This is a genomic window from Mucilaginibacter ginsenosidivorax, assembly GCF_007971525.1.
GTDB lineage: Bacteria > Bacteroidota > Bacteroidia > Sphingobacteriales > Sphingobacteriaceae > Mucilaginibacter > Mucilaginibacter ginsenosidivorax.
The window spans coordinates 4,432,559-4,663,244 of the sequence record NZ_CP042437.1 but is presented as its reverse complement, the minus strand read 5'-3'; the positions used below and the strand labels follow the sequence as shown (position 1 = coordinate 4,663,244).

Here is a 230,686-nt window from a genome sequence, read left to right as displayed (position 1 = left end):
GTTTTATGGTTTCTCGCTTCCTCGTCTGTTTCCAGGTCGGGATGAAACTTTTTAACAAGCCGCATATAAATACTTCTGGCATCCTTTGCAATCCGGTCGGTTTCATTTGCCTCTTTTTTGTTTGCTGCTGTTTTGGGGCTGTCGCCTAAGTTTTCGGCATCCGTAAAGTCCTTCGGGTTATTATTTATGTGTTCAATAATTTTTTCTTTGTATGCTTCAAGAAATTCTTCCTGCCCCTTTTCTAACAGTTCTTTAATGTCTATCTCAACACCTAACATCGCACCCATTGATTTTGCCACCTCCATCAAATCTTCATCATTTTCCAGGTCATTCATTGAAACCTGGGCGTATTTTTGAAATAAAGCTGATAAAACGGTATCCTGATGACCGAAAGTATTCAGCAATTGTTCAAGTTCGTTGGTCATGTATGACTGAAGATATTCTTTATTGAGTTTTCCCACACCAAATTCAGTCGCAAGCTCGTCTAACCGGATTAAAAAATCGCGCAAAAGCAGTTGTAGCTCATGATCCATTGGTGCCAGTTCGGCTTCAATTTTCGCGTAAGCTTTTTGCAGTCCTTCCTGAAGATTAAGTTTAAATTGTTTTTTCTTCTCTATATCAGCCAGCAGTTTTTCGTATTTTATGTAGGTTTTTGAACGTTTTACCTGTTCCTGATTTTTAGAAGTTTTAACAAGTTTCATATATGAATGGGCAGCCGTAGTTATAAGTTTTTTGTTAATTGTTGGTTACTGCAAAAAGTTCATCCAGATTTAATACAAAACCAGGCAATACAGGTGTTGTTACTTCATCGCCGGTAGTAAGTAACCGCGATGCCTGGTAGCTGTTTCCAACAAGGCTATATCTAAGAAATGTTTTTTCGGATGGATGGATAATCCAGTATTCAAGTACGCCATTTTCCTCGTAAACTTCATATTTGTTTTGTAATTCCTTTTTATTGTTACCGGGCGATAAAATTTCGACTACAATATCGGGAGCTCCTAAACAGCCCCGGTCATCTACTTTATTAATATCGCATATTACACAAATGTCGGGTTGTACTACGGTATTGACTTCTTTGTCGTTACTGGTCTTCCGTGATAATCTTACGTCGAAGGGTGCTGTAAAAACCTCACACCTTTTGCCAATCAGGTAGATGCCCAATTTGAGGCTTATTCTTTGAGATAAACGTTGATGAATTGATCCCGGGGCTGGGCTCATTTTGAAGATTTTCCCTTTAATAAGTTCAATACGCTCATCAAACGCCCACTTTAAATAGTCGGCATAAGTATAAGTTTTAGTGACATCCAAATCTGATAATTGCATTGTTGTTTAACTTTAAGTCAAAAATACAGATTTTATCTATTTGTTCGGCGTTAAACGTTTCGCCAAAATTTTACCAACATCAGCTTTAAACAAACCTAATTTCTCATTAACTTAGCGGCTGTGGATAATTTCATTGTTTCGGCCCGTAAGTATCGCCCGGCTACTTTTGAAACCGTTGTTGGTCAGCAGCACATAACCAATACACTCAAAAACGCCATTAAAAACAACCAGCTGGCACAGGCATTTTTGTTTTGTGGTCCGCGTGGTGTGGGCAAAACTACGTGTGCACGTATCCTGGCTAAAACCATTAACTGCACCAATTTGCAGCCTAATGGCGAAGCTTGTGGCGAATGCCCAAGCTGCAAAGCCTTTGAAAACGGCAACTCCTTTAACGTACATGAACTGGATGCCGCATCCAATAACTCGGTTGATGATATCCGCAGCCTTATTGAGCAGGTACGCATACCGCCACAAGCTGCGCGCTACAAGGTTTATATTATTGATGAGGTGCACATGCTATCGCAGGCGGCTTTTAACGCTTTCCTGAAAACATTGGAAGAGCCTCCTCATTATGCCATATTTATATTGGCTACTACCGAGAAACACAAAATACTCCCCACCATATTATCCCGCTGCCAGATTTTTGATTTTAATCGCATTAAGGTTGATGATATGGCCGGCCACCTGGCTTCTATTGCCGGCAAAGAAAACATTAGTTTCGAACCCGATGGCCTGCATATTATAGCCCAAAAAGCCGATGGCGGGTTACGCGACGCGCTGTCGATGTTTGACCAGATAGTGAGTTTCTCGGGCGGTAAGGTTACCTATCGCTCGGTTATTGACAACCTGAATATACTTGATTACGATTATTATTTTAATATAACAGAAAGCCTGCTTAAAGAAGACACTGCCAAAGTACTGTTGTTTTTTGACGAGATATTGTCGCGTGGTTTTGATGGAGCGCATTTTATTGCCGGCTTAAGCGAACACTTCCGTAACCTGCTGGTAAGTAAAGATCAAACCACTTTAAAGTTGCTGGAAGTAAGCGAGGGCATCAAAAATAAATACTTACAGCAATCGCAGGCAGGCTCGGTATCGTTCCTGTTATCGGCCATGAATATTGCTAATCAATGCGATATTAGCTATAAGCTAAGTAAAAATCAACGGCTGCAGGTTGAACTGGCATTGCTCAAAATGTGCCATCTGCCTTCGGCCTTTAATATGGCTACCACGCCACTTAACGCAACGCCCATCGCAGATGGGGGATTAAAAAAAAAACCTGATACCGCAGCAATAACCCCTCCGCCGGTTGTTAATTTAGCCAATGACGCGCCGGTTTTAAGCGCGGCGCAAGCTATCAACAAAACAGTTCCCGCAACTAATGGACAGCCCGCCCCGGCAAATCAAGCTGTACAGGTAAAAGAAGCTGCTGCCGAAAAGCCTAAAATTATTATGCCGCTTAGGAGTACGTTAACTCCATCGTTAACAGATACCGCTAAAACAGAAGAGGAAATACTTGAAGAAGAAGATCCCTATATAAAAGGCGACTCACGGGATGATTTTACCATGGATAGCTTTTTAAAATACTGGAGTGATTTTGCCGCTAAAGTTAAAGCCGATGGTAAAAAAAACCTGGTTACCATTTTTACGTCAAACGCGCCACGGATGATAAGGCCATACGAATTTGAAATTTTGGTGGGCAATAAAGTGCAGGAAAATTTATTCAGAGAAGAGCGGCCAGAGATGCATAATTTTTTGCGAACCAAGCTAAACAACTTTACTATCGAGGTAAATGCCCGCGTGGATGAACAGGAAGTTGTTCGTAAGCCCTACACCTCAATAGAAAAATTTCAGTACATGGCATCCCGCAACCCCGAACTGATGGATTTGCGCAATCGCTTTAATCTTGATTTTGATTAATCAAGTTGTGAGTTTTAAGTAATGAGTTTTGAGTTGTTTTTTAACTTACCACTTAAAATTCATTACTCAAAACTTAAATATTCTTAGGATACCCTTCTTCATCCAGGTCATCTCTGTCATCTTCTGGTGTATGGCAAAGCGCGGCGTCAGCGGCATCCACCTCAACAATGTCGCCATCGTCAATATGCATCCCCAGGTCGTCAACATCTGTTTCAATAGATCTTTTACTGGCGTATTCACCGTCTGCCGCATCATAAGGGTTAGCTTCATCATACGTGGAGTTCATGTCCTCGCCATTTTTTACTGATGTTTTATACGGATCCGGATGGTCATAATCCGGATCATCGCTTTTTACATCGTATTCAAAGCTGTCCTCCTCTTCGTTATAACTCAAATCTTCCTTATCAGTAACTTCGCCAAGTTCATCTTTTAGCGTAAGGTCATTGTCGCTGGCATTATCGGTTAATGCATCATCTTCTTCATCGCCGGGGTTGATATTTTGAATGTTCATAGATTTTGTAATTTGTAATTAAAGGTACAGTAAAAACCTTGCCAAAAAAAACATCGTGTATAATATCAGGCACCGCAGGAATGCAAAAAACAGACACTCACTGTAGTATTAGTAATGAATTTGTTTACGATATGATGTAACACCGCCAATGGCAAATTTTACACCAATGGTAAATTGCGCATAAGCATCGTTGTTACCCGCCGAGGTATAGCCATCAAGGTTATCGCTGAATGCAAAATTGTATTGGAATCCCAAGTCAATTTTAACACTTGGTTGGCTGTACTGATTGTATAACTTAAATTCATACCCAATTCTTGCCGGTACAAAAGGTGCCTGAGCGTTATTGTCGCCTGCCGGGGTATATTGAAGGCCGCGTTTATCGTCGGTTTTGGACACTATATGGTTTGATATATAGCCAATTCCTGTGGAAACGTACCAGTTTTTCATCACGTTCATGAACGGGCTTGATGAATAATCCAAAAACTCGCCGGCCTGTAACTGGCCCCTGAATGAAAACGCGGTGAAGTGGTTTTCAAACATTCTGCCCGACGATGATGCCAACGTGCCGCCTTCTAAACGGCCAACCTGTAACTCAAATACATAATTAACAAAGGGACTTTGGTTGTAATTGAAATTAAAGTGGACAGATGGGGTAACCGTAAATGTATTTACATCGGCCATAGCAACAATGTTAACACCTACTGCCGTGCCAACATCATATTGAGCGTAATCATATCCTACCTGTGCTTTAGTAAAAAAAGAAATTGTACAAAGGCTAATTATCAGGATGGTTTTAGTGATGAATTTTATCATAATACAAGTAACAGGGCTTTGGTTTGGCAGCCCGTTGGTGTAGTAACGTTTAATTTTATAAAAATAGCATCAAAGTTTATAAAAACAATAAACTGTTGCAATAAATCGTCATTAAACAGCCATCAATTATTTTCATGTGTTATTTAGTTAGTTTGATAAACTCAAATTAATATATTTGAAGCCATTAAAATAAAGAAACAACGTCAGATATGTCAAAAATTAAAGTAGAAAATCCGGTAGTTGAGCTGGATGGCGATGAAATGACCCGGATCATCTGGAAATTCATCAAAGACAAATTGATAATCCCTTATCTTGACCTGGATATCAAGTACTATGATTTGGGTATTGAGTACCGCGATGAAACCAACGATCAGGTAACTGTTGATGCCGCAAATGCTATTTTAAAATATGGTGTAGGTATTAAATGTGCAACCATCACTCCTGATGAAGCACGTGTTGAAGAATTTGGTTTAAAACAAATGTGGCGTTCGCCAAATGGCACTATCCGTAATATTTTGGATGGTACTGTTTTCCGCGAGCCTATTGTAATGGCAAATGTACCACGCCTGGTGCCAAACTGGACAGCCCCTATTTGTATTGGCCGCCACGCTTTTGGCGATCAGTACCGCGCTACTGATTTTGTTACCAAAGGAAAAGGTAAATTAACCATCACTTTCACTCCCGAAGATGGCGGTGCCGAGCAATCATTTGAAGTATTTAACTTTAAAGGCGATGGCGTAGCATTGGCAATGTATAATACTGATGAATCTATCAAAGGATTTGCACACGCTTGTTTTAACCAGGCTTTAATGAAAGGCTGGCCTTTGTACTTATCAACCAAAAACACCATCCTTAAAAAATATGATGGCCGTTTTAAAGATATTTTCGAAGAGATATACCAAAACGATTACAAAACAAAATTTGCCGAAGCGGGCATTACTTACGAGCACCGTTTAATTGACGATATGGTTGCATCGGCCTTAAAATGGAATGGCAACTTTGTTTGGGCTTGTAAAAACTACGATGGCGACGTACAGTCAGATACCGTAGCACAAGGTTTTGGTTCATTAGGTTTAATGACATCAACGCTGGTTACGCCAGATGGTACCGTAATGGAAGCCGAAGCTGCGCATGGTACAGTAACCCGCCACTACCGCGAGCACCAGGCCGGTAAACCAACATCAACCAATCCTATCGCTTCTATTTTTGCCTGGACAAGAGGTTTGGAGTTCCGTGGTATATTAGATAAAAATCAGGAGCTGATAGATTTCTGTAAAGCTTTGGAAGAAGTTTGTATTGAAACTGTTGAAAGTGGTAAAATGACCAAAGATTTAGCCATCACTATTAAACCAAAAGTTGAGCACGGTACAGATTATTTATACACCGAAGAGTTTTTAGCAGCAATTGACGAAAACTTGAAAGCTAAATTGGGTAAATAAGCTAAATAATGCTTAGTATTTAAAGCCTGTTCTTAAAAAGGACGGGCTTTTTTGTGTGCTTTTTTATTATGAAAACAATCAGCTGCTTTAATTTATTGGAATTAAAAGTTATTTAGGCCTTTTTACATTTAACTTTTAACTTAGCGCTTCAAAAAACATCAATTACTATGTCGGCACTTTATCCATTAAAATTTAAAACCATATATAAAGATAAGATCTGGGGCGGTCAAAAAATCAGCACCTATCTGCATAAAGATTTTGGCGATTTGCCAAATTGTGGCGAAACCTGGGAACTATCTGGCGTAAAATCCGATGTATCTGTAGTGAACGGCGGCGCACTTGACGGCGAATCATTAGCAGATTTGCTTGAGCAATACAAAGATGAGCTTGTTGGTAAAAAAGTTTACGACCATTTTGGTAATATTTTCCCGTTACTGATCAAGTTTATTGATGCTAATGATGATCTTTCTGTTCAAGTGCACCCTGACGACGAACTGGCAAAAAAACGTCATAACTCATTCGGCAAAACCGAAATGTGGTACGTAATTGAAGCCGATCCGGGTTCCACGCTGATAGCTGGCTTTAACCAGGAAATGACCGAGCAAAAATATGTTGATGCGCTTAACAGCGGCCATATCATGGATATCCTGAACAAAGAGGATGTTACCGCAGGCGATGTTTTCTTTTTACCGGCTGGCCGTGTGCATACAATTGGCAAAGGATTGTTAATTGCCGAAATCCAGCAAACATCTGATATTACCTACCGTATTTATGATTTTGACCGGGTAGATGATAAAGGAAACAAGCGTGAGCTACATACCCAGGAAGCCCTTGCTGCAATTGACTACAAACACTACCCGGAGTATAAAACCATATATCAACCTCAAAAAGACGAAACGGTTCATTTGGTAACCTGCCCGTACTTTACCACCAACATACTTGATTTTAACAAAAGCACCGCAAAAGATTACTCGGCGCTTGATTCATTTGTAGTACATGTTTGCGTTGAAGGAGCTTATAACGTAACCTATAATGGTGAAACTTACCCTGTAAAAATGGGCGAGTGCATCCTGCTGCCAAAAAGTATTGATAAAATTGAGTTGGAAACCAACAGTGGCTTTAAAATATTGGAAAGTTATATCGAGTAACGATATATAGAGGTGAAAACCTAATTAATAAAAACAACCGGAGATTTTAAAAGCAGAACCTAAATAGTCCCGTTTTTAAATCTCCGGTTGTGAATTTGATGCCGTATGTAATCAAATATGCTATTAAGCTGGTGTTCATTAATAGGCTTAAAAATATAATCCTCAACATCCTCGATATTTTTTGCCCTATAAATATCGTTCAGGTAAATGGATGAACTGAGCATATAAATTGTGATTTTTTTGCCCATCCGGGATTTTATTTCCGCAAATTCATGCAAAAATTCCCAGCCGTCCATATTAGGCATATTAATATCAAGGAATATTACATCGGGTAAATTTTGACTGTTCAGCGGGTTACTTAGCCAGTTGATAGCCTGGTATCCGTCGCCAAAATTAATTACCCGGCTATTAATCCCCTTTAAACTAATCATTTTTTTGAACCCGAAAGTATAAACCTGGTCGTCGTCAATTAAGCACACCCTCACGGCATCCTGCTCTGCTGTCATCTGCTTTATATTAAATTGGTACTATTTATACCAGCCTAATAGTAAATTTTGTGCCAATATTTACGGTGCTGTCTACTTTAATTGTGCCGCCCAGTGCCTCTATCTGGTTACGGGTAATAAATAATCCTATACCTTTTGCATCGGGGTTTTGATGAAAGGTTTTGTACATGCCAAATATTTTATCACCAAACCTCTCCATATCAATACCTATCCCGTTATCTTCAAAAATCAGGTAAATATGGTTGCGCTCTTTTAAGGTATAGCATTTTATAACCGGCTTCCTATCTGGCGAACTATATTTGAGTGAATTGGTAAGTAGGTTTTGCAAAATACTTTCCATATAAGCCGGAATGTAATTTACCTGGGGGCACCTGCTAAAATCATACTCTATAGTGGCATCAAGGGCTTCAATATTACTTTTTAGTGCCGATATGATATTTTTAAAGCGTGTTTCAAAATCAATTTCTGTGCGTTCGTTGGTAATTTCTGTATGAATCTGAACTATCTCGTTTAAATGCTCAATTGTTGAACTTAGGCTATCACTGATGGATTTAATGTGCGATAAAATTTCGGCCCGGTCATCGGGTAGTTCCGTTTCATCGTACAACTTTACCATAAATTGCAGATTGCCCGTGTGCGACCGAAGGTTATGTGATACGATGTAGGCGAAATTTTGAAGACGGCGATTTTGATCGGTCAATAAATTTAATGACGATTCCAGTGCCAGATTTTTTCGCTTTTTATTGTCAATATCCTGTATAATACCTCTTACTGTAATACACTTTCCAAAATCGTCAATAACAGGTATCCCCTTTGCCTTTACCCATTTTACATTGTTTTTTGCCGTTCTGAAAAGCAATTCCAGCTCATAAGGCTGACAATATTCCACGGCATTATCAATAGCATTTTTGATTACCGGGCGATATGGTGGCTCAAAAAAGCTGATAGCTTCGTCAAGCGAAAGCTTGACCTGATTTTGTAGCTCATAAATATCATACACCTGTTTTGATAACGATAAACCCATAGTACGGGTATCTAAATCCCACCCTCCCAATTTGGCAATTTTAAGGGTCTCGTTATAAAACAGGTCATTATGCGCAGCCTGTATCTGGGCCTGCTTATATTTGTTGACATTAATGATTGCCCCGTAAATTATTTGCCCGGTTTCGTCGTTGTATCTTTTTACAGTACTCTCAAACCAATGATAACCAGATGATTTGGTAAGCAATCTTATATATAAGGGCGCGGCAGCGTTTGACGGTTGACCATTCAGGGCCGCCAGAAAAGCGGGTTTATCAGCGTGATATAGTATGCGTTCGAAAAATACGTGGTTAGAACATTCTATTTCGTCGGGCTCATAGCCCAAAACGGTATAAAACCCAACAGACCATTTAATATTTTTACTTGTAACGTTATATTCCCAAATACCGGCGTTTATATTATCGATGATTTGAGCAAGGTGCTGCTTGCTATCGTCAGAAAATTTGTGCCCTTCAGAAAAACTCATACCTTAAATAACCTCATTTACTTAGCTAATGCCTTGTGCTCTTAGTAAAATATGTGCCACAATTACAAAATCAATAAAATTACAACCTCTGGTTGTTTATGTTTAAACTGAACTTGTTATTTTTTTATTAATTATGGGATTCCAAATATAATGTTTGGAATGATATAAACCACTCTAATACTGACAATTACCAAAAAATAAATTACCGACTTGTAATTCAGGCATTTATTAAAAAATCTTAATAAATAATGTCAATTCCTATGTGTTAAATCTGATTTTTAAAGCTTTATGCAAAAAAAGCGAGCTTAAATAATACTTTTAGAGATTGTACATTTAAATAAGTAGTATAAAAAACTTCAAAATGACAAAAAAGTATGTTTTTCTAACGGATAAGTTCTTTTTTTAGAGCGTTTTATGCCTTTAAAAGGAGTTTTTAAGGGTTGATAATTCGGTTAGTGCATTGAAGGCAATCCATTTAGCCGATTTGTGATTTTGCTTTAAAATACGGTTGGCAGTTGCAATCGCTTCCATTTTCAGCGTGTTGTTTCGTTTACCTATCTGTCGTAATGCCCAATTTACCGCCTTTTTCACAAAGTTGCGGTTATCCCAGGCCTCCCGTTCTATTAAACTAAAAAATGGTAAAAAAACATCGTCGGTAGCCAACTTGTTGTGTATAGCGTATTCGGCCATTAAAACAAAACCAGCCCGCTTAATATACTCTTCGTCCCGCGCACTAAATTCAATGGCTTTAGGTATGGCAAAGGTTGTACGGTCAAAAAGGTTACCGCATACCTGGTCGCAAAGGTCCCATGAGTAAAAGTCACTTGTCCAATTATCTATTTGCTGCCCGGTAACCATCTTAGGATCGTCAACCAACGACGCGATAATACGGGCTTCATGGATGCCTGTATCCCAAAGTTGTTGCGCCAGCAGGTGATCTTTTTTTATGCTTTTGGCCAGTTTACGCAAATTCGGGAGTTTAACACCGAGAGCCCTGGAGTTATCAATACCAAAACGCTGCATACCGGCAAGATAAGAGGGACTGGCCTGTTGCCTAAGCAGGCCTATAACTTCATCAACCTTCATCGCCTTAATCAGAAAAACTTGTGCTCTCAAGTGTGTGGTGAATTTTCACCACTTCCATTAATGCGGCCGAACAATAAAATGGGTGCAATTCCATTATTAACGAACCTGCTTTTATAGCAGGGTCGGTTTCGGTAAGTTTTTTTGCTTCCTCAATGGTTTCTACATTGAAAATAAAAATACCTTTAACCGGCTGGTCATCTAAAAACGGGCCGGCAACAACCAATTTGCCCTCATCGGCCAGTTTTGAGATGTTTTTTAAGTGCGCCATTTGCAATTGCATACGCGCTGCCGAATCTGTAAGGCGGGTAGGCCCTTCCTTTAAAAAAGCCAGTACATACTTTTTCATCCCATATTTATCGGCACCCAGCTTTTTGGCAAGCGCGGCATCGTAAACAGGCTTTGTTGTTTTTTGAGCAAAGCAGTTAAAACTTAATGCAGCAATTGCTGCTATTGAAAAGATAAACTTTTTCATATCAGGGGCATTGGTGTATCAAATATACATTATCAGTATGAACACACCAATCTTCTGTCTCATCATAAATCTTATCAAACCAACAGCCTTCGCCTGTAGCTTAAACCGGCTTTGGGTTATTTGCCAAATATTGCTTCTTTCGCCTTGTCGCCCAGTCCTTTGGCCATTTCTGGTATATCAATTGGCGGGTACGTTACCTGGATATCGTCTTTTGAAATTTTAAACTCCTCGCCTTGCTTGTAATGAACAGGCATAGCTACCTTGGCCTGCATATTGGGGCCAAAAGTGAATGATTTAAGTTCTTTTTTGAATTCATGATCATAGCTGGTCACGTACAAATCCAATGACGCCAGTATTAAAGCATCTATCGTAAATGTAAATTGGGGATGAACCTCTATTTCGCCTAATCCGTCGAGCGCAAAACCGTTCTTTGGCGACCAACTCACTTCGGCCTTCGCCCGTGCTTCTCCATCAAGCCCCAACCTGCCACTGATTTTAATGCCGCCAGAAACGCTGGCAATGGCCACGCTAACCCCTAAGCCCATATAGGCGCTCATGGTAATACCGGCATCAGCAGGAATAACAATCTGTGCCCCGGCTTTAAAGGTTGTATCGTCTGGCCGTGAAGGATTGTATTTGATCTCGGCAAAAACATCCCGCAGTTGGCCTGGACCAATCCCCGCGTCGAAATCAAGCCCTCCTTTAATTACGCCAACTAAGCCGATGCTTTTATTACCCAAGGGTATGGCAAATATGGGTATCTGTACTTCAGGTGGATGAAAAAGAGGCTTCTTAATTGATTTCCTGTCGAAAAAGTTAACGGGCTTAGGTACTTCCAGGCGGCCAACTACCTCAATTTCTTTATTAGGCGTTAGTTTTATTTTAGCGGTTCCCTGTAACCATTCAGTTATCTTTACAGTAAGCAAGCCGGTGCCATAAACATTAAAATGATCCCCTGGCGCACCGGTTGGCTCTCCATCGGCATTTAGTGTGCGGTTTGTTGCGCCCACGGTAACCGTACCCGACAGCCTGTCGGCGTTATAATCGGCTTGTCCCTCCATCGTAAGGGCTCCATCGTCATAACTAATGCTGAGTTTGGGGTTAATTTTTGGTATATCGGGTTCGGCGTGGCCCCTGGCAGATATATGATATTTGCCATCGCCGCCACGGGTAACCTTCAGACTACCACCGCCGCTTTTTACCCCCGGGATACTGTTATCAAGCTCAAAATCGCCCGCAATTACCAATAAGTCTTTTTCATAACTTATGGTTACTTTATTTTGCTTAATACCTTTAATATTAAATTCGGCGCTGCCATCTGCGGTCAGGCTATTGCTGGCATATCCAACTGTTATATGGGCTGATTTTAAGCCTTTTATTTTACCTTCGGGAATACCAATTTCGCCCTTAATTGATAATTCACCATTCAGATAGTTAACCTCAACCCGTGCCGGATCAAAAGTTTTTGAGTCGAAGTCGAACGAACCGGCGAGGGCAAATGTTCCTGCCGAATCGGCTTTTGCTGTTAGCTTTCCTTTTCCAAGTTTTGTTATTTCAAAATTGGCCTCGCCTTTAATGCCAATACCATCTGTTGATGCATATATTTCCAACGATGTATCAGACACTTTAAAAGGTGGGGGAAGTTTAATTTCGCCTGAACTGAATGTTTTGCTGATTTTAAGCCCACCTTCATCAAGCGTTAGTTTAATTGCTGAACCTTTAATAAGGGGAACGTCAGTAATAATTCTACCCGATCCGACCAGGCCCGCGGTATCGTTAATATCTAATTCATCGATAATAATCGGGCTTAAGGCTCTTGCCTTAATCTCCTTTGAAATGGCTTGTTTTGCCTGGCTTATGTTTAGCCGGCCACCATACAAACCTGGAACTTTTTCGATATCGAGCGTAGTATTTAATTCCTTTGTTACAAATACGTTGCCTTCAAGCGCAGAGATTTCGGCTTTACCATCCGACCCCTCACTCATTATGGTTGCCGGGTCCTTATGGTTATAAGTGATGGTCCTGAGATTTAAACTGGTGCCATTTTTTTTGATGAAGCCCACGCTTTTATTGATGGCTACAGGTGGGTTTGTAGGATTCCAGTCGAAATTTTTAGTTACCCCAAATCTTTGACTGAGGATGAGGCTGAGCGTATCGCTTTTTGCAAGGTTTTTTCTGCCTTCGTCATCCTTCGAAATAAACGCCAGCCCGTCAAGGTGCTCGCCGTCTTTTATCTGCGAGAGCTCCCAGCCCAGTCTATTTCCATCAGTTGTCATGCCACCGCTTAACGTACCGGCAGTTATGGTGTAATTATTTCTTATATTCTTTAACTCCTCGGGTGTCGGCTCAACTTTATTATCCGACACCAACGCGTATTGGGCGCTCACTTTTTCATTTATCTCATCATTGATTTTTGAACCTGACGATCGATTTGTTGCTGCCTCCAGCAGCCATAAGTTAGGCAGGTCATCCATCCCACCCAGTTGCAATTCAACTTTGTGATCTACATCATAACCATCTTTTACTTTGTTGCCATCTTTATCCCAGAACGGCCTGGTGATGCTCTCCCTTATTTGGGACATATCACCTGTTATGAGACCATCAGCCTCCTTTTTGGGTTTCATAAAGAAGACTTTTGCCGTTTTTTCGGCAGGTACCTCCTTCTCCACTTTGTCTTTAAAGTTTTTTCTAAACTTGCCGCCGGTTATCGCCGCGTTGTTCCACTTTGTGATGTGGGTATCAGACCGAGTAGTTTTTTTGAACCCGTAATTATTGGTATCTACGGGTATCACATCCATTTTAAAAGTAGGCACCTGGATATCTGGAACATACAATAATTCATTTTTGGTATCAATTGGCTTTGCGGGTGTTGCTTTCCTTGATTTTGGAACCGCTTTAGCTATCTTACCCTTTGTTGGCGGTGTGGGGGTTACCACCGCGGTTGCCCGCTGAATGAAACTCTTCCTTTTTACACTGCTTCCCTGTTGTATGGTATGCGTAAGTTCATGCGCCAGTAAATGTTTGCCAGAATCGTTATCGGGCTGGTACTGGCCGTTGTTAAAATATATATTATTGCTTACGGTAAATGCCCGTGCGTTTAGTGATTGGCTTAACTGTGCTGCTTCGGTCCCGGTATGGATTTTTACGTCGCTGAAATCCGTACCAAACCGGCTCTCCATGAAGCTTTTGGTATCGCCCGACATTGAACTGCCACCGCCCATACTTGATTTTATGCGGTTAGAAACAGCGTCACTTGCTACGCCGCCTGTATCGCCTTTGGTTTGGATATAGGGCGTAATCTGGCTGGCTAATGGTTTAAGCTGCAAGTGCTCATAATCGTCTTCATCGGGACCAATTGATGTTGATTTATGGTAATCAAACGGCACAACAGGTGGTATTGGCTTTAGGTGTATGTGCCCGCCATCATAATTGTTGTAGCCATCATTAGTCAATTTATTTTGAACAAAGGGCATGTCGGGCATACGCATTACCTTATCGGCTATCGCATCTGCTTCATACTCCAACGGGTCATTCGGCGCCCCAACAGAAAGTTTCAACTGAATAGGGAACCTGTCTATCAGCTGTGTTTCCGGATCAGGTTGCTGGTCAATTGCAGGCAAAGCTTCGTTAGCCGCAGCTGTTGGGCTGTTCTGGGTTTGATTAGCTATGGAAACGGATTCGTGCATGTTTTTAAATTGTTCTTTTAATCATGATGTCTAAATTTGTCATCCCTGTATATCTTTTAAGGTGCTTTGCCGGTTTGGCTTAGCGTATTAAACCATGTATATAAATCCGGAATGTTTGCACTCATCCATTGCGGGTCTAAATGATATAGAGCGTAGGCTTCTGGAAAAGATTCTGTATTTATACTACTACCGGCGTAGGCTGTAACCGGGCTGATTTTTTTTGCTTTTACAAATTTGTTAAACGCGGTTTCCACACCGGCTTGCTCAAAACTAAAAGCGTGTCCCATTTCATGCGTTAAAATTTCGATCCCGGCATCAAACGCACCAGTTTTTGAGCCTACAAATAGAATATTAGATGCCAAACTAGACCTGTCATAAATATTTATAGTACGGGCTTTGCCATCAGATCGGGTAAAGCCGGCAGTGTCGCCGTGTGACGGGCTGCCATCGGCCAACCTTTCCTCATCCTGCCGGGTTAGCTTTATGCCCTGTAATGCGGTTATTAATGGCAGGCTTTGGGTTTGCAAGGCAATTTCTACCTGTTCTAACTCGGTCGGTGTAAATTCTTTCATGCCGTTTATCTGGTCAGCCGTCCAGTGGTGCACGTTTTGCCACCTGGTGCCGCCGTCGGCAGCACTAAGCACCTCTATGTCATAATTAAGTTTAAACCAGCCTGCAGTTGCTATTTTTGTTTGTAGTTGTTTATCAGCGTCTTTGATGATATCGGCGGTGGTGGTACCTGTTACAGTAATGGCTTTGTATCTTTTACCAAGCCATGCTTTTAATGTGCTCGCATCAGCATTGTTATCGGCAAACCCGGCTGCGTTTTGAATAGATACAGTTTGAAAATTGATATCCTTGGCCACTTCACCAATCCGCTCAATTTCTACATTATGGGTTTTATCCAGAAACCTGAAGGTATAAAGTACCTTTTTTGAAGTTTTAGCAATAGGCACAATTGCATCAATTTCGGCATTGTTTGATTTTTTATCGGCGTATAAGGTTACGGCATGTTTTACCGAGAATTTTTCATCGGCTGGTAAGGCCGAAACATCCACTGTACCTAACTTATAATCCTTACTACTTTGGGCTTTTTCTACCTCAAAATCACCATAATCTTTGCTGGCATATCCGCTATTAACGGTTGCATTTACAACACTATCGCCCAGGTAAGTAAATTTTCCATCAAATATTCCATTTGTGTCTTTTTTACCGGTTATCAAAAAACGGGGCGATTGGTTTTTACCTTTTACGGTAATATCGATGGTTAATACGCTGTTAATGCTTAAAGCTCCTGTTGTTTCAATCCAGTAAAGGATTTGTTTTTTTGCATCCGGAAAATTGTCAAAATAATCGTCAGGGAGATTGTCGTATTCCAAACTATGGTTTTTTACAGTGTATCTTGCTGGTACTAAACCTGCGGCATCATTTGAAATTCCTTCACCCCAAAAAATCAGGTTTAGTTTGTCCTTGTCGTCGGGCACTTGCGGGTTTTTAGGCCTATAAGTTGCCTTATATAGCAGGCTTTTTGAACCTACAGCTCTGTTTGTTGCAGGTATTGACAGTATTATTTGTGTTTCTGCCGTAAGTGTTGCCGGTTGATTTGACCATGCTGCGCTTAGTACCGCGTTTTGCTCTTCGGCATCTGCGGCCATTCGCGGAGACTGGGTTGTTTTATATTTTTCGCCAACAGTATTAATCCAATATTTTCTATCCGCAAGGGCATTCACATCCGGGCCGGTTATGCCACTGGTTCTGTAGGTGTCAACTTTTCTGTTAATACTATTCTTATTACCTTTTTGCTGTACAACATGCGTTAATTCGTGCGCCAGCAAGTGTTTGCCGCTGTCCGATTCCGGCGCATACTGGCCGCTGTTAAAATAGATATTATTGCTAACGGTAAATGCTTTTGCATTTAAAGATCTGTTTAGTTGTTCCGATTCGGCGTTGTTATGAATTTTTACGTCGCTAAAATTCGTTCCAAACCGATTTTCCATAAAACTGCGGGTGCCGGTGTCCATTGTACTTCCTCCGCCCATGCTCGATTTTATTTTGTTCGAGACGGAGTCGCTCACAACGCCAACGCCATCTCCTTTAGCCTGTATAAATGGCGTAATTTGATTTGCCAATGGCTTAAGGCGAACATGCTCATCATCATAATCATTACAAGAGCCGGATGCTTTCTGCTGAATAAATGAAGTTTCTGGCATTCGCATTACTTTATCGGCCATAGCATCAGCTTCATGCTCCAGCGGATCATTGACAGCACCTAACGAAAGCTTTAGCTGGATAGGATATCTATCATTCACATCAGTGTCTGAACCATGGAAAGCCGGCGCTGACGCTACTTTACTATCCCCTGCACCCTGGTTAATTTGAGACTGATTAGCTATTGAAGTATTTTCGTGCATATGCTTTGGCCTCGCGATCCTGATTGAAAATTATATTATTAAAATTGACCGCCTACGCCCACTCCTGCCTGGACACCGAGTGATTTTGTCCATTCTGACTTAGGTTGATACGTTGGCGATAGAAACGAACCCACAAGCTGTCCATTGAGGATTACCTGGAACCACGAGATATTCAGATTTACCTGACCGCCAGCGGCGGGTTGTACCAGGAAGCCCAGATACACCTTACGCGTTGCTCCCTCATCAGTCCAATTACTGCCCACACCCGCAGCAAGCTGGGCAAAAATACTTGCCTGCACATTTGCCCATTGATCGGTATGAGGTATATGAAAATCTTTTCCCAAATTCCATACATACTGTGGTTGAACTGCAAACATTAAATTTTGGAATATGTCGGCAGCGGTACTTTTTGTTCCGGTACCAAAATTAAAAAGAGATAAGCTGCCCTGGTAGGTCATTTCAAAACCCTGTGTACCAGCCAGGTGATAGCGGCGATTTCCGCCGATTGACAATTGAGTGCTGTGCTGTGCCGGCGATCCGCCGGGCTGGTTTGTTGCCAAAGTATATTGAGGTGTATAAAGCAGCTGTGCTACCAAACTCCAGTTTTTTCCCTCGGCTTCATTCTTCTTCTCTTCATAATAGTCCTTTACTTCTTTCAATACTTCTGCTTTATCTTTTTGGGTCAGGTTCAGTTGGATCAACACATCGTCGGCAACATTCTCAACGGTCCAGAGCCGGGTTTTATAGTGAACCCTCGCATCTTCTTTAGATTTTATATCTTTTTCTGCCGCAGCTGGGATATCAAAATTACGCGAGTCAAGCCAGGCCCGAACTTTATCTTTCATCGTAATCGGTGTATCCTGCTCCGGTGTTTTTTCCGGTTTGTGTTCCGGCTGGGCATCAGGCTTTTTATCGGTTTGCGCTACTGTTTTATCTGCCGTCTGTTTTACGGGTTCCTGCCCTTTTTCACCGGGCTGCCGCTGTACCTTTCGGCCTATCGAGCCGGATTGTTGCACCACATGTGTTAGTTCATGCGCCAGCAAATGCTTTCCGCCCGAAGCGTCCGGTGCATACTTTCCGGAGTTAAAGTAAATATCATTGCCAACAGTAAATGCGTGGGCGTTTAGCTCCTTTGACATTTGTGCAGCGTAATCGCCGGTATGGATCCTGACATTTGAAAAATCATTCCCAAAACGACTTTCCATAAAACTTTTGGTGCTGCCGTCCATTGGTTTACCGCCGCCCTGGGTGGCCTGAATACCGTTTGTAACGGCGGGGCCGGCAACGCCGCCGGCATCGCCTTTTGCCTGGATAAACGGCGTGATTTGACCAGTTAATGGCTTGCGCTTGATGTTTTCATCATTCTTATCTCCGGCATTACGCTGAACCAACGGCCTTACGGGCATGCGCATCACTTTATCAGCCATATCATCAGCCTGGTACTCCATTGGATCGCTTGTTTCACCAACTGCAAGTTTACGCTGTATATTTGCCACACCGGAAGATGTGATTGCTCGATTGCCGCCTAATGACCTTTGCCTGTACCGTTTCATCGTTTAGTGGTTTTCTGCTTTTGTTAAAAAATAAGGGGTATCCCTCTATCAAAATTCAACTTCTGCATCGTATCAAATAGTTTTTCCCTCTTTTTTGAATTCCTTTTTTATTCCCTGCAAAATATCGTCAACAGCAATTATTTTATCTCCCCTGTTTAAAGCCATCAATGATGAGTAATGAACAACATTCATGATGGCCCCGCCTGAAAGTTCATGCTGCTTTGCTATTTGCTCCAAATGATTTTCATCAGGTGGTGTGCATACCTTACTGAAGGCGTTTTTCCAGATCATGTGTCTTTCGCGGCTTTGCGGCTTCTGAAAATGAATAATTGAATTTAAGCGGCGGGTAAAAGCTTCATCTACGTTGTTGCGCATATTGCTGGCTAATATCACCAGGCCCGGATAGTCCTCCAGCCGCTGTAAAAGGTAGGCTACTTCCTGGTTGGCGTATTTGTCGTTCGAGTCGGATATCGATGTTCTTTTACTAAATAGCGAATCGGCCTCATCAAAAAACAGTATCCAGTTTTTATTTTCGGCTTTTTTGAAAACCTTCTCCAGGTTTTTTTCTGTTTCACCAATGTATTTTGATACCACCATCGATAGGTCAATCCGATACACATCCAAACCAAATAACTTACCTAAAAGCATCGCTGTTAGCGTTTTTCCTGTACCGGGCGAGCCATGAAACAACGCTTTGTAACCAGGTTTCAGTTTTTTGTTCATTCCCCACTCGGTTTGCAGGATTGATCCATATTGAAGCCAGATGCGTATTTCGTCCAACTGCTGCATGGTGTACTCATCAACTACCAGATCGCTCCATTCCATCCCTGTTGTCAATCTTTTTGCCGGAAAATCGGGGCTAAACTGGGGTTTACGCAAATTGCCCGATGTAAAAAAATCAACATATTCGTCGGTAACGGTTACTGTGCTGCTATAAAAAGGTTCGGAGCTGCTCCCCTGGTCCAGTTGTAATATATTATGGGCCAGCAAAACGTGATCAGTCTCAAACAAACGGCTTAGTTTAAACCGATGCGCCAGGTCATTCCCGGCCAATAAAAACATGGCTGTTTCAATGGTAGGTATAAAGCCGCTGTGGCGGCTGCCTTTTACGCCGCCAAATTCGGTATAACCACGTCCCAGCGCTTTGTTCACCGAAAAAAAAGGGTCCAAAAAATTGGGCTGCACATACGGGATAAGCGCCAATATCAACAGCAACCTTTCATCGGTATTTAATTTATAGTAGTTTACAAAATCGGCATAAACGGAGTGATCGTTAGTAAGATCAGGGACCGGAGCATCGGTTAAAATATATCCTACGCCGGTAATAGGTTCTTGCGAACCCTCGCCGGCTTTGTTGTTTGGAAAAAATTCCTGCAGCCGTTTGTTAACCACATTTGCAAACCAGGTAATTTCGCGCGTAAGCGTGTCGGCGTTACGGTTAAGCATGCTTACTTCGGGCTTTGCCTGTTCGGCTTCAGCAGGTGTTTGCTCAATATTTTTTTTTGTCTTCGCCATATCATTATATTACCATTCAACAAAAATCAAATCGCGGGTCCATACTAAACTTATGGTCGAAAAGCCCCAGGGAATACTGTCCAGCAATACATCAAGCGTTTTTCTTTCTACCTGTAAAAGCCAGCCATTTTCCTTTCGGGTCAGTAGTCCATCGCGTTTCATAAAACTTTCGCGCAGGCCATCAGTACTCGTGTTTTTGAGTATATTCCAGTGGCTGATTACCGCCTTTAAAAGTGACTCCGATTCGGCTATCTCCTCATCGGTTAAAATTATATCCAGGGGCACGGGCATATCTGCCGGTAAACCGCATAGTATTTTTTCGAAGACAAGAGCGTATTCAGGCACTTTTTTTTGCCCGGTCGCCAAAAACTTCAACAGGTGTACCGCCCTGAATGTTGATTCTGTGTTCTTCCATTCCCTGCCATTCAGCAAATCAAGTTGCGTAAAAAATGGCTTTAAAAAAGGAGCAAGCAATACAATACCAGCGTATTTAACCGAATATTTTTGGACATCATCCGCCGCTGACCCATTTGAAGCGGATGTTATTACCGGATCGTTTTGTGCAGACTGTTTAGCCTCTGCCAAAATTCCGGGCTCGGGCTGGCTAATGCCGGTAATAACCGATAGTTCGACCGCAGCCGCATCTGCAAGGGCCTGGTTTGCTTTAAAAACTTCTTGTATCTGCGATTGAAAGGCCTGATGCAAAACATCAATACTGCCACTGTAAGTAAATATAGCCGGTGCATTTTTGATGATGACATCATTTATATCACTAAATTCCTTTTGTATATCTGTACCGGCAAAATCAACTGTGAAGCTGCCGCGAGCAGTTAACTTATTTACAATTTGTGTTACCCAGTTTAAAAAAGTCTCTTGTGCCTTTTTAAGTTCTGCTGATAAACTTATAACTACGTCTTTTGATGATGCATTAAATTGCCAGGCCAGCCTCTTCCATATATTTCCGTTTGATTTTACATGCTCAAAAAAGCTTTTCAGCACATCGGCGTGATTAAGTGCCACGTTGCTAAATATTTTGTCGAGGTTGATGGTGCCCTCGTCGGCAAACCAGGGCAGGGAGCCGTTGGACAGGAAATAAAAAAGCATTTCGGTATCCGACAGTAATTGCGAAATCTGCCTGCTTTGCTGGGGGATGGCTGCCAGCTGTTTGGCCAATTCGGCCCGCAATTTTTGGCGAAATACAGTTCTGAAATCAGTTCCGAATGTATGCCGGCTGAAAGAACCCATGTCCAGCTCTATCCTGTCAATTTTTATCGATTCATGCTCTCCCACACTTTCAGAACATACTTCGTCAATAATCTGTGCTATCTCCTGCTGAACCGTCTGCGCAAAATTTTGACGCAGGTTTAGCGATAGCTCTTCATCAGAACATACTACCTCAAATTGCAGCCGGTTAACTACATGTGTCATTTATCAGTATTTACATTAGGCGCATTTTCGTGCGTACAGTCGTCGGCACAAACGCCGCAGGGCACCAATGAATTAAGTACATCAACCAGCGGGTTTACCACATCGTATTCGGGCACTTCTGTTTGCGCCATCTCAACCAGCCACGCGGCGTAAGCTTTTTCAAAACGCTGCATTTCTTCAATACCTATCCACATCACGCGTGTAATAACATGAGCGGGCGATTCGGATATGATGGTTTTTTCGACCAGGTTCCTGAACGATGGATTGCGAAGGCGCTTTGGCCAGCAAGGCAAAACAACAGTAGTGTGAAATGAATACGGATCTGTTGAGGCATCGCAGGGATAGGAATTGCAATACAGGTAAAGCCGGTAGCCAAAATACTCCATCAATACAGCAATCTCTTTTTCAATGTCAAAGGTATCGGGCGTATCGGTGCTTTTGTTGAACAGGTAAAGGCTTTGCGCCAAAACCACGCCGTTTGCGCCATTGATGATAAACCCGTATTTGGCCGGGTTTTCATTATCGGCAACTATCTGGTAATTTATCCGTTCTGAACCAAATTCATTCAGATCGTTGATGCGCTGAACCATATCCTCATATTTCCTGAATTTAAGCAGCATGGGGTTGGTGCCATCCAGGTAAACTTTTTGGTAAAGTATCGACCTGGCCGGGAGATCTTCGCCCGGTTGTGTAACATTATCCTCGGCAGCCGACCTTACATATTGCAATACCCAGGGCATACTGTCGTAACATTTTGCGGCAGGAATCCGTGTTATTTTTTTGATGTAAGGCGGCTCGGTAATTTGTTCATTATCGCTTGCGTTTAAATCGCAGCTATTAAGGCAAATATCCAAAAGACTAACCGCCTGGTCGCTCCCGGTTTCATCAACTACCTCATCCAGTTTAGGGCGCAGCAAAATATGTTCAATCATGTGCATCCCCTCGTTGGCGTTAATGTGCTTCATTAACTTCTCCAGTTTCGTAAAAGCTTCGTCCCGGTCGCTTTTTTTCGAAAACGTTTCGCTAGTGCCCAGCAGTACTGCAGTTGCAGGGTCGGTACTGTCATACAATTCGAACCAGAATTTACCTACCAACCCGGCAGATCTGCGGCTGCGTGTTTTTACTTCGTCGCTGAATTTAAAATATGCACGGTCATCGGCATGCTCCAAAATATCCTCCATCAACAAGTCGGTACAGCAGCCCTGCATTACTTCAACACTTGTAAAAATTACCGTTTCATTTTCCAGCGGATCGACTATTTTAATAACATTTAAGGGCACTCCCGTTTTGGTTAGTTTTTGTTTGGGCGGCGAGGAAGGATCATCCTGCACCATCAGCGCTTCGCTCATCAGGAATGAAGGAACAAGCGAGCGGCGTTTTACATTTTCGAAACCCAAAAGCCGCCCTATGCGGCGCTCGGCGCCCGATACATTTCCCGAATCCCAGGTATTGGGTAGTGCATAATTATATGCCTGAGCCCTATCGCTGCTGATGCGTTCATACTCTCCCTGTTTGAGAATTCGCGTTTTATCGCCAATTAACCTTGCATCTGCGTTTTTCGGATCCATCCATTTCATCAAGGCATCATAGTCTGTCAGGTCTTCGCTAAAACGGGCCAGCATATGATCAAGGAAACCGTTGCGGCGGGTACGGAATAAATCATGATTTTCGGTAAGGCCTTTAATCACTTTTTCAAAATCCTTTACTATCAGGTCGAAATTTTGTGGGCCGTGATTGTTTTTATCAATCAGCAACTGGTTTAAATTCTCAATTTCGGTAAGCGCAGTAGTAAAATAGGTGTGCCGTGGCTCGTCATCAAACCTAAACAGTTCGCGCAGGTGATTTAATTGCACCAGGTAATCTTTTAGTACCTGTTCAAAAAAAAGCAGGTAGCCGCCAAGTTGAAGCGCCTGTGCCGTGCGGCCGGCATCGGCATTGGCCGGGAGCCCGCCACGCTCGCTAACACCATAGGTAACCGGCAACGAGTAAGTAACCGGGTAATAATCTTCCAGGTTCATGTATTCGCCGTTGGGTACGGCAAAATCCAGTTCGGCACCTATTAATTTATATTTACGTTCAACGGCTTTCATATTGGTAAAAAGCCGAAGCATTTTATCGGGTTTCCTGTCGCTGTTGCTGCCGGTGTAATAGGTAATAAACTGGCGTTCTTTGCAAAAAAGCACCTGGGATTTGGCAGGTTGGATGCGTGCAATTTTACGTTCGCTTTGCAGGTTATCAATCCAGGCATCAAAATACAGATTGCCGGATGTATCGGTATCTGCAGCCCCGGTAAATGGCAGGTGCAGGTAAGTGATACCCTTAATGCCCGGAATATTGGCGATATCGGATATTAACTCTGATAACATAATATTGCGGAACAAGTCTGTTTTCTCTAAATCTGCCGAATCAATGAATCCGTGTTCCAACGCAGGTCCCTCAAATATTTCATCTACCTCGTAATTTTTATCCAGCATTTGCTGTATGGTGTGAAACGGCACCGAGGGCGTAAAATATTTATAAATGGTAAAAAACATCTGCGCCAAAACCAGGTCCGGATCCGCATTTTCTTCCAGTACTATCGAGGCGCCTATCCCAAAATCCTCGTATTCCACCGCGTCGATACTTAAAAAATCCTCGCATAGGTTTCGGTTTGCAGCCAGTTTGTCAATAACCAATTGCCGTACTTCTTCGCGCTTGCCTGCATCAATAATATCTTCCTCATACTCAACCATTACATTGTACAAGCCCTCCATTTCCAAAATTTCGGGACGTACAAACGTTGGATTTCTTGCGTCAGTTATCTCCTCCAGCAAAATGTTTTTTTCGTTGGTTAACCGGGCTATTTCGGCTGTTAATTTATCTAAAGCTATATAGTCGGTATCCGGCGGAGGAGGCAAGGCATTCAGCGCGGCGGTTTTTTTATCTAAATTTGCCTGTAATTTAGTCAATACAGCTTCCAGCTGTGTTAATTTTGCCTCGCGTGCGGTTTTTGCTGCAGGAACGGTTACCTGATTAAGGCCCAGTTTTCCGTAACAAACCTCCTCTTCCTTGTCTTCGCAATCGCAATCATAATTCACCCTTTTTTCAAAACTGTTATAATCAATCCAAATGGGCACCTCGTAATCTTTGCTCATGGTAAACCATGCATTGCGCACACCTTCTACATCAATGATAAGCTTACGATAATCATTAATAGTAAGCGCGCTGTTATGCAAAATATGTTTGGCAGTATAAAAAATCTCTTTCCAGGTATTGTTGGTCAATTGCTCCGGTGCCAGCAGGTCCTTAATATCAAAGTCAGTCCGGTACGATAGGTCGGTTATAGCATAGCATACAGCTTCCAAAATGGTTATACCCGGATCCGAATAGTTATAGTTTGTCCAGATATCGCTGCCCAATTGTTCAATCAGTTTAATTCCCTGTGAACGCAATGCCTGGTAATCTTCGGCAGGAAGAAGCGGATTCGCCTTTATTAATGAAACTGGAGTTAGCATAGGAATAGATTTTATATAGATAATTACAGATCGATTGGTTATTATTTTGATTTGTTACTATTTGAAGATTTATCATCTGCCGGGGGCAACTCTTTAGTTTCTGGCGCCGGATCAATTTGCGACGGGCCCGAAGATTTGCCTTTAACCACATTTTTAATAAAATCTTCTGCTTTCTTAACCGCAGCCTTACCCTTTTCGGTAATATTCCTGGTTTGGGCACCCAAGGCCTTGTCAAAATTTTCAATAGTTTCTTCTATCACGTTGTGCTTTTCTACTGCGACAGCGGCTTCCTGCGGAGCCAGTTCTTTTACCTCACCTGCACTAAGGTTATTTTCCAGGTTGGTTGCTTCCGGTTTTACCTCTTCGGTTGCAGGGGCCGCTGCAGCCTCCTCTGGCGCTGCAAATGGTGCCGGTGCCGGTGGTGGCGTTGGCGATTGTTCGGCTGGGGCTTCAACAACAGAAGTTGGAAAGTGAATTGGCAGCGGGACCACCTTTTGCAGCTTTTCGCAAACGGTTAATTCTTTCGGATCTTCATAAAGCAGGATGATATGTTTTGGAGCAGATACCAGCAGCGACCTCTGGGTTGACGGCTCGGCAATTACATCGCCGATAAAATAACCCTGGTTTTTCAAAAATGCTTCAATATCATTGCAACCCGATACCTGGTTTAAGGCAGTCACAAAGTTTTCTGCGGTAACAGTGGTTGTATCTGGCGTGTCGGGTACGCAGCATTCGTCGCGGCAAACACCCATTAAAAAGTCGGTGATAAAATCAACGTAACTGCGTTGCTGTATAAAGTTGATTATAGACGATGCATATATTTTTTTTCCAAAATCAGCCTCAATTTCGGCATTAAATGCCCAGGGGGTAAGGTATTGAACAATTTCCTCGTTCAGTTTTTGCAAATGGTAACCCTTGTCTATCCCACTTAAAAATTTCACCCTGAAAAACACAATCACCTGCTCATAAACCGGATTTTTGGCATGCACTGTTACAAAAGGCGAAGTTAAGGGGGTTAAATAGTTTACTATCTCAATTAAGGTTAACCTGCTTGTTTTAGGCTGCAGCGGATTTTCGGCGTTATTGTTCTTAAGATTGGGAACAGGCACAATTAAAACATTGCCAGATGATTTAACCGGTCCGCAGCATTTCGGTTTTGTCAGCAGGCCGGCATCCCGCGCTTCCAATAAAGATGGAGGATCAGGGCACAGGCATTCTGGGTCGACGTTGGTGATGCATTTTACTTTAAACACTTCGGGAAACTGTTCCAACACCAGGCGTTCATAATCCCATGGGGTAACTGCACGCCTTTTGTGCCTTAGCCTTTCGCTTACGCGGGTATAATATTCCTTTCCTTCTTCTTTGTGTTTACCATCAAACGAGGCGTAAGGTTGTGTTACACCCTTTACCTGCGAAACGGCGACTGATAATTTACTGATACTACCGGCGGGCAGCGCATTATCATAATGCGAAGGACTGTTACCCTGGTCATAAAAAACAACTTCGGCGGCCTGTGCAATAATATCTATCAGTTCGGGGATACGCTCTGATTTGTTGGTTACACTTGCACAAAACCAGTACAAGCCATTGGTAATTATAGTATGGCTGTCGTTGGCATCAGCCGGAACGCTCAACTTGACAATGCCTGTGGTTTGGAAACGATATGTGCTGTCCGAAATAATATTTTCGGCATTTAATGGCCTCCATTCGTTGTAGATTAGGTATGACCAGTTTATTTTTATTTCATCCAGATCACCGTCTTCGTCAATCGCACTGCCCGGTGCAAATTCAAAAAGCAGGGAGAGCGTTTGAAGCGGCTGTAACTTTTCTACACCGATAAACAGCAGCCCTTCTTCCTGTACGGTATCGGAGTATTGGTTATTGCCCCCTCTAATTATTCTGTTTAAACCGCTGGCGTCATATATTAGCTTATCGAGAACCTCGTCGCCTGAATATTGGGCCGATTTAATAAACAGTTCGGTACGTATCTTTGAACCCTTGCCCGACACCACATCTTTGTAAACCTCGGTTGGATTTAAAAAGGTAAACTGCGGCAAAAGGATGTTTTTTGCATCAAGCATTAATGGTTTTTGCTGCAATATCAATTGCTTGTTTACGGTTTCGGTACCCGGTGTGGTAATGTAAGTTTCGACAGTGCCAAAAGGATAAATATGGAAAAACTGATCGATTTTAGGGTCAAGCACGGTTAATACCGATTGGTAGCTCAGCGATAGCCCCTGTATCTGGAATTTAGGCGCATCCCGTATTAATGATTGGATATCATCATCAAAATTGGCCTGGTTATCAATCCTGATAAAATTTTTATAGGCACCTATATCATAACCCGTATAATACTCAATTGGCGAACGGTCAAGGCTTATCGGAAAATGATCGGGGGTGGTTGCCGCCTCGTCAATTACCTGGGTAAATTGCACGAATTGACCGGCATCTGATTTGTTAGCTACGTTTAATATATTAAACGTGAGGCTTTCCGTTGTGAATTGCTGACCGTAATGGTCAACCAGCCCTTTCCAGTTATTTCGGGCAAGTACACTAACTGCATATGGAAATGAGTAATTGGAATCGGGTTCTTCAGGAATGGACTTGGTTATATTTACCGCTAACTGCCCCATTGGCTTATTAAACACCTCATCGCTTTCGATATAAAACGACATGCCCTGGTAAGGAACTTTAGTAAACGGATCAAACGGTTTACCCGGTGTAACCAGGCCGCTATCGGTTTGAATGTTAACCTTCTTTAACCCATCGTTATTAATATCCTGGCCTTTGTTTTTTATGCCGTTAATGGATCCCACCTGCACAGCTATCGACAGGCTGTCAACCTTTAGACCGTGGAAAAAGCTTGCCGGGAAACCAAGGCCCGAGCCTATTAAAACCTGCATAACAGGATAGGCCGTTTGGTAGTTGCCTGTGTGCGTTTTGGCATTAAACGGTACAATACCTTGTTCAGATATCGGCATAAAAATGTATAATATGCCGGTTACCGGTTTACTGTTAGTATCCTCTTCCTGGGCAAAGAAAAAGCCGCTTTCTGAAAGGAAGCCGTTGGTTGGATCAGGAGCGGGAAATAAACCGTTGTCCATTACCTGTTTAATAGCTTCAGCCTCTTTTTTATCCATTAGCCGGCTGATGTTTAGCCAACTCTTTTCGCCGGTTAATACTACCTGCAAATTAAGAGTTTTCAACATGTTAACATTTACCGGGAATTTGGAAAAATCAAAAGGCATGCTGCATTTTATCAGCCGCGTGCCTCCCTGCAATACTAACTGGGGAGATGCAATAGCAAAACCTATTTGGGTATTATTTGGCGGCGTTAGCGCGGCTTGCTTTTGGCTGATATACTCGCAAATATTTTTTGGAGCAGTTTGTACAGCGCCTCCCGACCCAAAGGTTGGCCATTTTGAATTTGGAACGGTGAATTTTACACCCAGGCCATCCATTGAATTTGCTACCGGATTGGCATAAACTGCGGCCACTGTTTTCCCGGCTTCATCCGCGGTGACAGGCGTTTTTTGTATGAATATATTTTTAAGCTCCTTTACACTGGCCTGGTTAATAACAAAATCGGCTTCTGTGCGGTAAACCTGGTCCAGGCCTGCTGCGTCTTTTCCTGCAGACAATGATGTACCCTGTGGTAAATCATATTCGGCAACGTTTTGAGCCAATTGAAATATCACAAATACTTTATCGGGCACTGCTGATTTTGGGGCAAGACGCAACACATCGCGGTAATAAAAATCAAGCATGCGGCCGGTGAGTCCGTTCATCTGCTCCTGCGCAAGGGCAAATAATTGCAGGAATGCAATATACAGCGCCATATAAGGCTGGTGAGCAGGGTATTGCGTAATGGCAAAGCTAAGGTAGCCAGGCGCATCATCAACAATGTTATTAATAACACCAAAAAATGCCTGGAAAATATCATCAACATAAGGCACCGCATTTAATATCCGGGCTTCGGGAGTTGTGCCCAGGTAAATATCAAACTCGGGGTTAACAGCGGCATTTAAACCCCACTCATCTTTATTTTGCAGCTTCGAAAAATCAATATTCAAAACTGTTTTTGAATCAACTACGATGAAACCTTCCTCGTAAGCAATTAATTTTTTAAGCTGTGCGCTCAACGATGATTTAACTGCCAGGTCAATATCGGCGTGTAATGGATTTTGTGGAATGGCAGCTGAATACCATTGGTCAATTTGTGCGGCAATGGCTACTATCTGGTTAAGCAAATCGGCATATAACTCAGCCGAAGGGTCAAGCAATATCTGTTCGCTGATATTTTCGTAATCGTTCCTGATTTTATCGAGATTAACTGATGCAACCGATGCTGCAATTACGGCCATGTCTCTTTTAAAAAACTCAACCCAGCTAACTTTCGCCGGCGGCGTAGTATCATTTACCTCGTCGCCTGGCATGTCATAAAACCTGATCTGATTGGCATAAGCCGCGGCAAATGATAGTAAATCCTCGAAGCTCCTGCCATCAATCGACACATAGGATGGGTCGAGGGCTTCGAGATAACGCTCTAACTGACCCGAACCCTTCAGTATTATTTCGGTATGGCAATTACAGTTTTCCATTTTTAAAAGTATTTTGATGTCCTGGCTTTAAGGGCCACTGGTGTAAAAAATCTATTTTATTGGCAGATGGGGTGTTATGTAGCAATATTAGTGGCCTCGTTAATATAAAATGGATACACATAGTTATACCGCGTGTTGGTTGTAATGATGCTATACTGCACATTAATATTCAATACACCGTTTACCTCGTCGGGCGTTGCGATAACACTTTCCACAATGATCCTTGGCTCGTTATAAACCAATGCATCGTTTACTATTTTTTGTATCATGGCGATGGTGGGTACATTCATAACATCAAAAACGTGGGGTTGCAAATTGCAGCCAAAATTGGGCAACATCACCCGCTCGCCGTTTATAGTTGATATAATAATCTGGATGCTGCTTTGCACGTCAGCTTCGTTGGCCAGCATATCAACGGTTGCCGTTTCCCTGCGAAATGTTGGCGGAAAGCTCCACCCTGTTCCTAAAAAAGTTTGGTTTGTAATAGCCATTTTTCAATTTTTTTAAAAATTAACCCCCAATTAGCACGGTGGGGCAACCTAAAACTATGGTGCCGCCATGCGCGGTTGAATCGCCCAGTCGCGCGGCCGGCGAACCGCCTATTAACACCGTGGATGATCCCATTATTATGCTGTCGGGCGGCCCGGTACATGTGCACATGCTGCCAACTGTTGCTGCCGGCGTACCGCCAATTAATACGGTGGGCGCACCGGGCGGCAGTATTGGCCCGCCTACGTGGGGCACACCACCGGGATTTACCATAGGGCAAACATGATTGTCAGAAACGCGGGCAGCTGGTGGCATATTTGTATTGTTTTATTGTTAAACTTTAATTAATCATTACGGTAGTACCTTTGATGATGACGTTGCCAGTGCCTGCCTGTATGGTAATGCCGCTCGGATCCATTTTAATGCTGTTTTGATTTTCATCAGTCATTGCAAAAGCGCCCGAAGAATCATTAAGGATAATTGATTTTTGCCCTGTTGGCGTAGTTACGGAAAGCGTAAGCCGGCTATTGGTATCGTCGAAGATGAGTTTTATACCCTGCTTGCTTACAAAACCATATTGTTCGGCACCGCTATCGACCGGTAAGGGCGATTTTTTTGAACTACTGCTGTGCAGGTATCCCAGTATAACAGGCTCGCGCGGATCATCGTTTAAAAAGCCCAGTATCACCTCGTCGGTAGCCTGCGGACGAAAATAAGTTCCGCGATTGGCCCCTGCATCAAGCGTTGCCACCCTGGCCCAAATGCCGTCGCTGCCCGAAGTAATGGTTGGCACCTGCACCTTTACACGGTATTGGCTTTGGTCGGCGTCGTTAACATCCAGCACGGTGCCGATAAGCAAGCCATTAACACCAGGTAGTAGTCCCGAGGTAGGCTTGTTCATCACATCTTCTTTTTTATAAAACCAGTCTTCGCTCCAACCAAACTGAACGTCGGTTGACCAAAAGCCATCAAAAATGTGCATGATGCCGCTTACAAACACGTTGCCGTTAAAACGGTCGCCAACGCCGGCAAGGGTTATCATTGTACCTGGTTTTACTTTGGCATTCCCCTGGATACGCACACGGCCAACATTTTTAGAAAGATGGTTCCGCAGTTCGTACGAATCGGACCAGTTTTGCAGCTGTTGTTGGGTTAAATGTCCCGGGTGGTTCAGTTGTACCTGCGCGTTCAACACCGTGGCAATGTCAGAAACCTGGATATTGCCATTGTCGATGAATGATGTGCTGCCGGGGCCCGATTTTTCGAGCTGTTGCTGTGTATAGTCCCAGGAGATACTCGAAACTGAAGAAAACTGGCGACGAGCGTCCATTTCGGCTTCAAACTCAAAAATACTTTGCCCGTAAGTTGCGGTTAATACCGGCGAACCGCTGGTGGTTGGTTTTTTAACAACCAGCTTGCCATCGTCGGCAAGTACCAGCATCCCATTGGCTTCGGCCCGGGTTAGTATAAAGTCCCAGTTGGTGGCGTCAAACTGTACCAGTTGGGGCTGGGTTACACCGGTGTCGTCAATATCGGTATCCAGGCTGCCGGCCAGCGTTGTTATTACATTGCTGTCCTTTTGGTTAATGTAGTACGCGCTGTTTCGGTTCGCTGTTAATGTTATTGCCCTATCCTTTGCTTCGATGGTAAGCAACGAGGCGCCGTTTTGCTTTGCCTTAATAGCATGTTTTACAATAATCCCCTTAAATACAGTATCGGTTTGCCCGTGGTAGCCTAATTGAATTTCTACCGTATTGCCGGGCTTGTAGGTGTCATCATCGCTAAGCGGGAAGTCGGCATCAGAGGCCGACCCATCCAGAAACACAATTTTAGCGTATGAAACTTTATTAAAAGTTTTATTTACCAAAATCCGCGAAAGCAAAACACTGGTGCTCAATGCAGTCCCGTTAATAAGAACCTTTTGGGTAACCAAATCTGTTGCCTGTGCAGCACCTGGTGGTAAACTATCTAACATAACTTAGCTGATTAAATTGGGAATTTTTACTTGTTTGAAATCGGCGGAAAAATGAGCGAACTGCCTGCCGTGAGTTTCCTGAAATTTTTAAGCTTATTAACCTTTGCCACCTGCAAATAATAGTTTTGATCTTTATATATCCGGTAGGTTAACAAAGGCAGCAGATCCCACTGCTTTATCGGTACGGTATGTGTAAGATCGGGCGAGGACAGCATACTTAATATGCCGCCCAATGCCTGGGGCGTCCGTTCGGTAAACGTGGCGCTTATTTTGGCCCGTATTGGCAAGCCGAACATATCAAACATGGTGTAAGTAACCGTTGACGATTTTAAACAACAATTACAGATAAACAAACCATACTGTATCAGTAAATAATTGGGTTTGTGAAGCGTGCCATTGATGCTGGTTGTAGCCGCCCGGAAGAGAAGCACCTGCGCTGTAACCGGGATTTTTACACCGTTGGTATTTACCCCGGTTCCATCAAGCGTCAGCTCAATAGTAAAAGTGCGCGGCTGTATACCAACAAAAGTAGGGTCGGTGCCTGCCTGCCCTACAGGCTTCTTTTCATTCCAGCTAACGGTTTCGTTAATGGCTATGTTTTCGGGATTAAACATGGCCAAAAAAGGCACGCCTAAGCTGGGTATACCGTTTTCATCGGTCGATATTATTTTAAGGTTAAAGGGCAACATTGCCGCGCTTTGCGTATCCATCAGCGTTCGTTTTTTTCTTTAATTATTTCAAGTACCTTTTCAATTGCTTCGTATTCCGAGCTATTGTTATTTGCTGCCGGCTCCGGCTGGGTTTCCTGGCTTACCGGAGCCGTGTCAACTATCGTCCGGATGATTACTTCGTTTATTTGTACAGGCATAGCTTTTTACATTTTTCGTTCAAAATATTGATAAGCAAGCTCTATGGTTTCCACAACAACCGAGTTATCTGTGGCTTTAAAATCGGAAGTAGACCACTTTAGCGGATACGCCTGCACTACGTTCCAGACGGCATAGGGCTGGCCTGCTTCGTCCATCAGTGTTATCAGCATATCAGCCGGTTTAAAGTCATAAACAACTACTGTGAAGTAGGTATTCATGGCAGAGTGAAACCAATCAAGCAATTTGGTGCCTTTTAACAATCCCCTTTTTAAAACCAGGTTTGGATACTTGGCCCGTTTTGGGAATTTGTAAACAAACCTGTTCTCGCCTCCTTCGCGCAACTCCTCCACTTCAACTTCGACCGTTAGGCCGCTAACTTCCTGGAAACGTTGTTCGGTATCGCTATCGGCACCGCTTACCCCAACAAATTCCACTTTAAAGTAAAAGCCGCCCGGTGGATAATAGGTTGCCATTTTAAGCCGCTGTTACTACTATCCCCTCGTGCACCAATTCGATAGATTCAATTGCTATCTCGTTACCGGTAGCTTTTAAACCCGGGCCTTCAATTTTTACCGGCCATGCCTGTGTTACGCTCCAGACAAAAACAGGGTTGTTTTCGTCATTCAACAGCGTAATTGTCAGGTCGCGGCGGTCAACGCCAGGGTTACCACTGTTGTTGAGCCAGTTGTAAAAATTATTGTCTTTTTCAATATATCCCTTTTTCAAAGTGATATTGCTTGCTTTTTTTAAGCCTGGCCTTTTAAGCGGTAAGGTAGTGTATGACATTAAGCCATCACGATAATCTATCGCCTGTACCTCTTGGGTAAGTCCGCTTACTTCTGAAAAACCTATAGGTGCTCCGCCCCCCAATGAAACACTGAAATGGAAGACTGGAATTGGGTAATTTGCCATTTTATATTGTTGTTGATGTTTTTATAATACAGTTAAATACTTGTTTTTTGCGATTAGTGCTAAGTCAAGAGTACTAAGTCGTAAGTCTAAAGTTGATTTTTTTCTTTTCGGGCTTAGAACTTAAGGCTTTGGACTAAAGACTATCCGTCAATTTATCGTTGACACGACATTAGGAAGTTTGCAGCATTTGTTCGAAGCGAAGCACTACAAACTCGGCAGGCCGCGCTACAGCCATTCCAATTTCAATGATCATTCGTCCTTCAAGAATATCAAGCGAGGTCATGGTGCTGCCCAAACCTACGTTTACAAAATAGGCCTGGTCGGATTTTGCTCCGGCAAGTGCGCCATCGCGCCATTTTAAAAACAGGTAATTTGATATCATTGCCTGTACCTTAACCCAGGTTGCCGAAGTATTAGGTTCAAATACAAATGATGCAGTGGAGTTTTTAATAGACTGCTCAACAGTTATAAAAAAGCGGCGAACGTTAACATATTTCCATTCATTATCGTTTCCGTCCAGGGTACGGGCCCCCATAACCAGCGTGCCAAAATTTGGCGAGTTCAAAATAGCGTTTACCGATTTTCCGCTTTGATCGTTTATATTCAGCAAGTCCTGTTCGCCGCGTGTTACCGATACCACAGCCTTGTTTACAGCGTTTAACGAAACATTTGCAGGTGCTTTCCAAACACCCCTGGTTGCATCTACATTACAATAAACACCTGCTATGGCTGCCGAAGGTGGCAGTGTGATAAAATAACCCTGGTATTGTGCAAGAATAGCGTTGTATAATAACGAAACAGTAGTTTTAAGTGAGCCAAGTGCTACACCAGCGTTGGGGCTTGCCGGGCTTGGCACTGCCCCATTAACGGTGTAAGTGGTTATGGTAAGGGCATCAAAATTAAAATTATGATTATACGATGTTTGCAGGAATGGATAATACACTGCTCCGTATGAACTTTCGGGTTGCCCGGCTGGTAAAGGAGTAATAGTGGCGCTGGTATCTGCGGCTACCGAGCTTGTACTTTTAGGTACTGTTGTTGTCGCCGTATCAATAATGGCAAACCTATCGCCCAGGGTTGCTGCCTGCAAAAGCATAGCCTGGTTAAAGGTATTGGGCGTGTTAGATGATATAGCCTCTGGGCACAATAAAATGGTAGGGCCTTCTGTTGTGCCCAAAGTTGTAAGACCTGCTTCCAAATCGGTCTCTGAAACGTTTCCGCTGTATTTCCCAACCGAAACGATGTAGCAGCGTGTACCTCCGTTTGCGAAATAAAGTTTTACCGCATGGTACAAAATATGCTTGCTCATGCCAGAGTTAGCAAACGTCAGCTTAGCGGTATAACCAGTTGTTTTTCCTCCTGATTGCTGCTCGTCAACCGCTATTGTCAGGTTTGCTGCGCTTTCAACATCCGGCCCCCCAAAATACTGAATATAATCGGCCATGCTGTTGATGGGCGTGGGCACCCCGGCCAGATCGTCGGTTGCCAGGTTAGTAGCTATCTGTGTATAGCCTATAAAAGCGGGTACAGCAGATTCTACTTCTGCAATTGAAGGTGGTAAGGTGGATATTTCTTCTACATATACACCTGGAGATCTGTAATTTGCCATTTTTTATTGTTTTTTAAAGTGTTTTTAAAGTGATATAAATATGTCTGAGTAAATAGCTGGAGGATTGCTTGCATTGATGATACCTGTCGACGGGTATGCCAGGTTTGATTTCACCTCGGTTTTATTGGTTGTAATGTGTTTGTATAGGGTAAAAACGAGCGGGGCACCAGTGGCGCTTGACGACAAGACGTACTTTTCCTGTAGTGGAATGCCGGCCAGCGATACAAACACAAAACTTAGATCGGTATTTGAAGCCAGCTTAAATTTGATACTTGCATCGTTACAGGTAATACTGAGCTGGTTGATATAATCTGTTTTTTGCGCGGGCGTTAACTTGGCCATCTCCAGGTAAATAGGACTGGTAGTTTGCAGCTGTATATTGTAGCGCCAAAAAGTTGGCCGGTTTTTAAACAAAACAGTATAGTTGGGCCGTGTAGGCAGTAAGGATTGATCAGTTTCAATTATCCTGTAATTAGCAGGTAATGTGGCGGCAAGGTTAAGTTCGATAACGCCGAACACGGGCTGACTTGCCATAGTACCCAAAAAATAAAATGTATCAATAAGCACATTGCTGATCAGTAACTGGCAGCGACCTGATGGTAAAGCTGAAAGATTAAAAGTTAGTATAGAGTTTGTGCCTTGCACAATAACAGACGCGGCGTTTACAGTTAGCCCAGTTAAAAGATGTTTAACTACCGCCTGGGCGGTTGTTACAACACCGGCAAAGCTGTACTTGTAATTAACATCCGTTTTTTTTACCTGATCGTTGTTTCCATCTACGCCAAGTTTGTTTTTTGATAAATGCAAATTGGTGCGCAAGGCTGCATTGTCAACCACCTGGTTGCTGAAATAATAAATATTGCCGGCGGCCAATTGCGTTGGCAACAAATCAAAATTTACTGCGTTAGGGTTATTCAGCAGCATAAAAAAGGTAAGTTTATCGGTATTGGTTATCCTGCTTTTTAAAAGAGGATTTCCTGAAAGATTGGTACCCAGGGTACGTGCCATGATGGTAAATCCGCCTGTAGTATCTGTACTTTTAAATACCATATTTTTTGCTTTCAAAAAAGCAAGGCATTCATCAGTTGGTAATATGGTGAAATCCAATTTGGGGGCAGTGGTATACGCCGCGCAAATGCCATTTCTATAAAACTGTTGCATTACCGACAAGGTGAGCAGCTGCGAATATTTTACTGTTAGCGTTGCCATATTTCAATTAGTTTTCAACAAAATCAAGTTCACTAACCGAAGTAACCACATCATTGCCCTTGGTTTCAAACGCGGTAAGGAGCTTAACCCGGTAAACCGCGCTTGGCATATATTTTGAGCTTAACATACCCCACAGGTTATTTTGCTGCTCAAAAGTCAGGCTAACCAGTTTGAAACTCAGCCTGTCTATCAGCTGCCAGGGCTTATTAACCGCATCGGTTACCGAGGCGTTGAGCGAAGGGTAACCCTGGCTGTCAAACACAGCGTGCGATTGAAAGAACCCGATAACATCCGATAGATCGCGCAACGCGGTTGGATAGTCGGAATTATTTGCAACAAACAGCAGGAACAAATCAATCTCAACAGGAGGATTAAGCCTTAAATACTTTTTATCGGGTGTTGGTAAATAGTAGGCTTGCTTTCCTTCCCTGCGTTCCTCCTCAATATTCACCAGCATAATAGTAACATGCGTCGAATCCGTAATATTGATGTTGCCATTAGGTAAAACAATCGGCTTTAAATCAACAACGTTGCCTGTTTTATAGCTGCCGGGATCATTCTCCCGGCTAACCATATAGGCTTCAAGTTCGCTTTGTATAAATTGAAGTGCTGTGCGGATCATATAATAGGCAGATAAAGGTTTTTATTGGTTCAGGTAATTTTTTAATATTCGCATAATAATATTTATACTTATAGCAATAAGTATTCAATATTTATTAGTTAACAAATGTCTAATCTTTAGAATAATTGGGGCGAGATATTCGGAAAACACGAATTAGGGTCGTGTTATTTTTCCGAATAACTATGAGGGTAAAATTATCTGCTAACACACTGTATAACAATAGGGTTTGTACGTGTTTACGAGCGTATTTTTACGCAAGCAATACGGCGGAAAACCGAAGCAAATAAAAAACAAAATTAGAAATAGCGCTTGTTTTTAATTAGAAGGAAATAACAATCCCACATCATTAAATAATTATATTTATTAGATAATAAATATTCCGGGCTGCGTTTCGGAAAAAATCATCGCCGGCGAATTATTTTGACTTTCATGAAAGATTCAGTATTTCAAGCCTCTGGTTAAAATTTAATTTAAGAGGAACGTCAAAAAACATGACAAAAATTATTTTATCTTGCTTGCTCATTATGAGACCTTATCTATTCGGGGAAACAGTCAGCATCAAAAAAGTGCTGCTATACCATCTGTACATTCTGATAATAGCTTTATCCCCGATATTGATATCAATGTTGGCCGGTTTCATAGGCTATTGTATGGGTTGTCAAATTAACGAAGCAGGAACCGACGATTGCGTCAGGGCAGGAATTGCCTTCGGAAAGATATTTAATCCTTTGGGGTCGCTTTTCTGGCTCTCTATAATTACTATACCATTAGGGGTAATAGCAACGATAGTGTTAATTATAGTTGCTGTCCATGACACTATATATCATAATAAAAGATAATCCAGGAAATAAAAGCCCCTTCTTTTATTGTGCTTCTTCTTGCCCCAATTGCTAAAAGCATCGAGGGTTTCATAATTCATCTATTCACTTTCATCCAAACATATTATGAGCCAAGTTTTCAGACCGATGCAGTAAAAATGCATTTGAGATTTCTCCGCGAAAAACCTATTATAATTAGGTAACACACTTTAGTCGTGGTGCAGAGGTTGATTATAACTCATAATTTCTTTACTTTGAAGAAATTGGCGAATTTAGATTAAATTGAAAATGACTCATTCGTCTCCAAAAGCCGCAGCTTGTGGAGGATTGTATTGACCATTGCCGGGTCTCAGTGTGTGATGTAATTAAAAATGATATTTTTACTGCATGTCAGAAAACCAAACAGAGATAGCATTATTACGAACGATTTTAGGATCTGCCGGGATGAAACCAGAAGCGTTTGACTTATCATTACCCTACTGGAAATTAAAACAATACAAAAAAGGCGAGTTTTATAACGAATATAAAAATGTTTGTAAACATCTCGGGTTCGTTATCAGTGGCGTGTTTAGAATATACCGGGTTAATAACATTACAGGTGAAGAAAAGAATATGCTGTTTTTTACCGATAATCAATTTGTAGCATCTTATAAAAGCTTTTTAGCACAGACGGCCTGTGATTATTATACCGAAGCGATGGTTGATTCGCTTATATTATACATACATATCGATCACCTAAATGAACTTTACGGACAATCGCACCAATGGGAACGGTTTGGAAGGATTGTTGCCGAAACCGCTTTTCATGAAGTTATGGTTAATACGGAAGGATTTTTGTTTAAAACGCCGGAAGACCGTTATCGGGAAATGATGGAAAAACACCCGAATATTTTTAACGCGGTGCCCCTTTATCATATCGCATCTTACCTGGGTATCCAGGGGCCTTCGCTGAGCCGGATCCGTAAAAGAATGGTTGGAAAGTAAAAATGCATTAACTTTTTATAAGATTCTGAATTGCAAAAATCCTCTATAAAAAAAATTCACAGAGGATTTCGATTTTAACCTGGGTTAAACTTATTGCTGCGCCATAGCCCGATGTTTGTGATGTCCTAAACAATTAGGCATTTAAAAACATGAAAACAACAATAATAATGATGGCAATGAGTGTATTAGGTTTTACTGCTCAAGCCCAAAAAACAACCAACAAAAACGCTAAAACTATTGTACTTGTTCACGGAGCCTGGTCTGATGCATCTTCGTGGGATGCCGTGATACCATTGTTAAAAGCCCAGGGCGAAGAGGTGATCAATGTTAACCTTGCAGGTCATGGAAAAGATACCACCTCATTTGCCGGCATCACCTTTCAAACTTATGTCGACCAGGTAAAAGCAGCTATTGGCACCCGCACTAATATTGTTTTGGTTGGGCATAGTTTTGGCGGACTGGTGATTAGCCAGGTTGCCGAAGAAATTCCTGCACAGGTTAAAGAACTGATTTTCCTTGCCGCTGCGCTGCCGCATGATGGCGACAGCCTTTTAGCACTCGCAAAACAAGACCCTGCATCGCACATCGGTAAATCTCTTACCATCGACCAGGAGCACGGCGCGGCTATCATCGCAAAAGATGCCGTAGCCGACATTTTTGCCGCTGATGCATCGCAACAAGTTCAGGAATATATAGCCGCTAACATTAAACCCGAACCTCTGGCACCACTGGCTAAACCGGTACACCTGACTGAAAAGAATTTTGGCAGCATTAAAAAAGTATACATCCATACGGTTAATGACCATGCAATCAGCTACCCAGCACAACAATATATGGTTAAAGCAAGCAAAGTAGCTAAAGTGTATACCCTGCAAAGCAGCCACACGCCATTTATTTCAATGCCGGATAAACTGGCTGCAATACTGCTTGCCGAAAGCAAGTAATAATCGAGGAATCCAATAATAAATTTTGCACCCACCTTGCCGGTGTCATCGGCAAATCAATTAAAAAACAAAAGCCTCTCAGATTTCTCTAAGAGGCTTTTGTTTTTTGTGGTATCAGCTGGGATCGAACCAGCGACACAAGGATTTTCAGTCCTTTGCTCTACCGACTGAGCTATGATACCTCCTTTTGGGGAGTGCAAATGTAGCTTTTTTTTTGTGTTTGGAAATTATTTTTTAAAAATAGTTTACAAAAGCCACCCAACACGCTGTAATAAAGGCCATTATTTTTACCGCAATCCTTTTAAACAACCCGTTGAAACAGGCGACTTTTCTATTTATCCTTTATTTGGCTATACAAAATTTATTACACAAATGCACATCTCCTGGCACGCATGATATAGGTTTTGTATATTTAGGCGCTATATACATTTATAACCCTGGCAACCAATTATTTAAAACCAATGTTATGACAACAGCCAAACCAACCTCCATCGACGAATACATTGCCGGCTTTCCTGATGATATTCAACAAATTTTACAACAGGTACGTGCCACCATCAGGCAGGCAGCACCGGAGGCCGAAGAAAAAATAAGCTATGCTATGCCTGCCTTTACTTTGCATGGCAACCTTATTTACTTTGCAGGTTATAAAAGCCATATCGGGCTTTATCCAACACCTGCCGGCATAGATGAATTTAAAGACGACCTTGCCAAATACAAAGGAGCAAAAGGTTCTGTTCAGTTTCCCATTGATCAACCGATGCCATTGGACCTGATAGCCAGGATCACCAAGTTCCTGGTAAAGCGAAATTTAGAGAAAGCCAAAAAGTAAGCCTGCGTTAACCTACACCGGCTAACTATTTGGTGACTGATTTATTGAACTTAAACTGAAGCGTAAGCATGAAGTATCTTTTGATTATCTGTGACTGAACATCAGTTATCGAATTTTCATTAACCGACCTGGTAGTACTAATATTTTGGTTGAAAATATCGTAGCAGGATAACTTTATCTCGCCCCTATCTTTTTTCAAAAAGCCACGTGCCAGGCTCAGGCTAAGCAGGTGACTGTTTTTTTGAAAACCCGCAGGCACTAATGGGTTATATAAATAGGTATAACTTCCCTCAAGGTTCATTCGTTTTGGCCAGTAAACATTAAAATGCGCATTGGCGTTGTGCATAATATAATTTTGATTATTGAAGTTTACCCCGCTGTAAACTGTGTGAACATTACTTACCGTATATTCAGGGTTTATCTCTATAATGTCTTTCCAATTAACAGAGAAACGTTCTGTTATATTAATACTATAACTGTCCTGGTAACCATCCTGGTGGTTCAGCACATAAAAATCGTGGTTTTTGCTTATAGTTAAATTGCTCGTGGCATTAAACTGCAAATCCTTTCTTTTTGCAAATCGCTTGCTAAACCTACCGCTAAAACCATAGTTGTACCTGCCATTCCTGTTAATGGGCGTACTTGTTTCAACCAGTTGGGCATCAAGCGTACGTTCCCTGAAAATGCTGTTTTTTTCAAAGGAGGCACTTGCAGAAATGTAAAAAATAATGCCGTTTTGGAAATTATATTTATTAAAGTTGATATTGAAATTATCGCGGGTTGTGGGCTTTAGATCCGGATTACCGGTTACCGAAAATAATGGACTAAACACTACGGTATAGGGTATCATATCGCCAATATTGGGCAACTGAACACTCTGGCTGTACCCTGCAGAAAAATTATCGACGCTCAATTCGGCACTGGGCAGTAAATTGGTTATGTGCTGATTAATATCAGGCGAATTTCTGTTAAAAACGTTATTTACTTCCTGCAACATAGCCGATAAATGAGCAGTAATGGTAATGTTCTTCGGAAAGTGATAGCTAATACCCGGCGTTAAATTTTGCACCCATTTGTTTCGGGTTAAATCGCTGCTTTGCACCAGTAAAAGGCTATCATACCTGCCTGTCGCGGGGTTATAATTATAGGTTGATACCTTGTTTAACTGGTTACTGTAATCTAAACCCGCGCTTACATCAATAACTAATTTCTGATTTATGGGGTAACGGTACGATGCCTTGATACGGGCATCATTATCCCTGTTATTGTTTATATCCTGCCGCATAAACGTGTACGACGGAAATGAAGTGATGTACGAGGTTAGCTGCTGGTTATCAAAGCCATTGCCCCGGCTTGGATTGAATTGCAGATTCTGTTCTATATTAACAGATGCCCCCTGCTTTTTCAATTGCCGGTTATAACTCAATGCATGCTCAAATCTAAAGTTGTTTCCTGACGAGTTATTGCTATTAACAGCCTTGTTAATTGGATTAATAAAATTACTAAAACTGTTGCTGCTATAACCGGTAGTGCTATTGTTTTGCGCAATGTTGATAACGGGATCGTATTTAACCTCGGTGGCTTGGTCGGGCTTCCATCGTACTGATGCACTTAAAGAATGCTTGCCAGTGGTATTGAGATTGTCGCTTGCCGACCGGGTTGTGGCAATAGTATCAGCTAAAAACTGCTGCCTGTTGGTAACCGTATTAAATGCGGTACTATTATGGTTGTACAGGTATGATAAGTTAACTTTAAGTTTTTTTCCGTAATCGGTATTGATATTTACCCCTCCCGATGTGGTTGTTTGCCTGCCTGCAGGTACCCTGCCAAAACCAAAGCCTCCCTGCGAAAACGCTACGCCGCCCCTGTTTACGCCGCCCATGGTATACAGGTCATTAAAATCAAACCCGGTGCTGTTAAGGTTGTTACTTACGCCTAACAGGCTCACTTGCAAAGTATCCCTGAACAGGTTTATAAGACCTCCGGCCTGGTAATGATCTTGCGTGCCTGCACCGCCGTAAACTTTACCAAAAAGGCTTTTTTTCAATATCTTTTTAAATTTAAGGTTTATTATTTTATTAAGCTGCGCCGCGGGCACCACATGATCCGGATCGTTTTCGCGATCATCATAAACCTGCACTTTGGCTATCATATCAGCATCAAGATTTTTAGATGCTATCCTTGGATCGTTAACAAAAAATTCGCGGCCGTCAACCAATATCTTTGTTACATTTTTGCCCATAACGGTTATAGTACCATCGCTGGCAACCTCCAGGCCGGGCAGCTTCTTCAGCAGGTCTTCCACCACGGCGTTGGGGCGGGTTTTAAAAGCCTCAGCATCAAATTCAATGGTATCCTTGCGTATTACAATGGGCATACGTTCGCCTTTAATCACCACCTCTTTTAGTTGCCTGGGGCGCATACTAATAGCACCCAGGTTAAGCACCTCTCCTTTAGAAAGTGTAAAAAGTTTGCGATAAGGCTGATAGGCAACAAATGTGATAAGTACCTTAAGCGGAACCCCTGCCGGCATATTGTGTAAAGAAAAAGAGCCTTCCTTATCACTTAAAGTGTAGGCCACCAAAGTTGATGTAGTATCGCGGGTATCTAAAACGGCTATAGTAGCAAATTCAACTGTTTTTTTATCCAGCGAATCAATGAGCTTTCCTTTAATGGTCCCTTTATTTTGCGCACGGGATAATACCCCGGCGAACAATAACAACACAGTTAGTGGAAGTATTTTATACATCTATGTAATAAGTTTAAGTATTACTAAAGATGCACAGTTTTTATAACTATATCGAAAATATTAACATAAGTAAAGAAATTTTAACAATACTTAACATTTAGTCAGCCTAATACATAAACTATATTGCCTGTCAACAACAAAGCTCATATCAATCTCATTTCTTAAGTGTAATGATCCTGGCATACCAGCCTTCGGGAGTTAGGCCACCTGCGCTTAAAATAGCGGTATGGCTATCTGGACGGGCAACATCATAAATTGTTTCGGAACCGCGAATAGTAGCATCCCCGGCATGCACAACAGAATAATCAATCACCACTTTACCGTCGCCACGGAAAGTATATGTAGCAGAATCGGTTAGGCTTTTTACGTGGGCAACCAGCTTGCCGTTTGCTGTAAATTCATAGGTATCTGCAGCTACGCCAATGTATTTACTACCACCGCCTTTAAAGGGGCCTCCACCTGCTAATGAAGATGAATCGCTCTGCAACTGCCATTTGCCGGTAACACCAACATTTTGATTGTCGTTTTTGCCGCAGGCTGATAAGCCAACAACTATTATAGCTAAAAGACTGATAGGGTAAAGGAATTTTATCATGGCTTAGTATTATTGGATAATATGACTTTACGTAATGGTTAACGTAAATGCTACATCGTTCCATATTTTTATAGCCTATATATTTATTTGACAATAAGTTAATACACTGCTCCCGAAAAAGCGATTAACGGATTTCCATACCGAACACAAGCGTATTGCCGTCCTCATCGTCAACGGCAAAATCGCGGAGGCCGTATAACCTGTCGGCTATAGGGACCGATATTATGGCACCTTTTTGCGATATCAATTCATAGTAGTCATTAATATCATCACTATAAATAAAAAAATGGGCATTGCCAGGAAGCTTTTTAACGCCCTGGTGCGATGGCCCACACAGATGGATTCCCACATCGCCATAAGTTAGCCCTACATAATCACCATATTCAAAATCGGGACTAAAGCCTAAAATGGTGGTGTAATAAGATACAGCGCTGCTTAAATCCGAAACATGGATTACAATGGTTGTATGTGATGCTTTCATTAGCGACTTATTATTAGGTCAACGTAAATTTATTCATTTCTTCCTACTAATAAGGAACTCATTGGTAAACACTTATCGCCCAGAAACGTACTTATTCAATAATTGCAGATTACTTAGGGCGTCGCCCATGGTGTTATTAAAATAAGCGTAAATTGTTTTACCTTCTGCCTTCCATTCTTTTATGTATTGGGCATACTCATATAAAAAGTCATCTGCGTAGCTGCCACGGTATCCGCCATCAGGGCCATGGAACCGCAGGTAAACTACATGATCGTTAACCGCAATTAACGGGCTGGCCGATGCAGGCATATCATGTAATACCATGCCCATATTATATTGCCCCAGTAGCTCATAAATATCCTCATGGTACCAGCCCCGGTGTCTGAATTCAACTGCCACTGCCCATTCGCTACCAGGGTCATTCAGGCGAATAATGCTAATCAGTTGCTCAAACCCATGTAAATTGCTCACCTGTATACTGGCCGGGAACTGCACCAGCAGGCAGCCTTTTTTATTGCCTACGCTGTTAATAGCCTGCATAAATCGTTCTACATCGTCGGGTTTAAAAGCCAGGTTTTTGTTGTGTGTTATCTCCCGCCATAATTTATAAGTAAACCTGAAATTATCGGGCACCTCGGCAGCCCATTTAGCAACGGTTTTGGCTATGGGCAATTTATAAAACGAACTATTGATCTCGATAGAATTAAACAACGTTGCGTAAAAACCTAACCGGCTTAAATGTTGAAATTCTGCCGAAAAATCGCGCTTGGGTATAGGAACCTGTAAACCACTTGTACCGGAGTAAAATAAATTATCGTTGTGCACCCAAGTATAATAAAACAACAGGCCTGATTGTTTTATATTGAAACAATCGTTCCGATATAAAACCAAGCTCCCTTTTGAATTTTGAATTAGCCCAACTGCTGCAGTTGCCTGATATCTTCGGGGGTTGTTTTACAACAGCCGCCAATAATTTTGGCGCCTGCCAAATACCAGCTTTTTGCACCATTATAAAAATGGGTATCACCGGTGCTGGCCGGTAGCCAGCATTTATTTGCCGCGTCCCAAACCTCGCCTTTGTTAGGATAAACCAGGATGTGCTTACCCGTATTTTCGGCAGCTATTTTTACAAGGGCTTCAATATACTGTGGGGCGGTACAGTTAACCCCAACCGCCACAACCTGTGTCGATTGATTTAATAGTTTTAGGGCTTCGGCAAAATCTTCGCCGCTGCTCAGACGAACTGCATCTTTACAACTAAAACTTATCCAGGCCTGCACTCCCGGAAACTCTGTCAGTAATTCCAGCAATGCCACAGCCTCATCTATACACGGAATAGTTTCGCAGGCCAGTACATCCGCATTGGTTTCAATTAACACCTGCATCCGGCGGCGGTGGAATGTTTTTAAATCCTGGATACTGACTCCATAATTGCCCCTGTACTCAGATCCATCGGCCAATGAAGCCCCATAAGGACCAACAGAGGCCGCTACAATGGGTTTTTCGCGGTGGGGAAACTCTTTCATAAACTCATCACGCGCCTCAAAAGCCAGCTGTACGCTCAGTTGCATTAGGGCAATAGCTTCATCGTGTGTGTATCCGTGTTTTGCAAAACCTTCAAAGCTGGCCTGGTAACTGGCTGTTGTTATTACATCGGCGCCTGCAACTAAATAATCGTAATGCACCTGCTTAATCAGCTCTGGGTCCTCGTTCAGCAATTTTGCCGACCATAAGCTATGATTAAGATTAGCTCCTCTTGCCTCCAGCTCGGTTGCCATTGCCCCATCAAGAACAACGAAACCCCTGCTTTGAATAAAATTATCGAAGATGTTTTTCATGCGTAAAATTCCTGCCCGCAAGGTAGCAATTGTATAATTTACGGGTTATAATTTCGAATTTAAATTTTCAAAGATGCGCCTGTCAAGACCAGCAACAAATGCACCTGCAAGACCATGCAAGTGCATTTGCCAAACTTAATTGAGCATGTCGGGCTGTTTTTCTTCACCTACACCAATACCGTGCCCCCGTCAATTACCAGGCTCCGGCCGGTTCCGTATTGTTGTTTCATCAGGTATATAAAGCCCAAAGCTACATCCTCTGTCTCCCCTACTCTTTTCAGCAGCAGATTATTTTCCAGGTATTGATACATGCCACCGCGTTGCTCGTCGGTCATGGAATCCCAAAGGTTGGTTTTAATAACACCCGGCACCACGCAATTTACACGAATAGGCGCCAGCTCCACAGCCATGGCCCTTACAAAACCCTCCATGGCACCACAAATAGCCGATGCAACCGACCAGCCCGCGCCAGGCCTTTGGCTGGCTGTGCCGCTGGTAAGTGATATGGAGCCCCCTTTGTTGATGTAAGGCGCGCCATATTTCACAGCGGCAAAGGCGCTCCAGAAACGGAGGTTAAAAAAACCTATGGCTTCATTAATAACAGTATGGTTGATGCTGTTGAGGTTAAGGTTTTCGCCGGCGGTGTATACCAGGTGATCAAACCGGCCCACTTTTTCAAAAAAGGCTTTAATGTTTTCTTCTATACTTAAATCTACGGCATAACCTTCGCTGCCCGGAGGAAGTTGCTCCAATGCTTTATTAACGCGTTGCCGGTTGCCGGATACGATAACCACTTTAGCACCCCCGGATGCCGCCGCTATTGCTGTAGCAAGGCCCAGGCCGCTGCTGGCCCCCAATAATATTACTCTTTTATTTACTAATGATTGATTGTCCATCGTTTTTAAATTTTGATGGTACAAAATTCGGCACGGTGGCGGCCGATCCACTTAACAAATGGTAAAAAGCATTATCTTGTGACCATAACTAACGGGTTTGACAAACGCCCGTTCATTTTACAAATATTAGCATGAAGTACCTAAGCCGCGACAAATACGCATTTACTACAGGTAAAGACGCCGCAACAATTAAAAACATTTTACTGTTAAATACTTCAATAAACCCCAAACTGGTTATGATAAATACCAATAAACGATTTATCGGACAGGTAAGCAACAATAGTTTCCAGGTCATTGGCTCAGGAAAAAAGAGCGTTTTGTGTGTTATAGAAGGCAAGTTTGAACCTTCTGAAGACGAAAAAACTGCAATCAGCGTCGAGACAAGACTTCACAAAGCATTTTTGATATTATTTATTATCTGGGCCATTTTGATGCTCGCCATATTGATGGTATCTCCTTTTTTATCTGAGCCGAAAGAGCCATTTTCGCTATTGATCTTATTTCCTTTTTTTATCGCAGTTTGCTTTTTCAGACTTTTGCTGCATGGCGGATATGTTCTTTCGCGCAACGCTGGTGTCAAAGCTATAAACAGGTTGCTTGAATAAAATACATACCTAGCTCACCCGCTCCCTCGCCTCAAATTGCTTAATAATGCCGCGCCTTTCTACCGGGTTTTGTTTTGGCAGTTCTGCCATCCGTACGCGGTATACCATATGCGGAAATTGCCTGCCCCCCATAGTAGTCCACAGGTTGCTGGTTTCTTCAAAGCTGGGCGAGTAATTCTCTACAGTGAGCCTAAACCCGCCAGTAACGGTTTCCGTGCCGGGCTTAACAGGCCAGGTAAAGGTGCCGTTGTTATCAAAAAAGTTTATGATGTGAGAAAGATTTAATAAGGACTGATCATAGGAATGGTAAACGCATGACGATATCAGCACGTAAAGGCTCAAATACCGTGATGCCCCGCGGCCAATATTGCGTGTGTTATCAGGAAAGTGCTTTACAGGAATATCTTCAGAGGCAATTACCAGCGTGATAAGTACATTATTTAACCGGCTAATCTCGTCGGCTGTTAAATGGGCAACATTGCGCAGCTGAACAAAATCATCGGGGATGCTGTCATCGCCGGCTTCTATTTTCAGGTTATTGTTTAGTTGCTGGGCCAAAAGTTTTACTGCCTGGTAAATCATAGCTTTAATTTTAATGCTTTGCTGCAGTAAAATTGGCTATAAACAACTTTTTTACTATGAGTGCCCCTACTAATATTGGCGCGTATAATTACGCGATTCTGTTACGTATACCTACTGTAGCAGGCGATAATTTTTAGCCTGCCAAATTATTTTACCACCTTAATTTTAGTAACTATGATATAATTGTATGTAGCAAAAATGCCGGTATCCTTTTTGTAATTTAAATTAACATTTATCGGGAACCGGGTATTTTCATTAATTCCCAATTGCGCCAGCGAGGAGTTGATATGATAATAGGGAGGTGTGTTTTTTGCGGTATCGTTTTTAATGGTGATCAGTAAGCCACCACATAAAGGCGAAGGGCACATACGAAGGTCGTAACCTGTTAAAACCCCATTGCTCTGATACGGGGTTTCGTTATTTTTTTTACAGGATGCAAATAGCAACCCTAAACAAAAGATGATAGCAAGCAATTTCATGATTAGTTTTATTGTTAATACGGCTGCAATATCCGCAGCGATACAGATTATTAAAATTAATTCAAAATCAGCATGTTACCTGCAATTAAATGCAAATACCAATGAAATAACTTATATTGGTGTTTGCTTTTGATTTAGTAAAACATCAACCTTATTGCCTGTAAATGACACCTACCAAAACCAATGCACCATGGCCAATATGGAGGCTGATAGCCTTCCGCTTTTTTTTCATTTACCTTACCCTGCAGATAGCCCCGCTGGCCTGGCTGGGCGAAATCCCCGGCGTTGGTAAGTTATTGTCTTTTTATTATTCCTTTGTTGATTGGGCCGTAACAACCTCCAACAAGCTATTTTTTCACGTTCGCGAAGTGTTGGTGCAGCCAAATGGCAGCGGCGATACGTCATGGGCCTGGGCGCAGTTGTGGGCAATGTTATGCGTAGCGTTCATTGGCTGCCTGCTATGGTCGGTATTTGACCGTAAGCGGGCCAGCTACACCCATCTTAACTACTGGCTTTGCCTGGCGGCCCGTTATTACCTCGCCTTTTTTGCCTTCAGTTATGGCATACTTAAAATATTTGCCCTGCAGATGCCTTTTCCTAATCTGCATCAACTGGCTACGCCGTTAGGCGATTTGCTGCCGATGCGTTTATCGTGGATGTTTATTGGTTACTCCAAAACCTACCAGGTATTTTCGGGCATTATGGAAACATTGGTAGGCCTGCTGCTGATTAACCGTCGTACGGCTACCCTCGGCATATTTATGGCGGCAGGCGTATTTGCCAATGTAATGATGCTTAACCTGAGTTATGATATCCCCGTTAAGCTATTTGCTATGGAGCTTACTTTTGTAAGTTTGTTTTTACTGGCTAACGAAGCCAGCCGGCTATACTACTTTTTTGTACTCAACAAGCCGGCGCCTGTTGCCGATACTTATCATTTTAAATATACTCAAAAATGGATACGTATCGGCCGCATTGTAGTCAAATGCGCATTTATAATACTGGCAGTGTTTATGCAAATTATAAACAACTGGCAATACTACCAGGAAACAAATGCAGCGCCAGCTAAGCAGCATCTTAAAAATGGGGTGTATGAAGTTGCCACTTATTCGGTAAATAAAAAAGACATCCCCTTGTCTGTTCCAGATACTTTAAGATGGCACGACTTGATTTTAGAAAACGGCGCAGGCAGTATCAAAACCGCCGATACCGCTTTTAGGCAGCGCTATAAAAGGGGATATTTTGCCTACGCAACCGATGAGACAAAACATGTTTTCAAAATAAAAAAGCTGGCAGATGACAGCTTGTGGATGGCCACATTCAGGTATGAACAGCCCGATAGCACAACCATAAAGTTATGGGGCAAATTGCGTAATGATAGCCTGTATGTAGTACTGAAACGGACAAACCGCCACTTCCAACTAGCCGAACGGCAGTTTCACTGGCTAAGCGAGCGCAACAGGTAATTGTGGGATCTGTGGTCTGTGGTGTGTAGTGTGAGGCCTGATGTGTTGGGCATGTGGTGAGAACCGGACTTTTACCATCGAAAGCTTCCGGCCTCAGAACACAGACCTCACACATTGGGCCTCAGACCATAGCATCCAATTGTAACAACTTTAGTGTTTAAATCTATAGCTATCAAACAATTAGTCAATATCAGCGCTTTTAGATAAAATAGTTAGCAATGCCTAAGTGGATTAAAATAATATTGAGCGTAATTGGGGCGTTAGCAGGTGTTGTAATCATCGCCTTTGCGGGCATTTCTATGTATATCATTTTCAATAAGGAGAAAGTGTTGAAAATGATGACGACCGAATTGAATAAAAACCTAAACGGCACAATCACCATAGCCAAACTCGATCCTACATTTTTCAAGGGCTTTCCCGGTGTTTCGGTAAGCCTCAAGGATGTGGTTATAAAAGATAAGCAATGGCCGGTTCATCATCATACCCTGCTGGAGGCCAAAAACTTTGATGTATCGGTAAACGCTGCCGCGCTGCTGCACGGTAGCGTGGAGATTAACAAAATAGATATCAGCGATGCCGCAATTGACTTGTTTACCGATAGCAGTGGTTATAGTAACACCGCCGTTTTTAAAAGCAAGCCGAAAGATTCTGTTAAGGTTGAGAAAAACACCAGCCCATCTACCCAGATCAAACGCTTTGGACTAAGCAATGTAAACTTTACTGTTGATGACCGCAAGGCTTATAAGCTGTTTAAGTTTGAAGTACAGGATGTTGATGGGCGTATGCAATGGCCGTCAACCGGCTGGCATGCCAATATTAGCCTAAAAACGATGGTTAAAAGTTTTTCTTTTAACACCAGACAGGGCAGCTTCATGAAAGAGAAATTACTCGATGGCGACTTTGACATCACTTATAACGAGCCATCAAAACTAATTACTGTAGCCCCTAAAGTTTTGAATATTGGCGGCGAAGCGTTTACCATAGGCGGCAGGTTTGACCTGGGCAAACCCAATGTTAACTTTGTATTGAACATTGTGAATGATAAAATTTTGTGGGTGAATGCATCAAACTTATTATCCCCAAACATTACCAAAAGCCTCAGGATGTTCAATATTGATGAGCCGATAGCCGTAACCTGCGATATTGCCGGCGCGTTTGGCGGTGGCGGCGACCCATCGATATTTGTTACCGCCAAAGTGAGGGATAACGTGGTTACAACACCCGGTGTAAAAATTGAAAATTGCAGCTTTAACGGTGTATTTTCAAATAACTATGTAAATGGCAAAGGCTATAATGATGCAAACTCGGTTATCAAACTTTACCATTTTAATGGTACTTATAAAAAAGTGCCGTTTACTATTGATACCGCTTTCATCAACAACCTGAATACCCCGGTGGCAACCGGAATATTTAAATCGCGTTTTGATATTGCCAAACTTAACGGCGCCATTGGAGATGACGACCTGCGTTTTACCAAAGGTTATGCCGACCTGAAGCTTGCTTACAAAGCCGACCTGGTAAATTACAGGATCTCGAAGCCACAGCTCGGCGGCACTATCAACATTAAAAATGCCGATGTAAGTTACGTGCCACGTAACCTTAATTTTAAAAACAGCGCCATCACCATAAAATTTGCCGGTAACGATTTATTGCTCAACAACATCCGCATGCAATCGGGCCGCAGCATTGTTTACATGGATGGCCGTGTAAATAACTTTTTAAACCTTTACTATACCGCGCCCGAAAAAATAATATTAAAATGGCAGGTACATAGCCCGCAATTGCATTTGGCCGAGTTCCTGGGCTTTTTAAACAGTACCCGGCCCGTTGAAGAGGTGAAAACCAAAGGCAAAAAAAACAACATTAATGACGCTTTAAGTACGGCTTTTCAGAAGGGCAAAGCCGAAATTCATTTAAAGGTAGATAAGGTTTACTACAAAAACTTTTTAGCTACAGATGCCACTGCCGACTTTTTAATGGCCGATAACAGCATCAGGGTTAACAATGTAAGCGTTAAACATGCAGGCGGCTCATTAAAGCTAAACGGCAACTTTGTACAAAGCGGAAAGCTGAATGACTTTACCGTAAATACTAAAGTTGATAACGTGAATACCAGCGCTTTTTTTGCTGCGTTTAATAATTTTGGGATGAATAGTTTTACATCGCAAAACCTAAGTGGCTTTTTATCGGCCCAGGCGCACCTTACGGGCAAAATTAACGGTGCCGGCAATATTGTACCAGGCAGCCTAAAGGGCTTAACAACTGTTGATTTAAAAGAGGGGGCATTGCTAAACTTTAAACCCATTACAAGCGTAGGAAAATTCGCTTTTCCGTTCAGGGATTTAAAGAACATCCGCTTTCAAACGCTTAATATGAAGTTTGATATTGATGGCGATAAAATAAACATCAGCCCGATGCAAATTAATTCAAGCGCCATTAACATGAATGTAGCCGGTGTTTACTCCTTATCAAAAGGCACAAATATAGCTTTGGACATACCTTTGCGTAATCCAAAAGGGGATACCGCAATAATTGACGCAACCGAACGTAATAAAAAGCGTATGAAGGGAATTGTATTGCACATTTTGGCCGCCGATGGTGATGATGGCAAAATAAAAATCAAGTGGAACAAAAACCACGACAAGGACAAAAAAGATGATAAAAAACCAGAAAATACCGACGAAAAAACGGGCACGTAACAATTATAAAAACGGTACGATATGTGCCTCATTTATAACAAATAAAATAGATGTATTTTTGACACAATAATAGCAATTGATTGCGTATCTTTGTGCATCCATTTAAGAGAGATCACGTTTGATTAAACACTTACCGGTAACTGCAACATATTTCAATACGGTAAACACCGCGCATCCTACTGCAATAGTATCAAAAAGCCAACCCCTGCATCATCAGTATCCCGGGTTCAGAAAAAAATTAGGAGCACCGTTAAATGATCATATTTTTTGTAAAGCAGGTTAAACCAACCGTGTAAATTCTTATCGGACATATAATTAGCTGAAATAAATCTATTCAATAAAATGAGACAACTCAAAATATCCCAATCCATTACCAATCGTGAATCTCAATCACTTGAAAAATACCTTCACGAAATAGGTAAAGTAGATTTAATATCTGCCCAGGAAGAAGTGATCCTGGCGCAAAAGATCCGTGAGGGCGACCAGGCCGCATTAGAGCGTTTGACAAAAACAAACCTTCGTTTTGTGGTATCTGTGGCAAAGCAATACCAAAACCAGGGTTTAACCCTGGGCGATTTAATTAACGAAGGTAACTTAGGTTTAATTAAAGCGGCTAAACGTTTTGACGAAACAAAAGGCTTTAAATTCATTTCATACGCAGTATGGTGGATTCGCCAGTCTATATTATCTGCCGTTGCCGAGCAGTCACGTATTGTGCGTTTACCTTTGAACCAAATTGGTTCATTAAGCAAAATTCATAAAGCGGCTTCAAAATTAGAGCAGGAATTTGAAAGACAACCAACACCGGAAGAACTGGCCGAGGATCTTGAAATATCTGTTGATAAAATTGCCGATTCATTAAGCAACGCAGGTCGCCAGGTATCTATGGACGCTCCGTTTATACAGGGCGAAGAAAATACCTTGCTTGATGTTTTGCAAAGCACCGATGCAGCAACCGATACCGAACTGATGATGGATTCATTATCACAAGAGATCAAACGGTCATTAGGTATCCTTGCCGAACGCGACCGTGAGGTTATTATCCTATTCTTTGGTTTAGGTGGTTATGCTGCCCATTCATTAGAAGAAATTGGCGAGAAATTTAACCTTACCCGCGAGCGTGTACGCCAGTTAAAAGATAAAGCGTTGATGCGTTTACGCCACAACTCAAAATCAAATCTTTTACAATCGTATTTGAACTAAGAAACGATCTTACAGATTATAAGAAACGCGGATGATGAAAATTGTTCGCGTTTTTTTATGGTTACCCTATGTCATTACGAGGAGGAACGACGTAGCAATCTCGTCGCCAATGCAGTTCCGATATGCAGATTCACCAGGCAATGGCGATGAGATTGCCGCGCTATGCTGCCATTGACACATTTGTAACCAACTGATTATCAATTGAAAAAAAGGTGTCATTTACAATGCGATCATTTGCGCGCAAATGAAAATTACTCGCAATGACAAGACTTTTTTACCCCACAAAAAAAGCATCTGCCCTTTAAGAACAGATGCTTGTACGATTATAATAATAGTTTATTTATTAACCTACTTTTACATTTACCGCATTTAAGCCTTTTTTACCTTGTTCTACATCGTAGGTAACGCTATCGTTTTCACGGATAGTGTCGATAAGGCCTGAGGCATGTACAAAAACTTCGGCACCACCATTTGTTGGTACGATAAATCCGAATCCTTTGCTTTCATTGAAAAATTTTACTGTTCCTTGCATTATATTTTTATTTAATTAGGCGAATGTACAGTTAAATAATTAACAATCTGTTATAAATAAGGCAATTAAAGTTTTACCATGTAAAAAAACTTTAAACAATAAAGGCCCCGGTGTTACCGCGGGGCCTTTATTATTAGCACGTTAGCGTGCTATTAGTGTGTTAAAGCGGCACTGCTGTACACATGATACTCGCCTGGCGCAAGGGTTACCGGCATGGTTGCCGAGGTAACATTTAGCGTTGCCCCCGTTAATGCATCGGTATAGGTACCGGTTGACGGGAAGGTAATATTGGCAGTTTGCGTTACCACATCAAAGTTTCCTAATACTTCCACATTGGCGCTGGCATCTTTTAACTGGATACTTTTAATATAACCTGATAAATCGTACACATAATTTGTTGATGCAAATACCGCGTTCTTTTTATGCAGGTTAATCATTGCCGAATACACTTTATATAGCTGCACGCGCTGGGCATCGGCAAAGTAGTTCCACAAAATAGGTTTATTACCTGTGCGGCCGTTCAGGTCGATAGATTTATCGTAACCCAACTCGCCAAACTGCCATAACATTTTAGGGCCCGGTACCGAAAACAGGAATGCCGCCGCCATTTCTTCGCGTTTTAAGCCTGTTGCAATATCCTTAACATTATAACTACCCGAGGCGTTTCCATAGCTTTCATTTTTAAACATCAGGCGCTCTTCGTCATGGCTTTCAAAATAGCCCACCAGTTGGTATGGCAGGGTAAAAGTGTGCTGATCGTAAAAGATCCCTTTAAAATCCCAGCCGGTAATATAGCCCATGGTAGCCTGGTTGGCTGCATAATTCAGGTTGTTCCAAAGCATCATGCCCTCTCCGGATAATTCTTTTTCTTCCTGGTTTGCTGCAAAATGCTCCAATATCACATAAAAATTATTATTGTCGATGCTTTTGATGTAATTGTTGTAATCTTTCCAGATGGCAACCCGGCTGGCATCATATTGGCCCCAGGGACCTACCGCGGCATCGCTGGTGCCATAATTTACCTGCGTGAAGCCCTTTGAAAGATCAAACCTGAAACCATCTATCTTATACTCCTGCATCCAGAATTTAAGCACATTTTTTACAAAGTATTTGGTAGCGGCACTCTCGTGGTTAAACTGGTAGCCTACATTGTACGGGTGCGTAGGATCTACATTATACCAGGGGTTGTTTGTTGCCGGCTTACCCGCTGCGGTGTTAAAATACATTTGCACCATTGGCGACTGACCGAATGAATGATTTAACACCATATCCTGGATAACGGCAATCCCCCTGGAGTGGCATTCGTCGATAAATGCTTTTAAGGCATTCTTAGTTCCATAATATTTATCGGGTGCAAAATAAAACGAAGGGTTATATCCCCATGAAAGGTTGCCCTCAAATTCATTTATAGGCATCAGCTCAATGGCGTTTACACCAAGTTTGGCCAGGTAGTTTAATGAATCTTTTAAGGTTTGATAATTGTGATTGGTAACAAAATCGCGCACCAGTAATTCATATATCACCAGGTTCTTTTTCTCTGGGCGCACAAAGGTTGGTACCTTCCAGCTGTAAGCAGGCTGGTTGGCCTGCAGCACGCTAACATTTCCAGTTGTTTTGCCGCTTGGGTAAGCTTTTAAACCAGGATACGTAGTTGCATCTATATAGCTGTCATTATCCGGGTCCAACACTTTTTGGGTGTACGGATCGGCTACTTTAAGTGTACCGTCAATCAGGTACTGGTAGGCGTACTCGGTATTGGCGTCAAGGTTATCAATCTGTATCCACCAGTTTTTGCCATCGGGTGTATGGTTCATGGCATATTTGGCATCGGCCGTCCAGTTGTTAAAATCGCCAATAACGCTTACCGATGTTTTTGAAGGCGCGTACAAATTTAAAATAACCGATTTGCCCGAGTTAATGTAAGTAACTCCATCAACAGCGCCCGAAGGCAACGCTTTACCCCCCGCCACTACCGTTGTAGTATCTCCGGGAACGTTCCCGGAATTATCTCCGGAAGAAGGCTTCTTGCATGAAGTAGATCCAATCACCAAAAAGGCGACCAGCAAAAAGTAAACATTTTTGATTATCATATATTTTGTGTTTATAAAATTGGCCGTATAAAAGTAACCTGAATTTTCTATTTTAAGTATAACAACACCCAAAATAAATTTCTCAAAAATAGCAACTGGGGTTATGCTATGAAAACCAAGCGTTTACAAAAGTATATAATTAGGTTTTAAGAAACAATAGGCGCTATCATTTTCAAACAATCGGGATTTCCTGCTCAATAAGCCGCCCGGCATGCCGCTTGCGTGCAACTTTGCGTACACCAGGTGCACAGCAGCATGAATATTTTCAAATAAACCTATAAATCCACAAAAATTATGCTTAGCATTGTCCTTATTTAGAATCATTCTTGAAAAGAACATTTGCCTTCGTATTACTCATTGCCCACCTTTTTAATTTAGGGGGATACATGCTGCTGAGCCAATACCTGGTTTACCGCTCGGATAAGTTTGCCAGCGAACAGATAAGTAAAGGCAGATATGATACGGCAAACCTCATCGAAATAAAAATTCCGCAGCACCTGCCGGGTATCAGCAATTGGAAATCATACATCAGGGTATCGGGGCAAATTCAGCTGGAGGGTGTTGCCTATAACTATGTGAAGCTTAAGGTAACGCGCGATACCGTATTTGTGCAATGTATACCCAATTACCAAACCACCAAACTGCTAAGCCAGAATGTAATTTATGCCCGGCAACTGAGCGATATCCCGGTGAGCAAAAAGGCGCACGAATCGTCGGGCAAAAGAACCGGGGTAGATAATAAATATAATCACCCGTTAATAGCCTATAGGTTTACGCCTGGCGTATCGGCGGTTAAAAAGCCCCGCGGAGTTATTTTCATCAAGATAAATCCGCCATTAATTTCGGTTAATGCCCGGCCGCCCGAGCTTATAGGTTAGTAAGCAATTATTACTATCAATAACAACATTAATGGCTGCTTAACGCGCCCCGGGGGTATTTTACCCGCGGGGTGGGTGTGTGCATTTATCATCAATTTAAACTCATGAATAATTTTTATAAAATAACACTATTTACACTATCCATCGTGGCATCCGGTTATGCCCGGGCGCAAAAAAGCACAAAGGATACCCTACACCTGGATAGCGTGATAGTTAAAGAAAGCAGGGCAAAATACTTGCCCAATGTGCAGGGCACTTATATTTTCGCCGGCAAACGTACCCATTTAATTTACCCCGATGCTGGCAAAGCAAACCTGGCCGGCAATACTGCCCGCATGCTTTTTGCCAAAGTACCCGGCCTCAATGTTTGGGAAATGGATGGCGCCGGTTTGCAATTGAATATAGGCAATAGGGGCACCGATCCGCACCGGTCTATAGAAATGAACATGCGGCAAAACGGATACAATACCAACTCCGACGCATTTGGCTATCCCGAAAACCACTATAACGTACCCTTCCAGGCTATTGGCGAAGTACAGTTTGTACGGGGTTCGGCAGCCTTGCAATTTGGGCCCCAGTTTGGCGGCATGGTAAACTATAAAATTAAAGAGGGCGACAGCACCAAAGTTTTTGGTTTTGAGAGCGAACAAACCGCCGGTTCAAATAACTTTTTTAACTCATACAACGCCGTTGGCGGTAAAGTTGGCAAACTAAGCTACTACGCGTTTTACTCCACCCGCCGCGGCGATGGCTGGCGGCCCAACGCGGCTTTTGCCTACCACGCGTACTATGCCAATATCAAATACCAGTTTAATAGCCAAGGCAGCATAGCCTTGCAGTTTTCACGATCAGATTATGTGCAGCAAATTGCGGGCGGCTTAACAGATGCTCAATTTGCGGCTGATAACCAGCAATCATTCAGGGCAAGAAACTTTTTTAACCCCGAAATTAATATCCCGGCATTGTTATTCAATTACGCGTTTAGCGGCAATACCCGGCTGGAAATTACATCGCATGCGGTATTTGGCCAGCGTAACAGCGTGCAGTTTATTAATACCCCTAACATTAAAGACACCGTTAATACCAGCCTGAAAACTTTTAACCCACGCCAGGTAGACAGGGATTATTATGCAGGCTTTACCACCGAAGCACGTTTACTGCATACCTATAAATTGGGCAACCTTAAAAGCACCTTTACCACCGGGGTAAGATATTTTGAAGAAACCACCAAACGCAGGCAAAAAGGTGTAGGCACCATCGCCTCCGATTTTGATTTAACGCTGGTTAAACCTTATGGCATCGATTTAAGGCTGCACTCCATCAACTATGCAGCCTTCGCCGAGAACATTTTCCAGGTTACACCACAATTTACCATAACGCCGGGAGTACGGTACGAGGTTATTAAATCAACCACCTCGGGCGTTATAAGTAATGCTACCTTCCCTATTGGCTATAAAGGAGACCGCAACTTCCCGCTGTTTGGCACAGGGTTACAGTACCAGTTCGGGAATGGCAGCCAGCTGTACTGCAATATTTCGCAGGCTTATCGCCCCTACCTGTATGCCGCCGTTACTCCTGCTGATAACCTGACGGTGATTAACCCTAACATTAAAGATAGCCGGGGATATGATATAGATATGGGTTACCGCGGCAACATAGGTACCCTATTTAGTTATGACATTAATGGCTTTTATGTACGCTACAACAACAGGGCAGGTACACTCACCCAAACCGATGCTCAAAATGTAAGCCATTTGTATTTAACTAATATTGGCAATGGCGTGGCCAAGGGGATTGAGGCTTATACCGAAGTATCATTGCTCCGTTCGTTTGATTCCTATGCGGGAAGCGATATCCGTTTGTTTAACTCGCTAGCTTATACACACGGGCGCTACATTACCGGATCAATTAACCAGGCAGGTAAAAATATTAGCCTGGCCGGCAACCACCTTGAAAATGTGCCCGACTGGATAAACCGTACCGGCATTACCTTTTTAAGCGGACCGGTAAGCAGTACCCTGCAGTTGAGCTATACCAGCAAAAGCTACAGCGATGCCAATAATACGGCATTTAACTCCACCGGTGCTACAGGAATAGTACCCGCCTATCATGTGGCCGACTGGGCATTCAACTACCGGTTTCTTAAAAACTACCACATCAGCGCCGGGATAAATAATCTTTTTGATGCCCAATATTATACCCGGCGTATTAACATGTACCCCGGGCCGGGTATTTTGCCTGCAGATGGCCGAACATTTAATGTAGGCTTTGGGATTAAGCTTTAATCAAAAAAGGCCTTCCGGGGTATGGAAGGCCTTTTTGTTTAAACATAGTACAAGTTATTCCAGATACTTTTTCACTATTCCGGTTAACTCGGTTAAATCGAATGGTTTTTTCAAATAACCGTTGGCGCTTCCGGCCTTGGTAATTTCTTCAATGTTGTTTACAGCCGATATCATGACAACCGGTATATGACTTGTGGTTGGGTCGCTTTTAAGTCCTTTGCTTATTTCCTGGCCGCTGGCATCACTTTTCCAGTCGGTGAGCCAGTTATCCAACAGGATAAGGTCAGGGCTTATTTCTAAAAGTTTTTTTAATATCCGGGCATTGTCCGAGGCTACAACCTCGTAGCCCTCTTCTTCCAGAACGTACACTATAGTATCCCTGATGTCTTTATCATCTTCGATCACTAAAATTTTCTTAGCCATAAGGTATTGATAGTTAATACCGAATATAGTTAACTTTAATTAAAAATTATAAAAATTTCCTATAATTCATCCTAAAATTAAACAAGTCGGTGTTATAATAACAAACAGACCACTTTTTGTTTTAGCAATTAAGCTTATACAAGAAAATATTTTCGGCTATAATTACCTTAACTATTATAGCAAATGCGGCAACGGGGTTCGTAGCTTTCTTTCTCGCCCAAAAGGATGCGGGCGTCATCGGGTACAAGGCGATACGAGTACATAGCAGGGTTTCCGCATTGCACGCAAACGGCATGCAGCTTGGTAACCGATTCGGCAATGGCCATAATGGCTGGCATAGGCCCAAAAGGGCGGCCTTTAAAATCCATATCTAACCCGGCAACTATTACACGAATACCCCGGTTAGCCAGTATAGTACATACTTCCGGAAGCTGATCATCAAAAAACTGGGCTTCATCTACCCCTATCACGTGGGCATCATTGGTGAGCAATAATATAGCCGATGCGCTATCAACCGGTGTTGAGCTAAACCTGTTGGCATTGTGCGAAACAATGGCATCCTCGCTGTAACGTGTATCTGATTTAGGGCTAAATATCTCTACTTTTAGTTTAGCTATACGTGCACGGTTTAACCTGCGGATAAGTTCTTCGGTTTTACCCGAAAACATAGATCCGCATACCAGTTCGATACTGCCACCCGATTCACTTTTACGCCTGAAAACATCTTCGTGGTAAACCATTCTTTAAATAAATTCTAAATACTAAACTCCAAATACTACCTCAAACCCTAAATCCTAAAAAACAATCTCTAAATCCTAAAAAATTGGGTGATTGCCAAATCCCGGTGTTAAATCCTTGCCTCCTAAGCCCGAAAAGAAAAAAACGGAAGATGTAAAACAAAGCAACTGATATTCATATTGTAACTATAGCATACAGCGTGTATGGTATAGCACGGCGCCAAATATCAGAATTTTATCCTATTTTTGGTAAGCATTTTCCCAACATTGAAGCCATGAAGCAAATGGATATTTTTAAAAAGATTGGTGGCATTTTACAAGAGCTTAACGACCAATATGATTACCTGAAAGCCGAAAGCAGCGATTTGAATGAACTTGAACTGGAGCTTTTTGTAGCCAATGCCCATTTTTTAAAAGATCATGCCGAAATATTGCGCAAAATACATGAGCGCAAAGCCACACCGGCCGAGCAATCGGAGCCGGTAGCCATTAAGCCCGAGCCTGTAATTGAAAAACCCAGGCCGGCGGTTACAACTACATCGCCCCCGAGGCCAGAACCCTTGCACGAGCGCCGCTTTTTTGAGCCGGTAGTTCAGCAAAAACCGATAATTGAAAACAGGCTGGAATTAAGTAAAGAAGCCGAACCGCCCGTTCACGTGCCTTATAACCCCATTAAACCCGAAATAGAACTCCCCCCTGCAGCCAACCAAGAACCGATCTCGTTTATCGACACGGAAGCAGATAACACTATAGATTCCTTTGAAACAGAACAACCCGAAATACTGAAACAAGAAATAGTTTTGGATGAGACCGACGTTTCTGAACCAGATTTTAAAGATGCCGAACCCGTAACACACATTGAAGAACCGATAGCAGTGCCAACACCGGTGGTTGAAAAACCGGCGCCCGCACCGCAGCCCGAGTTGTTTAAACCGATGGTGGCTAAAACCGAAACGGCTAAAGAAGAAATACTCACCTTTAACCAAAAGATGTCGGCTCAAAAGACCGAACGGGACAACGGTTTATCGGCACATGTAAATGCATTGCCTGTTATCGACCTGAAATCGGCCATAAACCTGAACGATAAGTTACTTTACATTAAAGACCTATTTAACGGTTACAGCCTCGCCTACAGCGAAGCAATTGAAATAGTAAACCGCTTTAACACTTACGAAGAGGCCGAGCGCTTCCTGAAAACCAATTACGTTGCCAAAAACAACTGGGAAAGCAAAGCTGCTACAGCCGAGAAATTTTATGCTCTTTTAAGAAGACGTTATCCTGCGGTTTAGTCATTAGTCATTAGTCATTAGTCATTAGTCATTAGTCATTAGTCATTAGTCATTAGTCATTAGTCATTAGTCATTAGTCACAAAAAAAATCCGCAGTCAATTGTTTTGATTTGCGGATTTTTTTTGTTTTTATTTTGACTTTCGACTCAAGGCTTCGGACTTAAGACTTACAATGTTGATCCCTGTTTCTTTCCTTCGGCGGCTTCGCCGCCTGTTGCTATGTTACCTCCCCTGCCTTTTGGGTCAAAGGCGCGGAATTTAATTTCGCCTCCTTTATAATCAACCGGTGCGGTATATATTTTGCTGTTAGCATCAGGGTCTTTACCGTTGGTGGTGTAACGGATGGTTAGGCCCGGGAATTCGATATTGCTGGCGTACTTACCATCCTGCAAGCTGATGCCTGGCTTGGGTACACGGTAATTATAGCCACCACTATAATAACTCAAACGAGGTAACTCCCGTTTACCCAATACATTCAAAAATGTCGACCACGCTAAATCGTACTCTTGTTTTGCCTTTATGGGGTCTTTTTCGGTAGCCCAGGCCGGGTCTGCCGCCCAGGCTCGCTCGGCCAGCCCAAACAGGCGGGGGAATATCATGTAATCCATACGCTCGGGTCCTTTAACTGTTTCGGCCCATAGTGCGCCCTGTAAGCCAATGATGTTGGATTTGCCATAATCGGTAAGGCGTTGCTTGCCTAAAAATATATTTTGATTTATGGGCGCACCATTCCTATCAACGTCGGCATTTTTGAAATAATCATACGGGATAAAGGAGTAAAATTTATCGATACCCAAAAACGCGCCCCAATAGTAGCCTGGCTCATCAAATGATTTGTAGTTGGCCATATCAAAGTACAAGTTGGTAACACAGGTAAGCACTACTTTGTAGCCGCCATTGGCCAGTTTGTAGGCCAGGTCTTCCTGCCCGCCGCCTAAAACGTTGTTCCATACATCGGCCTGAAGGTGCTCGCCAGTAAAATCGGGATTGGGCACATAGGTGTCGTTACCGTCTATCTTTGTTTTACGCAGGGCCATTTCTTCCCATCCCGCCAGGTGAATTCCTTTGGCTTTTAGTATCTGGTTTACCCGGCCGTAAAAATAATACCATAAATCGCCTGTGTTTTGAATTTCAGGATGGCTGGCCTTTAAAGCCAGGTAGGCCGGCGATTTTTCCCAAACGTGGGGCGGCACTTCATCACCGCCAAAATGAATACCAGGCAATGGCGCACCGGCTTCTTTGTAAATGGCGATCAAATCATCAACAACCCTTTCCACAAAAGTATAAGTTGATGGCAACGACACGTTAATTACATTATCATTCCAATATTGTACAGACCTGTATTCAGATTTATCGTCCAAATCGCGCAGTAAATATTTAGCGGCTTCGTCTTTTTTACCTTCGGCCACCAGGCGGTCATAACGGGCATCCATGGCTTTGATAGATGCACGGGCATGGCCCGGTGTTTCAATCTCGGGGATTACAATGATGTGCCTGTCGGTAGCGTATTTTAGTATTTCGATGTACTCGGCTTTAGTGTAAAAACCGGAGCCATAAGGATTATTTACATCAGGCCCCGAACCATGGGATGCAGGCAGGTGAGTTTTGCTATCCAGCGTATGGCCACGTTTTGAAGCAACCGAAGTAAGCTCGGGTAATGATGGAATTTCAATTCGCCAGCCTTCATCATCCGTTAAGTGCAGGTGCAAAACATTTAGCTTATAAAGGCTCATGGCCTCAATCAGTTTAATAACCTGTTGCTGTGTTTGAAAATTACGGGCCACATCCAGCATTACGGCGCGATGGGCAAAACGGGGAGCATCCTTTACATCCACACAAGTAATTTTAATACTTTTTTCGGCTTTAACCCATGCAGCGGGCGAAACCAGGTTTGTTAACGATTGAATACCATAAAAAGCACCGGCAGCTGTCGACGCGTTAATGACAACACCTTGGCCACTTACCTTAAGTTCATATCCTTCGGGGGCAATACCGTCAACTTTTTTTAATGCGATACCTGTGCCCGCTGCGTCTGACGAAACAGTTAAAGGCCTGCCCAATATTTTACTAAAGCTGTTGGCCAGGTAAGCTGCTTCTTTGGCAAAGGCTCCATCGGCAACAACCGGTGTTTTTCCGTCGATGGTGAACGTACCACCGGTTTCCGTATAGCTTACCGGTGTAGGCAGTATTTTAGGTAACTGATCGGCGGGGATATCGGTAACCGTTTTATTCCTGTCGTAAACAATTTCTGGAGTAACCAGGCCCGCGTAGCTTGGTTTATATGGTTTAATATCAAAAGAGCCAATGCTATAGCCTTTTTCGGGCTGCTCATCCCAAACCATATATATACCTTCGGGAGCATCGGTAACGTTTACTACAGGGTCATCATTTACATATTCTATCCGGGCCGATTCGCCTGGTTTTAAATCTTTAAAGCCGGCGGTTGGTGTAATACTGTATAAATCTCCGTTAACCTGGTTTATTTTGGCATTGCCGCTTACCGCGTTCTCGGTAAAACCACGGCCCGAATTAAAATAAAACTTCCATCCGCCAGCCGGCAAAACATTTTTACCACTATTAGTGATCACCAATGCGGTTAACGCTTCATTTTTATTCTGATAATTGTTATCTATCACCTCCCAGCTGATGCGCAGGTCGGCGGCATTAAATTTTACACCATCGGTAGTTTTGAAGGCTGTACTCATAAAAAATGCTGCAAACAGCACCAGGACAAAGATTTTACGCATAGTAGGATTGTGTTAGATAATAAAGGGCAGCTAAATATAGGCAACTTTTTAAATAATTTTAATAAGTTGAAATTTTATTATTTAACTAATCCTAACACTTCGCATGAGGTTTCGGGAGGCTACCATAATACGTCGGTTTTTTATACAAACATCGGCTTGGAACGCTGGCTAAGACTCACCCCGGCTACGCTGCGCTGGCCGACCCTCCTCTCCGGCTAAAGCGGCATAGAGGGTAACCTCCATTTTTATTTTTTGCCCCTCTATGCGACGCAGTCGTAGAGAGGGGCAGACGGGCGTAGCCTCGTCGGGGTGAGTCGTCTCCGCCATGCGATATAAGTGATTCCCCCTTCAGCGTTTCGTCAAATTTTACAACTCCCATGACGAGGTAAAAAACACCAGTGTTAACGTTTTAAGCTAAATATTTCGCAAGTCCCTTACACCCCAAACTTAATCCACCCTTCACCCTCATACCCAAAAGCAAATTGTTTGGGGCGGATGATTTCGGCCAGGATTTCTATAGAGTCTACAATCCGTGGGCCGGGGCGGTTAAAGTACTGGTTACCATCGGCTATGTAAAGTTGATTGTTTTTTATAGCCTTTAAATCGGTAAAACCTGGTAATTGCATTAAAACATCAATCTCTTTTAAAGTACGTTCTATCGAAAAGCCGCAAGGCATCACTACTATTATTTCGGGGTTCTGTAGCCGGATATCGTCCCAGCTTACATAAGGCGAATGTTTACCGTCATGTGCCAGTATGGGTGTGCCGCCTGCAATACTAACAAGGCCGGGCACCCAGTTACCGGATATCATTATGGGATCGAGCCATTCGATACAGGCCACCGTAGGCTTGCTATCGGCAAATTTCAACTTGTGCTTTATAATGTCAACCCGCTCATTTAACAGTTCCAGCAGTTCGGCGCCGGCCTGTTGTACGCCCAGAGCACCGGCGATAGTTGTGATATCGTTAAAAATATCGTCGAGGCTGTTAGGACGTAGAGAAATCATCCGGGCTTTTTTGTCAAGATAATTATCCAAAGCCAATTCAACATCGGCCAGCGATACCGCGCAAACCTCGCACTGGTCCTGCGTAATTACTACATCAGGGGCCAGTTGTTTAATCACTTCGCGTTTAACGGTGTAAACCGATAAGGCATCGGCCAGCAATTCTTTCACCTTTACATCAATAGCGGCACTGCTTAACCCATCCGGGAAATTAGCCTCGGTACAAACCGGCAGTTGTTTTACAATTTCGGGATAATCGCACTCGTGCGATCGGCCCACCAGGTTATCCTGAAGCCCCAGGGCACATATTATTTCAGTAGCAGATGGAAGCAGGGAAACTATTTTATCAGTTGGCATTTTTTAAATGTGCAGATTATTGACGTGCAAATGTACGGAAGATTGATTTGAAGATTTGGTGATTTGAAAATTTGAAAATAAAAAACAATACCCCCATCTTGAAATTTTCAAATCTTCAAATTTTCAAATTCGTTATTTTACACCTTTACAACCTATCTTTGTGCCAATGATATTCCTTACCTTTTTTATCGGGCTTATAGCCAACTGCATTGGTTATATACCACCCGGAAACATAAACCTTACTGTTGTACAGCTTACTATTAACCGCGGGATGAAAGAAGCGTTGCGGTTTATGATAGCCTTTTCATGCGTTGAGTTTTTTTTTACCTATTTTATTATGCACGCTGCAAACTGGCTATCCAGCCAGATGCACCTGGCGGTTGTAATAGATTGGATAATGGTTGTATTATTTGGCACCCTGGGTACCATTACCTGGATTAACCGCAACAAACCTCCCGAAACCAATTATTCCGACCATGCCAGTATTAAATACGGTATTCTGCTTGGATTTTTAAACCCCATGCAGATCCCTTTTTGGATGGTGACCGGTACTTACCTCATCACTCACGAATGGATCTTGACGGGCAAAGTGGCACTGGTTATATTCAGCATAGGTTCGGCGGCCGGCGCTTTTTTAGGCCTGTTCCTTTACGCCGAGTTTGCCAAATTCATCCAAAGTAAATTCGCGCTTAGCGCCAGGCTCATCAATATTAGTATCGCTATACTGTTTTTCTCGTTTGCGGCTTATCATATTGTGAAGCAGGTGTACCTGACGTTTTTTAAGCACTAATCTTTTGATTTGAGGATTTGAAAATTTGAAGATGGTTTATTATTGGCGTAATAAAAAAGGCCTCATCAATGAAGCCTTCTAACTCATATTACATTTGAGAATTTCATTTTCAAATCCTCAAATTTTCAAATCTTCAAATCCAGAATTACGCTATCTCCAGCTTGTTCTCTTTATAATAGCCCGCTTTTAGTTTTTCGCCCATTTCGCTGTAGGCATTTAGGGTGCGCTCTACATCTTCCAATGTGTGTACGGCAGTTGGGATAAGCCTTAACAATATCAAGCCTTTAGGGATAACCGGGTATATTACTATCGAGCAAAAGATGCCGTAGTTTTCGCGCAGGTCGCGGGTTAGGCTGGTTGCTTCGTAAAGGTCGCCCTCTAAAAATACCGGGGTAACCATGGTGTTGGTAACGCCCAGGTTAAATCCGCGTTCTTTTAAGCCTTTTTGCAAGGTAGTTGCTACGGTCCAGAGTTTTTCGCGTAGCTCCGGCTGCGACACTAACAGTTCAAAACGTTTTTTTAAGCCCAGCACCATTGGCATCGGCAAGGCTTTGGCAAATGTTTGCGAACGCATGTTGTAACGTAAAAAGTGCACTATTTGCTCATCGGCAGCAACAAAAGCACCTATGCCCGCCATTGATTTGGCAAAGGTGGCAAAGTATACATCTACTCCTTCAATAACACCTTGCTCCTCGTGCGTACCCGCGCCGGTTTTACCCATGGTGCCAAAACCGTGAGCGTCATCAACTAATAAACGGAAATTGAAATCTTTTTTAAGTTCTACTACTTCTTTCAGTTTACCTTGCGCACCCGACATGCCAAAAACCCCTTCGGTAATCAGCAGGATACCACCACCGGTTTGCTCGGTGAGTTTGGTAGCACGCTCCAGTTGTTTTCTGCAACTCTCAATATCATTATGCTGGTAAACAAAACGTTTGCCCATATGCAAACGAACGCCATCAATAATACAGGCGTGCGATTCGGCATCATAAACAATAACATCATTCCTGTCAACCAGGCTATCTATAATAGATACCATTCCCTGGTAACCATAGTTCAATAAAAACGCAGCTTGTTTACCTACAAACGCCGCCAGGTTATTCTCCAATTCCTCGTGGTGAATGGAGTTGCCCGACATCATACGGGCACCCATGGGGTAGGCCATACCATAATCGGTAGCGGCTTTGGCATCAGCTTCCCTTACTTCGGGATGATTGGCCAGACCAAGGTAGTTATTAAGGCTCCAAACCAAATGCGCTGCCCCATTGAACTGCATATGCGGCCCAATTTCCCCTTCCAGTTTAGGAAATGAAAAATAACCATGTGACCATTTTTGGTGCTGACCCAGCGGCCCACCCAAGCTTTTTGTTATTTTATCAAATAAATCCAAAATAATTTACCGTTAATCGTGAATAATATGCAAATATAGCTGTAATTAGAAGCCAATACAATAGCTATAACTTTTTAGAATAGCTTATAACCGGGGAAAGAGAATCAAGAGTTAAGAATCAAGAGTTAAGACTTTTAAACGCGGGGCGGCTTGTAACAACACATTTTAAACAGCCTATATTTTATCTTGATGCCTGACCTGCAATTACATTCCTTAACGAACGCCAGGAATCAAAAGTTAAGACTTTTAAACGCGGGGCGCCTTGCAAAACAACAAATGGCGAGGGTGGCTTGTAAACAAGAACAGGACGGCTTTCATACTTGAATATGCTAACCGTCCTGTTTTTTTATCTTGATTCTTGACTCTTAATTCTTGATTCTATTCCTCAATCTGCATTATCATGCAAAAACGAATTATTTCTCCTTATCTCGGTATTGCCTTCGTTATCGGGCATCAGGCTGAAACGGGAGATGGCGCTTTCGTCAGATTTTGGGGTATCCTGCAGGGCAACTTCTTTGCGTTTGTAAGCAGGTACATTTTCCAGCTCCTGGATGTTGCCTGTGCGTAGTTTCATACTCAAATCTTTAAGGCGCATGATACGCTCACGCGATTTTTTCAGCTGCTCCTCTATCGATTCGTTTGTTTTATTATCATCAGCACCTGCAGGGGCTACCGGTTCCGGTTCAGGCATAGGAGTTGGCACGGGCTCGGGCTTACGTGCTTCCTGTACAGGCGCGCTGTAAGTTTCCGGCTCACTCATTTTAAAAGTAAAGCCAGCCATATCCTGCTCGTTTTCTTCTTCCTGCTCCTCTTCGTGCAGGTTAAACTTAACTACATCGTCGTCCCTTTTCTCGGTGGCTCCAAACATATCAAACAACCCGGTTTGCTTAGGCTCCTCTTTGTGTTTAATATATGGCTGAGCAGGCGTGTTAGCCTTAACCGGGTTTATAAATTCATTTACAGGTTTAACCAACGGAGTGTTCTCGGGTACCAGCATAGATACTATTTTTTTGTTGCTGATCTCTTTTTCACGCTCATCCTTGGTTTGGAAACCTGTTGCTATAATAGTAACCGATAGTTTATCTTCCAGGTTTTCGTCAACACAGTTACCCCATATCAGGTCGGCAGCCAAACCGGCTTCTTCCTGAATATAATCGGTAATAATACTCACTTCATCCATGGTAACCTCTTTAAGGCCCGAGCTGATGTTAAGCAAAATGTAACGTGCGCCTTCTATCTCATTATCTTTTAATAATGGCGATGCTAACGCACCTTCAACTGCCTTTAAGGCACGGCCTTCGCCTTCGGCGCTGCTGCTGCCCATGATACATACGCCGCTATCTTTCATTACGGTGCGCACATCTTTAAAGTCGACGTTGATATAGCCCGGTAAGGTTATAATCTCGGCAATGCCTTTTGCAGCCGTGGTTAATATATCATCTGCCTGCCCAAAAGCCGAGCTCATGGTTAGGTTGCCAAAAATCTGGCGCAACCTGTCGTTCGATATCACCAGGAACGAATCGACGTATTTACGCAGTTCTTCCATCCCGGCGTCGGCCTGCATTTTACGGCGTTTACCTTCAAACGAGAACGGCGTAGTTATAATGCCTACGGTTAATATATCCATTTCGCGGGCAGCCTTGGCAATAATAGGGCTTGCACCTGTACCTGTACCACCGCCCATACCTGCGGTAATAAACAGCATTTTGGTATTAACGCCCAGCATTTGTTTTATATCGTCGATATTTTCAATAGCCGAGTTTTTACCAACTTCGGGAATTGAACCGGCACCCATACCTTCGGTAAGGCTGGCGCCCAATTGTACCTTGTTGGGTATAGGGCTAAGCTCCAGCGCCTGGGCATCGGTGTTACAAATTATAAAGTCGACACCGGTAATACCTTGCCTGTACATATGGTTCACCGCGTTGCCGCCACCACCGCCAACACCAATAACTTTGATGATTGACGATTTTTCTTTTAACATCTCAAACTGCATAATCTTCGTTTTCAGGTATATGTGATTTAACCACTATTTAGATTTTACCATCGTAATAATAATACTTTTTCAACAACAGTTTTCCACAAATGTCTATAATGTGGAAAAACTTAAGCGTTGTGTATAATTATTTCAAAAAGTCCTCATCATTTATATCATCCTTAATAAAAGTGATGCTTTTCTTTAACAACCTGTCAAATAAACCACCCTCTTTTCCTTTGCCCTCAAACTTGGGCTTCTGTGCTTTTTCAACAGGTACATCTACACTCATGTACTCCGTTTTCTGGATACCTTTTATCAAAAGACCTATACCGGTAGCAAACGTTGGGCTTTGCAGCTCTTCGTAAATGTTTTTTGGCAGCACTTCATTCTTGGCCAAATGCTCGGTAGGGTAACCTACGCGGCAATCTAAACCGGTAACAAACTCTACCAACTGGCGCAGGTGTTTAAGCTGCGCGCCACCGCCCGTAATTACTATACCGGCAATCAGCTTTTTCTCGTAGCCCGATGATTTAATCTCGTAATACACATGCTCCACAATTTCTTCCATGCGGGCCTGTATCACGTAAGCCAGGTTTTTAACGCTGATTTCTTTGGGTTCGCGGCCGCGTAAGCCGGGTACACAAACAATCTCATTTTCCTTGTTCTCATCAGCCAGGGCCGATCCAAACCTCACTTTCAACTGCTCGGCTATGTTGCGCATTACTGAGCAGCCTTCGCGGATATCTTCGGTTACGCTGTTACCCCCAAAAGGGATAACTGCGGTATGGCGGATTATGCCTTCATGAAAAATGGCCACATCTGTAGTACCACCACCAATATCAACCAGTACAACACCGGCTTCTTTTTCCTCTTCGCTTAAAACAGATTCAGAAGATGCCAACGGCTCCAATATCAGGTCCTGGCTATCCAGGTTGGCCTTGTTAACACATTTTACAATATTTTTTATAGCCGTAACCTGGCCGGATATGATGTGGAAGTTGGCTTCCAAACGTACGCCAGCCATGCCAATCGGGTCTTTAATCCCAGGCTCGTTATCAACCGTAAACTCCTGCGGCAACACATGGATAATATCCTCACCCGGAGGCATTACCAGGTTGTACATATCTTCAATAAGTTTATCAATATCCTTGCGGCTTATCTCGGATTGTAAATCGCGGCGGGTTATTAAGCCGCGGTGCTGCAAGCTTTTAATATGCTGACCGGCAATACCAACAAATACCACTTTGATATCGACATTTGATTGCGCGCCCGCAATATCAACCGCCTGGGTAATACCCTGTACTGTTTTATCTATATTTGAAACCATCCCACGGGTTACGCCCGCAGATTCTGCTTTACCAATTCCTAATACCTCAATCTTCCCATTCTTGCTCCTGCGACCAACGATGACGCATATTTTAGTAGTCCCGATATCCAATCCTACTACAATTGGTGAACTTTTTTCTTGTGTTGAGCTTTTGTCCATATTACATTTTTATTTGAGATGTATCCTTTTTCATTTTAAGCGAGTCCAGCTTCAATGCCTTCATTTTGGCCGAATCTGCTTTTGTCAGTTCGTTTTTTACACCAATTACCTGGTTGGTGTATTTAATATTAATGGTGCGGTATTTATCCCAGCCCACGTGTGGCAGCACCTGTTTATAAAAGGCCTGCAGGTTCCGTAGTTTTACATTTAACGAGTCGGCATTACCTACCAAAATACGCTGACTGCCTACCCTTGGTATCAATTCAATCTCGCGGTCGGTATTTACATAAATCTGCGCTATTTGCGCATCCCACAATGAATCCCTGCGAATAAAATCGGCTGTTTTGTATAAATCCTTTGCCAGCTGCGTATGCAATGAATCAACATGGTTGGTAAACAACTCATCGATATAACCATTGGCAACCAATACCCTTGCGGTAAAGTTTGATGACAGCGGAATTTTTAATCCGTGCTGATCGATATAAAAATCCATATCGTAATGGTTCATTACTCTTAATATGGGCTGGCGCTGGCTCACCTCAACCATCAGCACCCCGTCCATTTCGGTGTATACCTTTGCAAACTCAATAAATGGATTTGCCCGTAGTTTGTTTTCCAGGTCCTGGATATTAATATTTTCCAGCTTTTGCCCTACCAGCGTATGGCTGTTGGCTTGCAATATCTGGTCAACCTCCTGTTTATCTATAAAATACTGGTTGCCCGGAATGTTTACTTTTACCGCGGTGCAAACCACCGATGCTTTTTTCGATTCGATAAAACCCATGAGCACCACAAGACCACCCAGGCAAATTACCCAGGCAAATCCTATTAAAAGGCGCTTCCAAATGAGTTTTTTATCCATGCTGCATTATCTCTTTTAAGGGATGTACCAGTGTATCAATATCACCCGCGCCTACTGTTAGCAGCAATTCGGGTTTTTCATTTTTAATAGCATCTAACGCTTCCTGCTTGCTTAGTATGCGTTTATTGACCAGCGACATTTTGTTAAGCAGCATACCTGAAGTAACCCCTTCAATAGGCAACTCGCGGGCCGGGTAAATATCCAGCAGTATCAGCTCATCAACCATGCTCAGCACCTCGGCAAAACCATCGGCAAAATCACGGGTACGGGTGTACAGGTGAGGCTGAAAAATAGCCGTAAGCTTTTTGTCAGGATATAGCCTTTTTACCGATGATATACAGGCCCTCAATTCTTCGGGATGATGTGCATAATCGTCAATATAAATATGTCCCGGTGTTTTTACGATGTACTCAAACCTGCGTTTAACACCGCGGAATGATCCAAGGGCATTTTTAATTGAATCGGCCGGAATATCCAGTCTTAAAACAGCTTCGATAGCAGCTACGGCGTTTTCGATATTGTGCGTACCGGCAATGCCCATTTTTATGCCGGGGATGCTGATAGCGGCGTTGATAAAATCAAAGTAAAAGTCGCCACCCTCAATACAGATGTTTGCCGCATGCGCATCGGCCGTTGCATCTTCCAGGGCATAAGTATAACCGGTATCTAAAGGCAGGCCTTTTTTGTGTACCAGTGTACCGCCGCTTTTTATCTGCGATGCAAATAGTTTAAACGATTCTGTTAAATGTTGATGATCGCCATAAATATCCAAATGATCGGCATCCATGGATGTGATGATGGCCACGTCCGGGAACAATGTTAAAAACGAACGGTCGTACTCATCAGCCTCAACAACCATTACATTGTTTTTGCCATAAAGCACATTGGTTTGGTAGTTTGACGATATACCGCCCAAAAAAGCCGAACAATCATTACCCGATGCCTTTAACAAATGCGCCACCATGGTTGAAGTGGTGGTTTTGCCATGCGTACCGGCAACGGCTATAGTGAAAGAGCTTTTGCTGATTAAACCCAAAACCTGCGAACGTTTATACAGCTCGAACCCTTTATTTTTAAAATAGTTAAGCACCGCCGAATCCTTAGGGATGGCCGGTGTATAAATAATGAGTGTATCTGCAGATGGCTCCTGGAAGCTGATTGGGATACAATCGGCATTATCCTCAAAACAAATCTGAATACCCTCGTTGTGTAAATCGTTGGTTAAGTCGGTAACTGTTTTATCGTAACCGCAAACAATACAACCCAAATGCTGGAAATAGCGGGCCAGGCCGCTCATCCCGATGCCGCCAATGCCCACCAGGTAAACCCTTTGTATGTCGCGTAATTCCATTTTAATGTTTTTAAAAAAGGTCCTCCCCTTTTTGGGTGAAGGAGGACCATAACTTTAATTGTTATTTTATTATTTGTAAAAGCTCTTTAGCTATCACTTCATCGGCATTTGGCATAGCCATTTTACTTATGTTAGTGCTTAGCTTCTTCTGTAATGATTTGTCGTTCAATAATTCAATAGCCCTATCAACCAATTTCGCTTCGGCATCCCTGTCGGCCACAAAAACGGCAGCGTCCTCCTGCACCAGGGCCAGCGCGTTTTTTGTTTGGTGGTCTTCGGCCACATTGGGCGATGGCACCAGGATAACCGGCTTTTTAACCACGCATAATTCGGCAATAGTACCCGCACCTGCTCTTGATATAATAACATCGGCAGCTGCGTAAGCCAAATCCATCCGGGTTAAAAACTCCCTTATCTTAACATCGGGGTGGTAATCTTCGCCCAGTTTTTCAATGATTGTTTTATAATAAAACTTACCGGTTTGCCAAATGATCTGCACGTCGGCAGCTATCAGCTTATCCAAACCAGCCATAATGCTGTTATTTAATGTACGCGCGCCAAGGCTGCCACCGGTTATCAGTATAGTTTTTTTAAAAGTTGATAACTTGTACAACTCCAAAGCCTGCATGTGCTTGCCAGCTATATTTACCGAATCCTTACGAATAGGGTTGCCGGTTTTGATAATTTTATCGGCAGGAAAAAACTGCTCCATATTATCAAAAGCCACACAAATTTTTCGTGCTCCTTTGCCCAGCCACTTATTGGTAATACCTGCATAGGAGTTTTGTTCCTGTATGAGGTATGGTATTTTTTTCATGGATGCCGCATATAACAACGGCCCCGAGGCATAGCCACCAACCCCAACGGCAGCATCGGGTTTAAAATCTTTTATAATTTGCAATGCCTTGCGTACGCTGCCTACCAGTTTAACCGGAAACATCACATTTTTCCAGACAGAATCGCGCTGAATGCCGCGGATATCCAGGCCGATGATTTTATACCCGGCAGCGGGCACCTTTTCCATTTCCATACGCCCAAGGGCTCCCACAAACAGGATCTCGGTTTTAGGGTCGATAGCCTTCAAAGCATTGGCAATAGCAATAGCCGGGAAGATATGTCCTCCTGTTCCGCCACCGCTTATGATGATGCGCGGCGAAGCCCCCCCCGCCCCCTGAAGGGGGTGCTTTTGATTGGCGTCTTTTGCTTGTATGCTATCCTTTTTCATTTTATAAACTTCTTAAACTATTGTTCCCCCTTCAGGGGGCTAGGGGGCCTACGCTACGCTGATCTCCCCAACCACAACTTTCTTTGGCTCTTCTATATCCCTGCTTACTGATAGTATGATGCCGAAGGCCACACTTGTGAACAACAGCGATGTACCACCCATACTTACAAAAGGCAACGGAACACCAGTTACGGGGCCAAGGCCTACTGCCACAGCCATATTGGCAAAGGCCTGTATAGCTAAGCTGAAGCTTAAACCGCAAGCCAGCAACGCCCCAAACGCTTTGGGCGCCTTTGTAATAATTTTTATACACCTGTACAACAAAAACAGGTAAATGCCTACCAGCGCGAAACCGCCTACGAGGCCGTACTCTTCAACAATGATGGCATAAATTTCATCCGAGTATGATTCGGGCAGGTAATTCCGTTCGGTGCTGTTGCCCGGGCCTTTACCAAAAAGGCCTCCGCTGGCGATGGCTATCTTTGCATGATCAGCCTGGAATGATTTATCTGTTTTGGTTGAATCGGGGTGCAGGAAGGTATTTACGCGCGAAACATAAGTATGCCGCCTTGGCCCCAAAAATATAACACCCAATAACAATATAAACCCTGCGCCGCATACAATAGCTATCTGCTTAATGCTGATACGGCCGATGATTAATAACAAGATACTAACGCCAAACAGCATCAGCGCGGTTGATAAGTTGGCCAGCGCAATCAGGATAAAAACCAGGCAAACCGACCCCATAATAGGCAAAAACGATTCTTTTACATCCTTGATATTTTCCTGCTTGCGCGATAAAGTGCGCGCCAGGTAAGTAATCAGGGCTAACTTGGCCAAATCTGACGTCTGGAAGCTTAAACCAACAAGCGGGATATTAATCCAGCGGCTTGCATTGTTAATGTGGCTTCCAAATACCAGGGTATAGATGAGCAACGGAATAGTCACGATCATCATGATTTTAGACAGGCCGGCATAATACCTATAATCCAACTTGTGCGAAATATACATCAGCATAATACCACCCACAACCATCGCAAGATGCTTCATCAAAATCGACTCGACACCAACGCCACGTTTATAAGCAAGCGTACCCGTTGAGCTGTATACAGCCAACAAGGATATAACAGAAAGCAATATCACTATCAGCCATATCCACCGGTCGCCTTTTGTGTTGTTTAATATCCTATGCATTGAGCCCCCTCTAAATCTCCCCCTGAAGGGTGAGACTTGTTATTTTTTATATTCGTTAATAATCTTTTCTATAATTATTTCTTTTAATCTGCACATCTGAAATTTAAAATCTGCACATCTGTTACAATTCCCTCACCGCTGCTTTAAACTGGTTTCCCCTGTCTTCGTAATTTTTAAACAGATCGAAACTGGCGCAGGCAGGTGATAATAAAACAGTATCTCCTTTTTCGGCCAGGTGAAATGCTACCTGGGCAGCCTCCTGGGCCGAGAATGTATTTACTATAACATGCACGTCATCTTCAAAAGCATCATGTATACGCTTGTTGTCTTTCCCCAGGCATACTATCGATCTAACCTTCTGCTTCACTAAATCTTTAAGCATCCCGTAATCGTTACCTTTATCAACACCGCCAAGTATTAATACTACCTCACTGCTCATACTTTCCAATGCGTACCAGGTTGAGTTAACGTTGGTGGCCTTTGAATCGTTAATAAAGCGGATACCCGATATATTGGCTACAAATTCAAGCCGGTGTTCAATAGCTTTAAAGTTGCCCATGCTCTCTTTAATCGTTCCCTCCCGCAACTCCAGCACCCTTGCTACAATACCTGATGCCATGGAGTTGTAAATGTTGTGCTTGCCCTGTAAGGCCAGTTCTTGAATTGACATTGTAAAATGTTCTTGATTTGTGTTGATGACAATATTGTCGTTTTCGAGATATGCTCCCGGTTCAATCTTGGTTTCAATAGAAAAAGGCAATAGTTGGGCGTCGAATTTCCGGTCGGCCATACCTTTAATGGTTTCCGGGTCATCGGCGCAGTAAATGAAATAGTCGGCCGCCGTCTGGTTCTGCGTAACCCTGAATTTGGATGCCGCGTAATTCTCCAGCTTATAATCGTACCTGTCTAAATGGTCGGGGGTGATATTGAGCAATACTGCAATATCTACCTTAAACTTAAACATGTCATCCAGCATAAAGCTGCTTAGTTCCAGCACGTACAAATCAAAGTTTTCGGTAGCCACCTGGTAAGCAAAGCTTTTACCTATGTTGCCGGCCAGCCCGACATTTAGACCGCCATTTTTTAAAATATGGTAGGTTAAGCTGCTGGTAGTAGTTTTACCGTTTGATCCGGTTATGCCTATAATCTTCGCGCTGCAATACCTGCCTGCAAATTCAATTTCGGATATTACCGGGATCCCTTTTTCTCTAATTTTTTTGATGATCGGCGCTTTATCCGGAATGCCGGGGCTTTTGATCACCTCAACCGCGTTCAGGATCAAATCTTCGGTATGCTGTTTTTCTTCGAAGCTGATATTCCAGTCTTCCAGTTGTTTTTTGTACTTGTCTGCAATGGGCCCAAAATCCGACACAAACACATCATACCCCTGCTTTTGAGCCAGGTATGCCGCACCAACACCACTTTCGCCGGCGCCAAGAACAACAAGGCGCACAGCCCCCCCGCCCCCTGAAGGGGGTGCTTTTGATTGGGTATGTTATTGTTCTCGTTCATCCTTATATTGTCTTTTTCTTATACCATCTTTACTTTTCCCTCCCCCTTCAGGGGGCCGGGGGCTATCTTAATTTCAACGTTATTATCGTTATTATCGCCAGCAGTATCCCGATGATCCAAAACCGGGTTACGATTTTGGCTTCGTGGAAACCTTTCTTTTGATAGTGATGGTGCAGCGGTGCCATTAAAAACACCCTGCGGCCTTCGCCAAATTTCTTTTTGGTGTACTTAAACCAGCCCACCTGCATAATTACCGACATGTTCTCGATCACGAATACGCCGCATAACACCGGCAGCAACAATTCTTTGCGAATCATGATAGCAAAAACAGCGATGATACCGCCTATGGCCAAACTACCGGTGTCGCCCATAAATACCTGCGCCGGGTAGGAGTTGTACCACAAAAAGCCTACGCAGGCACCAACAAATGCACCGGCGAAGATCACCAGCTCGCCCGAGTTGGGAATGAACATGATGTTCAGGTAGTCGGCTATTTCGATATTACCAGATACATAGGCCAATATGGCCAGTGTGATACCAATAATGGCCGAAGTACCCGTCGCCAGGCCATCTATACCATCGGTTATATTGGCCCCGTTGGATATAAAAGTGATAATGATGATCACAAAAAACAGGAACACCACCAGCGAATAATATTCATACCCCGGACCAATGAATTTTAATACCTTGCCATAATCAAACTCGTTATTCTTATAAAAAGGCATGGTAGTTTTGGTAGAGTGTACGTCCTGCGTATAAACCGGTACATTCTTTTTCAGGTGAAAATCAACAGGCGCATTGGCTATTACCGGCAATTTTACTTCCTGGCGGATAACAATATTTGTATTGAAATACATTGTCCACCCTACTATCAGCGATAAACCTACCTGGCCTACAATTTTAAAACGGCCGGCCAGGCCTTCTTTATTCTTTTTAAATACTTTAATATAATCGTCAAGGAAACCAATAGCGCCCAGCCAAACGGTGGTAATTATCATCAATATAACGTACACGTTACTTAATTTGGCAAACAACAAAGTAGGTACCAGGATACCCAGCAAGATAATTAGTCCGCCCATGGTAGGCGTGCCCGATTTTTGCATCTGGCCTTCCAAACCCAAATTCCTAACCGTTTCGCCCACCTGTTTAAAACGCAGGTAATCAATCAGCCTACGGCCGTAAACGGTTGTAACCAGCAACGATGTTATTACAGCCAAAGCCGTACGAAACGTGATATACTGAAATACCCCGAGTCCCGGTATGTTGTAGTTTTTATTTAGATAGTTAAATAAGTAGTATAACATGCTCTCTTTTGATTACACCGATTTTTTATATTGATTTCACCGATTAAAATGAACTCATGGATTCTGCTAATTCTTTAATTCTGTAAATTCTGATTCAGACCAATAATTTAAATTGCTCTTCCAACTCCTCCATGTCATCAAAATGGCTTTTTACACCATGCGATTCCTGGTATTTCTCGTGCCCTTTACCTGCCACTAAAATTATATCGCCCGGGTTTGCCAGCATGCAGGCTGTTTTAATTGCCTCTCTCCTGTCAACTATGCTCACTGTGTGGCGTTTAAACGCCGGGTCGACGCCTTCAATCATGTCTTTGATAATCTGTGCAGGATCTTCCGAGCGTGGGTTGTCTGATGTCAGTATCACCTTATCGCTCCATTCGCTGGCTACGCGGGCCATAATGGGGCGTTTTGTTTTGTCGCGGTCGCCGCCGCAGCCTATTACGGTTATCACTTTCTCGTTACCCTTACGGATATCGTGAATAGTGCTCAGCACATTTTGCACAGCATCCGGCGTGTGGGCGTAATCAACTATGCCTATTACTTTATTGGGGGCAACAATGTACTCAAACCTGCCTTCGGCCCCGGTTAGTTTGCTCAGGCTGGTTAGCGTTTTGGCTTTATCCTGCTCCAACAACATGGCGGTGGCGTACACAGCCAGCAGGTTGTAAGCATTAAAGGTGCCAACCATTTTAAACCATACTTCTTCGTTATCAATATGCAATAACAGGCCGCCAAACTGATTTTCCAGTATGCGTGCCTTGTAATCGGCCATGCTTTTAAGCCCGTAGGTTTTACGGTGCGCCTGCGAGTTTTGCAGCATGATGTTGCCATTCTTATCATCGCTGTTGGTTAAAGCAAAAGCGCTTTTTGGCAAGCCATCAAAGAAGGCTTTTTTGGCCTTCAGATAACTGTCGAACGTTTTATGATAGTCCAAATGATCATGCGTCAGGTTGGTAAATACCCCGCCCGAAAAATGGAGATTAGCTACCCGGTGCTGTGCAACAGCATGTGAGCTAACTTCCATAAAGCAATAATCGCAACCCTGCGTTACCATCTCTTCCAGCAAACGATTAAGTTCAATAGGATCGGGGGTAGTATGGGTTGATGGTATTACCTGGCCATTAATCTGGTTTTCGACAGTTGACAGTAAACCTGCTTTATAACCCAGATCGCGAAACAATTGGTAAAGCAGCGTAGCGATGGTGGTTTTACCGTTTGTACCGGTAACACCAACCAATTTTAACTGTGCCGATGGGTTGCCGTAAAAATTGGCAGCCACCAAACTTAATGCCTTAGCAGAATCGGCTACCATTAAAAAATCAACTTCGGCCGCAGTGTGGGCGGGCAGGTCTTCGCATATTACAGCTATAGCGCCCTTTTTAATAGCCTGACCGATATAATCGTGCCCATCAACCTGGGTGCCTTTTACAGCAACAAACATCGAACCCGGAATTACCTGCCTTGAATCAAAGGCAATAGAAGTAATTTCCACGTCGGCACTACCCTGTAATTCGGTAAATGCTAAACCATCTATTAAATCACTTAAATACCTCATTGCAGTTCTATTGTTATACGTGATCCTTTTGGTATTAAGCTGCCGCCCGTAACCGATTGTGTGGTTACCATGCCGCTGCCGCGTACCGTTACTTTATACCCTGCATTGCCCAAAACATAAAGGGCATCGCTAAGGCCCATTCCTGTTACAGTTGGAACAGTACCCTCTTTGTATCTTGTATCTTCAAATGGGATACCATTGCTGGTGTCAACTCCGTTGCCTGCAGCATCTGCCGATGCGTATAGCGGCTTAACACCCAATTTAGTGTAAACATGTTTAAGGGCTTTTAAATTACCCTGTTTTACTTTAGGCATCGATGTATTGCCTACAAGGCTTACAGGCGATGGCTGGTTTATTTCCATATCATTAGCATAAACCTTATCGGCAATCTCCCTGAAAATAGGTCCTGCAACTTTCGCTGCCAGGTACGATCCGCGGGTTGGGTTATTTACCACAACAATCATCGAATATTTAGGATGATCGGCCGGGAAATAACCACAAAACGATGCCTGGTATTTTTTTACTTTATAACCTTTTGTACCATCGGCTACCTGTGCTGTACCTGTTTTGCCTGCCACCGTATAGCGTGGGTTTTTAATTACACGCTTACAATTACCTTCCTGCACAACGCCTTCCAACATACTTTTAACCTTACCAAGCGTAGCATCCGAACATACTTTTTCATTAATCACCCTGGCGTTAAACTGCTCGATGGTGCTGCCCATCCTCCTGATCTCGCGCACAAAAATCGGCGCAATCATTTTACCATTGTTGGCTACCGAATTATAAAACGCCAACATTTGCAATGGGGTAAGGTTCATTTCATAACCGTAGGCCATTTCGGGCAGGGTATAATATTTATTCCAGCTGCGGTTGGCCGGATTTTTAATAACAGGCCTCCCTTCACCTGGAATTTGCAGTTGCAGCTTATCGTTTAAATGATAGCTGTACAGCTTATTGATAAACTGCCACGGATTATCTTTATAATGGCCATATACCAGCTTTGCAGCCGCCACGTTTGATGATTCCTCAAACGCTTTTTTTACCGTCATTTCATAGTTGTCGTGCTCGGTATCGGTAATAGTTGGCCCTTTGGGGAATTTGTATTTACCGCCCTCGGCATTCACAATAGTATTGGTATCCAGCTTATGCTGATCAAGCAGGGTCATATAAGATACCAGCTTGAAGGTAGACCCCGGATCAATAGCGTTGCTGATGGCGTAATTAAAGCTTTCTTTAAAAGTATTGTCTTTTGAACGGGTAAAATTGGCTATCGCGCGCACCTCGCCGGTAGCAACTTCCATCAGCACCACGCAGCCATGATCGGCGGCGCTTGAATCAAGCTGCCTCAATAAAGCTGCCTGCGCTATTTCCTGGAAGTTAACATTGATGGTCGACATGATATCGGCGCCATCTTTTGCCGGTATCTCATCCTCATCATTATTTACAGGCATCCAGGTTCCGCCCGGAATACGCTGCATTAAGCGCCTGCCGTTTTCGCCGTTGATATATGACGAGTAAGCACCCTCCAACCCTACCGGGTTTTTAATATTTTCGTTTTTATAGCCAATTGTACGCGCAGCCAATGCATGAAAAGGTAAAATGCGTTTGTTTTGCTGCAATACAATCAGGCAGTTTTTAGTTTTCCGGTTTTTGAACACCGGGAACTCACGGATTTTTTTCAGCTCCTGGTAAGTTACCCTGCGGCGTAAAAGCTGGTAACGCGAGCCGTCTTTACGGGCATCGCGCAGTAACCTGGTATATTCGCGCGGCGTTCTGTCGCCATACAGTTGCGATAAACCTGCTGCCAGTACTTCTACATTATCATTAAAAACACTGTCAATGGCCAACCCTGCACCTAACATATCCATGTGCAGCTCATACTCGGGTACCGATGTTGCCAGCAAACTGCCATCTACCGAAAAAATGTTACCCCGTGCGGCCTCTACATCCCTGTACTGAGCCGTCATGTTTACTGCCTTGGCTTTCCATTTAGCGCCCTGTATAAATTGTACCCTGCAAAGCTGTACCACAACGGCAAACGAAAAAAGCACAACAAGGCCAAAGGCAATATATACCCTAAGCAATATGTTAGTCCTAATTTTCATCATTATCCTCCTTCACCGTTATCTTTTTGGGCGGTTCAACGCTTTGCCTTACCCCAAGGGTATCGGCGCGTTTGGCCACTTCAATTAATGTACTTTTAAAAGCCATATCGGCCTTTGTGGTTTTAAAATCCCAGCTGCGTTCTTTTACTTCTTTAGTAAGATCATCAATATCGCGGATGGTTTTTTCGGCCAGGTGCATATTGCCTATATACACCATACCCAAAAAAGCAATAAACAGTACAAAAGGCAGGGCATTGGTAGCCTTCTCGCTTGTAATAAAGCGTTTGGTGAAAAATTGCGTGAAGAAATTATCGGGGATCTCCCTTTTTCGGGGTTTATCCTCAACAATAAGCTCTTCCTCTTCTTCCTCCTCCTGAATTTCTGTACGTAAACGATTGCTCATATTTTTACAGCTATCCTTAATTTAGCGCTCCGTGCCCTGTTATTGTTACTTATCTCATCTGCCGATGCCGTGATAGCTCCGCGGCTTACAGCATCAAGCGGTCTTTTATTATTGCCGTATAAATCTTTCTCTACCTCGCCGCTAAACTTACCTTTTGCGATGAAGTTTTTTACCAGCCTGTCTTCCAGCGAGTGGTAGCTCATTACTACTAACCTGCCGCCAACAGCCAGCACCTCGGCACTTTGTACCAAAAACTCCTTCAAAGCTTCCAGCTCCTGGTTAACTTCGATGCGCAGCGCCTGGAAAACCTGTGCCAGGTACTTATTTTCTTTCCCTTTAGGGATGCGGTTGATAATCGCGTTCTTCAAATCGGCTATGGTTACTATCGGGGCATTAAGCCTGGCGGTAACAATAGTTTCGGCCAATGATTTGGCGTTTTGAATTTCGCCGTAAACACCAAAAATGCGGTGCAGTTCGGCACCGGTATAATTATTTACTACATCCTTAGCCGTAAGCTCGCCGCCCTGGTTCATCCTCATATCCAACTCGGCATCAAAACGGATTGAGAAACCACGCTCGGCCTGGTCAAACTGGTATGATGATACGCCCAAATCGGCCAGTATACCATCAACCGGAATAGCACCGTGCAACCGGGCAAAATTTTTCAGGTACCTGAAATTCTGATCTATAAAAACAAAGCGCTCATCGTCAATTATATTTTGCTGCGCATCGGTATCCTGGTCAAACGCCAGCAAAGTACCTTCGGGCCCCAAATGTTTCATAATCTCGCGCGAATGTCCGCCTCCGCCAAAGGTTACATCCACATAGGTGCCATCCTTTTTTATGGCCAGGCCATCAATGCATTCCTGCAGCATAACCGGGGTATGATACTCACTCATCTATCCTCCTTGCTTTACTACCCATTACCGCTTCGGCCAATTCGGCAAAATTATCAGGCTCGTTATTTATCATCTCGGTATGGGCAGCCTTATCCCACACTTCAATTTTGTTTAACACACAGGTTAAAACAACATCGTTGCCGATGCCTGCAAAATCAAGCAAGCTCTTTGGCAAAAGCACCCGGCCGGCCGAATCCGGCATCAAAGCCGTGGCGCCGCCGGTGAAATAGCGAATAAAACGCAGATTTTGCCGGTCATATTCATTAAGTTTGCTCAATTCGTCAAGTCTTTTGTCCCATTCGGATTTTGTGTAAATAACCAGATACTTCTCCAGGCCGCGATTGATCATAAGGCCCTCGCCGTCAGCTTCAGGAAGCTGCTTTTTGAGGCCCGCAGGGATCATCATCCGCCCTTTGGCATCCAGTTTACATTCAAATTCTCCGGTTAAATGCGGCATTATAAGACTATGGCTTAATTTAATAGGTAAAAGTAATTCTCTTTTACCACAAATTACCACTTTTTACCACCAAAAAGTTTTCAACATTTTTGGTGACTTTTGACGCTATGCGGTAAATTTCAAAAGAGCGTTGAGCGGCTATTTAAAATCAGAATCAAGGCTTAAAATTTTGTAAATTTGATTCATAGTGGAAAAGCTGACGATCAATATCCCCGACAAAAAAACTCGCTGGTAAAACAAATCCTTATTGGGCTTGGTGTCACTATACAACAGGATTCCTCTACTAATACCATTGCCTACAAAGAAAAGCTGGCCCAAATTTCGACGTGGTCTGATGATGATTTGAAGTTTTTAGAAGAGGGTAAAATGCTTTCGAAAGCTTGAAACCGCAACAAGGAATCTTAGAAGACTAAACCAATGACAGTTTTACAAATTACGGTACCTAATGATAAAGAAAAGCTGGTGAGATTGCTTTTAAAGGAGTTGGGGGTTACGATAAAAAAAGTAAGCGTAAAATCATCTATTACTGAAAGTTTAAAAACCGCAGCAAAAGAGATGAAGGCAATAAAAGCAGGCAAATTGGAATCGATAGGTTTCGACGATTTGTTAAATGAATTATGAGATCAGCGATAAGCTGATAAGAATAGTGTTTCCCCGAATGAGACCAATAATTCTGGAAATATTCGATGCCTTTTAGATCAGAGGAATAGCTTAAAAAAATCAATTCGCGCGAAGACGCTGAGACGCAAAGTGATTTGCTTATTTTTCTTTGCTTCTTAGCGTCTTTGCGCGAAAAACTAACCTACTTACCTTCAAAAGCGATTCCGTGAACAGCAATCATTCGATATAATCGCCAAATGGTAATGTTACTCAGCCTTAAACAAACCATCAACCTCAATCTAAACCAATTCCAGCTTCCTGTAGGTTTTAGTTTTTTTACGGGTACGGTTAAGCCACATCATTACCCCTGTTACCGGGAATATAAGCGATAAAAGGCATACAACAAAACTGATAATTTTGGTAGGCAAGCCGTAAACCGAGCCGGTATGTACCGGTTTTACGTAAGCCCTTACCCGCTGGCCTAAACTTTTGGCGGCAAACAATTGCGCGCCGGCTATGCCACCGCTATACTGGTCAACGTAATAGGTATCGGCAGTGGTTTCAACTGCACCCTTGGGTAAAATGTTTATGCTGTAAACCGCCAATGAGTCTTTAGGTACGCGTACTGTATAATAATCTGCCAATGCGGTTTGTGCTGCTACGGCCTGCAATGCCGCATCTACCTTTAAAGCTTTGGCCCCGGCCTGGTATTTTGATTGCGGTGTTTTAGGCTGCTCTTTTACCAGCTTTGAACCCGTTATGGCAAACAATGCCTGGTTAGCCAGCTTAAACGTCATGATTAAACCTGTTAAAGCAATTACAATTAAAAATATCGAAGTGTAAAAGCCGGTAACCAGGTGCAAATCATGTACCAGCCGTTTGGTGCTACCGCCCCACTTTATTTTTAACCGCTGCTTCATAACGTTTTTGGTTTTAGGCCACCACAGTATTACCCCGGTTATTAATATAAACAGGAAAAGCAATGTCGAGATTGATACCACCCAATCGCCCAGGCTATCCTTGCCTGCCAGCAAAAACCGGTGAAACATCTCGGCCGAGTACAAAAACGATTGCCTGCGGCTGTATTGCCCTGTTACCTGGCCGGTGTAGGGGTTTACAAACACACTTAAATTTGCCCGGTCGGCCTCTTTAGTTTTTTTATCCTTATCGCCCTGTGCTGCTGCGGGCCTGCCTTTTTCGGCTTGGGCAGCACTCCCTTTTTTACCTTTCTTTTCGGGTACAATTAAGCCAATCTCAACCGTTCTGGCAGCATCATTATAAACCATTGCCGAGGCCAGCTTTGCTTTGGGTACCTGTTTAAGGGCGGCATTAATCATTTGCTCCAGCGGTACCCGTGTAGCTGCGGCGCGCACATAATAAAGTTTGGGGTGCAGGGTATGCTCAATTTCTTTTTCAAAAACCAGCATAGTACCCGTGAGGCATGAGCAAAAAATGACAATGCCTGCCGCAAGGCTCAAATAAAGATGTATGGTACGGAAAAATACTTTCATGGCTTACATTACAAAACCGGGTATACTAAAGCATATCCCGGTTTGTTCATTAATTATGTATTAGGGTATTAAAAGCTATAACTCACAGTAGTTAAAAACTGCCTTGGCGCTATAGGGTTAATACTATAATTTTCGTGCACATTGTAGTTAAGCACATTCCCTATGTTGGAGATTTTACCAATAATAGAAACCTTTTTATAGGTGTAACCAACCGAGGCATCAACCGTGGTAAAACCCGGTACATTAACCAGCCTTGATATAGTTTGGGTTTGCCCAACCGTGTTGGCGTTACCGGCGGTGCGGTTACCCAGGTAATACACGGAAGCCCCTACTTTAAAGCCTTTCAAATCGCCGTTATAAAAATTATAGAAGGCGCTGGCATTGGCGGTGTGCTTAGGTACGTTAATTAAAGGCTGACCGGCTATATTACTACCAACCGATGTTGATGTTTTTGAATAACGTGCGTTGGTGTAGCTGTAACCCGCCATTAAATCAAGCTCTTTAACGGGGTGGCCCGCAATATCAAGTTCAACACCATCGCTTTTGGTTTGGCCAACAAGCTCTTTAATATTGGTGTTAATGTTTACCGTGGTACTATCGGCCAAAAATGGCGCTGTTTGGGCAAGGTTATTATTGATGATACGGTATGCCGTTACATTTACCGATAAATTGCCATTCAGGAAATCGTTTTTAACACCCGCCTCGTACTGATCTACCAATGATGGCGAAAGTGGTTTATTATTAACATCTACCCCCGTGTTGGTGATAAACGAGTTGGAGTAGCTTGCAAATAACGCCGTATTGGCCACCGGCTTATAAACTATGCCAACGCGGGGCGAAAATGCCTTATCCTCTTTACCTGCTGCCTGGGCGGTTAAAGCAGGCAAGTAATAATTGGTTACCTGTGTTGGCGCTATGTACTGGTACGACCAGCGGATACCAGCCAACACTTTAACTTTATCTGATATGCTTATCAAATCATTAAAGTAAGCTCCAAAGCGGTTGGTTTTTGTAAGGATGCTGTAAAAAGGGTTCATCTGCGGCTTATCTGTACGCAGCTTGTATTTATTTACATTAAAAATATTGATGGTATCGTAAACGGCAGATTTTAATGATGTGCCATTATCCCAATAGCTTGATACCTTATTAATGGTGGCCACATAGGTATAAGCCGTGTTGTTGTACCTGTCGGCATCAACCCCTGCCAAAATATTATGCTTTATGGCACCTGTGTTAAACTGTCCGGTTACATTAAACTGGCCGGTGTAATAGTCTTCCAATGTTTTGGCACGGTTAAGGGTACGGCCCCAGTCGCCGGTTGCATCCGGCAACACACGCTCGGTTGTTTGGTATTGCCTGTTAAAATGCTGATAATTTAAGCCACCGCTTATTTGCCACAAGCTGTTAATTTGGTGATTAATGGTAACCGTACCTGTTGACTGTTTGGTATTACCGGTAGACCATGAAGCACCCAGGTAGCGGTTGCGCGGCACATTAGCTATTACGTTGTTTATTTGCCCGGTTCCAAAATCGGGTGTAAAATCGTAGTTCAGGTAATCGCCCTCTACAATAACAGTTGTTTTGTCGCTTATTTTATACAGGAACGATGGGTTAATATACTCCCTTTCGGATTTTACATTATCGCGAAAGCTGTTTGCTTTTTCGTAAGTACCGTTTAAGCGGTAAGCCAGTTTTGAGGTGATAGGCCCGTAAACATCAAACGAGGGGCGGTACAAATCATAGCTGCCATATGTCATGGATACTTTTCCGCCTGCTTCAAATAATGGCTTTTTAGTTACCATGTTTAAAATACCGCCGGGTGCTACGTTGCCATATAATAAAGCCGCGCTGCCTTTTAAAATTTCTATACGGTCAAGCGAGCTCACTTCAGGCACAACACCCGAGTTTACACGGAAACCATTTTTAAACATATTGGTGCTCGAAAAATTGTAGCCACGGGACCCAAAGGTTTCCTGGGTATTGCCGCGGGCGCTATACAGGTAAACACCATTAACATTCCTGATTACATCGCTTAACCTGATAGATTGCTGCTGGGCAAGCGTATTGCTGCTGATAACCGTAACACTCTGCGGCAAATCCATAGGCGCTACATTCATTTTACCTATAGTAAGCTTTTTGCTATTAATAGTTTTTGTAGACGAAATAAGCACCTCATCAAGCTGTGCCGAGGTTTCGCTTAAAGTAAACGTAACCTGTGTAGTTTGATTGGCAACTACCGTAACCGTTTGCTGCTCGGCTTTAGTGCCCATAAAGCTGGTAACTAAAGTATATACACCAGGCTTAAGATTAACAAAGGTAAATGAACCATCATCAATGGTACTGGTACTTTTGTTTAAGCCTTTGATAGCTACTGTAACATATGATGCCGGTTTACCATCGGTGGTTTTTACAAAGCCATTTATTTTACCGCTATTGCCATCATCATCGGCTTTAAGGGTTAAAATATTTATAAATACGAAAAGAAAGAGGAGCGTAAATTTTTGCAGGTAGTTCTGTAGAGGATTCAACATTCTATTTAGATTAAGTCTAATTAAGCGCAAAAATAACAACTCAATTTTAATTCACAACTTTTATTTAGAATTAGTTTAAATAAGATAGAAAGTGTTAATGAATAACTATTTCGTTACAAGATTGTACAGAGCAACCATCTGCATATATTAGCATGTATAAACCTCCCCCAAATGAAAAAGCTTGTCGCCACCCTGTTACTCATGCCATTGTTTATAAACTGTTTAAAGGCGCAGCCGGGTAAAACCGAGATAACTAAATGGCAATACGGCCGCAATGGCGCGGTATCTATCACCTGGGACGATGGCTCCGTTAACCAATTTAAGGTTGCACTGCCTATTTTAAACAGGCTGGGGATTAAAAGCACGTTTTTTATTATCACCGGGCAAATACCCGGTTCGCAATACCAGGCAAAATTTATTGGGCGGCCTTTGAAACAGATAATTGCTGAAACCGCCACAACACTTACCAACAAGGATAATTTTTACGAGCGTGCATCGGCAGCGGGGCACCTGGGATTGATTGGTACGCTTGACTATCATTATAAAGCGGGTTCACTAATTGACGATAATAAACCCGACGCGGCCTATAAGGTGATAGATGAACTATACAGTAAAGTGCGCCAAGGTGATTTTAAACCTGGTATGGAACATAATACCGAGTACAACGACGCGCATGGCACAACCTGGGCACAAATTAAACAATACGCGGCCCAGGGACACGAATTTGCCAGTCACATGGTTACCCATCCGCGCCTGGCCGCGCTCGACGAGCCCAATATGCTTTATGAGATGGAGAAAAGCCGGCTGGATATTTTGCATAAGCTTGGCCTGCGGTACACTTTTAGCGCCGAAGGGCCTTTTGGCACCGAAAACGAGCGGGCGGTATCGTACCTAAGCAGGGTTTACCCGGCCCTACGCAACCGCATGCCCGAACCCTGGCTGAAAGAGATTAGCCGCGGTAATAAAGATACGCCGGGCAATACGGGGAAAGCGTATGTGCAGTACCAACGTGGCGCTACTACCAAAACACCGCTGCCTATGATGAAAGCCTGGGTTGATACCACCATGAACAGGAACGATACATGGCTGGTACTTACCCACCATGGTGTGCAGGGCATTGGCTGGGAGGCTTTGCCGGCTACCGAGCTGGATGAATATTTTACCTACATCAAAAACCACGAAGACAAGCTTTGGATTGCCACCTTTGGCGATGTTACTAAATACATGCGCGAACGCCAAAGTGCAAACCTTACCACCGGTATGCAAAATGGCAAGCTGGTAATTAAAGTAAGCCACCCGCTTGATAAGCGTTTTTATAATATCCCGCTAACCCTTAAAACCTGTTTACCTGCCGGGTGGAAAAATGTCCGAATTACCCAAAATGGCAAAGTGGTTGATGCCAGGTTGGTGCATGATAAAGAAAGCGATTATGTGCTTTACCAGGTTAAAATCAATACACCTGCGATTATAACAAAACTATAAACCAGGTAAAAGCAATCGAGAATTATCCGTTATCCAATGCTCTTAATCGAAAACTATTGTATCAGGCCCCGAAACTCTGCTGACGTGACATGCACATCCGCCGGCAATTTTTACGATGGCTGTTTTAGTTTGATGGGTTGACGGATTTGTTGCAGTAATTTGTACATTATCGCCACCGGTAGAAAACTTATTGATAATATTATCATTGGCAATGGTTTTATATGCCGGCGAGAACCCCGGATCAATAACACCTGGAGCCACTATCACAGAGTCGGAACGCAAATTTTTAGCCACGAAATTTTCAACATTTACCCCGTCTCCATTTTTATTGGCAAAGTGTACCCCAACACTTACAAACTGCTGCGTACAAACACCAATAGTGCAGGCAGGCTGCTGATGTTTCTTGTTACAGGCTGTAAAAGTAAAAGAGGCAATAAGTAGCAGTAATAATATTCTCCTGATCATGATATTAGTTTTTATACCATTACGATCTGCGGAACCAAAGCGCTACAAGTTTTGCAACTCGCCGGAAACTAATTGCAGAACATCCTTTTCGCCCAACGCTATTTACCTATGCCTTAATTTGTTTAGCTAAAGCTAAATGCAGGGTATAATTTATTCTATCACCCTAACCTTCAAAAAGCTCGGCTCATCTTTAGATGTATAAACTTTGTGGGTTGCCTTTTTAAAGTCGGTATCCTTAGCTTTCATAATATCCTGGAATTGCTGGGTATTACGGTCAATAAGCGGGAACCAGCTGCTTTGTACCTGCACCATCAGGCGGTGGCCTTTTTTAAAGGTGTGCAGCACATCCTGTAATTCGAAATTAACAGGGGTTACTTTGCCTGGTACAAAAGGCTCAGGCTTATCAAAGCCATTGCGGAATTTGCCACGCATGGCCTCGCTGCGTACCATTTGCTGGTAACCGCCCAGGTATACGTCCTTGCCGGTAAACTTGTCGTTTTTGGTCGAATCGGGATATACGTCAATAACTTTAACTATCCAATCGGCATCTGTACCGGTAGTTGATACCTTAAGGTTGGCCCAAATGTTGCCTGCAAGGGTTACATCTTTGTCAAGCACATCGGTTTCATAAGTCAGCACATCCGGGCGTTGCGATGCAAAACGCTGGTCGGCGGTCATGTACTCGCGTTTCATGTCGTTCTCAATCGTACTGATAAATGGTACCGGTTTGTTGGGATCTGATACAAACTCGTCATAGCTATCGCCTGCCGCGGGTGCATCAAATGAAAGTCTACCGCCGGGCAGCAGGTATAGGCTTTTATCAACGGCTTCCGTTGGCGGCCAGGTTTTATAAGTTTTCCATTGGTTTACGCCCGTTTCAAAAGTCGAAACCGGTTCCAGGTTAAGGTCGGTACCTTTTAAGTAATGGCTAAAAAAAGCGAATTCAATTTTTTCGCGGTAAAACGGGCCTGTAGGGCCTCCAAAACCTATGTCGCCTAAATGATCGCCGTCGCCACGGGCCCAGCCGCCATGCACCCAGGGGCCCATGGTAAAGTAAACCTGGGTTTTAGGATTTTCCTTAACCAGTGTTTTGTATGTGTTGATAGCACCGTACAAATCTTCGGCATCATACCAGCCGCCGGTAACCAGTACCGCGGTTTTTATATCGTGCAGGTGGTAAAGTACATTCCGATCCTTCCAATGCTGATCATAGTTGGGATGATCAAGCATTTCATTCCATAAACGGATAGTGTCTTTATAGTATTTATCGTTGGAGTTTTTTACCGATCCCATCCTCATAAAAAAGGCATAACCATCATTTGTGCCGGCATTAAAGCCGTTGCCGCGGCGTTGTGTGGGCTTATCATCCTGGCGGTTAGTAAAAAACGGGTAAAAGCCAAAGTTGGCGGTAAGCATAAAAGCGCCGTTATGAAAAGCATCATCGCGGTACAAATCGGCCATTGGCGCCTGCGGCGATGCTGCTACCAATGCCGGGTGACGGCTTAACAATGCAGCCGTTGTATAAAACCCGGGGTAAGAAATACCCCAGACGCCTACTTTCCCGTTGTTGTTTTTAATGTTTTTCAGCAACCAGTCAATAGTATCATAGGTGTCAGTGCCTTCGTCTACATCGTTTTTTGTTTTGTGCACTTCCTTTTCGGGAGTCATCTCTTCAAAAATGCCCTCACTCATCCATCGGCCGCGAGCGTCCTGGTAAACAAAAATATACCCGTCGTGCACAAATAACGACGACGGACCAAGGGCGCCCTTGTAGGCATCAACACCATAAGGCGCTACGCTGTAGGGTGTTCTATCCATCATGATGGGGTATTTTTTGGTTTGATCTTTTGGTACATATACCGATGTAAACAGCTTTTTACCATCGCGCATGGGCACATTATACTCGTACTTAGTGTAATTGGCTTTTATATAATCTGCATCGAGGCCTTTTGGCTGGGCCTGCAACCAAATGGTCGAAAAAACAAAGCATAAAGCGATGAGGAGCGTTTTTTTCATATGATGTTAGTAATTCCCTAAAATAGTCGAATAAAATAAATTGGGCAAACCGGCAGTCCGGCATTTTATAAAATGCGTGTCTTTGTTACAAAAGATCGTGCATTTTTTTCAAATTAAACCACCGAGATAATATATATTAATTAAAATATATATTTTTATAAACAATAAGCAATACCTGTAGGCAATTTTGTCTGGCAAATTGTCCCTTTGTTATAAACCAATAACCTGAAGTATAAATTCCCCGGTTATACACAGGCGACCTAATAAGATAAATTAAATTGATGTTTCACCAATTCCCGGCAGTACAAAGTGGGGAACAAGACCTTTATATACCTATTTATTCATCATTTAAAACAACACTATGAGAACAACTTTTAATGTATCCTTAACCAAAAACCTATCAGTTTTATTTGGTTCGCTTATGCTGATGACAGCCGCCTGTAAAAAAGACCAGGCACCCACGCCAGCGGGATCGCCGAATTCAAATGGCACTTCAAAACTTGGTACCAATGCCATCGGTGTAACCGGGCCAAAGGGTGTTTGTTATGTAGAGGTAAATAATAATGATATTCGTAACGTGGGCAACTATTACCTGTCAACCGGGCAGCAGTTGTTTGATATCGCCATCATTTTTGCGGCCAATATCAACTACGACACCACTACTCAAAAAGCCGAGCTGTTTTTTAATACCCAGGTAACCAATGTACTCAGTAACAAAGCAGCTTATATACAACCGTTGCAGACCAAGGGCATTAAAGTTTTACTATCCATTTTAGGCAATCACCAGGGAGCGGGCATCTGCAACTTTCCAGACCAGGCTTCGGCACAGGCATATGCCCAATTATTAAGCAATGCCGTAACAACCTATGGCCTGGATGGAATTGACTTTGATGACGAATATGCCGATTATGGCACCAACAACACCGGGCAGCCAAATTCAAGTTCGTTTGTTTACCTGGTAACTGCCTTACGCCAGCTAATGCCTAATAAAATCATTTCGTTTTACGATTACGGCCCGGCAGCATCTCGTCTAAGCTTCAATGGCGTAACCGTCGGGTCGAAAGTTGACTATAGCTGGAATGCCATTTATGGCACCTACTCGGTACCCAACGTGCCCGGCCTTGCTGCTGCTAACCTTGGGCCCGCGGCCATTGACATTCAAAGCACCAGCGCATCAACGGCGGCATCATTGGCTACTCAAACTGTAAATAATAATTATGGTATTTACTTGTATTACAACCTGCCAAACGCCGATACGCATACTTATTTAACCAGCGTATCTAACGCGCTTTATGGCAAGGCTACCACCTTTAATACCGGAACTCCTGCCGCTGGCGTTAATTTTTACCAGGATATTAATTACGCCGGTACAGCAACAGGCGCCATCCCTAAAGGCAATTATACTTTAGCTCAATTACAGGCTTACGGCTTTGTAAACGATTGGGCATCGTCTATAAAAGTACCATCGGGATGGACGGTTACGATGTATAGCAATGATAATTTTGCCGGTACATCATGGACAATTACTGCCAATACCACCAACTTTACAACCTTATCGCCAAATGCCAATGATGTAGTATCATCGGTTAAGATAAACTAAAAACAAACCGGGGCTTTTCCTTACAGAAAAGCCCCGGTTTGTTTTCAGCTACCTAAATATAGCTCATCAAAAAGTAATCTCCCGGTTTACCTTCGCCACGTTCCTGAATTTGCCAGCCCTGCGACCTGTAAAATGCCAAAGCATTTTCGTTACGGGTTAAACACTTCAGCGTAACAGGTTTGTGAAGCATTGTAACCGCAGCATTCAGCAACATTTTCCCAACACCTTTTTTGCTATAAGCAGGATGAACAAACAGGTGGTGTATGAAATTATCGGGCAACCATAGTGATATAAAACCAATTACCGCGCCTTCATAATCGGCAACCAAGATTTTTTCTCCTTCGGTATCCCTGTCAAAATCATCCAGGCTATATCCAGATGTATCAAACCAATTGAATGTTTGCTTACGGCTTACGAGATAAATATCCCGCAGGGAATGACAATCTTCTTCTTTAAAATATCGGACATGCATGCCAGGCATCTCTTTTTAAAATACAAAAAGTCCGGTCTTTTTACAGATCGAACTTTTCATTTTATACTTTTTAGTTATTATTCGTTGATAGCTTTTACGCCCGGCAACTCTTTACCTTCCATATATTCCAGCAATGCGCCACCGCCGGTTGATACATAGCTAACTTCATCAGTCAGGTTAAACTTAGCAACCGCAGCTGCCGAATCGCCACCGCCAATCAGTGAAAATGCGCCGTTTTCGGTTGCTTTAACCACTGCCTCGGCAATAGCTTTGGTACCCACCAAAAATGTTTCCATTTCAAATACCCCCATCGGGCCATTCCATAAAATGGTTTTTGATTCTTCAACCACCTTGCTGAATAATTTTACCGTTTCGGGGCCAATATCCAATCCCATCCAGTTATCCGGAATTTCGCCGGTTTTGGCAACACCAGTTTTAGCGTCGTTTGAGAAAGCGTCGGCAATAACGTTATCTACCGGCAGGTAAAGATTTACTCCTTTATCTTTAGCTTTTTGTCGTAGGCTGATAGCAAGATCAAGTTTATCAGCCTCTACCAACGAGGTACCGATATTACCGCCATCTGCCTTGGCAAAGGTATAAGCCATACCGCCACCAATAATTAGATTATCTACTTTATCCAATAGTTTTTCAATTAACTGAATCTTGTCAGATACCTTAGATCCACCCATGATAGCCGTAAAAGGTTTCGTGGCGCCATTCAGGATTTTTTCGGCGTTAGCCAATTCGCCTGCCATCAGGTAACCAAAATATTTGGCATCCGGAAAAAACTGAGCGATGATTGATGTTGAAGCATGTGCACGGTGAGCTGTACCAAAAGCGTCATTTACATATATATCGCCTAATTTTGAAAGCTTTTCGGCAAAGGCAACATCGCCTTTTTCTTCTTCTTTATAAAAACGAAGATTTTCTAACAGCAACACTTCGCCATTGCCCAGGTTTTTTGATTTTTCAACAGCTTCTTCACCAATGCAATCATTAGCAAACTGCACCTGCTGACCCAACAGGTCAGAAAGATGGGGCACTACGTGCACTAAAGAGTCTTTTTCGTTCGGACCATCTTTAGGCCTGCCCAGGTGCGACATGAGGATAACCCTGCCGCCATCTTTCAAAATCTTTTTTATAGTTGGCAATGCTGCCGTCATCCGGTTATCGTCGGTAATATTGAAATCTTTATCCAAAGGCACGTTAAAATCAACCCTGATAAGGGCTTTTTTGCCTGCAAAACTAATTTGATCTACGGTTTTCATATAATTATATGGGTCGTTTAATGGTAAGGCGCGCAAATTCAGCATTTTATTCTAAATTCTTAACTAAAAAAGTAAAAAGCTGTTCAATTTTACCCAATATTTCACATTAACTTAACGTACATCACAAAATGCGGTCCTATTCCTGGCACTTCAAACTCGGCCGAAACAATCTCGAAACCAGTATTGTGGTAAAATGGCACAGCTTTTTTGCGGGCATTGCACCAAACATAATTTGCCTTTTGGCCGCGCAGATAAGTAAGCGCAAAATTAACTAACTGGTTTCCCAACCCCTGCCCTCTGTATTTTTCAATTGTAGCCATTCCCCTTAACTGGTAGCCAACTCCAGCAAATTCGCCATAATTTTGAGGGTGGAAAGATACGATGCAAGCCAATTCATCGCCTTTATAGTACCCCAAATGAAAAGCCCCTGCTATTTTATCGGTAGGAAACCGACATTCATTTGGTGTAAGGCGCCCTTCGCGCAATATTTCATTCCGAATAGGTAACAGCGCTTCTACCTCAATAAATTTTATCATATTCAACAGTTTGGGTAATTATTTTCCTATAGGTGAAGTTTTTAAAACCAGGCCGAAGTTTAAAACCTGCTTTTTACGATTTCTTTTTCCTATGGTTGTCATTATTTGAAAAAAAATATCTTTTTTATACAATTCCCCCCAACAAGGCATACTAATTGCAAGTACCAACACATAATTAGCCTTTAACTATGCATAAATATATCTTGCCACTATTTATAATTGCCATTTTATCAGGTTGTCACAAAATTAGTGACAATGCTCCTTCACCATCAACCGATGCTACAAGCCCATCTGGTTCGTATGCTGTTAAATTTGATATTGCTGTACAAAGCGTATCAACGGTAGTGAAACAGGATTCGCTTTATTTAACCTATCATGAAAAATTAACTTTTTTGCTTAACCCCGATGATTATAAAAATGCATCGGCATTTCACGTAAAAGAAGATTTTTCAAAAACAAACCTGAACGGTTATCAATATAAGATACTTAACGAAGACCACCTATATCGTTATAACTCTGTTGACGATAACTTGAATAACAACGTTCCTTTTTTAACAGCATCTACCGTTACAATATCTGGTGTTAAGTACACCAAACTAATATTGCAACGCGATTTTATATTTTACAAAGCTTATAAGCTACAGCAATTAGCTACCGAGGCACAAACCAATATTTTAAAAATAAGCACAGACCAGGTCAGCTTTTCTACCTGGTACTACCATGACAAAAAGAACAGCGACCTTGCAACTACAAATGCTATTTTAACTTATTCAAAAGCCGATTAACTAAATACTTTTGAATTGGGCAATTTTTTCTACCAGATCGGCAAGGCGACTGCTGTACCCCATTTCATTATCATACCAACCCACAACTTTTACCAGCCCTCCTACTATTGATGTAAGCTGGGCATCAAAAATACAGCTATGCGTATTATCCAATATATCTGTTGATACTATCGGATCGTTGGTGTATTCCAATACATTTTTCATCGGGCCATCGGCTGCATTTTTAAATGCAATGTTAATTTCCTCCACAGTAGGCTGCCCTTTCAAGCTACAGGTAAAATCTGTTAACGAGCCGTTAAGAACCGGCACCCTTATGCCGGCGCCTCCTAAATGACCGTCTAAGTGCGGAAATATAGCCGTTATTGCTTTGGCTGCGCCTGTAGTAGTTGGAATAATGGAGGCCGATGCCGCACGGGCACGCCTTAAGTCTTTATGTGGTGCGTCGTGTAAATTCTGGTCGCCTGTCATGGAGTGCACGGTGGTTATATAGCCATCAATGATGCCCCAGTTTTCGTCGAGTATTTTTACCATGGCTGCTACATTGTTGGTGGTGCATGAAGCATTTGATAATATAGGAGACGATAAATCAACCTCGCTATCATTAACAGCCAATACCACTGTTGGCACACTTTTACCTGTTGACGGCGCCGATATGACTACCTGCTTTGCGCCCGCGGTTAAATGCTTTTGCGCGCCCTCTTTTGAGGTAAATTTACCCGTCGATTCAATTACCAGATCGATATGCAGGCCTTTCCATGGTAATGCCAAAGGATCACTTTCGGCCAAAACTTTTATAGCTTTCCCATTAATATACAAATTGCTGCTATCAAAATGAACCTCGCCCTTAAAACCGCGGTGAACCGAATCATATTTAAATAGGTGGGCAAGGGTTTCAGTATCGGTAAGGTCATTAATAGCTACAACCTCTATACCAGGCCGGTTTATGATATTGCGTAAAAATATACGCCCGATACGGCCAAAACCATTTATAGCAATCCTCATCTCTTTGTGTTTTATAAAGGGCGCAAAGTTAATGAAGATGAATGGCTATTTATAGCGCCCCTCATTTAGTGACGCTAAAACTACTTTACAGCAGATTGCCGGGCGAGATGCTATTAAGCAAAAAAGTTACGAAGAGCAAAATGCTCACGTTCTTTTGATCGCAGGCTAAATGTTATAATCCAGTTGGCAATTATTGAAATTGCCAGGATAAGCACTATCAGCAAAGAATTACTCAGCCAGCCAAACATAAGTACCATAGCTATTGACAATAAATTTAGTGCCGATAAACACAACGTTGCTTGCAGGTGATTAAGTCCCAACCTTAAAATACGGTGATGAATATGGTTTCTGTCGGCCTCAAAAGGTGATTTGCCGCCTGCTATCCGCAAAGTAAATACTCTTAAAGTATCAAAAACAGGACCTATTAATATGGCAATGGTTAATGCCGGGGCACAGGCTATTGTGGGTACATTTATGCGCTCAATTTTTGTAACCTCAATAAATTTAACAGCCATTACCGCCGATATTAAGCCAATAAGTAATGCTCCGGTATCTCCCATAAATATTTTAGCAGGGGTAATATTATATTTTAAAAACCCAATAATAGCTCCTACCATAGCCAGCGAAACAGCCGCAAGCTCATATTGACTGATGTACATAAATAAAAAAGCAAAAGCGCTGTTAACTATAATACCAGTGGTTGCAGCCAAACCATCAATTCCATCAATTAAATTAAAAGAATTTACGATGAGCATAATGAGCAATATGGAGAATGCAGTGCTTGGTATGTATGGCAATTGGGTAATGCCAAACACCCCATACATACTGGTTATACGAATATCGCCAAGCACTACCAATATAAACGCAACCACAAACTGAATCAAAAACTTGGTACTTGAATTTACACCCGAAAGATCGTCTTTCAGGCCCATCGCAAAAAGGATGATGCATGAAATAAGCAGATAACTGATAGGGAGCGCTTTTTCAATTATGCTAAACAACAAGGTAGTTATGGTAAAACTTACAAAAATAGCCACACCACCCAAACGCGGAATACCATGATCATGCTGTTTCCTGAAATGGCCAACATCATCATACAAATGCCTTGAACGCGCCACATGTAAAATTGAGGGGATACATAACAGTGTGATCAATCCTGAAAACACAACTATCAAAACATCGTAAATAAGGTGTGACGAATGTAAAAGTTCAATCATTGTGTAGGGGCATTTTTGATTATTATTTTCATTATTAAGCCGTTATACGCAATCGCCTAACAAAGGTTTAATTTCAAATTAAAAAATTGATAAATCTTTCGGAGCGGCTTTAATACAAGCGCGACTACAGGAATTAAAATGCTATTGTTCTTCATAGCTTTTAAATCAAAGCCCCATGCCTTAAACCTGTTTTTTAAACTTCTGTTACTTACACCACCATCCTGCATAATTACCATAACTTTGTTTAAAAAAAAACTCTCTGTTTTATGCTGATGCATAAATCTTACCATCAATTCGTAATCGGCAGCAGACCCGTACTCAAGACTGTAAAAACCAAACTTTTCAAATAATTCCCTTTGGCAATAAAAGGTAGGATGCGGGGGCATAAATCCCCAATTAAAGGAATTAGCACCACATTGTTTAGAATTCCAGTTACGTTTAATTTTACCATCGGGATGCACGTATGTTAAATTTCCATAAACTATTTCTGTACTACTCTCTTTAAATACCTGAGATATTGCTGATAAAACATCAGCATCAGCCAAACGGTCGTCGGCGTTCAGGGTTCCTATAATTTGACCGGTAGCCAGTTTAATCCCTTTATTCATGGCATCATATATGCCTTTGTCTGGTTCTGAAACAAAAATGTTAATTGATGAGCGGTGCCGGTTAATTATTTGGAGTGTGTTATCAGTTGATCCGCCGTCGATAACTATATATTCAATATCGGGATATTTTTGGCTGATAACGGATTCGATACATCTGGCAATTGTATCCTGCGCATTATAAACAACTGTGATTACTGATATCTTCAAACCCTAAAATTGAAAAAATACACCGTGGTTATACCCGCAAATTGTGTAATTTTGAAATTATATACAATTATAACACATTAAGCATAAGTTATCGTCGCGATGCGTATAATAATCTATTTTTTTTCTTTCTTTTTTATAGCACTTGTTTTAACCTCCTGCTCGGGCAAACAATATCAGGTGCTTTTTGAACAAAAGGTTGCCAATACCGACACATCGCAAAGCAGGAATAATGATTTGATTAACTATCATATAAAACCGCAGGATATGCTGCAAATCAGAAACCTGCAAAATATCAAATACATAGTTGATGAAAATCCGGCGCCATCGGCTACGGGCGGCGGCGGAAACGCCGGCGCCGGCCAGGTTTACCAGGTAGATGAAGACGGCTCAGTAGCCCTCCCTATTATTGGCCACGTAGCTGTTGCGGGGCTTACCCGCGCGCAAGCTGCAAAACTTATTGAGGACCTTTACCGTAAAAGCCTGCTTAAAGACCCAATAATTGAATTAAAAATTACGAATTTGAAGGTAACTTTACTTGGAGAATTTAAGGGACAGGGTAATTTCCCGTTAGTAAAAGACAGGACTACTTTGGTTGAAATGATTGGACAAGCCGGGGGCCTTTCAGACAAGGCGAATGAAACAAATATAAAAATTATACGCGGCGACCAATTGAACCCGCAGGTGACCTACATTAACCTACGGGATATACAATCAATAAACGACCCAAGAGCCATACTTCAAAACGGCGATATTGTTTATGTATCCCAGAACAAGCGTTCAATACGCAACGAAAATTTGCAAAATGTATCAACCCTTGTACAGCCTATATTGCTTTTATTTAATACGGCCTTAGTAATATTATCGCTTTCACGCCGCTAATGGAAGAGACAGAAAAATTTCAAAGAAAACTCCCCAATCAGGAAATTGATTATTTTAAGATCGGCAAAATATTGCTGAGCCGCTGGTACTGGATAGCAGCATCTGTAAGTATTGGGGTAATTATATCCTATACCTATTTATGGTATACACCCAAAACCTACGCAACATCCGGAACGCTTAAAATTGAAGAAAAAAAGTCAGAAGTATCTGACCTGATAACCGTTATGACAGTGCCCGAGCGCGGGCCCTCAAAAATACAAAGCATCACATCGGTACTGCAAAGCCGCAACGTTATACTTAGCGCCATTAAGGACATTGATTACCGGGTAAGCTTTTATCTGTCGGGCCGTGTACGCACTACCGAAACTTACCCATCCAAGCCGCTAAATATTCAATTAATAAAATTTGATAGCTTAAATTTTTTTCACGAACAAATTAGCTACAAACCTATTGACCGGCAAACATTTAGCCTGAGTTATAAAGCTGGCGATAAAGAAATAAAAAACAAGTACCAGTATAACAGCCCTGTTACAATTGGCAATACAAGCTTTAATATAAAATACCCGGGGGCTATTGATAATAGCACAATTTACATTTTTAACTTTAATATTCCCGAGGATTACATTGGCCGGGTGCAGGGTGGCTTAAGGGCCGGAGAAACCGGAAAAAACACCAACATCCTTTCTATCCAGGAAACCGACTCGAACCCGCAGTTTGCAGCTGATGTACTTAACAATATCATGAAGGAGTACGTTATTTTCGATCGTAACCAAAAAGCGCAATCGGCTTCGCAAATGATCGATTTTATTGATAGCCAGCTATCTTTCCTGTCAAACGAGGTAAAGGGATCCGAAAGCTCGATAGAAAAATATAAAAACAAAAATAAGATACTTGATGTAAACTCGGCATCAACCTCATCTGCCACAAAGGCTGCCGAGATTGAATCCAATAGGTCATTACTAAAAATTCAGCTCATTTCCCTCGATCAGCTTAAAGATCAAATCACAAAAGAAAAGGATAATGTAACATTGAATTTCAGCGCCGGCGGAACTGATTTACCGGCACTTAATGCACTTATAAGCAAATTAGATGGATTAATATCAGAAAGATCCACCTTATTAAAAACATTTACCCCAAACTCACAGCCATTACTGGATGTTAACCAGCAAATTTTACAAACCAAGCTCACTGCACTAAACAACATAAAGGGCATTCGTAGCAGCATTGAAAAAAACATTGTTTATCTGGATAGCCAGTTATCGCAGGTAAATCAAACCATAATGGCTTTACCTGCTGCCCAGCGCGACCTGGTAAGCTTGCAAAGGGATTTTGAGATTAATGACAAGGTATACTCATTCTTATCTGAGAAAAAACTTGAAGCCCAGATAAGCCGTGCCGGAATTTTGCCTGGTGCTACCGTAATTGAATTTGCCCAGCCCAACTTTAACGCGGTATCGCCAAATGAACATGATATACATCGGTCGGCAATTATATTTGGCCTGGTAATTGGCCTGGGGCTTATTATTTTAATACGCGTTTTAAACCCATATATTTATGATAAGGAAACCATCGAAAGCCTTACCGCCATACCAATATTAGGTATTATCAGAAAATATCCCGAGGTAATTGATGAAAACAGCAGGCAGATTTTAGCCCTGAGTAAACCCAGATCTATTTTTGCTGAATCTGTACGTTCAGTTCGTACTAATCTGAGTTTTCTTGCCTCAGAAAAGTTGAGTAAAGTAATTTGCATCACATCTGAAGTTGCAGGTGAAGGCAAGTCGTTTGTAGCTGTAAATTTATCAAGTACTTTATCGCTTATTGATAAAAGAGTGATCCTTATAGGGGCAGATTTAAGGCGCTCACAATTACATAAAACTTTCCATGTACCTAATGACCTTGGCTTAAGCAACTATCTTGCCCATCAAAACCAGCTGGAAGATATTATATTACATTCTGAACAGGAGAATCTCGATTTTATTGTTTCGGGGCCTATACCTCCTAACCCGTCTGAATTGCTGCACAGCGACAGAATGATGGCACTGATAAGCCAGCTAAAATTAAAGTATGATATAATAATGATTGATACCGCACCTATTGGCCTGGTATCTGACGCTATCCCGTTGATCAGGGTAAGCGATATCAACGTTTTTGTAATCCGGTCAGGTAAGTCAAAATTCTATGCAGCTACCGTGCCACAGCGTATTGCACTGGAATATCACCTTGATAACACAGTGATAGTACTTAACGCCTTTGAAGAGGACCTTTTACACTCAAGATATTACACTACCAAATTTGGCGGAGACAATACAGGAACCCGGTACTACTATTATGCAGACTATAATGGCTATTCGGGATCCGGATATTATATGGACGACAAAAAAAATAAATGGTGGGATATACGGCAATGGTTTAAGTAAAATTTGCTTATTTAAAAAGGATGAATTTAAATGCAAGTTCAACAAAAAATTGGTACCCGGTTTATACTCAGCCACGTGCCGAAAAAAAAGCATTCCAGGCATTAACCGATAAAGGAGTTGAAGCCTACCTACCGCTGCATCGCCAGCTAAAACAATGGAGCGACCGTAAAAAATGGGTTGAAGAACCCTTTATTAAATCGTACATATTTGTTAACATTGCCCAACATGAGCAGGCTGATATATTAATGACAAAAGGTATATCAAGATTTTTATATTTCATGGGGAAGCCTGCATCAATGCCCACCCGCCAAATAACCGAGTTAAAGTTATTAATGGCCAGCCCTTATGAGTTAGAAATAACCGAAGAGAACCTGCAAACCGGGGAAAAAATCATGATAAAAGCCGGGCCATTAAAAGGGATGACAGGTGAAATAGTATCACAACGATCTCAAAAGCAATTGATATTAAGGCTCGAAAGTATTGGCTGCTCCATAATAGTTCATGTTGCAGCATCATACATTGAAAGATTTTAACTGAATTGTTATTTTTAAATAAATAGTAAAACCGGCCAATACAGGCAGGTAGCAATGATAAAGCTGTTTACATTTTAAAAAATATAAACAGCTAACTTATAATAAGTTACAAACAACGCCTGTAACTTACCGGGCGAAGCTATGAACAGATCAAATTACAAATGTGCCGGATAGCAGGAGTTATTAACAACCATTTGCACCCTCAACTAATCAGAGGGCAGGTTAAGGCCATGTGCCAGGCACTGCAACACGGTGGGCCTGATGACGAAGGCATATTTGTTGACGAAAAAAACAATCTTGTTTTTGGCCACCGCCGGCTATCTATTATTGATTTGAGTGCAAGCGGGCATCAGCCCATGGCCGATGTAAGGCAAAAAATATGGATAACCTTTAATGGTGAAATTTATAACTATCTTGAACTGAGGAATGAGCTTTTAACACTTGGGGTAGAATTTACTTCGGCTACCGATACCGAGGTTATAATAGCCGCCTACATGCAGTGGGGTACAGATGCGTTCGGCAGGTTTAGGGGAATGTTTGCCTTTGCATTATTTGATAGTATTAAAAAGCTTACCTATCTGGTGCGCGATACAGCCGGCATAAAGCCCTTGTATTATTTTATCCGGCCGGGCCAATTGAGTTTTGCATCAGAAACCAGGGCTTTCATTGCTGCAGGCATAACTACAGAGAATGAGGCCGCGTGGCCAGTTCGTTTTTTAGCATTTGGTCATGTGCCAGAACCTTACACTATCCTAAAAAACGTATTCAGCCTTGCCAAAGGCCATTATTTATGCTGGAATCACGCGTCGTCTACCCATGTTATTAATACCTACAAAATAGCCGGACAAACTAAGGATCAGATAACCGACACCTACGAGGCACAGCACTTCATCAAACAAACGTTAATGAACGGAGTTCACCGCCAGCTTATAGCTGACGCACCCTTAGGTGTATTTTTAAGTGGCGGAACGGATTCCAGCCTGATTACCCTGTTGGCCGATAAAGAAAAAAAGGAGCAACTTAAAACGATATCCATTTTTTTTAATGAGAAAAGCTACGATGAACAAGCCTATCAGCGCCTGGTACTGGATAAAGTAAGTGGTCAAAATTTCCCGCACCTGGTACAGCAACAGGATTTTGAAAACCACCTGCCAGAGATTATCAGCGCTATGGACATGCCAACTACGGATGGCATTAATAGTTGGTTTATCAGTAAATACGCTCATGAGGACGGCTTGAAAGCAGTGCTATCGGGCGTTGGAGCCGATGAATACTTCGGTGGCTATCCGTCATTCAACAGGATCAGGTATATCAGGCATTTAAAAAAAATTCCGCCTTTCCTTTTCTCTGCCGCTCATGGTTTACTGCCAGATCCCTACAAAAAGCTTACCTTTTTGGCCAATAAGCACCCCATAGCCGATTACCTGCTGTTGCGGGGATTATTTTCGCCGGGCGATATAGCCCGCACTCTTGATATGGGCGAAAACGAAGTGAGAGATATTCTTTTCAACGGCATCAATGTACCTGAAAATTATAACTATGATGCCAAACAAGCATCGTGGTTTGAAACAAACCTGTACATGCAAAACCAATTACTAAGGGATACCGATGTTATGAGCATGAATCACGGACTGGAAGTGAGGGTGCCTTTTTTAGATGAGGATTTTACAAACCTGGCCGAACGCATTTCTCCTTCAATACGCTTTAGCCAGCAGCAAGCTAAAAAGGTACTTATAGATAGTTTTAGCGATTTACTGCCGCAAGCAGTTTGGAACAGGCCCAAAATGGGCTTTAGCTTTCCTTTACAACGCTGGATGGGCGAATATAACCCCATAAGCGACAGCGCCCTGTACAAAGGCAAGCTGGCACAAAACACAATTAAAAAGTTTAAGAACAACCAAATCCACTGGTCTAAAGCTTTTGCACTTTACCAGATACAACCTTATGTCTAAAAAAGTAATCTTATTTACATTGCAGACGTTTAGCAGCACAGGTGGTATCCAAAAAATGACCCGCACATTGGGGCATTCGTTATATCAACTATCGCAAAATATTAACTGGAATTTTGAGCTATGGTCGGCGTACGATAAACCAGATGATCTGATGCCTCAATACCTGCCAGCCAGTGCGTTTAAAGGCTTTGGTGTAAACCGTGTAGGTTTTGTTTTAAAAGCCATAAGCAGGTCTGTAAAACCCGATATAATTATTTTAAGCCACATAAACCTTGCGGTTATTGGCTTATTTATAAAATTAGTTAACCCCAAATGCAAGGTATGGGTTATTGCGCATGGCATTGAGGTTTGGCGACCGCTTTCGTTGGTTAAGGAATATTTGCTAAAACGTTGCGACAAGGTTGTGTGTGTAAGTAATTTTACCCGCGGGCAAATGATAGTAAGGCACAACCTGAACCCGGCTATTTGCGATGTTTTAAACAATGCCATTGATCCTTTTATGAAATTGCCCGCCAATTTTCAAAAGCCGAAGTACTTGTTGGCACGCTATAAATTAAACCCAACCCAACCGGTAATTTTTACGCTAACCCGCCTGGCATCTACCGAGCAATATAAGGGATACGAGCATGTGATACGGGCAGTAAGTAAAATAAAAAGCAGTTACCCCGATATTAAATATATACTGGCAGGTAAATATGATAATGAGGAAGAGGATAGGATTAATAAGCTGATAGTGCAGCACGATGTAGCCAGCCAGGTAATATTAACCGGTTTTATTGAGGAGCCGGAGCTTTCTGATCATTTTTTACTGGCCGATATGTTTGTACTGCCAAGCAAAAAAGAAGGTTTTGGCATTGTGTTTATTGAAGCCCTGGCCTGCGGCCTGCCTGTTATTTGCGGCAATGCCGACGGCAGCATTGATGCCATAAGGAACGGCGAACTGGGCAAAGCTATTAATACCGATGATCCCGCCCAATTATATAAATGTATAACCGAATTCTTGGAGTCGCCGCTTACACCGGCAAAACGAGAAAATTTACAAAAAAAATGTTTGATGTATTTTAATGAGACGGACTATATGAACAAATTACACCTACTATTAAACGAATGAGTATACATACCAACGAAAAGTGGGATATTGAATTAACGCCGCACAGCAGCTTACTCGATTTAAAGCTTAATGACGTATGGCATTACCGCGATTTACTTATACTGCTGGTACGGCGCGATTTTGTTTCTTTTTACAAGCAAACCATACTTGGGCCGCTTTGGTTTTTTATTCAGCCGGTGTTCACCACCATCATATATACTTTTGTGTTTGGTAACCTGGCTAATATATCTGCCGATAATTTAGATAAACCTTTGTTTTATATGGCAGGTATTACAGCATGGAATTACTTTGCCGATTGCCTTACCAAAACATCAACGGTATTTGTAACAAATGCTGGTTTATTTGGCAAGGTCTACTTCCCCCGGTTAATTGTTCCGTTAAGCATTGTGGTTTCTAACCTGATCCGTTTTGCGGTTCAGATGGTACTTTTTCTGTTAACCATGATTTTTTATTCTATCCATGGCTCCAATGTTCATCCCAACATTTACCTGCTGCTGTTTCCGTTTTTATTAGTGTTAATGGCCATGCTGGGGTTAGCGCTTGGTATGATCATATCAGCATTAACCACAAAATACCGAGACCTGAGCTTTTTAATCACCTTCGGCATCCAGCTTATGATGTATGGTACTACCGTTATATATCCTTTATCTGCGGTAAAAGCAAAATACCCTCAATATGCCTGGCTTGTAGAATACAACCCAATGACACCTATCATAGAAGCTTTCAGATACGGTTTTTTGGGCAAGGGAACATTTACAATGCTATCGCTGGGCATAACCACCCTGATAACTACTGCTATACTTTTAGCGGGAATAATAATTTTTAACCGCGTTGAACGCACCTTTGTTGATACTGTATAAATATGCCGCCGGTAATTAAAATAGATAACCTTTCAAAAGCTTACCAGTTAGGCGAAATAGGCACCGGGACCTTATCCCGCGACCTTGAACGTTACTGGGCCAGAATCCGCGGCAAAGAAGATCCCTTTTTAAAAATAGGCGAGGTTAATGATCGCTCGAAAAAAGGAGACAGCGACATTGTGTGGAGTTTAAAAGATATCCATTTTGATATTGAGCAAGGCGACGCCCTCGGCATTATAGGCCGGAACGGCGCAGGCAAAAGTACCCTTTTGAAAATCCTGAGCCGGGTTACTGCTCCCACAACCGGCTCGGTAAAAATAAAAGGCCGTATAGCCAGCCTGTTAGAAGTTGGTACCGGGTTTCATCCCGAACTGAGCGGCCGCGAAAACATTTACCTTAACGGTGCCATCCTGGGAATGCGCAAAGCCGAAATAAAACGAAAGTTTGATGAAATAGTTGATTTTTCGGGCGTAGAACGATATGTTGATACCCCGGTAAAACGCTACTCATCGGGCATGTATGTGCGCCTGGCTTTCGCCGTAGCTGCTCACCTCGAATCAGAGATTTTAATAGTAGACGAGGTATTGGCCGTTGGCGATGCCGAGTTCCAGAAAAAATGCCTGGGCAAAATGGGCGATGTAAGCAAAGGCGAAGGACGAACGATATTATTTGTAAGCCATAACATGGCAGCCATTCAAAAGCTTTGCAAACATGGCATGCTGCTTGAAAACGGCAAGCTCATTTGCATTGATAAAACAGAAAATGTTATTGACCGGTACCTGCAGGATTCAAGGATAAAAAAAGCGGTGTTCGAAATTCCTTTACCGGATAATGCCGATGAATTAATTGGCTACGCTTCCCAAATACAAATTGAAAATGCCAATGGCGATGTTATCCAGGAGATACCGGTTGGCCAGTTTTGGCAAATACGTGTATTTTTTAAGATCAATAAAAAAGCAGAACACTTTATTATCGGGATGGGGATCAATAATTTTATCGATGTCAACATCAGGACCAGCTGGAGCGTAAAGATGGATCTGGAAGAGGGCTGCTACCAGGCCATTTTTAAAGAAACAGATTTGATACTGGCACCAGGTAATTACAACGTTACGATAGGGTTATCTAACTATGAAAGACCAATTCATTACTTGGAAAATGCTGCATCATTTATGATATCTGAGGTAACGGATGCATTTATGGATAGTTCCATCATCAGAACAAACAACGTTGGATTAATCCTGAACCCTATGCAGGTAGCTATTTCGTCATTACAATAACGCATACGATGAATTTATTAAAAAAAATATACCGGAAAATATTTAACAACAATGGCCCACAGGCCAATACAGTTATAAAAGACTGGGAAGCAGCGGGCAAACCTGTTCCGCCACCGCACATAGTAAAACAGGGCATTATCAAGGCGCTTAAAGATGCCTCTCAATATGAATTGTTTGTGGAAACCGGGACATACCTGGGCGAAATGGTGGTTGCTCAGAGTAATAATTTTAAAAAAATATATTCCATTGAGTTGGGCGAAGATTTGTATCGCGATGCTGTGAAAAAATTTGAACAGCAAAAGCATATCACCATCTTACAGGGCGATAGTGGCAATGTTTTAGTAAAATTAGCACCAACCATTAATGAGCCTGCTATTTTTTGGTTAGATGGACATTATTCGGCAGGCATAACAGCCAAGGGGGATAAAGATTGTCCCATTTATGAAGAGCTAACCGCCATATTCAGTTCAAAGCCCCTTGATCATATTTTATTAATAGATGATGCCCGCCTGTTCGTAGGCCAGGATGATTATCCCACTATTCCCGAGCTTACTGCTTTTATAAAACAGCACAGGTCATCGTCAATAATAGAGGTGGCCGATGACATCATTAGCGTATTTCTAAAATAACCCTAATCGGGGTGGGCTACAACCTTTACCATAAGACTGATGATCAAAAAAATCTTTCGTTTAATAAAAAATAAAAAAAGTCAAAAAGATTACAGGCTTGATTCATTTTTCAACGACTATGATAGTTTTGAAAAACTCGATGTTCAGAAAAGGTTTCCGATGTCGAAAAGCGAAATTTATCCCTGCCTGGATGATAATACCGGCGTCACCCCTTTTGATGCTCACTATGTTTATCATCCGGCATGGGCAGCAAGGATCATCAGGGATATTAACCCGGCATTGCATGTAGATATTTCATCTACCCTCCATTTTTGCAGTATGATCTCGGCTTTCATAAAAACCGAATTTTATGATTTTCGCCCGGCAAAGTTAAATCTCGACAATTTAAGTTGTCTTGAAGGCGATTTAACAAACCTGGCATTTGAATCAAACAGTATTGCAAGCCTGTCATGCATGCATACTATTGAACATATAGGCCTTGGGCGTTATGGCGATCCTTTAGACCCCGATGGAGATATTAAAGCTATAAATGAATTACAAAGAGTATGCGCAGTAAATGGCGATTTACTTATTGTTGTGCCGGTTGGCGTAAAAAAAATACTTTTTAACGCGCATCGTATTTACAATCCATTTGATATCGTAAACTACCTGGATGGCTGCACGCTAAAAAAGTTCTCGCTCATAAATGATGCCGGTGAATTTATTGATGATGCGGATATGGAAAATGCTGCCGAACAAAAATATGGTTGCGGCTGCTATTGGTTTAAAAAACAATAATGATCATCATAAAACTGCAGGGCGGCCTTGGCAACCAAATGTTTCAATATGCCGCGGCCAGGAGCATAAGCGGTGACAAACCTGTATACTTTGATCTGAATTTTTTGAGCGCCAATACCACAAGCACCAGCACCCTTACGGCAAGGCATTTTGAACTGGCTATTTTTAACAATATCAGGTTTAAAACGGCAAACAGGTTTATGAAGCCTTTAATTGAAAGCAGGAAAGCTATTTACAGGTATATTAAACGCATCCTGATGCCGCGGGCAGTATTCATTTGCCAAACAGAAAATAATGAGTTTATTAATCTTCAGGAAATAACCTCTGCTACAATATATTTAGATGGTTATTTTCAGAATGAAAATTATTTTAAATCAATAAGAGAACAACTTTTACTCGATTTTAAGTTCCCTTCCCTAAACGGGGCCGGCAAAAAAAAGAGAGCGATACTCGAAGCACAAAACCCGGTAGCCCTGCATGTACGCCGCGGAGATTATTTAAGGCCCGAAGTAGAAGCATTTCATGGCATATTGCCCTTATCTTACTACCAAAAGGCAAAAGATAAATTAGAAATGCAGGTGAGCAACCCTCATTATTTTGTTTTTTCGGATGACCCGGAATGGTGCAGATTAAACTTTGGTTTCCTGGGCGATAACGTCACTATTGTTTCAGAAACCGCGGCCAACACCTGGGAAGATATGTATTTGATGAGCCTGTGCCACCACAACATCATAGCCAACAGTAGTTATAGCTGGTGGGGGGCCTGGTTAAATACCAACCCCGGTAAGGTAGTTATTGCGCCCTATAACTGGTTTGTATCCGCTAAAGCAGACATTGTTCCGTCAAATTGGATAAAAATTTAGTTTCTGTAATAATGCCTGCTTACAATGCGGCCAATTATATTGCCGAAAGTATTGAAAGCGTTATCAATCAATCATATCCTTACTGGGAGTTGCTTGTTGTCGATGATGGCTCGACAGATGATACAGCCGCTATAATAAAGCGGTTTGAGCTTACCGATCAAAGGGTTAAATACCTGTTTCAACAAAACGGAAGGCAGGGAAAAGCCCGTAACCTGGGCATACAAAACAGCGGGGGCAAATACATAGCCTTTTTAGATGCCGATGATAAATGGACAAGCGATAAGCTGACTATCCAAACAAAACTTTTATCGGCAGATACAAACACCGATTTGCATTTTGCGCAAGGTTATAGCCTTACCGGCAACCAGGTTGAAGACTATGATGTTGATGTAAAGCCAATTTGGAATAGTAATAATTTTATCGATTTTGTTCAGCAAAACCGCATCCCTATCCTTTCGGTATTGATAAAAAAAGAAGCGTTATTGCAGGCAGGCGGATTTACAGAAGATGAAAATATCCAAAACGTAGAAGATTACCATCTGTGGCTAAAACTCCTTATCAGCAATAAAGTGTTTAAATCAACGGCCGACAGGCTTTTTTACTACAGGATACATACCAATCAATCAACCTTTCAAAATCAAAATACTGCGGCACCCATCTTTCATGTTTACGGCAATTTGCTTAAAACATGCCAGGATGATAAAGTAGGGCAGATACTCATGGGCAAACTAAAATGGTACATATTCAGGCCAGAATTCCATGCTGAATGTCTTGAAATTATTATAACCCATCTTAACAACAAGGGCAAGGCTTTAATAGCCTTCATTATTAAAAAACTTTTTGCAGGGCCGGCGTATATACAGCAAAAGCTTGCATTTAAGCTTGTCTCTGTTTTTGGGTAGTTTTTACACCCAGGCCTATTATAATCCCATTCATTAAATCATGTATAAGTTATCAGTTATAATTTGCGTATTTAATGAAGAGCTGTGCCTAATTGATGCTTTACGATCGTTATACCACAATGATATTTATAAACAAACCGAGGTAATTGTTATTGACGATTGCTCAACCAACCCGGTTACCCTAAGGCTTTTAGATTTATTGGCCAGGTTTACTGCTTATAAAGTAATTCAAAGCGGGCAAAACCTGGGCTTATCCAACTCGCGTAACCTCGGTTTCGCAAACGCAACTACCCCCTACATATTGCCACTTGATGCCGATGATGTGTTCCCCGAACACGCCATTGATGATATTTATGCAGCATTTAACCAAAACCCGGAATTCGATTTTATAGCAGGCAATTATTACCTTAACGATTTACAAACCGGCCAAACACAGGTTGTGGATTGCAGTACCGTAACAACAGCCGGAACCATTGACATTAAAAAATTGGGGACCGATTGGAAACTGCTGGGCACAAGCCCATGCAAAAAAGCCACCTGGGAAAAAGTGGGCGGCTATAACCTCAAGTACTCGTACTCGGTACAGGATGTTGATTTTTGGATAAGGGTGATGGCAAGCGGTAGTAAAGGCTTTTACTTAAACAAGCCCGTTTACACCTGGAATAAGTCGGCAACGGGCATGAATATGAATTTCAACCGGCTTGATATGGTTAAGCTGATGGAAGATCACCGGGCGTTTTATTTACTGAATAACACCGCGGCCAGCCTGGATAACAGGATATTTGAGGCCTACTATCCTTATAAACAAAAAGGTGTATTGCTGCCTTTGGCAAAAAAATCTTTCCTGAGGCTAAAGCCCTTTAATAAGTTAAGATTGATCAGTTTTTATATTAAAACCATGTTCAATGGCGCTTAAATCTGCCAATCAGCCAAAAATCTCTATTATAATCCCTACGTATAATGCAGCCGGCACTTTAGCCAACTGCCTGGATAGCATTGTTAACCAGGATTATACTGATATAGAAGTATGGCTGATGGACGGACTATCTACAGACGACACATTAAGCGTTATTAAGCAATATCAGGCAGCGTTTCCTTACATAAACTTCGTATCCGAAAAAGACAACGGAATATATGACGCCATGAATAAAGGAATAGCCAGGTGCAATGGCGATTGGTTATACTTTTTAGGAAGCGACGATACCTTGTATAACAACAGCGTTATTTCATTGGTGGCAAATAAAATCGGCGAAATTAGCGATAAAGTTGTTTATGGCAATGTACTGATGCGTGGCCAAAATCAATGGAACCTGGACAATGTGGTATTTAACGGAGAATATGACATGGCAAAAATGATTAGCACCAATATATGCCACCAGGCCATTTTTTATCATAAAAGCATATTCCGGCTATTTGGCCATTACGATTTAAGTTATATTGCCAGTGCCGACCAGGAATTTAACTTAAGATGTTACGCCAGAACATCGTTTTCTTATATCGACTTAATAATAGCTAATTTTTTTGTTGGCGGCTACAGTACGGGGACCGTTGATCATAAATTTCACCGGGAAAGAGGTGCTATGCTTGTGAAATATTTCGGCAGCCGTATTTTTACCGGACCATTTACCCCAATGAGGTTATATTTAAAGCAGGCGGCGTTGTCAAAAGAGTCCTCGCTCAACTTATTTGACAGGATCTATAGCCTTTCGGCCTATATTAAATTGAAAGCCGCAGATGTATTAATGCACTTGCAAAAAAGGAGGAGTTTTGATGTTTAATACGCCCATTTTATTTATGATTTTTAACCGGCCTGATACAACAGAGCAGGTTTTTGCAAAAATACGCGGGCAAAAACCTAAGTTTTTGTTTATAGCCGCCGATGGCCCCAGGGCAAATCATCCAAACGATGCCCAACTGTGCCAGGCCACAAGAAACATAGCATTAAATATTGATTGGGATTGCGAAGTTAAAACCTTGTTCAGGGACGAAAATTTAGGTTGCGGAGTAGCGCCCGCCGGCGCTATCACCTGGTTTTTTGAACACGTTGAACAGGGGATAATCCTTGAAGATGATATAGATACCGATCCGTCGTTTTTTACCTATTGCGAAGAACTGCTTAATTATTATAAAAACGACGAGCAAATAATGCACATAAGCGGCAGCTACTTTTTTGCTGATATAAAACCTAAAGACACCGAAAACAGCTATTATTTTAGCAAACAGTTACACGGCTGGGGCTGGGCAACATGGAGGCGGGCCTGGAAGTTTTATGATTATGACATGAAAGATTGGCCATCATCAAATACCGATACGCAACTGAAAGCTTATTACGGCGATAATTACCCCTTTTGGAAAAATATTTTTACGAATATGCAATATAAAGGGAACGACATATGGGATTACCAATGGATATTTACCGTTTATAAGCAAAATGGCATTATTATAAACCCGACAGCAAATTTGACTAAAAATATAGGGTTTAATGCAAATGCTACCCACACAACCAACCCCAATTCAAATTACGCCAAATTAAAACTGGATGCTATATTGCACATCAACCATCCGGCCAACAGGGATATAAACATTGAAAACGACACACTTTACTATAAACACTATCTTGGTTTTGATTGGCGCGCAGAATTGGAAAAACAAAAACTTTCATGGAAATTAAAGAACAACTTAAAAAGGTTAAGAAGAAAGTTACTGAGCTTTTTAAGGTAGATAATAATGCGCTTTCGGTTAAAGATCAGCGCCTGCTTGAAAAACAGGGCCGGTTTCAACCGGTAGATGTAGCGTTTCACGGTAAAACAATAAAAATTGTTGATGCAGTCACATTTTTAGGTTCCTACGATGAAATATTTGTACATGGCATTTACAAATTTGAGCCACCCCAAAAAGAAATTACAATAATTGATTGTGGCGCCAACATTGGCCTTGCAACAATTTATTTTGCTATAAATTATCCTACTGCAAAAATTGTTGCTTTTGAGCCCGACCCCGACATATTCAACGTTTTAAAGCAAAATGCCGCCACATTTGGCAACGGCTCAATTATTTGCCACAATGAGGCCTTATCCAATCAGGATGCCATGTTAACATTTTGGCTGGAGGGTGGGCATTCGGGTATGCTTGTTCATGAGGCCGATGACAGGAAAACAGCACAGGTAAAGGCAACGCGCTTAAAATCATTCCTGGGCACGTATGAAAGCATAACGTTTTTAAAAATTGATATAGAGGGAGAAGAAATTAACGTAATACCAGATATAGCCGACGAGCTAAAAAAAGTTGATTACCTGTTTTTAGAATATCACTCTTTTATTGATAAACCACAGGATCTTGAATTGCTGTTGAGTTATATAACTGCAGCCGGTATGCGTTATTACATTAAAGAGGGCTCGCACAAATTGTATCCGTTTATTAGCAGAGAAATATTTTTAGGTATGGATATGCTGATCAATATCTTTTGTTACCGAAGCCAACCTGTTGATACCTTAACGTCATAATGAGTAGCCTTGTAGCAGTAGTTATTCCTATTTATAAAAAAAAACCGGATAATAATGAGCTGATGTCATTGAAACAATGCCTATCTGTTTTAAAAAACTATCCAATCATCTTTCTGGGGCCCCCCAATTTAGATGCTGCCGTTTACAGGGATGTTTGCGATAATATCCCTTTTAAAATGATTACTTTTGATGAGTTATACTTTGATAGTGTTGCCGGGTATAATCAATTGATGCTATCGCCCGATTTTTATAAACGATTTTTTGACTATAAATTCATTCTTATTTACCAGTTAGATGCCTATGTTTTTAAAGATGAGCTAACATACTGGTGCAATCAAAATTACGATTTCATTGGCGCGCCGCACATACCGCATGAAAACCAGGCCGCCGGCATTCAATTTTTAAAGGGATATTCAAAATTCATAACCTTTATTAACCGTGTTTTTAAAACAAAGCGTAAAATAAGCAATGTTGGCAACGGGGGGTTTTCTTTACGGAAAACCAAAACCTGCTATTGGTTGCTCAACATACTAAAAGGAAAAGTTAAAGCCTGGGGCACCCATAACGAAGATGGCTTTTTTAAATATTGGGGCAATATATTTTATCCGCTTTTTAGATTACCTGCCGATGAGCTGGCCCTGCGGTTCTCGATAGAAGAATCGCCGGCACTGTCATTAAAAAAGCTCAATGACCAACTACCTTTTGGCTGCCACGCTTTTGAAAAACATGAATGGGAAACCTGGAAACCGTTGATATTTAAAACCCATCAAACACCAAATTGAACCTCCCGCTTCCTGATCTTGCTGCATACCGGTCGTCATTCCAAAAAAAAGGAGTGACCTATCCTTTGCCTATAGTGCCACCTGCACAAGATGGCTTATTAAAACTATTGCCTGCTCCGCCGGAAGGTAAAACAGGCTGGCCCTGGACAGAAGAAAGCAGTGCTGCCGCTTACGATGCTAACACAACATGGCCTAAGTTAACTATTGTTACCCCCTCCTATAACCAGGGGCAATTTTTAGAGCAAACCATCCGGTCGGTACTGTTACAAAACTACCCTAACCTGGAGTATATAGTAATAGATGGCGGCAGCACCGACAACTCTAAAGATATCATTGAAAAATACTCGCCTTGGATCAGTTACCGGCAAAGCGAAAAAGATAATGGCCAAAGCCATGCTATTAACTTAGGCTTTAGCCTGGCATCGGGCTATTATATGGCCTGGGTAAATAGCGATGATTATTACCTGAAAGATGTGTTTTATTTAGTAACCCGCAGGTTTATTTCTACAAAGGTCGATTTTATATATGGCTATGCTTATAACTTTCATGTTAAAACAGTGCGGTTTGAACTTTTTAAGGTTATTCCATTATTAGATTATTTTATCCGCATCCCGGTGCTGCCGCAGCCGTCATGCTTCTGGGCTGCCCATATCCATCAACCTGTTAACGAGGCTTTGGAATGTTCTTTAGATTATGAGCTTTGGCTTCGCATCGTAAAAGGCAATTCGCGAAAGTTAATTAAACAACCACTCTCTGTAGCCAATGTGCACGAAGATGCCAAAACATCAAGCCCACGGCTGAATGCAGCACGGGAAAAAGACCACCAGCTCATTTGCAGCCAGGATGCCCACGGCCCTGTTTATGATTGGGATAAGAAGATATTGCTTCACCGGGTATACAACAGGATAGTTAACATTTTAGACAAGTTTAATCTTAAACAGAACCTGTGAAGGTTGTTTTTTGCGCTTACGATGGAAAAGATATTATTAACGGGATTAATACCTGGCTAATAAGATTACTGCCTGCTTTAGCTAATCGTGGTATTGAAGTAAGCGCGATTTTTATTGCCTGGGCAGCCGAAAAGGATTGCACAACAATTCCTAAATTAAGAGCGCTGGGTATAAAATGTACCGTAATACCAACCGCGCATTATACCGAAAAACAGGCCAACTGGATGCTCAGATATTTGCAGGCCGAAAACGCTGATGTATTTATACCCGGCAATATGGTGCCTGCCTTGCATGCCGCTAAGTGGGCAAATGAAGCCGGCATACCAACCGTTGCCGTACTACATAACGACGATGCCGAATACGCAGCCATAATTGATCAGTTTGTTGCCGAACCTAACGATACCAACCTAAGCGCCGTTGTTACCGTATCGGAAGCATTGTATAAAAGCGTTCAGGGACGCAATAAAAATATTAAATTATATAAAATACCCTGCGGTGCCCCTGTACCCAAACAGAAGGCTATATTAAAGCCCGGCACAACTTTTAAAGTAGTTTACATCGGCAGGATAGTTAAGGAACAAAAACGCATAGATGAAATAACAACCTGCTTTTGCGAGTGCGCACAAAACTTTCCTGATGTAGTTTTTTACATTTATGGATCGGGGCCCGATGCAGCTTTAGTGAACACTATTATTAACGCATATAACAACCCCGAAAATGTTTTTTTTGCGGGCAGCATCTTACCGGAAGATGTTCAACAGGTGCTGCTTTCCAGCCACACATTTGTACTGATGTCTGATTATGAGGGCATCCCTGTAGCTTTAATGGAAGCAATGGCCTGCGGCGTAGTGCCGGTTTGTAAATTGATCAATTCGGGAATACCGGAATTGGTACACGATGGCGCTACCGGCCTGTTTACAAATGGGACAAAAGGCCTGCTGTCGAAAATTGAATACCTCAAGCACAATCCCGGCAAGTGGGAGGAATTATCTTTAAACTGCCAAAAATTGATAACCGACCAATTCTCTTCGGATAAAAACCTGGCCAGTTGGACGGAGCTGTTTAACGATTTAGCAGGCAGGCAAAAAAAAAGAATCGCGATACCATCCAGGTTAAACCTGCCCCCGCCACACCCTTACTTTGAAGGGCTCGACAGAAGAGAGCCACCAATGCTGGTTAAGGCTTACAAAAAGCTGAAACGAATTTTGAACAACTAAACAGTGTATAGCTTATTAGTTCCCTGTTATAATTCAGAACGATTTATTGACGGCTTTTTAGCCAACATCAATAAATTGAACAAAGCTTTTGACGAGGTTTTGTTTTATGACGATGCAAGCATTGATAATACCGTTGCTATATTGCAGCAAAAGGGCTGCACCGTAATTAAGGGGGAGGTTAACCGCGGCCCTGGTTTCGCACGCAATTCACTCGCATCGGCGGCAAAAGGCCAATGGTTTCACTTTCATGATATCGACGATCTTTTAGATCCCGATTACCTGACAAAAACCGCCACTGCGGCCCAAACCGGCAATTCCGATGTGGTTTTGTGCAATGTTGACTGGTACAGCACCGATCAAAAAACCATTCTACTCAGCTGGAAATACTCCGATGAACAAATAAAACAAAACCCCGTTTCGTATACTATCGGCCACCCTATTGGCGGCATCAACGGTTTGTACCGGAAAGAGAAGTTTACAGCAGCTGGCGGCTTTGATACCAGTTTACGTATCTGGGAAGATGCCGATTTACACGTAAGGCTGGCCGGTGCAGGAGCAAAGTTTTGTGTTATTGAGGAGGTGCTTTCCATTTCTATCCGGTACTCAAACTCTGCAAGTGCAGATCAAACAGCTGGCTGGCTCACACGATTGGGACTTTTACAGGCTTATCAAAAGCAGTATACAGATAAAAAAGTTAGGGATATGGTAGGCCGCCAGGCGCAGCTGACAGCCAGTAAGCTAATCCTTTCGCGGCAATTTGACGCGGCGAAATCTGCCTTAAAATTAAGCGAGTTATCCGGATTAAAAGTCCCCGATAGTAAAAGCCCGGCATGGAGAATACTAAACACTATTTTGCCGGCATGGTTAAGAATTAAATTACGGATAGCACAACTCAAATTTGCATTTAAAAACAGCCCAAATGGCTGATATTGATCAAAAAACACATGCGATTTATGATACCAGGCTGGAGGGGCTGCGCGGCTTATGCGCATTGATTGTAATGTTGGCTCATTTTTTACTGTTTAACTTTTTTCATTCATTCAAAATTCCGGGGTTTAGCTTTTTCGCCCATCTTGAATTTGCGCATGAGGCAGTGCTTATCTTTTTTGTAATTTCGGGGTATGTGATGGGGATCAATCATCTTAACGAAAAGTACAACTTCGCCAACGTTGTATCATATCTTAAAAAAAGGGCGTTACGTCTTTATCCAATTTATTTGATCGCACTTTTAATCTCATTCACTTTTGATACCAACAACGGATTTTCGGTAACGCAGCTTATAGGCCACCTGTTTTTCACACAGGAGTTCCTGGTAAAAACTATCAGTTCAAATACAGTGCTATGGTCGCTTAGTTATGAAGTGGTTTATTATATTCTTTTTTTAGGCCTTTGGAAAAGCGGCAAAAACGTGCCTAAAGTTTGCCTGGTACTCTCCATAGCTATATTGATTTTTATTTCAATTGGCCCCGAACTGACCATTGTAAAATCCGTTTTGATAGGTTGGCTATTTTGGATGATGGGACTTTTTAGCTCACAACAGGAAAAAAAAACGGTAGCGGCAATTCGCGGAAAATGGGGTTCACTTTTCAGCTATTTCTCCATTATTTTATCGATTCATTTTTTGGGCACCGGTCAGCTTTTAATCCAGGCTTTACATTTCCATGGCAACTATGTTTTTAATGTCCAGATCGGAGATTTATTGTATTTGCTACCCTGCTTTATCATCATTGTAACTATCACAGGCCGAAGCGTAAAATACCTCCATGTAGCAAAGATTATTTCGTTCGCTATTCCGGCATTTCATATTTTTTTACTGGTGTATTTCAGGCACCACCTGTTATCAAATATCGACTGGGTATATGCAACTTTGTATTTTGTTTTGGCCGTTGTGTGCCTGCCCTTTAATTTCGCTACGAGCTTTTTTGAAAAGCTCAACAATGTAGGCCGTATTTCGTATGCACTGTATACATTCCATTTCCCGGTTTTTTATTTCTTGAATATTTTCCTGCAAAAGTATTTATCCGGTTTTTGGTTACTTTTTACGGGTTTGTTTTGCTGGGCAGTGATAACCATATTTTTATCTGTAGGCACCGAACGGGTTTTACAACCGCGTATAAAAAAGTATTTCTTTGCCAAAGCATAACTTTTAGTAATTTGAGGCTCATATGATAAAAACACTTTTAAAAAAAATATGGATCAGATGCTTCACCGGCAACCCATATCAAATTAAAAGTTTTACAGATTTGTACCGCCCGAAGATGGGCGAGGCTATCGACCGTCCCGAATCGCTTACCGGCATTTTACTGCATGAGCCGGGCCAACCAATAGCTTATGATTCACCACTTATAACTTACAACCAAACCGTTCCGTGGCAAATTATTGGAGAACAGCCAAGGTTTAAAACTAACGGTGTGTTTAGAGAACCCGAACGGTACCTGTACAGTATATCAAAGGGTACAGTTTGGTGCGCTGTGGGGTTGGTATACGATAGCCAGCGGAGATGTTTTATTGATGAGCCGGCAAAGGAGTGGACGGTTGATTTAAGTGACTCTGCTTTAACGAATATTGTCCATTTTCCCCAAAAAATATATCTTGAAGGCACTACCCTTTCCTGCCTTACCAATGGAGCCGACGGTGGTTTTTATCATTTTTTATTTGAATCGATAGTTAAAATCCATTTTGCCCTGCCGGTAATGAAATATGTGGATCATATCCTGCTTAACGGACCGGCAACAGACTGGAAATTAAAGTGGTTGCAAAGGGCAAACATCAATACCTCAAAAATAATCTGGACCGATAACACCCCGCATTACGAATGCGAGCAGCTGTTATTCACCGGCCGACTGGTTAATGATCAGCAAATAAACCCATGGAGTATTGCAGCGTTAAAAGCGCTGTTCAACATCGCACCAACAGATCAGTCTACGACACATAAAACAGTCTGGATCACTCGTAAAGGGGCCAGCTCAAGAGATATTGCATGGGAATACAAACTACCGGAGCACTTCCCCTCAATTGAAATTATTGACCTTTCGGGGCTTAGCGCTATCGAAACCATCGAAAAAATGCAGTCTGCCACACACATTATTGCACCTCATGGTGCAGGTTTAAGTAATATTTATCTGTGTAAAAAGGGCACACATATTTTAGAGTTATACCCCGGGGGAATGTCTTTTAAACCTTGCTTTCACAGGCTGTCGTCGGTATGCCAGCTGAAACATCATGTAGCCTGGCTTAATTTTGAAGATGAAAACGACGATAAACAGGGCCTTGCCTTTTTGAAAACATTATTGAATGATTTTGTATGTCAAAATTAATAAGTAGCCTGTATGTTATGTTCTTTAGGTTATTGGGGATAACTATTCATCAACCTGTAATTATAAAATCAAATACATTTTTGTCACGGGGCTTTTTGAACGGGCAAAAGGGGGATATTTCCATTGCCCGGCAATGTGAATTATCGCGTGGCGTAATTATCAAGGCATACGGCGGGATCGTCAACATACGCAAAAACACATTTTTAGGCGAGTATGTATGTATTTATGGCCATGGCGGGGTCGAAATAGGCGAAAACACCTTGATTGCAATGCATACGTGTATTGTTAGTGCCAACCATACCATTCCCGATAAGGACACTTTAATCCGTTCGCAGGGCGATATTTTGCTGCCTGTTAAAATTGGCAACGACGTTTGGATAGGTGCCGGGGTAAAAGTTTTAGGCGGTGTTACCATTGGCGATGGCTGCGTTGTTGGAGCCGGCTCGGTGGTTACCAAAAACCTGCCGCCCTATGCTATAGCAATGGGTGTGCCTGCAAAAATAGTTAGTTACAGGAATGGCTGATATGTTAAGTGTTATTATCCCCACTTATAACCCCAACGAAACCCGGCTTGCCAAAACTTTAGCAGGTTTACAAAAGCAAAGCCTTCCATTGCAGGGGTGGGAATTAATAATAGTTGATAATAACTCCAGCTATCTCATTAATGCAGACCTTGGATGGCACCCTAATTATAAAATTGTTAAGGAAACAGCGCAAGGACTAACCTACGCCCGGTTAAAGGGCTTTAAAGAAGCCCAGGGGCAAGTTTTGATATTGGTTGACGACGACAATATATTGCAAGAGGATTACCTGCAAAACGCATTAAATACATTCCAGGAGCAACCCAAACTTGGTGCCATAGGTGGTAAATCACTTCCTGTGTTTGAAGGCAACCCGCCGGCCTGGTTGCCGGAGTTTTATTCAAGCCTTGCTTTACGCGATCTTGGCGACGAGGTGTTAGCTGCTTCGTGGGATCATAAATACCCGGCTTGCGCACCCATTGGCGCAGGAATAGCTATCAGGAAAGCAGCACTGAACACCTACATCAAAAAAATTGAAACACAAAAAAATGTTATCACCGATAGAAAAGGCGATTCCCTTAGCTCGGGTGGTGATAATGATATTGTTTTAGAAATACTGAAAGCAGGCTGGCATGTGGCCTATTTGCCCAACCTGGTATTGCACCATATCATCCCGGCTCAAAGAATGGAGGCCGGCTACATGGCCCGGTTAATCAACAACAGCAGTAACTCGTGGGTTCGGCTGCTGCAAAGCCACGGGATAAACCCATGGCCGCAAATTGCAGGATGGACAGTTTTGCCGCGTAAGGTAAAAGCCTGGTTTACTTACATGGCCTGGAAAAATAATGTAAACTACATCAGGTGGCAAGGCGCCTGCGGCACTTTTGATGGTTTGGCCAAACAATGAAAAGCTGTCATTTATCTATTTTAAATCAATATTTATAGGTGCTACAGTCTGTAATTAACGTTTTATATCGTTACCCTAAAGCCCGGCTAAATCACTTTAACCGTTTTGGGGGATATTTTAATTACCGCAGAATGTTGCAGGGGCAAAAACTGATGCAGCAGGCATCTTCTCATTTGCCTCCTGTTCAATCGGCAGCGGATGGCCTGGAGGTTTACTTTTTAACCGGGAAAAAGTACTTGTACCAAACACTGTTTTGCATCCGGTCATTAATAAAAGTCAGCCAAACTCCTTTTAAATTTATATTGGTTGATGACGGCAGCTTTGACGAACAGTTAATTAAACACATAAATACACAATTGCCCGGTGCCGGTATAGTGAACAGGCAAATGATAGATGAAAACCTTAACAAAATATTGCCAAAACACCAATACCCGGTTTTACACCACAAACGCCAGGTTTATCCGCATATTAAAAAACTGACAGATGTTCACACCATTCCTGGCAATAGCTGGAAACTCGTTTTAGATTCGGATATGATGTTTTGGGACAATCCTATTGCCTTAATTAATTGGTTAAAAGAGCCCGAGAAGCCAATATATATGCAGGATTGCCAGGAATCGTACGGCTATAGCAGGCAATTGATGGAACAGCTTTGTAAAAACAAAATCCCCGTCCTGCTAAACGTCGGCGCCATTGGGCTCAATAGCAGCGCGATAAATTGGGACAATTTAGAAAGCTGGACAAAGGGCTTGGAAGAAAAAGAAAGCAGTTCATATTACCTTGAACAAGCTTTAACAGCTATGTTATTAGCCAATGTTGATGCAGTGGTTTTACCGGCGGACGAATATATTGTTAATCCGGATACGAACAAGATTGACCATCATATTGGGACACTTCATCATTACGTAGATTTATCAAAAGAAGGATACTTTAAAAAAGCATGGAAAGCGATATAAATAAAAATATCCAATCCCTATGGATAGGCGGCCAATTATCAAAGGTTGAACAATTATGCATCCAATCGTTTATCGATCATGGGCACAATTTTCACCTATACGCCTATGAAGAAATAACCAATGCACCCAAAGGCACCATTATACTTGACGCAAGAAGTATTATTGGCGAAGACGCTATTTTTAAATATAAAAGCGGCTGGGGCGCCGGCTCGGTATCAGGCTTCGCCGATCTGTTCCGTTTGTTAATGGTTCAAAAAAACGGGGGCTGGTGGGTTGATATGGATATCATTTGCCTCAAAAAATTCGATTTTGAAGCCGATACCGTTTTTTGCTCAAGCTTTGAGGGCGAATACGATCAGCTGGTAAACAATTGCGTTTTTAAGGCCCCGAAGGATAGCGAATTTATTCAATACTGCCTTGACCAGATTGCGTTGATAGATCTTAAAACAATGCCGTTCGGGATGGCCGGTCCGTTTTTATTTCAAAAGGTGGTAAAGGAACTACAACTGGAAAAGTATGTACTGCCGTATAGTTATTTTAACCCTATTGCCTGGAAAAACGTAAGTACACTTATTTTGGGCAAGATGAACAAAGCCGACAGGATTAAGGAATTCATCAGACCCGTTTTGAAGCCCAATACAATGCCCGGCCGGAAAATTGGCCCCCATTCATACACCGTTCATTTTTGGAACGAAATATGGAATACAGGAAAGCTCGACAAAAACGGCGTGTACGACAGTAATTCATTGTTCGAGAAGTTAAAGCGTAAACACGGTATCAAATAAAATGGCTGTTGCTGCTCCCTTGGTTTCTGTGTGCATTCCGGTTTATAATGGCGAAAACTATATCGGGGACACTATTAACGCGGTAATCAATCAAACCTACAAAAACATCGAGATTATAGTAGTTGATGATGGCTCAACCGATAATACTAAAAGCTTATTAAAAAACCTGCCACAGCAAAATATCAGTGTTTATTATCAGCAAAACCGCGGCGCGGCGGCGGCACGTAATTTGGCTTACAGCAAATCAAATGGTCAGTATATCAAATTTTTAGATGGTGATGATATCATCAATCCCCAAATGCTTGAAAGCCAGGTTAAGCTTGCTGTTGAAAACCCGGATTGTATAATTTCTGCCAAATGGGGCAGATTTTACGATAATAACCTGGATACTTTTAAATTAAGCCCCGAAGATTGCTGGCAAACGCTGCCCGCATATGATTGGATCTGCTCGTCATGGAAAAACGGCCATTCGATGACACAATCGGGCATTTTTTTATTACCAAAGCAAATCATCGAAAACGCCGGCCTGTGGGACGAACAGCTTACCTTAATTGACGACCTTGATTTTTTTACCAGGGTAATCCTGAAATGCAAATTGGTAGTATTCGATCCCAATTCTATATTATACTACCGGTCGGGCAATAGCGGCAGTTTATCTGATCGTAAACAACAGGAAGCCATGCAATCAGCATTCATGGCTATTGATAAAGCCACCAAAAACCTGCTGGCCGTAAAAGCAAGTGCCGGGGCTAAACTGGCCTGCGCCAATACCTGGCAGCATTACGTATACATTGCTTACCCTAAGCATTCTCAACTGGCCAAAGAAGCGCAAAAACGGGTAAACGAGCTTGGAGGTTCTACACTAAAATTCATGGCAGGCGGTATAACCAAAATAATCACAGCTTTGATAGGCTGGAAAGCTACCAAACGTTTTAAACAAGCATTTAACATCCATTAATTGAAAATCCTTCTTTCATTTTTACAGGATAACGGCGGCCAGCCACATGCCATACCTGCATACCGTTTCTGGACATATTATATCAAAAATGGTATAGAGGAAGCAGGAATGCAATGGACCGAAATACCAGGCCTCGACTGGGCTGCCGGCCTGGTACCTTATGAAAACGATCCAGCCTTGCAACAATGGAAACAGCAGGCATGGGAAAAAACCATAAACCACATTAAAGCGAACCGAGGGCAAATAGATGTTTTTTTATGTTATTTATACCCCAAACAAATAGATGCCGAAGCAATAAAGCAAATTAAGGCGATGGGCGTGCCATGCGTTAATTTTTATTGCGATAACGTACGTTCGTTTATCAAACTACCGCGCCAATTTAAGGTTTTCGACCTGGTATGGGTACCTGAATTTGAGGCCCTGCACCTTTATCAAAAAACCGGGGTTCCGCACATTAATTTGCCTATGCCGATGTGGGTTGATCCTAAATACCGCCATTTTAGTGAGCAGGAAACTGATATTATCTCCTTCATCGGGTCAAAAGATGATTTACGCGCGCAGCTTTTGGCAGATGCAATTGCCGGGGGCGTTCCCATACAAATCAGGGGAAACGGCTGGAATAATGGTACAAACGAGTCTGCAGTACAACAATCGTCGCCAAACGGATCGTCCAAAATTAAAAACCAGTTCAACCTGCTACGCAACGCAGGGATCAGGGGATTTGTAGCGTATCATCGTAAACGTAATGAAAAGCCCCTTGAAGCGCATATTCCGCCGGGCAACATATTTGAAAAACCGGGCTTCGATGAATACATCGGGCTTAGCCGCCAAAGCGTTATAACACTTGGCATCAACCGGGTGCCTACATTTAGTAAAAACCTTGTAACGTATAGCCGGCTTCGTGATCTGGAAGCGCCCATGCTTGGTGCCTGCTATCTAACGGAATATACCGCCGGGCTCTCTCAACTATATGATTTGGGCACCGATATTGAAACTTATACCAATGCCGATGAACTGGTTTACAAATGCAGGGAACTCATGGCATCAAAAAACAAGCGTAAAGAATTGAGGATAAAAGGACAGCAACGGGCGCTTGACACCCACTCCATACCGCAATCATTACAACTCATAAAAACCCGGCTGTTTTGAGAGAGTCAAGAATCAAGAGTCAAAAATTAAGATAAGGGCAGCAAAGGTTAAGGGGCTGTTTCCTTCTTATGATTTCTCAAATTCGAATAATTTTTTCCTTCTTGATTCTGAACTCTTGATTTTTGTCTTTAAATGTTGATTAAAAAAGTCTGCATCATCACACAATCGCACCTTTGCCGAAACCCCAGGGTTTTAAAAGAGGCCACCACTTTAGTTACAGCAGGTTATGATGTTACTATTTTAACAAACATCATTTCAAACGATCTTTACCAGCAAGACCTGTTGGCTATAAGCGCCTCGCCAGGTATTAAGTTACAGGCAATATCAAACCTCTCGGCATCAAGCTTTAATTCATTTACAGATAAGTTTTTAAATAAAATTGGCCGCCTGCTTGCTCGCAATTTTAAAATAGAGAGCAGCCTGGCACTTGGTTATGGTGCTATGCGCTATCATAGTAAAGCGAAAGCTGTAAAAGCCGATTTATACATCTGCCACCAGGAACTGGCTACGTACATAGGTACCAGGCTGTTAAATGAAGGTTATGAAGTAGCGTTTGATTTTGAAGACTGGTACTCGGAGGACCTGCTGCCCGAAGCCCGGGCAGAGAGACCAATTAACTTACTTAGGCACATAGAGGCTATCGCTTTAAATAAAGGCACCTATTGCATTACAACATCAAATGCCCTGGCTAAACAGTTAGCACAGGTATATTTGTGCCCTCAACCAAAGGCTATCTATAATGTTTTCCCATCGCCTGGCATTATTCCAAATAAAACAAAAGCGATTAAAAAGCCGCTGAAGTTATTCTGGTTTTCGCAAACCATTGGCCCGGGCAGGGGAATCGAACAATTTATGAACCTATTGAACTCGGTAAAAACAGGCGTTGAACTACACCTTTTGGGCAATATAACTACAGCCTATCGCGAAATACTCGTCACCCTAATGCCCACCCAGCACGGGCTATATTTTCATTCCCTTGTTGGCGAAAATCAATTGGCCGCAAAAATAGCCGGCTTTGATATTGGCCTGGCTATGGAACTGGGCACGCCCCCAAGCCGCAATTATACCATTACCAATAAATTTTTCCAATATATCCAATCAGGCCTGCCTGTTATCGCCAGCGAAACAGAGGGTCAGAATGAAGCCTTTGACAAGTTTAAACCCGGTTTCAAATTACCGCAACAGCCATCTCCGGAACAGATAAGCGAACTGGATAAGTGGCTTAACGATCCTGGCAGCTTACAATTAGCCCAACAACAGGCCATTGAGGCGGCGGCGTTTTACAACTGGGAAAATGAGTCGAAAAAATTGCTTCAATTAGTCAACAACGCTCTTGAAAAATAAGGTAAGTCTGCAAATAAACCTGGCACCCGGCGATTATCCGCATGCCAGGTATATACTTAAACACCAGTTAACTATTTTAAGTACGCAGGTAGATGAAATTATATTAACGGTTGATACCCGGCCAAGCAAAGGCCGTTTTGCCGAAGGGTGGGAAGAAAATAAAGAGTTGCTAAACCGATTCCTCTCGTCAGAAATTGAAAACAGCTACAACGTTAAAATTGTCCCGGTTGATTATTCACCTGCAACCAAACAAAAAGTTGCAGACTACTTTTTCGGCAAAAATGATATGCCGGAGAAAGACTTCAGGGGTGGTCCTTTTTATGCTTATTTTTTCGGAATTTATTCAGCTGCCAATAACCTCGTTTTCCATTTAGATTCCGACATGTTTTTAGGTGGCGGAAGCGAGGAATGGATTGCCGAAGCAGTACATTTTTTTGAAACTGATACAGTTTGTTTTGTTACAGCGCCTTTGCCAGGCCCGCCCAATAGTATGGATACTTTAACCGGGCAACAGGTAATTAATAAAATTGCCCCTTATACCTGGCAACTGGCAGGTATGAGCACCAGGATTTTTATGATTGATAAAAGCCGGTTAAAAACCGGTAAGCTTATATTAACCAAACCACCACTACGGGGCCAGTTGAAAGCAATAATTGAAGGCAATGCCAATGCCGATTTACCCGAGCACCTGATATCTGCCTACATGGACAGCCATCGATTAAAAAGGATTGATTTTTTAGGTAGCGGTAAAGGGTTATGGTCGTTACATCCGCCCTATCGTACCAAAGCTTTTTATGATGGGTTGCCACAACTGATTAAAAAAATAGCGGACAATAACCTACCCGAAAAGCAGCAGGGTTTTTACGATATTATTGATGAGGTTTGTGATTGGTCGGCAGCGCGCGAAAAAATCAGCAACAATCGCTGGTGGAAAAGGCTGGGAAATCGTGTTTAAAATTTTTCACGTCATGTAATAGCTTTGAATGTGGAAATAGGTAGCCCCATAAGGGAACAAGAAAATTCAGATAAATATTGCTTCAAATTGGTAGCCTCTACGAGGCATAGTACTATGCTAATCAAGGCGCTTGCCTCGTAGAGGCTACCAATTTGTAGAACAAAAGCTCCGATGTATTTTCTGCCCCGTAGGGGTTACCTTTCTACATCAAGTTTTTAAAAGCGATTCCCCTGTGGATTGTACGATTTCAATTAGCTTTTACACAACTGTTCCTAAGGGCCATCGGCCCGACACATATTGTAGCCACGGGTTTCAACCCGTGGATGATTGGCCAAAGGACAACAAGAGTGCCATCGGCACGAACCATATTTGGGGTAAATCCAGGTATTTCATTTCGTTCAAACGATATATATGCATTGATAATATGGATCGAACCTACGGCTCTCAATCGTTTTCTTCGTTTTTTCCACGGGTTAAAACCCGTGGCTGCAAAATTGGCCGAGGCTACGCCTCTAATTTGTGTCGAACAAGCACCAATGTGTCAACAAAATATATCTTTAGAAACTAATCAGCAACGGCATCTGTGTTACCCATACAATCCGACATAGGACCAATTTTCAAACGCGATTGCTATGTATAAAAGGGCTATAAAATAATCCTGTGAAAAAACTGCTTATCGTATCTCCCTATTTCCCGCCGGTAAACGGTGCCGATATGCAGCGCATCCGCATGAGCCTGCCCTACTTTGCCGCTAACGGCTGGCATGCCGAAGTAATAATGGTAGATGAACAATACGCCGACCTGCCTATGGATGAATTACTTTTGCAAAGTATCCCCGTTCAGGTAAAGGTTCATAAGGTTAAGGCGTTAAAAAAAAGCATCACATCTAAACTGGGGCTGGGCAGTATTGCTCTGCGCTCGTTGTGGTTTTACAGGCAAAAAATAAACGAGCTTTTAAAAACACATGCTTACGATCTGATCTATTTTTCAACCACCCAATTCCCGGTTTGTATCCTCGGCGCTTATTTTAAAAAACGGAATGGTATCCCTTACGTAATAGACATGCAGGACCCCTGGTTTTCTAACTATTATGAGAATAAACCCAAAGCACAAAGGCCTCCCAAATACTGGTTCTCTTATCGGCTAAACAAATACCTTGAACCCATTGCAATGAACAGTGTGGATGGCCTGGTAAGCGTATCCGATAATTATATCAGCGACCTGAAAAACCGCTACCCGGCAATTAAAAACATTCCGGCAGTAACCATCACCTTCGGCGCATTTGAACCGGATATGCAGATAGCCGAACAGAACAAAAATACTTTTCCCAATCTGCTCGATTCTAAATACACCAATATAGTGTATATCGGTCGGGGCGGTGCCGACATGCACCGAGCCGTTACTCCACTGTTTAATTCCCTGAGAGCAGCATTGAATGAAGGTAACGAAGCTTTAAAATCATTGCGGTTTTATTTTATAGGCACAAGTTATGCAGCCAACGGCCAGGGTAAGCCGAGCATTTTGCCGCTTGCCCGGCAAATGGGTGTTGAAGAAAGCGTAATTGAAATTACCGATAGGATAAGTTACTATCATACATTAATAACCCTGCAACAGGCCGATGCATTATTTATTCCGGGCTCGGATGATCCTAAATACACGGCTTCAAAAATTTATCCGTATTTACTTACCCCAAAGCCATTGTTAGCTATCTTTAACAAGGCAAGCTCTGTAATAAACATTATGAAGGAATATGGCGTTAAACAGGTATATGATTATGAAACTGTTACCAATGCCAACATCAGCACATTTTTATCTTCCCTTATCAACGGCAGCACGGAGCCGCCCCAATATCACTCCGAAGCCGTAAATAAATATTCGGCAAGGCAAATGACTATAAACCAATGCAAACTTTTTGACAGCATTACCGGTGGGGAAAATTAAAAGAACACTTGGTTTTATATTAAACCATCCTTTAGGTAAAAGGCATCCGTTTAAAGCCTTTATCCGTTTTTTAGCATGGCAGCTTCAAAGCAGCATGCAACCTGCAAAATTTATAGTGAAACCCTATATTGCCGGTATCAATTTTTATGCACGCAAGGGCCTTACAGGTATTACAGGCAATATTTATACCGGCCTGCACGAGTTTGACGACATGGCGTTTCTGTTGCATTTTTTACAACCCGGCGATGTTTTTTTTGATATTGGCGCCAACGCCGGTTCATATACTTTATTGGCTTCGGGTGTTTGTAAAGCTAAAACTATTGCTATTGAAGCCTCGGCAAATACTGCAGCCATCACCGCCAAAAATATCAGCCTGAATAAACTGGAAGATAAAGTTACTTTAATAAACGCTGCAGCAGGCGCAACAGCGGGCACATTAAGCTTCTCAAAAAACGAGGATACAACCAACCACATTATAAGCCACGGCGAAAGTGCGAACATGGATGCGGAAACGGTAAATGTAATCAGTATTGATTCCCTGATCCTTAATGATAAACCCGCCCTTATAAAAATTGATGTGGAGGGCTTTGAAACCGAAGTACTAAAAGGGATGACCGGCACCCTAAAGCTGCCCATACTTAAAGCCATCATTATTGAATTAAATGGCAGTGGTTTACGCTATGGCTTTAATGAAGCCGATATTCACCAAACACTTTTGTCAGTAGGTTTTAAGCCATATCAATATGATCCTTTTAAACGGGAGCTACAGCTGATGGATTTATTTGGCAGCTATAATACCATTTATTGTCGCGACGAAGCATTTATAAAATCGTGTGTAAAAGCGTCCAAAGGATTTAAAATTATGGGCGAAATTATTTAAGATGCGCTTAGCCGTCATTACCACCCATCCCATCCAATACTATGCCCCGATATTCAAATTACTGGCCGGGCGAATAGACCTTAAAGTGTTTTATACCTGGGGCGATGGGGCGCAACAAAAATTTGATCCGGGCTTTGGCAAAACCGTTACCTGGGATATCCCGCTACTGGAGGGATATGACTATGATTGGGTTAAAAACACAGCTCCTGATCCGGGGTCGCATCATTTTAAAGGGATAATCAATCCGGGCCTTACCAATCAAATAGAAGCATGGCAGGCTGATGCTATATTGGTTTACGGCTGGGCATATGATAGCCATTTAAAGGCCATCAGGCATTTTAAAAACAAAATACCGGTTTATTTTCGTGGCGACTCTACATTGTTAGATGTTAAAACCGGCGCTAAGCAATTATTACGATCGTTTTTTTTGAGATGGGTTTACAGCCATGTTGATCATGCTTTATATGTAGGCAGCAATAATTGCGCTTACTTTAAAAAATATGGGTTGAAAGGCCGGCAGCTTAGCTTTGCGCCACACGCCATAGATAACGATAGATTTGCCGCCGAAAGAACCGAAGAAGCTTCCAAAATCAGGTCGGGTTTGGGGATTAAGCCAGGTGATGTTTTAATATTGTTTGCCGGTAAATTCGAAGAAAAAAAATCGCCGCTTTTATTGCTGAATGCTTTTTTAACTTTGAACATGCCAAATACGCATTTATTATTTGTTGGTAACGGTATTCTGGAGGGTGCTTTAAAAACAGCCGCTGGTAAAAACAATCATATTCATTTTATAAGCTTTCAAAATCAATTGGCAATGCCGGCTTTATACCAGGCCTGCAACTTGTTTTGCCTGCCTTCGCAAGGGCCGGGTGAAACCTGGGGGCTTGCCGTAAATGAGGCTATGGCGGCCGGTAAACCGGTATTAGTATCTGATAAATGCGGTTGCGCTGCCGACCTGGTAAACCCTGGCGTTACCGGCGAGGTATTTGAAACGGGAGATATATCATCCCTCACAAAAAAACTGTGTTGGCTTGTGGAAGATAAAAACAGGCTTACAATTTTAGGCCACAACGCAGCAGCGGAAATAACCAATTGGAGTTTTAGTAAACAGGCCGATGCCATGTTAAGCGTAATCAATAATACCCATGCAAACTAAGCAGGCACCGTTAGAGCGTATTATTGTATTATATATACCCTGGGCATTGGCTGCTTTATTAAGCAGCGACCCTCAGCTATCCTATATGATAGCCTGGCTCGGATCATTCCTTATATTTTTGCTGACTTTAACTGGCTGGGTTAAGCCGATACCAGATGACCTCACCATAGCCGAACAATTGATGCGCCCGATTTTTTTGGTGCAGATAATTTTTGCCGGGTACATGGCCTGTACCTCCATATTTTACTTTATGGATGTGCTGGGCTATCAGAATTTTGAAAAGGTAAGCACAACGCTTGTTGACAGAGACCGTTTGCTGTACACGGCGCAGTGCCAACGCTACTATTGCCTGGGGCATGCGGCTTTTGTATCGGGTATTTTGATTTTTATGAGTTATGATACCAAATCAAAATACTATATGCCAAAAGATAAACTGGCAAATTTGCTTATGATGTTTGCTGTTGTCAGCTTCCCGGCGTCTATATTTTTTATTCGTATTCCGGGATTATCGCAATTTGCCAACCAGTTTAGTTCGCTAAGTTTTATTGCCGGTACGCTGGCGCTTGCCTTTGCTATCCCGCTTAAAAAAATTGGCAATACACTTATTTGCATTGCCTTTTACTTTTTTAACTTTTATACCGCCTTAACTTCGGGGTTTAAGGAACCCATTATCATCAGTGTGCTGGTGTTGGGGGTTTTCCTGTATCCCAATTACAAAAAGTTGGTAGCCGGCATCTTCATCCCTGCCCTGCTGCTTTTATTTATGTTTTTACCAACGTATAATCGCATTTTCAGGCAAAACGCATGGTCGGGCGATGCCTCGGCAGATGAGGCAACTCAACTGGCGCTTGATGCGGCATTAAGCAGCGATCCCGGCGATGGCGACGACTCAAACTGGGGCTTTTTGGCCTACCGGCTTAGCGAGATTGATATGTTTATCAAATTCACCCAATCAACCCCAAAAAACGTTGATTTTTACGGCACAAAGTTGCTCGAGCAATCGGGCATGGCTATCATACCCAGAATTTTTTGGCCTGATAAACCCAGCACCGAAGATTTGATTATGGAGCGGGTTTACGATGCAGGCGTAGTTAACAGAGCTTCAAGCGTATCGGCCAAACCGGCTTTTATTGTAGATGCTTACCTGAGCTTTGGAGGCCTGGGGGTATTTGTTATTATGCTTGTTTATGGCGCCGTAGCACAAATTATCTCGGTAAAAGCCGAAAAGCTTTTTGGAGGATATATTTTGGGCACCGCCCTTGTGTTTAGCGGACTGTTCCAGATTATGTGGCGGGGCCTTAGTTTCGAATTTCTCATCAATACCGTGTTCTGGAGCTACGTAAGTATGCTGGTGATTCATAAAATACTCACGGTATCTAATATATTAAAAGAGATTTGAGGATTCTACAAATTTCGGCAGCATACAAACCGGCTTACATTTATGGCGGGCCAACCATGTCAGTAGCCATGCTTTGCGAGCAACTGGCAAATGCAGGCTGCAAAGTGAGTGTATTTGCCACCACTGCCAACGGTGTTTCCGAACTTGATGTAACGCCAAATCAAACCGTAACGATTGATGGCGTAAGCGTTATCTATTTTAAACGCATTACAAAAGACCATAGCCACCTGTCGCCGGCATTATTAACAGCCGTTTGGAGGAATGTTAAAACTTATGATGCTGTACATGTCCACGCCTGGTGGAACCTGGTTTCGGTATTATCCTGCTTTATAGCCGTTATGCGTGGTGTGCCTGTAGTAGTATCGCCGAGGGGGACATTAAGCCCCTATTCTTTTCAAAATAAAAACAGGTTTATTAAATTACTCATCCATAACTTACTGAGCAAACCGGTTTTAAAACGCTGCCATATCCACGCAACTTCGCTACGGGAAAGTGAAGCCGTCGGTAGCATTATCACGCCTAAAAGCTCAACTACCATACCTAATTTTGTAAAGCTCCCGGTTGACAGGCCGGCCACGAAAAACCCAGTTGCCGCCCCAATTAAGCTGCTATTTTTTTCAAGGATAGAAGAAAAAAAAGGGCTCGATTTACTGATCAATGCTTTACCATTAATCCAAGCAAAATATCATCTCACCATCGCAGGTAGCGGTGGCCAGGACTATGTTGATAGCTTGAAGCAATTAGCTGCCGATAATGGCGTTAGCAATAAAATAACCTGGGCTGGCTTTATTAATGAGAAGAAATTTGAGGTACTGCAAAAACACCATCTTTTTGTATTACCATCCTATGATGAAAACTTTGGCAACGCGGTAATTGAAAGCCTGAGCGTTGGTACACCGGTACTCATTAGCAAACAAGTTGGCCTTGCAGATTATGTTGATAAAAATAAACTTGGCTGGCTATGCGAAACAAGCGCTGTATCTGTTGCAGAAATGATTGACCAGTTAGCAGTCCTTCCTCTTGAAATGGAACGCATCAGTCGTCAGGCGCCTGGTATAATTGATTCGGATTTCAGCACCGATAGCCTGGTCGAAAAATATATAGGTTTTTATACTAAAATCGCCAAAAAACATTGATGCCGCCGTATTCATTTATTATTCTTACCTATAACGAAGAGCAGCACCTGCCCCGCCTGCTGGAATCAATAGCCGGGTTAAATGCTCCCGTTTTTATTTTAGATTCGGGCAGTGATGATGATACGATCTTGATAGCACAAAAAGCAGGTGCTTCTATTTTGCAGCACGCTTTCGAAAACCATCCTAAACAGTGGGACTTCGCACTAAAAAATTTCGATATCAAAACGCCCTGGGTTGTTTGTTTAGATGCCGACCAGGTAATTACGCCCGAACTGAGAGAGAAGCTGGCAAACTTCAAAGACCAGGACTACCAGGACATTGACGGCATTTACTTTAACCGAAAAAATTTTTTCAAAGGCAGCTGGATAAAGCATGGCGGGTATTACCCTTTTTACCTGCTTAAAATGATCCGCTTCGGTGTTGGTTACTCCGATCTGAATGAAAATATGGACCACCGCTTCATCGTACCCGGTAAAACTGTTGTTTGGAAAGATGGCCATATATTGGAGGAAAACCTGAAAGAAAACAACATCAGCTTCTGGATAGCCAAACATAACCGCTACAGCGATTTACTGGCACAGGAAGAGGTGGAACGCATGCAAAAAATGCGGCAACAAACCCTTAAGCCATCCTTGTTTGGCTCGCCCGATGAGCGTACGGCCTGGCTTAAGCAATTGTGGTGGCAATTGCCCCGCTACGTAAGGCCGTTGCTTTACTTTACTTACCGCATGATATTCCAATTGGGCATATTAGAGGGGCGTATAGGCGTCATATTTCATTTTTTACAGGGTTTCTGGTTCAGGCTCATCGTTGATGTTAAAATTGACGAGATCCTGAAAAACAAACAGCCGGGTATACTGGTAAACACCGGTCGAATCTCACCCGGTAAATTTGTATTCAGGTTCCTGTTTTTGTTCCTGCTGTTCTATTATTTTAATATTCTATTTTTTGGGATAACTAATCCGGGCAGCCATTATTACCCGTTTTTGGCTAATCATTTAAATTATATACAAGGCCTGCGTTGGTTATTATTGAGTATAAGCACACAGGTACTTAACGGGCTTGGTTTTTCGGCCATTCATAATGGTACCGAATTGCTGGTTGCAGGCAAAGGGGCTATTATCCTGGTGTACTCATGCCTTGGCCTTGGGCTGATGAGCTTTTTTGCGGCTTTTGTAATAGCTTATCCTAAAAAAACTAATCAAAAATTGATCTTTTTAACTTCGGGGATTTTGGTGATCCAACTTTTAAACATTCTGCGTTTTGTACTGCTGGCTTTGTTCTGGAATAAAGATGCAAGCCGTATAGTTGACCACCATACCATATTTAATATCATTTTGTACACTATTATTATGATAAGCCTGTATTTTTGGGTCAAACAAAATGATGAGCACCCAAACAAACATGCATAAAACCGACCTGTCAACCTATAATAACTACCCTTTTCACCCGGGTGGCAATGCACTAAAAAGGCTGTTATGGTTTTATGTGAATGCTGCTTTCTTCAAAACCAGTTTTATACCCTCAAGCCGTTTCAAAGTTTTTTTATTGCGGACGTTTGGCGCTACGATAGGTAAAAAAGTAACTATAAAACCTTGCGTAAATATTAAGTATCCCTGGTTTTTACAAATTGGCGACAACACCTGGATTGGAGAAAACGTTTGGATAGATAGCCTGGTGATGATTAGCATTGGTGCCAACGTATGTTTATCGCAGGGGGCCATATTGCTTACCGGCAGCCACAACTATAAAACCCCATCATTTAACCTGATGACCCAGAGCGTAATTTTGGAAGATGGTGTTTGGATAGGCGCCGGTGCAACGGTAAACCTTGGCGTAACGGCCGGCAGCCATTCAGTTTTAACCAGCGGTTCGGTGGCAACTAAAAACCTTGAACCGTACTGTATTTACCAGGGCAATCCGGCAGTAAAAGTCCGCAACCGCGAAATCGGCCTGTGAATAACCCACTACTTGTTAAGTCAATAGTACTAAGTCTTAAGTCAAAACTTAAATTTATTCTTTTTTTTGGCTTGGAGCTTAAGACTTTCGACTAAAGACTATCCGTTGTTACACAATTAACATAACACTACCTTTATTATGACCGTGCAGCAATCACATACTCACAAAATTATTTTAATTGCTTTATGCCTGCTTACCGTCATTGTGGGCATGATGGTATTTATAGCGCCGTCGGCCATTTTTCCAGATCCAAGCTGGGGCTTCCAGGTGATGCACAAGATGCAGGCCGGCGGAGCCTTTAACATTACAAACAAGCCAGACGCTGCCGACATTAGTAAAAATCATAGCGAATTTCTATCATGGTGGTCACCGGGCCAATATTTGGTCCCTTACTTCTTTAAATCGTTGTTCGGTGTTAATGATGGGCGCGCAGCAGCCATTACTACCATGGTATGCAGCTTATTAGGCATTACCGGCTTGTATGCTTTCTTTAAAAAGGCCGACTTCGCAAAGCATTTAGCTGCTATAAGTGTATTGATTATTGTTGTTCAGCAGGCATTTGTCGTACCCTATATATTTTATAATGGCGGCGAGGTTTTACTTTTCGGGTTCCTGGGCTGGTTTTTATACGGCTGTATCAGTTTTGATAAAATTGACTGGAAGCTCGCCTTATTTTTGCTGCTATCCGGATGGATAGGCTTCTTCTGCAAATCATCCTTTTTATGGATGTACGGGGCAGGATGTTTATACCTGTGGCTCAGCCTGTCTCAAAAGAAAACAGCAATAATAGACTGGGTTAAAAATGGCGCCTGGATTGGTATACCTGCTGTGTTGTCATTTTCTGTAATTTATTGGGGTTACATGGCTAAAGGAGCAAATCCGGCAGGCACTTCATTTGGCTTCAAATTTAGCTGGGAGGCACTAAGCTTTCCTTTGGCGTCGCCCTTATTAACCGGCTTTTCATTGGATGATATGTTAAACGGCCTTATAACGCATAGTAACGCCGCTATACTTAATCACGGCTGGTCGTTGCTTGTACTCTCAATAGCGGCTTTATTGAGCGTATTATTAGCGGTACAAATTGTTCGCATTGTTCCTAACAAAAGCTATGCGCTGTTATTTAGTGTTTTTTATTTGCTTTCCATATTGTTTTTTGGTTACAGTTTTTTAAAACAGGCCAACATATCCTACGAGGGAAGGCATTTGCGTATAATCGGCTTGCTGATAACACCGGGCGTTGTTTACCTGGTAAGTTTAAGTAAGTTGCCCGTTAAAATTGGATTTGGTTTGATATGCCTGTTTATTACTGCTTTAAGTATTAGGTATTTTGCCCCCAGCTATTATCAAAATGCAACCAAAAATGCCAGGGGAACTTCGGGCATAGCGCAACTGTTTATTGATCAGCCATCCTTAGACCAAATCATGGAACTCGACCGTAAAAACAACAATGCTATTTTTGTATTCATCAGCCCCGACCTGGGTTTGGAGATAAACCATAACCGCTACGTGATATTAGATCCCATTGGCCCTGATGTAAAAATTGAATTTGACGACTATGTACACTATGGTCATGCCGGGCCAATTTTCATCATGTTGCCGGCAAGTTACATGGGGCCAAAATCAAACATCATCCGTAAATGTTTCCCGGGTTACAAGGGTTTTCATATGGATATGCTGAGCGACAAATATGTGCTATATTCTGCTAAATAAGTTTCAATTTATATCAAAAAAATATAAAAAAGTATAAGTTTTATACAGTTTTAGTCCAACTATTTAAACCAGTTTAAACACTTGCTTTATTGATCTCGGCCCAAAGTAAATCCTTCAAACCGGCCAGGTTTTTTTGGGCTACCGATGATATAAAAATGGATGGCACACCCTCCGGCAGTTCCTTCTTCATTTCGGCCTGAAGTTCCTCATCCAATAAATCCATTTTAGTTACTGCCAGCACGCGTGGTTTGTGCATCAGTTCGGCGTTGTATTCCTGCAACTCATTCAGCAATATTTCATATTCTTCTTTGATGGTGCGTGGCGTATCAGCGGGTACCATAAACAGCAGTACTGAGTTACGCTCGATATGCCTCAGGAACCTAAAACCTAACCCCTTGCCCTGCGATGCACCCTCAATGATTCCGGGGATATCGGCCATTACAAATGAGCGGTTATCACGGTACGATACGATACCCAGGTTGGGTACCAGGGTAGTAAAAGCATAATCGGCAATTTCGGGCTTAGCGGCAGATACTACCGAAAGCAGGGTTGATTTACCCGCATTAGGGAAACCTACCAAACCAACATCGGCCAGAATCTTTAGCTCCAGTATATTCCAGTCTTCCCTGCCATCTTCACCGGGCTGGGCAAAGCGGGGGGTTTGCTGGGTTGGAGTTTTAAAGTGCCAGTTGCCCAGGCCGCCACGGCCGCCGGGGGTCAAAATCCGGGTTTCGCCGTCCTGGGTTATCTCGAAAATCACTTCGCCGGTTTCGGCATTTTTAACGGTTGTGCCCAGGGGAACCTCTAAAATCTCATCTCTTCCGGTTTTACCGCTACGTAACGAACTGCCGCCCGAATCGCCATCGCCGGCAATAACATGCTTGCGGTATTTAAGGTGCAGCATGGTCCATAACTGGGCATTGCCTTTAACTATAACATGACCGCCACGGCCGCCGTCGCCACCATCGGGGCCTCCTTTGGAGGTTAATATATCACGGTGTAAATGCGCAGAGCCCGCCCCTCCATGGCCACTGCGGCAACAGATTTTCACATAATCAACAAAATTGGAACCTTGCGACATAATTTCTTCTTTTTTTTTGGAGACGGAAAGTCTGAAAGTCAGTAAAGTCCGAAAGTTTAAGAATTTTGATGTTCCTAACTTTCGGACTTTACTGACTTACCGTCTTCCGGACTTATATTTAATATTAATCTTTTAACCAGGCTTCGATTATGGCATGTATCTGGGCAAAAATCTCATTTACCGAGCCTATGCCATTAATGCTTTTAAATTTACCCTGGTTTTTATAAAAACCGGCCACTGGCGCCGTTTTATCATTGTATTCGTGAATGCGTTTGCTAATCACTTCCGGGTTCGCATCATCAGGTCTGCCCGAATCTTTGCCACGTAGCAATAAGCGGCGCAATAATTCATCATCATCAACCTCAAGCGCTATCATGCCAGATATAGCAGATGCTTTGCTTTCAAGCAAGCTATCCAAAGCTTCGGCCTGTGCAACTGTGCGGGGGAAACCATCAAAAATGAAACCCTTACCGTCTTTATTGCTATCCAGCTTATTGCTGATCATACCAATTACAACCGCATCCGGAACCAACTTGCCATCATCCATCAACTTCTTTGCCTCTAACCCAAGTTCTGTTCCTTGTGCAATTTCGCCACGTAAAAGATCGCCGGTTGATAAATGGATTAATCCATATTGTTCAATAAGCTTTTGTGACTGAGTCCCTTTCCCGGCTCCGGGAGGACCAAACAATACCAGGTTTAGCATGCTCGTTATAAATTAAAAGCCTTTCGGTACAACACAGAAAGGCTTAGGATTAACTTTGTACCTGTATGGATTAAACCATTTAAAGGCATATTTTATGTGCACTCGAAGGGAGTCGAACCCCTAACCTTCTGATCCGTAGTCAGACGCTCTATCCAATTGAGCTACGAGTGCTTTTCGAAACGGAATGCAAAGATAGAATTTCTTTTTAATCTCTCACATTTTTTTTCAAAAAACCTGTAAGTATCAGTTTCACATGATCTTACTTTGCGCCATAATTAGTTATTTGTTTTTATATCTTTAAATTTTTAACCGGATAGTAATCAACGTGAAGTTTAACAATAGCGCCAACCTTTTCTCCGAAATAAAAACAGTACCTGCTATTTTAGATCAAAAAAAATATCCCTCGCTGAATGGGTTAAGGGCCATTTCTATCATCATGGTGCTTATTCATCATTTCATCCTCAACTATAACCCTTATTTTCAAAGCCTTGTATTTATTGGTCCTTTGGGTGTTGATGTATTTTTTGTAATAAGCGGTTTTTTGATTACCACCTTATGCATTAAGGAAAAAATAACAACCGGCGATTTATCGCTTAAAAACTTTTACATCCGCCGTGCATTAAGAATCCTTCCGGTAGCTTACCTGTATATCGTGGTAATTGCTATACTTAATTATTTTTTCAAAATGCAGGTTGGTGCCCTCAGTTTTATATCGTCAGCATTATTCATCGCCAACCTTTCCTATTTCAGGAGGCTACAGTTTGACTGGAGCCTGGCCCATTACTGGTCACTATCCGTCGAAGAGCAATTTTACCTGCTGTTCCCGGTTTTCATCAAAAAGAAATTCCAGCTATATGTGGCAATATTACTGACAATCATCATACTGACACCCTTACTGGTTTACCTGCAAACCTTAGTTGGCTTTTTAAACAACGGGGTACTATCAGCTGCCTTACGCTACCTGGTTAAATTCCAGGGTATAGCTGTGGGTTGCATGTTTTCGGTTTTGTTATTTAAAGGGTATTTAAACTTTGGCAGGTTCGGGCTGGCGGCTACACTGGTATCCGTTTTTATGATCTTTTACCTAAAGTTTGATGCTTTTTTTACGCTGCAATCCTGCTTTATCAACTTGTTCATTTCAATTTTTATCGGCATTATCATTGTCAATAACATCGGCCCTAAAACTAATTTGGTATATAAATTTCTGAACTTAAAGGCATTGAGTTTTATCGGTGTACTATCGTACAGTATTTACATCTGGCAGCAACTATTCCTGTCTAATGATACCCGGTTCCCGCTTACCAAATATCCCATTAACCTGCTGTTCCTGGCATTGGTACCCGTATTATCGTACATTTATTACGAAACGTTTTTTTTGAACTTAAAGAAACGTTTCGCCAAAAATAAAAAGGCATAAAAAAGCCTGCCAGGCTTGGCGGGCTTGGTGTGCTATAGTCTACAAAAATTATTTTACAACTTCGGCAATGGCCTCAAAGTTTGGCAGGTCGGTAGCAACTTCCAGTACTTCGGCGTAAATGATATTTTGCTCTTCGTCGATAACAAAGGCTGCACGTTTTGAAACTCCTTTTAAGCCCATTACAAAATCGGCATAAATGGCTTCATAAGCAGTTGATACTTCCTTGTTAAAGTCCGATAACAAATCAAACTGGTAACCATTTTCTTCTTTAAACTTAGCCAGCGAAAAAGGCGAATCAACAGAGATGCCCAGGATGGTAGCATTTAAACCATCGTAGTAGCCAAAGCTATCGCGCATGGTGCACAATTGCGTGGTGCAAACGCCGGTGAATGCCAAAGGAAAAAAATGTAATACCACTTTACGGCCCTTAAAATCGGCCAGTGATACGGTTTTTAATGCTGATGATACTAATGTAAATTGTGGTGCCGCCTGGCCTGGTTGTAATGACATAGTGGGATTTTTATACTGCAAATAAATCGGTTTTATAAGTCAGTTGCTAATTGTACAGATAATTATTGTGTCAATTTAATTGATTAATGGCATTTAACATTTTTATTCCACTTTTAACTTTATTTAACAGCCGGTTTTACAAGGCATTACATAGCTTAGTGATACAGAAAAACGCCTCTTGCATCAACCTTGTTAAATAAAATCATGCTTAAAAACTTTATCAAAACCGCTTTCCGCAGCCTTTTAAAAAACAAAGGGTTTACCACCATTAACATTTTAGGCCTGGCCCTGGGGCTGGCAACTTGCCTGCTTATTGTGTTTTACGTGGTTGATGAATTAAGCTACGACAGGTTTAATAGCAAGGCCAACCGCATTTACCGGGTAAATATGGATTTAAAATACGGCGGCAACGTGGCTTCATTTGCCATTACTCCTCCGCCATTGGCAGCAACTTTGGCTGGCAATTTCCCGGAAGTTGAAAAATGCACCCGCCTGATTCATGACCAGGGCATAAGGGTAAAAAAAGGCAATGAATTTATACAGGAAGAAAAAGTAGTTTATGCCGAACCCGATCTGTTTAACGTGTTTACCCTGCCATTGGTAGCAGGCGACGCCAAAACAGCCTTAACAGCACCCAACACCGCAGTGATTACCGAAAGTACAGCTAAAAGGTATTTTAACAGTACCGATGCTGTGGGCAAAACCCTTACCTTAAGCAACAACACGAATTATAAAATTACTGGTGTGATGCGCGATATACCCAATCAATCGCACTTTAAATTCGATTTTTTCCTGTCGATAGCCGGGCGTGCCGATGCAACAAGCAACGACTGGAACAACTTTAGCTACACCACCTACATATTATTTAAACCCGGTGCCGACCCTAAAAAACTGGAAGCCAAACTCCCTGCCCTGATGAAAAAGCAATTGGGTGCCAATTACCAGCAACTGGAAAAAAGTGGCGGTTACTTTAAGCTGAATATAATGCCGCTTACAGATATCCACCTTAAATCAAACCGCCAGTACGAGCTTGGGGCAAACAGCAGTATTACCTACGTTTATATATTTTCGGCCATAGCGCTTTTTGTGTTGCTGATAGCCTGTATCAATTTCATGAACATGTCTACCGCCCGATCGGCCAATCGGGCAAGGGAAGTTGGTGTGCGCAAGGTACTGGGTTCGTCGCGCGCATATTTAATAGCGCAGTTCCTGTCCGAGTCGTTGCTGGTTACTATCGGCGCTGCCATTATCGCGGTTTTGGCTGCCTGGGCTTTACTCCCATTGTTTAACCAGGTGGCGGGCAAGCAACTGATGATAACCGGGCAAACTTTTGCCTGGCTGCTGCCATCCTTACTGGCAATAGTTGTGGTGGTAGGTGTACTCGCAGGCTCCTACCCTGCTTTTTACCTGTCGGCCTTTCAACCTATCAGCGTATTAAAGGGCAAAGTTTCCTCGGGTTTTAAAGGGGGTATGTTCCGTAATATCCTGGTAGTTTTCCAGTTTGCCATATCTATCTTCCTTATCATCGGCACACTGGTAATTTACAACCAGCTCACTTACATTCAGCATAAAGATCTTGGGTTTGATCGTACCCAGGTATTAGTTGTTAAAAATGTGGATGTACTACAAAGTGCGCAAATTTTTAAACAGGAAGTTGCTCAGATACCCGGTGTTAAAAGCGCATCGTTAAGCGGCTTTTTACCTACCGGTGTGGCCCGGCAGCCCGATGCCGTTTTCCGCAATAAAATTGCCGATCCTAAAAACGCGCTGTTTACGGAGGTTTGGCCTATTGATGAAGATTACCTGACCACCATGGGTATGGGCATGTCAAAAGGCAGGGGCTTTTCGCGACAGTTTGCAACCGATTCGGCAGCTATCGTTATCAATGAAACTGCGGCCCGAATGCTGGGTTATGGCAATAACGCGCTGGATAAAAAACTGTACCGCCCAAGCGGTATGCCCAACCAGCCATTAAAGGAATTTCATGTTATTGGCGTGGTAAAAGATTTTAATTTCAGTTCGCTGCGCGATAACATAACACCGGTGGTTATGCTATTAAGCGAAGACAAAGGTGCCCTAAGCATTAAAACAAACAATAAAAACATGACGGCCTTTGTGGCACAGGTGCAAAGTAAGTGGAACACCATATCGCCAAACCAGCATTTTGAATACTCGTTTATGGACCAGGATTTTAATGCCACCTACCGCACCGAACAACGCACCGGCGCACTATTTTTATCATTTACCACACTGGCAGTTATCATTGCCTGCTTAGGGTTATTCAGCCTGGCAGCCTATGCCGCCGAGCAGCGCAATAAAGAGATAGGAATCCGCAAGGTATTAGGTGCAAGTGCATCGGCCATTGTAACCATGCTGTCTAAGGATTTTATTAAACTGGTACTCATTTCCTTTGCCATTGCCGCTCCGCTGGCCTGGCTCGGCATGCGCCAATGGCTGCAGGGCTTTGCCTACCGGCAAAATATCCAGTGGTGGGTTATTGTTCTATCGGGTTTGGGTGCTATTGTTATCGCCTTTGTCACTATCAGCGCGCAATCATTTAAAGCAGCTATGAGTAACCCGGTGGATAGTTTGAAGGATGAGTAATTGTTTTGCCGGTGGAGTTTCACGATAATAGGTTTTATGATATTTTTTGGTTCCCTCCTAACGGGCTACTGTGTGTACACAAGTTTATAGGAGATAGTAATTTAGAAAAGCCACTCCGTTAGGAGTGAAATGTCGGTAAAATAATTAAGCATCTCCCTTTTCGTGCCGTAGGTACGAAACTAGCCGCCAAATTTGGCTATTTATCAATACCCATTTGACCGGAAAAGTCCAATAGTGACGTACCTACGGCACGTAATGCTATTTTTGATCGTTTTTCTACCGACATTCAACCCTTCTGGGGTTTTTCTTAAAAAGATGTGTACACACGGTAGCCCCACGGGAGGGGTGCGGCTGGCAATGTGCGCAAAAACAGGGAGGGGTTTCACTGCGCAACTATAAAACGCGCAACTGATAGCCTGATTTAACCCCTACCTCCTCCTCCCCCGAGGAAGGAATCGCACATTCCCGCGTGCCTTTTTTCCCCAAACACCTATTTGGTTCCAGATGGCTATCGTGTCCCACAGTCTATATAGTCTCGATAAATCCCTCAGTAAATCTCATTTTTCTTTTTACCTCCTTGATTAACTAAATATTTAGTTATAGCTTTAACTCATCAATAATCAAAAGCTATGATCAGGAATTACCTCAAAACCGCGTTCCGTTCCCTTTTAAAAAATAAAGGGTTTACTTTTATCAATATTATAGGGCTGGCGCTGGGCCTGGCAACCTGCCTGCTCATTGTGTTGTACGTGGTTGATGAGTTAAGCTACGATAGGTACAATACAAAATATGAGCGGATTTACCGGGTAAATACCGATTTAAAATATGGCGGCGTTGTAACCTCGTTTGCAATTGCCGCGCCACCTGTGGGCGATGCTTTAAAAAACAATTTCCCCGAGATAGAAAACGCGGTAAGGATTTCGCCGGCATTAAACATCCGCTTTAAAAAAGGCAGCCAGGATATCGCAGAAGATAAAGTGATCTATTGCGACCCATCCCTGTTTTCGATATTTACCTTACCCATGATTAATGGCGACCCGAAAACCGCGCTGAACGACCCTAACGCCATTGTACTTACCGAATCGTCGGCCATCAAATACTTTAACAAAACAGATGTGGTAGGCCAAACACTTACCATTAACAATGATAGCATCCCGCATAAAATAACCGGGGTTGTTAAAGATGTACCCGTACAATCGCATTTTACGGCCGGCTTCTTCCTGTCCATTTTGTCGCAGGAATCATCGCGCGACAAAACGTTTAATCATTTTAGTTTCGGCACCTACATTTTATTGAAGCCAGGTGCAAGCTCTTCACATCTGGAAGCAAAGCTACCTGCCATGATGCGCCAATGGCTTAACGGCAGTATGAATATGGATAAATTTGAAAAAGGCGGTAATTATATCCGCCTGAATTTAACCCCGCTAAAAGACATCCACCTGCAATCAAACCGCCAGCGCGAACTGGGGCCAAACGGTAATATCCAGTATGTATATATATTCTCGGCCATAGCTTTATTTATATTGGTGCTGGCCTGTATCAACTTCATGAACCTTTCAACCGCCCGTGCTGCCAACCGCGCCCGCGAAGTTGGGGTGCGTAAAGTACTGGGCTCCTCGCGCTGGTCGCTCATGGTTCAGTTCCTGTCCGAATCATTTATGGTTACCCTGGCTGCCACTATTATAGCGGTTTTAGTGTCATGGACGTTGTTACCTGCATTTAACCAGTTGGCCGGGAAACAGATAACGATAAGCACGCAACTGGTTAACTGGCTGTTACCTGCTTTGGCGGCTATCATTATTATTGTTGGCATTGTTTCCGGCTCGTACCCTGCATTTTTCCTGTCGGCCTTTCATCCTGCCCATGTTTTAAAGGGGAAAATATCAACCGGGTTTAAAGGAGGTATGCTGCGCAGCTTTTTGGTGGTATTCCAGTTTTCGATTTCCATTTTCCTGATCATTGGCACCATGGTAGTTTACAACCAACTCCGGTATATCCAAAATAAAGACCTTGGCTTTAACCGCGACCAGTTACTACTTATAAAAAATGTAAACGCCTTAAACAATCCGCAGTTGCTAAAACAGCAGGTAAAGCAATTGCCGGGCGTGGTTAACGCCACACTTAGCGCCTACTACCCTACCAACACAACCCATTTCCCAAACAGCATCAGCAGTGAGCATAAAAGTGGTTTGATGGCCGAGTACTGGTCGGTTGATGAAGATTACCTGCATACAATGGGCATGCACCTATTAACAGGCCGCGGATTTTCCAGCCAGTTCCGTTCCGACTCATTGGGTATGGTCATTAACCAAACAGCGGCCAATATGCTGGGCTTTAATAACAACGCCTTAAACAAAACGCTCACTACCGGGCAGGGGCCAAATGCCAGAACATATCATGTTATTGGTGTGGTAAAAGATTTTAACTTCAGTTCGTTAAGGGATAACATCAGTCCGCTGGTTATGGTGATGGACCAGGATTGGCGGCAGTTGCTTTGCGTTAAAGTGAATACCAAAAACCTGCCGCTTTTTTTAAACCAGGCAGCGCATGAGTGGAAAAAGCTTGCCCCAAACCAGCAATTTGAATACTCATTTATGGATGCCGATTTTGACGCCCTTTACCACACCGAGCAGCGCATGGGGAGCCTATTTGTAGTATTTACCGCCCTTGCCATTATGATAGCCTGCCTGGGCTTATTTGGCCTTGCAGCCTATGCCGCCAGCCAGCGTAACCGCGAAATAGGCATCCGCAAAATATTAGGTGCCGGGGTGTTCGGTTTGGTAACCATGCTATCAAAAGATTTCATCAAACTGGTACTCATAGCCATTGCTATTGCCACACCGTTAGCCTGGCTGGTCATGCAAAAATGGCTGCAGGGATATGCTTACCGCCAAAACATTCAATGGTGGGTATTTGTGCTGACCGCACTGGCGGCCATTGTAATTGCCATGATAACCGTCAGCTTTCAATCTGTTAAAACGGTGATGGCCAATCCGGTGGATAGTTTAAAAGAGGAGGGTTAGTTCATTGGTGTAGTGCAAAACACAAGCTTGGCCTATCGGTGATAATAAGCTAACCTGAATTTAACCAATCTCAAGGAGATAGGCAATTAAACAAAACAGCATAATTTTATATATTTGATGTATCTAATCGTTATCACTCGTATGAAAAAAATTCTCTTTATATTTTTAATATGGTCCTTTACTTCTTGTTCTTTATCTGATCAGAGCCAAGCCGAAAATTTGGTAAAGGATTACCTGAATAAAAATTTGAATGACCCGGATAGTTACGAGCCGGTATCCTTTGGAGCATTAAAAGCCAACTTTGATACTTATGAAAACAGTAACACAGAGGGCAAAAAACTTTCAACAAAAAGAACAGATCAGGATAGCATAGCGAATATTTACGAATCAAAAATTGACAGCATCAATAATGGTTATATTAGCGGCAAAAAACTTCTGGAAAAATACACATCGTTAGCCAAAAAACATCGTCATAATGCCGATAGTATTAAGCAGATAATAGATACTAAAAGCGCCGACTATCACGGGCCTTTACTTGGCTATTCTATAACCCATACCTTTCGCGCCAAAAATGCTTTTGGTGCCCTCGTATTGCAAACCAAAGATTTTATGCTTGACGATAAACTAACTGAAGCCTATTGATTTTAAGTTAATTCTGTTGCGATAACCAGGATTCGATCTATAACCAATACTTCGCCACAGGACACCTCCATTAACGTCTACCTACCCACAACTTTAATCCCCTGATTATCTCGTCGACAGGGTTACCTAAATACCCTTTTTGGTATCAATAGTAACCAAAAAACAAATTAACATCATGAAAACAAAAATTTTTACTGCCCTTGCGGCGGGAGTATTGCTGCTGGGCGCTTGTAAGGGATCTGGCGGAAGCTACGACAACGAAAGAAGTGCCGAAACTGCAGATACTGCACATTTGGCACCGGATAACACCACCGCGAAAACCGATAAATTAGATTCGGCTAAGCTGGTTAAAACGGCCGATATGCGTGTAAAAGTAAAAGATGTTGGCAAAGCCACAGAAACGGTTACCGCCTTAACTGCAAAATATGGCGGTATGGTAATTCACCACCAAATGCAAACAACAAATGAAGGCAGCCAGGACCTTAGCGTCGGTAATGATTCTGTGATGCACATTTCTTCGTTTAGCAGCGTTGCTGATATGACAGTCAACGTTCCTCCAAACCACCTGGAAGATTTCATGAACCAGGTTGCCCAAATAGGGCTATATGTCGAGAATAGGAAAATGAACATCGAAGATAAATCCCTTGATTACTTGTCGTCAAAGCTCAAGCGCGAAAACAGGGAAAATGCGGTGAAGCAGGAGGCTAACACCGGTGAAAAGATAGACCGAGAAAAACAACTCACGGCTAAAGATGACATTGTCGATAGAAAAATTGCTAACCTTAAAACAGACCAGGATGTAAAGTATAGTACCGTAATATTAAGTTTTTACCAAAGCAGAACGGTATTAAAAGAGGTATTACCAAGCAATGACGCATCAGCATATCAGTTGCCTGCTTCTAAACGTTTGGTTAGCGCATTAATTTATGGATGGTCGCTTTTTATCAACCTGGCCGTTGGTTTCGCCAATATCTGGGTATTCGTTTTAGCCGCCATCGGCTTGTGGCTATTGTTCAGGTATTATAAGCGAAAACACCCGGCATTTTTCGGCACTATAAAATCATAAAATTTTAGTAGCATTTTCGGTAAACATTTCTATTTTTGCGGTACAAAAAATATCGGTATCATGGAGTCAATGGAAAACGCTAACGCAGAGAAACATTACAAACTATTAGTTGTCGCAATCATCATAGGCATTTTTGGTGTATTTATCCGTTTTGCAGGCGATGAAAACTCAGCTTATTTCTCATGGATAGCCAACGCAGCGTTGTTAATTGGTACCCTGATAGCTTTAAAAGCAGTTTTCGCAATAATGAAGTAAAGCCCCCCGGCCCCCTGAAGGGGGAGGAAGAAAATATATTGTAAAGAAGCCTCGTTCATTTTTTGGATGGGGCTTTTTTGGTTTTGTATATTTTCATAATAACCGATGTCATTTCGAACGAACCGGCGATGGATTGCGCACAGGGGGCGAGGAGAAATCTTGAACGCCCAGCATTCCGATAAACTTTTTGTGATGCGGGGCGTTCAGGATTTCTCTTTCGCTCCCCGTTCTCTGCTCTCCCCCGCTCTATCGAAATGACAATTTTATCTGAGAGATACGAATCAAAAACTCCCCCTTCAGGGGGCCGGGGGGCTCGCCTTACTTCGGCCTGTACTTTGATTCATTCAATATCCTCTGCGCATCCTTATTGGCCATCAACTGTTGCAGGGTAACTTCGGGATGTTTATCCATATAAGCGCGTACAATTTGCCAGCCCGTCCATACGGCCAGCTTGGGGGCCGATTCATTGCGTTCGCCAAGGCCGGGGGTAAAGGGGGCTTCGGTAAGGTATTTTTGAATTTTGGGATAATCAGTTTCGTACAACAGGTTCTCGTCCAAAAAATAAGCCCATATCTTCGGCTCAAAATCGGTACACCATTTTAGCTGGTCGCGGGTGTAGCTTATTTTCAGGGTATCGCCGGCATCGGGCAAAATCTTGTCCATAAAATACATGATCTTGCCGTTGTAAATCATTTTAGTTAAAAGTGATTTATCATCGTCACTCTCGGGGAACATATCTTCGCGGGCAATGCCTTCAACCACGCGTGGTGTAATATTTTCGGGCGTAAAGTGCCTTGATAAATAATGCGGAAAAGCGCTGGTGATAGAAGGGTAAAACCGCGAGTTGGCACCCAGAAATAAATCGAGCCCGATAGCAAAATAACCATCACCTATAGATGTTTGCGCCTGGAAACCAGAAAAGTAACTATAAACCTTAGGAATTCTTTTTTGCGGATAATAGTATTTAATATGCTTAAAAGCATCGGTAAGTTCGGCTTCCTGTTTATCCAGTTTAGGGTAAGTAGTCTCTACATCGTGCCTCAGGTCGTTATAGGCTTTGTTGGCAAACACATTGCGCAGGGTTTTAAAATATGCGGTATCCCTAATGCTGCCTACCGGTAAAATACGTTCAATAAAATCCTGGTAAAATACTTTGTATTTATTATGCAGGTGAATAGCCTGTTGCGCCATGGGGCGGGTGCGCATGGCGTCAAAATCCTGGTCAAAGCGTTCAATCTTCACCTCAAGGTCAATATTACTTACATCAACCTTTTTGTTGTCGCGGCAGGCCGACAATATCAGACCGATAAAAAAAATTAAGTAAATTTGTTTTGCTTTATACCGGGTAGTTATCATATTTATCCTTTGAGCAAAAATAATTTTTATTTGCATTAATACGTTACTATACCATCCATGAAAATTGCATTAGCCCAGCTTAACTATCATATAGGTAACTTCGAATCGAACACGGCCAAAATAATTGACCATATACTAAAAGCCAAACAAAACGGCGCCGACCTGGTAGTTTTTGCCGAGCTATGCGTGTGCGGCTATCCGGCACGTGATTTCCTGGAATTTGACGAGTTTATTGGCCTGTGCGAGGAATCGGCAAAAAAAATAGCCGGGGTATGTATTGATGTAGCCTGTATTATTGGCCTGCCAACATTTAACAATAAAACCGAGGGCAAGGATTTAAATAATTCGGCCTATTTTATTGAAGATGGTAAGGTTAAAGCCGTCGTAAATAAAGCCCTGTTGCCCAATTATGATGTATTTGACGAATACCGCTATTTTGAACCATCAACCGATTTTAACTGCATTGAATTTAAAGGCAAAAAAATAGCGCTTACCATTTGCGAAGACTTGTGGAACACGATTGAAAACCCATTATACATTACCCGCCCTATGGATATCCTGATCCATCAGCAGCCTGATGTAATGATCAATATCGCGGCTTCGCCGTTTGCCTACAACCATGATGAAACTCGGATTGCTATTTTAAGCGATAACGCCAGCCGTTACAAGCTGCCCCTTTTATATATCAATAATATAGGCGCACAAACCGAACTGATTTTTGACGGCGGATCGCTGGTGTTTGATAATGCGGGCACGCTGATAGATGAAATGCCTTATTTTGAAGAAAGCACGGCTTACTATACCCTTAATGATGATAACACCATCAGCTTTGAGCATCCATCAACCATGAAAACCGACAGGCCCGGCGATATTGAACAAATTCACCAGGGCATCGTATTAGGTATCCGCGATTACTTTTATAAATCAGGCTTTAAGCAGGCCATTTTGGGCCTGTCAGGCGGTATCGATTCTGCCGTGGTTTGCGCCTTGGCTGCCGAGGCTTTGGGCGCTCAAAATGTAATGGCCGTATTATTGCCATCCCGTTTTTCAACCGATCACTCGCTGAAAGACGCGGAAGACTTAGTGGCCAATCTGGGTTGCAAAAGTGAAACCATTGCCATAAAGGATATTACCCAGGCTATAGAAACATCGCTGCATCCGCAGTTTAAAAACCTGCCATTTAATATTGCCGAAGAGAATATCCAATCGCGCAGCAGGGCTATATTGTTAATGGCCATGTGTAATAAGTTTGGCTACATACTGCTTAATACCAGCAACAAAAGCGAAGCAGCTGTAGGCTACGGCACTTTATACGGCGATATGTGCGGCGGCATATCTGTTATTGGCGATGTATACAAAACCCAGGTATTTGCCCTGGCCCGCCATATTAATAAAGACAAAGAGATAATCCCGATAAACTCCATTGTAAAACCGCCGTCGGCTGAGTTAAGGCCCGATCAAAAGGATACAGATTCGCTGCCTGAATACGACATACTGGATAAGATATTGGAAGAATATATTGAATACCGCCGCTCATCTGCCGAAATCATTAAAATGGGATACGATGAAGCAACAGTTCGCCGGGTGATCAAGCTCACCAACTCCGCCGAGCATAAACGTTACCAAACCCCGCCGATATTACGGGTATCGCCCAAAGCGTTTGGCATGGGCCGCAGGATGCCGATAGTAGGTAAGTATCTTTCGTAAGCTCCAAGAGTCAAGAATCAAGAGCCAAGAATCAAGACGGGAAAAACAGGTAAAAAAAACAAGAAAGCGCCAGAAAGATATTTTTTTGGCGCTTTCTTGTTAAATGTTTAAAAGTCTTAACTCTTGATTCTTGACTCTTGATTCTTTCCCCATAAAATACCTATATTTCAAGCCTATGAATAAGCAATACGCCACGGTATGTACTTTCTTTTTTTTGCTGTGTATTGCAGTTCAATTATTTGCCCAGCAACCGCTGGTTAGCGATGCAAAAAAAGCCGAATTAAGCAGCTTTTCTTCGCAATTGAGGAATACTTTCAATGTAAATAAGCAACAGGCCCTTTCATTGGCGGCGCAAAAAGGATGGCCGGTTACACGCAGGTCGCGTAATGGCAACCACGTGTTTTTACAGGGCGTAAACAGCCTCGGTTTTCCTATATATCTTACTACGCACAACAATACAACGGCCGCTGCTACAACAGGCACTAACGCCGTACAGCCAGGCGGCTCATTAGGGTTAAATCTTTCTGGATCGGGCAGCAACCTTGTTGGTAAACTGGCCATTTGGGACGGAGGTTCGGTATATACCGCGCACCAGGAATTTGCCGGCAAAACCATCACCATAAAAGACGGTGCTTCGGTGCTTGACCATACTACGCATGTAGCCGGTACTATGATTGCCAAAGGTGTTTACCCACCCGCCAAAGGCATGGCATTTAATGCCAGTAGCTTGTTATCATGGGATTTTGATAACGATGTAGCTGAAATGAGCGGCGCTGCAGCGGGCCTGTTATTATCAAACCACTCTTATGGCGATGTTGCGGGTTGGGATTATAACAGCGATGCCAGCCGCTGGGAGTGGTACGGCCTGCCGGGCGATACCGTTGATTACACTTTTGGATTTTACGATACCCGTGCCCAATCATGGGATAAAATAGCCTACACGGCGCCCTACTATCTCATTGTAGAATCGGCAGGTAACAGCAGGGCCAGCAACGGGCCGGCCATAGGTACAACCTACTATGGCTATCGCAGCCGCACCGACCAAACCATTGTAAACAAAGGCGCCCGCCCCACAACCATAAGCGACAACAGCGGCTATGATATTATCAGCACTACGGGCAACGCTAAAAACACGCTAACGGTTGGTGCGGTAAACCCGCTGCCATCGGGCCCTACCAATAGGAGCGACGTGAGCATTGCCTATTTCAGTAGCTGGGGGCCTACGGATGATGGCCGCGTTAAGCCGGACATTGTGGGCGACGGCGTTAATGTGACTTCGGTAGGGATAGACAACCCTACGTCGTACCTTACCTTATCGGGCACCTCAATGGCCGCACCTAATATCACCGGCTCATTGTATTTGTTGCAAGAGTATTATTCGCAAAAAAACAGCGGAAGTTTCATGAAGTCGGCCACGCTGAAAGGGCTGGTTTGCCATACCGCTTTTGATGCCGGCAACGTTGGGCCCGATTATATTTATGGCTGGGGATTGCTTGATATGCCAAGAGCAGCACAGGCCATTACCGACAATGGCGTTAAAAGCATGGTAAAGGAATACTCGCTTGCCCAGGGCCAAACCCAAACTTTTAATGTACTGGCATCTGGCGCCGACGCCTTGATCGCTACCATTTCCTGGACGGATCCGCAGGGAACAGTTTTGCCCGATGGCACCATTAACAGCCGCACCCCAAAACTTATTAACGACCTGGATATAAAAGTAAGCGATGGCAGCACCACTTACAATGCCTGGGTTTTAGATCCCGACCATCCATCGGCGGCTGCAACTACCGGCAACAACATCAGGGATAATGTGGAGCAGGTATATATTGCCAATACCATACCCGGCAAGGCTTACACCATCACCGTATCGCACAAAGGCACTTTAACATCCGGCCCGCAGGCCTACTCGCTTATAGTTACCGGGATAGGCGGCACAGCATATTGCTCTTCGGCGCCTTTAAGCAATGCCGATTCGCGCATAGATAATGTTAAGCTGGCTAATATTGACAACAGCCCGGCAGCAGGTTGCAAAAGTTATTCTGATTATACCAATTTAACCGTTCAGCTTGAGCAGGATAAATCGTACCCGCTTAGCCTTACACTGGGTACCTGCGGCGGCAACTTCAATAAGGCAGCCAAAGTTTTTATTGACTATAACGAGAACGGAGTTTTTGAAGATACCGAACTTGTAGCAACCACCGGCATCATAAATGGCACCGGTACTTACAATACAACCATTAAAATACCGGCAAACGTTGCAGCCGGAACTTATAGCCTGATGCGCGTAGTACTTAGCGAAACCAATACTGCTACAAATATTGCAGCCTGTGGCAGCTATGCCAAAGGCGAAACTCAGGACTACCGGGTACAGTTTTTACAAACCAGTATTGATGCCGGCGTGCTATCTATAGTTAACCCGGGTTCAAGCGGGGCATGTTCGGCAAGTACGCCAGTTACCATCGCGGTTAAAAACTTTGGGAGCGCGACTATCACCAACATACCGTTAACCGTAAGGATAACTGCCGCCGACAATACCGTAACTACATTTAATGGTACTTACACAGGCACCCTTGCCTCTGGCGATCAGGATAACTTCACCTTCGCGCAAAGCTTTAACGCCCTGGCCGGCGCCACTTATACCATAACGGCCATCAGCAATTTAACCGGCGATCCTGTAAAAACCAATGATACTGTTACCACAACCATCGTCATCAACACCCCATCGGCAATAGGCGATTTAAGCGCCTATTATTGTACCGATACCAAACAATACCAGCTATTAGGGCAGGGCGATGGTACCATGCTTTGGTATCAAAATATTAATGATGCTATACCTATTGCGGCAGGCAGCCCTGCCAATACCACGACAACTCCTGTAAACAATACCTTTTACGCAGGTGTAAATGATTTTAAGGGCACTGTTGGGCCGGCAACAAAAAACGTTTTTACAGGTGGCGGGTATAACCAGTTTACGCCATCGGTAATTGTTAACACTAAAGTTCCGGTGGTTATACAGTCGGCACGTTTATATATTGGCAATTCGGGCAAAATAACATTTAACGTAAGCAACAACAGCGGACAAATAGTTGCTACTACCACCATTAACGCTCAAGCCACCCGTACCACCCCGTTACCCGGTGCACAGGCTGACGACCCCGCCGACCAGGGAAAAGTATATGACCTTAACCTGGAGTTACCGGCAGCCGGCAATTACCTTATATCTATTGCTTATGACAACACGGCCACCATATATCGTAATAATGCAGGCGTAACAAGTTACCCGTTCAGCGTCGGCAACATCTTCAGCATTTTGGGTAACGATGCCACAGGCAATAATGCTGCAGATACTACTTACTACAAAGGTTTTTACTACTATTTTTATGATATGAAGGTACAAAGCCTGGGCTGTGCTTCGGCGGCGCGTAAAGCGGTTACCTTAACCAAACCGGTTATTGTGCAAAGCAATAATACCTTAAACTCCAGTTTTGCAACCGGCAACCAGTGGCTGCTAAACGGCAAACCCATACAGGGTGCCACCGGCGCTACGTTTGACCCTTTGCAAAGCGGGAATTACCAGGTTGTTGATACACTGGCCAGTGGTTGCGCGGTAATATCGGATGTATTTGCTTATGCCCGAACAGCAACCAATGTTGATAAATCTACCGATATCGGCTTAACCGTTTTCCCGGTGCCTGCAAGCACAAACCTGTATGTGGTTTTTAAAGCAAATGCCGCTACAGATCTCGACCTATCTCTTATAAACTCAGTTGGGCAAACCATAGTTTCCGAAAAGCAAAGCATCCCGCAGGGAAATTTTAGTACCGTAATGAATGTAACGGGCGTGCAGCCAGGAGTGTATATATTAAGGGCAACGCTGGGCAGCAAGGCTTATGCTAAGAAGGTGATTGTGGTGCATTAGAAGCCTCACCCAAACCCTCTCCAAAGGAGAGGGCTTTTGATTTGTGTGTCAGCAAGTTCGGACTATACTAATATGATTTTTCAGAACCCTCTCCTTTGGAGCGGGCAGGGTGAGGCTCTTTACTGAAAAGTATACTTCACGCCAACACCGGGCGCAATATCAAAAAACGGGCCGGTAGCTACTTCAAGGCGCGGGTTCAGGTCAAGGCTTACAGCAATAGGGCTGTTGGGTATTACCCACTCCAGGCCTGCCACACCATCGGCGCCAAATAAAAGATGCCTGTCTTTATAATACTGTGCATCGCTGCCAAAACGTTTGTAATAACCGCTGCCTATCGAGCCTAAGTGACCGCCAAAGCCATAAAAAAAGTTCAGCTTATCAACATTAAAAGCACGGGTATGAATTTCGTACAAGCCGGTAATTACTATACCATGATCGCGTATCCCCAGGATACCTTCAATAGCCGTAGTCTGGTTCAAAAAATATTTTCCTGATGGGCCTATCTCATAAGCGCCAAACTTTAAACCTGCCGCAGCTTTGTAATCCTGCGCCTGCGAACGCTGGTTTATCAATAAAAACGAAACCGATAACGACAGGATGTAAATGATTTTTTTCATGTAGTAGTTTTAGTAAATGAATTAAACAGGTAATGCAATGACATTTGAATTTAACATAGGTTTAACCAATTTTTGACCCAAATGTTCAGGTAAATAAACGTTCAAATATGCTTTTTATGCTATTTCGGCTTAAAATGAGGGCTAAATTGTGCCCAGTCTATTGATTTTCAACCCTAAATAATGAGCTTCTTCCGTGGTTTTTTGCCTTTAAATAGGTTACTTTAGTGAAAATAATTTAGTTGATAATGATATTGCAGTCCTTTAAAATAAAAAACAACAAACATCTTGGCCTTGCTATGGCGGTACTTTTGCTTATGTCAGCCGGATACGTACATGGGCAATCAGGTATAAGCAATAATGGGCAATACAGTAATGGGATGGTAGTTTGTGCCTATCCCGACGCTTCGCAGGCGGGGGTTGATATTTTAAAGAAAGGCGGCAATGCTGTTGATGCCGCCGTGGCTGTACATTTTGCATTAACTGTTACGCACCCGCAGGCAGGCAATATCGGCGGCGGTGGTTTTATGGTATTCCGCTCGGGCAAGGGCAAAATCAGCACACTTGATTTCAGGGAAAAAGGCCCGGGTGCCGCCAGTGCAAACATGTATCTTGATTCGGCCGGGAATGTAATTCCGGATATGAGCCTGTATACCCACCAGGCCTCGGGAGTCCCCGGATCGGTAGATGGGATGGTAACCGCCCACAAAAAATATGGCAAACTGAAATGGGCCGACCTGGTGCAGCCGGCAATTGACCTGGCCCGCAACGGATTCAAAATAACCAAACACCTGGCCAGCGACCTTAACCGCACCCAGGCGCAATTTATAAAACTGAACCCCGGCAAAAACTATCTTTTAAAACAAGGCGGATGGAAAGAAGGAGATATACTGGTGCAGGAAGACCTTGCCAAAACATTCGAGTTTATTCGCGATAAAGGCCGCGACGGCTTTTATGATGGAGTAGTAGCCAACCAGATTGTTGCCGAAATGAAAAACGGCAGCGGGCTGATGACCAAAGAAGATCTTAAAAATTACCATTCGGTTTGGCGCGAGGCTATAACAGGCAATTACAAGGGCTACAAAATAATTACCATGCCGCCGCCCTCAAGCGGAGGCATTGCGTTGCTGCAGTTACTTCAATCTGTCGAAAAATATCCGTTAAAACGATGGGGCTATAACCAGGATTCGACCATCCGGTTAATTGTTGAGGCAGAACGCCGGGTGTACGCCGATCGCTCTAAATACCTTGGCGACCCTGATTTTTATAAAGTACCCGTTGATAGCCTGCTTAAACCAGCGTACATCACATCGCGTATGAGCAATTTTAGCTGGGATGCAGCCACACCAAGCGCAAGCATAAAACCCGGCACTTTTGTTGGATACGAGAGCGACCAAACCACCCATTACTCGATAGTAGATAAGGACGGCAATGCGGTATCCATCACCACTACGCTAAATGACAGTTTCGGATCTAAAATATTTGTAAACGGCGCGGGCTTCTTATTAAATAATGAGATGGACGATTTTAGCTCGAAACCCGGCGTACCTAACATGTACGGCCTGGTGGGCGGTAAAGCCAACAGCATTCAGCCGGGCAAGCGTATGCTATCATCTATGACACCAACCATCATCGAAAAAGACGGCAAGCTGTTTATGGTAGTGGGTACCCCGGGGGGATCAACCATTATAACTTCTGTTTTTCAAACGATATTGAATGTAATAGAATTTGACCAGACCATGCAGCAGGCAGTAAGCTCCAAACGTTTCCACTCCCAGTGGTTGCCGGATGAAGTTGTTTTTGAGCGGGATGGTGTTGATAGCACAACCATATCCAGGCTTGAAGCCAAAGGCTACAAAACAAAACCTACCGGAGGCATAGGCCGCGTAGAGGCCATCCTGAAAAAACCATCAGGCTACTACGAAGGCGGAGCTGACCCAAGGGGGGATGATACGACGATAGGGTATTAGGGTATTGGTTATACGTTGTACGTAATACGTTTTACGGTTATCAGGGGGCGTAGCTTTTCTTTATCGTAATTGCTCCGCAGAAACAGATAATCGTACGACAAGATAAACGTATAGACAAGATAAACTTACAACATATCCGGTATAACATGGTTGGAACGTTTTACGTTCATTAAAGGTAAAGAAAATAAGATGTACTTTCGCACAGTTGTTATAGAAACTGAAATTGCTTAGGGAAACCGAAAATAAAAACGTAAAACGTATCACGTACAACGTATAACCTATATTATTAAAGATGCATAAAGGCGTAAAGCACCAGGAAACCATCGATTATTTTTTGAAGATTGTGTGGCAAACTGTGGCCAACAGGTATAACCAGTTGGTTACCGAGTTTGGCATTACACAATCTATCGGCTACCTGTTAATCAATATCGACGAAAACGAAGGCACCACGGTGTCGCAGGCTGCAGCTTTACTGGGCCTTAAATCAACCAGCTTATCGAGGATGCTCAACCAGCTGGAAAAAACCGGGCTAATTTACCGCGAATCAAACCAGGGCGACAAACGCTCTGTAAAAATTTACCTGACCGAACTCGGCAAAGAAAAACGTCACCAGGCCCGCGCCGTAGTAAAACAGTTTAACAACTACCTTAATGAGCACATCAGCGAAGCTGATAAAGAGTACCTTACCGAAATGCTCAAAAAAATCAATAAACTCACTATTAACTATAAACCTTAATTGGTCATTAGTCATTAGTCATTAGTCATTAGTCATTAGTCATTAGTCATTAGTCATTAGTCATTAGTCATTAGTCATTAGTCATTAGTCATTAAGGGCCAAGTTTGATTGGCTAACGATTGTTTTAATTTTTTAATAAATCCACCAATGACAGCGAAGCGAAATGACCAATGACAAGCGCAGCGATGATGACCAATGACAAAAAGCATTGATAATTTTTTTGATTGGAATACGTTTTTTGCTGATACAGATGTTTTTGTATAACCGCTTGAAGCTTTTTTTAATTGAATGTGTTAAAAAATGTTAAGCTGCCGTTTTTCTATTATAAAAGAATAAATTTGCCTTTTGAAAAAATGAACAGGTTACTGGTTTTGTTATTGGTTTTAATGGCTGGCTTGGGCGCATGTAAAAAATCTGTCGACCCGATGGTGCAGTATAATATTCAAAAGGATATTGATGATAAGATCATAAAAGATTATGTAGCAGCACACCCGCAAGACAGCGCCAAAAAAATTGATACTACGGGAGTATATTATATCATTAAAACCGGCGAAGGGGGTTCAGGTAACGATTTGTATACCAGTTCCACAACCATAACGGTAGGGTTTACGGGGCAAATACTAACTACCGGCTATACATTTGCGCAAACCAATAATTTTCACCCTTCGTACACATTAGGGAGCGTGATAAGGGGATGGCAGTTAGGTGTGCCGCAGATAAAAAAGGGGGGCAAAGTGCGGTTATTGATACCATCGCGCTATGCTTACGGGCCATATGCGCAGGATTCGATACATTTGCCGGCAAACTCGGTGCTTGATTTTAATATACAGCTTTATAACGTAACAAACTAAAAGACAATAATGAAGGTAAAAGCTGATAATTAAGCGCTGTTTACCGGTAACAAATAATATAAATGAGAAAAATTACTTTTACGCTTTTATTCCTTATTTCTGTAGGGTTATTATCTTGCCGCAAAACCAGCGACGATCCGAATATTACGCAATACGACGCCACCAACATCCAAAACTACATTAAAGCTAATGGCCTGACTGGAATGGTACGCGATACATCCGACGGCGACACCAGCGGCATTTATTACCAGATCTTGTCGCAAGGAGCCACTACTACGCCTGTGGCTTATTCGGATACGGTAAAATTTGTATTCACTTTAAAATCGTTTGATGGCAAATATACATCGCTCGATTCGCTTACAGCTAATCATTACGATGGCTTCGCGGGCCATATTAACCAGGGTGGTTTCCCTAAAGGTTTACAAATAGCAATACACAACATTTTAAAATATAAGGGTACAAGGGCACGCATACTTATCCCTTCGCGCCTGGCTTATGGTGTAAATGGTTACGGATCGGGCAGCTCGAGCAATGTAAACACCCGTATTGCCGGCAACCAGTGCCTTGACTATTATGTAAACCTGGTATCTGACCAGAATGTATATGATGATCAGATTATCAAAAACTATATCTCAACCAAAGGCTTAACCGGCTTTACTAAAGCTGCCGGCGGTTTCTATTACAAAGTGACTATCCCCGGAACCGGTACAGATCCTATTGATCAATACTCAACCTTTACAGCAACATACGCCGCTAAGTTTTTAACTGACGTTCAGTTCGACGCAAGTCCTACAGATGGTACTGCTACATCACTTTCAATAGAGAGTGTAGTACCGGGCGTTGCACAAGGCCTACAAGGGCTTACAACAGGGGCCGCTGTTACGTTGTTATTACCGTCGAGGTATGGTTATGGCAGGGCCGGCACTACAGGAGTTGCCGGAAACACCAGCCTTCGGTTTGATTTTACGGTAGTTACCATAACTAACTAATATTATTTAGCCAAAGCGGCTTTAAAAGCTTTTAAACAACGGTCGCGCGCAAATGCGTGATCGATAATGGGTTTAGGATACTTGCTGAAATCGGCATATTCCGGAACCCATTTTTTTATGTACTTGAGTTCTGGGTCAAACTTTTTAGTTTGCGATTCGGGATTAAAAATTCTGAAGTACGGCGCAGCATCCGTGCCCGATCCTGCAGCCCATTGCCAGCCACCAACGTTGCTGGCCATTTCGTAATCTAACAGTTTACGGGCAAAGTAATGTTCGCCCCAGCGCCAGTCAATCAACAAATCTTTGGTTAAAAAGCTGGCTACTATCATGCGCACCCGGTTGTGCATAAAGCCGGTTGCATTTAACTCACGCATACCCGCGTCAATAATAGGATAGCCTGTTTGTCCTTCGCACCAGGCTTTAAACTGGTCTTCATCATTTACCCATTTAATCCGGTCGTATTCGGGCCTGAAAGCATGATCCATGGTATGCGGAAAATGGTGCAGTATCATCATATAAAATTCCCGCCATATCAACTCGTTCAGCCACGTTTTGTTGTGATAGCCATGCGCTGTTTTAGCCAGCTCACGAATGCTTACCGTGCCAAAACGAAGGTGTAAGCCAATGTGCGAAGTACCTTTGGTAGCAGGAAAATCGCGCTTTTCTGCGTAGTCGCCAATTACCTCTTTGTATTCCTGGCCGGGAAAATGTGCTTCACTTTTCACAAAACCCATTTCATTTAATGACGGCAACGGCAGCTGATGGATTTTTACCAACTTGCCGAAGTATTTTTCGGTTGGATAGCTTTTTAAGTAAAATGGTTTAAGCGTTGCGTACCATTTGCGCTGATAAGGCGTGTAAACGGCGTAAGGCTTACCATCATCCTTGGTAACTTCGTCCTTCTCAAAAATTACCTGGTCTTTAAAAGTATGGAAGTCGATTCCGTGCAGCTTTAGTTTCTCCTTTACAACGTCATCGCGTTTCGTAGCGTAGGGTTCATAGTCATGGTTGGTATATACTGCCGCAACGTGATATTCTTTGATGATCTTGTCCCAGGCATTTGCTGCTTTATCATACACCACCAGTAAACTGCTGCCGTTTTGATGTAATTGGCTGCGCAGTTCTTCGATGGTATTATAAATGAAAGTTACCCTTGCATCGTTTTTATCTTCCAGGTTGTCCAGTATCTCCCGATCAAAAATAAATACGGGCAAAACCGGGTTGCCACTTTTTAACGCCCGGTACAACCCGGCATTGTCATTTAAACGCAAATCGCGCCGGAACCAAAAGATGGTAACGGGTGTGTTATTATCCATAAATTTCTTTTAATGCATCAGCTACTTCGGGGTATTTAAAACTGAAGCCTGCATCCGTAATTTTTTGTGCCGATACTTTGGTACTTCCCAAAACCAGCGAACTCATTTCGCCCAATAATAATTTCAGTAAAAACGCCGGAACCCTGGGAGCCCATAGTGGTTTACGCAGCCGACGGGCCACAGCTTGTACCATTTGCGCATTGGTAACCGGGTTTGGCGCCACCATATTGTACACGCCCTTCAAGCCTTCATTTTCGATGCCGAAAAGGTACATGTCAATTACATCCTGCCAATGAACCCAGGGGATCCATTGTTTACCGCTGCCTATGGGCGAGCCAACATACAATTTTACAGGCAAGGCCAACATTGGTAATGCCCCTGCATCTTTATCCAAAACCACGCCGGTACGGAATTTCAATATCCGCAGTCCCAACTTTTCGCCTTCGTTAACAGCAGCTTCCCACTCAACACAACATTGAGATATAAAACCATTGGTAGGTGCGCTAGTTTCTGTCAGCAGCTCATCGCCCCTATCGTTATAATAGCCAATGCCCGAAGCGGATATGACCGTTGCAACCTTATTGGCCCTGTTTTTCATCAGGCCATAAATAAGCGCTATCGATTTAGTACGACTTTCAACTATTTCTTTTTTCCGTTTATCGGTCCAGCGTTTATCGGCAATACCGGCACCTGCCAGGTGAATAATAGTATCAACGCCATCAATACAATGCTCATCAATAGTGCCTTTATTTACATCCCACAAAAAGGTTTTAACGTTATTGTCGCCACCCGGTGTCCGGCTCAGTACACTTACCTGGTAGCCTTTGCCCAACAAATGCTTACTTAACCGCTTACCTAAGCCTCCCGAGCCGCCTGTTATTAATATGTTCATTGGTTCACTGGTTCATTAGTTCATTGGTGAAGAGTTCATTAGTTCTTATATGATCGTTAGTTTAGTAATATAGCTAATTTTGATTTGCTGCCACCAACCAAACCCGATACCCCCATCAACCGCCAGAAAAGACCAATGAACTAATCAACCAGTGAACTAATGAACTTCTCCATAGTGTACAATCTCTTTGGCCATGCCGTTGAAAATAAACAGGTGGAATGGCCACATGGCGTACCAGTACAACCTGCCCCAAAGGCCGCTGGGCCTAAAGGTAGCTACCTGGCTCAGATTTTTAGTGCCATTGCGTTCAATTATTTTAAATTCAAGCCAGGCCTCACCTGGCAGCTTCATTTCGGCATATAGTAAAAGGCGTTTGTTCTCCTTATCGGCTAATAATACCCTCCAAAAATCTATCACATCGCCCGGCGCTATATTAATGCTGCTGGTACGGCCGCGGCGCGAGCCCACCCCGCCGAATAATTTATCAAGAAAACCGCGCAGGTTCCAAATCCAGTCCCAATAGTACCAGCCCCTGTTGCCCCCTACCGACATAAAATTGGTAAACACATCCTGGCTATCGCGCTCAAAGGGCACTTTTACTTTATACTCAAGCGTACCGTTTTGGGGCACCTTTATCTGGTCCATGAAGCTGGTGTTAAGGTAGCCCATATTCAGGGCATCCTTCCAACTGGATACTATCGAATTTTGCTCGATTTTTACAAAGGCCAGGTTCAACGCCTCTTCATAAGTAAGGCATTTGCGCGGTACAATATCGTCAATGGCATGGTCCTTCATGATGGTTTCATTCTTCATACTGTTTACCAGGCTTTGGGCAAGGGTATAGCTGGTGGAGGTTACAAAGTAAAGCCAGTACGACGAGATTTTTGGCGACAGGAACGGTATAATAAATATACGCCGTTTAAGCTTACGCACTTTGGCATACACCAGCATCATATCTTTAAACGATAAAATATCAGGGCCACCAATATCAAATGTTTTGTTAAATGTTTTTGGGTTAAGCATTACCGCTTCAAGGTAGCCCAACACATCGCCGATGGCAATGGGCTGGCAACGGGTATTTACCCAGCGCGGAACCGTCATGATAAGCAGTTTCTCGGTAAGGTCGCGGATGATTTCGAACGATGCGCTGCCCGAACCTATAATGATGGCTGCCCTTAACACCGTAAGCGCGGCCTTGCCTTCCTTTAATACATCCTCTACATGCCTGCGCGATTCAAGGTGCCGGCTCAGGTTTTCATCGTTGGTAATACCGCTTAAAAATATGGTTTGCCTGCAATTGGTTTTATCAAGGGCCTGGATAAAATTATAAGCCGATAACACTTCCAAAGCTGCAAAGTCCTGCGCCTGCGACATGGAATGAACCAGGTAATAAGCGGCATCAATATCGTCGGGGAAAGCTTCAATATCCGCCTCCTTTAGCAAATCGCCGTTAATCAGGGTAACCCGTTTACTAAAATCGCTATGCTCATGAAAGCGGCGCTTATCGCGCACCAGGCAAATTACATCGTGACCTTTCTCCAGCAAAACCGGGATAAGTCTTGTTCCTATGTAACCATTAGCACCGGCAAGTAAAACCTTCATATTTTTTTAAACAATAAAAAAGGCAGGGTGTTTGCCAAAGCCCATTTAAAACCAAGCTAACAATAATTATAGCAAAATCAGCTTTACTGAGTTTTATACCCTGATCAAACGCATCTGATTGGGTTAACATAACTTAACACATTTCAGGTAAAATATCTATAAATACATAAAAACCAATACTTTACATTTAATCATGGTTAACATTAAACCGAGTGTGCAATTCAGGCGCATCCAAATATTTGCGCCTGTTGTTGGCCAATACAGGTCACTTGGGTATCTCCATCATTTAACCACGATCAGGCAATTAAGACAAGGTATCGCTCAATGCCCGTACCTTCCCCACGCCATAAGCTTATTCCGTTTAGCTATTATCAAATAACAGTTTTTCGCCGTTAACTATTTTGACGCGTTTACCCTGGTTGTATACCATACAAAAACCGTTGCTTTATGCCCATGCAAGCACGCTATAAAACTAACATAAGTTAAAAGATGTTAAATGCCTGTAAGATGTATAAAAGGAGCACCAAACACGTTATATATTAGCACCTAAATAAATAATTGACTGATTTACATTAATCACCTATCTTTGCAAAATGTTTAAAAAACAACTAACGTTATTCGCCTGTGTTTTAGCCCTGTTGATTATAACACTGGGAAGTTGTAAAAGCAAATACGAAAAGTTAAAAGCAAGTAACGATTACGCCAAAAAATACCAGGAAGCTATTAAGTACTATAATAAACAGGAGTACGAAAAAGCGCTGGGTTTGTTTGATGTGCTGGTTGAACGCTATCGTGGCCGCAGCGCTGCCGAAGACTTGTTTTATTACTATGCCTTCACCAACTATAAGCTAAAGGATTATACATCTGCAAGGTTTCATTTTAAAACTTTTGCCGATACTTACCCATCGAGCCCAAGGGCCGAGGAATGCCGTTTCTTTTCAGCCTATTGCTACTACCTTGATTCGCCTACTTACTCGCTCGACCAAGAAAACACGTTAAAGGCTATTGAAACGTTACAGTTGTTTATTAACCTTTACCCAAAAAGCGACCGTGTTACCGAGGCAAGTAAGCTGATACAAAACCTGCGCGATAAACTGGAGCAAAAAGCTTATGAAAACGCGAAGTTATATTTAACCATCAGCGATTATCAATCGGCAGTTATTGCTTTTAATAATGTACTACGCGATTACCCGGATACTAAATATGGCGAGGAAATTGAGTACCTTACCATAAAAGCGCAGTATGAATACGCCAACCATAGCTTTGAAACCAAACAGGTTGAACGTTTTGAGCAGGCCATAACCTATGCCGATCAGTTTAACGACAAGTTTCCTAAAAGCAAGTACGGACACGAAGCTACTACGCTTAAAAAAGATAGCCAAACCGGTATTGTGGATGCCAACCGGGTACTGGCCGAAGATATGGCAAATAACAAACTGGCCAAAAAGTTAGCCGCCAGGAAAGATACGCTAAAAACGCAGCCACCATCAGAAAAGAATCAGGATCAGAAAATACCATATTAAAAAAATTAAGATATGACAGCTAATAACACCAACAAACCAGCAGTAGCAAGCAGCACTGTAACCCGCGATTTACGCGAGCTGGACGTTAAAACCAACAACATATATGAGTCGCTTGTGATCATGTCTAAAAGGGCGAACCAGATATCAAACAATATTAAAGAAGAGTTACACCAAAAACTTTCGGAGTTTGCATCGTCAAACGATAACCTGGAAGAAGTTTTTGAAAACCGTGAGCAAATCGAGATCTCTAAATACTACGAAAAATTGCCAAAACCATCCTTGGTTGCAGTTCAGGAGTTTTTAGACGACAAAGTTTACTACCGTAACCCGGCTAAAGAAGTTTAGCCCCCCGGCCCCCTGAAGGGGGAGGTTAAAGGCTGAAAGAATTAAACTCCCTTATGGGAGTTTTTTTGTTTATTTTTAAATTTTATAATCATTCCCCCTTTAGGGGGTTAGGGGGCTTATGCTTGAAGGTAAAAACATCATCCTGGGAGTTTGCGGCAGTATAGCTGCATATAAATCGGCATTGCTGGTTAGGCTATTGGTTAAGGCCGGCGCGCAGGTGCAGGTAGTGATGACGCCTGATGCTGTTAGCTTTATAACGCCGCTTACACTTTCAACCCTATCTAAGAAACCGGTATTGGTGAATTATTATAAAACCGAAACCGGCGAATGGAATAATCATGTGGAGCTTGGCCTTTGGGCCGATATGCTTATTATAGCTCCTGCAACCGCCAATACCCTGGCAAAAATGGCCAACGGACTTTGCGATAATTTACTTATAGCCGTTTACCTATCGGCCAAATGCCCGGTATATTTTGCCCCCGCCATGGATTTGGATATGTGGCTGCACCCCGCAACCCGGCAAAACGTAGACAAGTTACAATCCTTTGGTAATACCATGATAGCACCTGGCATCGGGGAGCTTGCCAGCGGACTTTATGGCGAAGGCCGATTGGCCGAACCCGAAGAGATTGTAAGCTTTTTATCGTCGGAACTTAAAAAAAAATCCCTTTTAGCGGGGCATAAAATTATGGTAACCGCCGGCCCCACTTATGAGGCTATTGATCCGGTACGTTTTATAGGTAATCATTCATCTGGCAAAATGGGATTCGCTATTGCCGATGAGCTGGCTGGTATGGGTGCCGATGTTACTTTAATAAGTGGCCCAACAGCACAGGTTAGCAAGCAACAATCTGTTAAACTGATAAACGTTACATCGGCAGCCGAAATGCTGGATGCCTGTTTAACTATTTACAAAGATGCAAAAGCCTGTATCATGAGCGCAGCCGTTGCTGATTATACACCAACCGAGGTGGCATCGCAAAAGATCAAGAAAAAAGATGCTTCCCTTAATATCAGCCTGAAAACCACCACCGACATTCTAAAAACCCTGGGCGGGCAAAAAGCCCCCGGCCAGATCCTGGTTGGCTTTGCGCTGGAAACCAATGACGAGGAAACAAATGCAATAACCAAGCTGCAAAAGAAGAATTTGGATTTTATTGTATTAAATTCGTTGAATGATGCCGGTGCCGGCTTTAAGCAGGATACCAATAAAATTACCATTATTGACCGTAACCTGCAAAAAACAACCTTCGCGCTTAAAAGCAAGGAGGCGGTGGCCCATGATATTTGCCTTAAACTCGCACAACTTATAAACGGATGAAACAGTTGTTCATTTACACTATCCTGATTTTTTGGGTTTTCAGGTGCGCTGCGCAGGACTTGAATGCACGTGTATCAGTAGTTTCGCCAAAAATACAAGTGAGCAATAAGCGGGTTTTCCAAACACTGGAAACCGCCATGAAAGATTTTTTAAATGGCCGTAAATGGAGCGCCGACGCTATTTTGCCACAGGAGCGCATTGATTGCAATTTTGTTTTAAACATTACCAACTGGGATGGCGGCAGTAACTTTAGCGGCGAGCTTCAGGTACAATCCTCAAGGCCTGTTTTCGGGTCGTCATACAGCACAACGCTGATTAATATTAACGATCGCGACGTTGATTTTACTTACAACGAAGGCCAGACAGTTGATTACAGCGATCAGAATTTTCAAAGCAACTTGAGTTCGGTAATGGCATTTTACGCCTATATTATTGTAGGGATGGATTATGATACATTTTCGCGCTTTGGGGGCAGCCCCTATTTTGCTGCCGCGCAAACGGTGGTAAATAACGCCCAAACCGGATCATACAAAGGCTGGAAAGCGTTTGACGGCAACACCAACCGCTATTGGCTATCCGAAAATCTGAACAATAAACTTTACGCCCAGTTACGCGGTTTTATGTACGATTACCACCGCAACGGGCTCGATTTAATGGCCGACAACGTCAATAAAGGCCGTAAAGCTATCTCTTCCTTTTTACCCACCCTGCAACAGGTTGACAGGCAGCGCGTCGGCTCCATGTTCCCACTTATATTTTATACTGCCAAAAGCGATGAGTTGGTATCACTATACAGCAAGGCCGACCCGCAGGAGCGCGTACAGGCCATGAACTTATTTTTGCAAGCCGATCCGGCCAACGGTAATAAGTATCAGGCTTTAAAATAAGAGACAAGATGTAAGAATCAAGAGATAAGACTATTATTGCTCTTTACGCCTTTTATCCATAGTCCATCTTTTTACAACAGTCTTAATTCTTGACTCTAATTTCTTATTTCTTTTCCATGGTGTTGCCTGCGGCCCGGGCTTTACGCTTATACTGCACGGGCATTGGTCACGAGGCCGGTATTCCTGCAATCCCCAACATATTTGTTTGAACCGGAATTTACAGAATTAAAGAATGAACAGAATTTAAAAAGCTAATTCGGGAAATTCTAGTTCAGACATTCAATTAATCAACTCAATCCAACTTAATCAACCTATCCAACTTAATCAACCTATCCAACCCAATCAACTACTCACCAAAAAAATTTAACAAATCTCTTGCATATACGAAATCTATCGTAGATATTTGTACGAAGGAATTCGTATTAAAATAAAATGGATATAAAAGCAACAGAAAGCGAGCTCGAAATTTTACAGGTGATCTGGAGAATGGGACAATGTACCGTGCGCGATGTACACGAAGAGTTGGCCAAAACTAAAGATGCAGGCTATACTACTACCCTTAAACTAATGCAGATTATGCATGATAAAGGTATGGTTGAGCGCGATACCACATCTAAAACACATTTATACAAGGCTTTATTTACGCAGGAGCAGGCGCAAAGCAACGCTTTGGATAAAATATTGTCTACTGTGTTTAAAGGCTCCACATCCGATCTGGTGATACAGGCACTTGGCCAGCACCGGGCTTCAAAGGATGAGATAGACGCCATTAAAAACTTTTTGAATCAGTTTGATCAGGATAAAAAATAAAACGTTATGGAAAGTGTGTTCTATAATATAAGCCAGGTTTTGGGTATCACTATTATCCACTCATTATGGCAGGGGTTATTGGTTTGGTTTGCTTTGCGCCTGTTACTAACCTGCGCGCCATCCTTATCAACCATAAAAAAGCACAACGCCGCCATGATTGCCATGCTGGCTATAAGCGTGTGGTTTATTTACACCTTTGTAAACCAGCTACAGGCACATGTTTGGGTAAATTTAGCAGCAGCAAATGCCCCTTCCCTGTTACCTGCACTTAACCTGCCCCTGGTTAACATCCATTATACCGCACAACATAACTATTACTATTACGCCATTGAGGGTTATTTGCCCTACATATCGGCCATCTACTTCATCGGGCTCACCTTCAACATTTTAAAAATGGGGCTCAACTGGCAAAAAATCAGCCATATTAAACGCACCATGATGCCGTCTGATAGTGTCCAGGTTTACGTGGATACCCTTTGCCGGCAAATGAACATTAAAAAGTATGTGAGTGTAAACATCAGCCGTTTTGTGGATGTGCCCTGCATGATTGGCTTTTTTAGCCCGATAATATTGCTGCCCATTTCGCTCACTACTTATTTATCTGCCGACGAGATCAAATCTATTTTGCTACACGAGTTATCGCACATCAAACGCAACGATTACCTGCTCAACCTGTTGCAGCAATTCATGAGCATATTGCTTTTCTTTAACCCCTTTGCCCAATTAATTAATAGGATAATAAACCAGGAACGCGAAAACCGGTGCGATGACCTGGTTGTACAAACCACTGCCCAGCCCTTAGTGTATGCGCATGCACTATTAAAACTGGAGCAAAAAAGGCAGGTAAACCTGCAAATGGCACTTGCCGCCACCGGAAAAAAATATCATTTATTAAACAGAATTGAACGGATCATGAAAACCCAAAAACCAATAGGCAACATACGCCACCTTTTAGTGGCTGTTGCAATACTTACCGCCGGCATCAGCAGTATTGCCTGGCTTAACCCTACCATCGCCGATGGTAAAATAGCTATCAAAAAAGTAAAAATCACCTACCCTACCGTATTAAAAGAATTACTGGCCGATACCACCCGCAAAAAGGTTGTTAAAGCCAAAAGGGTTGTAGCCAATAAAACTGCCATCAGGAACAAACAACTTGCCGAAGAACGTTACAACAACTTTGACGATAAAGAGTTGAACAAGCTAACTGCCGAAGTTGATAAGTACGCCAAACAGATTGATAAGTACTACAACAGTGCCGATTTTCAAAAACTGCAAAAGCTGATGGAAGAAAAAGGCGAAGCTATGGAGAAGTTTTACAACAAGCCGGAGTTAAAGAAGATACAGGAAGAACAGGAGAAAATAGCCGAAGACTTTCAGAAAAACTGGGCCGAGACCGGTGAAACCACCAAAATGAGCGAGCAAATGGGCAAGTTGGGCGAACAAGTTGGCGCCTACTATAACAGTGCCGAATTTAAACAGATGAGTGCCGAACTCAGGAAAAAATATGGCATAAAAGGCGAATACCATGATGACCGTAAAGACGAGAACTATCGCAAATACCAAGACGAACTACAAAGCAAAATATCGCCCGAAGTAAAAGAGCAAACCGAACAATTGAAAAAAATGGGCGAGGAAATGCGGGGCCATTATAACTCGCCCGAGTTTCGTAAAAAAAGCGAGGAACTTAGGGTAATGAGCGATAGTTTAAGGAAAGCCTTCAAGAACCCTCAGATGGAAGAGCAAAAGCAGGAAATGAAAAAACTTGCCGAACAAATGCGCAACTACCAGGATAATGCCGACATGAAACAGGCTAAGGCACAGTTACGCGAAGCCAGTAAAAAATTGCGCGAATATACCAACAGCCCCGAATTTAAAAAGCGCATAGCCGAAGCCAAAAAAGAGGCTTACCTGATGGGCGACGAGAAAGAATAGTCTGAAATCTTTAGTCTGAAGCCCTAAGTCTGGATTGTGTTTTCTGACTTGGAAGCTATCTAAAATAAAAAAACAGACCGTCATTGCGAGGTACGAAGCAATCCCCGACATGCTAATTACCAAATAGTTCCGGATTGCTTCGTGCCTCGCAATGACGGCAGTTTAGGACATGGGATTAACTATATTTATTTGTACGATATAACAGTTTTTGGGGATTTACCTGTTGGATACTCGCAATGACGCATGGATATGCATAAAAACATTCATAAATCAAATTTAAAGCTCCTTAGAATTTCATACTTTCGACTAACTGAGTCCTAAGTCCGACTTGTATTTTTTGACTTAAGACTTGAGACTTTCGACTAAAGACCACCACTCATAACACTAAATTATTTAGCAATAATTTATTAAATTTTATTTTAAAGAAGCTTAATGCTTAATTTAGTATCCTTAATAAAATAAGGATACTTTTTTTATGCTTCAAAAGCTAACCATCAATAATTACGCGCTGATTGATAACCTGGAGATAAGTTTTGGCGAAGGCCTTAACATACTTACAGGCGAAACCGGCGCAGGTAAATCGATCATTTTGGGTGCACTGTCGCTTATTTTGGGGCAGCGTGCCGAGAGCCGTTATTTTTTTAACCAGCAAAAAAAGTGCGTTATCGAAGGTTCGTTTAAAATCAGCGGCTTTCACCTCAGCTCCTTTTTTGAAGACAACGACCTGGACTATGAAGCAGAAACCGTTTTACGCCGAGAGATATCTGCTGATGGTAAATCGCGTGCTTTTGTAAATGATACACCAGTAAACCTTACATCGCTTAAACAATTAGGCGAAAAGCTGATTGACATCCATTCGCAACACGCTACATTAGAGATTAACGACCCGGAGTTTCAGCTATTGGTGGTTGATTCGGTAGCCAAACACGACGATTTGCTGAATGATTACCGCGCCAAATACCGCACATATAAAAAAGACACCGGCAAGCTTGCCCAACTGATTGCCGAAAGCGATAAGGCCAAAGCCGACCTGGATTATTTTCAGTTTCAGTTTGATGAGCTGGAAAAAGTAAGCCTGGCTGCCGACGAGCAGGAACCGCTTGAAAAAGAACTGTACGCGTTAAATAATGCCGAAGAAATAAAACGTAACCTGTATGGAGCCTATTACCTGGTACAGGAAAGCGAAACCGCCGCCCTGGCGCAACTACGCGAGGCGGGGCAGCAGTTAGGCTCCATAGAAAAATTTGATACGCAGATTGAAGAATTACACCAGCGATTGAGCAGCGCTATTATCGAATTAAAAGATGTTGCCGCCGAAATAGAAGGCATTGAACAAAAAACGCATACCAACGATGCCAGGGTTGATGAAATTAACACCCGGCTTAGTTTGATGTATAACCTGCAAAAAAAGCACCGGGTAAATAGCAACGCAGAGTTATTGCAGATACAGGATGAGCTATCGGAGAAAATACAACAAGCTTTGTTTAGCGATGAGGCTATCGAAAAATTGCAAAAACAGCTTGCTGCCGATAAAGCCGGGCTTGAACAACTGGCAGGCAAATTAACCGCAAACCGGCTTAAGGCCATCCCAGCCATCGAAAAACAAGTAATTGATACTTTGGCCGAAATGGGGATGGGAAGCTCGGTGTTGAAGATTGAACAAATGCCCCCCCCGCCCCCTAAAGGGGGAGCTTTTAATTTGCAGAGTGGTGGGGTGCTTAGCGAGAATGGGGTTGATCATGTACGCTTCCTGTTCTCGGCAAATAAAGGACACTCACTTGCCGAAATGAGTAAGGTAGCCTCGGGTGGCGAACTTTCCAGGCTGATGCTGAGCATTAAATCTATCATAGCCAAATACACCGCCCTGCCAACAATTATATTTGATGAGATTGATACCGGTGTATCCGGCGAAGTAGCCAATAAAGTAGGTACCATTATGGAGCGCCTTGCCGATAATTTACAGGTGATAACCATTACCCACCTGCCGCAAATTGCCAGCAAGGGTAAAAACCATTACTTTGTTTATAAAGATGATAGCGCGGCAACTACCTATACCCGCATGAAACAACTGGATAGCCAGGAGCGTATATTGGAAATTGCCAAAATGCTGAGTGGTGATAAACCGGGCGAAAGCGCTCTGCAAAATGCCAGGGAATTACTTCTTAGTAGTAAGTAGTAAGTATCAAGTAGTAAGATTTTGGATTTAAGGCGCTTATTTAAATACTTGATATGGGCTATCCGATTTCGGTAAGTGAGTTTAACAAAGTCTACCCGAGCAAAAAAATCTTACTACTTACTACTTGGTTCTTACTACTACTTTTAAAATCTTGATACTTACTACTTACTACTATAAAAACTAATATTAACTTTGCTCTAATTACATAAACTCAACACATGGCTTATAATTTATTAAAAGGCAAAAAAGGTATCATATTTGGTGCCCTTAATGAGCAGTCAATCGCCTGGAAGGTAGCGCAGCGCGCTGTACAGGAAGGTGCCGAAATTGTATTATCAAACGCGCCCATTGCATTACGTATGGGCGAACTCAATAAACTTGCCGAAGAATGCAATGCACCAGTTATAGGTGCCGATGTTACCAGCAATGATGACATCAACAACCTGTTTACCAAAACAAAAGAGCATTTTGGCGGTGGTGTTGATTTCATCCTGCACTCTATCGGCATGAGTATCAACGTACGTAAAAACATTCCTTACTACGAAAACAACTACGATTTTACCCATAAAGGTTTTGATATCTCGGCCTTAAGCCTGCACCGCATTTTACAGGCAGCCATGAAACACGATGCCATTAACGATTGGGGATCTGTAGTGGCTTTAAGCTATATAGCCGGCCAGCGTTATTTCCCTGGCTATAATGATATGGCCGATAACAAAGCCATGTTAGAAAGCATTGCGCGTAACTTTGGTTACGAATACGGTGTAAGCAAAAAAGTACGCGTAAATACGATATCGCAATCGCCAACCCGCACTACTGCCGGGTCTGGAGTTAAAGGCTTTGATGGCTTTATTGAATTTGCCGAAAAAATGAGCCCGCTTGGTAATGCCGATGCCAATCAATGTGCCGACTACTGTATCACCCTATTCAGCGATTTAACCAAAATGGTTACCATGCAAAATCTTTTCCATGACGGTGGCTTCTCCTTTACCGGTGTAACGCAGGCTGTTATTGATCAGATGGCGAAATAAAAAATTTTACCAATCATAAAAAAGGAGCCTTGCAACGCAAAGCTCCTTTTTTGTTAAAATAAATGAGGTTCTTTTTAAGTACCCTGTACCAACAAAACTTTTACAGTTGCCGCCCCAGGTTTAACTGGTGCCGAACCAGTGCTTGTTTGAGCATCTATCTGGATAGATCCTTTCACATAGCTGAAGCTATAAGCTGTGCCGCCATAAACTTCTGGCACTTGCTCATAAGTTGTGCCGCCATCAAATGAAATGTAAACCAATACAGCGTCGTGAGCAACGGCATAGCTATCAATTTCTGGAACATCTAATACTGTTGAGTAAGTGGCGCCGTTATTCCCTAAAGCCCAACCGGTTGATCCATTGACAGTAAAAACAATGGTCTGGGTAGTATTTGGCCCAACGATGGTTTCTTTTTTACATGATGTAGCTGCCAACAGTATAGTGCAGCAAATTAAAGTCAAGATTTTTTTCATAATGTTTCGATTGTATATACTGTAAGAACAATATAATTAAAAAAGGTTTAACGGATTTTGAGATAATTTATTTCAAACCTTATGTATTACTCATTCAGTAATATATTTTTCCATCTGCTTTTTCCATAAATAATAGCCATAAGAAGTAAGGTGGGTCCCATCGGTAGTTGCAAGGGCGTTTAGCTTATTATCAACCAGAAAACCATTATACATATCTATATAAATAACATGATTGGCTAAACAGTAGCTTGCTAACTTGCGGTTATAGTCTTTTATTTTTTGGTTAAACTGGTTATTCAAAGTAGGTAATACCGATTGCACATACAGCCTTGTTGCCGGCGAAACAGCTTTAACCACCGTGCACATTTGCACAAAGTTATTATAGGCATTGTCCATACTCTTGCCGTTGCGCACATCGTTTATCCCGGCTTCTAAAAATATCTTTGGCGGTTTGCGTACAATGATCCTTTTCAGGTTTTTCAGAATTTCGTCAGTCTCCAACCCGGCAAAACCCATGTTTTTAAGGTGGATGTTATCGAAGGTGCTTCTTAACGCAAAGCCTTCGGTTAAGCTTGTGCCAATAAATATAATTTCCTGGTTATCTGTTTGGGTGCTAAAAAGCGCATCCCATTTCTGCTTTTCAAACTGATGGCGGCGCATATAACCAAAATAAACTTTGCGATCGATAAAATAACCTGCTGTAACGAGGTTCAGCATAACCGAAACCGCAAACAGCCATTTATAGATCACCTTTTTATTTACCGGCATGTATCAATTAACGCAATGAATTACCCTTGTATTTACAGGTTATAAAGATACAATTTACCACCGTGCACAGGCGGTATACGAGGTGTGAATAAAAGCATTTTGAAATAACTAAAATTTTAGTTTAATTTATCTATGCTAAAGATACTTGCTTTGCTCTTGTTGCTGATACCCGGAGTTTGCCTGGCTCAGATAAAAATTACCGGCAAAGTAATTAATACTGCCGACCAAAAGCCAATTGCCAATGCCAGTGTGTTTTTAAACAACGCCATAGTTGGCGATAAAACGGCCGATGATGGCACTTTTACGCTTAGCAATGTAAAACCCGGCCAGTATACATTTATTGTTACCGCCATTGGTTTCGAAACCCATAGTGTTACGCTGATGGCGGCCGCGGCTAATATCATGCTCGCGGATATTTCGCTGGCTCCAAAAACAATCATGCTACAGGAAGTTAACATTAGGCCCGACCCAAACCGGCAACGCAATTATGACGATTTTAAACGCCTATTCCTGGGCTCTTCAGATAATGCCACCCTGTGTAAAATCCAGAACCCCGATGTTGTGGACGTTGATTTCGATCCGAAAACGATGATCCTGTCGGCCACCAGTAATGACGACTTTATCGAGGTTGAAAACAAGGCCCTGGGATATTTGATAAAGTATAAACTTTCAAAATTCAGTTATGATGCCAAAGGCTTTTTTTATTACGAAGGCCTCTCGGTATTCCAGGAGATGAAAGGAAGTAAATCGCAGCAGCGCAAGTGGGCAAAACAGCGGCAGGCGGCTTATCTTGGCTCGTCGATGCATTTTTTACGTTCGGTTATCAGCAGCCAAACAGATAAAGAAGGTTTCCAGGTTTTGCGGCTTGTGCGTAAACCCAATCCCGATTATAAAGAAGGGCGGCTGGGCAACAACAATTATAAATACATCCAGTCGCTATACACCAAACCACCGCTGGGACCGCCAGACTTTGCACACCCTACCGATCAGCCCGGGTTATTTGCCATTGGATTTACCGACTGCCTGTACATCATCTACACCAAAAAACGTGAAGAAACTGACCTATCTGTTTATCATCCGCTCGAGATCCCAAACCACCCGGTCACAATATTAGCGTTTGAAGAGCCTTATGCATTTTTTGATAACAATGGCATCATCGCCAATCCGCACAGTATTGTATTTGAAGGCGATTGGGCCAAAAGCCGGATAGCAGAGCTGTTACCGGTGGATTTTGACCCGGTGGATGATAAATAAGAGAATTTTTATCAGTTGTTATTTAAAGTCTTTGAATGTTATGTTTGTACTTGAGTACTCTGAAGACAAAGACTTCGGACAGCAATTTAGATCATAAGTCAAGATCGACGGACGCCACTATTTACGTTTTTGATCTGATAGAGAAGCCTAATAAGGCATATCAAGACAGTTTACACTGACATTAGTTGGATTTTTTATATCGAATTTCCAGATGTAATTAAGAGTACTTGTTGCGACAATGTATCCGTCTGCTACCGTAACTTTATGAAATGGATTTGATTCGGTAAAAAAAGCCATCCAAAGTAAATCCTGTGTCATCATTTCAAAAACAGCTATAAATCCATCACTGCCCCAGCTGGCTTCTCCACATATAACATTTATACCAATTACAGGATCCATACATCCCCCCATGCTTGCGCAATATGATATATCCAATTCTCCTTTCGTTTCAAGGTTTTCTATTGTTGTGGAAAGCGAAGGAGTTATAAAGTACTCATAAGGTCTTTCGGAAGTGCTTTCTATTTCAAGTATTTGTATTCTGTTATCAGAAAAAATAATTCCGTCTACTATGGGGCACTCTAAATGGTCGATAAACCTTTTTATATCTTTCATTCTTTAAATTTCGACAACAATGTACATCTAATTCTTTAAACGTTACAAGCAACTCATTGTATAGTCAAGTGGGAGACGCAAAATATTGCGTCTCTACAAAAGCAAAAAACCCCGCCTGCTTGCACAAACGGGGTTGTATTTTTAAATAAGGCCTTGCTTATTTGGTTTCCTCTTCAGTTGGGGTTTTGCTTTCGCCTTTTTCGTCGATGATGGTGATCTGGCTGGTTTCTTTGTCGAAATCAACTTTCATGATATCACCTTCGCTCAGTTCGCCTTTCAGTATCTCTTCGGCAATCGGGTCTTCCAGGTATTTCTGGATAGCACGTTTTAACGGACGTGCACCAAATTGCGAATCGTAACCTTTTTCGGCGATGAATTCCTTAGCGGCTTCAGTAAGCTCAATTTTGTATCCCAGGCCATTTACACGGCTAAACAGGAATGCCAGTTCGATATCGATGATCTTGAAGATTTCATCTTTACCTAATGAGTTAAACACAATAACATCATCAATACGATTCAAAAACTCAGGAGCGAAAGCACGTTTCAAAGCGTTCTCGATAACACCTCTTGAATGTGTATCGGCCTGCAAAGTTTTAGCATTAGTACTGAAACCTACACCCTGCCCAAAGTCTTTCAACTGGCGGGCGCCGATGTTCGATGTCATGATGATAATGGTGTTCCTGAAATCAACTTTGCGGCCTAATGAATCGGTTAGCTGGCCTTCATCCAATACCTGTAACAATATGTTGAATACATCCGGGTGAGCTTTTTCAATCTCATCCAGCAATACTACAGCATATGGTTTACGGCGTACTTTTTCGGTCAATTGGCCGCCTTCTTCGTAACCGACATAGCCCGGAGGCGCTCCTACTAAACGGGATACCGCGAATTTCTCCATGTACTCGCTCATATCAATTTGTATCAGCGCATCTTCGGTATCAAACATAAAGCGGGCCAACTCTTTGGCAAGCTCAGTTTTACCAACACCGGTGGGGCCTAAAAAGATGAACGAGCCAATTGGTTTTTTAGGATCTTTTAAGCCGGCGCGTGTACGTTGTATAGCGCGGGTTAACTTTTTGATAGCATCGTCCTGGCCAATAATTTTGCTGCTAACAGTATCTGCCATATTCAATAGCTTTTGGCTATCGGCCTGGCCTACCCTTTGTACAGGGATGCCGGTCATCATAGATACTACTTCGGCAACATTGTCTTCGGTTACTGTATAACGTTTTGATTTGGTTTCGGCTTCCCATGCGGCTTTGGCCTGGTCAAGCTCGGCAATCAAATTCTTTTCGGTATCACGTAACTGTGCAGCTTCTTCGTATTTCTGGCTTCTTACAACTTTATTTTTCTCAATCTTGATCTGCTCAATTTTTTGCTCAATATCCAATATGTTTTGTGGCACATGAATATTGGTTAAGTGAACACGCGAGCCCGATTCATCTAAAGCATCAATAGCTTTATCCGGTAAAAACCTATCGGTAATGTAACGGGTGGTTAAGTTAACGCAGGCATTGATAGCTTCCGGGGTGTAAGTTACACCATGGTGCTCTTCGTATTTCTCTTTAATGCGGTTCAGTATCTCGATAGTTTCAACCGGGGTAGCTGGTTCAACCATTACCTTTTGGAAACGGCGATCCAAAGCGCCATCTTTTTCGATGTACTGGCGGTATTCATCTAAAGTAGTTGCGCCAATGCATTGAATTTCGCCCCTTGCCAAAGCAGGTTTAAACATATTTGATGCATCAAGCGAGCCAGAGGCACCACCTGCACCAACTATAGTATGAATTTCGTCGATAAATAAAATTACGTCAGGAGATTTTTCCAGTTCGTTCATTACCGCTTTCATACGCTCTTCAAACTGGCCGCGATATTTTGTACCGGCAACCAACGAAGCTAAGTCAAGCGTTACCACGCGTTTGTTAAACAATACACGCGATACTTTACGCTGTACAATGCGCAGTGCAAGCCCTTCGGCAATAGCCGATTTGCCCACACCTGGCTCGCCTATTAATATAGGGTTGTTCTTTTTACGGCGCGACAGGATTTGCGATACCCGCTCAATCTCTTTTTCGCGACCCACGATCGGGTCAAGTTTACCATCTTCGGCGGCGCGGGTTAAATCGCGGCCAAAGTTGTCCAACACCGGTGTTTTTGATTTAATATCAGATACCTTTTTAGGCTGGCTGAATGATTCTTCTTCTTTAAAGTCGTCATCGCCGCCGGTTGGTGAACCTGGCATCTCGTCGGTTACATCGTTTTTATGTGATTCCACTTCACCTTTAAACACCTCGTAGTTCACGTTAAACTGTACCAATATCTGCGATGCGATATTATCCTCATCGCGTAATATAGATAGCAGCAGGTGCTCGGTTCCAATTACATCACTTTTAAATATTTTGGCTTCCAGATAAGTAATTTTTAATACTTTTTCGGCTTGCTTGGTTAGCGGAATGCTGCCTATGTGTACATTGGTTCCAATGGTACCTTTAACGGCATCTTCCACAGCACGGCGAAGCTTTGCAGTATCAACGTTCAAACCTTTCAGCAATTTAATTGCTACGCCATCACCATCCCTGATGAGGCCCAGTAAAAGATGCTCCGTTCCTATATAGTCGTGCCCAAGGCGTAATGCCTCTTCTCTGCTGTATTGAATGACATCTTTAACCCTCGGCGAAAATTTAGCTTCCATATATACCTTTCAATTATTATGAACGCCGCAATCTATAAATTTTGTTTTTACAAACCCGACGCACGGTTTAACATTTATCAACAATATTGCCAACATTTAACACTTTGCAGAAACAGACATTGATATGATATGCAAGCTATTAAAGTTTGGGTTTAAACAATAATTTTTATCAAAAAATCCAACAATCACCTAATTTTTTTACAATATACGAACGAAACTCACCATTTTGATACAAAAAATTCAAAATAGTTTAAACATTGTGTTAATAAATTATCACGATAGCAACAAAACAGGCATTTCGTCATAACATATGCCATAAAGGCATTAACATAATATTTACGTTGTGTTCACCTATATGTACGCAAATACAAGCAAAACAGTTGCCATTTTACTGTGTTAAACGCAATTAAATACTTACAAGTATGTTTAAAGTAACATGGATTTGCATTTGGCAGTAAATATTTTTTCTGCCACCGGTTTTTTAAGCGAATCCACCAATTTTATTCATATTTGTTGCGTAGTTATCGTATGAGTATAGTTCTTAAAAATAAAGAGATGTTATTGGGGTGAGGAAAATCCGGGTGTAGTTTGCAGGCAGGTATGGCGTAAACTAACCAAGGAAAGACTCACCCGACGAGGCTGCGCCCGCCACCCTCTCTTCACCTGCGGTGGAAAGAGGGGCTTGAAGAGTGCTGATCTCCTTACCCTCTTTGTGGCGAAGCCGTAGAGAGGGTCGACCGGCGAAGCCTGGTGGGGGTGAGTCGTCGCCTGCGTTCAAAACGGCCCTTTTTATTTTTAGAAACAGCTATTCACGCAACAATATAACATCAGCATTTCAAATCAATTATAATGGCAGACGAAAAGATCATTTTTTCAATGGCTGGGGTTAGCAAAGTTTATCCCCCGCAAAAAACAGTATTAAAAAACATTTACCTATCGTTTTTTTATGGCGCCAAAATCGGCGTTATTGGCTTAAATGGTTCGGGTAAATCATCGTTATTAAAAATTATTGCAGGCATTGATAAAACCAATATAGGCGAGGTTGTTTTTTCGCCGGGTTATACTGTTGGTTACCTAAGCCAGGAGCCCGAGCTTGATCCAGAGAAAACCGTACGCGAAATTGTGGAAGAAGGCGTTGCCGAAACCACGGCTTTATTAAAGGAGTACGAAGAGATAAACGAAAAATTTGGCCTGGAAGAATACTACAGCGACGCCGACAAAATGGACAAGCTGATGAACCGCCAGGGCGAATTACAGGACCAGATTGATGCCGTAAATGCATGGGAACTGGATACCAAGCTGGAACGCGCCATGGATGCCCTGCGCTGCCCCGAGCCGGATACTAAAATATCGGTGTTATCGGGTGGTGAGCGCCGCCGTGTAGCTTTGTGCCGTTTATTGTTAAAACAACCGGATGTATTGCTACTGGATGAGCCTACCAACCACCTGGATGCCGAATCGATAGATTGGCTGGAACAGCATTTACAACAATATAAAGGTACCGTTATAGCCGTAACCCACGATAGATACTTCCTGGATAACGTGGCGGGATGGATCCTGGAGCTCGACCGTGGAGAAGGTATCCCATGGAAGGGAAATTATTCCTCATGGCTGGATCAAAAAGCGAAGCGTTTGGCGCAGGAAGATAAAACCGAAAGCAAACGCCAGAAAACCCTGGAACGCGAGCTCGAATGGGTACGCATGGGTCCAAAAGGCCGCCACGCCAAATCAAAAGCACGTTTAGGCAATTACGAAAAACTGGCATCCGAAGAAACCAAGGAACGCGAAGAAAAACTGGAGCTGTTTATTCCGCCGGGCCCACGTTTGGGTAACGTGGTAATTGAGGCCAACGGCGTAAGTAAATCTTATGGTGATAAATTATTGTTCGATAACTTAAGCTTCTCTTTACCTCCTGCAGGTATTGTAGGTATCATAGGCCCCAACGGTGCGGGTAAAACAACCCTGTTCCGCTTAATTACCGGGCAGGACCAGCCGGATGCAGGTACTTTTCGCGTAGGCCCGACTGTTGCCTTAGGTTATGTTGACCAGATGCACGACGACCTTGACCCCAACAAATCAGTCTGGGAAAACGTAACGGGCGGCCTGGAAACCATCATGGTAGGCAACAAACCATTGAATTCCCGTGCGTACGTATCTAAATTCAACTTTAACGGTGCCGATCAGCAGAAAAAAGTAGGCGTACTATCGGGTGGCGAGCGTAACCGGGTACACCTGTCTATCACCCTCAAAAAAGGATCGAACGTGTTGCTGCTGGATGAGCCAACCAACGATATCGACGTAAACACTTTACGCGCCCTGGAAGAAGCCCTTGAAAACTTTGGCGGCTGCGCCGTAGTGATCAGTCACGACCGCTGGTTCCTGGATCGTATCTGTACCCACATCCTGGCTTTTGAAGGCAATTCGCAGGTATACTTCTTTGAAGGTAACTACTCCGACTATGAAGAAAACCGCAAGAAACGTTTAGGTGATGTTGCACCGAAGAGGATTAAGTATAAGAAGTTGACGGTGTAGAAGCCGAAGTCCGCCACGACGTCATTGCGAGGTACGAAGCAATCCCAGATAGGTTAAGTACTACTTAGTTTGGGATTGCTTCGTACCTCGCAATGACGATTTTTATCACAACCTTACTTCTCACTTCATCCACCTTTTTTATCCTTACTATCAATTCCTTAACACATCTCAACAAAAAATTTCCTAACTTGCCGTTTTCTAATAAATAATACTTAAGGCCATGACAGAGACGCTGGACATCAAGATCACCAAGACCACGCATTCCCGTTTAGCAGAAACGGATTTTGACAACTTACCTTTCGGAAAAACATTTTCTGACCACATGTTTGTGGCCGATTATGCTGATGGTGAATGGAAAAACCTGCAGGTCATTCCCTACGGCGAGATTGGTTTAAGCCCTGCAATTTCGGCCTTACATTACGGCCAGTCATTTTTTGAAGGATTAAAAGCCTACAAACATGCCGATGGAAAGGTTACCATTTTCCGCCCCGATAAAAACGCTATCCGTTTTAACAAATCGGCAGAAAGGCTTTGTATGCCTACCCTGCCCGAAGAAATATTTTTACAAAGTATGGCCGCCGTGGTTGACCTTGACCGCGAGTGGGTGCCATCAAAACCAAACCATGCTTTATACATCCGCCCGTTTATGTTTGCTACAGACCCTTACCTGGGTGTAACACCATCGGCAACATATAAATACATGGTAATTTGCGGGCCTGTTGGACCGTATTTTTCAAAAACGCTGCGTGTAAAAATTGAGACCTACTACACCCGCGCCGCCGAAGGTGGTATGGGTTACGCAAAAGCAGCCGGCAACTACGGTAGCGCGATGTTACCTTCGCGCAAGGCAGCCGAAGAGGGCTTTGACCAACTGATATGGACAGATGCCAAAGAGCACAAATACGTTGAAGAAATGGGTGCCGCAAACGCCATGTTTATGCTGGATGGCAAACTGATAACCGCCGAAGCAAAAGACACCATTTTAGATGGCGTAACCCGTGATACGGTTATTGCATTGGCCAAAGAGTGGGGCATTGAGGTTGAAACCCGCAAAGTTTCGGTTGCCGAAATTATTGAAGGTGCCAAAACCGGCAAACTGACCGATGCTTTTGGCGCAGGCACAGCAGCAACCATCGCATCGGTAGGCTCTATCAGTGTAGATGGCGAGGAGTATTTCCTGAGCGATCCAAAAACGCGCGAGTTTTCGCAAAAAGTATTAGCTACCCTTGATGCTATTAAATACGGCCGTGCCGAAGATACACATGGCTGGAATTATTTGGTTGGATAATTACAATATTGTTATTGAAATAGAAAAGGTGCTCAGATGGGCACCTTTTTTTGTTTGTGGCCGTTGAACGCAGGCTACGACTCACCCGGTCAAGGCTTCGCCCGACCACCCTCTCTCCGGCTGACGCCGCAAAGAGGGTTAAAACTCGTTTTTTATTCTTTTCGCCCCTCTATGCGACGCAGTCGGAGAGAGGGGCAGGACGAGCGTAGCGATGTTCGGGATGAGTCGTCGCCGGCGTGCACTTATGCTACAAACTACAATTCCCCACCGGCTTTATCCCCTCTTTATCCTTTGTTAAAACCGGCTCACCATTTTTAAAGGTTACAACCCATATACTATCGTAATCATCATCGGGCCAATCCATCCCCTTAACTTTAATGCCCAGGGCTTTTATTATCGGTTTAATGTAGTTGTGTTCCCAAACAATCAGGATTGTACCTTTTTTGCCGTCAAGTTCATCGGCCAAATCTTTGGCATCTTCCTCCTCAAATTTGGTATTAACAGGTAAATTATATTTGCTGGCAAAGGGCGAAGCCGTTTGGAACATTCTTGCTCTTGGGGTTGTTTTGCCCAAATGCAACGCCGGCACATAAATTTGAGCGGGCAACCCAAATTTGGCTTTTAAAACTTCCGGAAGTTTAAGGGCTCGATTCAGGCCTATGCAGGAAAGATTATCGCCATCAGCAGGCTTCTCGGCATGCCGGACAAAAATAAGTTTAAGATTTTTGTTTTGTGCTTTAACGCTATACGTTACCAGGCACAACAGCAATAAAATTATGGCGGGGAGTATGGTGTATCTTTTCATATAAGGCAAGATACAATTCCTAAAGTGGTGTCGAAAATTTAATCAACCGATACGGTCAATCCTTCCTGCTGAAGAATTTTACGGTAGATCTCCATTTCGGTAAAGGAGCCTTCCAGTACTGCGCATTTGCCTTCGTTGTGCACCTTCCAGGCTATCTTTTCGGCCTGTGATTCGGAGTAATCCAGGTACTTCATCATACAATGGATCACATGGTCAAACGTGTTGAAATCATCGTTCCATAATATCAGGCGGTGAACTTCCTTAAGTCCTGCCAGTAATTCTTCGAGGGTAAATGTTTCTTCCTGTGTTTCAGTTGGCATACGTAACTACAAAATTACTCAAAAACAATAATAAAAATAGTAAAATCGTGTTCAATTCACTTAAAAACATACCCCAATGATGTGCCTGCTACACACCGGACAATCTAAACACCATGAAAAAAATCGCTGTTTGCATTATCATCCCATTAGCAGTACAAGTTTTTGCCATTGCCACGGCAGGCGCACAGGCATCAAAAAACGGTCCGGCCAGGTTGCAACCCCCACCTCCAACTATCAAAGTAGATGGTGATGACAAGGATTGGGGCGATAGTCTGCGCTATTTTAATGAAGACAGGAAACTAAACTATGCGCTGGCTAATGACCAGACAACCCTTTACGCTGCTATCAAAATAACCGATAAAATGGACCAGATGCGCACGCTGAATGCAGGCATCACCCTAAGCATTGATAATAAAGGCAAAAAGAAAGAAAGCTTCTCGCTCACCTTCCCCTTAGCCGAACCGGGAAGCAAACCAGATTTTGGCAAACGCCCCGACGATAATACCGAAGTTAGCCAGCAAGACCGAGACGATTTACAGCGCGAGCGCATAACCAAACTGCGCGATATTAAGGTAGTTGGTTTTAAAGATATCGAAGGCGACATGATTACTACCTCAAATACCTACGGAATTAAAGCAGCCATTGATTATGATACCGAAGGCAACCTCATTTATGAAATGGCTATCCCCCTGAGTTTTTTCCACGCCGATGACCAGTTTAAAACCGAATGGGCTTTCAATTTTAAAATAAACGGCATCCAAAAACCCAAAGGCGAGGGAATGGAAAACAATGGTGAACGGCAAGGAGGCAGCATGGGAGGCGGCGGCGGACGTGGCGGCAGGGGTGGTCGCGGAGGCGGCTTTGGCGGCGGTGCCGAAGGCAGCCGCAGCGAGCTCTCCAAATCAACCGATTTCTGGGCTAAGTTTTTTCTTAATAAAAATTAACAATTTATTACCGGGCCTGGGTTTAAGCCGACGAAAAACGGCCAAAACCCAGCTCTATTTTTTAAATTGAGCAAGTACTTCGGGTATCAGTTTTAATACCCACTGGTTATACATTTTGGCAGATGGATGCAGCCTGTCATTAGCCAAAAGGCTAAGGTCAAACGCCGCTTGTTTTGATATGGCAGTAATATCAACGTAAATAACCCCCGCCTTTTTGCTTTCATCCAGGTTAATGGCGTTAAACTTGTCGATATCGGGTCCAATAACCGCCTCATTTCCATTACCAAAGGGTGTTACACCGTAATCCGGAATTGATAAAACAAACACATGCTTTTTGTTCCCTTTGGCAAACCTGATAGCCGTGTTTAAAACAGCTGCAAATTTTATACGATAGTTATCCTTGCTGTAGCCGTCATATTGGTCGTTAACACCGATGAGTAGGGTTACAAAATCATAGGTTTTATCGTTAATGGTGCTGCTTTTAATGGCATTTATTAATTGGTCGGTTATCCAGCCCGTACGGGCTATAATGGTAGGCTCGGTCACTTTAAATCCCGGCAGCTCGGCTGCAAGCTGATAAGGAAAAGACTCACGCGCGGTAACAGACTGGCCTATGGTATATGAATCGCCCAGGGCAAGGTAGCTCAGTGTATCGGTAGTAGTGCCCGTTACCGGTACAGTACCTGTTGAGGGCGGATTGGGCCCGCTATTCATATTTTGCATCGGGTCGTTTTTTTTTGAGCAGGCGGTTAGTGCGCCTATCGAACATAAAATTATAAATAGTGCTTTCATGACAACATCTCCATATCAAACAATACGGAAATGTGGTGCTTAAGGATTTCTTTTACTTCATTTATATTTACCTCGTAGCCAAGTTCCTGCTGCATCGAGGTTACCGCCTTGTCATCAATACCGCAAGGCACAATGTTTTTAAAATAATCGAGGTTAGGGTTTACGTTAAATGCCAGCCCATGCATGGTTACCCACCGGCTGCATCGCACACCCATGGCGCAAATTTTACGGGCCTTGTCGTTATCAGCATCAAACCAAACGCCGGTGTAGCCTGGGTAACGGCCAGCCTTTAAACCATAATCGGCCAGGGTTAATATCACAGCCTCCTCCAGCGTGCGCAGGTACAGGTGAATATCGGTAAAAAAATTATCAAGGTCCAATATCGGGTACGATACTATCTGCCCCGGACCATGATAGGTAATATCACCTCCGCGGTTAATAGTATAATAAGCCGCCTGCTTTTCTTTCAGTCCGGCTTCATCCAATAGCAAATGCTCGGCTTTGCCGCTTTTGCCTAAGGTATATACATGGGGGTGTTCGCAAAAAACCAGGTAATTGAAGGTTTCATCGGCTTCAAAGGGGTCAAATGCATCGGCAGGCACCAATGTTTTAGCTGCTTCAGCATACGCCAGCTCGTTATTGCGATTATCAAGCTTGGTTTTTACCGTTGCCGAAAACAAGTCTTCCTGTCTGTCCCAGGCCTGCCGGTAATCTATCAGGCCCCAATCCAGGAAAAATACTTTTTTATTCTTCATCACTTATCTTCTTTTACGTAGCCAATCATATAATCGGCGTATTGCATATAGCCAACGGTGTAGTCCAAATTAAGTTCATTTTTATGCAAGTTGGCATTCAGTACACCATGGTGTTCAAAGCTAAAGGGCTCTAAAAAAATGTTATCAGCAAATGATACTTCTTTTTGCCCGTTGCATTTATAAACGGCTTCTTTGGCACACCAGCAAACATAAAGGTGTTCTATCTTCTTATCCTCGCCAATAAAAGCAAGCTCATCCGGACGCATAAACTTAGAAGCTATACGCTCAACTTTTTCTTTTATCTGTTCAATATCAATGCCTACCTTATGAGTTTTGCTTATCATCACCGCGGCATAATCAAACGAGTGACTTAACGAGATGTGGTAAGGCAGGTTTACCAGGTAAGGTTTGCCATGCGCGTCAACTTTGCAATCAATATATTCATCAGTGCTCAGCATTTTACGCAACAATACGCGGGTACCCAACCAGTGCAGGTAGCGTTTACTATGGCTTAGCTTTTCAACATAGGCTTTCTCGGCTTCATCCAATTGCAATTGCTTATACAACTCATCAGCCTGCTCCTCTATTTTCCAGAGTGCAAACTCAGTATCATCATCAATACGCTGCCGGTACGCTATCGCCATAAAAGTAAAATTGCAAAATCGGACGCAAACTTATGCCAAATAAATTTAATTATAATAATTGCCATATCATATTCATAAACGATTGATTTTTAATTAGCTGTATACCAAAATCTATTCAACAATCAATTTCAACAATGTTTGGTTGTTTACTGTTGCCTGTTGCGGTAATTAGTCATATTTTCGCCCCTCATCAAATTTTGCTATGATATTATCTGACAAGCGCATTCTCGAAGAAATAGAAAAAGGAACCATCATTATTGAACCATTTGCGCGCGAAAAGCTTGGCACAAATTCCTACGATGTGCATTTGGGTAAACACCTGGCTACTTACCGCGATAGGGTACTTGATGCCAAAAAACATAACGAAATTGATGCCTTTGAGATACCCAAAGAGGGCTTTATACTGCAGCCCAACACCCTTTACCTGGGCGTAACGGTAGAATATACCGAAACTCATAAACATGTACCCTTTTTGGAAGGAAAATCGAGCACGGGCCGTTTGGGTATTGATATACACGCCACAGCCGGCAAAGGCGATGTTGGTTTTTGCAACACCTGGACACTTGAAATATCATGCGCCCAGCCCGTACGCGTATACGCCGGCATGCCCATTGGCCAACTGATATATTTTGTTGTTGAAGGCGAAATTGAAACCCTGTACAACACCAAAAGCAACGCCAAATACAACAACCCTACCACCCGCCCGGTTGAAAGTATGATGTGGAAGAATAAGTTTTGATAGGTTGTAGGTTAGACGTGGTACGTTGTACGTTTTTTATGGCTAATTAACCTTTAGTCGTAAAAAATATGTTCGCTTTTTTTTCCGACTGATTAAACCTTTACCTAAACCAACAGTCAAACAGCCAACCATCCAAAACCTTTACTCATGAAAAACAAAAACCACTGCAACCGTAAATACAGTTTCATCAACGTACAACTTATAACGTAACACGTAAAACCTAACCCAACTTCCGGTCCTCCCCCGTAACACACTTTTATAATATTATTATAAGTATTTTCCGTAGATTGAAAATTATTTACCTGATGAAAAACAAACGTCTTTTTACCGGTTTATTGATAACTGTTATTGCTACAGCTATATTGAGTTTTAAAGGCCCTGGCGAAGAGCTGCTGCACAAAATGGTAGACCAGCTTTATAAATGGCGGGCCGAGCACCCGCAGGAAAAAGTTTACCTGCAATTTGATAAACCAGCTTATGCCATTGGCGATGACATCTGGTTTAAAGCTTATGTAACTATCGGCAGCAAACACCAACTCTCGGCATTAAGCGAAATACTAAATGTAGACTTGATTGACGAGAACGACTCTGTAAAACGAAGCATCAAGCTTCCGCTTATCAGCGGCCTGGCCAGCGGCGATTTTGCCCTTGCCGATTCGATGAAAGAAGGTAACTACCGTATTCGCGCTTATACCAACTGGATGCGTAACGAAAGCGAGGCTTATTTTTTTGATAAAACCATCACCGTTACAAATAGCATCAGCAATAACGTTTTTACTAAAACCGCGTTTACTTACTCCACTCAAAACGGCAAACAAAAGGTAAAAGCACTCATTAGCTATAGCAATATTAACGGCGAACCTTATGTAGCTAAAGAAGTGAGCTATCATATAGAACTGAACGGGAAAACCGTTTTTAAAGGCAAGGGCGTTACCGATGATAAAGGCAATATTGAAGCAAGCTTTATAAACACCACTAACGATTTAGCGGCCACCGGTCAAATACTAACCACCATTAAATATGCCGAGAAGAAAATGGCCGAGAAAGCCATTGCCATAAAGGCTGTATCCAACAAAATCGACGTTCAGTTTTTTCCCGAAGGTGGCAGCCTTATTAATGGGGTAAACTCAAAAATAGCATTTAAAGCTATTGGCGCCGATGGTTTGGGGGTAGATGTAAAGGGTACGGTAGTAGATGACCAAAACCAGGTAATTGCCAACTTTAATAGTACCCACCTGGGTATGGGAGTTTTTAAATTTGTACCTGCTACAGGAAAAACTTACAAAGCACACATTACCTACACTGATGGATCTGAAGGAATATTTGATTTGCCCAAGGCGGTTGATAACGCGTACTCCTTAGCCATTGATAATTCATATGACGACAATATTTTGATTAAAATATTGCCGGGCAAAGACCTGTTAAATGGTGATACACCCACAGCCGGGCTTTTGCTGGTAGCGCAGGTGGGGGGCGAGATTTACTACGCAGGCAACAGTGCCGATGGCGGAAAAACTTTTACCGCCGAAATCCCTAAAAGCAAATTCCCTTCGGGTATTGTGCAATTCACTTTATTTTCAGACAAGGGTGAGCCCTTAAACGAGCGCCTGGTTTTTGTAAAAAATAATGATGATTTAAAGCTGTTGGTATCTACCGATAAAAAGAAATATGCCCCACGCGAAAAAGTAACCATCAGCCTGAACGTTAAAAATACAGAGGATAAACCCGTAAGCGCCAGCTTCTCGGCCGCGGTTATAGATCTGTCGAAGGTTTCGGTTGATGAAACCGCAGAAGAAAGCATTTTATCAAATATCCTGCTTACCTCCGATTTAAAAGGTTATATCGAAAAGCCAGGCTATTACTTTCACAACGCAGACGCCCAAACCGACCTTGATGCCCTGCTCCTTACCCAGGGCTATCGCCGTTTTGAATGGAAAAAAATATTGAACGACAGTTTTAATCCTATAGTTTACAAACCCGAAAAAACATTGCAGGTATCGGGTCACTTAAAAACTTTTGGCGGCAAACCTGTTGCGGGTGGCAAAGTGACTTTATTCACTACATCGGGAGGTGTTTTTATTATTGATACTGTCTCTGACGACAAAGGGAACTTTGTATTCAGAGACCTGGTGTTCAGGGACAGCATTCGTTTTGTGGTACAGGCACGTACTGCTAAAGACCGCAAAAACCTGGAAATTGAGCTGGATAATATTGCCCCGCAAGCCGTGGGCAAAAACAAAAACGCACCCGATGTACAGGTAAACATCAGCGACGGCCAGTCGGTGTACCTCAAAAACAGCAAAAATAAGTTTAGCGAGGACATTAAATATGGCATTGGTAACCATACCATTGTTTTAAAAGAAGTGTTTATAAAGGATGTGAAGAGCAAAAAAGACCTTGTTAAAAACTCCAGTAATTTAAATGGCCCCGGCAATGCCGACCAGGTATTTACTTATAAAGATTTTGAAAACATGGGGGGCAACTTCATTTCTTCATTACAAATGAAAATATTCGGCGTACTTTTCAGAAACGGTGTGCCATATTCAACCCGAAGCCCGAGCACACCCATGACCATTCTGATAGATGGCATGCAGGTTGACCCTGACTATTTAAATACCTTGTCAACAATGGATGTAGGAAGTGTTGAGGTTTTGCGCACCATAGCCAATACAATGATTTATGGCTATCGCGGCGGCGGCGGCGTGTTGGTTATCACTACCAAGCGCGGCGGCGAAGGATCGGTTTATAACCGGTACGCACCAGGTGTTGTAACCTATGCGCCCAAGGGATATTACAAAGCCCGCGAGTTTTATTCGCCGTCGTATGACGATCCTAAAACTAATACACAGATGCAGGATTTACGCTCAACCATATACTGGAAACCTAATATTATAACGGATAAAGATGGCAATGCCACGTTCTCGTTCTTCAACGCAGATGCCAGGGCCACTTACCGCATTTTAATTGAAGGAATTGATGTTGATGGTAACCTTGGCCGGCAGGTTTATACCTATAAGGTGGAGTAACCCAGGGGCGCTTTTAATTTATTACGCCCGCTCAAATATTGCATTTATTGTTTTTTTATGAAACTGAGCCTAACCTTCATTTTCCTGTTTACTTTATTTTGCGCATTGAACAGCTTTGCCCAAACCGATTCAGCGTTTTTGGCCCGCACCATTAATGCGCTCGAAAAATATTCATTGGCAAACCAGGTAGAGAAGGTTCATTTGCATTTTGATAAACAGGGGTATATACCCGGCGATACCATTTGGTTTAAGGCCTATGTAGTCACCAGCGAAAACCACTCCTTATCGTCAATCAGCAACGTGGTGTATGTTGAATTACTTACAGCAAAAGATTCGGTAATAAGCCGGGTGGCCCTGCCTTTAAGTTCGGGCATAGGATGGGGGGATATTGCCTTGCCTGTCTTATTAAAAACAGGTAAATATCAATTACGGGCGTATACTAATTGGATGCGTAATGATGATCTGGCATATTTCTTTAGCCAACAGATAAACATAGGCGATTTACAGGCGATAAAGGCAAAAAAACAAAATATAACGGCAAAGCCCGATGTGCAGTTTTTTCCGGAGGGGGGCGTGTTAATTAACGGCTTACGATCAAAAGTAGCTATAAAATCGGTAGATGAAAAAGGACTGGGCGAAGACCTGGAAGGATTAGTAACGGATAATGACGACAATGAAGTAGCCGAATTTAAAACCCATCATTTGGGGATGGGTATATTTGCTATTACACCAACAGCAGGCAAACTTTATAAAGTTAAAATAACATGTAAAAATGGTAACCGGTATATCTTTGATTTACCAAAAGCACATGACGATGGTTTTGCCATCGCCATTAATAATACACAGGCAGATAGTTTAAGTGTACGCATAGTTGCCTCAAATAAGCTATTTGAAACTCAAAAAAGCGCAGGCTATTACCTGCTTGCACAATCGGCTGGTAAAATTTGTTATACAGCCGCATTCAGGCTGGCGGCACAAAGCTTCAATACGGCTATTGATAAAAAACGTTTCCCGACGGGAATAACACGATTTACACTATTTGCTGCTAATGGCGAGCCGCTTAATGAACGCATAGTCTTTATCCAAAATAACGATGCGCTCAAACTCAACATAACACGGGCAGGCAATACGTTAACAGCCAGGCAAAAGGTACAGTTTGAATTAGATGCTAAAACTGCCGGCGGTAACAATATTACAGGAAGTTTTTCGGTATCTGTGATCAACGAGGATTTAACCCCTGTGGATGAATTATCAGAAAACACGATACTAAACAATTTGCTGCTTACTTCGGATATTAAAGGGTATATCGAACAGCCCAACTACTACTTTACTGATATAACCGATAAAACCCGGGCCGACCTGGATATATTAATGCTTACGCAGGGTTATCGTCGTTTTGAATGGAAACAGGTATTAGCCGATAAGCATCAGCAACCGGTATTTGAAGCCGAAAAATCACTACAAATTTCCGGATACTTAAAAACTTTAGATGGCAAACCGGTAGCCAACGGCAAAGTAAGGTTGTTAACAACTAAAGCTGGCATTTTCATGCTGGATACCGTAACCAATGAAAATGGGAAATTCAGCTTTAACAGGCTGCCTGAGGATAGCGCAAGGTACGTGATACAGGCACGCAGCGATAAAAATAAAAAAAATGTAATGGTTGTGCTTGATACCTTATCCGGTCATAAATCATTTGCGTTTAGAAACGCACCCGGCGAAAAGGATACGATAAAAGAATTAACTGCTTACCAAAAGCAGGTTAAACAACAACTAAAATTAAGTTTAGACAGGCGCACTATACAACTTAAAGAAGTGGTGATAAAAGACAAAAAGGATACGCCAAAAGACATTTTTAGCCATGCAGAACACCCCGACCAGGTGATAAACGATTTTCCGAAAGAGCCGACCGGAGAAAGCCTGAGCACTTTTTTGGGCGTACGCCTACGTGGTATCGAGATGAGGAGCTCGGCAGAAGGCGCTTCGTTTTATACTGCACGATCTATAGCTAAATATTACCCAAAGCCGCCGCCAATGATGGTAAAGCTTGACGGAAGTATAATTGACCCGGCCATTTTTAGCACTCTTTTACTGACAGATATTGAGAGTGCCGAAGTAATCAGAACAACCGGGCAAATGGATATGACAACAGGTGCAAGGGAAGTACTTTATTTAATTTCAAGAAAACATTCTGGAACCGCAATTAAACCATCTACTCCCGATGTTATCACCTACCAATCAAACGGATTATACAAGGCAAGGGAATTTTATTCGCCCAAATATGATAGGATCAATGAAAGCAACACAAAGCCCGATTTGCGGACAACCATTTATTGGAACCCAACCGTTATAATTGACAAAGGCCTTACCAAATTTGAGTTTTTTAACTCCGACACCAAGGGCACTTACCGAGTAACGGTAGAAGGAATTGATACCGACGGTAATTTGGGCCGAATAGTTTACCGGTATAACGTTGAGTAATAAACACCCCCACTGGAATTCTGACAAAATGGTGGCTTTTTCAATACACCAGGCACAAATATTTGGATGCGCCCAAATTGCGCAATCAGCTTAGTGTTAACCATGATAAAATACAAGACATTGGTTATTAAATACTTATAATATTTTTATCTAAAAAGTGTTAAGTTATGTTAACCCAATTAGATGCGTTTGACCCGATACACAACTCCCCCTTTAGGGGGCCGGGGGGCTTAACACTCCGGCAAGCTGATAGGTATATTAATAGCCAGCCCGCCATCAGATGTTTCTTTGTATTTAGAATTCATATCAAGCGCCGTTTGCCACATTGTTCTTACTACGGCATCAAGGCTTACTTTGGCCTTTTCGGGATTGCTTTGCAGCGCTAACTGCGATGCCGTAATGGCTTTTATGGCCCCCATGGTATTACGCTCGATGCAGGGGATTTGCACCAGGCCGCCAATAGGGTCGCAGGTAAGGCCAAGGTGATGTTCCATGGCTATTTCGGCGGCCATAAGTACCTGCCGCTGAGTGCCGCCCAGGCACTCGGTCAGTGCAGCCGCAGCCATAGCCGATGAAACCCCAATTTCGGCCTGGCAGCCGCCCATTGCTGCCGATATTGTAGCCCCTTTTTTAAAGATGCTGCCAATCTCGGATGCGGTGAGCAAAAACTGGATAATCTTCTCGTCGGTGTTACCCTCGCAAAAAACAATATAGTATTGTAATACGGCAGGGATAACGCCGGCAGCACCGTTTGTAGGTGCAGTTACTACACGTCCAAATGAAGCATTTTCTTCATTCACTGCCAGTGCAAAACAACTCACCCAATCCAGTATATTTTTAAAACTATCGCCTGTTTGCCTTATCGCGGTAATCCATTCCTCGTAGTTACTGTAAGGCCTATCGCTTATTAGTTTTGCGTTTAATTTAAAAGCACGCCGGGCTACATTTAAACCGCCAGGTAACTGGCCGGTAGTATGGCAGCCGCGGTACATGCACTCTTTTAAGGCTTTAAAAATATTTAATACCCCTGCACGGGTCTCATGTTCGCTGCGCCAGGCCAGTTCGTTTTCCATAACCACTTCAGAAATGCGAAGGCCGGTTTTTATACACCAATGCAATAAATCGGCCGCTGTATCAATCGGGAACGGCAGGTCTACCTCATGTTTTGATTGAGCTGATGCACCATCCTTAACCACAAACCCTCCGCCTATGGAGTAGTAGGTTTCGGATACCGCTTTGCCATTACTCAAAAAAGCCTGGAAAGTAACCGCATTGGGATGAAAAGGCAAACTTTCGTTAAACAAAAACAACAAGTCGTCAACTACCGAAAATTCAATTTCCTTCGCCCCACCCAATATCAATTTATGCGAAGAAGTAATATAGTCGATTTTCGGGGTAATCTGGTCAACCTCAAAAGTTACGGGATCATCGCCGCTTAGGCCCAGCAATACGGCAATATCAGTGCCATGCCCCCTGCCTGTTTTCGCCAACGAACCATAAAGCAGTATTTGTACCTGGTTAGCAAGCGGCAGCATCTCCTGCTGTTGTAACGATATTACAAACTGCTGTGCAGCACGCCATGGCCCAAGGGTATGCGAGCTTGATGGCCCTATCCCTATCTTAAACATATCAAATACCGAAATTTGCTCCCTTACCATTGGCGTCAAATTTAAAAATAATAAGCTAACCAAGCTTTGTAATAAATATGTTGAAGTGCCTAATTTTTATTTAAAAAATTTATATTTTGCATGAACTAAAACTTATAAAAACACTCAAAACCTTAAAAACATGGAAAACTACGATCCGTCAAATCCCGGGGCGCCTTTTATTTTTGCTATTATGGGTATCTTTATGATTCCCGGGCTTATAGCTGGTGTAATTTGCGCTATTGGTATGTGGAAGATATTTGAAAAAGCAGGCAAGCCTGGCTGGGCTTCATTAATTCCTATCTACAATTTAATTGTCTTGCTAGAAATTATCGGGAAACCAATGTGGTGGTTAATTGTAATATTTTTTCCATGTACCAGTTTCATTTTTGCTATTTGGGCTTTGAATTTATTAAGCAAAAGTTTTGGGCAAAGTGAAGGTTTTACCATTGGCATGATTCTATTACCTTACATATTCTTCCCAATTCTGGGTTTCGGGAAATACCAGTATATCGGCCCCGCCGGTGCTGGTTTTGCAGGCTTTCAACCATATGATCCTTCAAAAGATTACCGGGATCCGTTTAACCCTAATACGCCACCGCAAGCTTAATGCTGGCAAATTATATCACAATACAAATATTTTGCAGTCAGTTGGGTTTTATCCGCTGGCTGCAAAATCATTTAATACCCTGCCCTTTTAAATATTTCACCGGTATTGATTGCCCCGGCTGCGGCTTTCAGCGCTCTGTAATTGCGCTTGTACAAGGCAATTTAGATAAAAGCTTTGCACTTTACCCCCCTGCCATTCCCCTACTTTTATTTTTTGCCTACGGTATTGCCGATAGTTATTTTAAACTCGACACCAAAAAGTTCGCGGTAAAAAAAACCTTATTTATGATTGTTGGCAGCATAGTGCTTATCAGTTACTGCATTAAAATGTACGGCCTTTATCTGCATTACAGCACATCTGCCTGAGCTACAATGTGGCTGTAATCTTTTATAATGGTTTGCAAAAACAACATGTCGTTCATATCGGCTGGCGGGGTTACGCCTAAAAGGTCTTTGATGCGCTGTGCCATATTAAATACAAGCACGCTGTTGCGATTTTTAATATAGCTGTTTATTACCTCATTAATCAATTCAATATCTTTATCGTTAAGGCTGGCAGCGGCAGCAAAAACCGGCTGGTAATCATCGGCAGAGGGGCTGAAAGCTATATTATTGATTTTTGTGCGCGGCGCAGTACGGATAAGTGTAGTACCGGCAACCATATCGCCCACACGCTGCGATTTATCAGATACGGCAACACTTATCAGTCCACACAAATGCATAGTGCCCGGGAAAAAGTCAATAATCCTGAACAGCCAGCGTAACAAGTATTGGCTAAACTTGGGCCGGGCTCCGTCAAGGCTTATCACCTTTATTTTCATGATACGCTTGCCAACACTTTGCCCGTTCATGGCAATTTCGCAAGCCAAATCATAAAATACATATAGCGAGGCATATATAATTACTAAAACGCCAATTAATGCGCCTTCGGAGTTTAGGATGTTCAACATCGACATCACAATCATTGCAGCAATGAATATCACTATAAACATGGCCATGTCAATCAGGTAAGCAACAATACGTTCGCCCAGGCCGGCAACTTCGTAGTCAATATCAATGTTTTGTGATGTGGTTATCCTTATAGTTTGCATATCATCAAATATAAACGCTAATTATGTTTTTTTTAGTTGATATATACCGCATTTGTAATTATTTTAACAAAATATTTCAATGTTGGATAACTGATGCGCGAACCTCTTTTTGTAAAACAAAACGCTGCCAAATGGAGCAGCTTTGAACAATCGCCAACGGATGATCCTGACGAACTTGCCGAAAGGTTTATCCAAATAACCGACGACCTTGCTTACGCCAAAACATTTTACCCAAAATCAAAAACTACAGCGTACCTTAACGGGCTGGCGGCTGGCTTACATCAATCCATCTACAAAAACAAAAGCGAAAAAAGCAACCGTTTCTTAACCTTCTGGAAATACGAATTGCCTATCCTGTTTAAAACTTATCAAAAGCCGTTGCTATACTCATTTATATTTTTCATCATTTTTTGCTTCATCGGCGCCTTATCGGCAAAATACGATGAAAACTTTGTACGCCTAATTTTAGGCGACGGATATGTAGACATGACCAATGCCAATATTGCCAAAGGCGATCCCTTTGGTGTATACAAACAAGGCGGCGAAACCCTGATGTTTTTGGCGATAGCAGCCAATAACATCTACGTGTCGTTGGTTACTTTTGTAAGCGGCGTTATATTTTCTGTCGGATCAGTGTACTTTCTATTCCGCAACGGATTGATGCTGGGATCGTTTCAATATTACTTTTTTAGTAAGGGATTAGGCTTAAAATCAATCCTGGTGGTGTGGATACACGGCACTTTAGAGATTTCATCTATCATGATAGCCGGTGCCGCAGGCATTATTTTAGGCAACAGCCTTTTGTTCCCTAAAACGTACACACGTATGGTATCCTTAAAAAGAGGGGCTAAAGATGGTATGAAAGTAGCTATTGGCATAGTACCAATTTTAATTGTGGCCGCCTTTTTTGAAGGTTTTGTAACCCGCCATACCGAAATGCCGGTTTGGCTTAGCGTTACCATTTTAACATCGTCATTATTGTTTATCATTTGGTATGTAATTATATACCCCAATAAAATTTATAAAACCCTAAACCACAATGCAACCAAAAATTGAATTAGCAAAAACCCGCGATTTTGGCGAAATAATAAGCGACACCTTTCTTTTTATTAAACAGAACCTAAAACCCCTGCTTAAATACTTTTTTACGTTTTGCGGTATTTTTATAGTAGCAGCAACCATTAGCGCTTGCCTGATGCAGTTAAAAATGACCACTAATTTTAACAACCTTTCAAGCGGGGCTTATACTAACCAGTACGCGCCATCTTTTTTTAATTTCTTGGGAACCGAATTTGTATTAACCATGGTATTTACCCTCTTAAGCATTACGGCTATAATGGTTACCGTTTTTTGCTATATGGCTTTGTATAAAGAAAAAGGCAACCAGGTGCCTGCAGCCGAAGAGATGTGGGGTTATATCAAATTTTATTTTCTGAAAATATTAGGCAGCTCAATATTGATTAACCTGCTGCTGGTGGTTGGTTTTGTATTTTGTTTAGTCCCTGGTATATATATGTCGCCTATCCTGGCATTAGTGGCCCCCATAATGATCATGGAAAACACCAGTTTTGGCTACGCTTTTAACCGCAGCTTTGTTTTGATAAAGGAAAACTGGTGGGCAACTTTTGGCGCATTGGTAGTTACCTGGATAATATTTTCAGTATGCCGCGCCATTATAGTTATTCCGGTTACTATAGTTAATGCTGTCAGTTTAGTAACACATATTAAGGGAGGTGCCCATTTTTCTATTGTTGCTGCTGTAATTGGAGCGGCGCTTCAGCAAGTGTGTCAGGTATTCATCATCATTCCCATAGTTAGTCTATGCCTTTGCTATTTCAATTTAACCGAAAGTAAAGATGGCACCAGCTTATTAAACAGGATAAACCAGGTGGGCACCATAACGCCCGACAATGATTTACCGCTTGAAGAATATTAATATGTTGCGCCTGCTCTGCTTTATATTTTTTTCATTCGCTGTTCCCGCTCATTCAGTTAAAGGTGTTGTTCCTGCTAAAAACAGCACAAAACCTTTAATACTGAAGCTGGACACCCAACAGGTAAATGTGCGCCACCTGGATAGCGCAGCTATTAAAGCCTACAGCAAACTTCCCGAGTTTAAATACGACGAAGAAATACAAAAAGACCCATCATGGTGGACCCGCTTTTGGCATTGGTTTTGGACCTGGCTTAAAAACCTGTTTAAACCAGCAAAACTTTCGAATAATAAAGTGAATCCGTTTTTCCAGGTGTTGTTATATGTACTGCAGTATCTTTTTATAGGCGCAGGGCTGGCGGCTGTGGTGTTCCTGGTTCTTAAACTGGCTGGTATCGATCTATTGCATGTGTTCAGGCGTAAATCAATGGGGGCGAATTTGCCCTACCAGGAATCTTTGGAAAACATTCACGACATCAATTTTGACGACGAACTGGAGCGGGCCATCGCGCAGCACAATTACCGCCTGGCTGTAAGGCTGCTATATTTAAAATGCCTGAAACAGCTTAGTGACGCCGACCTTATTAAATGGCAGATAGATAAAACAAACAATGCCTACATCAATGAATTAACCAATCCCAATCAGCGCCAGGTATTTAAAACCCTAACCTTGCAGTTTGAATATATTTGGTATGGCGAGTTTGGCATTGATGCCTCCGTTTTTAAAAATATCAGTACATTATTTACAGATTTTAAAAAGGAGATATCATGAAGGATTTTAAAATCTATATTTCAATTGCCAGCATCCTGCTCATAGTATATCTTGTTGCGCAGTACAATAAGCCCAACGCTATTAACTGGCAATCAACACTTGCCAAAAATGATAAAATTCCGTTTGGTACTTATATTTTGCATAACCAGCTTGAAAAGCTTTTTCCAGATGCCGAAATTGCCAATACCAACAAATCCATTTACAATGTTTTCCATAACGATAGCCTGCAACAGGGTAATTACCTCATTATAGCCAAAAGTATAAAGCTCAATAAATTTGATTTTGACGAAATGGTGAAATACGTGAAAGCAGGCAACTCGGTGTTTATGTCGGCATTTAGCTGGAGCGGCTACCTTGCCGATTCGCTAAAAATTGAGTCGCAGGCCGAGTATGCTAAGCATAACGTATCCTTTAATTTTGTTAACAGCAAATTACGGGCTCAAAGTAGCTACCTGTTCAATCGTGATATTGCAAACCAATATTTTAGCAGCCTTGATACCGCCAAAGCAACCGTTTTAGCCCAAAACTATGCTAACCACTGTACTTTTATGAGTTACAGTTTTGGCAAGGGGCACCTGTATTTATGTGCTACACCCGCCTTATTCACCAACTATAGCCTATTAACCAGGCAAGGGAACGATTTTGTTGAGAAGGCTTTCTCTTATATGCCTACTGCCGGCCATTTGTATTGGGACCAATTTCAAAATGGCGATATTCCTGAAGATGTTTCGCCATTAAGGGTATTTTTTGCTAACCCGGCTTTGCAATGGGCATACTACTTAAGCCTTTGCGGTATTTCGGTTTTTATTTTTTACGAAATGAAGCGCCGCCAGCGCATTATACCGGTGGTAGAGCCTTTACAAAATTCGACCCTGGAGTTTGTAACTGTTGTGGGGCAGGTTTATTACGAAAAACGCGACAACGCCAACATTGCCCATAAAAAAGTGATTTATCTGTTAGAGCATTTCAGAGACTATTACCGCCTTAAAACCAACAAACTTGATAATGAATTTATAGATACTGTATCAAAAAAAACGGGCGTAGCCATCGAATTTATTACCGACCTGGTACATTCGGTAATTTTCATAAGCGCGCAGCACCACGTTACCGATCATGAATTAATCAGATTAAATAAACTTATAGAGAAATTTTACAGCCAAACCGGACACAATGGAAAATGATTTTTTTGAACAACGAACTGATATGAGCAGGTTAAGCCTGGCTGTTGACCAGATAAAAGCTACACTGGGTAAAATTATTGTGGGGCAAACTGTTTCTATCGACTTGCTGATAGCTGGCATACTGGCCGATGGACACATTTTGATTGAAGGCGTACCCGGCGTGGCCAAAACACTTACAGCCAAACTTATTTCAAAAGCAATTGACGCCAAATACTCCCGCATTCAGTTTACCCCTGATTTGATGCCATCAGATATATTAGGTACTTCTGTATTCAACCCCAAATCAACAGAGTTTGAATTTAAGCAGGGCCCTATATTTGGCAATATCATCCTGATAGATGAAATTAACCGTGCACCTGCAAAAACACAATCGGCATTGTTTGAGGTGATGGAAGAAAAGCAGGTTACCATTGACGGGCAGACGTATAAAATGCAGGAGCCCTTCACGGTATTAGCCACCCAAAACCCGGTTGAGCAGGAAGGCACCTACCGCCTGCCCGAAGCACAGCTGGATAGGTTTCTATTTAAAATAGAAATTAAATACCCATCGCTGGAGGAGGAAATAGCTATAATTACCCAGCAGCATCAGCAAAAAAATACAGATCAGTTAAATAATATCACTCCTGTATTATCGGCCGGCGAAATTATATCGTTGAGGCAGCAGGTACGGGCTTTGCATGTTGAGCGCAAGCTGCTGGAATTTACGGCTAAAATTGTATTTGAAACCCGCAACCATAAATCATTATACTTGGGTGGTTCGCCCAGGGCTTCGCTGGCTATGATCAGCGCGGCTAAGGCACTGGCGGCTATTAAAGGGCGCGATTTTGTTACGCCCGATGATATTATTTATGTTGCAGCCCCGGTATTAAGGCACCGGGTAATGCTTACGCCGGATAAGGAAATGGAAGGCCTTAGTCCCGACGATGTAATTGGGCAAATTATTCAAAAAATAGAGGTACCACGATAACCATTTTTTGTGAAAAACATTTACAGCCTGTTTTATAAAGATCTTTTTTTAACCAACCGCCTGTTTACCGGTTTGGGAATAAGCGTGGTAATTTTTGTGCTATCATTCTTTTTTCCCTGGCTCGGGGTTATACCGGCATTGGTTTTCTGGGCGTTGGTATTGCTATTTTTGATTGATGTGCTCATGCTTTATAAAACGGCCAAAGGTGTATTTGCTAAACGCTATGCCCCCGAAAGGTTAAGCAACAGCGACGAAAACGAACTGGGTGTTTATGTTGAAAACTGGTACCCGTTTAATGTTAGCATCGGCATTATTGACGAGATTCCGTTTCAGTTTCAAAAACGGGATATCTGGTTTAAAACAACGCTAAAACCCCACGAGCGCAAACTGATAAGCTATAGCTTGCGCCCTACCAAACGCGGCGAGTATGAGTTTGGCGATATCCGCGTATATGCCAAATCGCCATTAGGGCTTATCAGGCGGCGTTATACTTTTGAGCAGGCCGAGACATTGCCGGTATACCCATCCTTCCTCCAGATGCGTAAATATGAGCTGATGGCCATATCCAACAGGCTAACAGATATCGGCATCAAAAAAATACGCCGTATTGGCCACAGCCTGGAATTTGAACAGGTAAAAAACTATGTTGCCGGCGATGATTACCGCACCATCAACTGGAAAGCCACTGCCAGGCAGGGCAACCTGATGGTTAACTCCTATACCGACGAAAAATCGCAGCATGTATATTGTATAATAGATAAATCGAGGGCCATGAAAATGCCTTTTGAGGGTTTAAGCCTTTTGGATTATGCCATAAATGCAAGCCTGGTACTATCAAGCGTAGCGTTGATAAAAGAGGACAAGGCCGGTTTAATTACTGCATCTGAAAAAATTGGCGCGGTTATTCCGGCCGACAGAAAATCGTCGCAATTGAATAAGATACTGGAGGTTTTGTATAAGGAGCGCACCCGCTACCTGGAAACCAATATGGAACTACTATACAGCACCGTACGTACTGTAATAAAACAACGTAGCCTGGTGGTTTTTTTTACCAATTACGAAAGTATGAACGCCCTTAACCGGCAATTGCCCTACCTGAAACGGATAGCCAAATTTCACCTGCTGCTGGTTGTTTTTTTTGAAAACACAGAACTTAAAACCCTGAGTGAAAAACAGGCAACCGACCTGGAAGGCATCTACATAAAAACCATTGCCGAAAAGTTTGCTTACGATAAAAAACTGATTGTAAAAGAACTGGCCAAATATGGTATCCAATCTATTTTGAGTGCACCGCAAAATTTGACGATTAATACCATTAACAAGTATTTGGAATTGAAGGCTAAACAGAAGATTTAGGAAGAAGAACCAAGAATTAAGAGTCAAGAATCAAGACAAAAACACTCCATCGGGATACAATAAAAAAGCAAACGGTATCTTAGCACCTGATATTCACCATCCGATGTTGTTATGATTTACACATCCGGTCTATATCAAAAACATAATATCATTGGGCTGCTCAGTTTCTAAATAAATTCATGAGGCCTAACTCTTGGCGCTCTTTCCTTACCCCGCTTTCGGGAACGCCACTCCATTAGCGCTAAAATCCTTAAATATTTTTTCCTGCAGAGCTATTTTGGCGGTTAAAAAGTTGGATGGCTCTACCCATACGTTTATGGTGATGCGTACTGAGTCTATCTCCATACTGATGATGCCAACTCTTGCTGCCGGCTCCGTGAGCAAGTCGTGGTTTGAAGCGATGGCCTCGTTAATTATAGCCTTTACTTTATCCAGGTCATTGGCATAGGCAATCTTAATTTCAAAATCCAGCCGGCGTTTACCCTCGCGGGTAACGTTTACAATTACCTCATTAAAAAGCTTTCCGTTGGGAATAATTACCTGCTTGTTATCCGCAGTGATTAAAACAGTGTAAAAAATCTGGATTGATACTACCTTGCCATCCTGGCCCTGGGCTATTATACTATCATCAACTTCAAATGGCTTCAACAGTAATATAAGTACTCCGCCGGCAAAGTTTTGAAACGTACCGGAAAGGGCCAAACCAGCAGCAACGCTAAACGCACCAATTATAGTGGTGAAAATAGTAAGCTGGAAACCCAAAATATTAATTACCGAAATTATAAGCAATATATAAAGACTGGTAATTGTAAGGCTAAGAAGAAAGGGCTGTAAAGATGAATGTACCTGCCTTTGAAGCATCCGGTTGCGTAGCCGCGACCTTAAAAATTTGATGAACCAAAGACCTACAATTAAAACTAATAATCCGAACGAGTAACGCACCCAATTATCAACTATCCACTTGTGCGTATCAATATAAAAATCTTTTAACTCCATAACTGGAGGCAAAAGTAAAAATTAATTACTTACCGTAAATAGTTATAAATAATTCTGGCCCTTTAAACAACAACCAATCTACTATGGCGCTGTGTAATTGTTTTGATTTTTGTGTTATATTTTTCATAGCAGTTTAACCTATTCAAATCCTGTGCCTAAGAAACTATCTTTCAGGATTGTTACGCAAAAATACAGCTAAGCTGTTAAGATAATTTTAAAAACTAATCAAATGATTAATTAATGACCATCCGTTTACGTTCAAATGACTGTGAGCGACTTTTAAAAAGCAGAAACCCTGTATACAAAAGCATACAGGGTTTCATTTTTAGTACGTATCATCAGTCTTGAGTCCGAAGTATTAAGTCTTAAGTCATTGGCTATTTTTGGCTTTCGACTTCGGACTATAGACTCAAGACTTTCAACTCTGGGCTATATTACATCATGCCGCCCATACCGCCGCCGCCCATTGGTGGGCCGCCGGCTGGAGCATCTTCAGGATCGTCAGCCAATACCACTTCTGTTGTTAACAACATAGCTGCGATAGAAGCCGCATTCTCTAAAGCTACACGACCAACTTTAGTTGGATCGATAACGCCCGCCGCAATCAGGTTCTCGTATTTATCTGTACGTGCATTGTAACCGAAATCGGCTGTACCTTCTTTAACTTTTTGTACTACGATTGAACCTTCGATACCAGCGTTCTGGCAAATCTGACGTAAAGGCTCTTCGATAGCACGACGGATGATCTGGATACCAGTGTTCTCGTCTTCGTTATCACCTTTCAAATCAGCTAAAGCAGCTACTGCGCGGATGAAGGCAACGCCACCACCAGCAACAATACCTTCTTCAACAGCAGCACGTGTTGCGTGTAAAGCATCGTCAACACGGTCTTTTTTCTCTTTCATTTCAACTTCTGTAGCAGCACCTACGTAAAGCACAGCAACACCGCCAGATAATTTGGCTAAACGCTCCTGTAATTTTTCGCGGTCGTAATCAGATGTAGTTGATTCGATCTGAGATTTGATCTGGCCAACACGACCTTTGATCTCATCGGCAGAACCAGCACCATTGATGATGGTTGTGTTATCTTTGTCGATAATGATTTTCTCGGCAGTACCTAAGTAAGTCAGGTCGGCATTTTCTAATTTGTAACCTCTTTCTTCCGAGATCAAAGTACCACCTGTAAGGATAGCGATGTCCTCTAACATAGCTTTCCTGCGATCGCCAAAACCTGGTGCTTTAACAGCAGCAACTTTCAGTGAGCCGCGGATTTTGTTAACTACCAAAGTAGCCAATGCTTCGCCATCAAGATCTTCAGCAATAATCAACAATGGTTTGCCTGTTTGTACTTGTTTTTCAAGGATAGGAAGTAATTCTTTCATCGAAGAGATCTTTTTATCATAGATCAGGATGTAAGGATTTTCTAATTCAACTTCCATTTTATCAGCATTGGTAACAAAGTAAGGAGAAAGGTAACCGCGGTCAAACTGCATACCTTCTACAGTTTTAACTTCAGTTTCAGTTCCTTTTGCTTCTTCAACAGTGATAACACCATCTTTACCAACTTTAGCCATAGCTTCGGCAATTAACGAACCGATGATCTCGTCGTTATTTGCAGAAATTGCAGCAACTTGTTTTATTTTGTTATTGTCTTCGCCCACAGTTTGCGATTGAGCTTTTAAATCCTCAACAACAGCTGCAACAGCTTTATCAATACCACGTTTTAAATCCATTGGGTTTGCACCTGCAGCTACGTTTTTAATACCTGCGGTTACAATAGCTTGTGCTAAAACGGTAGCAGTAGTAGTACCATCACCTGCAATATCGGCAGTTTTTGATGCAACTTCTTTAACCATCTGGGCACCCATGTTTTCTAAAGCATCTTTCAGTTCGATTTCTTTAGCAACAGTAACACCATCTTTAGTGATTGATGGTGAGCCGAATTTTTTATCAATAATTACGTTTCTGCCTTTAGGACCTAATGTTACTTTAACCGCATTGGCCAAAATATCAACACCGCGTTTTAAGGCGTCGCGTGCTTCAACATTGTATTTAACTTGTTTTGCCATGATTTTAGTTTTGAATTATTGAATTACTGAATTATTGATTGGCTGATCGCCTAATCTTTTTTTCAGCATCCAATAACTATTTTCGTTTTAACTTTTGATTGTGGGTTTGAAGAATTATTGTTTGTGCAGGATAATTCAATAAATCATTCCTTCAATAATTCAATAATTAGTTACAGTACCGCGTAAACGTCAGATTCGCGCATAATTAAATATTCTTTTCCTTCGTAGGTAATTTCGGTACCGGCATATTTACCATATAAAACCTGGTCACCAACTTTTACTGTTAAAGGCTCATCTACTTTACCGTTACCTACTGCAACGATAGTTCCACGCTGAGGTTTTTCTTTAGCGGTATCAGGGATAATGATTCCCGAGGCGGTTTTCTCTTCGGCTGCTGCAGCCTCTACAACCACTCTGTCGCCGATTGGTTTAATGTTTAATGACATAGTTATAACTGTTTGTTTATTTAAGTTTTTCAACCACCAAATCCTCATCAATTATGCCAAGGCCGGGCGATGGCAAATATTGACATACATAACTGTTGTAATGGCAGCAAAAACGTTTTTTTACTTTTTACCCTTAACAGTATTTTAACCTGCCCGTGCCATCGTGTCAGTTAAACGGGTCACAAAAAAACGGCTTTGGAACAATCCAAAGCCGTTTTTTTATATTTACTAAGCGTAAGCTTATTTTGTTTTATTTGGAGTTTGTGTTGCAGGGATCAACGGCTGTGATACAGGCGCGGTTGACGAAGGTTTTGAAGCTTTATCAATTTGGTTTTGCAAAGGGTTTGCGGTACTTGCCGAACCACCCTTGGCTACCACGTTAATGGCCAATGCCAATACCATTACGGTAATTGCCAATACCCAGGTGCCTTTTTCTAAAAAGTCGCCTGTTTTTTGAACGCCCATCAGCTGCGGTGAACTTGAAAAATTAGATGACAAACCGCCGCCTTTAGGGTTTTGGATCAATACGATTAGCCCTAACAGAGCGCATACAATAACGGTAAGGATAATTAAAATGTACATTTCTTTATTTTATATTAATTCGTTTTCTTTTCTAATTGTTCAATTTGGTGGGCAAAGTAACGGCTTTTTTCCGGGAATTTCAACATCAATTTTTTATAAGTAGCAATCGCTTTGTGATATAGCATCTGATCGGCGTATATCTGCGCCAGGGTTTCGCTTACCAGCTCGTTTTTATCTTCCGAACTCTTTTTGGCTTTATTCTCGTTATCTATCTTGTTTATTGATGGCGGCCTTATTTGTGGCTCCTCCTTAATAAACTTTTCAATAATGATATCTTCTTTGCGTTTTATCTCGGGAGCATCTGGTATGGGGGCATTTTCAAGGTCCTGAAGCGATTTATCATGAAATATATTTTCAAAATATTGCTGTTGCAGTTCATCGGCAGCATGTTCCTTTTTTTCTTCGGTAGTTATTCCTTGCGGTACCTGCGCCTGCGGTTGAATCGGCGGCAAATATGGCTGATATGTTGACGCGTACTCTTTACGTGTTTTATCAAGCCACCACATGAACGAATAAGGCATCTTTTCATCATGATACTTTGATACCGTTTCGGCTTCCTGGGCCGTATCTTCGGTTTTGGCCAGCACGGGAAGTTCTTCGGCTTCAACAGACACAGGCTTGCCGGCACCTTTTTGATCGGCTATCGAATTATCAAACATAAAGTAATCGGTAGCAGCTATACTCCCAATGATCCACTTTTCTGTTTCAAAATTAATGTCGGCCGAATTGCTTTTAGACTCCGTTCGTTCAGCAACGGTCAATGTGGTAGCAGTAACCGGCGTTTCTTCCACGGTTTCAGTTTCTTCAACCATTTGCTCTTTGATGTCAGACACACTGCCGCTAAAGCTAATATTTTCGATACCTACAATTTCGTCAAAAATCTCGTCCTCTATATCTTCTTCGTTCTTGTCTTCAGCTGTCTCTTGTTGTATAACAGGTGGCGCAGTTTTTTCAACAGTAACCGCTGCTTCATCCCCTGTTTTATCGTTTTCAACAGCTAAATTTTCAACAGCCGGCTCTTCCACCCTATCGGTTATAGCATTGGCCTCATCTTTTATTACAGGTTCAGGCTCCGGTTCACCGGCCAATACTGTTCCAAATTGATTTTCCGGTCCATTGAGGCCTTGTGGCTCCTCGGTTATGTCGATGGCTGTACCTATGTTAAAATAGTTTTCGCTTTCGGCAGCGGGTGGTGCGTAAACAGGTGCGGCACCATTTTTTAAACCGGCAATTTGCCCGGCCGAAACTACAGGCAGGCTCTCAGGATCGTTAATAAGCTTGTGCAGCAACCGGGGATTAAAGTAAACAGCAGCGTGTTTTAAATCGCTCCCGTTACCCGCGTGGGCAAGCATGGCCCTTAATATGCCGCTTTGCGGAAACTCATCAACCAACTGCTGCAAATCATAGTTATGCAACTGGCCGTTATCGGCCGGGTTGGCCATTAACTCCCATAATATATCGTTTTGCCTGTTATTTAAATATTGATCCACGTGGTTGAAAGTACGAAATGCCTACCAATTAGAAAAGGCCCTGTTAAAAATATCTTCGGTTAATTGCTTGGTAATTTCCTGGATAAGGTTTTGTTCCTGCGTTCCAATATCACCTTTATAATTGGCAAACCTCGTCATACTTTCCTCAAAGTTAAGATTTTTATCCTTTTTATCCTTCTCGTAAACGCACTTCACTCTTACCGTAATACTTAACCTGTTTGCACCGGCAATAGGTGCGGTATTGCTATTGGTAGCCTCGATAGATACCGGCGCAATCTGGTAGCCAACAATGGCACCTGACATGATCACATCTCCCTCGTTCCTAACGATACTTAAGCGGCTTTGGGTCCGGATACGGTCTTTCAACGCCTCCGTAAAAGTTTGGCTCAAGTTATTTACCACCAATGGTGCATTGTTTTCAAAAAACTGGATGTTGATGGTTTTTACATCAATAGGTATGGACGAGTTTTTAAGTGTATAACACGATGAAAGTAAACCTAAACTTAGAACAACAATTGCTGTGTATAACCTTTTCATCAACCTTATAAATTTAACTCTTTTATTTTTCTGTACAATGTACGCTCGGATATACCCAGTTCATTGGCAGCCAGTTTACGTTTCCCTTTATGTTTCTTTAAAGCCTTACGGATCAGGTCTGATTCTTTTTCAATCAGCGATAGCGATTCTTCTACCTCCTCGGCTTCGTGGGTTATATTATACGCATCGTTACCAACGATATTGCTGTTATTACTATTTGTATTAACGGGTTGCTGCAAAGTAAATTGTCCCTCGGGGCCGCCCGGAATTTCAATATCGCGATACAACTGGTTAAGCGTTTGCGAGTGGTTGGCGTAATTGGTTGATACACCACCATGTTCTATAATATCGGCCACCAGCTTTTTCAGTTCAACCATATCGCGTTTCATATCAAACAGTACTTTGTACAATATATCGCGTTCAGAAAAATCTTCCTTACCGGGGTTACCCACACGCATAGGTAAATTGCGGCCGTTAGCCTCCTGGGGGATATAGGTTAACAAGGTGGGCCCTGTAATAATGCGATCGCGCTCCAATACAGCTAACTGCTCGGCCATATTTTTAAGCTGACGCACATTACCCGGCCAGCTATAGTTTATCAGCACCTGTTGCGCCTCTTCATCCAATTGAATTGGCGGCGTACGGTATTTATCGGTAAAATCAGATGTAAATTTCCTGAACAGCAGGTAAACATCCTCTTTCCTGTCTCGCAAAGGCGGAATTTTTAATGGCACCGTATTTAAACGATAGTAAAGATCTTCCCTGAACTTACCGCTTTTTACAGCATCATAAACATCAACATTGGTAGCGGCTATAACACGCACGTTGGTTTTCTCCACCTTTGATGAGCCTACTTTAATGTACTGGCCAGATTCAAGCACCCTGAGCAAACGGGCCTGGGTACCTAAAGGCATCTCGGCAATTTCATCTAAAAATATAGTACCACCGTTTACGGTTTCAAAGTAACCCTTACGTTCGCCAACAGCACCTGTATAAGAACCTTTTTCGTGACCAAATAATTCTGAATCGATAGTTCCCTCGGGTATAGCCCCACAGTTCACCGCGATGAAAGGCCCATGCTTACGCGGACTCATCTGGTGTATAATGTGCGAAAACACTTCTTTACCGCTCCCGCTTTCGCCGGTAATCAGTACCGAAATATCTGTAGGCGCCACCTGGTTGGCTATATTTATGGCCCGGTTCAACAATGGCGAATTGCCAATGATCCCGAAGCGTTGTTTTATTTCTTGTATTTCCATATTGAAGAAGAGTCAAGAGATTAGAGTCAAGAATTAAAACTTTTAACTTCCGTTTTTAAGATGTACTCTCTGAAAGAAAATAACATCCTTTGAACTTCAGAAACTAAATCTATACATTCCTTTAGTTTACCTACCGACCCATATTTTCTACGCTCACATATTAATAATTGTGTTTCCAATTCAAATGATGATGAAATTGCTATCGATAAAAATTCGGCAAAATGTTTATCGGTATTTTTCCCAGATCCCTCAGCAATATTTGAGGGGACGGAACAACAACTCCTGTTTATCTGATCAATCAAATTATATCTTTCATTAGCGGGTAATTCCTTGCTAAATTCAAAAACCATATCTGTCAGGTCCATTGCCTTTAGCCATATCTTCAAATTCTTAAAATTATGCCGCATATGTGCTTCGGTCTTGATTCCTGACTCTTGATTCTTGACTCTATACAACCCTCCCTATCAACGTAGCCGTAGTAGTCCTTTCAATCAAAACGTTCACATATTGGCCGGGTTTGTAGTTGTCGGCTACCGGGAAAATCACCATGGCGTTTTGATCGCTGCGGCCGCAATAATCGTTTTTTGATTTTTTGGAGAAGCCCTCAATAAGTACTTTCTCTACCTTACCAACGCGTGCCTGCGCACGGTAGTAAGAGTATTCCTGCTGCTTGGCTACTATCTCGGTTAGTCGTTTTTGCTTTACTTCCTCGGGGATATCATCAGCATAGCGTTTCGCGGCTAAGGTTCCGGGGCGCTCGCTATATTTAAACATGTAGGCAAAATCGTATTTCACGTAATCCATCATGCTTACGGTTTCGGCATGCTCCTCGTCGGTTTCGGTACAAAAGCCGGTTATTACATCGGTAGAAATTGCGCAGTCGCCGATAATCCGGCGGATAGCGTCGATCCTGTTGATATACCAATCGCGGTCGTAAGTGCGGTTCATCAAATCAAGGATGCGGGTATTGCCCGATTGCACCGGCAGATGTATATAGTTGCAAATATTATCGTATTTGGCAATAGTATATAAAACCTCATCAGTTATATCCTTAGGGTGCGACGTAGAAAAGCGAACGCGCAAATCGGGATTAATGAGCGCCACCATTTCCAAAAGGTTGGCAAAATTGACAGCCCCCTCTAAATCTCCCCCGGTAGGGGAGACTTTTTGATCAACTTCAGTTTCTAAAGCCCTCCCTTCCGGGGAGGGTTGGGTGGGGCTGTCCTTCTTCCATTTATACGAATCCACATTTTGCCCCAACAAAGTAACCTCGCGGTATCCTTTATCAAACAGATCGGTACATTCGGCTACTATTGATTGTGGGTCGCGGCTGCGTTCGCGGCCACGGGTAAAAGGCACCACACAAAACGAGCACATGTTATCGCAGCCACGCATAATAGAGACAAAGGCGTTAATACCGTTGCTGTTTAAACGTACCGGGCTGATATCCGCATAAGTTTCCTCGCGGGATAGCAATACGTTCACGGCTTTCTGGCCACTATCAACCTGGTCTATCAGGTTAGGCAGGTCGCGGTATGCATCGGGGCCAACAACTACGTCAACCAGTTTCTCTTCTTCTAAAAATTTCGATTTCAGGCGTTCGGCCATACAGCCCAACACACCTACCACCAAACCCGGATTTTTAACCTTGGTAATAGCAAACTCCTTTAAGCGGTTACGCACACGGGTTTCGGCATTCTCGCGGATAGAGCAAGTATTTATAAATATAACATCGGCCAAATTATGATCGCCGGTGGTTTCAAAACCCTGTTCAGACAATATGGACGCAACAATTTCGCTATCGCTAAAATTCATTGCACAGCCATAACTTTCAATATAAAGTTTACGGCCATTATTTTTACCCGTCACCGGCTGCTCTAAAACTAAAGCCTCGCCCTGCCTGCTCTCATCATGTACCTTATCCGGAAGAACTAAATCCATCATTCAATTAAAAATTAGTTTGCAAAAATACATAAAATTTAAATACACGGATGACATATTGTCAGTATTTAACAAAATCGAAATTTTATTGCTATATTTCTGATTCTATACGTATAACAGTACCAGTAACACTATAAAGTAAACGGATATCTTTAAATGAAGCTTAAATTTTTAAGGCATAAGTGGCAAAAAATAGCATTTAGTTTTGTGTTGGTACCGGTACTTATAGTATTTATTATTGCCCTTATCCTTAACCATTACCTGGCCCCTATTTTAGCCACGCAGGTACGCGAAGCCGTTTTAACCGGTAGCGACAGCCTTTACCGGGCCGATTTTACCAGGGCCGAACTGCATTTACTGGAAGGAAAAGTTACCATATACGACATTAGCCTTATCCCGGATACCGCGCTTTATAATCGTAAAAAGGGGCAGCACCTGGCACCTAATAACCTGGTAACCCTGCATGTAAAAAAGCTCATTTTAAAACACATACACCCATTCAGCTATTATTTCAGGCAGCGGCTAAAAATAAACGAAATAATTTTGAATGAGCCCGAACTGAATGTTAGCTACGCGCTTAACCATACACAGGATACCGTTTTAAAAGATCGCCGCACAGCCTGGCAAAAAATTTCAAAAAGCCTGCACTCTATAAGCGTAGATCATATTTATTTTAACGACGTAAAATTTAAATACGAAGACTACTCGGGCCACAAGGTGGTAATATCAACCCTTAAAGAGATGAACCTGAGCGCTACCGACCTGCTCATCGATTCGGTCACCCAGACTGACAAATCGAGGCTTTTATATTGTAAGGACATTGTTACCGAGCTAAATAATTACAGCGGCAAAACAGATAACGGCTTATACGATTATAAAATAAAACACCTTAAACTATCAACCATGTATGCGCGGCTCAACATCAGGGGCCTGCAATTACAGGCCGCAAAAAACGACCTGTTTTTTAACAAAAGCCAAAGTGATAGTTTTACGCTGGGGATAGATTCAATACAACTCAACAACTTCGATTTCTTGAATTACCATAAGTACCGGCGCTTACGGGCATCAAGCCTTGAGCTTGCCAATGGTGCCCTAAGGGTATTTGGCAACCCTCATAAGGCCGGGCAGGTACCGGCAGATAAAGTATCCACCTTCCCAAATGTGCTGGTACGCAATACCGATGCCGACCTGACGATAGATACCATCCGGTTAAAGCATATCAATGTATCCTACTCTGAATATAATGCCGAGACAAAAAAAACCGGATCGGTTGAATTTGACAACACGGAAGGCGAATTTCACAACGTTACCACAAACAAGGCGTCCATAGCTAAAAATAACATCACCGATGTACACCTCAGCAGCTACTTCATGAACCGTGGGCGATTGGATGTGCAATTTCTGTTTAATTTAACCGATGCCGATGGCTCATTCAATTATAAAGGATCACTTAGTCCGATGGTTGCCAACAAGCTTAACCAGGCAACCGTACCGCTGGCCATGCTCAAGATAACATCGGGCAATATCAAACAATTTAATTTTGATATTCATGCCAACAGCAAGGCCTTTAAGGGGCGGATATCATTATTATATAACGATTTAAAGGTATCTATCCTGGAAGCCGATACCGCCAACAACCGTTTAAAAAAGCAGCAGCTCATATCCATATTTGCCAACCTGTTTGTAATAAAACGTAACAACCCCGATGCTGCCGGCAAAGCCCCGCGCTTTGCGGATGTTAATTACCTGCGGCCAAAGGAGTCGCCATTTTTTAAAACTGTTTGGCGCACATTGTTACAGGGCATAAAAGAATGTGCCGGCCTGGATGAAAAATCGCAACAGGCCGCGATGGGCCGCTTAACCGAACACAAAAAAAACAAGCAGGAAAGATTGGTAAGGAAAGCCGAACGCAAAAAAAGGAGGGCCGATAAAAAGGCGGCGAAAGAAATGGATTCACACTAATTCGCTCCAATTAAAACGAATTTCACGAATCAAATAGCCCTAAGCAAATTCATCTAAATAGTTACCGGCGATAAGCTGTTATTATATAATAGCTAACGGAATAGGCTTATGACGTTGGGAAGATATAAGCATTAAACGATACCTTGTTTTTATTGCCTGATCCCGGTTAAAATATCCAGGTCCGTTAGGTATCCGTATTGGCCAAGAGCAGGCCCCAATATTTGATGCACCTAAACTGCGCGATACATCAGTTTAGTGTTAACCATGATAAAATACAAGATATTGATTATCAAATAATTATAAATACATTATCCAAAATGTGTTAAGTTATGTTAACCCACTTTAAATGCATTTGCCCTATCAAATAGCCCAAATCATTTGTAATTTAGCAATTATTTATATGAAAATTTGATGCCTTTTTCTTTGGCAATGGCCTTAAGCCGGTTCATATCTTCTTTGGATTGAAAGCCATCTTTTGGCAGGTAATTGAAATTACGTGCAGCCCGGCGAAGCAAAAAATACTTTTCCCGTTCGATAAGCTTAGTTACATACTGCCAGTTGGTACTGTTACTGATGGAATCTCCCTTAACTTCAATTTTTTCGTCATTGACAATATATAATAGCGTTTCGCTTAAATATGGAACGGTTTTCATATTGTGCTTGCATTTAAAGTAAATGGTTAGTGGCAATACAATCCCCAAAATTCCTCCATATATAGATATTAAAAAAACCTCATCTTTCCATGTAAACGCCGAATCTGAAAATGTGGAATATTGGAGAAAAGCAAAAGCTATAATGGTTAATATAACTAAACTCCTGTTATATGATGCCCTTAGGCTAATGATCAGATAAGTCTTAAAATCTATCGCGCTGGTAACCTTGATATCTTCCATCCCACTAATATAATTTATTGAAGCAACAATTTCAGGTTAATGCCAAAATTGGTAAACGCGGTATTAAACGTTTGCGAGGTGTACGGCCGGGTGATGTTTGAATCATAAAACAGGTTGAGGTTAAAACGTTGGTTTATCACGTAATCAATTGATGGCCTTACGGTAATATTTTGTGCACCTGATGATATTTCTGCGGCTGCTACGTCGGCACGGTAAATAAGGGTTTTATTATCGCGTAGCGAGAAATCGAGCTTAAAGTTTACATCCTTAGGGCTACCACCGGGGAACAGGCCGAACGGGAAGTGAAAGTTTTTGGTATGATAGCCAAAGCCAAAAACCATTATCTTTTCGTTTTGCTGCGCCAGCTGGCTGTTAAGCAGGCTTAGGCTAAGCGTACGGCTCTGCCTGAACTCTACATTGGCGGTCATGCTGTTTTTAAACCTGGCGCTGGCCCCCAGCAAAGGTACAAACTGCTCAAATATGGTAACCTGCGAAAACTGGTAAAGCGGCAAAAAGTCGTTATTTAAATCGCGCGCGCTGCTGGCACCGTTAGCCTCCTGGTATTGCAGCAGCGTGGTAAATCCGTTTACGTTATATGATGAGCGGTAACCATGGCTCAGATCGAACGAGTCGAAAATATCGGCGAAGAACGGAATTTTGGCCAGGCCGCTATACCTTACATCCCAGTTGGGTATAGGTATTTTAGGAAACTGCGATGTACTGGCCTTCGCCGCTTTTTTACCTGTGTAGGCAGCCAAAAACGCAGGCACCAGCACGTTTTGTGAGTTTTGGCCGTATCCATCTCTAAGCCCAACAGAATCTACCAATTGCGTTGAATTAGGATTTTGCGCGGCAAGCCTTTGCGATATAATGGAACGGTTGGCAAGCATTTGCTGAAACAGCGGCGATGTATTATTAATACCGGTAGTTTTTTTGAACGCCGTACCTATAGTTAAATAAGAGACACTATAGTTACCTGTGGTAACCGGGCTTAACGATTCTATACTGTTGGTTGCGGCCAGGTATTTAAAGTTTGATTGGTAGTTATGATCCTGCGTTTTAAAAGCGATGAGGTCAATCTTAAGGCCCGGGATTGGTTCAAGAACAGCCCTGAAGTGCATATCCTCATTAAGCGATTTTGTGTACAACTGATTTTGCAGTGTATCTGTAGATATCCATCCGTTGGCCACTGCCTTGGCACGGATATCGGTTTGGCTGCCTAATAAAAAGCCTATGCCCGGCGCGTTGTAATCTGAGTTTTCGCCAAAAATACCTGATTGAGGCAGATAGCCGGGTAAATAGATGCCTTGCTTGCGCGAATAAGTAGCACTTACATTTTTAACACTGGTAAGCAGGCCAATTAGCACCTTGCTAATGCCACCCGGCGAATTAGGGTTACCGGCCTTGCGTATAAATGGAAACTTGTTATATAACGATACCATGTTAAAGGTAGGGTTCACCTGGATTTCGCGCAGGTTGCTTATACTGTTACCTACGTCATACGAAGGATCATTAATGGCAAACAAAGGCTGGGTTTGCCAGTTAAAGTGGGTGCTGTAACGGGTGGTTACAGATGTCCAGTCCATCCCCGGAATTTTGTTGATAGGCAACGTATAATTGATGTTGATAGTGTGGTTGTAGTTGGTAGTACGGCCTAACTTTTTCAGGTTATCCCAAAGCGTATCACGTTTTAAACCATTAATGCGCCCGGCTGGCTCATCAACAACCGATAGATTGGTGGCATCGATATCTAACGATAACGATTTTGATAAATTCCAGCCTATGCCATATACCCTGGTAATGTTAAAGTATTTGTTAAACGTAGTTGTTGGTATAGGGATAAAATTATTAGGGTCGTTATCCCTCAGTGTATTCTCCGAGTAAAACCGATCAAAATTAATACTGAAATTTAATCTTGATGGCAAAATGCTGAAGTTGATATCGTGTGCCAGTGCCAGCAAATTACTTTTAATAATTTTAGCAAACGGGCTATAGTATTTGGGCGCGTTGGTATAATTATAGGCAAAGGTAAAGTGATAAGTTTTTTCTAAATCACTTTGGGTTGTAAAATCATGATGGGTAAATTGTGTAAAGGCGTAGCTGGCGCTCAGGTTCTCGATATCCCAAACATGGTTTTTGGCTGTAGGGTCAAGCTTTGTTTTATGTACGTTGGTAAAGTTGAAGCTTTTTCGGAATGTGTAATCAACCGCCGCGTTCCTTATCGAATCACGCTCTTTGGTGCTTGTGGCTGCAGCAAGTGATTGCTTTAGTTCGATATCTGGCGCCCCCGGGTCATACTGAGGCATGCTTGTTTGCGACGACACATTAATGTAGGCAGGTATGCTGATCCCACTTTTAGCCGGGAAAAACTTACCCAACTCTGCAGTGGCGGATATATCGTAAACCTGGTTATCGCTCTGGCTCCTGTCGTTCAGCCGTGAATCCAGCGTACCAAAACCTATGCTAGTTTTACTGCCCGATACGGTAACGTCGGCAAAATCGGCCAGTTTGGTATCCAGCCTTGCTGTAGCCGCCCAGCCACCACGCTGGTCAAAATCAGTTAAGCGCAGTTCATCAAACCAAACCGTACCTGTTTTATCCAGCCCATCATCGGTGCCGGTTGCCTGGCTGCCTTTTAAAGGGTTACGTACACCAATCATAATGGTACGCAGGCGGCTTAAGTCGGGCTGGCCTTTTATATAAACAGTTTGGGTGCCTTCGGTATATTTAAATACCTGGTTAAAGGATACGTTGCTGTGGTTACGGGCAAGTTTTGCACGGGTAAGCAAACCAAGTTCTAAGTCAATGGCGTTGGCATCGGGCCATATGGCATCGGGACTGCTGGTGCCCGGCTGCGTAATCTTTAAAGGTACTTCGTACTCGTAATAGTTATCCTGGTAGTCAACACCAAGTCGTAAAAACGCGTTCAGGTCATCGTCTTTTAGCAACTCGCCTTCGGCGTGCACAAACATTTGTACGCGTTTGTATTTGCGTAAATCGTTATAAAATGTCCGGAAAGCGGCCCTTGAATAACCATCTCGCAGATTTTTTACATTCAGCGACAGCGATTGCTCGTTCAGCTTGGTATTTGTTTGCAGGTTGTTATAGTTACGCTGGCGCTGAATGCCCGGAGGTACCACGTAAGGGATGGGCGTACGGTTACCATTCTCCTCGATATTTACTGCCTGCACATCAAGCACGGAGTTATCTAAAGGAGGGTTGCTTATAGATGGATCGGCAATAACATTAAGCGGATTTCTCTCGATATTAAAAGCCCGCCATTCGCCGCGCACTAATTCCAATGTCGCGAAACGAAGGATGGCGGTATCGGCAAAATTGGTCATGAACATCCGCATAAAACGAATGGCTTTAAAATCGCCAATGTTACCAACCTTACTTTGGTAATCAGTAATCGGGATCCTGAACTGGTACCAGTTTACGGATTGAGTTGTACCATCGGGCAGTTTAACGTTGGCCGTTACCTTATCGCTGATGTTGTTTTGCCCAACAACCATATCGCCCGGGCGGATAGATACTTTGTACTGAAAGTACGAATCTTCCTGGCTCATGTTATTATCGCGGTTAATATCCTCGCCGTCGGGTAATGAGGTTGACGCCGAATTTTGGATCCCCAGTTCGGCCTGCGATTGCTGCGATGTTTTGGAGTTGCCATCGGTACCGTTATACTTACTATACCTGTCAAGGATACCTAACCTTGCCTGGTCAAGTGCCGAGCCCTGGTAGTACTGATAGTCATCCGACGATGGGTCATTAGCAAAATTGGTTGCTGCCTGTGCACTCAGCTGTCCTTTAACCTGGTTAACTACGGGGGCAAATTTTTTCTGCTCGTCGGCATCATTCAATCCATCCAAACCCACATCCTGCAAACGGCGTGCATCAGGATTATTGTCGAATGCGTTAATAACCGGTTGAAGTTTAGATACCCTTCCCCAGTTGGTTTCGTCAACCTGGGTAAAGTCGCCGTTTACGGGCAGGCTGTTCTCTAAACTCTTGCGGCCATCCTTCAATATATCTTCGGATATACTGCCTAAATTGAAGTACAAATCCCCACCCGCCGAATTAGGTTTGTAGATAAAAGGATCGAGCACCCAAAACTCAATGTATGATACGTTTAACGATTCAAAATCATTGGTCTCTAATTTCCTGAACATACCGCCCCAGCGTGTCTTTGGATTTTGTAAAGTACCATCGGGATTAAAGCCCGTAGTAGTATAGTTGTACGGACCGCGCACATTTGGATAAAACGCCATGTTCAGTGTAGCCAGGGTTAATGGCTGCCCGGTGCTCGACTGCTTATAAGGGAATACTTCCTGCTCCAGAACCTGCCTTGCGTAATGGTTGGACAGGTCGGCCCTGGATATGGCGATGTTATTAGAGTTGGTATAAAATATAGGGTCGATATTATAAAATGCAAGGCGGGCGCGGTTGTAACCATAGCTCAGGTCATCAAACCGGCTGGCTTCGGGGAATAACTGCGGTGTACCCGAAATTTGCCAGGCGTTGGCACTTTTTATATCGATGATGGATTGACTGTTTTCAAAATCATCCAGGTACGATGTACCGTTTTTTGAGCCGGCAAAATTTAACGCGCCGGGGCTGCCGGGCAACAACTGGGCAAACTCGCCCGAAAAGGTAACCGACGATGGCGCCTTGGTGTGGATCAGCGGTATTTTATCAACCAGGCGCGTAAGCATGCGCGAATCTGAACTATAGTTAACATCAAAACCCCATATGGTATTAGATATTGATTCCTCTCCTGCTGTTTCATTTTGAGTAATAGGCTGCTCGGTAAGATGCATCAGCGTACCGCCCAAATTCAGCTTATCGTTCACATGGTAATCAAACCTCGATCCGTATAATGACTTTTGTTGAACCCCAAACAACTCATTATTTTCCAGCTTTACGCTGATGGTTTGGCCCGACGACAGCAAAGCCTGGTTTAATATTCTTATCCGGCCGGAGTTGTAATCAACCGTATAATCTGTACCCTCAGTTAGTTTAAGCTGGCCTGCTGTTACAGTAACTGATCCTTGTGGAATATTTACAGCGTTCAGCTGGTATTCAGAACCGCCAGTTGAAGTATAGGTACCTTTGATCACGTACCTGTTTAAGGCCGGGAAATATTGCTGTGCTATTGTTTTTGTAGAATCGTACAGCTGCTGATATACGTAACGCTTGGTAAGGTCCGTTTCGCCGGCGGTAAACTTAGCTGCCAAATCCGACCCAAATGGTTCAATAGTAGGAAACGAAATGCGGCCGTTTTGCGAGTCTATAGTAACTCCTTCCAAAAAATCGAAATACCCGTCGGGCTGTTTAGCGCCTTGCTGATCAAGATTATCAAGCCCCGCAACCTGCAGCCAAAGTTTGCCTTTAAGGTTGGCCCCTTCCTCCATCACTGTTTTTTCGATACCCGATTTATCATCAAGCCGGGTCACTGTCAATTTAAAATTGGTTGGAGCAATCTGGAACGCGCCCAGTGAGTAGATGTTTTTCATCATCAGGTCCCACGAAGGCAAATTGGTTTTCAGCAGTTCGTTTTTCAGCAATTTTACAAATAACACTTTAGGCGTATTGGGGTCAACCGCTACATCGCTGCTAAACTCCCCCACCTGGTATTGTACACCGTTGATGGTGTATTGATAAGCAACCGCCAAAACTTCATCGTTATTTAAAGGATAATTAAGCGAGATATAGCCTAATTGCGGGTGGAGCGTATATTCCTTATCGGTGAGTTTGCGGGCATAAGTGAGCTTGGCATAGTTATCTGTATTGCCTGTTGATTGAAAATAACTGGCTACTGCGTTTGAGTTTGTTTGCCTTGCATCGGCAGGCAGATTTGTTAACAATGAGTTGGACTGCTGCGCAAAGCCTGGTCCTTTAAAGCCGGCCGGCAAGCCGCTAAAACCAGCACCACCCTGTATTCTTGAGGTGTTGTAAGGTTTATTTTCACCAAGGTCAAGAAAAGCTAATATATCTCTTGAATCGGTGGTTACGTTGGTACGGTTAGTTGTCCAAACCTCGATTTTTGTAATGTTGATATTGGAGCTGATGATCGGGATATTGGCCAGCGCCTTGTTATAGTTATTGCGAAAATACTGCGATAAAAAGAAGTGCTTATTGGCTTCGTAATCCGCGGGTGTAAGCCTGAATTCGCCCTGCTGCGAACCATTGGTTATCGTAATTGTTTTCGACTGCGACCGCTGTTGCGATAAAATACTGGTAATATCCAACCGACCAAATTTCAGCTTGGTTTTTACACCAAAAAGCGCCTGGCTACCGGTTATCAGCGTGGTTGGCAGCGGCATGCTTACGGTACCGGCTTCTATTTTCTGGATGATCTCGTCGGGCGAGCCTGTATAATCCAGCTTTACCTGGTTTTCAAACTGAAATTGCGCATCGGTATTGTAGTTGGTGGTAATTTTCAATTTATCGCCAATATTACCGGTTACATTAAGCTGAATCTTTTGGTCGAAATTAAAATTAAACTGGCTGCGCTGCCTGGTATTAAATAAAGGATTTTCGTTTTTATTAACCTGCCCGGCCAATATCATTTCTGCCGATCCCTGCGGACGGATATCAATGTTCTGGCTACCAAAAATTTGCTCAAACGTGCGGCTCCTTACTTTTATGACAGGAATAAAGCCCGGCTGCTGCGAATCGTAGGCATAGTTATCTGCCAACTGCTTGTAGTAGTTACGCTGTTTTGATTTATCGGTAAGTTTTAAATATTCGGCAAAGGTGAGGTATTGCGGCGGCCGGTATAGCAAATTGCCCACCCGTTCGTACAGAATATAGCGGTTTGTTGCAGCGTCATATTCAACGGTGCGCACAAGTCCCGGAGGATCGGAACTAAAAATACCCTCCCTGACCCTAACATTTTTGGGTTGGGCTAAGTCAAGTGGCACACTTTTCCGGGTCGTATCGGTCCTTATTTTCGGTATTTGCTGCTGCGCATACGCGCCGCTGAGCACACCAAAAGTGAGAATTACCAATACACTTATAATAATATTATAAGTAAATATTCTTATCAAAAGTCAAGTCGAAATTTATACGTAATTATAGGGTTTTTAAAGCAAATTTAATTAGTTGTTCAACAGTTAAATCGCCGCTATTTTTATTCAATTCCTGCTCCAATACCTTTTCGGCAGTATTGCGGGCAAAGCCAAGCATTACCAGGGCGGTAAGTGCTTCATCCTTAGCAGTTTTATTTATTGGCACAACGGTTAGGGTATCCGGGCCTTCCTTGCGCAGTTTATCCTGCAATTCTAAAATTATTCTTTGTGCCGATTTTGGGCCAATCCCTTTAATACGCTGAATAAGCGAAACATTACCGCTTACAATAGCGGCCTGAATCTCGGCCGGCGTTATAGAAGATAACATCATACGGCCTGTATTTGGCCCGATACCCGATATCGAGATCAGGTGCATAAACAAGCGGCGCTCACCATCATCGGCAAAACCGTACAGGGTGAGCGCATCCTCTTTTACATGTTGCCATATATATAGCTTGCAGCTTTCATCGGCGCCAAGCCTTGAATATGTATTTACCGATATATTAATATGATAACCTACGCCGCCCGCGTCAATAACAACGTGCGATGGGCTTTTAAAAACCAGTTTACCACTAATATAATCGTACATAAATATTATTTTATTCTTTTGTTTATCAAAAAACTATTGATTCGCTGCTTTAGCCTGCGCCGTAATTACCGCAATGGTAACCATGTTCACAATCTCGCGAACCGAGCTGCCTAACTGCAACACGTGCACCGGCTTTTTTAAACCTAACAATATCGGTCCAACCGCTTCGGCGCCGCCAATTTCCTGCAGCAATTTGTATGCGATGTTACCCGATTCAAGATTAGGAAATATAAGCGTATTGGCCGGCTTTCCGTTTAGTGTTGAGAATGGAAAGTTATCGGCCAGCAGATCGGAGTTCAGTGCAAAGTTTGCCTGCATATCGCCATCAACAACCATATCGGGATATTTTTCGTGCAGTATTTTTACCGTCTCCCTTGTTTTTTCGGGAATTGCACCCTCGTTCGATCCGAAGTTGGAGTACGATAATAAAGCTACCCTTGGGCTAATATTGAAGCGTTTTACCGAGCGTTCTATCAATACGGTAATATCTACCAGTTCCTGCACCGTTGGGTTCACGTTTACGGTGGTATCGCCAAAAAACACAGGGCCCTTAGGGGTTATCATCATATACATACCCGCCACGCGGTTTACGCCCTCTTCGGTGCCAATAATTTGCAGTGCCGGTTTTACGGTACTTACGTAATCTTTTGTCAAGCCCGATATCAGCGCATCGGCCCGGCCAAACTGCACCATACTGGCGCCGTAATAATTACGGTCGACCATGAGTTTTTTGGCCTCATATAAGGTAATACCGCGGCGCTGGCGTTTATTGTATAAATAATTAACGTATTCGTCCATGTTTTCGCAGCCCTCACGAGGATCGATGATCTGTACATCGCCCAGGTCAAGCTCGTTTTCGCGCATGATCCGTTTTATCTTTTCTATGTTACCCAATAATATTGGGGTAGCAATACCTTCATCCTTTACTATCTGGGCCGATCTCAGGATCTTATAATTATCTGCTTCGGCAAACACCACCCTTTTGGGGCTCTGCTTGGCCTTATTGGTAAGGTTGCGCAGTAGTTTGTCGTTGTTGCCCAAACGCGACCTAAGTTCCTCTGCATAGGCATCCCAATCGGTAATTACCTTACGGGCAACGCCCGATTCGATAGCTGCTTTAGCTACCGCCATAGATACCTCGGTTATCAGCCGCTGATCCATCGGTTTCGGGATAATGTAATCCCTGCCAAATTTAAGGTTGGTAATGTTGTAAGCCAGGTTAACTGCCTCGGGTACCGGTTTTTTGGCCATTTCGGCAATAGCGTGGGTAGCGGCTATCTTCATCTCCTCGTTAATAGCGGTAGCCCTTACATCAAGCGCGCCACGGAAAATGTACGGAAAACCCAACACGTTATTTACCTGGTTAGGATAATCGGACCGGCCGGTTGCCATGATAATATCCTCACGGGCGGCAGTTGCCAAATCATAATCAATCTCGGGAACGGGATTGGCCATCGCAAAAACCACCGGCTTTTTAGCCATCGATTTCAGCATGGCAGGGGTTACCACATTACCGGCAGACAGGCCAACAAATACGTCGGCATCTTTCATGGCATCCGATAATGTTTTTACATCGGTACGGGTGGTGGCAAACTCCATCCTGATATCGTCCAGATCGGTACGGTGCTGGTCAAGCACACCGTTGATATCAAACATCACCAGGTTTTCTTTTTTAACTCCTATAGAAAGGTACATTTTTGAACAGGATACTGCGGCGGCACCTGCACCATTAACTACCAGCTTTATTTTATCCAGCTTTTTGCCCTGAATTTCGCAGGCGTTCATCAAAGCAGCGGCCGATATAATAGCCGTACCATGCTGATCATCGTGCATTACAGGGATGTTCATTTCGGCTTTAAGCCTGCGTTCTATCTCAAAACAGGTTGGGGCCGAAATATCCTCAAGGTTTACACCGCCAAATGTAGGCTCAAGCGCTTTTACTATCGCAACAAATTCATCCACGCTTTTAGCATTCACCTCAAGGTCGAACACGTCAATATCAGCGTAAATTTTAAACAGCAAGCCCTTGCCCTCCATTACCGGTTTACTGGCCTCGGGGCCAATATTGCCCAGGCCTAACACGGCAGTACCGTTACTGATAACAGCTACCAGGTTGCCTTTTGCGGTGTATTTATATACATCGTCAACATTTTCGGCTATGCGCAGGCAGGGTTCGGCAACACCAGGCGAATAAGCCATGGTTAAATCTCGTTGCGAATTGGTAGGCTTGGTGGGCACTACCTGTATCTTCCCGGGACGGCCCATGGAGTGGTAATTCAGCGCGTCCTGTTTACGGTTGTTCTTGTTCATCTTCTCAAAATTCAAGCGCCTAAAATTACAATTCTTTTTATGGTAACCTGAAATAAAATAGCCCGGTTTTGAAACATGTCAAAATCGGGCTATTCTTTAAGCAGATATTATCCTGCGTTTACAACGTCGGTTTTGTATCAGCAGATACACTTGCCGAGATATCGCCACCGGCAGCAACCCTTATTGTTTTACCAACAGGGGCCCGGTTGCTCTCCAGGTTGTTCCATACTTTAAGATCATGTACCTCGCAGCCAAACAAGTCGGCTATACCGGCCAGGGTCTCCCCTTTTTTTACTTTATGATAGGTAGTTATCTTACGATCAGACTTTGGCACATCTACATAAGCCGAATGGGCGGCAGGGGCCGCTACCGCATAAACCGGGGCAGGCCTGGCAAACTCCATAGGAGCTACTGCATCCCCG

General features: G+C 42.7%; 188 protein-coding genes and 2 tRNA genes (2 of these 190 cut by a window edge). 92 read left to right on the top strand and 98 right to left on the bottom strand.

The features are described 5' to 3' along the window. Positions 1–701: the 5' portion of a hypothetical protein gene (locus FSB76_RS19490; RefSeq protein ID WP_147056239.1), read on the bottom strand. The gene continues 430 nt to the left of window position 1, outside the view; only the first 701 of its 1,131 coding nucleotides appear in the window; it begins with the start codon at positions 699–701; its stop codon lies off the left edge, out of view. A gap of 34 nt (positions 702–735) precedes the next feature. Then, positions 736–1,323 carry a Uma2 family endonuclease gene (locus FSB76_RS19485; RefSeq protein WP_147056237.1) on the bottom strand — a complete coding sequence of 196 codons (588 nt, stop codon included), beginning with the start codon at positions 1,321–1,323 and terminating at the stop codon, positions 736–738. Positions 1,324–1,443: 120 nt separating this feature from the next. On the opposite strand from FSB76_RS19485, the gene FSB76_RS19480 reads away from it, so the two are divergent. Next, complete coding sequence (locus FSB76_RS19480; RefSeq protein ID WP_147056235.1) at positions 1,444–3,243, top strand: DNA polymerase III subunit gamma/tau; 1,800 nt, start codon at positions 1,444–1,446, stop codon at positions 3,241–3,243. 73 nt (positions 3,244–3,316) lie between these two features. Here the strand turns inward: FSB76_RS19480 and FSB76_RS19475 are convergent, their stop codons facing one another. After that, a complete protein-coding gene (locus FSB76_RS19475; RefSeq protein ID WP_147056233.1) occupies positions 3,317–3,754 on the bottom strand; it encodes a hypothetical protein in 438 nt (145 codons plus the stop codon). Positions 3,755–3,862: 108 nt separating this feature from the next. Next, positions 3,863–4,567, bottom strand: a complete 705-nt coding sequence (locus tag FSB76_RS19470; RefSeq protein ID WP_147056231.1) for a hypothetical protein — start codon at positions 4,565–4,567, stop codon at positions 3,863–3,865. A gap of 209 nt (positions 4,568–4,776) precedes the next feature. On the opposite strand from FSB76_RS19470, the gene FSB76_RS19465 reads away from it, so the two are divergent. Both FSB76_RS19465 and FSB76_RS19460 read left to right on the top strand, forming a co-directional pair. Next, entirely contained in the window at positions 4,777–6,006 is a 1,230-nt protein-coding gene (locus FSB76_RS19465) for an NADP-dependent isocitrate dehydrogenase (RefSeq protein ID WP_147056229.1), read from the top strand. Between the two features lie 167 nt (positions 6,007–6,173). Then, complete coding sequence (locus tag FSB76_RS19460) at positions 6,174–7,154, top strand: type I phosphomannose isomerase catalytic subunit (RefSeq protein WP_147056227.1); 981 nt, start codon at positions 6,174–6,176, stop codon at positions 7,152–7,154. 59 nt (positions 7,155–7,213) lie between these two features. Here the strand turns inward: FSB76_RS19460 and FSB76_RS19455 are convergent, their stop codons facing one another. The 21 genes from FSB76_RS19455 to FSB76_RS19360 form a co-directional block, all read right to left on the bottom strand. Then, positions 7,214–7,660, bottom strand: a complete 447-nt coding sequence (locus tag FSB76_RS19455) for a response regulator (protein ID WP_147056225.1) — start codon at positions 7,658–7,660, stop codon at positions 7,214–7,216. Between the two features lie 25 nt (positions 7,661–7,685). Continuing rightward, complete coding sequence (locus FSB76_RS19450) at positions 7,686–9,167, bottom strand: PAS domain-containing sensor histidine kinase (protein ID WP_147056223.1); 1,482 nt, start codon at positions 9,165–9,167, stop codon at positions 7,686–7,688. Positions 9,168–9,587: 420 nt separating this feature from the next. Further along, positions 9,588–10,283 (bottom strand): DNA alkylation repair protein, encoded by a 696-nt coding sequence (locus tag FSB76_RS19445; RefSeq protein ID WP_225976252.1) that lies wholly within the window; start codon positions 10,281–10,283, stop codon positions 9,588–9,590. Beyond that, positions 10,258–10,725, bottom strand: coding sequence for a YciI family protein (locus tag FSB76_RS19440; protein WP_147056221.1), 468 nt, complete (start codon positions 10,723–10,725; stop codon positions 10,258–10,260). The genes FSB76_RS19445 and FSB76_RS19440 overlap by 26 nt, the downstream gene beginning before the upstream one ends. 116 nt (positions 10,726–10,841) lie before the next feature. Continuing rightward, on the bottom strand, positions 10,842–14,411 hold the full coding sequence (locus FSB76_RS19435; RefSeq protein ID WP_147056219.1) for an eCIS core domain-containing protein: 3,570 nt from the start codon (positions 14,409–14,411) through the stop codon (positions 10,842–10,844). A 56-nt stretch (positions 14,412–14,467) separates the two neighbouring features. Continuing rightward, positions 14,468–16,822, bottom strand: coding sequence for an eCIS core domain-containing protein (locus FSB76_RS19430; protein WP_147056217.1), 2,355 nt, complete (start codon positions 16,820–16,822; stop codon positions 14,468–14,470). 38 nt (positions 16,823–16,860) lie between these two features. Beyond that, positions 16,861–18,375: an eCIS core domain-containing protein gene (locus FSB76_RS19425; RefSeq protein ID WP_147056215.1), complete on the bottom strand. Its 1,515-nt coding sequence runs from the start codon at positions 18,373–18,375 to the stop codon at positions 16,861–16,863. 72 nt (positions 18,376–18,447) lie between these two features. After that, positions 18,448–19,890 (bottom strand): ATP-binding protein, encoded by a 1,443-nt coding sequence (locus FSB76_RS19420; protein ID WP_147056213.1) that lies wholly within the window; start codon positions 19,888–19,890, stop codon positions 18,448–18,450. 9 nt (positions 19,891–19,899) lie between these two features. Next, positions 19,900–21,318, bottom strand: a complete 1,419-nt coding sequence (locus tag FSB76_RS19415; protein ID WP_147056210.1) for a contractile injection system tape measure protein — start codon at positions 21,316–21,318, stop codon at positions 19,900–19,902. Continuing rightward, positions 21,315–24,812 carry a hypothetical protein gene (locus FSB76_RS19410; protein ID WP_147056208.1) on the bottom strand — a complete coding sequence of 1,166 codons (3,498 nt, stop codon included), beginning with the start codon at positions 24,810–24,812 and terminating at the stop codon, positions 21,315–21,317. The genes FSB76_RS19415 and FSB76_RS19410 overlap by 4 nt, the downstream gene beginning before the upstream one ends. 41 nt (positions 24,813–24,853) lie before the next feature. Next, positions 24,854–29,413 (bottom strand): hypothetical protein, encoded by a 4,560-nt coding sequence (locus FSB76_RS19405; RefSeq protein WP_147056206.1) that lies wholly within the window; start codon positions 29,411–29,413, stop codon positions 24,854–24,856. A 74-nt stretch (positions 29,414–29,487) separates the two neighbouring features. Next, a complete protein-coding gene (locus FSB76_RS19400) occupies positions 29,488–29,904 on the bottom strand; it encodes a GPW/gp25 family protein (protein WP_147056204.1) in 417 nt (138 codons plus the stop codon). Positions 29,905–29,923: 19 nt separating this feature from the next. Next, entirely contained in the window at positions 29,924–30,175 is a 252-nt protein-coding gene (locus FSB76_RS19395; RefSeq protein WP_225976545.1) for a PAAR domain-containing protein, read from the bottom strand. Between the two features lie 67 nt (positions 30,176–30,242). After that, positions 30,243–31,877, bottom strand: a complete 1,635-nt coding sequence (vgrG, locus tag FSB76_RS19390; protein WP_147056200.1) for a type VI secretion system tip protein VgrG — start codon at positions 31,875–31,877, stop codon at positions 30,243–30,245. 26 nt (positions 31,878–31,903) lie between these two features. Further along, positions 31,904–32,587: a CIS tube protein gene (locus FSB76_RS19385; protein ID WP_147056198.1), complete on the bottom strand. Its 684-nt coding sequence runs from the start codon at positions 32,585–32,587 to the stop codon at positions 31,904–31,906. Then, a complete protein-coding gene (locus FSB76_RS32205) occupies positions 32,587–32,745 on the bottom strand; it encodes a DUF5908 family protein (RefSeq protein WP_158642937.1) in 159 nt (52 codons plus the stop codon). The genes FSB76_RS19385 and FSB76_RS32205 overlap by 1 nt, the downstream gene beginning before the upstream one ends. Before the next feature lie 6 nt (positions 32,746–32,751). Further along, on the bottom strand, positions 32,752–33,219 hold the full coding sequence (locus tag FSB76_RS19380; protein ID WP_147056196.1) for a phage tail protein: 468 nt from the start codon (positions 33,217–33,219) through the stop codon (positions 32,752–32,754). A gap of 1 nt (position 33,220) precedes the next feature. Continuing rightward, positions 33,221–33,658, bottom strand: coding sequence for a phage tail protein (locus FSB76_RS19375; protein ID WP_147056194.1), 438 nt, complete (start codon positions 33,656–33,658; stop codon positions 33,221–33,223). Positions 33,659–33,827: 169 nt separating this feature from the next. Then, positions 33,828–35,267 (bottom strand): phage tail sheath family protein, encoded by a 1,440-nt coding sequence (locus tag FSB76_RS19370; protein WP_147056192.1) that lies wholly within the window; start codon positions 35,265–35,267, stop codon positions 33,828–33,830. A gap of 24 nt (positions 35,268–35,291) precedes the next feature. Then, positions 35,292–36,476 carry a hypothetical protein gene (locus FSB76_RS19365; RefSeq protein ID WP_147056191.1) on the bottom strand — a complete coding sequence of 395 codons (1,185 nt, stop codon included), beginning with the start codon at positions 36,474–36,476 and terminating at the stop codon, positions 35,292–35,294. Between the two features lie 7 nt (positions 36,477–36,483). Continuing rightward, the gene (locus tag FSB76_RS19360; RefSeq protein WP_147056189.1) at positions 36,484–37,098 is read right to left on the bottom strand and encodes a DUF4255 domain-containing protein; all 615 of its coding nucleotides are present in this window, start codon (positions 37,096–37,098) and stop codon (positions 36,484–36,486) included. A 1,205-nt stretch (positions 37,099–38,303) separates the two neighbouring features. Here FSB76_RS19360 and FSB76_RS19355 point away from each other — a divergent pair. Both FSB76_RS19355 and FSB76_RS19350 read left to right on the top strand, forming a co-directional pair. Continuing rightward, positions 38,304–38,900: a Crp/Fnr family transcriptional regulator gene (locus FSB76_RS19355; protein ID WP_147056187.1), complete on the top strand. Its 597-nt coding sequence runs from the start codon at positions 38,304–38,306 to the stop codon at positions 38,898–38,900. Positions 38,901–39,049: 149 nt separating this feature from the next. Further along, positions 39,050–39,844 carry an alpha/beta fold hydrolase gene (locus FSB76_RS19350; RefSeq protein WP_147056185.1) on the top strand — a complete coding sequence of 265 codons (795 nt, stop codon included), beginning with the start codon at positions 39,050–39,052 and terminating at the stop codon, positions 39,842–39,844. 109 nt (positions 39,845–39,953) lie between these two features. On the opposite strand, the gene FSB76_RS19345 is transcribed toward FSB76_RS19350, so the two are convergent. Then, positions 39,954–40,026 (bottom strand) — tRNA-Phe (locus FSB76_RS19345). 284 nt (positions 40,027–40,310) lie between these two features. On the opposite strand from FSB76_RS19345, the gene FSB76_RS19340 reads away from it, so the two are divergent. Continuing rightward, positions 40,311–40,676 carry an iron chaperone gene (locus FSB76_RS19340; protein WP_147056183.1) on the top strand — a complete coding sequence of 122 codons (366 nt, stop codon included), beginning with the start codon at positions 40,311–40,313 and terminating at the stop codon, positions 40,674–40,676. Positions 40,677–40,701: 25 nt separating this feature from the next. Here FSB76_RS19340 and FSB76_RS19335 read toward each other — a convergent pair whose 3' ends face one another. The 6 genes from FSB76_RS19335 to FSB76_RS19310 all read right to left on the bottom strand — a co-directional run bounded on the left by FSB76_RS19335 (position 40,702) and on the right by FSB76_RS19310 (position 47,286). After that, positions 40,702–43,425 carry an outer membrane beta-barrel protein gene (locus tag FSB76_RS19335; protein WP_147056181.1) on the bottom strand — a complete coding sequence of 908 codons (2,724 nt, stop codon included), beginning with the start codon at positions 43,423–43,425 and terminating at the stop codon, positions 40,702–40,704. A gap of 154 nt (positions 43,426–43,579) precedes the next feature. After that, positions 43,580–44,020 carry a hypothetical protein gene (locus FSB76_RS19330; protein ID WP_147056179.1) on the bottom strand — a complete coding sequence of 147 codons (441 nt, stop codon included), beginning with the start codon at positions 44,018–44,020 and terminating at the stop codon, positions 43,580–43,582. A 124-nt stretch (positions 44,021–44,144) separates the two neighbouring features. Then, on the bottom strand, positions 44,145–44,501 hold the full coding sequence (locus tag FSB76_RS19325; RefSeq protein WP_147056177.1) for a VOC family protein: 357 nt from the start codon (positions 44,499–44,501) through the stop codon (positions 44,145–44,147). 72 nt (positions 44,502–44,573) lie between these two features. Further along, a complete protein-coding gene (locus FSB76_RS19320; protein WP_225976251.1) occupies positions 44,574–45,344 on the bottom strand; it encodes a DUF72 domain-containing protein in 771 nt (256 codons plus the stop codon). A 68-nt stretch (positions 45,345–45,412) separates the two neighbouring features. Further along, positions 45,413–46,339, bottom strand: a complete 927-nt coding sequence (mmuM, locus tag FSB76_RS19315) for a homocysteine S-methyltransferase (RefSeq protein ID WP_147056175.1) — start codon at positions 46,337–46,339, stop codon at positions 45,413–45,415. A gap of 167 nt (positions 46,340–46,506) precedes the next feature. Beyond that, on the bottom strand, positions 46,507–47,286 hold the full coding sequence (locus FSB76_RS19310; protein WP_394349417.1) for an SDR family oxidoreductase: 780 nt from the start codon (positions 47,284–47,286) through the stop codon (positions 46,507–46,509). A gap of 80 nt (positions 47,287–47,366) precedes the next feature. On the opposite strand from FSB76_RS19310, the gene FSB76_RS19305 reads away from it, so the two are divergent. Further along, positions 47,367–47,840 carry a hypothetical protein gene (locus tag FSB76_RS19305; RefSeq protein ID WP_147056171.1) on the top strand — a complete coding sequence of 158 codons (474 nt, stop codon included), beginning with the start codon at positions 47,367–47,369 and terminating at the stop codon, positions 47,838–47,840. Between the two features lie 9 nt (positions 47,841–47,849). Here the strand turns inward: FSB76_RS19305 and FSB76_RS19300 are convergent, their stop codons facing one another. Continuing rightward, complete coding sequence (locus FSB76_RS19300) at positions 47,850–48,422, bottom strand: Pvc16 family protein (RefSeq protein WP_147056169.1); 573 nt, start codon at positions 48,420–48,422, stop codon at positions 47,850–47,852. 146 nt (positions 48,423–48,568) lie between these two features. Continuing rightward, positions 48,569–48,901: a hypothetical protein gene (locus tag FSB76_RS19295; RefSeq protein ID WP_147056167.1), complete on the bottom strand. Its 333-nt coding sequence runs from the start codon at positions 48,899–48,901 to the stop codon at positions 48,569–48,571. 164 nt (positions 48,902–49,065) lie between these two features. Here FSB76_RS19295 and FSB76_RS19290 point away from each other — a divergent pair, with 164 nt between their 5' ends. From FSB76_RS19290 to FSB76_RS19280, 3 genes are all read left to right on the top strand, one after another. Next, a complete protein-coding gene (locus FSB76_RS19290; protein ID WP_147056165.1) occupies positions 49,066–50,367 on the top strand; it encodes a hypothetical protein in 1,302 nt (433 codons plus the stop codon). A 218-nt stretch (positions 50,368–50,585) separates the two neighbouring features. Beyond that, complete coding sequence (locus tag FSB76_RS19285; RefSeq protein WP_147056163.1) at positions 50,586–53,066, top strand: AsmA family protein; 2,481 nt, start codon at positions 50,586–50,588, stop codon at positions 53,064–53,066. Between the two features lie 342 nt (positions 53,067–53,408). Further along, positions 53,409–54,269, top strand: coding sequence for a sigma-70 family RNA polymerase sigma factor (locus tag FSB76_RS19280; protein WP_090652399.1), 861 nt, complete (start codon positions 53,409–53,411; stop codon positions 54,267–54,269). Positions 54,270–54,612: 343 nt separating this feature from the next. Here FSB76_RS19280 and FSB76_RS19275 read toward each other — a convergent pair whose 3' ends face one another. Continuing rightward, positions 54,613–54,804: a cold-shock protein gene (locus FSB76_RS19275; RefSeq protein ID WP_090652398.1), complete on the bottom strand. Its 192-nt coding sequence runs from the start codon at positions 54,802–54,804 to the stop codon at positions 54,613–54,615. Between the two features lie 149 nt (positions 54,805–54,953). Next, positions 54,954–56,891, bottom strand: a complete 1,938-nt coding sequence (locus tag FSB76_RS19270) for an alpha-amylase family glycosyl hydrolase (protein WP_147056161.1) — start codon at positions 56,889–56,891, stop codon at positions 54,954–54,956. 326 nt (positions 56,892–57,217) lie between these two features. Between FSB76_RS19270 and FSB76_RS19265 the strand changes: the two genes are divergently transcribed. Beyond that, the gene (locus FSB76_RS19265) at positions 57,218–57,769 is read left to right on the top strand and encodes a hypothetical protein (protein ID WP_147056158.1); all 552 of its coding nucleotides are present in this window, start codon (positions 57,218–57,220) and stop codon (positions 57,767–57,769) included. A 104-nt stretch (positions 57,770–57,873) separates the two neighbouring features. Continuing rightward, positions 57,874–60,054: a TonB-dependent receptor family protein gene (locus FSB76_RS19260; RefSeq protein WP_147056156.1), complete on the top strand. Its 2,181-nt coding sequence runs from the start codon at positions 57,874–57,876 to the stop codon at positions 60,052–60,054. A 54-nt stretch (positions 60,055–60,108) separates the two neighbouring features. On the opposite strand, the gene FSB76_RS19255 is transcribed toward FSB76_RS19260, so the two are convergent. Together FSB76_RS19255 and FSB76_RS19250 are read right to left on the bottom strand one after the other, a co-directional pair. Beyond that, complete coding sequence (locus tag FSB76_RS19255; RefSeq protein WP_147056154.1) at positions 60,109–60,477, bottom strand: response regulator; 369 nt, start codon at positions 60,475–60,477, stop codon at positions 60,109–60,111. A 167-nt stretch (positions 60,478–60,644) separates the two neighbouring features. Beyond that, positions 60,645–61,217: a thymidine kinase gene (locus FSB76_RS19250; protein ID WP_147056152.1), complete on the bottom strand. Its 573-nt coding sequence runs from the start codon at positions 61,215–61,217 to the stop codon at positions 60,645–60,647. A gap of 272 nt (positions 61,218–61,489) precedes the next feature. On the opposite strand from FSB76_RS19250, the gene FSB76_RS19245 reads away from it, so the two are divergent. After that, positions 61,490–62,503 carry a hypothetical protein gene (locus FSB76_RS19245; protein WP_147056150.1) on the top strand — a complete coding sequence of 338 codons (1,014 nt, stop codon included), beginning with the start codon at positions 61,490–61,492 and terminating at the stop codon, positions 62,501–62,503. 167 nt (positions 62,504–62,670) lie between these two features. On the opposite strand, the gene FSB76_RS19240 is transcribed toward FSB76_RS19245, so the two are convergent. Continuing rightward, entirely contained in the window at positions 62,671–65,250 is a 2,580-nt protein-coding gene (locus tag FSB76_RS19240; RefSeq protein ID WP_225976250.1) for a family 20 glycosylhydrolase, read from the bottom strand. A gap of 434 nt (positions 65,251–65,684) precedes the next feature. Further along, complete coding sequence (locus FSB76_RS19235; protein ID WP_147056148.1) at positions 65,685–66,611, bottom strand: cobalamin-binding protein; 927 nt, start codon at positions 66,609–66,611, stop codon at positions 65,685–65,687. Between the two features lie 166 nt (positions 66,612–66,777). On the opposite strand from FSB76_RS19235, the gene FSB76_RS19230 reads away from it, so the two are divergent. Beyond that, the gene (locus FSB76_RS19230; RefSeq protein ID WP_147056146.1) at positions 66,778–67,401 is read left to right on the top strand and encodes a LysE family transporter; all 624 of its coding nucleotides are present in this window, start codon (positions 66,778–66,780) and stop codon (positions 67,399–67,401) included. A 145-nt stretch (positions 67,402–67,546) separates the two neighbouring features. Here FSB76_RS19230 and FSB76_RS19225 read toward each other — a convergent pair whose 3' ends face one another. From FSB76_RS19225 to mraZ, 14 genes are all read right to left on the bottom strand, one after another. Beyond that, the gene (locus FSB76_RS19225) at positions 67,547–68,791 is read right to left on the bottom strand and encodes an aminotransferase class I/II-fold pyridoxal phosphate-dependent enzyme (protein WP_147056144.1); all 1,245 of its coding nucleotides are present in this window, start codon (positions 68,789–68,791) and stop codon (positions 67,547–67,549) included. 385 nt (positions 68,792–69,176) lie between these two features. Next, positions 69,177–70,787 (bottom strand): cell division protein FtsZ, encoded by a 1,611-nt coding sequence (ftsZ, locus tag FSB76_RS19220; RefSeq protein WP_147056142.1) that lies wholly within the window; start codon positions 70,785–70,787, stop codon positions 69,177–69,179. 127 nt (positions 70,788–70,914) lie between these two features. Beyond that, the gene (gene ftsA / locus FSB76_RS19215; RefSeq protein ID WP_147056140.1) at positions 70,915–72,255 is read right to left on the bottom strand and encodes a cell division protein FtsA; all 1,341 of its coding nucleotides are present in this window, start codon (positions 72,253–72,255) and stop codon (positions 70,915–70,917) included. 1 nt (position 72,256) lies between these two features. After that, the gene (locus tag FSB76_RS19210; RefSeq protein WP_147056138.1) at positions 72,257–73,117 is read right to left on the bottom strand and encodes a cell division protein FtsQ/DivIB; all 861 of its coding nucleotides are present in this window, start codon (positions 73,115–73,117) and stop codon (positions 72,257–72,259) included. Further along, the gene (murC, locus tag FSB76_RS19205; protein WP_147056136.1) at positions 73,110–74,468 is read right to left on the bottom strand and encodes a UDP-N-acetylmuramate--L-alanine ligase; all 1,359 of its coding nucleotides are present in this window, start codon (positions 74,466–74,468) and stop codon (positions 73,110–73,112) included. The genes FSB76_RS19210 and murC overlap by 8 nt, the downstream gene beginning before the upstream one ends. 61 nt (positions 74,469–74,529) lie before the next feature. Continuing rightward, complete coding sequence (murG, locus tag FSB76_RS19200; protein WP_147056134.1) at positions 74,530–75,693, bottom strand: undecaprenyldiphospho-muramoylpentapeptide beta-N-acetylglucosaminyltransferase; 1,164 nt, start codon at positions 75,691–75,693, stop codon at positions 74,530–74,532. Between the two features lie 48 nt (positions 75,694–75,741). Next, positions 75,742–76,887 carry an FtsW/RodA/SpoVE family cell cycle protein gene (locus FSB76_RS19195; RefSeq protein ID WP_090652420.1) on the bottom strand — a complete coding sequence of 382 codons (1,146 nt, stop codon included), beginning with the start codon at positions 76,885–76,887 and terminating at the stop codon, positions 75,742–75,744. Positions 76,888–77,008: 121 nt separating this feature from the next. Then, a complete protein-coding gene (gene murD, locus FSB76_RS19190) occupies positions 77,009–78,340 on the bottom strand; it encodes a UDP-N-acetylmuramoyl-L-alanine--D-glutamate ligase (RefSeq protein ID WP_147056132.1) in 1,332 nt (443 codons plus the stop codon). Positions 78,341–78,461: 121 nt separating this feature from the next. After that, positions 78,462–79,703 (bottom strand): phospho-N-acetylmuramoyl-pentapeptide-transferase, encoded by a 1,242-nt coding sequence (gene mraY, locus FSB76_RS19185; RefSeq protein ID WP_147056130.1) that lies wholly within the window; start codon positions 79,701–79,703, stop codon positions 78,462–78,464. 94 nt (positions 79,704–79,797) lie between these two features. Continuing rightward, entirely contained in the window at positions 79,798–81,258 is a 1,461-nt protein-coding gene (locus tag FSB76_RS19180) for a UDP-N-acetylmuramoyl-L-alanyl-D-glutamate--2,6-diaminopimelate ligase (RefSeq protein WP_147056128.1), read from the bottom strand. After that, complete coding sequence (locus tag FSB76_RS19175) at positions 81,255–83,369, bottom strand: penicillin-binding protein (protein WP_317131352.1); 2,115 nt, start codon at positions 83,367–83,369, stop codon at positions 81,255–81,257. Before FSB76_RS19175 ends, FSB76_RS19180 begins: the two co-directional genes overlap by 4 nt. After that, complete coding sequence (locus tag FSB76_RS19170; protein ID WP_147056126.1) at positions 83,356–83,769, bottom strand: FtsL-like putative cell division protein; 414 nt, start codon at positions 83,767–83,769, stop codon at positions 83,356–83,358. The genes FSB76_RS19175 and FSB76_RS19170 overlap by 14 nt, the downstream gene beginning before the upstream one ends. Beyond that, a complete protein-coding gene (rsmH, locus tag FSB76_RS19165; RefSeq protein ID WP_147056124.1) occupies positions 83,766–84,668 on the bottom strand; it encodes a 16S rRNA (cytosine(1402)-N(4))-methyltransferase RsmH in 903 nt (300 codons plus the stop codon). The genes FSB76_RS19170 and rsmH overlap by 4 nt, the downstream gene beginning before the upstream one ends. Beyond that, positions 84,661–85,125 carry a division/cell wall cluster transcriptional repressor MraZ gene (gene mraZ, locus FSB76_RS19160; protein ID WP_090652428.1) on the bottom strand — a complete coding sequence of 155 codons (465 nt, stop codon included), beginning with the start codon at positions 85,123–85,125 and terminating at the stop codon, positions 84,661–84,663. Before mraZ ends, rsmH begins: the two co-directional genes overlap by 8 nt. Positions 85,126–85,302: 177 nt before the next feature. Here mraZ and FSB76_RS19155 point away from each other — a divergent pair, with 177 nt between their 5' ends. Together FSB76_RS19155 and FSB76_RS19150 are read left to right on the top strand one after the other, a co-directional pair. Beyond that, complete coding sequence (locus FSB76_RS19155; RefSeq protein ID WP_147056122.1) at positions 85,303–85,509, top strand: hypothetical protein; 207 nt, start codon at positions 85,303–85,305, stop codon at positions 85,507–85,509. Between the two features lie 33 nt (positions 85,510–85,542). Continuing rightward, entirely contained in the window at positions 85,543–85,746 is a 204-nt protein-coding gene (locus FSB76_RS19150; protein WP_147056120.1) for a hypothetical protein, read from the top strand. A 278-nt stretch (positions 85,747–86,024) separates the two neighbouring features. Here the strand turns inward: FSB76_RS19150 and FSB76_RS19145 are convergent, their stop codons facing one another. Next, on the bottom strand, positions 86,025–87,236 hold the full coding sequence (locus FSB76_RS19145; RefSeq protein ID WP_147056118.1) for a PepSY-associated TM helix domain-containing protein: 1,212 nt from the start codon (positions 87,234–87,236) through the stop codon (positions 86,025–86,027). A 68-nt stretch (positions 87,237–87,304) separates the two neighbouring features. After that, entirely contained in the window at positions 87,305–89,767 is a 2,463-nt protein-coding gene (locus FSB76_RS19140; protein ID WP_147056115.1) for a TonB-dependent receptor, read from the bottom strand. A gap of 171 nt (positions 89,768–89,938) precedes the next feature. Between FSB76_RS19140 and FSB76_RS19135 the strand changes: the two genes are divergently transcribed. Continuing rightward, entirely contained in the window at positions 89,939–91,249 is a 1,311-nt protein-coding gene (locus FSB76_RS19135) for a polysaccharide deacetylase family protein (RefSeq protein WP_147056113.1), read from the top strand. 42 nt (positions 91,250–91,291) lie between these two features. Here the strand turns inward: FSB76_RS19135 and FSB76_RS19130 are convergent, their stop codons facing one another. Further along, the gene (locus tag FSB76_RS19130; RefSeq protein ID WP_147056111.1) at positions 91,292–91,714 is read right to left on the bottom strand and encodes a hypothetical protein; all 423 of its coding nucleotides are present in this window, start codon (positions 91,712–91,714) and stop codon (positions 91,292–91,294) included. Between the two features lie 150 nt (positions 91,715–91,864). Then, the gene (locus tag FSB76_RS19125; protein ID WP_147056109.1) at positions 91,865–93,730 is read right to left on the bottom strand and encodes a CocE/NonD family hydrolase; all 1,866 of its coding nucleotides are present in this window, start codon (positions 93,728–93,730) and stop codon (positions 91,865–91,867) included. Positions 93,731–94,091: 361 nt separating this feature from the next. Between FSB76_RS19125 and FSB76_RS19120 the strand changes: the two genes are divergently transcribed. Then, positions 94,092–95,330, top strand: coding sequence for an endo-beta-N-acetylglucosaminidase H (locus tag FSB76_RS19120; protein WP_225976249.1), 1,239 nt, complete (start codon positions 94,092–94,094; stop codon positions 95,328–95,330). Between the two features lie 52 nt (positions 95,331–95,382). Here FSB76_RS19120 and FSB76_RS19115 read toward each other — a convergent pair whose 3' ends face one another. The 3 genes from FSB76_RS19115 to FSB76_RS19105 all read right to left on the bottom strand — a co-directional run bounded on the left by FSB76_RS19115 (position 95,383) and on the right by FSB76_RS19105 (position 97,606). Further along, positions 95,383–95,802, bottom strand: a complete 420-nt coding sequence (locus FSB76_RS19115) for a GNAT family N-acetyltransferase (protein ID WP_147056107.1) — start codon at positions 95,800–95,802, stop codon at positions 95,383–95,385. Positions 95,803–95,879: 77 nt separating this feature from the next. Beyond that, complete coding sequence (locus FSB76_RS19110; protein ID WP_147056105.1) at positions 95,880–97,070, bottom strand: phosphoglycerate kinase; 1,191 nt, start codon at positions 97,068–97,070, stop codon at positions 95,880–95,882. A 101-nt stretch (positions 97,071–97,171) separates the two neighbouring features. Then, on the bottom strand, positions 97,172–97,606 hold the full coding sequence (locus FSB76_RS19105) for a GNAT family N-acetyltransferase (RefSeq protein ID WP_147056103.1): 435 nt from the start codon (positions 97,604–97,606) through the stop codon (positions 97,172–97,174). A gap of 188 nt (positions 97,607–97,794) precedes the next feature. Here FSB76_RS19105 and FSB76_RS19100 point away from each other — a divergent pair, with 188 nt between their 5' ends. Next, positions 97,795–98,391 carry a hypothetical protein gene (locus tag FSB76_RS19100; protein ID WP_147056101.1) on the top strand — a complete coding sequence of 199 codons (597 nt, stop codon included), beginning with the start codon at positions 97,795–97,797 and terminating at the stop codon, positions 98,389–98,391. Here FSB76_RS19100 and gap read toward each other — a convergent pair whose 3' ends face one another. From gap to FSB76_RS19085, 3 genes are all read right to left on the bottom strand, one after another. Next, positions 98,392–99,393 (bottom strand): type I glyceraldehyde-3-phosphate dehydrogenase, encoded by a 1,002-nt coding sequence (gap, locus tag FSB76_RS19095; RefSeq protein ID WP_147056099.1) that lies wholly within the window; start codon positions 99,391–99,393, stop codon positions 98,392–98,394. It lies immediately after the preceding gene. 113 nt (positions 99,394–99,506) lie between these two features. Further along, positions 99,507–100,610 (bottom strand): MraY family glycosyltransferase, encoded by a 1,104-nt coding sequence (locus FSB76_RS19090; RefSeq protein WP_147056097.1) that lies wholly within the window; start codon positions 100,608–100,610, stop codon positions 99,507–99,509. Between the two features lie 56 nt (positions 100,611–100,666). Further along, on the bottom strand, positions 100,667–101,425 hold the full coding sequence (locus FSB76_RS19085) for a glycosyltransferase family 2 protein (protein ID WP_147056095.1): 759 nt from the start codon (positions 101,423–101,425) through the stop codon (positions 100,667–100,669). 99 nt (positions 101,426–101,524) lie between these two features. On the opposite strand from FSB76_RS19085, the gene FSB76_RS19080 reads away from it, so the two are divergent. The 37 genes from FSB76_RS19080 (at position 101,525) to FSB76_RS18900 (ending at position 141,153) form a co-directional block, all read left to right on the top strand. Continuing rightward, positions 101,525–102,304 (top strand): polysaccharide biosynthesis/export family protein, encoded by a 780-nt coding sequence (locus FSB76_RS19080; RefSeq protein ID WP_147056094.1) that lies wholly within the window; start codon positions 101,525–101,527, stop codon positions 102,302–102,304. After that, positions 102,304–104,724: a GumC family protein gene (locus tag FSB76_RS19075; RefSeq protein WP_147056092.1), complete on the top strand. Its 2,421-nt coding sequence runs from the start codon at positions 102,304–102,306 to the stop codon at positions 104,722–104,724. Before FSB76_RS19080 ends, FSB76_RS19075 begins: the two co-directional genes overlap by 1 nt. Positions 104,725–104,744: 20 nt before the next feature. Then, positions 104,745–105,257, top strand: a complete 513-nt coding sequence (locus tag FSB76_RS19070; protein WP_147056090.1) for a UpxY family transcription antiterminator — start codon at positions 104,745–104,747, stop codon at positions 105,255–105,257. Between the two features lie 161 nt (positions 105,258–105,418). Continuing rightward, positions 105,419–107,209: an asparagine synthase (glutamine-hydrolyzing) gene (asnB, locus tag FSB76_RS19065; protein WP_147056088.1), complete on the top strand. Its 1,791-nt coding sequence runs from the start codon at positions 105,419–105,421 to the stop codon at positions 107,207–107,209. Next, entirely contained in the window at positions 107,202–108,320 is a 1,119-nt protein-coding gene (locus tag FSB76_RS19060; RefSeq protein WP_147056087.1) for a glycosyltransferase family 4 protein, read from the top strand. The genes asnB and FSB76_RS19060 overlap by 8 nt, the downstream gene beginning before the upstream one ends. Continuing rightward, entirely contained in the window at positions 108,317–109,180 is an 864-nt protein-coding gene (locus tag FSB76_RS19055; protein ID WP_147056085.1) for an ABC transporter permease, read from the top strand. The genes FSB76_RS19060 and FSB76_RS19055 overlap by 4 nt, the downstream gene beginning before the upstream one ends. A 2-nt stretch (positions 109,181–109,182) precedes the next feature. Continuing rightward, positions 109,183–110,457 carry an ABC transporter ATP-binding protein gene (locus FSB76_RS19050; protein ID WP_147056083.1) on the top strand — a complete coding sequence of 425 codons (1,275 nt, stop codon included), beginning with the start codon at positions 109,183–109,185 and terminating at the stop codon, positions 110,455–110,457. Between the two features lie 8 nt (positions 110,458–110,465). Next, a complete protein-coding gene (locus tag FSB76_RS19045; RefSeq protein ID WP_147056081.1) occupies positions 110,466–111,086 on the top strand; it encodes a hypothetical protein in 621 nt (206 codons plus the stop codon). A gap of 39 nt (positions 111,087–111,125) precedes the next feature. Further along, positions 111,126–111,863, top strand: a complete 738-nt coding sequence (locus tag FSB76_RS19040) for a DUF268 domain-containing protein (protein ID WP_147056079.1) — start codon at positions 111,126–111,128, stop codon at positions 111,861–111,863. Further along, complete coding sequence (locus FSB76_RS19035; RefSeq protein ID WP_147056077.1) at positions 111,863–112,726, top strand: alpha-1,2-fucosyltransferase; 864 nt, start codon at positions 111,863–111,865, stop codon at positions 112,724–112,726. Before FSB76_RS19040 ends, FSB76_RS19035 begins: the two co-directional genes overlap by 1 nt. A gap of 11 nt (positions 112,727–112,737) precedes the next feature. Further along, a complete protein-coding gene (locus FSB76_RS19030; RefSeq protein ID WP_147056075.1) occupies positions 112,738–113,628 on the top strand; it encodes a glycosyltransferase family 2 protein in 891 nt (296 codons plus the stop codon). Between the two features lie 40 nt (positions 113,629–113,668). After that, positions 113,669–114,544: a glycosyltransferase family 2 protein gene (locus FSB76_RS19025; RefSeq protein ID WP_147056073.1), complete on the top strand. Its 876-nt coding sequence runs from the start codon at positions 113,669–113,671 to the stop codon at positions 114,542–114,544. Continuing rightward, positions 114,534–115,406, top strand: coding sequence for a glycosyltransferase family 2 protein (locus FSB76_RS19020; RefSeq protein WP_147056071.1), 873 nt, complete (start codon positions 114,534–114,536; stop codon positions 115,404–115,406). Before FSB76_RS19025 ends, FSB76_RS19020 begins: the two co-directional genes overlap by 11 nt. Before the next feature lie 16 nt (positions 115,407–115,422). Further along, positions 115,423–116,349, top strand: coding sequence for a glycosyltransferase family protein (locus tag FSB76_RS19015; RefSeq protein ID WP_147056069.1), 927 nt, complete (start codon positions 115,423–115,425; stop codon positions 116,347–116,349). Then, positions 116,289–117,131, top strand: a complete 843-nt coding sequence (locus tag FSB76_RS19010; RefSeq protein ID WP_147056067.1) for an FkbM family methyltransferase — start codon at positions 116,289–116,291, stop codon at positions 117,129–117,131. Before FSB76_RS19015 ends, FSB76_RS19010 begins: the two co-directional genes overlap by 61 nt. Continuing rightward, positions 117,131–117,913, top strand: a complete 783-nt coding sequence (locus FSB76_RS19005) for a DUF5672 family protein (RefSeq protein WP_147056065.1) — start codon at positions 117,131–117,133, stop codon at positions 117,911–117,913. The genes FSB76_RS19010 and FSB76_RS19005 overlap by 1 nt, the downstream gene beginning before the upstream one ends. Continuing rightward, complete coding sequence (locus tag FSB76_RS19000) at positions 117,910–118,863, top strand: glycosyltransferase family 2 protein (RefSeq protein ID WP_225976248.1); 954 nt, start codon at positions 117,910–117,912, stop codon at positions 118,861–118,863. Before FSB76_RS19005 ends, FSB76_RS19000 begins: the two co-directional genes overlap by 4 nt. Next, the gene (locus FSB76_RS18995; RefSeq protein ID WP_147056063.1) at positions 118,860–120,080 is read left to right on the top strand and encodes a glycosyltransferase family 4 protein; all 1,221 of its coding nucleotides are present in this window, start codon (positions 118,860–118,862) and stop codon (positions 120,078–120,080) included. Before FSB76_RS19000 ends, FSB76_RS18995 begins: the two co-directional genes overlap by 4 nt. A gap of 3 nt (positions 120,081–120,083) precedes the next feature. Continuing rightward, complete coding sequence (locus FSB76_RS18990; RefSeq protein ID WP_147056061.1) at positions 120,084–121,007, top strand: glycosyltransferase; 924 nt, start codon at positions 120,084–120,086, stop codon at positions 121,005–121,007. Then, entirely contained in the window at positions 121,000–122,223 is a 1,224-nt protein-coding gene (locus tag FSB76_RS18985) for an acyltransferase family protein (RefSeq protein ID WP_147056059.1), read from the top strand. Before FSB76_RS18990 ends, FSB76_RS18985 begins: the two co-directional genes overlap by 8 nt. A gap of 22 nt (positions 122,224–122,245) precedes the next feature. Beyond that, entirely contained in the window at positions 122,246–123,397 is a 1,152-nt protein-coding gene (locus FSB76_RS18980; RefSeq protein ID WP_147056057.1) for a glycosyltransferase family 61 protein, read from the top strand. Continuing rightward, positions 123,385–123,921 carry an acyltransferase gene (locus FSB76_RS32850; RefSeq protein ID WP_147056054.1) on the top strand — a complete coding sequence of 179 codons (537 nt, stop codon included), beginning with the start codon at positions 123,385–123,387 and terminating at the stop codon, positions 123,919–123,921. The genes FSB76_RS18980 and FSB76_RS32850 overlap by 13 nt, the downstream gene beginning before the upstream one ends. Beyond that, a complete protein-coding gene (locus FSB76_RS18970; protein ID WP_147056052.1) occupies positions 123,914–124,825 on the top strand; it encodes a glycosyltransferase in 912 nt (303 codons plus the stop codon). Before FSB76_RS32850 ends, FSB76_RS18970 begins: the two co-directional genes overlap by 8 nt. A 38-nt stretch (positions 124,826–124,863) precedes the next feature. Next, complete coding sequence (locus FSB76_RS18965; RefSeq protein ID WP_147056050.1) at positions 124,864–125,781, top strand: glycosyl transferase; 918 nt, start codon at positions 124,864–124,866, stop codon at positions 125,779–125,781. Next, the gene (locus tag FSB76_RS18960) at positions 125,766–126,566 is read left to right on the top strand and encodes a glycosyltransferase (RefSeq protein WP_147056048.1); all 801 of its coding nucleotides are present in this window, start codon (positions 125,766–125,768) and stop codon (positions 126,564–126,566) included. The genes FSB76_RS18965 and FSB76_RS18960 overlap by 16 nt, the downstream gene beginning before the upstream one ends. 1 nt (position 126,567) lies before the next feature. Then, complete coding sequence (locus FSB76_RS18955; protein ID WP_147056046.1) at positions 126,568–127,524, top strand: glycosyltransferase family 2 protein; 957 nt, start codon at positions 126,568–126,570, stop codon at positions 127,522–127,524. After that, positions 127,525–128,673 carry a glycosyltransferase family protein gene (locus FSB76_RS18950; RefSeq protein ID WP_147056044.1) on the top strand — a complete coding sequence of 383 codons (1,149 nt, stop codon included), beginning with the start codon at positions 127,525–127,527 and terminating at the stop codon, positions 128,671–128,673. Positions 128,674–128,805: 132 nt separating this feature from the next. Continuing rightward, entirely contained in the window at positions 128,806–130,017 is a 1,212-nt protein-coding gene (locus tag FSB76_RS18945) for a glycosyltransferase family protein (RefSeq protein ID WP_147056042.1), read from the top strand. Next, positions 130,007–130,972: a hypothetical protein gene (locus FSB76_RS18940; RefSeq protein ID WP_147056040.1), complete on the top strand. Its 966-nt coding sequence runs from the start codon at positions 130,007–130,009 to the stop codon at positions 130,970–130,972. The genes FSB76_RS18945 and FSB76_RS18940 overlap by 11 nt, the downstream gene beginning before the upstream one ends. A gap of 660 nt (positions 130,973–131,632) precedes the next feature. Continuing rightward, complete coding sequence (locus FSB76_RS18935; RefSeq protein WP_225976247.1) at positions 131,633–132,913, top strand: glycosyltransferase family protein; 1,281 nt, start codon at positions 131,633–131,635, stop codon at positions 132,911–132,913. Further along, positions 132,885–133,793 carry an FkbM family methyltransferase gene (locus FSB76_RS18930; RefSeq protein WP_147056038.1) on the top strand — a complete coding sequence of 303 codons (909 nt, stop codon included), beginning with the start codon at positions 132,885–132,887 and terminating at the stop codon, positions 133,791–133,793. Before FSB76_RS18935 ends, FSB76_RS18930 begins: the two co-directional genes overlap by 29 nt. 1 nt (position 133,794) lies before the next feature. Then, a complete protein-coding gene (locus FSB76_RS18925; RefSeq protein ID WP_147056036.1) occupies positions 133,795–134,949 on the top strand; it encodes a glycosyltransferase family 4 protein in 1,155 nt (384 codons plus the stop codon). After that, positions 134,939–136,348 carry an exosortase Y-associated Wzy-like protein gene (locus FSB76_RS18920; RefSeq protein WP_147056034.1) on the top strand — a complete coding sequence of 470 codons (1,410 nt, stop codon included), beginning with the start codon at positions 134,939–134,941 and terminating at the stop codon, positions 136,346–136,348. The genes FSB76_RS18925 and FSB76_RS18920 overlap by 11 nt, the downstream gene beginning before the upstream one ends. Continuing rightward, positions 136,345–137,484: an XrtY-associated glycosyltransferase XYAG1 gene (locus FSB76_RS18915; RefSeq protein WP_147056032.1), complete on the top strand. Its 1,140-nt coding sequence runs from the start codon at positions 136,345–136,347 to the stop codon at positions 137,482–137,484. Before FSB76_RS18920 ends, FSB76_RS18915 begins: the two co-directional genes overlap by 4 nt. Next, a complete protein-coding gene (gene xrtY / locus FSB76_RS18910; RefSeq protein WP_449406750.1) occupies positions 137,481–138,896 on the top strand; it encodes an exosortase Y in 1,416 nt (471 codons plus the stop codon). The genes FSB76_RS18915 and xrtY overlap by 4 nt, the downstream gene beginning before the upstream one ends. After that, entirely contained in the window at positions 138,889–139,443 is a 555-nt protein-coding gene (locus FSB76_RS18905; protein ID WP_147061031.1) for a WcaF family extracellular polysaccharide biosynthesis acetyltransferase, read from the top strand. The genes xrtY and FSB76_RS18905 overlap by 8 nt, the downstream gene beginning before the upstream one ends. A 138-nt stretch (positions 139,444–139,581) precedes the next feature. Continuing rightward, on the top strand, positions 139,582–141,153 hold the full coding sequence (locus FSB76_RS18900) for a hypothetical protein (protein ID WP_147056028.1): 1,572 nt from the start codon (positions 139,582–139,584) through the stop codon (positions 141,151–141,153). Between the two features lie 73 nt (positions 141,154–141,226). Here the strand turns inward: FSB76_RS18900 and obgE are convergent, their stop codons facing one another. The 3 genes from obgE to FSB76_RS18885 all read right to left on the bottom strand — a co-directional run bounded on the left by obgE (position 141,227) and on the right by FSB76_RS18885 (position 143,111). Then, entirely contained in the window at positions 141,227–142,234 is a 1,008-nt protein-coding gene (gene obgE / locus FSB76_RS18895) for a GTPase ObgE (RefSeq protein WP_147056026.1), read from the bottom strand. A gap of 124 nt (positions 142,235–142,358) precedes the next feature. Then, positions 142,359–142,940, bottom strand: a complete 582-nt coding sequence (locus FSB76_RS18890; RefSeq protein WP_147056025.1) for an adenylate kinase — start codon at positions 142,938–142,940, stop codon at positions 142,359–142,361. 97 nt (positions 142,941–143,037) lie between these two features. Further along, positions 143,038–143,111, bottom strand: a tRNA-Arg gene (locus FSB76_RS18885). Positions 143,112–143,265: 154 nt separating this feature from the next. Here FSB76_RS18885 and FSB76_RS18880 point away from each other — a divergent pair. Then, entirely contained in the window at positions 143,266–144,357 is a 1,092-nt protein-coding gene (locus FSB76_RS18880; protein ID WP_147056023.1) for an acyltransferase family protein, read from the top strand. A 48-nt stretch (positions 144,358–144,405) separates the two neighbouring features. Here FSB76_RS18880 and FSB76_RS18875 read toward each other — a convergent pair whose 3' ends face one another. Next, positions 144,406–144,867, bottom strand: a complete 462-nt coding sequence (locus FSB76_RS18875; RefSeq protein WP_147056021.1) for a redoxin domain-containing protein — start codon at positions 144,865–144,867, stop codon at positions 144,406–144,408. 204 nt (positions 144,868–145,071) lie between these two features. On the opposite strand from FSB76_RS18875, the gene FSB76_RS18870 reads away from it, so the two are divergent. The 5 genes from FSB76_RS18870 (at position 145,072) to FSB76_RS18850 (ending at position 152,457) form a co-directional block, all read left to right on the top strand. Beyond that, positions 145,072–147,471 carry an ABC transporter permease gene (locus tag FSB76_RS18870; protein WP_147056019.1) on the top strand — a complete coding sequence of 800 codons (2,400 nt, stop codon included), beginning with the start codon at positions 145,072–145,074 and terminating at the stop codon, positions 147,469–147,471. Positions 147,472–148,100: 629 nt separating this feature from the next. Beyond that, complete coding sequence (locus FSB76_RS18865) at positions 148,101–150,494, top strand: ABC transporter permease (RefSeq protein WP_147056017.1); 2,394 nt, start codon at positions 148,101–148,103, stop codon at positions 150,492–150,494. A gap of 141 nt (positions 150,495–150,635) precedes the next feature. After that, positions 150,636–151,136: a hypothetical protein gene (locus tag FSB76_RS18860; protein WP_147056014.1), complete on the top strand. Its 501-nt coding sequence runs from the start codon at positions 150,636–150,638 to the stop codon at positions 151,134–151,136. A gap of 175 nt (positions 151,137–151,311) precedes the next feature. Then, positions 151,312–152,202, top strand: coding sequence for a DUF4349 domain-containing protein (locus FSB76_RS18855; RefSeq protein ID WP_147056012.1), 891 nt, complete (start codon positions 151,312–151,314; stop codon positions 152,200–152,202). A 60-nt stretch (positions 152,203–152,262) separates the two neighbouring features. Continuing rightward, complete coding sequence (locus tag FSB76_RS18850; protein WP_090651678.1) at positions 152,263–152,457, top strand: hypothetical protein; 195 nt, start codon at positions 152,263–152,265, stop codon at positions 152,455–152,457. Between the two features lie 318 nt (positions 152,458–152,775). On the opposite strand, the gene gldB is transcribed toward FSB76_RS18850, so the two are convergent. After that, a complete protein-coding gene (gene gldB / locus FSB76_RS18845; protein ID WP_147056010.1) occupies positions 152,776–153,813 on the bottom strand; it encodes a gliding motility lipoprotein GldB in 1,038 nt (345 codons plus the stop codon). A gap of 57 nt (positions 153,814–153,870) precedes the next feature. Between gldB and FSB76_RS18840 the strand changes: the two genes are divergently transcribed. Together FSB76_RS18840 and FSB76_RS18835 are read left to right on the top strand one after the other, a co-directional pair. Next, complete coding sequence (locus FSB76_RS18840) at positions 153,871–155,520, top strand: NAD+ synthase (protein ID WP_147056008.1); 1,650 nt, start codon at positions 153,871–153,873, stop codon at positions 155,518–155,520. 175 nt (positions 155,521–155,695) lie between these two features. Continuing rightward, positions 155,696–159,439: a S8 family serine peptidase gene (locus FSB76_RS18835; RefSeq protein WP_147056006.1), complete on the top strand. Its 3,744-nt coding sequence runs from the start codon at positions 155,696–155,698 to the stop codon at positions 159,437–159,439. Between the two features lie 119 nt (positions 159,440–159,558). Here the strand turns inward: FSB76_RS18835 and FSB76_RS18830 are convergent, their stop codons facing one another. Further along, the gene (locus tag FSB76_RS18830; protein ID WP_147056004.1) at positions 159,559–160,056 is read right to left on the bottom strand and encodes a hypothetical protein; all 498 of its coding nucleotides are present in this window, start codon (positions 160,054–160,056) and stop codon (positions 159,559–159,561) included. Positions 160,057–160,370: 314 nt separating this feature from the next. On the opposite strand from FSB76_RS18830, the gene ggt reads away from it, so the two are divergent. The 4 genes from ggt (at position 160,371) to FSB76_RS18810 (ending at position 164,599) form a co-directional block, all read left to right on the top strand. Continuing rightward, a complete protein-coding gene (gene ggt, locus FSB76_RS18825) occupies positions 160,371–162,023 on the top strand; it encodes a gamma-glutamyltransferase (RefSeq protein WP_225976544.1) in 1,653 nt (550 codons plus the stop codon). Positions 162,024–162,315: 292 nt separating this feature from the next. Next, the gene (locus FSB76_RS18820) at positions 162,316–162,759 is read left to right on the top strand and encodes a MarR family winged helix-turn-helix transcriptional regulator (RefSeq protein WP_147056003.1); all 444 of its coding nucleotides are present in this window, start codon (positions 162,316–162,318) and stop codon (positions 162,757–162,759) included. Between the two features lie 353 nt (positions 162,760–163,112). Beyond that, complete coding sequence (locus tag FSB76_RS18815; protein ID WP_147056001.1) at positions 163,113–163,610, top strand: FKBP-type peptidyl-prolyl cis-trans isomerase; 498 nt, start codon at positions 163,113–163,115, stop codon at positions 163,608–163,610. A gap of 62 nt (positions 163,611–163,672) precedes the next feature. Then, positions 163,673–164,599 (top strand): FKBP-type peptidyl-prolyl cis-trans isomerase, encoded by a 927-nt coding sequence (locus FSB76_RS18810; RefSeq protein WP_147055999.1) that lies wholly within the window; start codon positions 163,673–163,675, stop codon positions 164,597–164,599. Positions 164,600–164,601: 2 nt separating this feature from the next. Here the strand turns inward: FSB76_RS18810 and FSB76_RS18805 are convergent, their stop codons facing one another. From FSB76_RS18805 to FSB76_RS18795, 3 genes are all read right to left on the bottom strand, one after another. Next, the gene (locus tag FSB76_RS18805) at positions 164,602–165,915 is read right to left on the bottom strand and encodes a cryptochrome/photolyase family protein (RefSeq protein ID WP_147055997.1); all 1,314 of its coding nucleotides are present in this window, start codon (positions 165,913–165,915) and stop codon (positions 164,602–164,604) included. Next, positions 165,908–166,807, bottom strand: coding sequence for a TIGR01777 family oxidoreductase (locus FSB76_RS18800; protein ID WP_147055995.1), 900 nt, complete (start codon positions 166,805–166,807; stop codon positions 165,908–165,910). The genes FSB76_RS18805 and FSB76_RS18800 overlap by 8 nt, the downstream gene beginning before the upstream one ends. A 156-nt stretch (positions 166,808–166,963) precedes the next feature. Further along, complete coding sequence (locus FSB76_RS18795) at positions 166,964–168,409, bottom strand: SDR family oxidoreductase (RefSeq protein ID WP_147055993.1); 1,446 nt, start codon at positions 168,407–168,409, stop codon at positions 166,964–166,966. A gap of 593 nt (positions 168,410–169,002) precedes the next feature. On the opposite strand from FSB76_RS18795, the gene FSB76_RS18790 reads away from it, so the two are divergent. The 8 genes from FSB76_RS18790 to FSB76_RS18755 all read left to right on the top strand — a co-directional run bounded on the left by FSB76_RS18790 (position 169,003) and on the right by FSB76_RS18755 (position 178,437). Continuing rightward, positions 169,003–169,932, top strand: coding sequence for an outer membrane protein assembly factor BamD (locus tag FSB76_RS18790; RefSeq protein WP_147055991.1), 930 nt, complete (start codon positions 169,003–169,005; stop codon positions 169,930–169,932). Between the two features lie 12 nt (positions 169,933–169,944). Beyond that, positions 169,945–170,277, top strand: a complete 333-nt coding sequence (locus FSB76_RS18785) for a DNA-directed RNA polymerase subunit omega (protein ID WP_147055989.1) — start codon at positions 169,945–169,947, stop codon at positions 170,275–170,277. Positions 170,278–170,395: 118 nt separating this feature from the next. Beyond that, entirely contained in the window at positions 170,396–171,598 is a 1,203-nt protein-coding gene (gene coaBC, locus FSB76_RS18780) for a bifunctional phosphopantothenoylcysteine decarboxylase/phosphopantothenate--cysteine ligase CoaBC (protein WP_147055987.1), read from the top strand. After that, complete coding sequence (gene porD / locus FSB76_RS18775; RefSeq protein WP_147055985.1) at positions 171,595–172,485, top strand: type IX secretion system protein PorD; 891 nt, start codon at positions 171,595–171,597, stop codon at positions 172,483–172,485. The genes coaBC and porD overlap by 4 nt, the downstream gene beginning before the upstream one ends. A 432-nt stretch (positions 172,486–172,917) precedes the next feature. Continuing rightward, on the top strand, positions 172,918–173,295 hold the full coding sequence (locus tag FSB76_RS18770; protein ID WP_090651664.1) for a BlaI/MecI/CopY family transcriptional regulator: 378 nt from the start codon (positions 172,918–172,920) through the stop codon (positions 173,293–173,295). Positions 173,296–173,301: 6 nt separating this feature from the next. Beyond that, entirely contained in the window at positions 173,302–175,230 is a 1,929-nt protein-coding gene (locus FSB76_RS18765) for a M56 family metallopeptidase (RefSeq protein ID WP_147055984.1), read from the top strand. Between the two features lie 475 nt (positions 175,231–175,705). After that, positions 175,706–177,406, top strand: a complete 1,701-nt coding sequence (gene recN, locus FSB76_RS18760) for a DNA repair protein RecN (protein ID WP_147055981.1) — start codon at positions 175,706–175,708, stop codon at positions 177,404–177,406. Positions 177,407–177,624: 218 nt separating this feature from the next. Beyond that, positions 177,625–178,437, top strand: coding sequence for an enoyl-ACP reductase FabI (locus FSB76_RS18755; RefSeq protein ID WP_147055979.1), 813 nt, complete (start codon positions 177,625–177,627; stop codon positions 178,435–178,437). Between the two features lie 74 nt (positions 178,438–178,511). Here FSB76_RS18755 and FSB76_RS18750 read toward each other — a convergent pair whose 3' ends face one another. Next, positions 178,512–178,910, bottom strand: coding sequence for a hypothetical protein (locus FSB76_RS18750; protein ID WP_147055977.1), 399 nt, complete (start codon positions 178,908–178,910; stop codon positions 178,512–178,514). Between the two features lie 90 nt (positions 178,911–179,000). After that, positions 179,001–179,678: a GDSL-type esterase/lipase family protein gene (locus FSB76_RS18745; protein ID WP_147055975.1), complete on the bottom strand. Its 678-nt coding sequence runs from the start codon at positions 179,676–179,678 to the stop codon at positions 179,001–179,003. 132 nt (positions 179,679–179,810) lie between these two features. Between FSB76_RS18745 and FSB76_RS18740 the strand changes: the two genes are divergently transcribed. Next, positions 179,811–180,932, top strand: a complete 1,122-nt coding sequence (locus FSB76_RS18740) for a carboxypeptidase-like regulatory domain-containing protein (protein ID WP_147055973.1) — start codon at positions 179,811–179,813, stop codon at positions 180,930–180,932. 147 nt (positions 180,933–181,079) lie between these two features. Here FSB76_RS18740 and FSB76_RS18735 read toward each other — a convergent pair whose 3' ends face one another. Together FSB76_RS18735 and FSB76_RS18730 are read right to left on the bottom strand one after the other, a co-directional pair. Next, positions 181,080–181,544: a hypothetical protein gene (locus FSB76_RS18735; RefSeq protein WP_147055971.1), complete on the bottom strand. Its 465-nt coding sequence runs from the start codon at positions 181,542–181,544 to the stop codon at positions 181,080–181,082. A gap of 157 nt (positions 181,545–181,701) precedes the next feature. Next, on the bottom strand, positions 181,702–184,236 hold the full coding sequence (locus FSB76_RS18730) for an ATP-dependent Clp protease ATP-binding subunit (RefSeq protein ID WP_147055970.1): 2,535 nt from the start codon (positions 184,234–184,236) through the stop codon (positions 181,702–181,704). An 849-nt stretch (positions 184,237–185,085) separates the two neighbouring features. Between FSB76_RS18730 and ettA the strand changes: the two genes are divergently transcribed. Then, positions 185,086–186,768, top strand: coding sequence for an energy-dependent translational throttle protein EttA (gene ettA, locus FSB76_RS18725; RefSeq protein ID WP_147055968.1), 1,683 nt, complete (start codon positions 185,086–185,088; stop codon positions 186,766–186,768). A 220-nt stretch (positions 186,769–186,988) separates the two neighbouring features. Further along, complete coding sequence (locus FSB76_RS18720; protein ID WP_147055966.1) at positions 186,989–188,056, top strand: branched-chain amino acid aminotransferase; 1,068 nt, start codon at positions 186,989–186,991, stop codon at positions 188,054–188,056. Between the two features lie 247 nt (positions 188,057–188,303). On the opposite strand, the gene FSB76_RS18715 is transcribed toward FSB76_RS18720, so the two are convergent. Both FSB76_RS18715 and FSB76_RS18710 read right to left on the bottom strand, forming a co-directional pair. Then, positions 188,304–188,861 (bottom strand): histidine phosphatase family protein, encoded by a 558-nt coding sequence (locus tag FSB76_RS18715; RefSeq protein WP_225976246.1) that lies wholly within the window; start codon positions 188,859–188,861, stop codon positions 188,304–188,306. Positions 188,862–188,899: 38 nt separating this feature from the next. Then, a complete protein-coding gene (locus FSB76_RS18710) occupies positions 188,900–189,181 on the bottom strand; it encodes an ATP-dependent Clp protease adaptor ClpS (RefSeq protein WP_147055964.1) in 282 nt (93 codons plus the stop codon). Positions 189,182–189,294: 113 nt separating this feature from the next. Here FSB76_RS18710 and FSB76_RS18705 point away from each other — a divergent pair, with 113 nt between their 5' ends. Beyond that, positions 189,295–190,125, top strand: a complete 831-nt coding sequence (locus FSB76_RS18705; RefSeq protein ID WP_147055962.1) for a hypothetical protein — start codon at positions 189,295–189,297, stop codon at positions 190,123–190,125. A 54-nt stretch (positions 190,126–190,179) separates the two neighbouring features. On the opposite strand, the gene FSB76_RS18700 is transcribed toward FSB76_RS18705, so the two are convergent. Genes FSB76_RS18700 through FSB76_RS18690 form a run of 3 tightly spaced genes read right to left on the bottom strand, consistent with a single transcriptional unit; the run spans position 190,180 to position 192,316 of the window. Then, a complete protein-coding gene (locus FSB76_RS18700; RefSeq protein WP_147055960.1) occupies positions 190,180–190,917 on the bottom strand; it encodes an SGNH/GDSL hydrolase family protein in 738 nt (245 codons plus the stop codon). Next, positions 190,914–191,672: a lipoyl(octanoyl) transferase LipB gene (gene lipB / locus FSB76_RS18695; RefSeq protein ID WP_147055958.1), complete on the bottom strand. Its 759-nt coding sequence runs from the start codon at positions 191,670–191,672 to the stop codon at positions 190,914–190,916. The genes FSB76_RS18700 and lipB overlap by 4 nt, the downstream gene beginning before the upstream one ends. Next, positions 191,672–192,316 (bottom strand): 4'-phosphopantetheinyl transferase family protein, encoded by a 645-nt coding sequence (locus tag FSB76_RS18690; RefSeq protein WP_147055956.1) that lies wholly within the window; start codon positions 192,314–192,316, stop codon positions 191,672–191,674. The genes lipB and FSB76_RS18690 overlap by 1 nt, the downstream gene beginning before the upstream one ends. Positions 192,317–192,518: 202 nt before the next feature. Here FSB76_RS18690 and dcd point away from each other — a divergent pair, with 202 nt between their 5' ends. The 3 genes from dcd (at position 192,519) to FSB76_RS18675 (ending at position 198,562) form a co-directional block, all read left to right on the top strand. Further along, on the top strand, positions 192,519–193,055 hold the full coding sequence (dcd, locus tag FSB76_RS18685) for a dCTP deaminase (RefSeq protein ID WP_147055954.1): 537 nt from the start codon (positions 192,519–192,521) through the stop codon (positions 193,053–193,055). Between the two features lie 305 nt (positions 193,056–193,360). Then, positions 193,361–196,081 carry a TonB-dependent receptor gene (locus FSB76_RS18680; RefSeq protein ID WP_147055952.1) on the top strand — a complete coding sequence of 907 codons (2,721 nt, stop codon included), beginning with the start codon at positions 193,361–193,363 and terminating at the stop codon, positions 196,079–196,081. Positions 196,082–196,138: 57 nt separating this feature from the next. Further along, the gene (locus FSB76_RS18675) at positions 196,139–198,562 is read left to right on the top strand and encodes a carboxypeptidase-like regulatory domain-containing protein (protein ID WP_147055950.1); all 2,424 of its coding nucleotides are present in this window, start codon (positions 196,139–196,141) and stop codon (positions 198,560–198,562) included. A gap of 230 nt (positions 198,563–198,792) precedes the next feature. Here the strand turns inward: FSB76_RS18675 and FSB76_RS18670 are convergent, their stop codons facing one another. Further along, positions 198,793–200,220 (bottom strand): L-serine ammonia-lyase, encoded by a 1,428-nt coding sequence (locus FSB76_RS18670; protein WP_147055948.1) that lies wholly within the window; start codon positions 200,218–200,220, stop codon positions 198,793–198,795. A gap of 130 nt (positions 200,221–200,350) precedes the next feature. On the opposite strand from FSB76_RS18670, the gene FSB76_RS18665 reads away from it, so the two are divergent. Continuing rightward, positions 200,351–200,818 (top strand): DUF5684 domain-containing protein, encoded by a 468-nt coding sequence (locus FSB76_RS18665; protein ID WP_192910090.1) that lies wholly within the window; start codon positions 200,351–200,353, stop codon positions 200,816–200,818. Continuing rightward, a complete protein-coding gene (locus FSB76_RS18660; RefSeq protein WP_147055946.1) occupies positions 200,818–201,183 on the top strand; it encodes a DUF2752 domain-containing protein in 366 nt (121 codons plus the stop codon). Before FSB76_RS18665 ends, FSB76_RS18660 begins: the two co-directional genes overlap by 1 nt. On the opposite strand, the gene FSB76_RS18655 is transcribed toward FSB76_RS18660, so the two are convergent. Next, positions 201,165–201,908 (bottom strand): RDD family protein, encoded by a 744-nt coding sequence (locus tag FSB76_RS18655; protein WP_147055944.1) that lies wholly within the window; start codon positions 201,906–201,908, stop codon positions 201,165–201,167. The genes FSB76_RS18660 and FSB76_RS18655 overlap by 19 nt on opposite strands. 93 nt (positions 201,909–202,001) lie before the next feature. Here FSB76_RS18655 and FSB76_RS18650 point away from each other — a divergent pair, with 93 nt between their 5' ends. The 6 genes from FSB76_RS18650 to FSB76_RS18625 are packed head-to-tail and all read left to right on the top strand — an operon-like array spanning position 202,002 to position 208,117. Next, on the top strand, positions 202,002–202,964 hold the full coding sequence (locus FSB76_RS18650; protein ID WP_147055943.1) for a stage II sporulation protein M: 963 nt from the start codon (positions 202,002–202,004) through the stop codon (positions 202,962–202,964). Next, positions 202,948–203,844 (top strand): hypothetical protein, encoded by an 897-nt coding sequence (locus tag FSB76_RS18645; RefSeq protein ID WP_147055941.1) that lies wholly within the window; start codon positions 202,948–202,950, stop codon positions 203,842–203,844. The genes FSB76_RS18650 and FSB76_RS18645 overlap by 17 nt, the downstream gene beginning before the upstream one ends. Then, positions 203,831–204,613 carry a DUF4129 domain-containing protein gene (locus FSB76_RS18640; RefSeq protein ID WP_147055939.1) on the top strand — a complete coding sequence of 261 codons (783 nt, stop codon included), beginning with the start codon at positions 203,831–203,833 and terminating at the stop codon, positions 204,611–204,613. Before FSB76_RS18645 ends, FSB76_RS18640 begins: the two co-directional genes overlap by 14 nt. Next, on the top strand, positions 204,610–205,794 hold the full coding sequence (locus tag FSB76_RS18635; protein WP_147055937.1) for a DUF4350 domain-containing protein: 1,185 nt from the start codon (positions 204,610–204,612) through the stop codon (positions 205,792–205,794). The genes FSB76_RS18640 and FSB76_RS18635 overlap by 4 nt, the downstream gene beginning before the upstream one ends. After that, on the top strand, positions 205,784–206,761 hold the full coding sequence (locus FSB76_RS18630) for an AAA family ATPase (protein WP_147055935.1): 978 nt from the start codon (positions 205,784–205,786) through the stop codon (positions 206,759–206,761). Before FSB76_RS18635 ends, FSB76_RS18630 begins: the two co-directional genes overlap by 11 nt. Positions 206,762–206,770: 9 nt before the next feature. After that, on the top strand, positions 206,771–208,117 hold the full coding sequence (locus tag FSB76_RS18625) for a DUF58 domain-containing protein (protein ID WP_147055933.1): 1,347 nt from the start codon (positions 206,771–206,773) through the stop codon (positions 208,115–208,117). Positions 208,118–208,324: 207 nt separating this feature from the next. Here the strand turns inward: FSB76_RS18625 and FSB76_RS18620 are convergent, their stop codons facing one another. The 9 genes from FSB76_RS18620 to FSB76_RS18580 all read right to left on the bottom strand — a co-directional run bounded on the left by FSB76_RS18620 (position 208,325) and on the right by FSB76_RS18580 (position 217,440). Continuing rightward, positions 208,325–209,113, bottom strand: coding sequence for a mechanosensitive ion channel family protein (locus tag FSB76_RS18620; RefSeq protein ID WP_147055931.1), 789 nt, complete (start codon positions 209,111–209,113; stop codon positions 208,325–208,327). 434 nt (positions 209,114–209,547) lie between these two features. Beyond that, positions 209,548–211,182, bottom strand: coding sequence for a chaperonin GroEL (gene groL, locus FSB76_RS18615; protein ID WP_147055929.1), 1,635 nt, complete (start codon positions 211,180–211,182; stop codon positions 209,548–209,550). 170 nt (positions 211,183–211,352) lie between these two features. Next, a complete protein-coding gene (groES, locus tag FSB76_RS18610) occupies positions 211,353–211,628 on the bottom strand; it encodes a co-chaperone GroES (RefSeq protein WP_090641441.1) in 276 nt (91 codons plus the stop codon). A gap of 240 nt (positions 211,629–211,868) precedes the next feature. Further along, entirely contained in the window at positions 211,869–212,210 is a 342-nt protein-coding gene (secG, locus tag FSB76_RS18605) for a preprotein translocase subunit SecG (RefSeq protein ID WP_147055927.1), read from the bottom strand. A 14-nt stretch (positions 212,211–212,224) separates the two neighbouring features. Further along, positions 212,225–213,700, bottom strand: a complete 1,476-nt coding sequence (locus FSB76_RS18600; protein WP_147055925.1) for a hypothetical protein — start codon at positions 213,698–213,700, stop codon at positions 212,225–212,227. Positions 213,701–213,721: 21 nt separating this feature from the next. Further along, positions 213,722–214,237 carry an LptE family protein gene (locus tag FSB76_RS18595; RefSeq protein WP_147055923.1) on the bottom strand — a complete coding sequence of 172 codons (516 nt, stop codon included), beginning with the start codon at positions 214,235–214,237 and terminating at the stop codon, positions 213,722–213,724. Positions 214,238–214,242: 5 nt separating this feature from the next. After that, positions 214,243–215,496 carry a sigma-54 interaction domain-containing protein gene (locus FSB76_RS18590; RefSeq protein WP_147055921.1) on the bottom strand — a complete coding sequence of 418 codons (1,254 nt, stop codon included), beginning with the start codon at positions 215,494–215,496 and terminating at the stop codon, positions 214,243–214,245. 26 nt (positions 215,497–215,522) lie between these two features. Continuing rightward, positions 215,523–215,903, bottom strand: coding sequence for a four helix bundle protein (locus FSB76_RS18585; RefSeq protein WP_147055919.1), 381 nt, complete (start codon positions 215,901–215,903; stop codon positions 215,523–215,525). Positions 215,904–215,943: 40 nt separating this feature from the next. Continuing rightward, positions 215,944–217,440 (bottom strand): MiaB/RimO family radical SAM methylthiotransferase, encoded by a 1,497-nt coding sequence (locus FSB76_RS18580; protein ID WP_147055918.1) that lies wholly within the window; start codon positions 217,438–217,440, stop codon positions 215,944–215,946. A gap of 153 nt (positions 217,441–217,593) precedes the next feature. On the opposite strand from FSB76_RS18580, the gene FSB76_RS18575 reads away from it, so the two are divergent. Continuing rightward, positions 217,594–219,399: a hypothetical protein gene (locus FSB76_RS18575; protein ID WP_147055916.1), complete on the top strand. Its 1,806-nt coding sequence runs from the start codon at positions 217,594–217,596 to the stop codon at positions 219,397–219,399. 392 nt (positions 219,400–219,791) lie between these two features. On the opposite strand, the gene FSB76_RS18570 is transcribed toward FSB76_RS18575, so the two are convergent. The 5 genes from FSB76_RS18570 to FSB76_RS18550 form a co-directional block, all read right to left on the bottom strand. Continuing rightward, positions 219,792–220,292: a YcxB family protein gene (locus FSB76_RS18570; RefSeq protein ID WP_147055914.1), complete on the bottom strand. Its 501-nt coding sequence runs from the start codon at positions 220,290–220,292 to the stop codon at positions 219,792–219,794. A 14-nt stretch (positions 220,293–220,306) separates the two neighbouring features. After that, positions 220,307–227,335, bottom strand: a complete 7,029-nt coding sequence (gene sov, locus FSB76_RS18565) for a T9SS outer membrane translocon Sov/SprA (protein WP_449406762.1) — start codon at positions 227,333–227,335, stop codon at positions 220,307–220,309. A gap of 34 nt (positions 227,336–227,369) precedes the next feature. Beyond that, on the bottom strand, positions 227,370–227,954 hold the full coding sequence (gene ruvA / locus FSB76_RS18560) for a Holliday junction branch migration protein RuvA (protein WP_147055912.1): 585 nt from the start codon (positions 227,952–227,954) through the stop codon (positions 227,370–227,372). Between the two features lie 33 nt (positions 227,955–227,987). After that, positions 227,988–230,264, bottom strand: a complete 2,277-nt coding sequence (locus FSB76_RS18555) for an NADP-dependent malic enzyme (RefSeq protein ID WP_147055910.1) — start codon at positions 230,262–230,264, stop codon at positions 227,988–227,990. Between the two features lie 118 nt (positions 230,265–230,382). Then, a protein-coding gene (locus tag FSB76_RS18550) for a lytic transglycosylase domain-containing protein (protein ID WP_147055908.1) crosses the window boundary here: on the bottom strand, positions 230,383–230,686 show its 3' portion. It continues 983 nt past the right edge of the window; only the last 304 of its 1,287 coding nucleotides appear in the window; the start codon falls outside the window, past its right edge — the gene reads right to left on this strand; it ends in the stop codon at positions 230,383–230,385.

Bases quoted from the DNA above. Each gene is read 5' to 3' on its own strand.
- FSB76_RS19485 (WP_147056237.1), bottom strand. From the start codon at position 1,323: ATGCAATTATCAGATTTGGATGTCACTAAAACTTATACTTATGCCGAC.
- FSB76_RS19475 (WP_147056233.1), bottom strand. From the start codon at position 3,754: ATGAACATTCAAAATATCAACCCCGGCGATGAAGAAGATGATGCATTA.
- FSB76_RS19470 (WP_147056231.1), bottom strand. From the start codon at position 4,567: ATGATAAAATTCATCACTAAAACCATCCTGATAATTAGCCTTTGTACA.
- FSB76_RS19465 (WP_147056229.1), top strand. From the start codon at position 4,777: ATGTCAAAAATTAAAGTAGAAAATCCGGTAGTTGAGCTGGATGGCGAT.
- FSB76_RS19460 (WP_147056227.1), top strand. From the start codon at position 6,174: ATGTCGGCACTTTATCCATTAAAATTTAAAACCATATATAAAGATAAG.
- FSB76_RS19455 (WP_147056225.1), bottom strand. From the start codon at position 7,660: ATGACAGCAGAGCAGGATGCCGTGAGGGTGTGCTTAATTGACGACGAC.
- FSB76_RS19450 (WP_147056223.1), bottom strand. From the start codon at position 9,167: ATGAGTTTTTCTGAAGGGCACAAATTTTCTGACGATAGCAAGCAGCAC.
- FSB76_RS19440 (WP_147056221.1), bottom strand. From the start codon at position 10,725: ATGAAAAAGTTTATCTTTTCAATAGCAGCAATTGCTGCATTAAGTTTT.
- FSB76_RS19435 (WP_147056219.1), bottom strand. From the start codon at position 14,411: ATGCACGAATCCGTTTCCATAGCTAATCAAACCCAGAACAGCCCAACA.
- FSB76_RS19430 (WP_147056217.1), bottom strand. From the start codon at position 16,822: ATGCACGAAAATACTTCAATAGCTAATCAGTCTCAAATTAACCAGGGT.
- FSB76_RS19425 (WP_147056215.1), bottom strand. From the start codon at position 18,375: ATGAAACGGTACAGGCAAAGGTCATTAGGCGGCAATCGAGCAATCACA.
- FSB76_RS19420 (WP_147056213.1), bottom strand. From the start codon at position 19,890: ATGGCGAAGACAAAAAAAAATATTGAGCAAACACCTGCTGAAGCCGAA.
- FSB76_RS19415 (WP_147056210.1), bottom strand. From the start codon at position 21,318: ATGACACATGTAGTTAACCGGCTGCAATTTGAGGTAGTATGTTCTGAT.
- FSB76_RS19410 (WP_147056208.1), bottom strand. From the start codon at position 24,812: ATGCTAACTCCAGTTTCATTAATAAAGGCGAATCCGCTTCTTCCTGCC.
- FSB76_RS19405 (WP_147056206.1), bottom strand. From the start codon at position 29,413: ATGGAAAACTGTAATTGCCATACCGAAATAATACTGAAGGGTTCGGGT.
- FSB76_RS19400 (WP_147056204.1), bottom strand. From the start codon at position 29,904: ATGGCTATTACAAACCAAACTTTTTTAGGAACAGGGTGGAGCTTTCCG.
- FSB76_RS19395 (WP_225976545.1), bottom strand. From the start codon at position 30,175: ATGGTAAATCCCGGTGGTGTGCCCCACGTAGGCGGGCCAATACTGCCG.
- vgrG (WP_147056200.1), bottom strand. From the start codon at position 31,877: ATGTTAGATAGTTTACCACCAGGTGCTGCACAGGCAACAGATTTGGTT.
- FSB76_RS19385 (WP_147056198.1), bottom strand. From the start codon at position 32,587: ATGGATACGCAAAGCGCGGCAATGTTGCCCTTTAACCTTAAAATAATA.
- FSB76_RS32205 (WP_158642937.1), bottom strand. From the start codon at position 32,745: ATGCCTGTACAAATAAACGAAGTAATCATCCGGACGATAGTTGACACG.
- FSB76_RS19380 (WP_147056196.1), bottom strand. From the start codon at position 33,219: ATGGCAACCTATTATCCACCGGGCGGCTTTTACTTTAAAGTGGAATTT.
- FSB76_RS19375 (WP_147056194.1), bottom strand. From the start codon at position 33,658: ATGGCAAATTACCCAATTCCAGTCTTCCATTTCAGTGTTTCATTGGGG.
- FSB76_RS19370 (WP_147056192.1), bottom strand. From the start codon at position 35,267: ATGGCAAATTACAGATCTCCAGGTGTATATGTAGAAGAAATATCCACC.
- FSB76_RS19365 (WP_147056191.1), bottom strand. From the start codon at position 36,476: ATGGCAACGCTAACAGTAAAATATTCGCAGCTGCTCACCTTGTCGGTA.
- FSB76_RS19360 (WP_147056189.1), bottom strand. From the start codon at position 37,098: ATGATCCGCACAGCACTTCAATTTATACAAAGCGAACTTGAAGCCTAT.
- FSB76_RS19355 (WP_147056187.1), top strand. From the start codon at position 38,304: ATGTCAGAAAACCAAACAGAGATAGCATTATTACGAACGATTTTAGGA.
- FSB76_RS19350 (WP_147056185.1), top strand. From the start codon at position 39,050: ATGAAAACAACAATAATAATGATGGCAATGAGTGTATTAGGTTTTACT.
- FSB76_RS19340 (WP_147056183.1), top strand. From the start codon at position 40,311: ATGACAACAGCCAAACCAACCTCCATCGACGAATACATTGCCGGCTTT.
- FSB76_RS19335 (WP_147056181.1), bottom strand. From the start codon at position 43,425: ATGTATAAAATACTTCCACTAACTGTGTTGTTATTGTTCGCCGGGGTA.
- FSB76_RS19330 (WP_147056179.1), bottom strand. From the start codon at position 44,020: ATGATAAAATTCCTTTACCCTATCAGTCTTTTAGCTATAATAGTTGTT.
- FSB76_RS19325 (WP_147056177.1), bottom strand. From the start codon at position 44,501: ATGAAAGCATCACATACAACCATTGTAATCCATGTTTCGGATTTAAGC.
- mmuM (WP_147056175.1), bottom strand. From the start codon at position 46,339: ATGAAAAACATCTTCGATAATTTTATTCAAAGCAGGGGTTTCGTTGTT.
- FSB76_RS19305 (WP_147056171.1), top strand. From the start codon at position 47,367: ATGAAGTACCTAAGCCGCGACAAATACGCATTTACTACAGGTAAAGAC.
- FSB76_RS19300 (WP_147056169.1), bottom strand. From the start codon at position 48,422: ATGATTTACCAGGCAGTAAAACTTTTGGCCCAGCAACTAAACAATAAC.
- FSB76_RS19295 (WP_147056167.1), bottom strand. From the start codon at position 48,901: ATGAAATTGCTTGCTATCATCTTTTGTTTAGGGTTGCTATTTGCATCC.
- FSB76_RS19290 (WP_147056165.1), top strand. From the start codon at position 49,066: ATGACACCTACCAAAACCAATGCACCATGGCCAATATGGAGGCTGATA.
- FSB76_RS19285 (WP_147056163.1), top strand. From the start codon at position 50,586: ATGCCTAAGTGGATTAAAATAATATTGAGCGTAATTGGGGCGTTAGCA.
- FSB76_RS19280 (WP_090652399.1), top strand. From the start codon at position 53,409: ATGAGACAACTCAAAATATCCCAATCCATTACCAATCGTGAATCTCAA.
- FSB76_RS19270 (WP_147056161.1), bottom strand. From the start codon at position 56,891: ATGATAATCAAAAATGTTTACTTTTTGCTGGTCGCCTTTTTGGTGATT.
- FSB76_RS19260 (WP_147056156.1), top strand. From the start codon at position 57,874: ATGAATAATTTTTATAAAATAACACTATTTACACTATCCATCGTGGCA.
- FSB76_RS19255 (WP_147056154.1), bottom strand. From the start codon at position 60,477: ATGGCTAAGAAAATTTTAGTGATCGAAGATGATAAAGACATCAGGGAT.
- FSB76_RS19250 (WP_147056152.1), bottom strand. From the start codon at position 61,217: ATGGTTTACCACGAAGATGTTTTCAGGCGTAAAAGTGAATCGGGTGGC.
- FSB76_RS19245 (WP_147056150.1), top strand. From the start codon at position 61,490: ATGAAGCAAATGGATATTTTTAAAAAGATTGGTGGCATTTTACAAGAG.
- FSB76_RS19240 (WP_225976250.1), bottom strand. From the start codon at position 65,250: ATGCGTAAAATCTTTGTCCTGGTGCTGTTTGCAGCATTTTTTATGAGT.
- FSB76_RS19235 (WP_147056148.1), bottom strand. From the start codon at position 66,611: ATGCCAACTGATAAAATAGTTTCCCTGCTTCCATCTGCTACTGAAATA.
- FSB76_RS19230 (WP_147056146.1), top strand. From the start codon at position 66,778: ATGATATTCCTTACCTTTTTTATCGGGCTTATAGCCAACTGCATTGGT.
- ftsZ (WP_147056142.1), bottom strand. From the start codon at position 70,787: ATGCAGTTTGAGATGTTAAAAGAAAAATCGTCAATCATCAAAGTTATT.
- ftsA (WP_147056140.1), bottom strand. From the start codon at position 72,255: ATGGACAAAAGCTCAACACAAGAAAAAAGTTCACCAATTGTAGTAGGA.
- FSB76_RS19210 (WP_147056138.1), bottom strand. From the start codon at position 73,117: ATGGATAAAAAACTCATTTGGAAGCGCCTTTTAATAGGATTTGCCTGG.
- murC (WP_147056136.1), bottom strand. From the start codon at position 74,468: ATGGAATTACGCGACATACAAAGGGTTTACCTGGTGGGCATTGGCGGC.
- murG (WP_147056134.1), bottom strand. From the start codon at position 75,693: ATGAAAAAGGATAGCATACAAGCAAAAGACGCCAATCAAAAGCACCCC.
- FSB76_RS19195 (WP_090652420.1), bottom strand. From the start codon at position 76,887: ATGCATAGGATATTAAACAACACAAAAGGCGACCGGTGGATATGGCTG.
- mraY (WP_147056130.1), bottom strand. From the start codon at position 79,703: ATGTTATACTACTTATTTAACTATCTAAATAAAAACTACAACATACCG.
- FSB76_RS19180 (WP_147056128.1), bottom strand. From the start codon at position 81,258: ATGAGGTATTTAAGTGATTTAATAGATGGTTTAGCATTTACCGAATTA.
- FSB76_RS19175 (WP_317131352.1), bottom strand. From the start codon at position 83,369: ATGATGAAAATTAGGACTAACATATTGCTTAGGGTATATATTGCCTTT.
- FSB76_RS19170 (WP_147056126.1), bottom strand. From the start codon at position 83,769: ATGAGCAATCGTTTACGTACAGAAATTCAGGAGGAGGAAGAAGAGGAA.
- rsmH (WP_147056124.1), bottom strand. From the start codon at position 84,668: ATGAGTGAGTATCATACCCCGGTTATGCTGCAGGAATGCATTGATGGC.
- mraZ (WP_090652428.1), bottom strand. From the start codon at position 85,125: ATGCCGCATTTAACCGGAGAATTTGAATGTAAACTGGATGCCAAAGGG.
- FSB76_RS19150 (WP_147056120.1), top strand. From the start codon at position 85,543: ATGACAGTTTTACAAATTACGGTACCTAATGATAAAGAAAAGCTGGTG.
- FSB76_RS19145 (WP_147056118.1), bottom strand. From the start codon at position 87,236: ATGAAAGTATTTTTCCGTACCATACATCTTTATTTGAGCCTTGCGGCA.
- FSB76_RS19140 (WP_147056115.1), bottom strand. From the start codon at position 89,767: ATGTTGAATCCTCTACAGAACTACCTGCAAAAATTTACGCTCCTCTTT.
- FSB76_RS19135 (WP_147056113.1), top strand. From the start codon at position 89,939: ATGAAAAAGCTTGTCGCCACCCTGTTACTCATGCCATTGTTTATAAAC.
- FSB76_RS19130 (WP_147056111.1), bottom strand. From the start codon at position 91,714: ATGATCAGGAGAATATTATTACTGCTACTTATTGCCTCTTTTACTTTT.
- FSB76_RS19125 (WP_147056109.1), bottom strand. From the start codon at position 93,730: ATGAAAAAAACGCTCCTCATCGCTTTATGCTTTGTTTTTTCGACCATT.
- FSB76_RS19120 (WP_225976249.1), top strand. From the start codon at position 94,092: ATGAGAACAACTTTTAATGTATCCTTAACCAAAAACCTATCAGTTTTA.
- FSB76_RS19115 (WP_147056107.1), bottom strand. From the start codon at position 95,802: ATGCATGTCCGATATTTTAAAGAAGAAGATTGTCATTCCCTGCGGGAT.
- FSB76_RS19110 (WP_147056105.1), bottom strand. From the start codon at position 97,070: ATGAAAACCGTAGATCAAATTAGTTTTGCAGGCAAAAAAGCCCTTATC.
- FSB76_RS19105 (WP_147056103.1), bottom strand. From the start codon at position 97,606: ATGATAAAATTTATTGAGGTAGAAGCGCTGTTACCTATTCGGAATGAA.
- FSB76_RS19100 (WP_147056101.1), top strand. From the start codon at position 97,795: ATGCATAAATATATCTTGCCACTATTTATAATTGCCATTTTATCAGGT.
- gap (WP_147056099.1), bottom strand. From the start codon at position 99,393: ATGAGGATTGCTATAAATGGTTTTGGCCGTATCGGGCGTATATTTTTA.
- FSB76_RS19090 (WP_147056097.1), bottom strand. From the start codon at position 100,610: ATGATTGAACTTTTACATTCGTCACACCTTATTTACGATGTTTTGATA.
- FSB76_RS19080 (WP_147056094.1), top strand. From the start codon at position 101,525: ATGCGTATAATAATCTATTTTTTTTCTTTCTTTTTTATAGCACTTGTT.
- FSB76_RS19075 (WP_147056092.1), top strand. From the start codon at position 102,304: ATGGAAGAGACAGAAAAATTTCAAAGAAAACTCCCCAATCAGGAAATT.
- FSB76_RS19070 (WP_147056090.1), top strand. From the start codon at position 104,745: ATGAATTTAAATGCAAGTTCAACAAAAAATTGGTACCCGGTTTATACT.
- asnB (WP_147056088.1), top strand. From the start codon at position 105,419: ATGTGCCGGATAGCAGGAGTTATTAACAACCATTTGCACCCTCAACTA.
- FSB76_RS19060 (WP_147056087.1), top strand. From the start codon at position 107,202: ATGTCTAAAAAAGTAATCTTATTTACATTGCAGACGTTTAGCAGCACA.
- FSB76_RS19055 (WP_147056085.1), top strand. From the start codon at position 108,317: ATGAGTATACATACCAACGAAAAGTGGGATATTGAATTAACGCCGCAC.
- FSB76_RS19050 (WP_147056083.1), top strand. From the start codon at position 109,183: ATGCCGCCGGTAATTAAAATAGATAACCTTTCAAAAGCTTACCAGTTA.
- FSB76_RS19045 (WP_147056081.1), top strand. From the start codon at position 110,466: ATGAATTTATTAAAAAAAATATACCGGAAAATATTTAACAACAATGGC.
- FSB76_RS19040 (WP_147056079.1), top strand. From the start codon at position 111,126: ATGATCAAAAAAATCTTTCGTTTAATAAAAAATAAAAAAAGTCAAAAA.
- FSB76_RS19035 (WP_147056077.1), top strand. From the start codon at position 111,863: ATGATCATCATAAAACTGCAGGGCGGCCTTGGCAACCAAATGTTTCAA.
- FSB76_RS19030 (WP_147056075.1), top strand. From the start codon at position 112,738: ATGCCTGCTTACAATGCGGCCAATTATATTGCCGAAAGTATTGAAAGC.
- FSB76_RS19025 (WP_147056073.1), top strand. From the start codon at position 113,669: ATGTATAAGTTATCAGTTATAATTTGCGTATTTAATGAAGAGCTGTGC.
- FSB76_RS19020 (WP_147056071.1), top strand. From the start codon at position 114,534: ATGGCGCTTAAATCTGCCAATCAGCCAAAAATCTCTATTATAATCCCT.
- FSB76_RS19015 (WP_147056069.1), top strand. From the start codon at position 115,423: ATGATTTTTAACCGGCCTGATACAACAGAGCAGGTTTTTGCAAAAATA.
- FSB76_RS19010 (WP_147056067.1), top strand. From the start codon at position 116,289: ATGGAAATTAAAGAACAACTTAAAAAGGTTAAGAAGAAAGTTACTGAG.
- FSB76_RS19005 (WP_147056065.1), top strand. From the start codon at position 117,131: ATGAGTAGCCTTGTAGCAGTAGTTATTCCTATTTATAAAAAAAAACCG.
- FSB76_RS18985 (WP_147056059.1), top strand. From the start codon at position 121,000: ATGGCTGATATTGATCAAAAAACACATGCGATTTATGATACCAGGCTG.
- FSB76_RS18980 (WP_147056057.1), top strand. From the start codon at position 122,246: ATGATAAAAACACTTTTAAAAAAAATATGGATCAGATGCTTCACCGGC.
- FSB76_RS32850 (WP_147056054.1), top strand. From the start codon at position 123,385: ATGTCAAAATTAATAAGTAGCCTGTATGTTATGTTCTTTAGGTTATTG.
- FSB76_RS18970 (WP_147056052.1), top strand. From the start codon at position 123,914: ATGGCTGATATGTTAAGTGTTATTATCCCCACTTATAACCCCAACGAA.
- FSB76_RS18960 (WP_147056048.1), top strand. From the start codon at position 125,766: ATGGAAAGCGATATAAATAAAAATATCCAATCCCTATGGATAGGCGGC.
- FSB76_RS18955 (WP_147056046.1), top strand. From the start codon at position 126,568: ATGGCTGTTGCTGCTCCCTTGGTTTCTGTGTGCATTCCGGTTTATAAT.
- FSB76_RS18945 (WP_147056042.1), top strand. From the start codon at position 128,806: ATGTTGATTAAAAAAGTCTGCATCATCACACAATCGCACCTTTGCCGA.
- FSB76_RS18925 (WP_147056036.1), top strand. From the start codon at position 133,795: ATGCGCTTAGCCGTCATTACCACCCATCCCATCCAATACTATGCCCCG.
- FSB76_RS18920 (WP_147056034.1), top strand. From the start codon at position 134,939: ATGCAAACTAAGCAGGCACCGTTAGAGCGTATTATTGTATTATATATA.
- FSB76_RS18905 (WP_147061031.1), top strand. From the start codon at position 138,889: ATGCATAAAACCGACCTGTCAACCTATAATAACTACCCTTTTCACCCG.
- FSB76_RS18900 (WP_147056028.1), top strand. From the start codon at position 139,582: ATGACCGTGCAGCAATCACATACTCACAAAATTATTTTAATTGCTTTA.
- obgE (WP_147056026.1), bottom strand. From the start codon at position 142,234: ATGTCGCAAGGTTCCAATTTTGTTGATTATGTGAAAATCTGTTGCCGC.
- FSB76_RS18890 (WP_147056025.1), bottom strand. From the start codon at position 142,940: ATGCTAAACCTGGTATTGTTTGGTCCTCCCGGAGCCGGGAAAGGGACT.
- FSB76_RS18875 (WP_147056021.1), bottom strand. From the start codon at position 144,867: ATGTCATTACAACCAGGCCAGGCGGCACCACAATTTACATTAGTATCA.
- FSB76_RS18870 (WP_147056019.1), top strand. From the start codon at position 145,072: ATGCTTAAAAACTTTATCAAAACCGCTTTCCGCAGCCTTTTAAAAAAC.
- FSB76_RS18865 (WP_147056017.1), top strand. From the start codon at position 148,101: ATGATCAGGAATTACCTCAAAACCGCGTTCCGTTCCCTTTTAAAAAAT.
- FSB76_RS18860 (WP_147056014.1), top strand. From the start codon at position 150,636: ATGAAAAAAATTCTCTTTATATTTTTAATATGGTCCTTTACTTCTTGT.
- FSB76_RS18855 (WP_147056012.1), top strand. From the start codon at position 151,312: ATGAAAACAAAAATTTTTACTGCCCTTGCGGCGGGAGTATTGCTGCTG.
- FSB76_RS18850 (WP_090651678.1), top strand. From the start codon at position 152,263: ATGGAGTCAATGGAAAACGCTAACGCAGAGAAACATTACAAACTATTA.
- gldB (WP_147056010.1), bottom strand. From the start codon at position 153,813: ATGATAACTACCCGGTATAAAGCAAAACAAATTTACTTAATTTTTTTT.
- FSB76_RS18840 (WP_147056008.1), top strand. From the start codon at position 153,871: ATGAAAATTGCATTAGCCCAGCTTAACTATCATATAGGTAACTTCGAA.
- FSB76_RS18835 (WP_147056006.1), top strand. From the start codon at position 155,696: ATGAATAAGCAATACGCCACGGTATGTACTTTCTTTTTTTTGCTGTGT.
- FSB76_RS18830 (WP_147056004.1), bottom strand. From the start codon at position 160,056: ATGAAAAAAATCATTTACATCCTGTCGTTATCGGTTTCGTTTTTATTG.
- ggt (WP_225976544.1), top strand. From the start codon at position 160,371: ATGTCAGCCGGATACGTACATGGGCAATCAGGTATAAGCAATAATGGG.
- FSB76_RS18820 (WP_147056003.1), top strand. From the start codon at position 162,316: ATGCATAAAGGCGTAAAGCACCAGGAAACCATCGATTATTTTTTGAAG.
- FSB76_RS18815 (WP_147056001.1), top strand. From the start codon at position 163,113: ATGAACAGGTTACTGGTTTTGTTATTGGTTTTAATGGCTGGCTTGGGC.
- FSB76_RS18810 (WP_147055999.1), top strand. From the start codon at position 163,673: ATGAGAAAAATTACTTTTACGCTTTTATTCCTTATTTCTGTAGGGTTA.
- FSB76_RS18805 (WP_147055997.1), bottom strand. From the start codon at position 165,915: ATGGATAATAACACACCCGTTACCATCTTTTGGTTCCGGCGCGATTTG.
- FSB76_RS18800 (WP_147055995.1), bottom strand. From the start codon at position 166,807: ATGAACATATTAATAACAGGCGGCTCGGGAGGCTTAGGTAAGCGGTTA.
- FSB76_RS18795 (WP_147055993.1), bottom strand. From the start codon at position 168,409: ATGAAGGTTTTACTTGCCGGTGCTAATGGTTACATAGGAACAAGACTT.
- FSB76_RS18790 (WP_147055991.1), top strand. From the start codon at position 169,003: ATGTTTAAAAAACAACTAACGTTATTCGCCTGTGTTTTAGCCCTGTTG.
- FSB76_RS18785 (WP_147055989.1), top strand. From the start codon at position 169,945: ATGACAGCTAATAACACCAACAAACCAGCAGTAGCAAGCAGCACTGTA.
- coaBC (WP_147055987.1), top strand. From the start codon at position 170,396: ATGCTTGAAGGTAAAAACATCATCCTGGGAGTTTGCGGCAGTATAGCT.
- porD (WP_147055985.1), top strand. From the start codon at position 171,595: ATGAAACAGTTGTTCATTTACACTATCCTGATTTTTTGGGTTTTCAGG.
- FSB76_RS18770 (WP_090651664.1), top strand. From the start codon at position 172,918: ATGGATATAAAAGCAACAGAAAGCGAGCTCGAAATTTTACAGGTGATC.
- FSB76_RS18765 (WP_147055984.1), top strand. From the start codon at position 173,302: ATGGAAAGTGTGTTCTATAATATAAGCCAGGTTTTGGGTATCACTATT.
- recN (WP_147055981.1), top strand. From the start codon at position 175,706: ATGCTTCAAAAGCTAACCATCAATAATTACGCGCTGATTGATAACCTG.
- FSB76_RS18755 (WP_147055979.1), top strand. From the start codon at position 177,625: ATGGCTTATAATTTATTAAAAGGCAAAAAAGGTATCATATTTGGTGCC.
- FSB76_RS18750 (WP_147055977.1), bottom strand. From the start codon at position 178,910: ATGAAAAAAATCTTGACTTTAATTTGCTGCACTATACTGTTGGCAGCT.
- FSB76_RS18745 (WP_147055975.1), bottom strand. From the start codon at position 179,678: ATGCCGGTAAATAAAAAGGTGATCTATAAATGGCTGTTTGCGGTTTCG.
- FSB76_RS18740 (WP_147055973.1), top strand. From the start codon at position 179,811: ATGCTAAAGATACTTGCTTTGCTCTTGTTGCTGATACCCGGAGTTTGC.
- FSB76_RS18735 (WP_147055971.1), bottom strand. From the start codon at position 181,544: ATGAAAGATATAAAAAGGTTTATCGACCATTTAGAGTGCCCCATAGTA.
- FSB76_RS18730 (WP_147055970.1), bottom strand. From the start codon at position 184,236: ATGGAAGCTAAATTTTCGCCGAGGGTTAAAGATGTCATTCAATACAGC.
- ettA (WP_147055968.1), top strand. From the start codon at position 185,086: ATGGCAGACGAAAAGATCATTTTTTCAATGGCTGGGGTTAGCAAAGTT.
- FSB76_RS18720 (WP_147055966.1), top strand. From the start codon at position 186,989: ATGACAGAGACGCTGGACATCAAGATCACCAAGACCACGCATTCCCGT.
- FSB76_RS18715 (WP_225976246.1), bottom strand. From the start codon at position 188,861: ATGAAAAGATACACCATACTCCCCGCCATAATTTTATTGCTGTTGTGC.
- FSB76_RS18710 (WP_147055964.1), bottom strand. From the start codon at position 189,181: ATGCCAACTGAAACACAGGAAGAAACATTTACCCTCGAAGAATTACTG.
- FSB76_RS18705 (WP_147055962.1), top strand. From the start codon at position 189,295: ATGAAAAAAATCGCTGTTTGCATTATCATCCCATTAGCAGTACAAGTT.
- FSB76_RS18700 (WP_147055960.1), bottom strand. From the start codon at position 190,917: ATGAAAGCACTATTTATAATTTTATGTTCGATAGGCGCACTAACCGCC.
- lipB (WP_147055958.1), bottom strand. From the start codon at position 191,672: ATGAAGAATAAAAAAGTATTTTTCCTGGATTGGGGCCTGATAGATTAC.
- FSB76_RS18690 (WP_147055956.1), bottom strand. From the start codon at position 192,316: ATGGCGATAGCGTACCGGCAGCGTATTGATGATGATACTGAGTTTGCA.
- dcd (WP_147055954.1), top strand. From the start codon at position 192,519: ATGATATTATCTGACAAGCGCATTCTCGAAGAAATAGAAAAAGGAACC.
- FSB76_RS18680 (WP_147055952.1), top strand. From the start codon at position 193,361: ATGAAAAACAAACGTCTTTTTACCGGTTTATTGATAACTGTTATTGCT.
- FSB76_RS18675 (WP_147055950.1), top strand. From the start codon at position 196,139: ATGAAACTGAGCCTAACCTTCATTTTCCTGTTTACTTTATTTTGCGCA.
- FSB76_RS18670 (WP_147055948.1), bottom strand. From the start codon at position 200,220: ATGGTAAGGGAGCAAATTTCGGTATTTGATATGTTTAAGATAGGGATA.
- FSB76_RS18665 (WP_192910090.1), top strand. From the start codon at position 200,351: ATGGAAAACTACGATCCGTCAAATCCCGGGGCGCCTTTTATTTTTGCT.
- FSB76_RS18660 (WP_147055946.1), top strand. From the start codon at position 200,818: ATGCTGGCAAATTATATCACAATACAAATATTTTGCAGTCAGTTGGGT.
- FSB76_RS18655 (WP_147055944.1), bottom strand. From the start codon at position 201,908: ATGCAAACTATAAGGATAACCACATCACAAAACATTGATATTGACTAC.
- FSB76_RS18650 (WP_147055943.1), top strand. From the start codon at position 202,002: ATGCGCGAACCTCTTTTTGTAAAACAAAACGCTGCCAAATGGAGCAGC.
- FSB76_RS18645 (WP_147055941.1), top strand. From the start codon at position 202,948: ATGCAACCAAAAATTGAATTAGCAAAAACCCGCGATTTTGGCGAAATA.
- FSB76_RS18635 (WP_147055937.1), top strand. From the start codon at position 204,610: ATGAAGGATTTTAAAATCTATATTTCAATTGCCAGCATCCTGCTCATA.
- FSB76_RS18630 (WP_147055935.1), top strand. From the start codon at position 205,784: ATGGAAAATGATTTTTTTGAACAACGAACTGATATGAGCAGGTTAAGC.
- FSB76_RS18620 (WP_147055931.1), bottom strand. From the start codon at position 209,113: ATGGAGTTAAAAGATTTTTATATTGATACGCACAAGTGGATAGTTGAT.
- groL (WP_147055929.1), bottom strand. From the start codon at position 211,182: ATGGCAAAACAAGTTAAATACAATGTTGAAGCACGCGACGCCTTAAAA.
- groES (WP_090641441.1), bottom strand. From the start codon at position 211,628: ATGTCATTAAACATTAAACCAATCGGCGACAGAGTGGTTGTAGAGGCT.
- secG (WP_147055927.1), bottom strand. From the start codon at position 212,210: ATGTACATTTTAATTATCCTTACCGTTATTGTATGCGCTCTGTTAGGG.
- FSB76_RS18595 (WP_147055923.1), bottom strand. From the start codon at position 214,237: ATGAAAAGGTTATACACAGCAATTGTTGTTCTAAGTTTAGGTTTACTT.
- FSB76_RS18590 (WP_147055921.1), bottom strand. From the start codon at position 215,496: ATGGAAATACAAGAAATAAAACAACGCTTCGGGATCATTGGCAATTCG.
- FSB76_RS18585 (WP_147055919.1), bottom strand. From the start codon at position 215,903: ATGCGGCATAATTTTAAGAATTTGAAGATATGGCTAAAGGCAATGGAC.
- FSB76_RS18580 (WP_147055918.1), bottom strand. From the start codon at position 217,440: ATGATGGATTTAGTTCTTCCGGATAAGGTACATGATGAGAGCAGGCAG.
- FSB76_RS18575 (WP_147055916.1), top strand. From the start codon at position 217,594: ATGAAGCTTAAATTTTTAAGGCATAAGTGGCAAAAAATAGCATTTAGT.
- FSB76_RS18570 (WP_147055914.1), bottom strand. From the start codon at position 220,292: ATGGAAGATATCAAGGTTACCAGCGCGATAGATTTTAAGACTTATCTG.
- ruvA (WP_147055912.1), bottom strand. From the start codon at position 227,954: ATGTACGATTATATTAGTGGTAAACTGGTTTTTAAAAGCCCATCGCAC.
- FSB76_RS18555 (WP_147055910.1), bottom strand. From the start codon at position 230,264: ATGAACAAGAACAACCGTAAACAGGACGCGCTGAATTACCACTCCATG.